Consider the following 171,859-nt stretch of genomic DNA (forward strand, 5'->3'; position numbering starts at 1 on the left):
TCCTGACGGCGTCGCTGGCGGCTTATTATGTCGACTTCAAGAACCGCCTGCTCGGCTTCGCCAATGGCGCGGGCATCGTCGGCAATCCGGCGATCCTGCGCAATGTCGGCGGCGTGCGTTCGACCGGCATCGAGGCGACCGCGCAACTGCGGCTGCCCGCGGGCTTCGGCGCGTTCATGTCCTATGCCTACAATGTCTCGAAATATCGCAACAACATCTACAACGCCGATGGTTCGCTGTTCGGCGGCGTGGCGATCAAGGACAAGTCGGTGGTCGATGCGCCGCGCCACATCGCGGCGGGTGAGATCACCTATGACAGCAGCATGTTCTTCGGCCGGTTCGGCGCCAATTACATGAGCAAGCGCTTCTTCACCTACAGCAACGACCAGTCGGTCGCGGCACGAGTGATCTTCGACGCGACGCTCGGCGTGCGGTTCACCCTGCCGGGCGACCACAAGGTCGAGCTGCAGGTCAACGGCACCAACCTGTTCGACAAGAAATATATCGCGACGATCGGTTCGAACGGCTTCGGCAACAGCGGCGACAACCAGACACTGCTGATCGGCGCGCCGCAGCAGTTCTTCGTAACGTTGAAGACCGGGTTCTGAAGACATTTCCCTCTCCCATTGGGAGAGGGAGGGGCCCGCTCGGCGAAGCCGAGTGGGAGGGTGAGGGCAACATTGCGGGTTCGATCCCTGCCCTCACCCCGCGCTGCTGCGCAGCTTGCCCCTCTCCCAGCGGGAGAGGGGTAAAATCCCGGCCTACGCTCGCAGCACGCTCCGGCCCGCATAGACCGCGCTGTCGCCAAGTTCCTCGTCGATGCGGATCAGCTGGTTGTATTTGGCGAGCCGGTCCGAGCGGGCGAGGCTGCCGGTCTTGATCTGGCCGCAGTTGGTGGCAACCGCGAGGTCGGCGATGGTCGCGTCCTCGGTCTCACCCGAGCGGTGCGACATTACCGCAGTATAGCCGGCGCGATTGGCCATCGACACCGCCGCGAGCGTCTCGGTCAGCGTGCCGATCTGGTTGACCTTGACGAGCAGCGAGTTGGCGAGGCCGTCGGCGATGCCCTGCTTCAACCGCTTGGGGTTGGTGACGAACAGATCGTCGCCGACGAGCTGGACCTTGTCGCCGATCAGGTCGGTAAGCGCCTTCCAGCCGATGAAATCGTCCTCGGCCATGCCGTCCTCGATCGAGAAGATCGGGTAGCGGCGCGTGAGGTCGGCGAGATATTCGGCCATTTCGTGGCTGTCGAGGATCCGGCCCTCGCCCGAAATGTCATATTTGCCCTGCTTGAAGAACTCGGTCGCGGCGCAATCGAGCGCGAGCATCACATCGTCGCCCGGCTTGTAGCCCGCCGCCTCGATCGAGCTCATGATGAAATCGAGCGCGTCGCTGGTCGAGGCGAGATTGGGGGCGAAACCGCCCTCGTCGCCGACCGAGGTGGCGAGCCCCTTGTCGTGCAGGCCCTTTTTCAGCGTGTGGAAGATTTCCGACCCGCAGCGCAGCGCCTCGCCGATATTGGCGGCGCCGACCGGCACGATCATGAATTCCTGGAAGTCGATCGGGTTGTCGGCATGCTCGCCGCCGTTGATGATGTTCATCATCGGCACCGGCAGGACATGCGCCGAGACGCCGCCGACATAACGATAGAGCGGCAGGCCGCGCGCATCGGCGGCGGCCTTGGCGGTGGCGAGGCTGACGCCGAGCAGCGCATTGGCGCCGAGCCGACCCTTGTTCTCGGTGCCGTCGAGCGCGATCATCGCCTGGTCGATGTCGCTCTGGTCCTCGGCGTCCATCTCGCGGATCGCGTCGGCGATCTCGCCATTGACCGCCTTGACCGCCTGATCGACACCCTTGCCGCCCCAGCGACCCTTGTCGCCGTCGCGCTTCTCGACCGCTTCATGCGCGCCGGTCGAGGCACCCGAGGGGAGCGCGGCACGGCCGAAACTGCCATCCTCGAGCAGCACATCGACCTCGACGGTCGGATTGCCGCGGCTGTCGAGGATCTGGCGGGCATGGATGTCGATGATTGCGGTCACGGAACGATCCTTCTAACGATGCGGAGAACGATGTGGGCGGTATCGCGGCGAGCCTCTATCGGCTATCGTCGACGGCGGCAATTCGTCACGATCGTGGAACCGCCGGCGATGCTGACCGGTTGAACGGCCTGACCATTTCTATTGTGAAACGAGGACATCATGGCCGAAGACACTCCGAAGCCCGCCGCGCCGATCAAGAAGGCGCCGATCAAGGCCGCGCCCAAGGCAAAACCGGCAGCATCTACGCGCGCCGCCGCGCAGGCCGCCGCCGCCAAGCCGGCAACCGCGAAGCCGGCGACGAAGCCCAAGGCCTCCGCCAAGGACGCCTTTGCCGATGTCACCGGTGCCGCGACGCAGACGCTCAAGGAAGGCGCCGCCAAGATGACCAAGGAAGCGACCGGCAAGGCGCGCGCCTATGCCGAGGACGGCAAGGCGCGGGTCGGCGGCGTGCTCGACGAACTGTCGAAGATGATGGGCGACGCGGCCGGCACGGTCGATGAGAAGGTCGGCGCGCAATATGGCAATTATGCCCGCAGCGCGGCCGAGGCGGTGTCGGGCTTTTCGGAGTCGCTCAAGTCGAAGAATGTCGACGACATCGTCGCCGACGCGCGCGATTTCGTGAAGAAGAGCCCGGCGATCGCGATCGGCACGGCGGCGGCAATCGGCTTCGTGCTGGTGCGGCTGATCAAGTCGGGCCTCGACAGCGACGACCGCGCCTGATCGCCCGAAGCGGGGGCCGGCATGGACGCAGATGAGCCGATCGGGGCGCCGCATGACGAGCGGCGGCGCGACCCCAACAGCATCGGCTATTTGTTCTCGCGGTTGATCGACGACGCCGAACGCTTCGTGCGCGCGGAGATCAACCTCTACCGCGCCGAAGCCTTTGCCCGCATCAACGAGGCCAAGTTGGCGTTGCTGCTCGGCGTGACGGCGTTTCTGCTGGCGCAGGCGGCGCTGATCGCGCTGCTGGTCGGGTTGTTGTTGATCGCGCGGCGGCTGATGGGGCCGACCTTGGCGACTCTGACGGTGGTGGGCGGCGCGCTGATCGTCGCCGGGCTGATGGTCGCGGTGGCGGTCGCGAAGATCAAGCAGATCACCCGGATCAAGGACGGGCCGGCATGAACAAGCCCGACGCCAGCCTTGCCATCGCCGCACAGCGTTCGGCCCGCGCCCGGCAGCGCCTGGCCGGCACGCTGGTCGAGATCCAGGCACGGCTCAACCCCAAGGCGCTGGCGCGCGAGGCAGCGCAAGATCTACGCGAAGCAGGCGAGGAACTGGCGCGCGAGGGGCTCGAATCGATCAAGCGGCATCCGCTGCCCGTGGCCGGCGTGTTGGCCGCGATCGGCCTGTTCTTCGCGCGACGCCCGGTGCGTGCGCTGCTCGCCAAGCTGCCGGACGAAACGCCGGCCCGTGAAACTCCAGCGACACCCCCGCGTTTGCCCCCCAAGCCACGGACACGAGGAAAGTCACGATGAACGACATCAGCAACACCAAGTCTGCCGACAAGAACGTCGTGCGCGAGACGATGGAGACGACTTATCGCAGCGCGCGCGATGCGGCCGGTAAGGCGATCGAGACGACGCGCGACGCGACGCGCGATGCCGTCGCCCGCACCGCGAAGAGCGTCGAGGCCAATCCGCTGGCGATACTGGCCGGGGGGATCGCGGTCGGCATGCTGGCAGGCGCTTTCCTGCCGCACAGCGAGCAGGAGAAGAAACTGCTCGGCCCGGTCGGCAAACGCTTGACCGATACGGCGACGGGCGCGGCACTGGCCGCCAAGGAAGCCGGCAAGGCCGAGCTCGATGCGCTCGGCCTCAATCGCGAGGCGGCGCACGATCAGGTCGGCAAGATGATCGGCGGCGTGCTCAAGGCGCTGGCCAGCGCGGGCGCGGCGGCGGTGGACAGCAAGCCGAAGGCCTGACAGGAAGCGGGGGACGCGGGAAATTGCCGCCTCCCCTGCCCGCCCGCCTGGCCGGACGAGGGAAATCACGGCAACCCGCATTTCATATTTCGGAAGAATTTCCGCTACAGGTTCACGACGGGGAGGATGCTGGCTAAGGCAGCCTCGAATCCTTTCAGTGCGGAAACCACCATCATGAGCAAGCTCCATCTCGTCTTCGGCGGCAAGGTCACCGATCCGCAAACGCTCGACTTCAAGGAAGACACGATCGAGGTCGTGGGTATCTTCCCGACCTATGCGTTGGCCGAGAAAGCGTGGCGCGCCGCGGCGCAGCGCACGGTCGACGATGCCGAGATGAAGTTCGTCGTCGTGCACCTGCACCGGCTGCTCGAACCCGATATCGATCTCGCCAAGGGCTGAGGCGTCACGCCCCGCGATAATGCCATAGCAGGATCGGCTGGGCGAGCGCGAGGCCGGCAACGAAACCGGCGATCAACGCGCCGATCGTGACCGCCGCACCGACGGCGTGATCGGCAAGCCCGATCAGCAGCTGGATGCCGATCCACGCCGCCCCCAACCACAGGATCGCGACCAACCGCGCCGGAATCGGCCCCAGCGCGCGCGCACGACGACGGCCGAACAGCAGGGCATAGGCGCCGAGCATCGCCGAGACCGCGCCATTGGCGCCGATCAGCGGCCACGGGCTGGACGGATCCTGCAACCAATAGCCGGCGGCGGCGGCATAGGCACCGATCAGATAGAGCGCCGCCGTGCCGCGCCAGCCGAGCGTCCGCTCGAGTTCGTCGCCGCACACCACCAGGATCAACTGATTGAAGCCGAGATGCACGATACCGGCATGGACCAACGTCGCGCTGAGCGGCGTCAGCCACACCGGCAGCATGAGCGGCGCGCCGGGCGGGGTGGCGCCGTGCGCGCCAACCATCGCGGGGATGAACCCGCCCCCGATTACCGCCTCGCCGACGATCGCGAACAGCATCAGCAGCAGCGACACCGTGCAGGTGATCGCCACGATCGTCAGCATCGCGGGCGTGTCACGCCACTGCGCAGCGATCCGGTCGCGGATCACCGGCCAGCCATTCTGCCTGGCGATTAGATGAACTCGATCTTCGAGACCACGTAGAAGCGGTCGCCGGCCGGGACCGACACCTCGATCTCGTCATCGACCTTGCGGCTGATCAGCGCGCGGCCGAGCGGCGAATTGTATGAGATGCGACCGCCCTTAGCGTCGGCTTCGGTCTGGCCGACGATCTGGTAGCGGATCGGCTTGTCGTCCTCGTCGAGCAACGTGACGGTCGCGCCAAACACGATCTTGTCGCCCGACAATTCCTTCGGGTCGATGATCTGGGCGCGGCTGAGCTTGTCCTCGATGTCGGAGATCGATGCCTCGATCTGACCCTGGCGCTCTTTCGCGGCATGATATTCGGCGTTTTCCGAAAGGTCGCCATGGGCGCGCGCTTCCTCGATCGCGTCGACGATCAATGGCCGCTCCGCTTTCAGGCGACGCAGATCCGCCGTGAGCTTGTCGTGCCCCTCAGCCAGCATCGGCATCTTGTCGACCGTCGCCATCACTCTAGTCCCTCGTAAAATCTCCGTCCCCAAGCGAACCCGAAGATCCGCCCGCACCAGTTTCTCTTCTTTCGGGGATTAATTGTGCGAGTGCGAATGATAGGATTGCAACGGCCGAACTTCAAGGTCTCGCGTCGATAGCGCGATGATCGCCTGTGCCGCCTCGACACTGGCGGCGGCGGTGGTGAAGTAAGGGATCTTCTGCGACAGCGCCGAACCGCGGATCGGCTGCGAGTCCTTGAGGCTTTGCCAGCCTTCGGTGGTGTTGAAGATCATGTCGATCCCACCATCCTTGATGCGGTCGACGATATGCGGGCGGCCCTGCGCGACCTTGTTGACACGCTCGACCGGCACGCCCTGTGCGGTGAGATAATCGGCGGTGCCGGCAGTCGCGACGATGGTGAAGCCGTGTTCTGCGAGCGCGCGCACGCCGGGCAGGATGACGGGCTTGTCGCCATCCTTGACGCTGACGAACAGCGCGCCGCTTTTCGGCAGGATGGTCCCTGCCCCGATCTGCGCCTTGCCGAAGGCGATGGCGAAATCCTTATCGATCCCCATCACTTCACCCGTGCTCTTCATTTCTGGTGAGAGCACCGGATCGACCCCGGGGAAGCGGTTGAACGGGAAGACCGCTTCCTTGACCGCGAAATAATCGATCGCGCGGTCGATCTTCGGCAAGTCGGCGAGCTTCTCGCCGGCCATCACGCGCGCGGCGATCTTGGCGATCGGTGCGCCGATCGCCTTGGCGACGAACGGCACCGTGCGGCTGGCGCGCGGGTTGACCTCGATCAGATAGACGAGCTCGTCCTTGACCGCGAACTGGATGTTCATCAGCCCGTTGACCGACAGCGCACGCGCCAGCACGTCGGTCTGGCGCTCGATCTCGGCGATGATCGCGGGCGACAGGCTGTAGGGCGGGATCGAGCAGGCGCTGTCGCCGCTGTGCACGCCGGCTTCCTCGATATGCTGGAGCACGCCGGCGACGACGACATCGGTGCCGTCGCTGATCGCATCGACATCGACCTCGATCGCGTCGCGCAGATACTGATCGATCAGCACGGGCGAGTCGCCCGAGACCTGCACCGCGGTCTGGATGTAATTGTCGAGCTGGGCCGGCCCATCGACGATTTCCATCGCGCGGCCGCCGAGCACGTAGCTCGGCCGCATCAGCACGGGGTAACCGATGCGCTCGGCAACCGCGATCGCCTCGTCGCGGCTGCGCGCGATGCCGTTGGCGGGCTGGCGCAGGCCGAGCCGGGTGATCAGCGCAGCGAAGCGCTCACGGTCTTCGGCAAGGTCGATCGCGTCGGGCGAGGTGCCGAGGATCGGGATGCCGGCCTGTTCGAGCGCATGGGCGAGGTTGAGCGGGGTCTGGCCGCCGAACTGGACGATCACGCCGACCAGCGTGCCGTTCTGCTGCTCGACATGCAGGATTTCGAGCACGTCCTCGGCGGTGAGCGGCTCGAAATAGAGCCGGTCCGACGTGTCATAGTCGGTCGACACCGTCTCGGGGTTGCAGTTGACCATGATCGTCTCGAACCCGACATCGGCGAGCGCGAAACAGGCGTGGCAGCAGCAATAATCGAACTCGATGCCTTGGCCGATGCGGTTGGGGCCGCCGCCGAGGATGACGATCTTGCGCCGTTCGGTCGGCAGCGACTCGCATTCGGGCTCGCCGAAGCTCGGCGCCTCATAGGTCGAGTACATGTACGGCGTCTTGGCGTCGAACTCGGCCGCGCAGGTGTCGATGCGCTTGAACACCGGGCGCACGCCGAGCTTGTGCCGGTGTGCGCGGACTTCATCCTCGGTGACGCCGCCGGTCATCGCGACGACGACGTCGTGGATCAGCCCCGAGCCGCGCGCGATGCTCCGCGACATGCCCTGCCGCAAATTGGCCGATTTGAGCGCGAGATAGGCGAGGCGCTTGTCGCTGAAACCCATGCTCTTGAGGCGCCGCATTCCGGCGGCGTCCTGCGGCAGGCCGTTGGCGCACACTTCTTCCTCGGCGGCGATGATCTCGGCGATGCGTTCGAGGAACCACGGATCATATTTGGCGATGGCGTGGACTTCGGCGACGGTGAAGCCCTCGCGCAGCGCTTGCGCGGCGACGAGCAACCGGTCGGGCGTGGCAATGGCGAGCGCGGCCTCGATCTCGTCGCGCGGCGCGCCGACGAGGCGATCGACCATGTTGAAGCCCGAGAGACCCGTCTCCAGCCCGCGCAGCGCCTTTTGCAGCGACTCGTGGATGTTGCGGCCGATCGCCATGACCTCGCCGACCGACTTCATCGCGGTCGACAGCACGGCCTCGGCGCCCTTGAACTTCTCGAAGGCGAAGCGCGGGATCTTGGTGACGACGTAATCGATCGTCGGCTCGAACGCAGCCGGGGTGGCGCCGGTGATGTCGTTGATGATCTCGTCGAGCGTGTAGCCGACCGCGAGCTTGGCGGCGACCTTGGCGATCGGGAAGCCGGTCGCCTTCGACGCGAGCGCCGAGGAACGCGAGACGCGCGGGTTCATCTCGATCACGACGAGCCGGCCATCCTTCGGATTCACCGCGAACTGCACGTTAGAACCGCCTGTTTCGACGCCGATTTCCCGGAGTACCGCGATCGATGCGTTGCGCATGATCTGATATTCCTTGTCGGTCAGCGTCAGCGCCGGGGCGACGGTGATCGAGTCGCCGGTATGGACGCCCATCGGATCGATATTCTCGATCGAGCAGATGATGATGGCATTGTCCGCGCGGTCGCGGACCACCTCCATCTCATATTCCTTCCAGCCGAGCAGCGATTCCTCGATCAGCACTTCGGTGGTCGGCGAGGCGTCGAGACCCTTGCGGACGATCTCGATGAATTCCTCGCGATTATAGGCGATGCCGCCGCCGGTGCCGCCGAGCGTGAAGCTGGGGCGGATGATCGACGGCAGGCCGGTGCGCGCCAGCCCTTCCAGCGCCTCCTCGACCGTATGGGCGATTGCCGAGCGGGCGGATTCGAGCCCGATGCGCGTCATCGCGTCCTTGAACTTGAGCCGGTCCTCGGCCTTGTCGATCGCCTCGGCATCGGCGCCGATCATCTGCACGCCATATTTCGCCAGCGTGCCGTCGTTGAACAGCGCCAGCGCGGTGTTGAGCGCGGTCTGCCCGCCCATCGTCGGCAGCACCGCATCGGGGCGCTCCTTCTCGATGATCTTCGCCACAACCTCGGGCGTGATCGGCTCGATATAGGTCGCGTCGGCGAGGTCGGGATCGGTCATGATCGTCGCCGGGTTCGAATTGACCAGCACGATGCGATAGCCCTCTTCCTTGAGGGCCTTGATCGCCTGCGTGCCCGAATAATCGAACTCGCACGCCTGGCCGATGACGATCGGGCCGGCGCCGATGACGAGGATCGAGGTGATGTCGGTGCGTTTGGGCATGTTAGTTCTTCTTGGCCCCGAATAATTTGCTCAACATTGATTGAGGCTTGGGTTGTGACGGAAGTTGGGTGGCTGGCGCATCAGCCCTGACGATGAAGGTTTCCCAGCCGTCATACGTCACGCCGTGCCGGTCAGCCATGCCGACCAGGATAGGCGTCAATTCACGAAAGGTCGCGAGATCGACCGACGTTTCGCACGTTAGAACAACGCTTTCCGGATCTTCGAGCCAATGATCGGCTGAAAAACCCCAAGGCCCGAGGTCAGTGACCAACTCACCGAGCTGACTCGTTGCACCATAGAACCAGAAATCGGTTTTCCTCGACGCGTGGCCATCATCGCCATGCCGCTCGAGATTGGTAATCACGCTCATGTCGCTATTGAGTTGATGTTCGATTGCGGTCGGCGTGATCAAATCGATCAGCGCTGCTCGATCTGCCGAACTGGAAGCACTCAACGAATATCCCGGGATGGTGAACCTCCGCAGGATCGGCTCGAACGCAACCGGCGATGCGTGCGCAATGACGATGCGGCGCTCCGCCTCCCCGGTCACGCTCGCCGCGTGAAGAGCACCCGCACCGAGCACATCCAATTCCTGAGCCAACTCTTCCTCGAAAGGATACAGGCTATCGCTATGTTGCGGCATGCCAACATCGTTCACGAGCGCCGCATCTGCCTTGCAGTGAACGATGGTCACGAAATTTTCGCTAACCGCTCGATCGACCAAAGGGTTACCGATCCGCCTGAGAACGACCAAGGGGCAACCGCTTAAGCCCAGTCGTTCGAAAAGCATCCAACTGTCATTGTCGCCAGCGACCGAATGATCGGTGGCCGACGTCACCGCAACTGACCTACAAACTTCTCGAACAGATACAGGCTGTCCTGCGGTCCCGGGCTGGCCTCGGGGTGATATTGCACGCTGAACGCCGGGCGATCGGTCAGTTCGAGCCCGGCATTGCTGCCGTCGAACAGCGAGACATGCGTTTCGCGCGCCGTCGCCGGCAGGCTGTCGCGTTCGACCGCGAAGCCGTGGTTCATGCTGGTGATCTCGACCGCGCCGTCACTCAGCCGCTTGACCGGGTGGTTAGCGCCGCGATGGCCCTGGAACATCTTGGTCGTGGTCGCGCCGACCGCGAGGCCGAGCAGCTGGTGTCCAAGGCAGATGCCGAACAGCGGCTTGCCGGTGGCGAGGAGCTGCTGGATCACCGGCACGGCATATTCGCCGGTCGCGGCGGGGTCACCCGGGCCGTTGGACAGGAAGATGCCGTCGGGCTTGAGCGCCATGACCTGATCGAAGGTCGCGTTGGCCGGGACAACCGAGACCTTGGCGCCGGCGGCGACGAGGTTGCGGAAGATGTTGCGCTTGGAGCCATAGTCGATGGCGACGACGTGGGGCTTGTCGCTCCCCTCCCGCTGGCGGGAGGGGTTGGGGGAGGGCTGTGCCTCAGACGCGACGTGGGAAGATGGGGTAGCCCCTCCCCCGGCCCCTCCCGCAAGCGGGAGGGGGGAAGAAGAGTCGTCATACCCAAAGCCCAGCCGCCATACGCCGCCGGCCCAGCCATAATGCGTCTCGGTGGACACCTCGATCGCGAGGTCCATGCCTTCGAGGCCGGGCCAGGCGCGCGCCTTGGCGAGCAAAGCGGGGATGTCGAAATCGCCGCTCGCCGAATGCGCGATGACGCCGTTGGGGGCGCCGCCGGCGCGGATGCGGCGGGTCAGGGCGCGGGTGTCGATGCCGGCGAGGCCGATGCGCGTATGGCGCTTCATCCAGGCGTCGAGTCGCTCGGTCGAGCGGAAGCTCGACGGGTCGGTGACGTCCTCGCGCACGATCATGCCGAGCGCGTGCGGACTGTCGGCCTCGACATCGTCGGGGTTGGCGCCGACATTGCCGATATGCGGGAAGGTGAAGGTGATGATCTGACCGGCGAAGCTCGGATCGGTCATGATCTCCTGATAACCGGTCATCGCGGTGTGGAAGCACACCTCGCCGACTGCATGGCCTTCGGCGCCGAAGCCACGGCCCCACACCACCTCACCGCTGGCAAGGACGAGAACGCCGGTGGCTCCATTCGGATCGTAGCCTGACATGATCAGGCGGTCCGATCCGAACAACGGAAAATCTGCACGGGATAGGGCTTGGCGTCGGCCATTGCGGGCGGGCACTCCGTCGGTTGGTTTCACGATGTCGCTAAGGCGCCGTCGCTAGAGACGCGGGGTGATTGCGTCAATCTGTTAAAGCCCGGCCCGGCGGTCTAGGGTTACGGATAACCGCAAAGGACCGGGAATGATTCGCGACGATATCAAGAACGCGCTCGTCAGCGCCATGAAGGGCGGCGACAAGGCGACCACCGCCGCGCTGCGCCTCGTACAGAGCACGATCAAGAACCGCGACATCGAGGCGCGCACCGGGAGCAGCCCGGCCGATGACGATACGTTGGTCATCGAGGTGCTGCAGAAAATGATCAAGCAGCGCCGCGAATCGGTCGAGATGTTCGTGAAGGGCGGGCGCCAGGAACTGGCCGATACCGAACTGGGCGAGATCGCGGTGATCGAGCGCTTCCTGCCGACGCAGATGGGCGAGGACGAGACGAAGGCGGCGATCGAGGCGATCAAGGCCGAACTCGGCGCATCGGGCATGAAGGACATGGGCCGGGTGATGGCCGAACTGAAGGCGCGCCACGCGCAGACGCTCGACATGAGCAAGGCGAGCGGGCTGGTGAAGGCGGCGCTGGCGTAGGATGGGTGAGCGCCCACTTCTTCCTCCCCTCCCGCCTGCGGGAGGGGATCGAGGGGTGGGCGACCGGTTTCGGCTTGGCCGACCGACGGAAAGGGCGCGCGACCTACGCAACGAGCCGACCGAAGCTGAAGCGCGCCTCTGGCTCCAGTTGAAAGGGTCTCAGCTAGGCGGCCTCAAATTCTCACGGCAGATGCCGATTGCCGGATATTTCGGCGATTTTGTTTGTCGCTCGGTTCGGCTCGTCGTGGAGCTGGACGGCAGTCAGCATGCCGAAGCGGCTGAATATGATGCAGCGCGAACGAGCGCTATCGAGGCGGCGGGTTACCGCGTTCTGCGGTTCTGGAATAATGATCTGACGACGAATATGGCCGGGGTGTTGGAGACAATCTTGAACGCAGCGAGCGCGGCTGCCGGGTGCCCACCCCCCAGCCCCCTCCCGCAAGCGGGAGGGGGAGCGGAAGCGACGCCGACCGCACCACCGGAGGGGAGTTCATGACCCTCACCCCGCAATTTCTCGACGAGCTCCGCTCGCGCACCCTGCTGTCGACGCTGATCGGCCGCACCACCAAGCTGCAAAAGGCCGGGCGGGAGTGGCGCGCCTGTTGTCCTTTCCACAACGAGAAGAGCCCGAGCTTCTACGTCAACGACGACAAGGCCTTCTACCATTGCCTGGCCGGCGAAACGATGGTGATCACGCGCGAGGGCACGCGGCGGATCGACAGCCTCGAAGGCACACGCACGACGGTCCTGTCGCGCAACGGACAGTGGATCGACTCGTCCTTCCGCTGTTACGGCACGCAGCGGCTGTGGAAGATCGACCTGACGCGAAACGGGTTAAAGAAATCGATCTGGGCCACTGATGGCCATCGCTGGTTCGTCAACGGCCGCGCGTCCGAGGTGGTGACGGCGGACCTCAAGAAAAATCACGCTCTGGAAAGTGCCCTGCCGCCGCGCCGGCACGACTGGCAGCTCGACCCGGAAGGTGTGCGCCATGGCATCATCTTCGGCGACGGCACGATGTACCAGGGCGTCTATGGCACGATCAATCTACACGGCGACAAGGATGCACAGCTGGCACCCTGGTTTCCCGACCAACAGCATCATCGACACGAGCGCGCGCCGGGCAAACATTATCTCCGCATTTACGGCGGTCGCGCATTCGAGGCGATGAAGCAGCTTCCCGACATGTCGATGCCGGATTCTTATCTGTTGGGTTTCATCGCCGGATATCTCGCCGCCGACGGGCACGTCGCCAAGGACGGCACCGTGATGCTCAATTCCGCCGATCCGGCGGCGCTCGACGCGGTGCGTGATATCGCGTTGAGGGTAGGCATCGCGACCTATGGCCGGACCACCCTGATGCGAAAGGGATTCGGTGCGGCGCCATCCGCCCTGCACCGGATACATTTCGTCTCGTCCACGCTGGACCGGGCGCTGTTTTTGCTCGCCGAAGCACGATCGCGCTTTAGCGGACACAGCAAAGCATTCGATCGGCTGCGCTGGGTGGTTTCCTCGGTCGAACAATCCGACCACATCGAACCTGTCTTCTGCGCTGAGGTGCCGGGCGAACATGCCTTTGCCCTGGAAGACAATATCCTGACCGGCAACTGCTTCGGCTGCGGTGCGCATGGCGACGCGATCCGCTGGATGACCGAGCAGCGCGGGCTGCCGTTCATCGATGCGGTGAAGGAGCTGGTCCAGGCGGCGGGCATGGAGATGCCGGCGCTCGATGCGCGCGCCGCCGAGAAGGCCGAGCGCGCCAAGGGGCTGCACGAGGTGTGCGCCGATGCCGCGACATGGTTCACCGAGCAGCTCAACGGGATCGCCGGCGCCGAGGCGCGCGCGGTGCTGGAGAAGCGCGGGATCAGGGCGGAAACGGCAAAGGCCTTCTCGCTCGGCTTTGCGCCGGATTCGCGCGGCAAGCTCAGGACCGCGCTGAAGGAATATGGCGACGCGCTGCTGGTCGAATCCGGCATGCTGATCAAGGTCGACGACAAGGAGCCGTATGACCGCTTCCGCGGCCGGCTGATGATCCCGATCCGCGACCCGCGCGGGCGCGTGATTGCGTTCGGCGGCCGCGTGATCGGGGACGGCGAGCCGAAATATCTCAACTCACCCGAGACGCCATTGTTCGACAAGGGGCGCAATCTCTACAATCTCGATCGCGCCGCACCGGCGAGCCGCAAGTCGGGTCGCCTGCTCGTCGTCGAAGGCTATATGGACGTGATCGCGCTGGCCCAGGCCGGGTTCGGCGAGGCCGTCGCGCCGCTCGGCACGGCGCTGACCGAGGCGCAGCTCGAGCGGCTGTGGCGTCTGGTCGACGTGCCGATCCTGTGCTTCGACGGCGATAGCGCGGGGCAAAAAGCATCGATCCGCGCGGCCCAGCGCGCGATGCCGATGCTCGCGCCGGGGCGCAGCCTGTCGTTCGTGACGCTGCCGGCGGGGCAGGACCCAGACGACCTGGTGCGCGCCAAGGGGCCCGGCGCGTTCGAGGCATTGCTCAAGGAACCCGAGTCGCTGGTCGCGCGGTTATGGGCGCATGAGGTGGCCGCCGAGCCGCTCGACACGCCGGAACAGAAGGCCGGATTGAAGCAGCGACTCGGCGAGCTCGCCGCGTCGATCGCCGATGCCAATGTCCGCCAGGAATATCTCGCCGACTTCCGCCGTCGCTTCGACGACCTCTACGCCAAGAAGCGCACGCCCTATGTCGAGCGCAAGGCGCAACGTGCCACGCAGAAGAACGGCCGCTGGCCCCCCCCTGCCCCGATCGGCGGCAATCACCCGGCCGCGCAGGGCATCCGCGCCGGCGGAATCGACCGGGTGCTTGCCAAGGCAGTGCTGGCAGGGCTGATCAACCATCCGACCGAAATCGCGCGACACATGGACGTGCTCGACCGGTTGAAACAGGCCGATGGCGCGCTCGGTCAGCTGTTCAAGGCGGTGGTAGATTTTGCGATCGAAGAACAGGCGCTTGATAGCGCGCGCCTCGTTACCATATTGGCCTCATCCGGATTCGATGATGTGACGGGCGATTTACTCCGTGCGGATCGGGCCACATTCGCGCCGAAAGGTGCGGATGAAGCCCGGGCTCGCGCCGATCTTGACGAGGCGATCCATATTCTGGTGTCGCGTCCCGAGATCGACGCCGAGCTGGCGGAAGCGACGGCCGCACTGATGAGAAACTACACGGATGAAGCGTTCGAGCGGCAGGTGTCGCTCGTGAAAGACAAACAGGCGCTGGACGCGCGACTTGCAAATCTGGTTCAGTCGGATGAAGACGCGCGAGCATTAGGTACCGAGGGCAGTTGATGGCGAAGATGGACGGTGGCGGTGGCGAAGACGGGGTCGAAGTGACCGACGCGCCGCTGATCGATTTGAACGACGCGTCGATCCGCAAGGTGATCACGCGCGCCAAGAAGCGCGGCTACATCACCTACGATCAGCTCAACGAGGCCTTGCCGCAAGGCGAGATGTCGTCGGACCAGATCGAGGACATGAGCGCCGCGCTCAGCGAGATGGGCATCAACATCGTCGAGAATGACGAAGCCGGCGAGGATGGCGACGACGCCGAGGCGCAGGAGGACGATGTCGAGGCGGTCGATTCGGCCGAGGAGAACGCCCCCGCGCTCGAAACCAAGAAAAAGGAAATCATCGACCGCACCGATGATCCGGTGCGGATGTATCTGCGCGAGATGGGCGCGGTCGAGTTGCTAAGCCGCGAGGGCGAAATCGCCATTGCGAAGCGCATCGAGGCCGGGCGCGACACGATGATTCTCGGCCTGTGCGAGAGCCCCATCACCTTCAACGCGATCATCGACTGGTCGACCGCGCTCAACGAGGGCACGATGCAGTTGCGCGAGATCCTCGATCTCGATGCGATGCTGTCGAAGGATCCGGCGCCGGAAAGCCTCACCGAAGATGGTGAGGAAGGCGATGGCGAGATCAGCGAGAAGAATGCCGGCCCGTCCTTCAAGGAAGAGGAAGAGCCCGAAGAGGTCGCCGCGGTCGACGAGGACGAAGAGTCGATGACCGAGCGGCGCACGCCGCGCCCGTCGGACGACGAGGAAGAGGACAATACCCTCAGCCTCGCGCAGATGGAGGAGCAGCTCAAGCCGCTCGCGCTCGAGCGCTTTGCCAACATCACCTCGATCTACAAGAAATTCTCCAAGATGCAGGCCAGCCGCCTGGATCAGATGGGCGCTGGCGGCGAGCTGACGGCGGCGGACGAGCGCAAATATCAGAAGCTGCGCGAAGAGCTGACGGCCGAGGTCGAGAGCGTCCAGTTCCACAACGCCAAGATCGAATATCTCGTCGACCAGCTCTATGCCTTCAACCGGCGCCTGACGGCGCTGGGCGGGCAGATGTTGCGCCTCGCCGAGCGCCACAAGGTGCCGCGCAAGGATTTCCTCGATCGCTATATCGGGCATGAGCTCGACGAGAACTGGCTGCCGACGGTTGGCAGCCTCGACAAGAAATGGACCGCCTTCGTCACCAACGAGGCCGACGCGGTCGACCGGGTGCGTGTCGAGATCGCCGAGATCAGCCAGGCGACCGGTATGTCGCTCGGCGAATTCCGCCGCATCGTCAACATGGTACAAAAGGGCGAGCGCGAGGCACGGATCGCCAAGAAGGAGATGGTCGAGGCCAATCTCCGACTCGTGATCTCGATCGCCAAGAAATATACCAATCGCGGGCTGCAGTTCCTGGATCTCATCCAGGAGGGCAATATCGGCCTGATGAAGGCGGTCGATAAGTTCGAATATCGCCGCGGCTACAAATTCTCGACCTATGCGACGTGGTGGATCCGCCAGGCGATCACGCGTTCGATCGCCGACCAGGCGCGCACCATCCGTATTCCGGTGCATATGATCGAGACGATCAACAAGCTGGTGCGGACCAGCCGCCAGTTCCTCCACGAGCAGGGCCGCGAGCCGACGCCCGAGGAAATGGCCGAGCGGCTGAGCATGCCGCTCGAAAAGGTCCGCAAGGTGATGAAGATCGCCAAGGAGCCGATCTCCCTAGAAACGCCGATCGGCGACGAGGAGGATTCGCATCTCGGCGATTTCATCGAGGACAAGAATGCGGTGATCCCGGTCGATGCGGCGATCCAGGCCAATCTGAAGGAAACGGTCACCCGCGTCCTCGCCTCGCTGACGCCGCGCGAGGAGCGTGTGCTGCGCATGCGCTTCGGCATCGGCATGAACACCGACCACACGCTCGAGGAAGTCGGCCAGCAGTTCAGCGTGACGCGCGAGCGCATCCGTCAGATCGAGGCCAAGGCGCTGAGGAAGCTCAAGCATCCGAGCCGCAGCCGCAAGATGCGGTCGTTCCTCGACCAGTAAGCTGACCAACGATTACCGAAAAGGGCCGCGACGGGACACCGCCGCGGCCCTTTTTTCATGCGCTCAATGGTCGCTGCTATAGACCGCGACGCTCGGCGCGACGGCGTCGAGCCGCACCCACAAGGCGATCGCCAGCGCGAAGAGGACAAGCACGCCCGCCGTCACCAGCGCGGTGCGGCGCGAGACCGCCGGGATCAACGGCGCGGCCAGCACGGCGCCAATCGCCAACGGCACCGCCGCGACCATCGGCATGTTAGGCCCGACCGCCTCGATCAGTTGGAAACCGAGCGCGAGCATGTAACCGATAGCGAGCATCGCGGCGATCACACTCGCCACCGTTCCGGCGCGACTGCCCGCGAAGCGCCCGATCGCCACCGCGCCGCCCCCCAGCAACAGCGGCACGACGATCGGAAAGGCCGCGGTTGGCGCCGTCGCCTGCGCGAACAGCCCGAGTAGCAGCAACGGCGCCGCCATTCCGCTCGTCTGCCCGGCATTACCGGGCCGGACGGCGGCGATCAGGCCCCATATCGCGGCAGCGCCCGCAAGGCAGAGCAACAGCGCCTGAACTTCGAGCCGGGGGATTGCGGCAAGGCGGTCATAGTAATTGACCTTGCCGTCGGCGCCCGAAACGAGGTTGCCGACGTAGAGCAGCACTCCTGCCCCTACGAGCAGAGCCAGCGTCATGCCCGAGCCGCGCGCCATGTCGCCGAGCCGCGCGCGACCGAACGCCGCCACGCCGTAACCGAGCGCGCCAATGGCGAGCAGCACCCAGCCGACCCACACCGCATAGCTGATCAGCATCAGGCCGAACGCGTCGAAAAAGACGCGATCGGGCGCCTTGCCGGGGAGCGTCGGCGCGGCGAGCAACGCGCGGGTGAGATCGAGCACCTGCCGCCCCATATCCTGCAACGCCCCCTGATCGAGCGCGTCAGGCGTCGCGAGCGGCGAATGGTACAGCGCGGGTCGGCCGATAAAGGCGAAGTTGAAGCCTGGGTAACCGAGCTTCTTGGCGACTGTGTAGTCGGTCGAATTGGGCAGTTTCTTGTAGATGAAGACGCTGAGCGATGTGGTCACCGGGCGATGCACCGCCTGTGCGAACAACCGCATCATCGCGCCATTGTCGCTGCCTGTTTCGAACATCGAGGCACGGCCGCCGCCGCCGCGCGTCTCCATATTGACGATCACGCCAACATGAGCGCGACGTGGATCATTGGCGAAGAAGGCCCTGGCGCCTTGGAGGCCGAGTTCCTCGCCATCGCTGAACAGCACGATCAGGTCGCGACGCCGTGGACCGGCCGCCTTGATCAGCCGGATCGTTTCGAGTGCCGCCGCGACACCGGCGCCATCGTCCGCCGCGCCAGGCGAACCCCAGACGCTGTCATGATGCGCCATCAGCAGGACGGCAGGCAGCGTGCGATCCTGCCCGGGAAGGACAGCAACGACATTGACCAGTGGCGGCGGCGGCGCGGGATGGCCACGCCAGGCCGCGAGGCGCTGCGCGGCCGCCGTGCTCATGGTACCGGTCGGCATGGACACTTCCAGCCCCATCGCTTGCAAACGCGCACCGAGATAAGCGCGAACCGCGGCGTCTTCCGCGCTTCCCGTGGGATGCGGCGCCCGGGCGATCACCGCTATGTCTGCCATCGCACGCGTGGCCGAAAATTGCGGTGCGGACGCAGCCAATGTTGGCGGCGTGGGCGGAGTCGTCGCCATGATCGCAAGGACAATCGCTCCGACCGTCGCCGCCAGAATTGCCCACCATTTCGTCATCATGCCCCACTCCCCTGTGGGCCGATGCTATGGGATGCCGGGACAACCGACAAGCGCCGCGCGTATCTCCCGCGCGACCAAAAACCCCGGCGAAAGGGGCCAGCCGTTCGCCGGGGTTCCGATGGGACACCGCACCGATGGAAGGCGACGGGTGCAGCACCGTGATAGCAGCACCGTTGTTAGGATTATGCCAATGATGGCGCCAAAGTGGCAGTAATCGCGCCATTACCTGCCGCGGACCGAAAAGCATTGAGACAGACTTAACCGCGGCTAAACCACGTCTTTACGTGGTTCGGTATATCACTTGCGGCGAAACCGGCGTGCGCGCGCAATCATTGTCGCGCTCGCTCGGAATGACGCGGGGTTTCATGGCTTTCGAATCGACTCAGCTACGCGGGATCGGCACAGGATGGGACGTCATCGCCGCCCTCGCCGCGTCCGATGGCAGTGCGCGCCATCCCCACCTGCTGCGGCTGTCGCTCGCGGGTGCCGCGCAGCGCGATCTGGCCGATGCGGTTCATGCAATCTGCTCGGTACACGGCCGCACCACCGATCTGTTCGATGAAGCGTCACGCCACCGCGGCGGCGCGCCCGACGCGGGCCGCGTAGCGCCGGCCTGGGTCGAGGTCGCGACCGAAGGCTTTGCCGCCGAGCGCGCCTTTCTCGCCACACTGACGGCGGCAGCGGGGCCGTTGCCCTCGACGCCAGGGCAGGCCGAGACCGACGCCGCGCTGGTGGCGCAGCGTCATGCCTTCGACATGCTCGCCCGATCCGGCCGCGCCGGGTGCGCGACCGGCGCGGCGATCGCGCTTGTGATCGACTGGTATGCGTTTCGCGACACCATGGATGTGGCAGCGGCGCGCTTCGGCGTTACCCCGCCCAAAATGGCTTTGCCCGACGCGATCGAGATCGCGACGATCGTCGCGACCTTGTCCGATTCCGCGGTGCTGCAACGCGCCATGGCGTTCGGTGCGCAGCAGGTCTTCGCGCAGCACCGCGGCCTGTGGGACCTGCTTGAAGCCCGTGCCAGCGCCCGCGACCGGCACTAACCCCATCAGGGGCGCTTGCGCAGCGCGATACATTCCCTCTATCCCGTACCCGATTTTCAAATGAAACGGGATTGAGCCGCATGAAGCGCTTCGAGGGCACGCAAAGCTATGTCGCGACCGACGACCTGAAGGTCGCGGTCAACGCCGCCGTCACGCTGCGCCGCCCGTTGCTGGTCAAGGGTGAGCCCGGCACGGGCAAGACCGTGCTCGCCTATGAAATCGCCAAGGCGGTCAATGCGCCGCTGATCGAGTGGAACATCAAGTCAACCACCAAGGCACAGCAGGGGCTGTACGAATATGACGCGGTGGCGCGGCTGCGCGACGGCCAGCTTGGCGACGAGCGCGTCCACGACATCGGCAACTATATCCGCCGCGGCAAGCTGTGGGAGGCGTTCACCGCCCCCGAGGTGCCCGTGTTGCTGATCGACGAGATCGACAAGGCCGATATCGAGTTCCCCAACGATCTGCTCCAAGAACTCGATCGCATGGAATTCCATGTCTACGAGACCAAGGAGATGGTGCGCGCGGCCGAACGGCCGATCGTCGTGATCACCTCGAACAACGAGAAGGAACTGCCCGACGCGTTCCTGCGCCGCTGCTTCTTCCACTATATCAAATTCCCCGATCGCGAGACGATGCAGGCGATCATCGACGTGCACTTTCCCGGCATCCAGAAGATCCTCGTCAACAAGGCGATGGATATCTTCTACGACGTGCGCGAGGTCCCGGGGCTGAAGAAGAAGCCGAGCACCAGCGAACTGCTCGACTGGCTCAAGCTGCTGCTTCACGAGGACATGCCGCTCGACGTGCTGCAGAATCGCGACCCGACCAAGGCCATCCCGCCGCTGCACGGCGCACTGCTCAAGAACGAGCAGGACGTGATGCTGTTCGAGCGGCTCGCCTTCATGGCCAAGCGCCAGAGCAACCAGCGGCCCTAGGCTTTCCCATCCGCCATTGCTGTTCTAACCTCCCGAAGAAGGGGAGCGGATAGTGACGGACGATGGCGGCGCGGTTTCACGACGTACGGTGATCGGCGGATCGATCGGGCTGGCGGCCACATTGGCGTCGACGGCGGCGCCGGTCGAGGCCGCGCAACCCAGCCCAAAGCGACGCAAGGTGCTGCCCAAGGGCTTTCTCTGGGGCACGGCAACCGCGGCGCACCAGATCGAGGGCAACAACAGCAACGCCGATTTCTGGCTCGCCGAAAACGTCAAGCCGACGCTGTTTTCCGAACCCTCGCTCGACGCATGCGACAGCTATCATCGCTATGAGGAAGACATCGCGCTGGCCGCGAAGCTTGGCTTCAATGCGCATCGCTTCGGCATCGAATGGGCGCGGATCGAACCCGAGCCGGGCAAGTTCAGCATGGCCGAGCTCGACCATTATCTGCGCGTGCTCGAAGCATGCCACGCGCATGGCCTCGCCCCGATCGTCACCTATAGCCACTGGACCGTGCCGCGCTGGTTCGCGGCGCGCGGCGGCTTCGAGCAGGCCGACAGCCCCGAGCTGTTCGCGCGCTTCGCCGAAAAGGCGACCGCGCGGCTCGGGCCATTGATCAGTGCGGCCTCTACCTTCAACGAAGCAAATATCGCGCGCATCGTGCGCGCGCGGCCAGACGCGAAAGCGTTCGAGCCGGCCGTCCGCGCGATGCTCGCCGCATGCGCCAAAGCCTCAGGGTCGGATCGCTTCGCCTCAGTGCTGTTCGCCGATATCGAGAAGAGCGAAGCGAACATGGTCGCAGCCCATGAGCGCGCCTTTGCCGCGATGAAGGCCGGGCCGGGCGATTTCCCGGTCGGCGTGACGATCAGCATGCAGGCGATCGAAAGCGTCGGCGAAGGCGCGGCCGACAAGGCCGAGGAGGTCGCGGCGCAACTTTACGGCCCATGGATCGAGCAGGCGGCAAAGAGCGATTTCGTCGGCGTGCAGACCTATACGCGCCACCGCGTCGGCGCCAACGGCACCCTGCCCCCACCGTCGGGCGCCGAACTGACGGCGGCCGGCTACGAATATTATCCCGAAGCGCTGGCGCACACGATCCGATACGCCGCCGCCAAGACCGGTAAGCCGATCTATGTCACCGAGAATGGCATCGCGACCAATGACGACACGCGACGTATCGCCTATATCGACGGCGCGCTGGCCGGCGTGCGCGCGTGCCTCGACGAGGGCATCGACGTGCGCGGTTATATCCACTGGTCGCTGCTCGACAATTTCGAATGGGTGTTCGGCTACACCCAGAAATTCGGTCTCGTCGCGGTCGATCGCACGACCTTCAAGCGCACGCCCAAACCGAGCGCGGTGCATCTGGGACGGCGGGCGCGCGCCAACCTCGTATAGCGGCTGCTCAGCGCGACTTAATCGACGCGGTAGGCGATTTCGAGATCGCCCCAGCGGCGGCCACGGATGACCATCGGGACATAGACGTTGCGCACGACATTATAGCCGCCATCCTCGCGCTCGCGGCGGAACACGGCGATGTGAAAGGGCTTGGTGCTGGCCTTGGCGATCGCGTCGGTCGCGTCGGAGAAAATGCGACGATTGCGGCAATAGGCCGCGTCGTGAACCGGATCGCCGGTCGGCACGCGGCTATATTGGGTGGTGTGCGTCGGCAGATAACCGTTGATGTCGGTCGCCGCGGTCGACACGATCCCCGGCATCGACGCGATGATCTGGTCGAGCAGGGTGCGCCACGCGCCATCGGCAAAGCCATTGAGTGCGGTATCGAAGCGCGGCGGATTCGAGCGCGGAATCGGCCGGTAGTGGGTGTCGAACAGCGCGGACTCGCTGAGCTTTCCGCTGGCCAGGGCGCCCTCGGTCAGCGCGACGACCTTGTCGCGCCAGCCGATCGCGGCATCGACAAAGGCGCGATCGGCGGTCTCCAGCCCCGATCGCACCAGCGTATCGAGGACGCCATGCGCCTGCGCTTCGAGTGACACCATGCGGTCATGCGCATCGCCGAGCCGCGCGCTATTGGCGCCCGCCGCGGTGGAGAAGCCATCGAGTTCGTCGCCCAGCCGGCACACGCCGTCATGGATCAGACTGGTCGAGCGTGCGATGTCGTCGGTCTGGCGGTCGACATCCTGCACCAGCCGCGTGACCTCGGCAAAAGTATCGGTCGCGACGGCAAAGCCGCGCTCGGCATCGCGGCTGCGCTCGACGCCGATGCCGACTTCCTCGGCAAAGGCCTCGGCCTCGTTCGACAGTTGCGACATGGTGACGCTGATCTCGTCGGTCGCCGCCTGGGTATCGCGCGACAATTTCTTGATCTCGTCGGCGACCACCGCGAACGAACGCCCCGCGTCGCCGGCGCGCTGCGCCTCGATTGCGGCATTGAGCGCCAGCATCTTGGTGGTGCGGGCGATGTCGTCGATCGTCTGGGTAGTGCGCCGCACTTGCGTCATTGCGGCGGCGAAGCTGGTGATCTTGTCGCCGAGCCGCGCGACGAGCGCAGTCAGTTCAACGAATTCGCCGATCGACACCGCGATCGTCGTGCCGCTGGCGTCGAGCCGGCGACGGGCATTTTCGGACAGCGCGCGCGCTTCGGCGGTGGCGTTGGCGACCTGACGCTGATCGGCTTCGAGCGCGGCAAGCACGCCGCGCAGATCTTCGAGCACGGCGGTCTGGCCGGCAATGCTGTCGGCCACCTCGCGGATCTGCCCGGCCGCATCGGTGCAGCCGATGGCAAGTTCGCCCGACTGCCGCGCCGCGGCGTCGATATGCTGTACGTCAACGGCAGGCACGGGACCCATTTTCATATCGCCTGCGTTACAGCAGCTTGGTTTCCAACGAATTAACCGTGGCGCGCAACCGGCTGGTCACGCCGTGCCCGCTAGGCGATCGATATGCTCGCAAGCTCGTCACTGCTACGGATATGCCTCGTTGCGGCCGCGCTGTCGGCCGTTCCGGCGCAGGGTGCCTCGCTGCTCGACTATGTCGGCGAATGCGTGCCCTTTGCGCGCGCGGCCTCGGGCATCCAGATCTATGGCGATGCCTGGACGTGGTGGGATCAGGCCGAGGGCCGCTATCGTCGCGGTTATCAACCCAGGGTCGGCGCGGTGATCGTGTTCGCGCGCAGCGCGCGCCTGCCGCTCGGGCATGTCGCGGTGATCAGCCGCGTGGTCACGTCACGCGTGGTGATGGTCACGCACGCCAACTGGTCGCGCATCGCCGGCGCGCGCGGGCATGCCGAGCAGGATGTGACGTTGACCGACGTCTCGGCCAATGGCGACTGGAGCGACGTGCGGGTATGGTATCGCGGCGTCGACGGCCTCGGTTCGACCGCCTACCCGGTCTATGGCTTCATCTACGGCACACCGGTGGGGCGGACGCAGGCCCGTGCGAAAACCGCGCCCGAGCTGACCGGGCGCGATCCGGATTATGTCGGCGCGCTGATCGACGCCTATGTCCGCTGACGCGGCGTCGATACGCCGCGCCGCTATTCGTGAATGCGCCAGCTCGCTTCGGTGCAGACGTTGAAACCACGCCGGATGGTCGAGGTATCGTCCGAGAACACCGCCTTGAGATCGAAATTGCAATAGCACGAGCCGTCGTCGAAATTGACCGTGACGGTGTTTCCCGGGCTGAGCACCTTGCGCCCGAGCACGTCCTCCTGCCACGAATCGGCGCCGACGTTCGAGCCGTAAATCTCGCGCATCGAGAAGCTCGTATCGTTGATAATCTTGATCCTGCGGTTCTTGCCGTCCTTGCACTGCGCTTCCGCCGAACTGGCGAGGAACAGAGCGGCGAAAGCGACTGCGCCTGCGCCAATGAGCTTCAACTTCATCACAACCCCCGTCGTCGTTCATGATCGGGCACCGGCCCGGGCGATAAAATGCGCGCGAGCGACATGGGATGATTGGACAAAAGAATACAAAATCTGCGGGAGGGAACGCAGCGGGCGGATGGATCAAAGGTGCCGTGAAACGCTATCGATCCCTTGCGAGCACGCTGATGCTGAGGCACATCACAGATCGTCGCCATTCCGCGAGGGCAAACCGTTGACGCGTTATCTGCTTCTCCTCGCGATGTTGATCGCCAGCCCCGCCGCGGCACAGTCGGTGTCAGGAATCTGGAAAGAAGCGGGCGACCGGATCGACGCAGCGGCAGCGGGCATTTCCTTCCCGCGCGAGATCGCCGGCTTGCATTTGACCAAGACCAGCGAATTCACCCACCAAGGCGAAGGGCTCGACAGCGCCGCAGAATATCAGAGCGCAGACAAAGCGCTATGGGCGACGATCTACGTCTACCTCCCGGCATATGGCGACCCCGCGCTGGCGGAATATCGCACCGACAAGACCATCCACCAGGTCTACGGCGCCAAGGTAACCCGCGTTGCGGAGGGGTTGGCTCCGCTGGGGGGACGCAGCAATGCCGCGATCAGGACGATCTATGTCGGCGGCGAGCTCAAGAATTCCGGGGTGCTGGCAAGTGGCGCCGCCTTTGCGAAGGTTGGACGCTGGATCGTGAAGCTTCGTGTGTCGGGGCCACTCGCGCGGCGCGGTGACGTAGAGGCATCGCTGGACGCGTTTCTCGCCGCCGCGCGCCTGCAGGAAAAGACGATGAGCGCCACGGTTGCCCCGGCGCAGATTGCGGCGCCCTGCCCACCGGCTCCCTCAGGGACGGCGGCACTGTTCAAGAATGGCAAGGCGGTCGCCAGCGCGCTGGGCGAGGCCATGGTCGCGGCCAGCGACAATCTCGGCGTCGACCCGAAATCCAAAATCGCACCGCCCTTTCCTGCCAACGGACTTACGCCGATGTGTTTGCGCGGCGAAATCACCATCGGCGACCAGAAATTGGAGGTGTTGCAACCGGCCGGCGAGCCGCAGCCCCACATCATCCTCGTGCCGCTCGACGACGAAGGCGGCGTGATTACCGTCCGCAAGGACCTAATCACCAAAGCCTATACGATCGGAAAGGCCGAGATTGCTCGTTTCACGGTCTATGGCCAGATCGACCGCCTGCCCGATAATGCCGAATTGACCCGCGTACTGGGTGGGGCTCTGCCCGGACTTTTCACGGTGCGCGCCGCTCTGGCCTTGAAACAGAATGGTGACAGCAACGTCGAGATTTCCTCGGATTTGATGAAGAAGTGATCGCACCATGTTCCTGAACTTCCTCGACGAACTGCGCGCGGCGGGCATTCCGGCAAGCCTCAAGGAGCATCTCATCCTGCTCGAGGCGCTCGACCGCGAGGTGATCGAGCGGACGCCGGAGGATTTCTATTACCTCGCCCGCGCGACCTATGTGAAGGACGAGGGTCTCCTCGATCGCTTCGACCAGGTGTTCGCCAAGGTCTTCAAGGGAATCGCCACCACCTATGGCACGCAGCAGACCCAGATTCCGGCGGAGTGGCTGCGCGCGGTGGCGGAGAAGTTCCTGACCCCCGAGGAGATGGAGGCGATCAAGGCGCTCGGCTCGTGGGACGAGATCATGGAGACGCTCAAGAAGCGGCTCGACGAACAGGAAGGTCGCCACCAGGGCGGCAACAAGTGGATCGGGACCGGCGGCACCTCGCCCTATGGCAATTCGGGTTACAACCCCGAGGGCGTGCGGATCGGTGGCGAGAGCAAGCACAAGCGCGCGCTCAAGGTGTGGGACCAGCGCGAGTTCCGCAATCTCGACAACACCAAGGAACTGGGCACCCGCAACATCAAGATCGCGCTGCGCCGGCTCCGCCGCTTCGCGCGCGAGGGCGCGGCGGACGAACTCGATATCGACGCGACGATCGACGGCACCGCGCGGCAGGGCTGGCTCGACGTGGTGATGCGGCCCGAGCGCCACAATGCCGTGAAGCTGCTGCTGTTCCTCGATGTCGGCGGCTCGATGGATCCGTTCGTCAAGCTGTGTGAGGAGCTGTTCTCGGCGGCGACCACCGAGTTCAAGAATCTCGAATTCTTCTACTTCCACAATTGCCCGTACGAAGGGGTGTGGAAGGACAATCGCCGCCGCTTCGCCGAGCGCACGCCGCTATGGGACGTACTGCACAAGTTCGGCCATGACTATAAGCTGGTGTTCGTCGGCGACGCGTCGATGAGCCCGTACGAGATCACCCATCCGGGCGGCTCGGTCGAGCATTTCAACGAGGAATCTGGCGCGGTGTGGCTGCACCGCATGACCACGACATATCCAGCCGCGGTGTGGCTCAACCCGGTGCCCGAGCAGCAATGGGGCTATTCGCAGTCGGTGAAGATCATCCGCGAGTTGATGAACGACCGGATGTACCCGCTGTCGCTGAGCGGCCTCGACGATGCGATGCGCGAGCTGACGCGCAAGCGGTGATACGCCCCCACTGGCCCTTGCCGGATCAAATTCCGAGACTTTCGACCTCAATCTGAACCGACGTCGCACCGCAATTTTCCCAATCGCCGGATGCCGCCAGCCGATCCGGATCCGCACGATAGGACGCGAGTGAGATCGCATCCGGAAAATGGAGCAGGTGGGTCTCGGAGGAACGATCTGCTGCGCGAACGCGCCATTCGATCCGTGCGCCATGCCTGGCGAGCAACGGTAGTACCTTCGCTTCATAGGAATCGAAAAGCGCGCGATCGGCGTTGGCCAGATCGAACGTCGCCAGGATGAGCATATCGGTAGAGCCGCCTACACCATGGTCAATAGAGCAGGTGCGCGCGACGAGCATCGTCCCAGGCGAGTTCGTCAGGTTGCGTCAGCGCGTCGAGATCGGCCGGCGCCGCTTCGCCATCATCGACCCATTCGCGCAGTCCCGGCCCGGCATTGATCACGTCGATGGCGAGCTTGTCGAAGACATATTCATACGGGAAGTCGCGCCACAAATTATAATCGGGATAGAGCGCGCGGATCGCCTTGAAGCCGAGTGCCTGGAGCCGCCATGGGCGGAAGGCGGCGTGATCGTAGGACGGACCCTCGGCATGAATGAACACGCCGTTGCACAGCGTCTTCGCATGCTTGTGGAAGGTCGGTTCGAACCAGATGTCGCGCAAGGTGCAACCGGTGAGCCAGTCAGGCGCGATGCGGCGCATTTCCGCAATCACTGCGCGCGCGTCGATATCGGGCGCGCCGAACAGCTCGAGCGGACGGGTGGTGCCGCGACCTTCGGACAGGTTGGTGCCTTCGAGCATCACCGTGCCGGCATAGGCGCGTGCCATGTTGACGTTGGCGGCGTTGGGGCTCGGGTTGACCCACACGCGCTCGGGCGGCCAGCCATGGCCGGGCCCGACCTCGGGCGCCCAGCCCTCCATTGCAATGACACGATAATCGACGTCGAGCTTGAAGTGATCGATAAACCAGTGGCCAAGCTCGCCGAGCGTCAGCCCATGGCGCATCGGCATCGGGCCAGCACCGACAAAGCTTTCCCAGCCGGGCAACAGGGTCAGCCCCTCGATCGGGCGGCCGGCGGGATTGGGGCGATCGAGCACCCACACCGCCTTGCCATGCGCGGCGGCCGCTTCGAGTACGTAGAGCAGTGTCGTCACGAAGGTGTAGATGCGGCAGCCGACGTCCTGCAGGTCGATCAGGATGGTGTCGAAGGTGCCCATCGACTGGCCGGTCGGGCGGCGCACCTCGCCGTACAGGCTGAACACGGGGATGCCATAGGTCTGGTCGGTGAAGTCGGGCGACTCCATCATATTGTCCTGCAGGTCGCCGCGCAGCCCGTGCTGCGGCCCGAACGCGGCGGTGACGTTGATGCCGTTGCACGCCATCAACGCATCGATCGAATGTGTCAGATTGGCGGTGACCGAGGCGGGGTGCGCGAGCAGCGCGACGCGCTTGCCGATGAGCGGGACGCGCAGCGCGGGGTCGGCGAGCAGGCGATCGATACCGAATTTCATGCCCGCTCAGGTGCCGCGAGCCGCGCGGTAAAGCAATCCGCGTTGTGGAAATCGGGTTTGCCGGGAGGATGGGCGAGCGCCCAGTAGGATTTGGTGCCGTCCGTCGCTTCGATCACCACCGACAGACCAACCCGCCACTCGCGTGGTGCAGCGAGATCGGGAAGAATGAAATACATCGCGGCACTTCCGACACCGTGCAACCAGTGACCGAATTTCTCTACCTTCTCAATGTTGCGCATCCCGGTGCGGTAACCATCGAAGCGGTAGGCTGCCCATTTCATCGACGTCGCGAAGTTCAACTCACAATAGCCCGGTTCATCAACGAACCCCACGAACGCCTCAAAGCAGCTATGCTGCCACAAACCGTCGGTGCGATCGGCAGGCCCGTCGAATGAGGGCCACACCACCCCGCCCAGATCACCTTCGACAAAAAAGCGGAGCATCAACGCACCTCCGGGGCGCCGGCCAACATCGGTCCCGATCGCTGTCACCGCGACGCTCGGAAAGTCGGGGTGTGGGACCAGCATCAGCATCGCGCACCGCCATCCTTCCCCGGCGAAGGCCGGGGCCCTGTTGGGTTGTCGCTCATGGATTAGCGATCCGCTCGCACAAATCTTCCCATTCCGGGTTCAGCCCTCAATCTCGCGAATCTTCCACGCACGTTTCCAATCCTCCATCTGGAATTCGCGCCGGTGCCAAGGCGATATCGTCCAAGACTTCGCACGCGGTCCGGTGCGGCCTCATAGTCACGCGCAATGCAATGATCAGCAAGGGCGTTCGTCGTACACCTTGATGGAAACGGCTCGCACGCTCCGATTATCGTAGTCTGGCATAAGGCGATCTCATCATGATCGGGTTCTCGCACGACGCTGATACAGCGCTATCGCGCTAATGCCCGTGCGGCCTGATTCAACCGCAGTGTCGGCACTGTTATCCAATCATGCCGTCAATGCGCTCTTACCGACGCGGCGGGGCTCATTCTCATGGTCGATGTTGGATGTTAGATCGGCTGTTCCGAGCGCTGTTCCCGGCTGCTCGTGGCGCTGTTATTTCCGCTGTTATGCGGCTGTTCCACCGCTGTTCCTGAATGGCGATTATTACGTACCAATCTATTGATTATATGCTCAAATTACGTTGATTGAGCAAGGAACAGCGCCTGAAAAAATTATTCTTCTGAACAGCGCTGATAAGTTGGACGATGCGCACGTCCAATACCGGTACATGACAGACCCGTTTCCTGTCGAACCGGATAGAGCCTGTACCGGCGGCTGGCGATGAGGAAGACAGCGGCGCAATCATCCCGACATGGCGTTGCCGGGGAGGGTCAAAGGAGATGGGATATACCTCACTGGAAAAACCCGCGCACATGGCCTATGTGCCCCGCCTCCCATGGCTACTGTCCTCCCCTCCCCGCCGCGCGTCGGCATGGTTTCGCTCGGCTGTCCCAAGAATCTGGTCGACAGCGAGCGCATCCTGACCAAGCTGCGCGCCGACGGCTATCAGATGTCGCCCGACTATGCCGGCGCCGATGTCGTGCTGGTCAACACCTGCGGCTTTCTCGATTCCGCCAAGGAAGAGAGCCTCGAAGCGATCGGCGAGGCGATCGCCGAAAATGGCCGCGTCATCGTCACGGGCTGCATGGGGAAGGAAGCCGAGGCGATCCGCGCGCGCTTCCCGCAGGTGCTCGCGGTGACCGGCGCGCATCAATATGAGGAAGTAGTCGGCGCGGTACACGAAGCGGCGCCGATGCCGCCCTCGGCCTTTCTCAACCTGGTGCCCGATGCCGGGCTCAAGCTGACGCCGCGCCACTACAGCTATTTGAAGATCTCCGAGGGCTGCAATCATCGCTGCGCCTTCTGCATCATTCCATCGCTGCGCGGCGATCTGGTCAGCCGCCGCCCCGATGCGATCCTGCGCGAGGCCGAAAAACTGGTCGCGGCCGGGACCAAGGAATTGCTGGTGATCAGCCAGGATACCTCGGCCTACGGTGTCGATATCCGCCACCAGCCGCGCCCGTGGCATGGCGGCGAGGTGCGCGCACACATGACCGACCTGTCGCGCGAGCTCGGCAAGATCGCGCCCTGGGTGCGGCTGCACTATGTCTACCCCTATCCGCATGTCGACCATGTCATCCCGCTGATGGCCGAGGGGCTGATCCTCCCCTATCTCGACATTCCGTTCCAGCATGCCGCGCCCAATGTGCTGCGCGCGATGAAGCGCCCGGCGAACGAGGCCAAGGTGCTCGAACGCATCCGCAAATGGCGCGAGATCGCCCCCGACATCACGATCCGCTCGACCTTCGTGGTCGGCTTTCCCGGCGAGACCGAGGCCGACTTCCAGTATCTGCTCGACTGGCTCGACGAGGCGCAGCTCGACCGCGTCGGCGCGTTCCGTTTCGAGCCTGTCGAAGGCGCCGCCGCCAATGCGCTCCCCGACCATGTGCCCGAAGCGCTCAAGGAAGAGCGTTACGCACGCATCATGGAGAAGACTGCGGCTATTTCCGCCGCCAAGCTCCAGGCCAAGATCGGCCGGACGCTCGACGTGATCATTGACGTGGTCGACGAACAGGGCGCGACCGGCCGCTCGCAGGCCGATGCGCCGGAGATCGACGGCGAAGTGCACCTGCGCGATGCCGGGCATCTCGCGGTCGGCGACATCGTCGCGGTCGAGATCGAGGATGCTGACGAGCACGACCTGTTCGGGGTACCCGTCACAGCCTGAGCCATTGCGCGGCGCTCCGACGGCCTTAAATGGTTAACGATGCGCTGGCGTAACGGATTCGCGATCGGGCTGCTGGCGTCTTTCGCGACGCCGGCGTCGGCGCAAACCTATGTCTCGCGCGACATCGCACCCGTAGTCGCGTCGATCGACCCGCTGACCGTTACCGACGAGGATTTCGCACGCAACCGCGATCCCGAGGCCTGGGAGGGACTGTCGGTCAGCCGGATCAGTTTTCGCGAGGGGCCGGTGACGTGGCGCTTGTGGCGTATCGCCAATCTGCGCCACCGCGACGGGCCGCTCTGGGTCTTGCCGCACGATAACGAGAATGCGACCTTCGCCGCCGCGCTGATCGCGCTGCGCTCATGGGGCGGCGTCGTCATCGCGGTCGACAGCGACCCGGTCGCGGACAGCTATGCCGCGCGCTTCAACGCCGGCGGGGGCGCGGCGCCGGTCGACCCCAACCGCAATTTCTACGACGCCTTGCCGCTCTATGCCGGCACGATCCTCGCCGACCTCGGCATGCCGCCGCGGCTGATCGTCGCCTTGCACACCAACGAGCCGGGCTTCGACGCGACGCTCTCCTCCTGCCCGCGCCCGCCTTATGGCGGCAGCGGCACCATCTCGATCAAATTGTGCACCGCGCGCTTCCATCCGAGCGCGTCGATCGGCCGCGCCTGGCCCTTCGACGATGACGACACGCTCGCGCTGACGCCCTATCCGGTCGATGGCGATCCGCGCGGCGCCTTCTGCGCGCGGCGGCTCGGTGCGGCGGACTTCAACATCGTGTTCGAACGCGTGACGATCAGCGACGGGTCGCTGTCCAACTATGCCTCGCTGCACGGCCTGCGCTACGTCAATCTCGAGACCGCCGAGACCGGATCGACACCCGCCGGCCTCGCCGGCGCGCGCAACCGGCTGGTGGCCATGATCGACCGGATGATGACGCTATGCGGCGACGGCCCGACCTTGGCACTGAGCCCGCCTGCGGCGCATCTCGCGACGGCTGCGAGACATTAGCCCGGGCTGCGCGGCGCTCGCTCGCTGCGATAATAGCAGAAGGTCAGCCATAGCGAGAACGCGCCGAGCAAATGCCACGCCGCGTGACCCTGTAACAGGCTGCGCGGCGCACACACCACGCCCTGCTGGTCGAGGATCCAGATCGCGAAGGCGACCGCTGTGGCGAGAATCCCGCCGAGATAGAGCGAGAGCCGCGCGCCCGGCCGCAGCGGTCGCGCGAAGACCAGTTCGACCAGGATGGCGAGGTTGAGCAGCACCGCGAACAGCCAGCGCCGCACCTCGGGCACGACGATCAGCCCGACCGTGAGACACGCGCACAACGCGACATAGAGCAGAATCGCGCGACCATCCGGGATGCGCCGCCACCGCGTCAGCGCCCCCACCAGCAGGAACGAACCCACCAGATACATGCCGAGCACATCGAGAAACTGGCCCCACAGCGTCAGCGTGGCATGCATCAGCACCGAGCCGAGCCCGACGATGATCGCGGTAATTCCGAGCGTACGCGCGGCGAGCGGCGGCATCGCCGATCCGTCGTCACGCTCACCGGCGATCAGGATCATCAGGAAACCGATCAGGACATAACCATAGGACGACCAGCTGTCGGCGGGCTGCACGATCAGCGCGCCGCTCCGCGGCAGCTCGCAGAAGCAGTGCGTCGCGGTACAGGTCGCCGGCGCAAAGGCCGCCCAGTTCGGGCCAAGCCATGTGAGCAGCGCAAGCACCGCCAGCGCGGAGAGCGCGGTCAGCAGGAGCGCGACCGCCATCGTGCGCCTCGTGATTGCCTGGCTCATGTCGCCCTCCCCCCGTCGCACACAACCTAGCACGGCGAACACGAAAGGCTATCGCCGCAGGCTCTGGCGCAAGGCGCGCCATTCTGTAAGGTTCGCGACCTCGTCCGTCGCGTACCGAGGATTTCCATGCGTCCGTTCCGCTCTCTCGTCATTGCCGCAACCCTGCTGTTCGCCGGGCCCGCCCTCGCGCAGGATCTGACTACCGCCGAGCAGGCGCAGGTCGACAAGATCGTCACGGCGCAACTGGCCGCCACCGGCACGCCTTCGGCCTCGATCGCCGTCGTGCGCGGCGGGCGGATCGTGCTCGCCAAAGCTTATGGCAAGGCGTCCGAGACGATGCCGGTCGCGCCCGCCACGGCGCCGTACCAGATCGCCTCGATCTCCAAGCAGTTCGCCGGCGCCGCCGTGCTGCTGCTCGCCCGTGAAGGGAAGCTGAGCCTCGACGACGTGGTGGCGAAATATATCCCCGGCATCACCCAGGGCGACCACATCACGATCCGCCAGTTGCTCAGTCACACCTCGGGGCTGCAGGATTACTGGCCGCAGGATTACAGCTTCAAGGCGATGGCGACCCCGGTCACGCCGCAGGGCATTCTCGATCGCTGGGCCAGGAAGCCGCTCGACTTCGCACCGGGTACGCAATGGCAATATTCCAACACGGGTTACGTCGTCGCCGGGCTGATCGTCGAAAAGGTCGCCGGTCAGCCGCTGCTCGCCTTCCTCCAGCACCGGATCTTCGAGCCGCTCGGCATCACCGCCTATGATCAGGATCTCGCGATCGGCCCCAATTTCCCGCAAGGCTATGGCCGCCACGCGTTCGGGCCGCTGCGTCCCGAGCCACCTGCCGCGCAGGGCTGGCTGTTCGCGGCCGGCGAATTGTCGATGAGCGCTGCCGACCTCGCCAAATGGGACATTGCACGGATCGACCGCACGATCCTCACCTCGGAAGACTGGAAGACCCAGGAAACGCCGATCCGGCTGAGCGACGGCAGCAATTCGCGCTACGGCTTGGGCGTGTTCGTCGGTGCGCAGGACGGGCGGCGGATGATCGAGCACAGCGGCGAGGCGGTCGGGTTCATCTCCGACAATCTCGTCTTCCCCGACGACAAGGCGGCATTCGTCGTGCTGACCAACACCTGGTCGAGCGGCGCGGCGTCGAGCATCGCCGAAGCGCTGTCCAAGGCGCTGCTCCCGCCGGCCCCGGCAAGCGCGGCCGATCTTGCGGCCGGGATCCGCGCTCGCGCCCTGTTCGACCAGCTGCGCGCCGGCCAGCTCGACCGCGCACAACTGACCGACAATGCCAATTTCTACTTCACGCCGACCGCGATCGCGGATTACCACACCAGCCTGGCGCCGCTCGGCACGCCGACGAGCTTCACCCAGGCCGGGCCGATGCGGCTGCGCGGCGGCTTCGTGCTGCGCAGCTATCGCCTCGCTTACAAGGGCAAGACATTGATCCTCAGCACCTTCCTCGAACCCGGCGGCAATGGCCGGTTCGAACAATTCCTCATTTCGCCGGCCGACTGATGACAGACCGTTTCGCAGGATTGCTGCAAGCCGATCGCGGGCAGCCCGCTCGCCTGATTCATGTCGTCCATCCCGATGCGTGGGAGAAATGGCTCGCCGCGCAACCGCCGCGCGTCCGCACCGCCGTCGCCGCGCATCGGCTGACCGGCAAGGCCGGCAACCGCGCCGTGCTGCCCGGCGACAAGGCCGATGACTGGTCGATGCTGCTGGTGTGCAACGAGGCGGAAAGCTCGCCCTGGCGCATCGCCTCGCTCGGCGATCAGCTGCCCGAGGGAACCTATCGTCTCGCCGAGGGGGAACCGGGCGCGGCGATGCTCGGCTGGTTGCTTGCCCAATATCGCTTCGAGCGCTACCGCAAGGACGACAAGCCCACCGGCCCACGCGTGCTGCTGACCGGCGAGCCGGCGCGGATCGACGAGATCACGCGCATCGCGGCGGCCACCGCCAAGGTCCGCGACCTCGTCAACACCGCCGCAGCCGATTTCGGCCCGGCCGACCTCGAACATGAGGCGGCGGCACTGGCCAAGGCGCATGGCGCGCTGTTCCACGTCACCAAGGGCGATGCGCTCGCCAAGGGCTATCCGATGATTCTCGCCGTCGGCCAGGCGGCGGCCAAGGGGCGCGAACCGCGGCTGATCGAGCTCGAATGGGGAAATCCGGCGCATCCGCGCGTCGCCATCATCGGCAAGGGCGTGTGCTTCGATTCGGGCGGGCTCGACATCAAGCCCTCATCGGGCATGCGGCTGATGAAGAAGGACATGGGCGGCGCGGCGCACGCGCTGGCGCTGGCCGGGCTGGTGATGGCCGAGCGTTTGAAGGTGCGGCTGCATTTGCTGATCCCGGCGGTCGAGAACAGCATCGCCGGCAATGCCTTCCGCCCCGGCGACGTGCTGGCAACGCGCAAGGGCCTGACGGTCGAGACCACCAATACCGATGCCGAGGGGCGGCTGGTGCTCGGCGACGCGATCACCAAAGCGGGCGAGGACAATCCGGCACTGATCATCGACTTCGCCACGCTGACCGGCGCGGCGCGCGTCGCGCTCGGGCCCGATCTACCGGCGACCTTCGCCAATGACGATGGCCTGGCCGAGGAACTGCTGGCGGCCGGCACTGCCGTCGGTGACCCCTTGTGGCGGCTGCCGCTATGGGACGGCTATGACGAGATGTTCGCCTCCGATGTCGCCGATCTCGTCAACGCGCCCGATGGCGGTTTTGCCGGTGCGGTAACGGCGGCGTTGTTCCTGCGGCGCTTCGTCCCCGAAGGCACCCCCTGGGTCCATTTCGACACCTTCGCCTGGCGCCCCACCGCCAAGCCGGGCCGCCCCAAGGGCGGCGAGGCGCTCGGCCTGCGCGCCAGCTGGGCGGTGCTCAAGGCGCGGTACGGGGGCTGATCTGGAGATGATGCGATGCCGGTTCTAGCGTTATTGTTGTCCGCCCAGCTTGCGTCCGCGCCACTGGCACCGCCTGAGACAATCTATCCCGACATCACCGTCATCGATGTATCTGCCCGTCCGCCCGATTCGGGAGTCTTGCATACATTCGTTGGGATCCTGGGCAGGACCAGCGCCGGCGATATCGTGTCGTTCAAGCTGACCTATTTCGGCGCCGGTCAGCCGATCCCGTCCGTAGCGTCATTGTGCACGTTCACAGGTGGCATGAGCCCCGACGCCGCCGGAAAGACGATCGTCGACATCTCGCGCTTCAAGTGCACGCTCAGCTCGGAGAGCGCGTTCATCGCCCCACCGGTGATGAGAGCACAGCCTTTCTATCATTAGGGGCGCGTCGCGCCCGCCGCGATGATCGGCACGAACTTCGCCGCCGTCAGGCTCGCGCCGCCGACCAGCGCGCCATCGACATCGCCCGCGCCCAGCAATTCGGCGGCGTTTTCGGCGGTGACCGAGCCACCATAGAGCAACCGCATCGCCGCCACGTCATCGCCGATCAGCGCGCGCAGCTTGGCGCGAATCGCCCCGTGCATCGCCGCCACATCGTCGACCGTCGGGGTGCGCCCGGTGCCGATCGCCCAGACCGGTTCATAGGCGATCGACAGCCACGACGCGGCCGCGCCCTCGGGTAGCGAACTCGCCAGCTGCATCGTCACCACCTCGACCGCGCGCCCGGCATCGCGCTCGGCCAGCGTCTCGCCGACGCACAGGATCGCGGTCAGGCCGTGCCGGCGCAGTGCCTCCGCCTTGGCCTTCACATCGGCATCGGTCTCGCCGCAATCGGCGCGGCGCTCGCTATGGCCGACGATCGAGAAGCTGGCGCCAGCCTCCCTGATCATGCTCGCCGAGATGCATCCGGTATGCGCGCCCTTGTCAGCCGGATGGACATCCTCGGCGCCGATCGCGAGGCCCGGCGCGCGCGCCGCCGCCGGGGCGATCAGCGTCGCCGGCACAGCCATCGCCACGTCGATATCCGGATGCGCCGCCGCCGCGACGGCGATACCGTCGAGTTCGGCAAGCGCGGCAAGATCGCCGTTCATCTTCCAATTGCCCGCCACCAGCTTGCGTCGCATGCGTCCCCCTGTCTGCTTTACGCCCGCTTAGCGCGGCACGTCGTGCGCACAAGCTTGAAGCGGCCGGCACCTGTCCGTAAAGCGACCGCTTCGTCTTTCGTTTTCTGCATAGATCGGCCCTGTTCCACCATGATCAGCCTTTTCCGCCGCATGATCAATTCCCGGGTCGGTCTGACCCTCAGCTTCCTGGCGCTGTTCGGCTTCGCGCTGCTCGGCCTTGGCGGCAGCGGGATCTTCACCGGAGGCGGTTTCGGTGGCACGACGGCGAGCGGGGACGATGTCGCCAAGGTCGGCAAGGTCGCGATCTCGGGCTCGGAACTGCGCGCGCGGGTCGAATCCGAATATCAGAATTATTTCCAGGAGGCACAGCAGGCGCGACAGCAGCCGCTGCCGCTGGCGCAGTTTATCACCCAAGGCGGCATGGATGGGACCTATGAGCGCCTGATCAATTCCCAGGCGATCGAGCAGTTCGCGACACGCCAACGCATGTCGGTGGACGACAAATATGCCCTGGCGCAGATTACCCCGCAGTTTCTGAATGCCGCGACCGGCAAGTTCGATCAGCGCAAGTTCGAACAGGTTCTCCAGGCACAGCATCTGACGGTGCCGCAGGTGACGCGCGACGTGCGCCAGGGCCTGCTCCAGCGCCAGCTGGTCGACCCGATCATGCGCGCATCGCAGGTGCCGACCAGGCTGGCCTTTCCCTATGCGTCGATGCTGCTGGAGCGCCGCGACGGCCAGGTCGGGCTGATCCCGGCAAGCGCGATCCGCGGCGGCGCGGCACCGACCGACACCGAACTGGCGGATTTCTACAAGCGCAACACCGCGCGCTACATGGTCCCGGAGCGGCGCGTCGTGCGCTACGCGATCATCTCGCCCGACCAGGTCAAGGCGCAGTCCACGCCGACCGACAAGGAAGTCGCCGACACCTATCAGAATCAGCGCGCCCGCTACCTGCCGAGCGAAAAGCGCACGATCGTCCAGGTGCTCGTCGCCGACCAGGTGGCTGCCGGCGCACTCGCCGCCAAGGTCAAGGGCGGCACGTCGCTCGAAGCCGCCGCGCAGGCGATCGGCCTGTCGGCCGCGACGATCAAGGACACCGAAAAGGCGGCCTATGCCGCGCAAGGGTCCGAAGCGCTGGCAACTGCGGCGTTCGGCGCAACCAGGGGCGCCATGGTCGGCCCGATCTCGACGCCGCTCGGCTATGCCGTCGCGCGGATCGAGGCGATCACCGCCGTGCCCGGCAAGTCGCTTGCTCAGGCGCACGACGAGATCGTCAAGGCGCTGACCGCCGTCAAGACGCAGACCGAGCTGGGCAAGCTCCACGACGCGATCGACGACGCGATCAGCAACAAGACGAGCTTCGGCGATGTCGTCAACACCAACAAGCTGACCGCGGTCACCTCCGCACCGCTGACCGCGAACGGCGCCAACCCGGACGATCCCAAGGCGCAGCCTGACCCGAACATGGTCGCGATCGCGCAGGCGGCGTTCGCCATCGACCCCGCCCAGGGGCCGCAAATGGCGCCGATCGGTGCCGATGGCAGCTTCGCCCTCGTCGCGATCGATCATATCGTCGCCGCCGCACCGCGCCCGCTGGCGCAGATGCGCGACACCGTGGCGCGCGATTTCGTGGCGGAGCGCAACCTCAAGGAGGCGCGAAAGATCGCGTATGCGATGACCGCGCAGCTCGCCAAGGGCGTTCCGATCGCCAAGGCGCTGGCCGGCACCGGGCTGGCACTCAAGCCGGCGCAAACGGTCTCGGCGGCGCGGGTGCAGGTGCTCAACCGGCCCAATAATGCCCCGGCCCCGCAGTGGCTCGCCCTGATGTTCAACATGGGCGCGCGCACGGCAAAAGTGCTGGAGACGCCCGATCACGCTGCCTACCTGGTGATCTGGCTCGACAAGGTCACGCCCGGCGACGCCACGACCCAGCCGCGCGCGGTGAGCGGCATCAGCGCCGATCTCAGCCGCTCGATCGGGCGCGAATATGCCGAGCAGTTCGTCAAGGCGATGCGCTCGACGGTCGGCGTGAGCAAGAATGACGCCGCCATGGCCCGGTTGCGCGCGTCGCTGTCGGGCCAGGCCAGCCCCGATCAACCCTGACATGGATGACGGACGGGCAAAGGCCGTCGCCGCGCTGACCGGCGGCCGGCCGGCCCTGGTGTGGCGCCGCCAGATTGCCGACACCGAGACGCCGGTCGCCGCCGCGCTCAAGCTGATCGAGCCGGGGCGCGGCGACTTTCTGCTCGAATCGGTCGAAGGCGGCGAGACGCGCGGACGCCACAGCCTGATCGGCCTTGCCCCGGATCTCGTCTTCCGCGCCGAGGGCAACAGCGCGTCGATCAATCCGCGCTGGCTGACCGATCGCGCCGCCTTCGCGCCGTGCGCACAGCCCACGCTCGCCGCGCTGCGCGAGCTCGTTGCGTCGTGCCGCATGGACGTGCCCGCCGAATTGCCGCGCGCGCTCGCCTGTCTGGTCGGCTATTTCGGTTATGAGACGATCGGCCTGGTCGAGCGGCTGCCGCGCCCGACGCGTGACGCGCTGGGCCTGCCCGACATGATGTTCGTGCGCCCGACCGTCATCCTGATCTTCGACCGGCTGGCCGATGCGTTGTTTCTCGTCGCGCCGACCTGGCCCGATGCGTCACGCACGCCGGAGGCGATCGTCGCCGAGGCGGCGGAACGGATCGACGCGGTCGCGGCACGGCTGGCGAGCGCCGGGTTGCCGCCCCCGGTCCGCGCCGATGCGGTGGCCGAGGTCGCGCTTGCTGCGACGCTGCCCGAAGGGCGTTACGCGGCGATGGTTGCCAGGGCGAAGGAATATATCGTCGCCGGCGACATCTTCCAGGTCGTGCTCGCGCAGCGCTTCACCGCCCCCTTCACACTCCCGCCCTTCGAACTCTACCGCGCGCTGCGGCGCATCAATCCGTCGCCCTTTCTCTATCATCTCGACCTGCCTGGCTTCGCGCTGATCGGTTCGAGTCCCGAAATCCTGGTGCGCGTGCGCGACGGTGAGGTCACGATTCGCCCGATCGCCGGCACCCGGCCGCGTGGCCGCACGGCGGCGGAGGACGAGGCGAATCGCGTCAGCCTGTTGGCCGATCCCAAGGAACGCGCCGAGCATCTCATGCTGCTCGATCTCGGCCGCAACGATGTCGGGCGCGTCGCCGCGGCCGGCAGCGTCCAGGTCACGGCGAGCTACACGACCGAATTCTACAGCCATGTCATGCACATCGTGTCGAACGTCATCGGCCGGCTCGACGCGAAACATGATGCGCTCGATGCGCTGTTCGCGGGCTTCCCGGCGGGAACTGTGTCGGGCGCGCCCAAGGTGCGTGCGTGCGAGGTCATCGCCGAACTGGAGGGCGAGGTACGCGGCCCCTATGCCGGCGGCGTCGGCTATTTCTCGCCCGACGGTTCGATGGATTCATGCATCGTGCTGCGAACCGCAGTGGTGAAGGACGGCGTGATGCACGTCCAGGCCGGCGCCGGCATCGTCGCCGACAGCGACCCCGCCTATGAGCAGCGCGAATGCGAGGCGAAGGCGGGCGCACTCCTCGCCGCCGCACGCGAAGCGATCACGCGGGCGGGCGAGCCGGGCTTCGGTCAGTAGGTGACGCTTGATTAAACCTGGCTGGTGGGCAACGTCAGGTTAAAGGTCGCGCCGCGCCCTTTGACCGGACGGTTCGGCCACAGTCGACCGCCATGCGCCTCGACGATGGTCCGACAGATCGACAGACCGAGACCCATACCTTGCCGCTTGGTCGTAAAGAAGGGTTCAAACAGGCGCCCAAGAGCATCGTCCACCAATCCGGGGCCGCTGTCTTCCACGACGATCTGTGTTTCGCGCGCGGTCCCGCGGGTCGAGATGGTGAGCCGGCGCAGCGCGCTTCCTTCCATCGCCTGGACCGCGTTGACGAACAAATTGGTGAGCACTTGCTCGACCTGAAGGCGGTCGACGACCACATGGGTGCTCGCCGAACTATATGCGTGCACCACGTTGACGGTGGAAATTTCGGGGACCGCAGCCAACGCGCTGTCGATGATACCGCGCAGTTCTTCGGGTCGCCCGGCGATCTCCCCGCTGATCGCGAAATTGCGCATCCCCGTGACAATCGCAATCGCCTTGGCGGTCTGCTCCTGCGCCCGTTCGATCATTGTCAGAACCTCGTCCGTCGCGGTGGAGCGTCTGCGCAGCTGCTCCGCGCACGCTTCGAGATAGTAGGATGCCGCAGTGAGCGGTTGCGAAACCTCATGAATCAGGGTCGGCGCCAGCGCCTCAAGCGCGCGCAGCCGGCTGCGACCCTCACCATGGATTTCGCGCGACAATGCCTTGTCGAGAGTTGGTGGGACCTCGTGTGGACATGGCGGCGACAAAGCGGGTGTTGAAGAATATACTTCTGCCAGACCTACCAACGTCGCCACCCCCGATAACACGGCATTTGCATCGTCCGGAGATCCGGAGAATGTCTGCCATGAACGTGGATGACGATTGGGAGGCCGACCGACAATCAGATTTGCGGAAGGCGGTCTGGTCCTTTGGCGTAACCCTGCTGATACTTTCGTATAGATCGGGTCGATACATCGGACGGCGCCTTGCGTTGCGCCTAGTGGATTGATTTTGACATTCGCGCCCCTCTAACCGGATAGCGCGTGAGCGAATGTCAAAATCTCAAAAATCCACTAGAATCATAATGTTGCTAGTGGTCCGGAAGATTCTGACATTTGCTCGCGACCTGGCCGAGAGCGGTAGCAAATGTCAGAATCGGACCACTAGAGCATCCTGCAGAAAATCTGACCTATATCGTCGCATCTCTCCCCACTTCCCCGGCGAAGGCCGGGGCCCAGTCGGGATAGCGGCTATGATCAGCGGCAACGCCCGCCGCAGCGTCCCCCAACTGGATCCCGGCCTTCGCCGGGGAAGCCAGAAAGATAGCGCTGCTACGCGTTTCGCGGTTCAGATCACGCATCCCGCTCTAACTGCGATCTGCTTGGATCGGGCCGACCGCGCTCTGGAGCAGCGCTTGCAGATCCGCCTCCTTCGCCGGCTTCGCCAGAAGGCCCAGTGCGCCGGCGGCCAGCGCCTGTGTCCGTATGCGCGGATCCGTGCACGCTGTCAGAAAGATGATCGGGACCAGGAACCCACCAGCGAGTAACCTGGACTGAACTTCCAATCCGTTAAGGCCGGGCATTTGATAGTCGAGAACAAGACACGAAATCGGACCAAGCAAGAGCGCCTCGAACAGGGCTCCGGCAGAGGCAAACCCCTGCGCATCATAACCCAAGGCCTGTATGTGGCCCAAAATCGCGTCGCGAGATGAGAGATCGTCATCGAGGATCGCGATTGGGGCGAGTGTGTTCGGCACGGTCCGCAAAGCTGCTCCATTTTTTGGGCCAAGGGCTCCGGCCGCAACGACAATCGTCAGCGTAAGCCCATGATGTTGCATTGTGCCTCCGCGATCCGCTTCAACCAATTATACGTTGGTATCGATCGTCAGGATTGCTGCTTCGCAAGGCCCAACAGGTCCGCCATGCGAACGATTTCGGCCACCGAACGTGCGCCCATTTTGCGCATGGCCTGTCCACGATGCACCTTCACGGTGACTTCGCTGAGGTTCAATTTCCCGGCGATCTGCTTGTTGAGCAAGCCGCTTGCGACCATCCCCATCACTTCGCGGGCGCGCGGCGTAAGTGCTTCATACCGCGCGCGTAATTCGGACTCGGCCATCTGGTTCGCGCGTTGCTCACGATCCCGATCAATCGCAATCTGGATCGCATCAAGCAGATCCTGATCCCGAAACGGCTTTACCAGAAACTCCACCGCCCCAGCCTTGATCGCGCGTACCGACATCGGAATATCGCCGTGCCCGGTCAGGAAGATGATCGGTGGTGGAACGTCCCGTCCAGCCAGTTCGGCTTGCAGATCGAGACCGCTGCGCCCCGGCAATCGTACGTCCAGGACGAGGCAGCGAGGTCCCTCGGGAAGCGGCGCGGCCAGGAACTCCTGAACAGATCCGAACAACACTGACTGCAATCCGACCGAGTCAAATAACCCTTGAAGCGCCTCGCGTACCGAGATGTCGTCATCGACAACGATGACTGCGGGATTGCCCGAAGGATATGTCACTGCCGCGTCTCGATTTTGGCGGGTAGGTTGCATCGAAAGATCACGCCGTGGGGCGAGACCGCCTCGGCCCAAAGCATGCCATCATGGGCTTCAATGATTGAACGCGAAATCGAAAGCCCCAACCCCATGCCGCCGACCTTGGTCGTGAAAAAATGATCGAACAAGTGGGTTTCTGCTCCCGAGAGCAGGCCTTCGCCATTGTCCTCGACCGAAATATTAATACACTCATTGTCCGCGACGGCCGATCGCAAGTGAACAACTCTGGGTCGCTGCTCCACGTTCTGGAGCGCGTCCATTGCATTGGCAATGAGATTGATCACTACCTGTTGTATTTGGACGCGATCGCCAAACATCCGAGGCTGCTCGGGCGAAAGGTTCATCGTTGCCGTTACACTTGCCTTGCGCAATCCGTCCGACAGGAAATCAAGCGATTCGGCAATCATCTCGTTCACGTCGAAAATGCCATGGTCCGGCGCTTGTTTGGTCAGGAACGACCGGGTTCGTTTGACGATTTCGTCCGCGCGTCCGGCGTCTCGGGTGATCCGATCAAGCGCAGCCCGCGCCTCATCGAGTTTGGGCTCGTCCTTCGCCAACCAGCGCCGTGCTGTTTCGCAGTTGGTCATGATTCCCGCCAGTGGCTGCATTATCTCATGCGAAAGCGATGACGCGAATTCACCGACTGCCAGGGCCCGCGCCACGCGCGCAAGCTCGGCTTGCTTCTCGCGGATGACCGCTTCGGCCTCGCGCTGCGCAGCTTCGGCCACCTTCAGCCGCGCACGATTCTTCAACACGGACATCGCAAATGCCAGTTCGGCGCCAAGTTCAGAAAAGACCCGTACCGCACTGTCCGTGAACGCTGCCGGTTGAGCGCCATATACCAGCACCGCACCGACCACTCCTTCGTTCGACCTGAACGGAACCGTTACGCTGGACCTTATGCCGTGACGCAGCGCACGATCACGCCAGTGAGCAAAAATCGGATCATGTAGCACATCATACATCACCACCGCTTCGCCGCTGCGGATAGCGCGACCAGTAGGGCCTCTGCCCTCGGGGACATCCTCTGACCAGCTGAGCGTCAGGCCATCCAGATAGGCAAGAGCCAGGCCGGCGCTCGCAATTTGTCGCACTTCCTTGGTAGGCTCGTCGTCCGCCAAGATGATGGTTGCCAAGGCATAGGCGTCATCCTGAATGATCGCGCGGCAGACGCATTCGGCCATCTGCTCGACCGACTCCGCATGGATCAACGCGGACGCCGATCGGGTATAAGCCTCCAAGGCCCAGTTCAATCGATGAAGTTCGTGATCGGCGTCCGATCGGCTTGCCGCTTCCAGGCTGCACAGGCAAATTTGCGGGTCCGCCGTCTTGTTGACGGTGAGCACGAAAGTCGCGGCGTCTGCCGCGTCACCATCCGGATAACGCAGCGTCGCAGATCGGTGAACGAGCGCGCCAACCCGGTCATCCGCAGCCCACTTCCTGAACGCATTGCCGGATACCGCGTCCAGCAAATCGGGCAGCGCTTTGTCGCAAAGGCGCGCTCTGGGAATTTGCCAAAGTGACGTTGCAGCGGGATTCGCGTCCACCACGCTGCCTCCGCTTGCGAGATCCACCGCCAGCTGCGCACTTTGATGGTCTTCCCACAGTGCGGCATACCAGTTTACCGCGCCACCTTGAATCTCTGTATCCTCCCGGCCCAGATCGTTTGCTGCAACAGGGAACGCGGTACGATCGGGCGCCTCTTCGGCGCCATCATCCCCTCACTTTACAATTAAGACCAGATGCCAACTTGGCACAAGATAGTACGCCGCCGCACCGACCGTTTCAGCTGGATCGGTCTCGCCCAGGTGCAGCGCCACCGATCCCGATTTCAGGCTCGCTGCGCCCGCCGCTCAACCCAACGCTCAGGGCGTGGTCGAATCATCCGGTGCGCGGCCGGCGCGCTTGGCCTTTTCCTCCGCGGTCCACTGACGCAGCATCTGCGCCGTGCACCCCGTCGCGCCGCCCGAGCCGACCGGCGAGCAGGTGTCGGGCAAACCACCGGCCTTGCGACCGACCTCGTCCATCGTCGCGGCGCGGTTTACCCAACTTTGATTCTGTGGCGGGATCGGGCCGGAATCGCGCAGCGGCTTGGGAATGCGGTACGGATCCTCGAGCGTGCGGCATACCACCACCTCGTCACCCTCGGCCTTCGGGCAGGGCTGACCCGCCGTCAGCGTGATATCGCGAATCCGCTTGGGCGGCTGGCCAGACTCGGCCTGCGTCGAGGGCGATTGGGCGGCCGCAGCCGACGGTGCGGGCGCGGTCTGCGCCATGGCGCCGGCCGGAAGCCCGAGCAACGCGAGGGCGACGATGATACGGGACATTCGCTGAACTCCTTGTCGATACAACGTCCGTCCGGCCGCCTTGCTCCATCCTGAACAAAGTCCGTCGTCGGGGGCCATAAGTATTATCCGCGAGGTGGCGATGCGCGGGCCGATTGTCGAGTCCCCACAAAAGCGTTAGCGGCGCAGCCTATGATCCTCGTAATCGACAATTATGACAGCTTCACCTGGAACCTGGTCCATTATCTGATGGAGCTGGGCGCCGAGGTCAAAGTGGTGCGCAACGACGAGATCAGCGCCGCCGACGCGCTCGCCAGCAACGCGCACGCCTTCCTCATCTCGCCCGGCCCTTGCACACCCAACGAGGCGGGCATCAGCCTTGACCTCGTCGCGGCCTGCGCCGAGGCGGGCAAGCCCTTGCTCGGCGTATGCCTCGGCCATCAGTCGATCGGGCAGCATTTCGGCGGCCATGTCGTGCGGGGCGGGCTGATGCACGGCAAGACCTCGCCGATCAGCCATGACGGCAGCGGCGTGTTCGCCGACCTGCCATCGCCCTTTACGGCGACGCGCTATCACTCGTTGATCGTCGATGACATCCCGTCCGAGCTGATCGTCAACGCCACCGCTGACGACGGCTCGGTGATGGGTTTCCGCCATATGTCGTTGCCGATCCACGGCGTGCAGTTCCACCCGGAGAGCATAGCCACAGAGCATGGCCACCAGTTGCTCGGCAATTTCCTGAAGACGGCCGGCCTGCCGGTTCGGTCGCTGGCGTGACGAGCCTTGCGCGCCTGCCGGACCCGTCGCGCGTCTTGTCGCGCGACGAGGCCGCGCAGGCATTCGCCGACATTCTCGACGCAAGAACCTCCGAAGACGCCGTCGCCGAGTTCCTGATCGGCCTGTCGGATCGCGGCGAGACCGCGGTCGAGATCGCCGAGGCGGCGCGCGCGCTGCGCGCACGGCTGATCCCGATCGACGCGCCGACCGGCGCGATCGACGTCTGCGGCACCGGCGGCGACGGCCACCACACGCTCAACGTGTCGACCGCAGTGTCGATCATCGTCGCGGCGTGCGGCGTGCCGGTCGCCAAGAACGGCAATCGCGCCGCTTCCTCCAAGGCCGGCGCGGCCGATACGCTCGAGGCGCTCGGCCTCGACATGGAGCGCGCCGGCGCCAGGGCCGAGGCCAGCCTCGCGGATATCGGCATCTGTTTTCTGTTCGCCGCCAACCACCACCCGGCAATGAAACGCATCACGCCGATCCGCCGCCGGATCGGCAAGCGGACGATCTTCAACCTGATGGGTCCGCTGGCCAATCCCGCCCACGTAACGCGCCAGCTGATCGGCATCGCCCGGCCCGATTACGCGACGGTCTATGCCGATGCGCTCGGCCAGCTCGGCACCGAGGCGAGCCTGATCGTGTCGGGCGAGGAAGGACTCGACGAACTGTCGGGCGCCGGCCCGAGCATCGCGGTGAGCCTCGGGGCGCTATCCCTGCCCGAGCATATCGTGCCCGAGGATGCCGGCCTGCCGCGCCATCCGCTCGCCGCGCTGCATGGGGGCGACCCTTATTACAATGCGGCGGCGCTGCGCCGCCTGCTGCTCGGTGAGCGCGGCGCCTATCGCGACGCCGTGCTGCTCAACGCCGCCGCCGCCTTGATCGTCGCCGGCAACGCCGATAGCCTCATCGACGGTGCCGCACGCGCCGCCGAAGCGCTCGACAGCGGCGCGGCAAGCGCGTTGCTCGATCGCTGGATCGCCTATTAGGGCCCGATGCCATGACCAATATTCTCGACCGTATCCTCGAAACCAAGCGCGCCGATGTCGCGGCGCGCAAGGCGTCGATCCCGCTCGCCGAGATCGACGCACGGATCGCCGCGCAGACCCCGCCGCGCGGCTTCCGCGCCGCGCTCGATGCGCGCGCCGCGACCGGCCACGCCTTGGTCGCGGAGATCAAGAAGGCCAGCCCGTCCAAGGGGCTGATCCGCGCCGATTTCGATCCCCCCGCGCATGCCCGAGCCTATCAGGCCGGCGGCGCCGCCTGCCTGTCGGTACTGACCGACGAGCGCTGGTTTCAGGGCGCCGATGCCTTTCTCTCCGCCGCGCGCGAGGCTTGCACCCTGCCCGTGCTGCGCAAGGATTTCATGGTCGACCCGTGGCAGGTCCCCGAATCGCGCGCGCTGGGTGCCGACGCAATCCTGTTGATCATGGCGGCGCTCGACGACGGCCTGCTCGGCGAGATCGAGGCCAGCGCGCTCGATTGCGGCATGGACGTGCTGGTCGAGGTCCATGACGAGCGCGAGATGGAGCGCGCGATGAAGCTCAAATCGCGACTGATCGGCGTCAACAATCGCGACCTGCGCGATTTCACGGTCAATTTTGCGCGCACCTATGAGCTGATCGGCAAGGCCCCGGCGGGCTGCACCTTCATCGCCGAAAGCGGGCTGATGACGCACGCCGACCTCGATGAGATGGCGACGCACGGTGTCCACTGTTTCCTGATCGGCGAGGCGTTGATGCGTCAGGACGATGTCGAGGCGGCGACGCGGGCGATGATCGGGTGAGCGGGCTCACCCATCTCGACGCGGCCGGCGCGGCGCATATGGTCGACGTGTCGGGCAAGGCGACGACCGTGCGCGTGGCGGTCGCGACGGGCCACATCGCCATGTCCGCCCCCGCACTGACCGCGATCCGCGACGGTGCCGCCGCCAAGGGCGACGTGCTCGCCGTGGCGCGCGTCGCCGGGATTATGGCGGCGAAGAAGACCGCCGAGCTCATCCCGCTCTGCCATCCGCTGCCGCTGAACCAGGTCGCGATCGACTTCGCCTTCGACGACACCGGCATCATCGCCACCGCCACCGCCAGCACCGAGGGCAAGACCGGGGTCGAGATGGAAGCGATGACCGCGGTGTCGGTCGCGCTGTTGACGATCTACGACATGGCCAAGGCGGTCGATAAGGGCATGATCATCGCCGGCGTGCGGCTGGTCAGCAAGACCGGCGGCAAATCGGGCGACTGGCACGCCTGATGTCGCGTTGCCCGAACCGTGCGACGCCGATTCAATCGTGAAAGATATGTGCCATGGTTCGGCGGCAGATCGTGCACGCTGCCGATCTGTCCCGGCTCTTTGACATGGTCGTCCCCCGACGTCGACACGTCGCGCGACACCGCATCCCCCTTGCTCGAACGAGCGCCTTCCCCTGCTCTTCGTGATTTTCTACCCTGCTTTTTCGAAGCAGGGGAGATGGTCAGGATATCATTGATTACAAATGATTATTTCTACGCAAAATGCGCTGAAACCGGCATATTTTTGCGCTATTCGCGCACGGCGCGAAAACGGATCGTACGGCCGTAGCGATCGAGCAGCAGATCGCCGCCTTCCTGCCGCAACACGGTCCCGCGAAAATCGACCTTGCCGAGATCATTTGGCTCGAAACGAAACGCCAGCTGCGTCCCCTTGGCCGGATCGATCGTCACGCGGTCGCCGGCGAGTTCGAACATCGGCAGGGCAAGCCTGATCGCGACCGGCGGGACAGCGGGCGGAAAGGCGATGACCGTCTCGCCCTCGGCGAGTTGCCGCCGCGCCGTGTGACCGTCGGCGAAGGTGATCTCCGCCTCGAACAATTGCCGCGTCATCCCGGCGCCGGGCATGTCGAGCGTTAGGCGCAGTTCGCCCGCCGGTCCCGCCCGCTGCCCCGTCATGACGATCCGCGGCGCCGTGACCGGATCGCTGGTCAGGACGACGGTGCCATGATCTGCCACCCAGCTTCCCGTCGCCGCTTCGTCGAGCGCGCCATAGGACAGCGCATAGCGGAAGCGCCCGTCGGCCGTGAGTTCCAGCCCCGCTGCCAGCTCCATCTGATGCCCGTCATAGCTGCCGACCAGCCCAGCGGGGTGCGCTCGATCCTCCGGTGATATCGCAGGCGACAGCAGCAGCAATCCGAAGAGCAACGCTTTGAGCATGATCGGCCTCCGTGCGCAGAATAGGTCGCAATGTGTCGAACGCCTAGCGGTGCGGCGCGACGCGGGATAGGAACGCGCCGTGAGCAATCCCCTACCCCTCCTTCCCGTCGCCGAGGCCCAGGCCCGCTTGTTCGCGCTCGGTGCACCCGTCGCGGTCGAAACCGTGCCGCTGGCGCAAGCGGTCGGTCGCTGGGCGGCGCAGGACGTCGTCGCGCTGCGCACCCAGCCGGCGGCCGATCTATCCGCCATGGACGGTTATGCGATCCGCTACGCCGATCTGCCCGGCCCTTGGCGGCTGGTCGGCGAGAGTGCCGCCGGCCGCGCCTTTGCCGGCACGCTCGGCATCGGCGAAACCGTCCGGATTTTCACCGGCGCACCGCTCCCGACCGGCGCCGACAGCGTGCTGGTGCAGGAAGAGGCTGATGCCGACCATGGCGCGATACGCCTGACCGGCGAAGGACCGAAGCGCCAGGGCGGCAATGTCCGCAGGCGCGGGCTCGATTTTCACGCCGGCGACGTGCTCCTTGCAGCCGGCGAACGCATCACGCCGGCGCGACTGGCGGTCGCGGCGATCGGCGGCCATGCCACGCTGCCGGTACGCCGCCGCGTCGTCGTGGCAATCGCGGGCACCGGCGACGAGCTGGTCCGCCCCGGCGCAGCCCTGCGCGACGATCAGCTCCCCGAATCGAACGGCGCGATGCTCGCCGCAATGCTGGCCGACCTACCCGTCGAGGTGATCGATTTCGGCACCCTGCCCGACCGGCTCGACACGCTGCGCGACGCCTTCGCCGGCGTCCAGGCCGATATCCTGGTGACCACCGGTGGTGCCTCGGTCGGCGACCATGACCTCGTCCGCCCTGCGTTGCTCGCCGTCGGCGGCAGTCTCGATTTCTGGCGCATCGCGCTGCGCCCGGGCAAGCCGATGATGGCCGGGCAACTCAACGGCGCGGTCGTGCTCGGCCTGCCCGGAAACCCGGTATCGGCCTTCGTCACCGCGACCTTGTTCCTCAAGCCGCTGACTGCCGCCTTGTCGGGCGCCGCCGATCCCCTCCCGGCCATGCGCACCGCGATCCTCGGTGAACCGCTCGGTGCCAATGATCACCGCACCGATTATCTGCGCGCGGCAACGCGCGACGGCCGAGTGTTCGCGGCCGCGATCCAGGACAGTTCGATGCTGCGCACCCTCGCCCGGGCCGACTGTCTGATCGTCCGCCAGCCGCATGCGCCACCCGCGGAACCGGGCGATTTGATCGAGATCATGGCGATCGCTTGACAAGCCCTCGGAACGTTGCGTAAACGTTCCTCGTCTGTTCCGACGGAGGATTGCCGGATGTTAACCCGCAAGCAGCATGAACTGATCTGCTTCATTCATGACCGTCTGGAGGAGAGCGGCGTCTCGCCCTCGTTCGAGGAAATGAAGGAGGCGCTCGACCTCAAGTCGAAATCCGGTGTCCACCGTCTGATCTCTGCGCTGGAAGAACGCAAGTTCCTGCGTCGCCTGCCCAACCGCGCGCGCGCGCTCGAGGTGCTGCGTATGCCGGAGCGCGCCGAAGCGCCGCGCAAGGCCGCGGTCGCGGCGACGGCACCGTCCAATGTGCGCACCCTGCCCCAGCCTGCCAATGACGTGATCGAAATCCCCTTGCACGGCCGCATCGCGGCGGGCGTGCCGATCGAGGCGTTCGAAGGCAGCTCGATGCTCGCGGTGCCCGCCGCGCTGCTTGGCGGCGGCGAACATTACGCGCTCGAGGTGGCCGGCGATTCGATGGTCGAGGCGGGCATTCTCGACGGCGACTATGCGCTGATCCGCCGCGCCGACACCGCGCGCGATGGCGACATCGTCGTCGCGCTGATCGAGGACAGCGAGGCGACGCTCAAATATTTCCGCAAGGAAGGCGCGATGATCCGGCTCGATCCGGCCAACCGCGCCTATGACCCGCAACGCTATCGCCCCGAACAGGTCCGCGTACAGGGCAAGCTCGCCGGACTGCTGCGCCGCTACTGATCGGTTTCGGGCAGCGCGCGGTGAAACCAGCAATTCACCGAGAAGCGCGAGGCGGCAAAACCGCCTGACGGGCAGCTTACCGGCATCACCTCGTGCGGCGCCCAGGACGGAAAAGCGACGAGGCGGTTTTGCGCAGGCGCCAGATCGGTGAACGCGCCCGTCTCGGCGCGAGGCAAAAAGGGATGCAGGCGCAGCTCGCCGCCGGAAAAGCCCTTCGGCTCGGGATGGAAATAATACACCGCGCTGATCATGCGCGTCGCGATCGGCCCCGTCGTGGTGACGGCAGTGTCGATGTGGCGCCGGTAATAGTCGCCATCATTGTGGCAGACGAGTCCGAGCTGGACCCTGCCGACCGTAAAGGGCTGCAGGCCGAGCGCGGTGCAGAGATCCGGCACCAGCGGCAGCAGATGGTCGAGGAAGAAGGCGCGCTGCGGCGCGAATGACTTTGGCGGCAAACTGCGCGACGCCCGGATCGCGGTGTCGACCCGGCCGTGCGGCCCGCCGACCAACGTGCTCGCGAAATCCGCCTCGCGTGCGAGCGTCCAGGCGATCAACATCCGAAGGTCTTCGGCCGGCAGGAAATCGTCGCGCACCACATAAGGGGCGATGCGGTCGAGCGGCGACGCGGCGGGGGTCATTGCTGCTCCTTGCGGGGGCCGGGTCGATGTGGCGCCATCGCGACGCGCCAGGGATGTTCGTCGATGCCGCTGCGTACTGTGCGCACCGATACGCTGCTCAGCGCAATCGCAACGCCGCCCGTCTGAGCCAGCGTCGCGCGATCGAGCCGTAACCAGCGTGGGCGACAGCGTGCCGGCAAGCGTCGCTCGCTGATCACGATGTCCGCCGTGGCACAGGCCGCGACCAGTTGCTCCACGGGTACGAGATAGGTGCTGCGCGTGGCGAGAATGCGCCAGTGCCGCCCGCCAGCCACCCGCTCGGCGAGGCACAGATCGCGACTGCACCGCGCGTCTGGCTGGTCGGCCAGCAGCATCGGTTCGCCATCCGCACCGCTATTCTCGGTCATCATATCGGCAACATAGTCGCCGGTACGATCGCGCAGCAATGCCAGACCGCCATCGGAGGTACGCAACGCGACGTGACGGCCGTCCCCGGTCACCAGCAGGTCGGGCGCCGGGGTGAGCAGTGCCCAGGTCGCGCCGGCGATCAGCGGGAGCAGGCCAAGCCGTCGCCACCGTGTCCGCCACAAGGCGATCCACAAGCCGCCGGCCACCATCAGCGCATAAGCGCCACCGGGCATCGAGGGGAGCGCGGCGACCGAACCCGGTATGCTGGCGGTGCTGTGGGCGATCCACAGCAGCAGATCGAGCGACCGCGCGGTCAACCACCAGAAGGGCGCGCCCGCGCCGACCAGATCGAACAGCAACGCGAGCGCTTCGAGCGGCATGGTGACGAAGGTGGTCAGCGGAATCGCGACGATATTGGCGACCGCGCCGTACACGCCGGCCTTGTGGAAATGGAACAGCGAGATCGGCAGCAGCGCCACTTCGACGACGAAGCCGGTGAGCAGCAACGATGCTATCTCACGTCCCGCTCTGCGGAGCCACGGCTCGTCGCGCTTCATGAACCAGCCATGGACCCGCGGATGCTCGTGCAGCGCGACGATCGTCGCGACGGCGGCGAAGGAGAGCTGGAAGCTCGGCCCGGCCAGCGCGTCGGGGAACAGCAGCAGCACGACGAACGCGCCCGCCGCGACCAGCCGTAGCGTGATCGCCTCGCGGCCGAGCATCAGCGCGACGATCACCAGCACCGCCGCCACGCACGAGCGTACCGTCGGCACCTCCCACCCGGTCAGCGCGGTATAGCCGATCGCCGCCAGCGCCCCTGCCGCGGCGGCGAACAACCGCAGCTGGAAACGCAGCGCCAGCCATGGCCAGAGCGCCAGCAGCCGCAGCACGACGAACATCGTCGCCGCGACCACCGCGCTGATATGCAGCCCGCTGACCGACAGCAGATGCGCGAGCCCCGAGCGCCGCATCGCATCGGCATCGCCTTCCGGGATCGCGCCCTGGTCGCCCGTCGCCAGCGCAGCGGCGATCGCACCGGCACCGCCGGGGGCGCTGGCCTGGATATGCCGGGACAGGCGCTCGCGCAGCCCGTTGCTCGCCACCGCCCCCGGCGTCACGATCTCCACTGGCGCAAAGCCGCGCCCCGTGCCGCCGATATGATCGAACCACGCGACGCGGGCATAGTCATAGGCGCCCGGCACCGCCGGCTCGGCCGGTGGCATCAGCCGCGCACCCAGCCGGATCGTCGCGCCGGGCACCAGCCCCGCCGGCACATCGGCATCGGCAATGTTGACGCGTAAATGGGTAGGCAGCACCGGCAGTGCTTCGGGCCTTCGCCGACCATAGCCGCGCTTCTCCCGCCTTTCCGGTACGGCGACGACGCGCAGCGGCGTCAGTCGCAACCGCACAAGCTGGCGCGGCGGCAATGGCTGGACGCGCTCCACCTTCGCTTCGAAGGTCGCAATCGTGGCGCCCTTCAGTGGGTTCCCCGGATTCCCGGCAGCGCGCCACCAGATCAGTGCCAGCCCGATCGCCATCGTCGTCGCGCCGATCGCCACCACCCTGCCCGCCCGTCCGCCGCGACCGATTGCCAACGCGACGAGCGACATAGCGGCCAAGGCGAGAATCAGCGTGCGCCACTGATACGTCAGCGGAAGGACGAACCACGCCGTGATGCCCGCGCCAAGCGCAACCGGCAGCCACAAGACCAGTTGGTCGCGTTCAGCTTCGAGCCATGATTCCAGCCCGTCGCGCAAACGATGGGCAAAGCCGGTGATCCGCGCGATTTGAAGCCGCGAAGGTGCTGTGCTAGCGGCATCGGCGGCTGAGTTGGCCATCGAATTTCATTTCTGGGAGCAAGCGCGTTTGGGCGCAAGGTCTGACACTGCGGCCGCCGGTTCCGGCGCGCCCGACACACCGGCAGTGGTGACGCGATTCGCGCCATCGCCGACCGGCTATCTGCACATCGGCGGTGCGCGCACTGCCTTGTTCAACTGGCTGTTCGCGCGGCATCATGGCGGCAAGTTCCTGCTGCGGATCGAGGATACCGATCGGGTCCGCTCGACCCAGCCGGCGATCGACGCGATCATCGACGGGATGCGCTGGCTCGATCTCGACTGGGACGGCGACACCGTGTTCCAGTTCGAGCGCGCCGCGCGCCACGCCGAGGTCGCGCATGCGATGGTCGAAGCGGGTGCGGCCTATCGCTGCTACCTGACCCAGGACGAGCTGGCGGCGATGCGCGCCGAGGCCGAGGCGGCGAAGAAGCCGCTACGCATCCGCTCGCCGTGGCGCGACCGCGCACCGAACGATGACGGCAAGCCCTTCGTCGTCCGGCTGAAGGCGCCGACCGAAGGCGCGACGACGATTGTCGACCGCGTCCAGGGCGAAGTGACCGTGCAGAATGCCGAGATCGACGATCTCGTGCTGCTGCGTTCCGACGGCAACCCGACCTATATGCTGGCCGTGGTGGTCGACGATCACGACATGGGCGTGACCCAAGTCATTCGCGGCGACGACCATCTCAACAACGCCTTCCGCCAGTTGCCGATCTATCGCGCCCTAAAGGAAATAGAGGGGGGCTGGGACGAGCCGATCTATGCGCACATCCCGTTGATCTTCAATCCCGACGGCAGCAAGATGTCGAAGCGCAAGAACGCGGTCGCCGTCGATGTCTATCGCGACGAATTCGGCATCCTGCCCGAGGCGCTCGACAATTACCTGCTCCGACTCGGCTGGGGTCATGGCGACGACGAAATCATCAGCCGCGCGCAGGCGACCGAATGGTTCGATCTCGCCGGGGTTGGCCGCTCGCCATCGCGCTTCGACCTCAAGAAGCTCGAAAACCTCAACGGCCATTACATCCGCGAGGCCGACGACGCGCGGCTCGCCGATCTGGTGACCGCGCGGCTCGATTTCGTACCCACGCCGGCGCAGCAAGATCTGCTGCGGCGCAGCATGACATCGCTCAAGCCCCGCGCCGCCAATATCGTCGAGCTGGCCAGGGGGACCGATTTCCTGTTCGTCACCCGTCCCTTGCCAATCGACGAAGACGCCGCCCCACTTCTGGCCGGCAATGCGCCCGCGTTACTCGCCTGTGTTCACACCGCGCTTGACGCGGTCGAAAGCTGGGATACGGGGGTTTTGGAAGATGCGGTTCGCCGCGTTGCGGAAGAAGCGGGGGTCAAACTTGGCCAGGTCGCGCAACCGCTGCGCGCCGCGCTGACCGGTCGCCGGACGTCCCCCGGCATCTTCGACGTGCTCGATCTGCTCGGGCGCGACGAGAGCCTGGGACGGATCGCCGACCGGATGGCGTCTTGAAGCAATCGAAGGAAGGGCACGCGCGATGACCGATCAAGCCACGATCAGCCTGGGCAACCATGACTATAAGGTTCTGTCGGGTAGTGTCGGTCCCGATGTGATCGATATCCGCCGGCTCTACGCCGACAGCGGCATGTTCACCTATGATCCCGGCTTCACCTCGACCGCGAGCTGCGAGTCGGCGTTGACCTATATCGACGGCGACAAGGGTGTCCTGCTCCATCGCGGCTATCCGATCGGTCAACTGGCCGAGCAGTCGAGCTTCATGGAAGTGTCGTACCTGCTGCTCAATGGCGAGCTGCCGAGCGCGGCCGAGCTCGACACCTTCACCTACACCATCACCCGCCACACCATGCTGCACGAGCAGCTGGCGACCTTCTATCGCGGTTTCCGGCGCGATGCGCACCCGATGGCGGTGATGTGCGGCGTGGTCGGCGCGCTGTCCGCCTTCTACCATGATTCGGCCGACATCACCGATCCGCACCAGCGCATGATCGCCAGCCACCGGCTGATCGCCAAGATGCCGACGATCGCCGCCATGGCGTATAAATATTCGGTCGGGCAGCCCTTCCTATATCCCGACAATTCGCTGAGCTACACCGGCAATTTCCTGCGCATGACCTTCGGCGTGCCGGCCGAGAAATATGAGGTCAATCCGGTGGTCGAGAAGGCGCTCGATCGCATCTTCATCCTCCATGCCGATCACGAGCAGAACGCCTCGACCTCGACCGTGCGGCTCGCCGGGTCGTCGGGCGCCAACCCGTTCGCCTGCATCGCGGCCGGCATCGCCTGCCTGTGGGGCCCGGCGCATGGCGGCGCCAACGAGGCAGCGCTCAACATGCTGCGCGAAATCGGCACGCCCGATCGCATCCCGCACTACATCGCCCGCGCCAAGGACAAGAACGACCCGTTCCGCCTGATGGGCTTCGGCCACCGCGTCTACAAGAATTACGATCCGCGCGCGACGGTCATGCAGAAGACCGTGCGCGAGGTGTTCGCCGCGCTCAAGGTCAGCGATCCGGTGTTCGACGTCGCGCTGCAGCTCGAGGAAATGGCGCTCAGCGACCCTTATTTCATCGAGAAGAAGCTGTTCCCCAACGTCGACTTCTACTCCGGCGTGATCCTCTCGGCGATCGGCTTCCCGACGACGATGTTCACCGCTTTGTTCGCACTCGCCCGCACCGTCGGCTGGGTCGCACAGTGGAACGAGATGATCGCCGATCCCGACCAGAAGATCGGCCGTCCGCGCCAGCTCTACACCGGCCCGACGGCGCGCGATTACCAGCCGATCGACAAACGCTGATGCGTGCGCTCCGCCCGGTAATGCTCGCGCTCGGCGTGCTCGCCGTGCTGATGGGGCTGCTGTGGGTCGGCCAGGGGCTCGGCTACATCCATTGGCCGGCATCGAGCTTCATGCTCGATCAGCGCGAATGGGCGGTGAAAGGGGCACTGGTCGCAGTCGTCGGCGTGGTGCTGATCGTACTCAACCGGCCCAAGCGAGTCGGCTGAAGCCGGTCGCGATCGCGGAAACTGATCGCGGCGCAACGACTCTAGCAATCGCCCGCACAGGGCAAGGTAAACACGAAGCGCGCGCCCTGCCCGGGCGCGCTGTCGACCGTCACGTCGCCGCCCATCGCGCGGGCGAGCCGGCGGGCGATGTATAGCCCCAGCCCGCTGCCGCCCGGCTCGCGCGGATCGACCCGCTCGAATTTCTCGAAGATGCGCTGCTGGTCGGCGAGCGCGATACCCTTGCCCTGGTCGGCGACGATCACCGCGCAGATATCGCCCTCGCGCTCGATGCGGATCCACACCATGCCCTCGGGCGGCGAGTAGCGCACCGCATTGCCGATCAGATTGACCAGCACCTGCAGGGCACGGCGAAACTCGCCGGTCGCGGCGAGCGTCTCTTCGGCCGAGGGCTTGTCGATCCGCACCCGTGCCTCACCCGCGCGCAGCGCCAGCAGCCCGGCGGCGCGGCGCGCAACGTCGGCTAAGTCGATCGCTTCGGCCGCGACCGCGAAATCGGGGCGTTCGATGAATTGCAGGTCGACCAGATCATCGACCAGCCCGGCGAGATGCCGCCCCGCCGTCGCGATGTCGGCGGCGTAATCCGCATAATCCTGGCGCAGCGGCCCTTCCGACTTGGCGCTGATGCTGTCGGCATTGGCGATGATCCGGTCGAGCGGCCCGCGCAGCGCCTGGTCGAGCCGCGCGGCGAAGGCGGTCGTCGCAGCGTCTGCCTGCGGCATGTGTGGTGCGACCCGGGTCTCGTCGGGAACCGGTTCGGCCGATCCGACAAAGCCGGCAAAGGCACCGCTCTCATCGGTACGCGGCGTCGCCGACAATGTGACGCGCCGCCCGGTCGCACGGATCGTCGCGAGCTGCCCGTCGAAACGCTGATGCAGCGCAAGACCGCCGAGAATCGGAAAGCTGCCCTCGCCATCCTCGCCGAGCACGAACAATTTGGTCAGCGGCTGACCGAGCAAGCCGGCCGCATCGAAGCCATAGCGCGCGCCGGCCGAAATCGACACGAAGCTCAGCCGCAGCGCCGCATCGGCCTCCCACAGCCACTCGGCACCGCTGCGCAGAAAGTCACCCTCGCGCTGCTGCGCCACGGCGGCGGGCTGCCACGGCGTCCGCATGCGCCAGCCCGTGATCGCCAGCCGCACGCCGCTGCCATCGGGCTCGGCACGCACCCAGAGCTCGACGTCATCATCGCCTTCGGCCGCCACCACGGCACGCGATACGAGGATACCGAGGCGCTGCGCGAGGCGCGCAATGGTGGCGATTTGTGGCACGGCGAGCGGCGCATCGAGCGATCCGCCGGCGCGCGCGTTGAGATCGTGCAGTCGTTGTTCCGCCTCGACCAGCCGCCCGCTCGCATCGACCCGACCCCGTACCGGCGGCATCATCGGCTCGACCATGTTCATGCCGCGCCGCCACGCGCCAGCGAGCGCATCGCCGCACGATAATCCGGGTGGAGCAGCAACGGTGCGAGCGCAATGCGCGCGCTGGCGGCGGGGAGTTCGGCGATCGCATCGAGCCGGTCGGCAAAGGCTTCCACGTCGCGGCGCGGGTCGGCCTCGGTCAGCGCCAGCCCGATCCGCGCGATCGAACTGCGGTCGAGCTCGAGCGCGCGCAGCACCGGCCAAAGCTGGTCGCCGGCCGGATCGAGCGCAATGTCGCGCGTCTCGCCATAATCGAGCCCGAGTGCATGCGCGATGAAGGCGATGAACAGCGGCAGCCGCCGGTCGGCGAGCGCCTCGACCAGCAACGTCGCCAGTTCGTCGGCATGCGCATCGACCGCTGCGGCGAGGCGCATCGCCGTCGCCTCGACGCGGTCGCCCTCGTCATGCGCGCCGACCTGGCGCAGCGCTGCCTCGGCCAGCGCGCGATCGAGCAACACGACATTGTCGCCGGCATCCTCGCTGTTGCGCTCGCGCAGTGCGGCCGCGACCCACCAGACCAGCCGGTGATGCAGCTCGGCGGGCAGATCGCTCCACCCCTGCGCCTCGCCCGGCGGGGCGGCGCGACGCCGGCTTTCCGCGGCAAGCAGTGCCATCGCGCTGCTCGCCACCACGCTGTCGGGGCTTTGCGCGAGCCGCGCAAGCAAGCTCGGCCAATCGGGTTCGTCGGGCGCCTGCACCGGCAGCGCCTCGCCCAGAACATCCGCCCTTACCCGGCCGACCAGTTCGCGCATGAGCTCGGTATCGCGCATCAGCCCGGCCGATACCAGCCGGTCGAGCACCGGCCGGTGATCCGACACCAGCGCCTGCGCGAGTTCGGGTTCGCTGCGTCCGGCCAGCAGGCGTGCGGCATGCTGGCGCAGCGCCGCTTCGACCGCGCCGGTCATCCCGGTGATCGCTGTCGCCAGCGCAGCGCGCGTGCGGTCGTCGAGTCGCGCTTCTTCGGGCAGAAAGAAATCGTCGATCGCTACCGCCAGCCGCTGGTCGGCACGCGGGATCGCGGCTGCCGCGCGTGCGAGCAACCCCATGGCGCTCTTGCGAACGCCGTCATCAATGTCGCCAACGTCGATCGACATGCCCTCCGCTCTAGGCAAGTGTCGTTAAAACCGCCCTAAGGCTTTTCGCGCAACGCCTCAACGGCGGCGGCCAGCGTCAGCGCGGCATAACCGGCCGCCACCGCCAGCGCCGCGATCGGCTGCCCACCGATCGCCAGCGGCAGCATCACCAGCAGATAGGCCAGCGAGCTGGCCCACCAGCGCCGCCGCACCGCCGCACCGCCGGCGCGCTCGACCAGCCCCGCTGCGACGATCCCGGCCAGCGCGACGACGAGCCCGGTCGTCGTGCCGCTTGCCAGCCGCGCGCTGTCGCCGAGCAGCAGCGCCGCCAATGCCGCCGTCAACAGCGCGCCACCGCGACCGAAGCGCATCAGCGCATCCTCGTCGCGCAGCCAGGCGAGCACCGCGCCGATCGAGAAGCACATCACCGCGACGGTCATCGCGCCGAGACCGCCGCCAACCCAGCCGAGATGCATCGCGCCGCCGCCCAGCGCCGCGAGCACGAGCCCTGCCCCGCCCAGCGCCGTGGTCGGCACCGCACGCGCCACCAGCCGCGGCAAAGCGAGCCGGATCAGCGGCGCGAGAATATAGCGGTCGGCCCAGCGGATCGGCGGCGCGACGAGCGCGGCGAGAATCGCCTTGCCGCGATCGGCAAGGTCGCGCGAGTCGCGGAAAATGCCGTGCGTCGGGTCTTTCGCCGGCAGCCGCAGATGCGTCACGCCGTCCTGCGCCGCGACGCGCAACAGCGTCGACTGGAAATCATAGTCGCGCGGCAAGGCGGCGACCTCGGCGACGTGGCGCGGATCGAGCCGGGCGAGACCGGCCCAGGCGGTCAGCGCGCCGACGCGCTCGAAGCCCGGCGGCGCGTCGCGATCGTCGATCACCAGCAGCGCATCCTCACCTTCCGCCGCCATCTGCGCGACGATGTCGCCGGTCGTGACCAGTCCGTCGGCGACCACCAGCAGGCGCGCGAGCGGGTGAAGCTTTTCGGCCACTTCCGTCGCGGTGCGCACCGCATCGACCGCCGCGCCGCGCCGCCCGATGCGATTGATCGCGCCGAGCAGCTCGGGCGTCATCCGCGCGACGACGAGGATGATCTGCGACGCGCCTGCGCCGATCAGCAGGCGCGCCTGGAACTCGACCAGCGTCAGCCCGCCGAACGGCAGCGTCGCCGCTAGTACCCCGGGACGGTCATCGGCATCCTCGGTCGCAAAAATCAGGCCGGCCAGCATCGCGAGGCTGTTAGGCCGTCATGTCCGCGATGGCAAAGGGTTAGACTTCCGCCGTGAAGGGCGAAAAATCCGTCCCCTCGTCATAGACGTCGACGCCCTCATGCTTCTTGAGCCAGCCGACCACGGCATAGGTGACCGGCGTCAGGATCACTTCCCAGCTCACCTTGAGCACGAACTGGGTGAACATCACCGTCAGCATCGCCTGCACCGGCCAGTCGGCCAGGCCGTAAAAGGCCAGCGGATAAAAGACGAGGCTGTCGGCGCCCTCGCCGACGATCGTGCTGCCGATCGTCCGCGTCCACAGCATCCGCCCGCTGGTCCAGATCTTCATCTTGGCGAGCACGAAGGAATTGAGCAGGTCGCCGACCCAGAAGGCGCACAGCGAGGCAAAGGCGATCCGCCCGCCAATGCCGACGCTGACATAGGGGAAGGTGTCGATCAGGTGCGGCGGCAGGCCGAAGACATATTCATACTGCGCCTGGCCATGCCAGTCCGCCGCCGGGCGCAACGCGACCACGGTCCATTCCATCACTACCAGGAAACACAGCGCGGCAAAGCCAACCCAGACCACGCGCCGCGCCCGGGCATAGCCATAGACCTCGGTCAGCACGTCATCGAGGACATAGGAAATCGGGAAGAACAGGATGCCCGCACCGAACGGCCACAGCCCGAAATACGGGAGGTCGATCACCGCGCGCTTCCCCGCGCCGACGACGTTCGACAGCACGAGGATCACGACGAACGCCGCCATGACGATATCGAAATAGCGGAAATGCGCGCCCTTCACCTCGCGCGCCGTCACCCGCTGCAATGTCATCGCCCACCCCTTACGTCTTCGTAAGGCACCGTTATGATCAGCGTTTCCCCGCCGTGCAATCCACGCTAAAGGGCACGCCGGGCGCCCGTAGCTCAGCTGGATAGAGCACATGCCTTCTAAGCCTGTGGTCGCTGGTTCGAATCCAGCCGGGCGCGCCAAATACCCCCGTCTGCCGCTACATCGAAGCGGCCGCCATCTGCACGTCCAGTTGCCGCGCATAGCTTTCGAAATTCGGCACAAGATCAGCGATCGTGAATTGATCGAGATGTCGCGCGAAAGCTTCCAGTGCACCAGCCAAGGCATGGCGCAATCCGCATGCCGGCGTCACGACGCAACTGTTAGTCGTCGCGTCGAAGCATTCAACGAAGGCCCCGGTGTCTTCCATCATGCGCATGATCGAGCCGACGTTCAGGTCACTGGCTGGCCGCGCCAGCTTGAGACCGCCGCTCCGACCGCGGACGCCCTCGACGAGTCCTTCCGCGGTCAATCGCTGCGCGACCTTCATCAGGTGGTTCTTCGAGATGCCATAAGCGCGAGCGATTTGCGCGATCGAATGGTGGCCGTCTTTCACCGCCAGGAACATCAATGTGCGGAGAGCATAGTCGGTCTGGACGGATAATCTCATAAAAAGATGCATATCATATATTTGATTTTGCCGCCAAGGCGGGTAAAGCATGTATATAAGATACATCTTAATCGAGTCGAGGCAGGTATGACATCGAACCACGCCGAACAGGCACGGTCGCGCAAGATGGCGGATGCGCTGGCATGCGGCATCGATGACGCCTTCATTTCGCGGCTCGTGGAGAGTTTTTACGATACCGTCCGCCAGGATAGCATGCTCGGTCCGATCTTTGCGGAACGGATCGAAGACTGGCCGCACCATCTGACGCGCATGAAGGATTTCTGGGCCTCGATCATGCTCGAATCCGGTCGTTTCAGCGGCAACCCGATGCGCAAACATATCGCCATCGGCGGGCTCGATGAGGCACATTTCACTCGCTGGCGGTCGCTCTGGGACCGGACGCTTGCCGGGATTGCGCCCAACGCGGCGGTCGCGGACCGGTTTCGCGAGGCGGCGCAGCGGATTGGCGAGAGCCTGCTGACCGGGATCCGGATTGACCGGGGCGGTCTCGCCGCCATCTCCGCGGGAGTAGCCTCGTGACATCGACCCCCTATAGCGCTTCGCCGATCTTCGACGAGCAAAGCTTGCCCGACGCGCTGCGCAACGATCATCGCACCAAGGCGGGCACCTGGGGGCTCCTGCGGGTGCTGGACGGCGAAGTGCGGCTGATCTTTGTCGATCCGCCAAGCGAGCATCTGGTGACGCCCGACAATCCGGCGCTCATTGCGCCGCAGGCAACCCATCATGTCGTGCCGCTTGGCCCCATGACGATGCAGGTCGAGTTCTACCGGGAACGCCCGGATGTCAGCGACGGGGCGCACCGTGGATGACCTCGCGCTTGTCCGCGCGGTGCATGTCATCGCGGTTCTGTTCTGGATCGGTGGTGTCGGCTTCGTCACCTGGGTTTTGATGCCGACGCTAAAGGCAACGGAATTGCCGCAGGATCGGCTGCGCCGCTTTCAACAGATGGAAGCGCGCTTTGCCTGGCAGGCACGCCTGTGGGTCCTGCTTGCCGGCGCAAGCGGTCTGTGGCTGGTCGCGCGCGCGGACCTATGGAGCCGGTTCCTTGACGACCGGTTCTGGTGGATGCACTTAATGGTGGCGCTCTGGACAGTGTTTACACTGATATTGTTCGTAATCGAGCCGCTGCATCTGCATCGCCGTCTTGCCGCTTCAAAATCTCCCGAAGCAGATTTCGTTAGAATGATACGACTGCATCAATTATTACTTGCTGTCAGTGTCATAACAATTTTTGGCGCTGTAGGCGGTAGCCACGGCCTGTTCTGAGCGGAAAGGGTTTGGGGCATGAAGAGCTATCATACGACATTCAGCATCAAAAGGCTGTGGATCATCCTGTCGGTCGGCATGGTGGTCATGTTCGGTATCCTGCTGCTGCTCGGCCAGCAAATCTACCAGCAGGCGCCGCCCATTCCCGAAGCAGTGAAATCCCAAAGCGGTGAGACTTTGTTCACCCGCGCCGACATCGAGACCGGGCAGAATGTCTGGCAGTCGATCGGCGGGATGGAGCAAGGCTCGATCTGGGGCCATGGCAGCTATCTGGCGCCCGACTGGAGTGCCGATTGGCTGCACCGGGAGGCGGAGGCATTGCTTGCCCTGTCGACTTCGCCGCTGCCCGCGGGCGTGTCTGCCACTCAGGCCGATGCCATGCGCAAGGCCGCGCTGCAGGAGGAAATGCGCAGGAACACCTACGATCCGGCGTCCGGCGTCATAATGGTCAGCGACTCCCGCGCCCAAGCGATCCGGCAGGTGCAGCAGCATTTCGTCAGCCTATACGATGGCGGCGACCCCGCCTCGCTCAAGCTTCGCCGCGACTATGCCTTTCCGGTCTACGGTGAGTTGTCGACGGCGGAAGCCCGGCAGCTTGCCGCCTTTTATTTCTGGACGGCGTGGGGGGCGACCACGGACCGTCCGGGCCAGACTATCACCTATACGAGCAATTGGCCGCATGAACCCCTGGTGGGCAACAGCCCGACGACCGGCACATTATTGTGGAGCCTTGCTTCGGTCATTCTGCTGCTTGCCGCGGCCGGCGCGCTCATTGCCTATTACGCCAAGCAGTTCGACGTCTGGCGCACCGACATATTGCCCGAAGACGGCATGGCGACGTCCGACATTCTGGGGCAGTCCGTCATCACGCCGTCGATGCGGGCCACGGCGAAATATTTCTGGGTCGTCTGCGCGCTGTTTGTGGGGCAGGTGCTGCTCGGCATCGTGACCGCCCATTATGCGGTCGAAGGCCAGGGGCTCTATGGCTTGCCCTTCGCGGAATATCTTCCCTACACGATCACCCGCACCTGGCACACGCAGCTCGCGGTGCTGTGGATCGCCACGGCGTGGCTGGCGACGGGTCTCTATGTCGCGCCGATGCTGGGCGGACGCGACCCCAGGTTCCAGCGGCTCGGCGTCAATTTCCTGTTCGTCAGCCTGCTCATCATCGTCATCGGCTCCTTCGCGGGCCAGTGGGCGGCCGTTCACCGCTTCTTCAGCAGCCTGACGGCGAATTTCTGGTTCGGACATCAGGGCTATGAATATGTCGATCTCGGCCGGTTCTGGCAGATTTACCTTCTCATCGGCCTGTTCCTGTGGGTGGCGCTGGTGGTGCGCGCGCTCTGGCCCGTCCTGCGACGGGAAGGCAGCAAGTCTCTTATCTATCTGGTGCTGGTGTCGGCGCTCGCCATCGCGCTCTTGTATGGCGCGGGACTTATGTGGGGCCAGCACACGAACATCGCCGTGATGGAATATTGGCGCTGGTGGGTGGTGCATCTGTGGGTGGAGGGCATTTTCGAGGTTTTCGCCACGGCCATCATCTCGTTGCTGTTCGTTCAGATGGGTATCCTGCGAACCTCCACCGCCACGGTGATGGTGTTGTTTGCGACGATCATCTTCCTGTTCGGCGGGGTGCTCGGGACCTTCCATCACCTGTATTTCAGCGGGACGCCGACGTCGGTGATCGCGGTCGGTGCGATGATCTCGGCCCTGGAAGTGGTCCCGCTGCTCGTGGTCGGCTTCGAGGCCTATACGCGCCACAAGGTCGAGCATGAGGCCGAGTGGGAACGGATATATCACTGGCCGTTCATGTTCTTCGCCGCCGTCCTCTTCTGGAATTTGCTTGGCGCCGGACTGTTCGGTTTCCTCATCAACCCGCCGATCGCACTCTATTACATGCAGGGGCTGAACACGACCGCTAACCATGGCCATGCCGCCTTGTTCGGTGTCTATGGCATGCTTGGGCTTGGGCTGACGCTCTATTGCATGCGCGGGCTGACCGACGTTACGCGGTGGAACCAGAAGTGGATCAGGAGCTCCTTCTGGTCGCTCAACATCGGCCTTGCGATGATGACCTTCCTCTCGTTGCTCCCGCAGGGCATCCTGCAAACCTATGCCAGCGTCGAGCATGGCTATGCCTATGCCCGTTCAGCGGAGTTTATCCATAGCCCCATCATGCAAGCGCTGGTGTGGGCAAGGGTGCCCGGTGACGTTGTCTTCGGCTTCGGCGTCTTCGCCTTTGCATGGTTTATGTTCCGTGCATTCATACCCGCCAAGGAACGAGCTTCGAGGCGCTGAGGGGCAGTCAATCGAGGAAATTCGACCGAGCAGACGCGAGCTTCCTCACTTCGCAATTCGCGGGAACGGTGGTTGTTTCCCATCCGATGGTCCCGCAGCGGGCACGAACCGGACGAACCAGCCTGACCGCTGCGGCGCTAGATTTTCGGCGAACAACAGCGTCGCGGTGGCAAGCCGAGCCGGCCGATCAAACCCGCGTGCCCACCGCCACGATCATCCCGTCGGCCAGCCACTGACCGAGCCAGGCGCCGGCTTGCGCGATCCCGTCACGTTCGCCGCGCTCGGCGACGATGGTGGCGCACAGCCCGCCGAACGTCGCGCCACCGCGCGCCAGCAGGACCGCTCGGTGTTCGCCCGCATCGATCGCGCGAAAACGCGACGCCATGCTCTGCCGCCAGACAATCAACGCGCCCGGCGCCTGATGAAATTCCACCGGCGGCGGCGCCACCTCGCGCGAAAGTGCCGACCAGATGTCCGCCGCGTTGGTCCGCGCCTCAGCGATGTCGAGCGTCGGCGTGAAGCGCATGACGGCATTGTCCCAGTCGACTTCCGCGACTTCCGCGACATCCGCCACCATCAACGCCACGGCATCACACGCCACGAAGACCTCGCCCAGCGCCAGTTCGAGCCACGCCAGTTCGGCGACCTCGGGATCGCCGGGATAGAGCAGCCGCAACGTTGCCGGGAAATCGCGCGGATAGGCGTCGAGCGTCCAGCTGCTCGGCGGCACGCGTTCGATATGACGTACCACCGCCGCATGAAACGCCGCGCCGCCGATCCATGCCAGCGTCCGCGCAAAGCTCTCCTCGAGACAGGCGATGAGCTGCGCGCGGTAATTGTTCTGATAGACGCGCAGGCCCGGCGCCGCGCCCGCGCCGAGCCGCCCGGCGGCATCGTCGCAGCCGCCGTCCAGCCACCGGCGCATGTCGCGCTGCAACTCGAGCAGGGTCATGCCGCCGCCCGGTCCTGCACACCACCGATCGCGCGTGCGACATCGAGCTCGGAGAGCAATTCCGCCAGCGGCGGGATCGCATCGTCGCGCTCGATCATCGTCGCGACCGGGCCGAGCCGCGGCACGATATGCGCGTAGAGATCCCATACCGAGGTGCACACCGGCGCGTCATGCGTGTCGATCAGCAGTTCGGTGCCCTGGCTGTGCCCGGCGAGATGGATCTGGCGGACATGGCGTGCGGGCAATCCGTCGAGATAGGCGATCGGATCGAAGCCGTGATTGGTCGCGCTGACGAAGACATTGTTGACGTCGAGCAGCAGCCGGCAGCCCGTGCGGCGACACAGCGCGTCGAGAAAGTCCCATTCGGTCATCTCGCCGGCAAAGGCGACATAGCTGGACGGATTTTCGATCAGCATCGCGCGGCCCAGCGCGTCCTGCGCGCAGTCGATATTGGCGCACACCAGGTCGAGCGCCTCCTCCGTATAGGGCAGCGGCAACAGATCGTGGGCATTGAACCCCTCGATCTGCGTCCAGCACAGATGGTCGGACACGAACAGCGGCGCGATCTCGTCGACCAGCGCGCGCAGCCGCGCGAGATAGGCGCGGTTCAACCCGTCAGCCGAGCCGATCGACATCGACACGCCGTGCAGCGCGACGGGATAACGCTCCCGCACCTCGCGCAGGATCTGTCGCGGGCGCCCGCCATCGACCATGAAATTCTCGGAGATCACCTCGACGAAATCGACCGCGACGCGGCCATCGAGGAAATCGCCATAATGCGGCTTGCGCAGGCCGAGGCCAAAGCCGGCAAAGCGAGGAAGCGTCATCGCATGGTCATCCCGTAGGCGGGCCGGCGACGCGTGCGCCACCGGCCCGAACCCTTCAATTCGGCGCGGTCAGGCTGCCGCCGGCGGCGGTGCACTTCTTGGCCGACATCGCCTTGAAACCCTGGCCCTTGCAGCTGTTCTGGCCCTTGCAGTCATTGTGCGCGGTCTTGCAGTCAGACGTGCCCTTGCACGTGTTGACGCCGTAGCAATGCACCACGGCGCCCTTGGCCGAGGCCTGCGCGGTCGGCACGGCGGCAGCGAAAGCGACGAGCGCGGCGGAGGTGGCGATGCTGACGCCGGTCTTCATGGTGATCATCGAAAGGGGTCTCCCCGAAAGGTTGTTGCCGGATTGGCTACCCCTGTTCGCGTCGCCCGCCCGATCGGTTACAGGCGGATCGCGCCACCGCACCGGTCATCGAGAAAGCGCGGCTCATCGGCCGACGCGCGCCTGCGCGATTGGCAGCCAGATCGCCGACACCGTCCCCGCCCCCGGCACACTGTCGCACCGGAACGCGCCGTTGAGCGCCTCGGCGCGCGCCGCCATGTTGGCGAGACCCTTGCCGCGCGACACGCCGGCCGGGTCGAAGCCCTTGCCGCGATCGACGATCTCGATGCACACCCCCGCCGCACCTTCATGGTCGCGCGCGGCGCAGCGCACCTCGATCTGCGCCGCGTCAGAATGATTCAGCGCGTTGCCGATCGCTTCCTGGAGAATGCGCAGGATGTGCAGCGCGCCGATCGGGTCGAGCCAGGGCAGGACCGGCGCGGCTTCGACCTTCCACACGAACGTCATGCCGGCGCCCTTCAGCTCGCGCTCCATCCGGTGGCGCAGATTGGCCAGCAGCGCGACCACGTCGCCTCCGGTCGGTTCGAGCGAATCGACGCCGATCCGCAGGTCGGCGAGCGAGCGACTGAGCGTGGCGATGGTCTCGGGCGATTCGTCGCGATGACGCGCATTGACCAGCGCGGTGAGCAGGCTCGACCCGATCCCGTCATGGATGTCGCGCATGATGCGCTCACGCTCGAGGTCCACGGCATGGGCGATCCGGAGTTCGGCGCGCGCCGCCTCGCTGTCGACCAGGCTGGCGCGCGCCTCGGCGACACGCGCCTCGAGCGTCAAATTGACGTCCTCGACGTCGATCAGCGCATTTTGCAGGCGATGGGTCAGCGTCGCGTCGAACGCGGCGAAGATCAGCAGCCCGCCATAGGGTAGCAGGTAGAAGCTGGCGCCGCCGGTAAGGTTGAAGGTGAAGACCATGTCGTGAAAGGCGAACGCTATCGCCAGCGTGATCGCGGCGAACATCGTCCATTTCGCGGCACTGGGATCACGGCGGCAGGCGCGCAGCATGAGCAGGATCATCGCCGCCGAGACCGGAAAGGCCAGCGCGAAACTGGGCAGCTCGCTCGCATGCAACGCGACGAGAACATGGCGGAACGCAATCGCAACCAGCGCGAAACCACCCAGCTGGAGCTGGATCCGCCGCGCCTGGGGCAGCTCGAACACACAGGCGGCAAAGCCAAACGCCACCGCCAGCAGCACGAACAGCGAGTCGGTGGTCATGATCCAGAAGGCGGCAGGTTCGAACGGCGGGTCCTGGACGAAATAATGCAGGTTGCGGAACAGCCAGACCAGGCCGAGCGCGAACAGCCAGCCATAGCTGCGATCGGCCGGGCGCCGCACCCAGAAGGTCATCGCCCCGATCGTCACGATCAGCAGATAACCGCTGACGATCTGCGGGGCGATCGTGCTGAGAAAGGTCTCATTGTTGTACATGCTGCGGATCGGCCGATCGGCCCCGACACGCACATTGCCGATGCCGAGCAGCTGCGGCGTGGTGGTCTCGATCCGGAAGGCGAGCTCGTTGGCGCCGGGGCGCAGCATCGCCTCGGGCAGCGGCACGAACAGCGGATGGTTCCATGCCAGCGTCGGGTCATCCTTCTCGGCACGCGTGCGATAGAGTTCGACGCCGTTCACCAGGACGGTGAGGTTGTCGCGGATCATCTCGACATACAGCGCGATCGGCAGCGGCCCCGCCGCGCGGCGGTCGAAGCGGAAGCGCACCCATGCGACAGGTTCGGCCGCCCCCGGCGCGGCGCGGCGCAACAAGGTGAAGTCGGGCACCGGGCCGCGCTGCCAGCCGTCCGCCGGAATGGTTCGGGAGCCCGAGAAGCTGTAATCGGCATGGGAGAAGCCAACCACAGGACCTTCACCAGCCCCGCTGGCCGCCCCGCGCACGACGAAGATCGCCAACCCGACAAGGATCAGCAGGAAAATGGCCCAGCGGCGCGACCACTCAGCGCGCATCCATGATCCCGCGGCTCGATGCCTCGAACACTGCTTCCGATCGCGAATTGACCTCGAGCTTGCGGTAGAGATTCTTGACATGGGTGCCGACGGTCAGCCGCGAAATCGCCAGCAACTCGCCGATCTCGGCATTGCTGAAACCGCGCGCCAGCAGGTTGAGCACCTCGCGCTCGCGCGGCGACAGTCCCTGCTCCAGCGGAAGGTCCGGCACCTGCGGCGTCTGGAACTGGTTGAGCAATGCGCGCGCGATGATCGGGCTGATCGGCGAGCCGCCGCGTCTGATCTCGTGAATGTCGTCGACGCAGCCGGCAAATTGCTCGTCCTTGAGCAGATAGCCTCGCGCGCCGGCCTTGATGCTTTCGAGCACCTTCGCCTGGTCGGCGAAGATGGTGATGACAATGATGTCGGCATCGGGGTGGCGCGCCGCCGAGGCGCGGATCAGCGCGATGCCGTTGCCATCAGGTAGCCCGAGATCGCACAGCAGCACGTCGTAACCGCCCGTCTCCACCAGCCGCATGCCCGCCGCCAGGTTGCGCGCGACCGCGACGACTTCGATGTCGGCGGCCGGATCGATCGCCGAACGCAGCAGGTCGATAATCGACGGGTCGTCCTCGACGATGGCGGTGCGGATCATCGCGTCTCTCCCCCCAGCGCGGCGGGCGATCCGCGGCCGGTCGCCCTCATCGCACAGCCGGGGCACGAAAGCTTGCGCAATGGCGCTACTGTTTCGCGACCACGGTGCCGCTGAAGACACCGTCGATCGTGTTCATCATCAAAGAATTGTCACCATGACTGAGCAACTGGCCGCCCTGTAGCGTGTTGAGCGCGGTGCCGTTCTCGGTGATCAACGAATTCCCGATGTTGACCGTCGCGCCGAGTCCGTTGGTGATGATACCAAAGCTGTTTCCCGAAATCGTGGCGTTGCGCACCGCCACCCCAGCGGACGAGGCGCCGCTCTGAATTTTCACGAGGATCCCGGCGGTATTGCCGGTGAACTGGCTGCTGTCGACGGTCACGTGAACTGTGCTTCCCGGCACCCCAATGGTATCGACACGCAGCCCGGCGCCGATATTGTTGATCACCCGGACGTGATCCATGATCAGGCTTGGCGCGCCGAAAGCGTAGGGCGGATGGACCACGATTCCGCCACCGCTGTTGTCGCCGGGCGTGCCGTTGTTCGTGATCAGCGCGTTTTCAAGCGTCAGCCGGACAAAGCCTCCGGTCTCGAAACGAATGCCCTTGTTCTGCATGTTGTGGATCGAAATGTTGCGCAGATGGATGCTACCCTGGCCGTTGATCAGAATGCCATTGAAGCCGTTGGCAGTGCCGCTGATGTCCAGGCCCGAAATTAGCACCGAATCGCCATTTTGCGTGGAGATAACGATCGCGTTGGTCGAGTTCGACACCACGCCGCTCTCCATCCCGTCGCAGACGATCGAGATCGAATGCGTGATCGTGATCACGCCATAGCCTGCCGCGTCGAGGCAATTGATTTCACCGGCGATGGCGGTCTTGGCAAAGGCCCCGGCAAAGGTCTGGCATGGCGCCGCGCGTGAGCAGTCGGCGGCGTCGTTGCCCGTGCCCGAGACCCAGCTGCGCTGGGACTGGGCGACGGCGGGCACGGCGACGAGAATCGCCGGGAATGCCAGCGCGAGCAGGAGCGCGATGCGGGTCGAATGGGCCACGGGGGTTCCTTTGCGCGAGCGCGACAGAAATCGCGCGCATTTGCCGACGGAAGCGATCCGACATGTCGGGATCGCCTTGCTGGGCCGCGCTATAGGAAGGCCGCGCCTGTCGTAACATCCTGCGATCGCGGTATGGTAGCGCGAGAAATGTGCCCGGTCGGATCCGAAGAAACACCCGGGACCCGCTAACGGCCTCGCCCTACCAGCGCAGCACTTTCGGCCCGATCAGCGCGCCGACCGACGCGGCGAGCAGGATGCCGAGCGAATACCAGGTCAGCACGAAGATCGCCGAGACCTCGCCGCAATGCAGGCAATAGACCGTCGCGGCAAAGGCACCCGCCGCCAGCCCGGCCGCGGCACCGGCGGCACGCAATCGCGTCGGGGCCAGCCGGCGGAACGACCAGAGCAGCCCGATGAAGATCGGCGCCGACAGGATCAGCACCAGCCACGGGCAGCGCTTCCAGCTGTGCCCGAGCCACATCGCCAGCCATTCGCCCGGCGGGGTGCGCACCAGCTCGTCGATCCCGACCAGCAGCAGCAGACCGATCGGCAATGCCAGCAGCCACAGCCGGCGCAGATTGCCGGGGTCGGGCCGCGCCAGCCGCGCGGTCGCGTAGATCGCCGCGACCGAGATCGAGGCGGTGTAACCCCATTTCATCCAGAAGGAGAACTGGAACACCGCCGTGCCGAGGTCGGGCCGGACCCCGATCACGAACGCGGTGACCAGCAGCGAGATCATCGCCCCACTGGTCACGCCGAGCGCCAATCGGTGGCCCACGCTGTGCCGCGAGACCGGTGCGACGTCGCCCGCCAGCGAGTCGATCAGCTGATCGGTGTTCATCGTTCGCTGCCCCGGATGCGTGCCGCCAATGCCTTGAGCCCGCGATGCACCGACACCTTGACGTCGGATTCGCCGATCCCGCCGGCGACTGCGGTCTCGGCGACGCTCAGGCCATCCAGCCGCGTCGCGCGGATCACGCGCGCCTGCTTTGCCGGCAGCTCGTCGAGCAGGATGTCGACGTCGATCCGCGCATTGCTGCTGTCCTCGAAGCCCTCGGTCGCGAGGATGTCGGCGAGATCGTCGATCGGCACATGTTGCCGGTTGCGGCGAAAATGGTCGATCATCTTGTAGCGCGCGATCGCGAACAGCCATGCCGTAAAGGCACGGTCGCGGTCATAGGTCGCGCGGCGGGTGTGAACGGCGATCAGCGTTTCCTGCACCATGTCCTCGATATCGTCGGAACCGCCGGGCACCCGCCGACGATAGAAAGCACGCAACAGCGGGACAAGGGCGCGCAACAGGGCAGCATGATCCGCGGCGCGGCCGTCGAGCCCACCGATCATCCATGCCTGCAACTGGCGTTCGTCCGCTCGCATGCGCGCTCCCTCGACCGACATTCGGGTCGGGACCGGCAATGGTTACACCGCATTCGGCGAGGCGACGAAAAAAGATTGTGCCCTGGCGTCCGTAACCAAGGCGCTCGTGCCGACGAAACCCCTTTCGCGACCGGGCCCTTCCAGGCCTCCTTCCCGGTCGGCGCCGGCCGGGTGCTCCCTCCGTTCCCGGTCGGCGTGAGGTCTGGATCAGGAAATCCCATCATGCGAACCACCACTGCCGCCCTAGCCGCGACGATCGCCCTGGGCATCGCCGCAAGCGCATCGATCGCCTCGGCCAAGACCGCCCCGGCGATGGAGAAATGCTACGGCGTCTCGCTCGCCGGCAAGAACGACTGCAAGGCCGGCGCCGGCACCAGCTGCGCCGGCACCGCGCATGCCAATTACCAGGGCAATGCCTGGAAGCTGGTCAAGGCCGGCACCTGCACCAGCATCAAGACCCCCAAGGGCAACGGCTCGCTGACGCCGAAGGCCTGACCCTGACGGCCGGGCGCGATCTCCCGCGCGCCCGGCCGACCCTCTTCGCATCACCGGAAAGAACGCGCTCATGTTCGCTACCTACGACCGCGCGATTACGCGGCTGACCACACTCATGCCCGATGCGCTGCTGCTGCTCGTCGCCCGGCTCGGCATTGCCGCGGTGTTCTTCCTGTCGGGCCGGACCAAGGTCGAGGGGCTGCTGACGATCACCGACGGCACTTACGAACTGTTCCGCACCGACTATGCCCTGCCGTTCGTCCCGCCGGAGATCGCTGCGCACGCCGCGACCTACTCCGAGCACCTGTTCCCGATTCTGCTCGTGCTCGGCCTGTTCACGCGTCCCGCCGCGCTCGCGCTACTCGGCATGACGACGGTGATCGAGCTCTTCGTCTATCCCGACGCATGGCCGACGCACCTCAGCTGGGCGGGCCTGCTGCTGCCGCTGATCTTCCGCGGCGGCGGCGCCTGGTCGCTCGATCACCTGCTCGGTCGCGGCAGACGCGACCGCTGACGCCGCTTGCATTTGCAACGATAGCGCAACAGTCTCCGTCGCCATGGCCGACGAGACCGACGCAACCCGCCCCTTCGGATTCTGGACCGCAACCGCGCTCGTCGTCGGGGGGATGATCGGCGCGGGCATCTTCGCCCTGCCCAACCAGCTCGCGCCGTTCGGCTGGACCGGCGTGGCGGCGTGGTTCTGCGTGATCACCGGCGCCGTGCTCATCGCGCTCGTGCTGTCGAAGCTTGCCGTCGCCATGCCCGAGGCGACCGGCGCGGTGGCGATGTGCGCGGCAGCGCTCGGGCCGCTGCCCGGCGTGCTGATCGGCTGGAGCTATTGGGTCGCGGTGTGGTCGGCCAATGCCATCATCGCCGTCACCGCGATCAACTATCTCGCGATCTTCGTGCCCGCGCTCAATGCGACGCCGATGAGCGGCGCCGTCTCCGCGGTCGTCCTGATCTGGTCGATCACGCTGCTCAACCTCGGCGGCGCGCGCGCCTCGGGCCGCTTCCAGGTCGTAACGACGATCCTCAAGATCCTGCCGCTGCTCGCCGTCGCCGCGATCCTCGCCGGCCTGGTCTTCGCCGGCGGCGGCGCCTTCCGCGCGCACCCGCATGCGGCGTTCGCCGGTGGTTCGCTGACCGCCGCAGCCAACCTCGCCTTCTTCGCGCTGGTCGGCTTCGAAGGCGCCAGCCTCGTCGCCGAGCGCGTCCGCGATCCTGCGCGCAACGTGGTGCGCGCGACGCTCGGCGGGCTGATCGCGACCGGGCTGCTGTTCGTCGTCATCTGCTCGGGCATCGTCTTCGCGCTGCCGCAGGACGCCACCGCCCATGCCAGCGCGCCGATCGCGCTGTTCGTCGAGACCTATTGGGGCCACGGCGCCAGCCTGCTCGTCGCCGGCTTCGCCGCGATCGCCGCGATCGGTTGCCTCAACGGCTGGGTGCTGGTGCAGGGCGAATTGCCGCTCGGCATGGCGCGCGCCGGCGTGCTGCCGCACTGGCTCGACCGCACCAACGCCCGCGACGTGCCGGTCGGCATCCTCGTGGCGTCGAGCGCGCTCGCGAGCGCCCTGGTGCTGAGCAACGCCTCGGGCTCGACGGCGGGACTGCTCACCTTCATGCTCAACCTCACCACGGCGGCGACGATCCCGCTCTATATCGGGATCTGCGCCTCGGCGCTGGTGCTCGGCATCGCCCGGCCGGTCGCGGCGGTGGGTCTGGTCTTCTCCTGCTGGGTGCTGTGGGGCGCCGGATTCGACGCGCTCAAATGGAGCCTCGTGTTGATGCTGTGCGCGCTGCCGCTCTACTGGCTGCGCGGCTCAGCCCCACTTGAACAGCCGGCCTAACAGCGAGCGATCGCGGATGATCTCGTGCGCGGCATTGTGGCCCGGCGCACCGGTCACACCGCCGCCAGGATGCGTGCCCGACCCGCACATGTAGAGCCCCGCGATCGGGCCGCGATAGTCGCCATGCCCGAGCAAGGGCCGCGCCGCCCAGAGCTGGTCGAGCGACATGCGGCCGTGGAAGATGTCGCCGCCGATCAGCCCGAATTTGCGTTCGAGGTCGAGCGGCGAATGGATCTGCCGCGCGATCACCGCACCCTTGAAGTTGGGGGCATGCTGCGTGACGGTATCGATGATGTGGTCGGCGACCTGTTCGCGGACATCGTCCCATGACCGGGAAGTCCCGTCCGCATTGGCGGGCAGCTCCGGCGCGAATTGCTGGCAGAACAGGCTGGCGACGTGCGCGCCCGGCGGGGCGAGGCTGTCGTCGACGGTCGAGGGCAGCTTCATCTCGATGATCGGCGCGTCCGACCAGCCCTTCACCCGGGCATCGTCATAGGCCTTGTCCATGTAATCCATGCCGGGCGCGATGATGATGCCGGCGGTGTGGTGCTCGGCCTTCTCCTTGCCGGGGAAGACCGTGAAGTCGGGCAGTTCCGACAGCGCGACATTCATGCGGAAGGTGCCAGAGCCAGTCTTGAACCCTTCGATGCGGCGGTTGAAGGCCGGCGTCATGTCGCTCTTGTCGATCAACTGGCGATAGAGCAGCGCTGGCCCGACATTGGCCGCGACAGTCGCGGCGGCTATCTCCTCGCCGCTCTCCAGCCGAACGCCTGCGACCTTGCCGCCTTCGACCAGCAGCTTGGCGACGGGTGCTTCGAGGCTGATCTCGACGCCCAGATCGGTGCACGCCGCGGCCATCGCCTGGGTGATCGCGCCCATGCCGCCGACCGCATGCCCCCACGCGCCCTTCTTGCCGTTGACCTCGCCAAAGACGTGGTGGAGCAGGACATAGGCCGAGCCGGGCGAACTGACCCCGGCGAAGTTGCCGACCACCGCGTCGAAGCCGAACGCGGTTTTGACGTGATCGTCCTCGTACCAGTGATCGAGGAACTCACGCGCGCTCTTGACGAACATGTCGAGCGTGTCGCGCTGCGCCTCGATATCCATGCCGGCAAGCTGCCGCCCCTGCGACGCCGCGGCGAGCAGCGCACGCACACCGCCGCCGGCGTTGGGCGGGGTCTTCAACGCCATGCCGCGCAGCACCTCGGCGACGCGTTCGAGCGCCTCCTCATAGGCCGGGAAGGTGTCGGCATCCTTCTGCGAGAAGCGCGCGAACTCGGCCTGGGTGCGCGCGGTGCCACCGCCAAGCTTGAGATAGGTGTCGCGGAAGGGGAAGAAATTGGAGATCGTCCGCTCGATGATGCGGAAACCGCGATCGTGCAGCCGCATGTCGGCGATCACCTTCGGCCGCAACAGGCTGACGGTGTAGCTCGCGGTCGAATTGCGGAAACCGGGATGGAACTCCTCGGTGACGCACGCCCCGCCGATGATGTCGCGCCGTTCGAGCACGCGCACCTTGAGCCCGGCGCGCGCCAGGTAGAAGGCGCAGACCAGCCCGTTATGGCCACCGCCGATGATCAGCGCGTCGTATCTTTTGGTCACTTCTGCTCCCCTCCCGTTTGCGGGAGGGGTCGGGGGTGGGCGCCCGCTCTCCACGATTGTTCCGTTTGTTGTGAGCGGGTGCCCTCCCCTAGCCCCTCCCGCAAGCGGGAGGGGGACGATGTTGCGCTCCACCCGGGCGCCGGCGCCCGGTGCAACCTTGCCTCCGGTATCCGCTCGCGAATCTTCCGCGCGAAGCTGCGCAGGCACACCTCGCTCGCGCCGATCGGGCCGAGCGTATAGCTGTGCGAGGCCATGCCCTGCTGCACGCGCTCGATCAGCCAGGTGTCCTCGGCATTGACGGTGCGGTTGATGCGCCAGTTGGCGTAACGCACCAGCTTCATCTCACGGCGGTCATCGGGCAGCGCAAAGGCCATTTCGCGCAGAAGGGAGACCGTCGGCGAGAGCGGAAGCCACTGCATGAAGTCAACCTGGTCGGGGTAGATGTCGAACGCCATGTTGGGCCACAGCTTGTAATAGAGCCACAGCCGCTGATGGCTGTCGGGCAGATGCGGCGCGGGCGGCAGATGCCGCTGGTAAAAATTTTCCCACGAGCTTGCCGAGTGCCGCTCGACCAGCCGGCCCGACATCTTGTCGACCCACGGCTCGGCCTCGATCGCATAGCTTGCGCCGAATAACCGGGTCAGCCCGTCATGCGCGACCGGGATGTGCAGGTTGTCGGAATAATTGTCGCCGACATTCTTCCAGTTTACCGCGCGGCGTCGCTCGCGTGCCGGGCTGATCGTCCGCAGATCCTCGAAACGATAGGGTGCGACCTCATCGGCATAGGGGGCCATCATCGTCGCGATCGAGGGGCCGCCATCATCCTCCAGCCGGACGAACACGAAGCCCTGCCAGATATCGACATCGACCCGGGCAAGGCTGTTCTTCGCCATGTCGAGCGCGGGGTAGTCGCCGCGCATCGGTACGCCGGTGAGCCGTCCGTCGAGTCCGTAGGTCCAGGCATGATAGGGGCAGACGAGCTTCTTCGCGCAGCCACTGGCGCCCTCGACCAGGCGCATCGCGCGGTGGCGGCAGACATTGGCGAAGGCGCGGACCACACCGTCATCGCCGCGCACGACGATGATGCTCTCGCCGAGATAGTCGATGCTGTGCCAGTCGCCCGGCTTGGCGATGTCCGAGACGTGGCAAACGATCTGCCATGACGGGCGAATGACCCGCGCCATCTCGACGTCGAAAAATTCGGGATCGGTATAGAGCCAGCCGGGCAGGCTCCAGTCGGCGTCGGGATCGATAGTGTCGCCAATGTCCGCGACGCGGTGTGCCATGCCTGCCTCCCGAAGCTTGTTGGACGATCGTATAACAACTGGCGGGCGAGCGCAATCCGCGATATCATGAGCGCGATGAACCTGCCCGCCTTCACCCGCGCCGAACCCGATGCGCGCCGGCTGAGCCTGATCGAGGCGACCGCGCGCGTGCTGGCGCGCGACGGCGCGGGCAACGCCTCGGTCCGCGTCATCGCACGCGAGGCCGGCGTATCGCCGGGGCTGCCGGGGCATTATTTCGACGGCATCGACGGGCTGATCGCCGCGACCTACGAGCATGTTGCCGAGCGTGTGAACGCCGCGTTGGGCAGCGCGATCGCCGCCGCCGGTAGCGACCCGCGCGCACGGCTGAGCGCCTATGTCACGGCAAGCTTCGACCCGCCGATCGCCGACCCGGCGCTGCTCGCGACGTGGCTGGCCTTCTGGAGCCTGGTCAAGGCGCGCCCCGCCATCGGGGCGCTGCACGACGACATCTATGCCAGCTATCGCCGCGAGCTCGAAAGCCTGCTCGGCGCGTGCGGCGTCGCGGCCGGCGACCTGCGCCTCGCCGCGATCGCGATAACTGCGCTGGTCGACGGGCTGTGGCTTGAACTGTGCCTGTCGCCGCAAAGCTTCACGCCCGGCGAGGCGCGCGCCATCGCCGAGCGGCAGATCGCGACCTTGCTCGCGCAACGCTGAGGCGTTGGCGCGAGCGGGACCTGACAAGCCAAATGGTGCGACCGCATCACCCTTGTTCCGGCGACCGGCACCGTCATAAGTAGCGGATACGTTGCGACAAGCGACGGCGGGCTGGGCGAAGGGATCGAGGGTATCGTGACAGGCACTGATACCCTCCACCGCAAGCGCATCTGCATGCTCGGCGCCACCGGCACCATCGGACGCGCAACCGTCGCCGCGCTCGTCCGGGACGGACATGATGTGGTCTGTTTCGTTCGCGCAAGTGCCGGCAGGCAAGGGACTCCGGCGGACGCGGCCGGGCTGTTCGACGGCGCCACGATCCGGATGGTCGATGTCACCGACCCCGCGTCGCTGGCCCGTGACGGTTTTGCCGGCGAGCGCTTCGACGCCGTGGTGTCGTGCATGGCCTCGCGTACCGGTGCGCCGAAAGATGCCTGGGCGATCGACCACCGCGCGCATCTCGACGTGCTGGAAGCGGCGCAACGGGCCGGCGTCGGCCATTTCGTGCTGTTGTCCGCCATCTGCGTGCAGAAGCCACTGCTCGCCTTTCAGCGCGCCAAGCTCGCGTTCGAGGCGGCACTGATCGATTCGGGCATGCGCTATTCGATCGTGCGGCCGACCGCTTTCTTCAAATCGCTGTCGGGCCAGATCGAGCGCGTCCGCGCCGGCAAGCCCTTCCTGATCTTCGGCGACGGCACCCTGACCGCCTGCAAGCCGATCAGCGATGACGACCTGGCGCGCTACATCGCCGACTGCCTGTCCGACGAGCAACGCTGGAACCGCATCCTGCCGATCGGCGGACCGGGCGACGCGATCACGCCGCGCGCGCAGGGCGAGGCGCTGTTCGCGCTGCTGGGCGTGGCGCCGCGCTTTCGATCGGTGCCGGTGGCGCTGCTCGATGGCATCATCGCCGGCCTCGGCACGCTCGGGCGTATCGTACCCGCACTCGCCGCCAAGGCCGAGCTTGCCCGGATCGGTCGCTATTATGCCACCGAATCCATGCTGGTTTTCGACCCGCAAACGGGCCGATACGATGCTGCCGCCACTCCTTCGACCGGCAGCGAAACCCTGTTCGATTTCTACCGCGCCGTGCTGGCCGGCGGCGAGGCGCCCGATCGCGGCGACCATGCCGTCTTCTAGCGCCGCTTTGCCCGACGCGCCGAAACGGAAAACATCACGATGACGCCCTGACGACGAGGATCGGAACCAGATTTGGCCGGAGCGAAGAAAAGAGCCAGGGTGATTGCGGCGTGGGTGGCGAGCGCCCTTGCGGTCGCGATCGTCGCGCTGGCGCTGTGGCTCTACGCGCCGGACAAGCCCCGCGCCATGCTCGATGCGGCCTATCCCGGAGACTATCGCACCGTCGACGGGGCGCGCCTGCGCCTGCGCGATAGTGGGCCGCGTGACGCGCCGGCGGTGATCCTGCTGCACGGCTTCGGTGCGAGCCTCGACACATGGGAACCCTGGGCTGAGGCTCTGTCGACACATTTCCGGGTCATCCGCTTCGACTTGCCCGGCTTTGGTCTGACCGGCCCCGATCCGACCGGCGACTATAGCGACGCGCGCGGCATGAAGATCCTGCGCGACCTGATGGACCGGCTGGGCATCGACCGCGCCAGCTTGATCGGCAACTCGCTCGGCGGGCGCCTTGCCTGGAACTTCGCGGCGCTGCATCCCGAGCGGGTCGCGCGGCTGGTGCTCGTGTCGCCGGACGGCTTCGCCAGCCCCGGATTTGCCTATGACCACGCACCCGAAATCGCGCTGATGATGCGGGCGCTGCCCTATGTCGCCCCGCGCGGCATGCTGAAAGACAGTCTCGCTGCCGCTTATGCCAACCCCGAGCGGCTGAGCGAAGCGACGCTGACCCGCTATCGCGACATGTTGCTCGCACCGGGCGTGCGGCGTGCGATGCTCGCACGCATGGGCCAGACGATCCTGCACGACCCTGCCCCGACGCTCGCGCGCATCACCGCGCCGACGCTGCTGCTGTGGGGCGAAAAGGACGCGATGATCCCGATCGCCAATGCGGCCGACTATCTGCGCTATCTGCCGCATGCCGCGCTGGTGCGGCTGCCGCAGCTGGGCCATTTGCCGTTCGAGGAGAATCCCTCTAGGTCGCTGCCAGCCGTCGCGCGGTTCCTCGCCGACCAGACGCCGACGAACGATCGCCCAGCGCCAGCACGGTAATCCTACGTCCGGCGGGCCAATATTCCAGCCCGAGTCAACCTGCCCATAAGGGCATAATGATTGCGCGCCCCAATCTGTATGGTCTCGCATGATCGAACGGGGCCGCACGGCCACCCGACGACGAAGGCACCGTGCACCCGAGGGGAGCGAGCAGCGATGGGCCAGGCACAGAGAATGCAGCCGATCGATCGATCGTTGCTGCGCCGGCTCGAAACGCATTTCATCGCCCCTGAAATCTATCAGCGTCGCGACGTTGCTGTGCGGCAGGCTAATCTCGCGCGGATCGTCTCGGCCGAGATCGTCCCGCGCCTGCTTGCGCTGCACAGCGACGCGTTGCCGCACGCACCGCCGCCGGAACAGATCGTCGCCGCGCTCGCCCCGGGGACCGCCGACGTCACCGGCCTCGCGGACATCGTGCTGGGCAACGACCTGGAGGCGGCGGCGGCCTATGTCATGGTGCTGCGCGATCGCGGCCTGTCGCCGGAAACACTGTTCATCGAGTTGCTCGAGCCGACCGCGCGCCATCTCGGCGCGATGTGGGACCGCGACGAGTGCGACTTCATCGACGTGACCCTGGGCGTGGCGCGGCTGCAGAAACTGCTGTCGATCTTCAACGCCACCCACGAACTGCCGGCGCTCGACGAGCGGCGCTGCGTGCTGATGGCGATGACGCCGGGCGACCAGCATTTTTTCGGCGTGACGATGGTCGAGAAATTCCTCCGCGCCGGTGGCTGGCGCGTCGAGGCCGAGCATGAAGCGAGCGCCGCGCTGCTCGCCGATGCGACCGCCGACCAGTGGTTCGCGGTCGCCGGGCTGACTCTGGGGTCGGAGCGGCACCTCGATGCGTTGCGGGCGACGATCGCCGAAGTGCGCGCCCGCTCGCTGAACCCGGCGATCGGTGTGATGGTCGGCGGGCCGCTGTTCACCGCCAATCCGGCGCTGGCCGGCGAGGTCGGCGCCGACGCCACCGCGCCCAACGCGCCGACCGCGGTGCTCGTCGCACAGAAGCTGTTCGACGAGGGCGCGCTCACCGGCTGGGCGGCCCGCGCCGGACGCTGAGGCTTGTGGCATATCGACGGAAAGCGCTAAGCGCCGGTCATGGCGAAAACGCATCCGTTCCACTCGATCCACAGCCATGGGCTGGTCCGCGTCGGGACCTGCACGCCGCGCGCGACGGTCGGCGACCCCGCCGCCAATGCCGCCGCGACGATCGAGCTGGCAAAGGACGGTCATAAGCGCCACGCCGACCTGCTGGTCTTCCCCGAACTCAACCTGACATCCTATGCGATCGACGACCTGCATCTGCAGGACGCGCTGCAGGCGGCGACCGCCGCCGCGCTCGACCAAGTCGTCGCGGCGAGCGCGAAGCTGCGGCCGGTGCTGATCGTCGGGGCGGCGCTGCCGCGTAATGGCCGGCTGTACAATTGCGCGGTGGTGATCGCGCGCGGCCGCGTGCTCGGCGTGGTGCCCAAAATCTACCTGCCCAACTACCGCGAATATTATGAGAAGCGCTGGTTCGCGATCGGCGCCGGGCTGACCGGGCTCGACATCGCGGTCGCGGGGCAGACGGTGCCGTTCGGCGTCGATCTGGTCTTCGCGGCAAGCGACCTGGCTGACTTCACCTTCCATGCCGAGATTTGCGAGGATTTCTGGGGCCCGACCCCGCCCTCGACGATGGGGGCTCTCGCTGGCGCGCTGATCTGCTGCAACCTGTCGGCCTCGAACATCGTCATCGGCAAGGCGCGCGAGCGGGCGATGCTGTGCGCGTCGCAAAGCGCGCGCGCGCTGTGCGCCTATGTCTTCTCGGCCGCCGGGCCGGGCGAGAGCAGCACCGACCTGGCCTGGGACGGCCAGGGCACGATCCACGAACTGGGCGAACTGCTCGCCGAATCGACGCGCTTCGGGCGCGAGCCGGAAGTGCTGCTCGCCGATGTCGATGCCGGACGGTTGCGGCAGGAGCGGATGCGCAATGGCAGCTTCAACGATGCCGCGGTCCATGCCGGCCATCCCGAGACGCGCTTTCGCCGCATCACCTTCGACCACAAGCCCGACTTCAGCGATATCGGCCTGTTGCGCGACATCCGCCGCTTTCCGTTCGTGCCCAACACGCCCGAGAAGCTCGACGCCGATTGCTATGAGGCGTTCAACATCCAGGTCGAAGCGCTGATCCAGCGCTTCGTCGCCGCCAAGGCCGAGCGGCTGGTGATCGGCGTATCGGGCGGGCTCGATTCGACGCATGCGCTGATCGTCGCGGCCAAGGCGATGGATCGGCTCGCGCTGCCGCGCACCCGCATCCTCGCCTTCACCATGCCGGGCTTCGCCACCGGCGATTCGACCAAGGCCAATGCCTGGAAGTTGATGCGCGCGCTCGGCGTCGATGGCGACGAGATCGACATCCGCCCGGCGGCCAAGCAGATGCTCGCCGATATCGACCACCCCTTCCACCGCGGCGAGCCGGTCTATGACGTGACCTTCGAGAATGTGCAGGCGGGGCTGCGCACCGATTACCTGTTCCGCCTCGCCAACCAGCGCGGCGGGCTGGTGGTCGGCACCGGCGACCTGTCCGAACTGGCGCTGGGCTGGTGCACCTATGGCGTCGGCGACCAGATGAGCCATTATGCCGTCAATGCCGGCGTGCCCAAGACGCTGATCCAGTTCCTGATCCGCTGGTGCATCCGCACCGACCAGTATGACGGCGAGACCGACGCGGTGCTCGAGGCGATCCTCGCGACCGAGATCTCGCCCGAGCTGGTGCCGGCCGGCGCCGACGGCGCGCTGCAGAGCACCGAGGCGCGGATCGGGCCCTATGCGCTCAACGACTTCTTCCTGCATTATGTCGTGCGCCACGGCATGGCGCCGTCGAAGATCGCCTTTCTCGCGCTGCATGCGTGGCGCGACGCGACGGCCGGCCGCTGGCCGCGCGACTTCCCGCCGGCCGCGCGCGCCGCCTATGACCTGACGACGATCCGCGGTTGGCTGGAGAAGTTCCTGTTCCGCTTCTTCGTGACAAGCCAGTTCAAGCGCTCGGCGATTCCCAACGGCCCGAAGGTTTCGTCGGGCGGCGCGCTGTCGCCGCGCGGCGACTGGCGCGCGCCCTCCGACGGCACCGCCGCGCCGTGGCTGGCCGAGCTCGCCCGCAACCTCCCCTGACCCAAAGCGGGTAGCAGTTTCGCTGCGTTGCAACAAAATCTCCGCCGCTATGCGAATATTTCGCTTGCGTGACGGACGCATTGCAGTTTCAATCAGCAACGAAGGCGATCGCGATCGTTTTCGTACCCGCCAAGGCACCGCGCCGGGAGTCGCGTGCCGATGCTTCAGACGTGAGGATTTCGCAACGCAACAAGGACGCCCGGGCAACATGGGCGACATGTGACAGGGGATAGCTGAACTGGCGTCGTTCATTCGGGGGAATGCATCGGTGACCGTTTTCGACGCAGTATCTTCAAGCCAGCCGGCGGGCATGATCGCCGGGCCGGGGATGCCGGCCAATACCCTACTCCCGACCATCGGCACCGCCCGTTCGTGCCCGCGGGGTGACGCATGATCCTCGCCTCGCAGACCTGGCTCGTCCCGCTCTTCGCCATGCTCGCCGCCGGATTGCTCGCCGGCTTTGCCGCGGGGATTTTCGGGATCGGCGGCGGCTTCGTCGTGGTGCCCGCGCTGATCATCGTGCTGCCGCTGCTCGGCGGCGACCATAGCCAATATGCCCATGTCGCGATCGGCACCTCGGCCGCGACGATCATCGTCACCTCGATCCGTTCGCTGCGCTCGCACGCGAAACGCGGCGCGGTCGAGTTCGAGGTGCTCAAGACCTGGGCGCCGGGGCTGACGATCGGCGCGGCGCTCGGCGTGATGCTGGCCGACCGGATCGACGGCCATGTCCTGACGATGATCTTCGCCACCGGCGTGCTGCTGATGTCGATCAACTTCCTCGTGCCCCGGCTCGGCAGCAAGGTGATCAGCGACCAGATGCCGATCGGCATGACGCGGATCAGCCTGGCCGGCGGGCTCGGCACCTTCTCCTCGCTGCTCGGCATCGGCGGCGGCACCATCGCGATCATGGTGATGACGCTGTGCGGCCGCTCGATCCACCGCGCGATCGCCACCGCCTCGGGCGTCGGCACACTGATCGCGGTACCCAGCGCGATCGGCTTCGCGATCATCGGACTGAAGGAACAGGGCCTCCCCTGGGGATCGCTCGGTTACATCAACCTGCCGGCGGCATTCGCCATCGCCTCGATGTCGATCCTCACCGCGCCCTATGGTGTCGCGGTCGCGCACCGCATGGACCCCGCACTGCTCAAGCGCGTGTTCGGCGTCTACCTCGTCTTCATCGCCATCGTCATGTTCAGCAAGGCCATCAAGCACTGACCAACAGCCAGACCAACCAGGGGAAAGAAAATGGACCAGACCAAAATCGTGACCGAGGAAGTCCGCGACGACGTGTTGAGCCGGGGTTATTCGCGCCGGCAACTGGCGCAGATCGCCACCATTTTCGGGGTCGGTGCCGCCGCAGCGACGCTGGGCAAGCCGGCCTGGGCCTCGGGCGGCGTGCCCGACCCCGCCCCCACCGCCAAGACCCGCATCGGTGCCAACGAATGCTGGACCGGGCCGCTGCTGCCCGGCCAGATTGCCGCGCGCAAGATGGTCGAAAACGGCAACCGCTATTCGCCGCATGACGAACGCAGCGACTTCATCAAGGCGGTGATGAGCGTCGAGGGCGTGCCCTTCGACCATGTCGCGCCCTGGCCCGGATCGAGCGACCCGCTGTCGCGCTCGGTCGTGACTTTCTGCTCGCCGGCGCGCGGGCTGGTCACCGCCGACCCAACCTTCGAGCTGGCCGGCCGCACCGCCGCCTGGCTCAAGGTGTCGGTCAAGGCGGTGCCGCTGACCCCCGACTATCGCCATGACGTCAAGGCGATGCTCGCGGCCGACCCCAATGCCGGGCTCTATTACATCTGCACGCCCAACAACCCGACCGGCACGATCACGCCGCTCGCCGACATCGAGTGGCTGCTGGCCAACAAGCCGGCGGACGCGATGGTGCTGATCGACGAGGCCTATACCCATTTCGCCGGGGTGCCGACGGCATCCTACCTCGCCGCCAAGCGCAACGACGTGATCGTCATGCGCACCTTCTCGAAGATCTTCGGCATGGCGGGGATGCGGATGGGCTATGTCATGACCAAGCCCGACAACATTGCGAAGATGATGCGCTATGACGGCGGAATGCAATCGGGCGCACTGCCCCTGCCCTCTTTGGTCTGCGCCACGGCGAGCCTGACCGCCGGCCCGCTGATCGCGGCGCGCCGCGCCGAAATGCAGGCCGCGCGCGGCATGACGCTCGACCATCTCAAGAAGCGCGGGCTGACGGTGGTGCCGACCGAGGCCAACATGTTCATGATCGACTGGAAGACGAAGCAGGCCAAGGACATGCAGGCGGCGTTCCGCACGCAGAGCGTCGAGATCGGCCGCTCCTGGCCGATCTGGCCGACGGTCTCGCGCGTCACTGTCGGATCGATGACCGAGATGAAGGACTTCTGCATCGCGCTCGACAAGGTCTGGGCCTGAGGCGGACGCGCGCGATCCCCGGGGATCGCGCGCGCCGTCTGCGGCGACGGCGAGGCCGTGCTGTAGGAAATCGACGGGATCGGCGAATTCCCTGCCGCGGAGCTCCCGGCAGGGAATTTTGTTATTTTTGATGACCGCCGGCAGGGAATTTTCGCGCCGCGATGTTGGAGCGTGCATGGTCGTCGATCGGCGGAACCAGCGTTCGGATGCGAGGCGATGCATGTGCGCGCGTCTGGGGCGGAATCGCCAACGGTTGAATCGGGATCAGGCTGTTTCGCGGCGCGCTGCGGGCTGCATCATCCGATCGCGTCAATACCGCGTGGCGGCGCGGTGTCGTGCATTTCGTTCGCTCACCGGGAGCCACGGCTTTTCACCCCGCGCCAGCCTTCCGGATTGGCTTTGCGGGCAAAAGTGGCTGGCTACCGCTCGACGTACCGCAAGGACCGGCCAGTCGAGGCAAAGAACGTCCGGACGGGACGACACACGACTCGCCGACGGCGGGATCTTCAGCGAAGTGAAGACCGGAGCAAGTCCGGCATGCCGAAAATGGGGTTAGCTTATTTGCGCATCTTGCGCGCGGCGTAGCGCGCGTCGCGGGCGGCCTTGGCTTCCATCAGCGACATCTTGGTGCGCTCGACGGCGGCATTCTTCTCGGCCGCGGCGGCTTCGGCGGCGGCGATTTCGGCCTGGCGCGCGGCCTCGATGGCGTCGAGCTTTTCCTGCTTGGCCTGCTCGATCGCAAGCCGCTTGGCCTCGCGCTTGGCGGCCTCGGCCGCCTCCTTGGCTTCGCGCGCGGCGGTACGCGCGGCGACGATCGCGGGATCGACCGCCGGCTTGGTCTTCAGCTTCTCCAGCGCCTTTTGCTTGGCCTGCGCGGAGAGCGCGGCGCGGTCGCTGAAGCTCGGTTCCTTATAAGCCATCGGTTCTTCTCGAGGCCGCACGCGCGGCGGTGAATATGGCGGAGAGGGTGGGATTCGAACCCACGGTACCCGCAAGGGCACAACGGTTTTCGAGACCGTCCCAATCGACCACTCTGGCACCTCTCCGCGAGGGGGTCTTGCAGCGGCCCGCGCCGGAGAGGCGGGGTAGCGGATCGAATGAGCGCGGGCCTCTAACGCAAAGGTAGGGGGCATACAAGCGCCGTGCGCGCAATCCGGATGGTGCAGCGCAAAAAGAGTTGCGCGATCGCTGCGACGCGCGACAATCCGCGCGCCCGCCGCAGCCATTGTCAGTGGCGGGCAGGCGCCCTAGATTATCGGCATGCTCCGAGACCATATTCCATCGATCCCGACCGACTCGACGGTGCCGATGCCGCCGGTGTCGCATGCCAGCTTTGCGATCGGCGATGTCGTGCGGCACCGCATGTTCGATTTTCGCGGCGTGATCTTCGACGTCGACCCGATCTTCGCCAACAGCGAGGAATGGTATGACGCGATCCCCGAAGGGATCCGCCCGGCCAAGGACCAGCCCTTCTATCATTTGCTCGCCGAAAATATGGAGTCGAGCTATGTCGCCTATGTCAGCCAGCAGAATCTGGTGCCCGACGACAGCGACGAGCCGATCGACCATCCGGCGATTTCCGGGCTGTTCGGCGACTTTGCCGACGGGCGCTACGAATTGAGGCGTGAACACCGGCACTGAGCACGGTCGGGCGCGGGTAAAAAAAAGGGGCCTTGCGGCCCCCTTTCCTTTCTGCAGCTCGTCGAGCGTGGTGTCGGCGATCAGAATTTGAAGCCGATACGCGCGTAATAATAGCCGCCATTGATACCATAGGGGCTGAAACCCAGCGGCGCGTCGATGACGTTGCCACCGCCGACCAGCGTGGTGTTGGTCGTGCCCGGCACCTGCGAGATGGTCGGCGCGCGCTTGTTGAACAGGTTGTTCGCGCCGAGCGACACCTGGACCGCGCCGAGATCATAGCCGACTTCGAGATCGGCGATGACGGTCGACGGCACCCGCTGGAGGTAGAAGGTGCCACCGTTCGGGCTGAGATATTCCGATGTCGTGCCGAAGAAGGTCGCGCGAGCCGTCGTGCTGAACTGGCCGAGCTTCCACAGCGCCGAACCGACGATCTTGACCTTGGGCGAAGCGGTTTCGAGGTAGCTGATCGCCCCCTGGTCGAACAGCGCGATCGGTGCCGTTGCGCCCGGCGCGGTCAGCGTCTTGGGCGCTAGCGCGATCCGCGTGGCCTTGGTCTCGTTGTAGTTGCCCGACAGCGTCCAGTTGACGGTACCGGCGCTGCCGAAGTCGCTGCTGTAGCTCAGCACCAGGTCGATACCGCGGGTGCGGGTATCCGCGCCGTTGGTGAAGATATTGATGCCGGTCTGGCTGACCGTCGGGTCAAGGACATTGCCGTTGGCGACGATCGCGGTGGTGACGATCGGGAAGTTGGTGGCACCGCCGCTGCCGAAGATCGACCCGGTACCGAGAATGCGGTCGCGGATGCTCACCTGGTAGAGATCGAGCGTCACGATCAGCTTCGGTGCCGGACGAATGACCGCGCCGAAACTGTAGTTGGTCGACTTTTCGGGCTGCAGGTTCTGGAAGCCGATCAGCTTGGCGGCCGCCGAATTGGCCGGTAGCTGAACGAAGGCCGAGGTCGGCGACACGTTGGTGGCGGAATAATAGGATTCGGCGAGCGTCGGCGCGCGGAAGCCGGTCGAGATGGTGCCGCGCAGCGCAAAGGCCGAAGAGAAGTCGTAGCGGCCATTGACCTTCCAGATCACCTTGTCGCCGAAATCGGAATAATGCTCGTAGCGGACCGCGGCATCGAGCTTGAGCGCCTCGACCGGCTTGGCATCGAGATCGAGATAGAGCGACGTGCCGGTGCGCTTATGCACGCCGGCGTCGGACGGGCGGAAGCCGGGATAGGACTGGCCACCCTCCTTGTAGATCGAGCCCGCATCGCCGGCGCCGATCTCGTAGCGGTTGCGGCGATATTCGGCGCCGAAGGCGACGTTGAGCGGGGCGGCCATGCCGGCTTCGATCTCACGCGTGAAATCGGCGTTGAGGGTCAGTTCGCTCGACTTGAACAGGCCGTCATAAAAGGTCGTCGGGGTGAAGTGCGTATCGATGAACAGCGAGCGGTTGGCCGAATCGAGCGTGTAAACCTCGTTCTTGTCCTGGCCGTAGGTCGAGCTGAGGTCGAAATGGAACCCTGCGACGTTGCCGCGCAGACCGCCAGTGATGCCGAAATCCTCCTCGCGAATCCCCTCGCGTGGGTTGAAGCCGTTGGAAGGATTGTCGCCGTTCGGATCGAACACGATCGCGCCCGGCGCACCGAGCGTGCCGCCGACGCCGAGCACCGCCGAGGCGATGATGCGATCCGGCACACGGAAATTCTCATAGGCGCTGGCAATGCGCTTGCTGAACGTGCCGAAGCTGTAGGCCTCGACGCCGCCGAAATCATAGCCGGCATTGAACGAGACGTTGGTGAGATAGGATTTGGCGTCGCCATTGATCTTGTTGACGTACGGAAAGCCCGGGATGTTGGCATAGAGCGCTTGCTGTGCCGCCGACAGCGCAGGGCTGGTCGCGGTAGTGAGCAGCTTACCGCTGGCATCGGTCACGCGGCGATCAAGACCGCCGACCTGGGTGAAATCGTGGAAGCGGTGGAACAGGGTGACGTTCAGGAAGCCGTCCTCGCCGACCCTGGTCGCGAGATGGAGCGTGCCGGCATAGGTCTCGCCGCCCGAACCATAGGTCTTGCCATAGGTGGCGTAACCGCTGCCGCCTTCCTTGTCGTCCTTGAGGATGATGTTGATCACGCCAGCGATCGCGTCCGAACCATATTGTGCCGCGGCACCGCTTTCGAGCACCTCAATGCGCTTGATCGACGATGGCGAGATGAGATCGAGATCGGCGGTCGCCGCCCCCTGATAAGGTCCGCCGAGAACCGCCAGGTTGGCGGTGCCGTGGCGACGCTTGCCGTTGACCAGCACGAGCGTGTGGTTGGGGCTGAGGCCGCGCAAGCGCGCCGACAATGTCAGGTTGGCAGTGTCGCCGCCAAATGCCTGGGCCGTGAAGGAGGGCACCAGCTGGGTCAGGACCTGGTTGAGGTTGGGTTGACCGACATGGCTCAGCGCATCGGCATCGAACAATTTGATCGGCGTGGCGCTCTCGACCGCCGTCACGCCGAGGGTGCGCGTTCCCGTGACGATCACGTCGTCCGGCGTGGCCGGGTCGGCGCTGACGGCAGGTGCCGGCTCGGCCGGCGGTGCGCTGGCGAAAGCAGGCGTCGCGGCAAGGCTCGCAACGGCCAGCGCGAGTACGGAGATTGTGTGTCGATGCATGCTGAGTCCCCCATCTTGAAAGGTGGCCCTCAGGATCCGCTCCCCGTTCAGTGATTTAAAATTGCAAGATCGTAATCAAATATTCCCCGAGTAAGATATATTTACGCCACTTTGCGCGCAGTTAAGCTATATCCAGCGACAACGTCGCTGGATGGCCTCAACACGTCTCTCCTATTGCGCGCCTTGATTTATCGCTGGCCGGCGCTTCCAGTATTTTACGTTACGCCATGCCCCGAAAGCATGGCGCGTCGGCACCTTTATCCTGACCTGTTGTGGCCAATCCGGTACGATTCGAATTGCGCCATATTCGTCGCGGCATTGCAACATAAACTTCACGGAAGCGCCACGTGGCCACTGATTGTTGCGGAAACGTCACGGTTCCGCGCATCGACAGGGCCAAGAAAAAGGGGGCGCGCGGCCCCCTTTTCCCATCACCTTGTCGCTTGTTATCAGAAGGACGCGGTGAAACGCCCATAGAGGAAGCGGCCATTGAAGCCGAACGGCGAGAAGCTGCTGTACGGCAGATAGTAGTTGGCGAGCGGATATTGCCCGCCGATCGCGGCGGGGCGATTGCCGGTCGGCAGACGAGTCGGATAGACGTCGAACAGGTTGTCGGCGCCGATCGCGAAGGTCGCGTGGCTCTTGAAGGTGTAGCGGATCTCGAAATCGCTGATCCATTTCGGCTGCAGGAACACATCGTCCGGCCCGTACAGCGTGAGGCTGGTCGGATCGGCGATCGGCACCGTCGCACCGGGCGAGATGACCTTGCCATAGCGCGTGGTCCGCGCGTTGATGCCGAACGGACCGAAGGTGCCGTCGGCGCTGAGCACGAGCTTGTCCTTGGGCTGGCCGTCGGTGAAGCGGATACCCTCGACGCGGCCGAACAGGACGAGCCCCGGGATCGCGGCAAGCGGCCCGAGCGCGTTGAGACGCTTATCGATCTTGTTGCGATTGACGTTGAGCGCCGCGGTCAGCGTCCATTTGCCGAGCCCGCCGGCGTTGAAGCGATAGCTGCCGACGACGTCGACGCCCTCGGTGGTGGTGTCGAGGCCGTTGATGAAGAAGCGTGCGGCGCCGACCGACTGGAAGCCGTTCGCATCGAGGATCGCCTTGACCGCGGCGTTGACCGCCGTCGTCCCACTGCCGGCCGCACCGAGATTCTCGCTGAGCACGACCCGGTCGCGAATCTTGATGTGATAATAGTCGGCAGTGAGGCTGAAGCCGCGGAACGGGTTGGCGGTCGCACCGGCCGAGATGTTGAGCGAACGCTCGGGTTTCAGCGGCTTGGAGCCAAGCGCCTGCGCAACCGCGCTCGACACCGGCAACGTCGAGATATCGACCGGCAAGCCGCCGATGAAGTTGGTCGAGGTGGTGGTGAAGAATTGCTGATGCAGCGACGGCGCGCGGAAGCCGTTGGAAATCGAGCCCCGGATCGCAAAGCCGGATACGATCTCGTAGCGCGCGGCGAACTTGCCGTTCCAGGTGCTGCCGAAATCGGAGAAATGCTCGTAGCGGCCAGCCGCCGTCACGGTGAAGCCGGCGAACAGATCGGTATCCAACTCGCCATAGGCAGCCCAGCTGTGGCGGCTGGCATCGGTCGCGGCCGAGGTCGGAAAACCGGGGAAGCCCTGCGCGCCGACCAGCGCGGCGCGACCCGGGAAGCTGCACACCCCGGTGCCGGCATTGTATACCCCGGCGAGCGTGGTGCAGTTGCCCGCGGTCGTCGTCTGCGACGGCACGAAATAGGGGCCCGCGGCGAAGGACTGGGTCTCGCCGGGGCGGATCTTGAAGTTCTCGTGGCGATATTCCGCGCCGAACGCGACCGTCAGCGGCTTGGCGAAGCCGACCTCGAACTCGTGCGAGACGTCGAGGTTGCCGGTCAACTGGCCGAAGGCGAGCCCGCCCGAATCGAACGAGTTCTTGCTGGTCGGCCCATAGGAGACGTTGAGGCTGTTTTCGGTGCGATAGTCGAACTGGTTGTGGCCATAGACCAGCGACAGATCTGTGTGCCACCCGCCGAGCAGGCCCTTGACCCCGACCGCGACCGAATAGTCGGTCAGCTTCGAACCGATGAAGGGGAGAAAGCCGTCGGCACGCAGCGGGACGAAATTGCCCGTATTCGGCGTGGTTCCGGGCGCAAGCACCGAAAAATCGCGGTTGTTGGCCGAAGACGACTGGCGGAAATTCGCCGCCGAAGAGCCATCGCGCCGCGAGTATGAGCCGAAGGCATACAGGTCGAAATCGCCGAGCGGCATGCCGGAATTGACGAAAACGTTCCAGTCCTCGGTGTGCGGATCGCCGAACTGGAAGTTCTGCCGGTTGAAGGTGATCTCGCGCGGGTCGAACGCCGCGGTCGGGCGATTATAGTTGGCGCGCGGATCGAAGCCCGCGCGGTTGGTGTTGTCGCGGTCGCGATATTCGCCGGTGATGTTGATGAAGCCCGGGCCGATCGGGATGCCGACATTCATGCCGAGCGTCCACAGATCGCCGTCATTGGCGTGTTTCTGCCCGTCGATGGTGGTGGCGAGGATGCGGCTGTCGGTCGGATCGAGCGTCGGCTGCCCGCCGGTCAGCGCCAGCCCGGTGACATTGGCGACGCCCTGCTCGGTGGTGATGTACTTGCCATAGCTGACCTGCGCCTTGCCGCCATGATTGGCCTTTTTAAGCTGGATGTTGATAACGCCGGCGATCGCGTCGGAGCCATATTGCGACGAGGCGCCGTCGCGCAGCACCTCGATCCGGTCGATCGCGAGTGCGGGGATGGTGTTGAGATCGACCGCCGCCGAGCCGCGTCCGACGGAGCCGTTGATGTTGATCAGCGCGCTGACATGGCGGCGCTTGCCATTGACCAGCACCAAAGTCTGATCGGGCGACAGGCCACGCAGCGAGGCGGGGCGAATCACGTCGGTACCATCGGTGATCGACGGCTGGGGAAAGTTGAACGACGGAACGAGCTGGTTGAGGATCTTGTTGGTTTCGCCCAGGCCCGAGGCCGACAATGCTTCCGAGGTGATCACGTCGATCGGCACCGGGCTGTCGGCAACGGTGCGGTTGACCGCGCGCGTGCCGGTGACGATCACCGTATTCGCCTCATCGTCGGCGGGCGCGGTCGCGGGCGCCGGCGCGGTCTGCGCCGCGGCGGGGAACGCCAGCGCGGTGGTCGACACGGTGGCGAAAAGTGCGATCAAACGGATGCGAGACATGGCAACCCCTCCTAGTTGGCGCGCTTTCCCGACGCGCCGTTGACTGGGAAAGTATGCCATCCCGGAGCTGTCACAATAGCGTCATGCCCGTTTCGGCCATATAAATGCCGGCTGTTGCCATGGAACCACAGCGAGCCCGTGCGCCTTTACGGTTGACAGAATCGGCGACCGCCCCTAGCGACGCTCCTTCTCCCGCCGGGCCTGCCCGGGCGGGCATATGCATTTTGAAAGTGATGAGGGCCATGTTCGCAATCGTGCGCACGGGCGGCAAGCAATATCGCGTCGCCGCCGGAGATAAGATCGTCATCGACAAGATCGAGGGCGAAGCCGGGGCGTCGATCACGCTCGGCGACGTGTTGCTGGCGGGCGAAGGCTCGGAGCTCAAGTCGGTCGAGGGTCTGACCGTCGCCGCCGAGATCATCGCGCAGGCGAAGGGCGACAAGATCATCGTCTTCAAGAAGCGCCGTCGTCACAACTACCGTCGTCGCAACGGCCATCGCCAGCTGCACACGATCCTGCGGATCACCGCAATCGGTGCGCAGGAGAAGAAGGCCAAGGCGAGCAAGCCCAAGGCCACCGAGGGCGACGCCCCCGCGGCCGCCGAAGCGTAAGTTCGAGGAAGAGTCGAAATGGCACATAAGAAAGCAGGCGGTTCGTCGCGTAACGGTCGTGATTCGGCCGGTCGTCGCCTCGGCGTGAAGAAGTTCGGCGGCGAGACCGTCGTTCCGGGCAACATTCTCGTGCGTCAGCGCGGGACGAAGTTCTATCCGGGCCGCAATGTCGGCATCGGCAAGGACCATACGCTGTTCGCGCTTACCGGCGGCCGCGTGGCGTTCCACGAGGGCAAGCTTGGGCGCAAATTCTGCTCGGTAGACATGCCGGCCCTCGCGGCCGAATAATCGGGCAACCGACCGGGTTGCCCAGCAGGGCGACCCGGGTTTCCACCAGGAAACCATCAAAAGGGAGCGGGTCGCACCGGCTCCCTTTTTTCATGCTCCCTCCCCGGCGATTGTCGCGACCACGTCATCTCGGCGTGCCAGCGGCATCGCGAAGCGACGAGGAGAGTATCTATGTTCGCGCGTACCGCAAGATTGACGCTCCGGCCCGCCTGGGCCGAGGATGCCCCGCAGCTCGCCGCCGCGATCGGCCATGAGAGCGTGGTCCGCAACCTGTCGAAAGTGCCCTGGCCCTATGGCGTGGCCGATGCCGAGGCGTTCCTGACGCGCCCGCGCGCGCCGCACGACATCTTCTGCCTGATCCTTACGCATGACGGCGATTACCCGCAGCTGATCGGCGGGATCGGCATGGCGAAAATCGAGGATGGTCACGAGTTCGGCTATTGGCTGACGCCGAGCGCCTGGGGGCGCGGCTATGCCACCGAGGCCGGCCGCGCGATGGTCTCGACCGCGCGGCACACGCTGGGCCTGCGCAGGCTGAAGGCCGGGCATTTCGTCGACAACCCTGCATCAGGCCGAGTGCTGACCAAGCTCGGCTTTCGCCCGACCGGGCGGATCGCGCCGCGCGAGGCGCTGGCACGCGGCGGCGAGACGCCGTGCGCCGATTTCGTCTTCGATCTCGACGATGGCGACTGCCGAATGGATCGCCTCGCCGCCTGATCGTGAAGCGATCCGGCCCCCTCCCCCACCGGTCACGCTCGTGACCGGTGGGGCGGCGCATCGCGCATGGTTGCTTTCGCGGACAAAACCGCCGAACAGGACCGCTTGTCATCCGTGTTGAAGAATTGCCGTTTCGTCCATGTTGTCCCCCCGCAAACGTCTATCTCCCGAAGAATCGCGCGACGCCGCGATCGAGGCGGCGCGCGCGCTGCTGCTCGAGGAGGGGCCGCAGGCGGTGACGCTGAAAGCGGTCGCCGCACGGATCGGCCGGACGCACGCCAATCTGCTGCATCATTTCGGCTCGGCCGCCGATTTGCAGCGCGCGCTGATCAAGCATCTCGCCGACAGCATCACCGCGCGGATCCTCGACGCGGCGAAGCGCGCCCGCGCCAATGACCAGGACCCGCGCGAGGTGGTCGACCTGACCTTCGACGCCTTCGCACGCGGTGCCGGTGCGATGGCGAGCTGGATGATCCTGTCGGGCAATCAGGATGCGCTCGACCCGATCCTCGATGCGATTCACGCGCTGGTCGACGAACTGGCGACCGATCAGGGTTATGACGGCGCCTCTGCGGTAACGCTGCGCGAGGAGACGCTGCAACTGGTGCTGATGGCGCTGGGCGATGCGCTGCTCGGCGGGCCGATGTCGAAAGCGCTGAACCTGCCGCGCGAGACGGCACGAACGCTGGCGACCAGTGCGCTGCTGGCGAACCATCACGCCGCGCCGGCGGGAGGCCGCTGACATGCATTTTCTCGACCAGGCCAAGATCTTCGTCCGCTCGGGTGCAGGCGGCCCCGGCGCGGTCAGCTTCCGGCGCGAAAAGTTCATCGAATATGGCGGCCCCAATGGCGGCAATGGCGGCAAGGGCGGCGACATCATCTTCGAGGCGGTGGCCGGCCTCAATACGCTGATCGACTTTCGCTACACGCAGCATTTCCGCGCGCCACGCGGGCATGGCGGTGCGGGCTCGAACATGACCGGTGCCGGCGGCGAGGACCTCGTCATCAAGGTGCCGGTCGGCACGCAGGTCCTGTCCGAGGACAAGGAGGAAGTGCTCGCCGACTTTACCGTCGTCGGCCAGCGTGAGGTTTTCCTGCGCGGCGGTGACGGCGGGCGCGGCAACGCCACCTACAAGACCTCGACCAACCGCACGCCGCGCCAGCATGGCACCGGCTGGCCCTATCAGGAAGCCTGGGTGTGGCTGCGGCTCAAGCTGCTCGCCGATGCTGGGCTGGTCGGCCTTCCCAATGCCGGCAAGTCGACCTTCATCAACGCGGTGACCAATGCGCAAGCCAAGGTCGGCGCCTATGCCTTCACCACCACCCGGCCGCAGCTTGGCGTGGTCAGCTACAAGAACCGCGAAATCGTCGTCGCCGACATTCCCGGGTTGATCGAGGGTGCGGCAGAGGGCGCCGGGATCGGCGACCGCTTTCTCGGGCATATCGAGCGCTGCCGCGTGCTGCTGCATCTCGTCGATGCCAATGACGCCGACGTGGCCGAGAGTTTCCGTATCGTGCGCACCGAGCTGGAAGCTTATGGCGCCGGGCTGATCGACAAGAAGTTCGTCGTCGGCCTCAACAAGATCGACATGCTCGACGACGAGTTGATCGAAGCGCTGTCGGCCGAACTTGCCGAGGCGAGCGGTGCCGAGGTCATCCCGCTCTCGGCCGCCGCCGGGACGGGGGTCGACTGGGTGCTCGACAAGCTGATCGAGGCGATCGGCCCGGCCAGCGGCGCGCCGGTGGACGACAGTGGCGCCGAGGATGCGATCGAGTGGTCGCCGCTCTGACATCGCCGTTCGACACCGCCGGCTGCGCGCGCCTGATCGTCAAGGTCGGTTCGTCGCTGCTGGTCGGCGCCGACGGCACGGTGCGCCGCGCGTGGCTTGCAAGCCTCGCCGCCGATATCGCCGCGCGGCACCGCGACGGACAGGAGATCGCGATCGTCTCGTCGGGCGCGATCGCGCTCGGCGCGCGGCGGCTCAACCTGCCCAAGGGCGGGCGCGCGAGCCTTGAGGATGCGCAGGCCGCCGCCGCGACGGGGCAGATCGCGCTCAGCCAGGTATGGGCCGAATTGCTCGCGGGCGAAGGGCTGACGGCGGCGCAGATTCTGGTCACGCTCGACGATCTCGAGGATCGGCGGCGTTATCTCAATGCCTCGGCAACGCTGGCACGCCTGCTCGCGCTGCGCGTCGTGCCCGTGATCAACGAGAATGACAGCGTCGCAACCGAGGAAATCCGCTTCGGCGACAATGACCGGCTCGCCGCGCGCGTTGCGCAGGCGGCGGGGGCGCAGGGCGTCATCCTGCTGTCGGACGTCGACGGCCTTTATAACGCCAACCCCAACAGCAACCCCGACGCCAGGCTGATCGAGCGCGTCGGACGGATCGACGCCGCGATAGAGGCGATGGCGGATGGCGGCTCCGCATCGGGCATGGGCTCGGGCGGGATGATCTCGAAGATCGCCGCGGCGAAAATCGCCACGGCGGCGGGCGTTCAACTGGCAATCGTGTCGGGCAAGCACCAGCACCCGCTGGCGCGTTTCGCCGCGACCGGGCGCGGCACGGTGTTCGCGGCGACGGGCGCGGCGCGGGCGCGCAAGGCGTGGCTTGCCGGGCGACTGACGGCGCGCGGCGCAATCGGCGTCGATGCCGGGGCGGTGACGGCGCTCACCGCCGGCAAAAGCCTGCTCGCCGCGGGTGCGACGCACGTCGAGGGCGATTTCCGGCGCGGCGACCTGATCGCGATCCACGCTCCCGACGGCCGACCGATCGCGCGCGGGCTGGCCGAATATGACGCCGCCGACGCGGCACGCATCGCGGGCCGGCGCAGCGAGGAACATGCCGCGATCCTGGGCTATGCGCCGCGCGCGACCCTGGTCCACCGCAGCCATATGGCGATGCTGTGAGCGTGATCGCGATGACCGGCGGCACCGGCTTTGTCGGGGCACGACTGATCGAGCAGGCGTTGGACGCAGGGCACGAGCTGCGCGCGCTGACACGACGGCCGCAAGCGGCACGGCCGGGTCTGCACTGGATTGAGGGTGCGCTCGACGATAGCGCATCGCTGGCCAGGCTGGTCGAAGGCGCCGACGCCGTCATTCATGTCGCCGGGGTCGTCAACGCGCCCGATCGTGCGGGCTTTGCCGCCGGCAACATCGCCGGGACCGAAGCGATGCTCGCCGCGACAGAGGCTGCCGGCATACGGCGCTTCGTCCACGTCTCCTCGCTGGCCGCACGCGAACCCGATCTGTCGACCTATGGCTGGTCCAAGGCCGAGGCAGAAGCGCGCGTCGTCGCTTCGACGCTCGACTGGACGGTGGTGCGGCCGCCAGCGGTCTATGGCCCGAGCGACATGGAGATGCGCGAGATGTTCCGCATCGCCCAATGGGGCCTGGCACTGTTGCCGAGCGCCGGGCGGCTGTCGGTGATCCATGTCGACGATCTCGCCGCGCTGTTGCTGGTCCTGACCGAAAGCGAGCCGGGACGGCTCGTGCTCGAGGCCGATGACGGCGTCGCCGGCGGATGGACGCACCGCGCCTTCGGGACGGCGCTGGGCACGGCGGTCGGCAAGCGCGTGTTGCCGATCCCCCTGCCCCGCGCGCTGCTGACGCTGATCGCGCATGGCGACCGGCTGGTGCGCGGCACGAAGGCCAAGCTGACTCCCGACCGGGTCGATTATTTCTGCCATCCAGACTGGACCGTCGACCCCACGAAGCGCCCGCCGACGCAATTGTGGCAGCCGAAGATCGCCACGCCCGACGGGCTCGCCGCGACCGCAAAATGGTATCGCGAAAACGGCCTGCTCTAAGCTGGACAGTCTAGCTTTTTGTCATAAATCAGTTTCTTGGCGAAGAAACTTCACCATATCTCTCAATGATGCGGCCAACCGGTCGCCGCTTGCACCAGAAACGCTACCAACGTGAGGATAATGCCAGCGAGAAATGCCTGATACGCTCTTGTAAGATAATAATATTTCTTCTTCTGAAGGACCATGCCATTCTGGTAGAGGTCGCGCAGCATGATGCGATAGGTGGTTTCCTCGTCGCGCATCACGTCGATCATGCGATCGACGAACTCGGCTTCGGAAACGGTGCTGAACACGCCGAAGAACAGGAAGTTGGGGTTGCGGCCCTTGGGCGTCTTGATCTTGGGCATCACCGCCATGACCGACAGCACGGTGGCGATGAACGAAAATACGCCGAGCAGGATCAACGAGGGCGAGGCAAGCAGCGTCGCCGACCCCATCTGGCCGATCGTCAACGTAAAAACGACGAAGGTCGCGCCCATCAGGATGCTGGCCTTGGTATCCGCCATTGCCGACAGCTGGACATGCGCGGCCAGTGCCGAGACCAGCATGTTGTGGACTTCCTTGGGAAATTCATAGTCCGGATGATCGTGCGGCAGCGTCTTCGACATAGATCCCCCCGAATTGCCTTGATGGGATGTTGCGCCTTGCGTTCGCGCTTGCCAAGCCGGTGCCGCCTTCCCGCCGCATTCGATTGGCATCGCCGCCGCGACCGAATAAGGATCGAGCATGACCGACCGTGACCAGACCTTCGCAACGATCGCCGCACAGATCGAACCCTTCAACAAGAAGGGCGTGGCGCTGAGCGATGCTACCACCTTCCAGGGCGATCTCGAATGGGACAGTCTGACGGTGATGGATTTCGTCGCCGCGATCGAGGACGAGTTCGAGATCATCATCACGATGAACATGCAGGCCGAGATCGAGAATGTCGGCCAGCTGGTCGATGCGGTGCAGAAGCTGAAGGGCTGACGCAATGAGCGATGCTGGACTGGTGGCCGAGGCGCTGCCCGAAAACCCCGCGACGATCGCGCCCGAGCGCGACCTGATGTCCAAATTCGACGGCCTGATTGCCGAGCGCCAGGCGCTGCTCGATTCGGGCGTCACCGATCCGTTCGCGATCGTCATGGACAAGGTCAAATCGCCGACCGAGGCGGTGATCAAGGGCAAGGACACGATCCTGCTCGGCACCTATAATTATATGGGCATGACGTTCGACCCCGACGTCATCCAGGCCGGCAAGGACGCGCTCGACCAGTTCGGCTCGGGCACCAATGGCAGCCGCATGCTCAACGGCACGTTCCGCGACCATATGGAGGTCGAACAGGCGCTGCGCGACTTCTACGGTGTGACCGGCGCGATCGTCTTTTCGACCGGCTATATGGCCAATCTCGGCATGATCTCGACGCTCGCCGGGAAGGGCGAATATGTCATCCTCGACGCCGACAGCCACGCTTCGATCTATGACGGCTGCGCGCAGGGCAATGCCGAGATCGTGCGCTTCCGCCACAACAGTGTCGAGGATCTCGACAAAAGGCTCGGCCGTCTGCCGAAGGAAGCCGGCAAGCTGGTCGTGCTGGAGGGCGTCTATTCGATGCTCGGCGACATCGCGCCGCTCAAGGAGATGGTCGCGGTCGCCAAGAAGCATGGCGCGATGGTGCTGAGCGACGAGGCGCATTCGATGGGCTTTTTCGGCCCGCATGGCCGCGGCGTGTATGAGGACCAGGGTTGCGAAGCCGATGTCGACTTCATCATCGGCACCTTCTCCAAATCGGTCGGCACGGTCGGGGGTTTCTGCGTGTCGAACCATCCCAAATTCGAGGCGATCCGCCTTGCCTGCCGCCCCTATATCTTCACCGCATCCCTGCCGCCGTCCGTCGTGGCGACGGCCGCAATGTCGATCCGCAAGCTGATGCACGCCCATAACAAGCGCGCGCACCTGTGGGAAAATGCCCGCACGCTGCATGGTGGCTTGAAGGCGATGGGCTTCAAGCTCGGCACCGACACGCCGCAATCGGCGATCATCGCGATCATCCTCGACGACCAGACCCAGGCAGTGGCGATGTGGCAGGCGCTGCTCGAGGGCGGGCTGTACGTCAACATGGCGCGCCCCCCGGCGACCCCGGCCGGCACCTATCTGCTGCGCTGCTCGCTCTGCGCCGAGCACAGTGCGGAGCAGATCCAGACCGTCCTCGGCATGTTCCGCGCGGCGGGCCAGGCACTGGGCGTGATCGCCTGATCGGCAGGACGCGACTTCCCACGAGTCGCGCTTGGGGGTAGAGACCGTCGCCATGAGCGCAACCGATGCCGACATGGCGTCCATGGGCGAGCCGCGACGCGCCTGGCGTACGATCATGCTGATCGTCACGGCGGCGATGGGCGCGTTCGTGCTGATCGCGCTGGTGGTCACCGTCGGCAACGCCAACCATGAGCGCGACCACGCCTTGCAGTTGCAACGCCACAGCTATGACGTGATGATCCTCGCGCGGACCTTGTCGGGCACGATCGCCCAGTCCGAGGCATCGCTCGGGCGCTATGTGATCAGCGGCGATGAAGCATTGGGCTCGGTCTATTTCGACCAGTGGAAGCTCGCCGGCGACCAGATCAACCGGCTCGATCAGATTACCGACGACAACCCGTCGCTCCAGCGCCCGATCGATGCGCTCCGCATCGCCTATCGCACCCGCGGCGACGAGCTCGTCGATGTCGCGCTCAGCACGCGCTACAAGAAGAACGATCAGGCGCTGGCGCGCTATTATGCGGCACGCCAGGCGCCATCGCTGGCGCGGATCAACGACCTGCTCGAACTGATCATCGGGCGCGAGCGCGCACTGCTCGAACGCCGCACCGGCGATGCGATGGCCTCGGTCACCTGGTCGAGCAATGCCGCGAAGGTGCTGATGGTGTTCGGCGGGCTGATCGTGCTCGGCGCGATCGTGCTTGGCTGGCTGACCGTCCAGGCGCTCGCCGAGCGCGCCAGCGCGCGCGCAGAGGCCGAGGTGGAGCGCGAGCGTTCGGCTGACCTCGAGGAAGCCGTGGCGCGCGCTACCGCCGAACTCCGCGCGCAGGAAGGCCGGCTGCGACAGATCCAGAAGATGGAAGCGGTCGGCCAGTTGACCGGCGGTATCGCGCATGATTTCAACAATATGCTCGCGGTCGTCATCGGCGGGCTGGAGCTTGCCGCGCGGCAGCTAAAGGCCGGGGGCCCCGACACCGCGCGACATATCGACAGCGCGATGGAAGGTGCCAACCGGGCGGCCGCGCTGACGCGTCGCCTGCTCGCCTTTTCGCGCGAGGAAGCGCTGCGCGCCGAACCGATCGAGGCCGGCGCACTCGTCGCCGGCATGTCCGACCTGCTCGATCGCACGATCGGCGGCGCCATCACGGTCACTGTCAGCGACGATGGTTGCGGCTGGGCGACGCGCGCCGACAAGCTGCAACTCGAAAATGTCCTGCTCAACCTCGCGGTCAATGCGCGCGACGCGATGAACGGACGCGGGACGCTGGCGATCGCCACCGCAGGGCGCAGCCTCGCGGCAGGCGCGATCGGCAGCTGCGCGGCCGGCGACTATGTCACCATCGCCGTCACCGATTCGGGCTGCGGCATGACGCCGGATACGATCGAGCGCGTCTTCGAGCCCTTCTTCACCACCAAACCGACCGGCCAGGGCACCGGGCTGGGGCTGAGCCAAGCCTTCGCCTTCGTCCGCCAGGCCGAGGGTGAGATCGTGATTGACTCAACCCTTGGCAGCGGAACGACCGTGACCTTGTTCCTGCCGCGCCACCAGAATGCCGCCAGCGGCGTCACCGACGCGCCCGTTGCGGCGGAGACGCAAGCGACCCCCGTCGCGCTGCGCGTACTGGTGGTAGAGGACGATCCGCGCGTGCTGGGCGCGACGATGGGCGCTCTGCGCGAACTCGGCCACGAGGCAATCGCGTGCGACGATCCGCTCGCCGCGCCGGGGCTGCTCGAACAGCATGGCGCGATCGACGTGATCGTCTCCGACGTGCTGATGCCGGGGCAGACCGGGCCGGAAATGATCGCCGCGCTGACCCCGCGCTGGCCGCACATCGCCGTGCTGTTCGTGACCGGCTTTGCCGGCGATGCCGGAGAGGCGGCATTTGGCGGGCATGCCGTGCTGCGCAAGCCATTCACCATCGCGGCACTCGACCGTGCGCTGGGCGAAGCCGTAGCGGCATCACGCGCGGCGCCCGATCGCGTGGCGGCAGCGTGATTTGTAGCTGACGGCGCGCTCTCGCGCCGATATAGCCACTCGACTTGGCATTCGCCCCGACCCGCCCAGCCCATAAAGGCCGTTTCAAGCGATCATGAAATCCATCGACCGCTATATGGCCCGGCTGATTGCACTGCCGATGCTTGCCTGTCTCGCGATTACGGCCATGCTGCTGATTCTCGACCGGATTCGCATCCTGCTCGAATTCGTTGCCAATGAAGGCGGACCGGTCAGCGTGGTGTGGCGCATGCTCGCCAATCTGCTGCCGGAATATCTCGGCCTGGGCATCCCGATCGGGCTCCTGCTCGGCATTCTGCTGGCGTTTCGTCGCCTCGCGACGAGCTCGGAACTCGACGTGCTGCGCGCGGTCGGGTTGAGCTATCACCGGTTGTTGCGCGTGCCCTACATGTTCGCGATCGGGCTGGCGCTGATCAACCTGGCGATCGTCGGCTTCATTCAGCCCGACGCGCGCTATACCTATGAGAAACTGCGCTTCGAACTGCGCACCGGTGCGCTCGGCGCCTCGATCAAGGTCGGCGAGTTCACGCATTTTCCCAATGGCGCGACGGTGCGGATCGAGGACAGCCGCGACGAGGGTCGCAAACTCTCGGGCATCTTCGTGCAATATGCCGGCAAGAGGGGCGACTGGTACGCCGTCACCGCCGAACGCGGCCAGTTCCTCGCCACCGACAATCCCGACGAGATCATCTTCCGGCTGACCAACGGCACGCTGATCAACAACGCGCCGGACTTCGTCACGCCGCGCGTGCTCACCTTCACCTCGCACGACCTGCCGATCCCCTTGCCCAAGATCGAGACCTTCCGCACGCGGGGTGGCATCAATGTCGAACGGACGCTCCCCGAACTGGTGCGCATCGGGCACGACAGCCATGCCACCGAGGAGGAGCGCGACACCAGTCGCGCGGCATTCCACTTCCGGCTCGCCGAGGTGCTGTCGATGTTTTTCCTGCCCTTGCTGGCGCTGGCGCTGGGCATTCCGCCGAAACGCTCGACCTCGGCGCTCGGCGTGGTGCTGTCGATCGTGATGGTGGTCGCCTATCACAAGGTCAACGAATATGGGCAGGCGCTTGGCGGCCTCGGCAAGATCGATCCCTTCTTTGCCCTGTGGGTGCCGTTCACCGTGTTCGCGGCGATCTGCTGCTGGATGTATTATGTCATCGCCTTCGTGCCTGGCGGCCAGCCGATCGGCGCGCTCGAGCGCAGCTTCTCCAAGGTGACCAAGCTGCTCGGCCGACTATTGCCGAAGCGGCGTGAGGCGAAAACGGCATGATCGCGCTGAATCCCTTCCCGTCGCGCACCGTGACGATCTACATGGCGAAGGCATTTGTGGTGCGCACGCTGGCGATCCTCGCCACGCTCGTGCTGATCCTGCAGATGATGGATCTGCTCAGCGAGACCGGGCACATCCTCGCCTATCATGGCAATGGCCAGGCCGAAGAGCTGCGCTATGTCAGCCTGCGCGCGCCGCAGATCATCGCCACCTTCACGCCGTTCGCGGTGTTGCTCGGCACGATCCTGACCTTGAGCACAATGAACCAGAACAGCGAGATCGTCGCGCTCAAGGCCTCGGGTCTTTCGGCGCATCAATTGCTCGCGCCGCTGATCGTGGCGAGCCTCGGCATCGCGATATTGTCGTTCGCGTTCAACGACCGCATCGTCAGCCGGGCGACCGCAACGCTCTCGGTATGGAAGGCAGGCGGCTATGCACCGCTACCGGTCGATCGCGGCGACCGCTCCAATGTCTGGGTACGCGATGGCGACGACCTGATCCAGGTCGCGCAGGTGCGCGGGCACGGCAATACCGCACAACTCAGCGACGTCACGCTGTACGACCGTCAGGACGGGCGCATGGCGAGCATCATCCGCGCGTCGCATGGCGTGCGCGCCGGCGATGGCTGGCGGATCGGCCCGGCGACGCGGTTCGATGTCGCGAGCGGTCGCCTGACAAAACTCGGCGCGGTGGTGATCGGCCATGGCGTGCGTCCGGACCAGCTTACCCTGGCGAGCGTCGATGCCGATGCCATGTCGTTCGGCGAGCTTTACCGGGCGATCGGCGACCTGTCCGATGCGGGCCGGCCGACCAAGGCGCTGTCGGGGGCGATGTGGCACAAATTGTCGAGCCCGCTGTCGGCGGTGCTGATGCCGTTGCTCGGCGCGATCTCCGCCTTCGGGCTGGCGCGCTCGGGCAAATTGTTCCTCCGCGCGGTGCTCGGCATGGCGCTCGGCTTCACCTATTTCCTTGGCGACAATTTCGCGCTGGCGATGGGCAATCTCGGCGCCTACCCGCCCTTCCTCGCCGCCTGGGCGCCGTTCCTGCTGTTCCTGCTGATCGGCGAGGCGGTGCTGATCAGGACCGAGGAGTGATCGACCGGCAGATCATCAGGGCTCTGGTCGACCTCACGATCTTCCTCGAATTTTCCGACGACGAAGTGATCGATCCGGACGCCGCGGTCGCAGCGACCGAGCAGTTAGCCGGCGCAATGCAAATGGCTGGTATCGAGGCTCGGGTCGCTTTTGTTGCCGGTGTCAGGGAGATTGCCCACGAATATGGGGCGCAACGGCGTTTCGTCGAGGCACTTCCGGAGTTTTTGGGTATCGAGACGAACGACGACAAGTCCTGACGCGATCGAAACGGAAGCAAGCAATCGTGCGGTCGGTTCGGAAGGCGAAACGATGGGCGAATCCGGCGCCGCATCGTACAACGACGTTACGCCCTAACGGGTCACCATCGTGCTGCGCGCGATCTTGCCGACCAGCGGTAACAGGCCGCGATGGTTGCCCTTGTGATAAGGCGAGTCGGCAGCGAGCACGACGATGAGGCGACGGTGCGCCTCGCCCAGCGCATGGTAGGGCACGCTGGGCAGCAGGTGATGCAGCGCATGGTAACGCAGGCCCACGGGCGCCCATAGCGCCGGTAGCAACCCTGGCGGCGGCACGTTGACGCTGTCGAGATATTGCGCGGTCACCGTCATCGGCTCGCCCTCATTCTCCCACAGATGCGCGACGAGCGTGCGCAACTGGTTGAGCACGGTGACGCCCGACAGGATGGCTAGGAAGATCAGGAAGCCTTTGAGCGGGATGACCCCCGTCGCGACGAGCGTCAGCAGCCCGATCGCCCACAGGCTGGTCGCGGTTTCAAGCGCGATCCACATCGTGCGGAACGCACCTTCGGGCGGTCGGCGCGCGAAAGTCGGGTTGATCTGCAATCCCGAGGCACGTGCCACCAGCCAGCGGCGCAGCGGCGGGATCACCAGCGAAAGCGGCGCCAGCAGCGCGAAGCGCACGAACAACGCGATCGGCGCCAGCGCGGCGACGACCACGAACAGCGGCAGCGTCCATGGCTTCATCAACGCGAGCGGGAGATATTCGGGATCCTCGCTCGTGCCATAGCGCGTGCGGGCGTGGTGCAGGCTGTGCACGCCCTCATAAAGGAAGGAGGGCACCATCAGTGGAATACCGACGAGAAGGTTCCAGACGAGCCGGAAGCCGGGCACTGCCGTCGCCTTGAGATGGGTCAGTTCGTGGATGAAGCTGCCGGCGCGGTAGAGCGCCAGGATGGCGACCACGCCCGCCAGCACCGCCCAGACCGTCGGCACGGCCGACACCGCGATGGCGAGCGCGCCATAGCCGATCACCATCGAGGCAAGGCTGTCGGCCCAATAGATCGCCGGCTTGGGCGTGGCGAGCTCGCGCGCCAGATCGGCCGCGGCGCGCAGCAGCGCACGGTCGTCGGCAATCGGCGCGCGCGGCACAGGGCCCGTGCCGGCATGCGCGGGCTGGTGTGGATCGAGGGCAAGCGAACTGTTCATGGGAAAGGCCATTGCCTTTAGATAGTGGCTATATGTTGGCGTTTACAGGCCTGACCAAGGCCGAATCGCGCCGCACGGCTTGACAGCGCGCGGCGCGCGCGGGACTGCACGCGCTCCTCAGCAAGGCGCCTTTATCTTGGCCAACACCGCTCCGCTCTCCATCCGCCCGATCGACAGCAAGGCCGATCGCAAGAAGTTCATCGCGCTGCCTTTCCGGCTCTACAAGGACGATCCCAACTGGGTGCCGCCGCTCAAGGGCGAGGCGTTGGGCCTGATCACACCCGAGAAGAATGGCTGGTTCAGCCACGCCAAGGCGCAGCTGTTCCTCGCCGAACGCGGCGGGCAGGTGGTCGGGCGCATCTCCGCGCATATCGACACGCTGGCGCTGACCATGCCGCCGGCGCAGGGCTTCGGGCCGGGCTGCGGCCAGTTCGGCCTGTTCGATGCCGAGGACGAGAATGCCGCGCGCGCGCTGATCAACACCGCCGAGGACTGGCTGCGCGGCCAGGGCATGAACCGTGTGCTCGGGCCGATCAGCATGTCGATCTGGGAAGAGCCCGGCTTGCTGATCGAGGGTTATGATCACCCGCCAACGATCATGATGGGGCATGCCAAGCCGATCTACCGGGAATGGATCGAAAGCGCCGGCTATCTGCCGGTCAAGCAACTGAAGACCTATCGGCTCGACATCACCACGCCCTTTCCGCCGATCGTCCAGCGCATCATCCAGTCGGGCGAGCGCAATCCGCGGATCAGGATCCGCATGGTCGACAAGACGAAGTTCGAGGAGGAAGCCGCGATCATCCTGGCGATCCTCAACGATGCCTGGTCGGACAATTGGGGCTTCGTCCCGCTGACCCCGCCCGAGATCGCCGATGTCGGCGTCAAGTTGAAGCCGATCGTGTTCAACGAGCTGATCCGCATCGCCGAACTCGACGGTCAGCCGGTCGCCTTCATGATCACCCTGCCGGACCTCAACGAAACGCTGAAGCCGCTGGGCGGCAACCTCTTCCCGTTCGGCTGGGCCAAGCTGCTGTTGTGGCTGCGCCGCCCCAAGGCGCGGACGATGCGCGTGCCGCTGATGGGCGTGGTCAAGGAATTGCAGGCATCGCGCATGGCGAGCCAGCTCGCCTTCATGATGATCGAATATATCCGTCGCGATGCCGTCGCCCATTATGGCAGCACCGAGGGCGAGATCGGCTGGGTGCTCGACGACAATCAGGGGATGAACGCCATCGCCGATGCGATCAACAGCCACGTCAACAAGGTCTATCAGGTCTACGAAAAGCACCTGTAGGCGAGATCGCCGAGCATCAGCATCGCCGTGACCAGCGCGCCGCCGCTGGCGATCAATACCGCGCCCGCTGCGGCATCCTTGGCGGCAGCGATACCGGGCGCGATGTCGGGGTGGACCTGATCGGCGAGATATTCGAGCGCGGCATTGGCCATTTCCAGCGCCATGACCAGCACCGCCGACGACAACAGCAGCGCAGCCCACAGCCAGCCGGGTCGCAACGCCAACAATAAGGCGACGGTCAGGGCCGCTGCGCGGACGTGCGTGCGGAAACTCTGCTCACGCTGCCACACCGTGACGATACCGGTGAGAGCGAAGCCGAACCGGGCTCGGAAGGGACTGTTCTTCATCCCGTCCTTGTGGCGATGCCCTGTGCAGCCGCCATGTGGCCGCCGTCCTGCTATCGTGCACGGCATGTGCCCGCGCCGCCCTCCACGGCACCGCGGGCACCCCGCCAGGTCATGGATTCAACGGATCGAACCCGCGCGCCTGCCACTGCTTGCGCGTCAGACATGTCTTGCGCGGAATGTGCGAGCCGGTTTGATCGTCGACCACGCAGTAGCGCTGTTCCGACGGCGCGGTCGCGGTCGGAGCCGGACTCGGATTCACCGCGCCCTTGGCGCCGACAGCGTTGGTTTCCGCGAGGACCGGGCTGGCGAACGCCACGGTTGCGAGCGACAGCAACAGGAATTTCGACATCATATCCTCCACAAATGCCAGTCGGACCGTCCGGTGGCATCTGTGTTAGTGCATTAAGTGTGCCATACACTCAAAGTGTTATTTATCAATGAGATAGCGAGAAAAATGAACGCGGAGTGAATAGCAATTCACGCCGTCTCTCGGTATTCGTCGCCAGTTTTTGGGAAGGTGACGCCGACGGGAGAGTCCGGTAGCCGCTCAGAAGCGGCGTGAAATACCGACATAGACTTCGGCATCCGGCGCGTCGCGGTTGAGCCCGGCGACGGCACCGATATCGAATTGCAGATTGTCCTTCGCCATCCACGCAAGCGACAGCGAGGCGAGCCCCTGTGTCGTCGCGCCAGACGGATCCTGGTCGCGCAGCACCTGCCCCTCGATCGTCGCGGTCAGTGATTTGCTCAGCTTGAAGCCGAGACCCAGCGTCTCGCTCGCCGCGAAATGCCGTCCATGACCGTCCTGATCGACCGCCGCATCGGCTTCGGTCGTGGTGGCGAAATTGACCGTGTCGCTGAGATCGAAGGTCACGGGGACGACCACGCCCGCGCCCCAGTCACCCGCACCGACCGGCGCGCGCCCGACGGGCAACGTGACGAAAGGTTGGACCGCGATCGACACACCACTGCCGTCCGGATGGAGCAGATTGGCCTTGAGGCCGAGCGTCACGTCGCCGACGCGACCCGTGCTGTCGACCGTGCCGGCAAGCTTGTCGCGCGTGCGGACATGGCCGAACGGCGTCCAGCCGAATTGCGCTTCGATCGAGTCGCTAAGGCCGAGCCGCGCGAAGGTGTCGCCGATCAGCACGGTGTCGCTGCGCTGGGTGGAATCCTGTTCGAGCGTCCAGTCGGTCAGGGCGGTTTCGACCGACACGCGACCCGGCGCGATCGTACACGGCGTCGTGCCAAGCCCCGGCCGGGTCGGACAATAATCGCGATCCTTGGCGAGGGCAGCTGTCGGCACGAGCAGCAGCGTCAGCACGGCACAGGCGATTTTCTTCATCATGCCCCCTTGGCCCGGATCAGCTGAGCCGCACCCAGGTCGGCGCATGGTCGCTGGCCTTTTCACGGGCGCGATATTCCTTGTCGACGCCGGCATCGACCAACCGGTCGGCAGCCTGCGGGCTGAGCAGCAGGTGATCGATGCGGAACCCCGCGTCGCGTTGCCATGCGCCTGCCTGATAGTCCCAGAAGGTCCACACGCGGCCCTCGGGGTGGCGCGTGCGCAGCGCATCGGTCCAGCCCTGCGCGACCAGCGCGCGATAGGCGGCGCGGCTCTGCGGCTGCATCAGCGCATCGTCCTGCATCGCACGCACCGAGAAAGTGTCGTCGTCATTGGGGATGACATTGTAATCGCCCGCCAGGACCACCGGCACCTCTTCGGCGAGCAGCGCGCGCGCGCGCTCGGCGAGGCGCGCCATCCAGCCGAGCTTGTAATCGAATTTCGGGCCGGGTTGTGGATTGCCGTTCGGCAGATAGAGTGAGGCGATCACGATGCCGTTCACCTCGGCTTCGAGATAGCGGCTATGGGCATCCTCGGGATCGCCGGCGAGCCCGCGCTGGCGCTCGACCGGGTCGATGCCCTTTGCCAGCACGGCGACGCCGTTCCAGCTCTTCTGGCCGTGCCACACCGCGCCATAACCGGCGGCACGAATGTCAGCCTCGGGGAAGGTCTCGTCGCTCGACTTGAGCTCTTGCAGGCACACCATATCGGGCTGCTGCTCGGCAAGATATTCCAGCAGGCGCGGCAGGCGCGCCTTGATGCCGTTGACGTTGTAGGTGACGATCTTCAACGCGCGCGATCAGACCGAGAAGCTGGTGCCGCAGCCGCAGCCCGACGCCGCATTGGGATTGGTCACGCGAAACGCCGCGCCGCCAAGCTCTTCGACATAGTCGACCGCCGCGCCGCGCACGAGATCGAGGCTGATCGAATCGACGACCAACCGAACGCCATCGGTTTCGGCAACTGCGTCGTCGCTCTCGGCGGTGTCGGCGAAACCGAATTTGTACTGGAAGCCCGAACAGCCGCCACCCTCGACCGAGAGTCGCAAGATCGCGGCCTTGCCCTGCTTGGCGGCGATTGCCGCAACCCGTGCCGCCGCAGCGGGCGTCAGTGCGATTTCAGGAGCCAGCGTCGCCATGTCAGCGAGATAGGCGGTCACGGCGCCGACGGCAACCGCATCAACCCGGAAATCGCGTCCGAAGGATCAGTCGGCTGCACCGCCGACCACGACGGGGATGGTCCTGACCGAACGATCCTGCGCGGCAAGCAGGTAATCGGCATTTTGCAGGAACGGTGCGGGATTGACCGCCGCGCCATCGATGCGGACCTCATAATGGAGGTGCGGGCCGGTCGAACGACCGGTCGAACCCATCAACGCGATCAACTGGCCGCGGTGCACGCGGGTAAAGGGCGCGACGAGGATCTTCGACAGATGGCCGTAGCGCGTCTGGATGCCCTTGCCATGATTGATCTCGACCATGTTGCCATAGCCGCCCGCGCGCTCGGCGCGATCGACGATGCCATCGGCGGTGGCATAGACCGGCGTGCCGAGCGGGCCGGGAATGTCGACCCCGGCATGGAAAGCGGCGGTGCCGCGGAACGGATCGGAGCGGATGCCGAAATTGCTGGTGAAGGCGAGACGTTCGACCGGCTGGACCGACGGGATGGCGATCGTGCCCTGTTCGAGATTGTCGAGCTTCTTCCAGGTCATGAACAGCGAACGGAACTGCATGTCGGCGCGGATGTCGGCGGCGGCCTCGGCACCGTTCGCGGCCTCATAAGGTCCGCCCATCGCCGGGACGGCAGCGTCGAAACGCTCGGGCGCAAGACCAAGGCTACGCACCTTGGCCGCGGCCTTGGCATAGCGCAGCTCGGCGACCTTGCGCACCTTGGCGACGGTGGCGACCTGATGCTGTTCGACCTGCTTGAGCGGCGCGACGACATCGGCGGCGAGCGCGTCGGCCTTGGGGTCGATCGGCTGCGGCACGATCGCCAGCGCGCGCTGGTCGGCCTTGCCGGAAACCACAGCGGTGATGATTGCCTGACGCTGCTCGACGCGCGCGGCGTGGGCGGCGGCAACGGCGCGAATCTTTTCGACATCGGCCTGCATCGCGGCGACGCGCAGCTGCATCTGGGCGACCTTGGCTTCGGGCGACAACGGCGTTCCGACGACACCGCTCAACGCGACCGCACCGACCGCCGCCTGGGCAACACCATAAGCCGAGAAACACAGGGTAACGGCGGCAATGCCGGCCATCATGGCCTGGGCGCGCCCGCCAACGCTGAAGCGGCGCAAATCACGCCCGTCGTGGAAAATAAAATCGCGTGTGGTGAAATAACTGCTGAACCGCGCAAAAGCCTGCGCGCCCGACGCGAATGAAATCTTTGCCATGCGTTCCCGTCGACCCTAGCGATAACCGGAAACGACCGGCCCCGCCCCCTTGACATCCCGGTAGCGGCCCCTCCGCGCCCCGGACTTCGGTATGTTGTGTGGCCTGCCTTGTCAGACCGAGGCAAGGCTCGCGTAGTAATTCAGCGTCAGACCGGCAGACTCACGCGCCGAGTCGTTGAACGGCGGCTTAATCATACCGCGAAAGTAACGCGCAACGAGCGCGCGCCAGTGCGACTCAGGGGCGAGTCCGGCCCGACGACAGGCGAATTCGAACCAGATAGTGCCGGCCCTGACATGGCGAATCTCATCGCTGAGAATGCGCTGCAGGATCCGTGTGCTCGCCTGATCACCGGCAGCCGCGAACCGCTCGATCATCGTCGGTGTGACGTCCAGACCGCGCGCTTCGAGCACCATCGGCACCACCGCAAGCCGCGCCAGCGGCTCGTGCGCGGTCGCGGTCGCGGCGTCCCACAGCCCGTCATGCGCCGGCATCGCGCCATAATGGCTGCCAAGGGATCGCAGGCGACGATCGAGCAGGGCGAAGTGCATTGCCTCGTCGGCGCCGACCCCGATCCACACATCGACGAATTCGCGCGGAAAACCGTCGCCGAAGCGGCCGACCAGATCGAAGGCGAGGTCGATCGCGACGAACTCGATATGCGCCAGCGCGTGGAGCAGGGCGATACGGCCGCGCTCCGATCCGCCCTTGCCGCGCCGCGGCATGTGCGAGGGTGGGCGCAGTTCAGGCGCCGCCGGCCGCGCCGGACGCTCGGGCATCGCGACGTCGAAGTCATGCGCCAGCGCGCCGGCACGCCACGCGCGCGCCGCCGCGCGTGCCGCGCGCACCTTGGCCGCCGGATCGGCCGTATCGAGCACGACGCGGGCGGCGCCGGCAATCGTGCGCTCGCGGATCAGCTCAGTTCCTTGACCGCTTCGAGCACCTCGACGGCATGGCCCGGCACGCGCACCTTGCGCCACGCCCGCGCCAGCACGCCGGCCTTGTCGAACAGGAAGGTCGAGCGGTCGATGCCCATATATTTCTTGCCGTAAAGCGTCTTTTCGACCCACACGCCGAACGCCTCGATCGCGGCATTGCTGTCGTCGGAGGCGAGCGGCACGGTCAGGTCATATTTCTCGATGAACTTGCGGTGCTTGACGGGAGTATCGCGCGAGACCCCGAGCACCTCGGCGTCGAGCGCCTGGAATTCCGGATAGAGCCGACTGAAATCCTGCGCTTCGCGCGTGCAGCCCGAGGTATCGTCCTTGGGATAGAAATACAGCACCAGCGGCTTGCCGACATAGTCGCGCAGATTGACCTGTCCGCCGGCCGGCGTCGCCAGATCGATCCCCGGGATTTTCGCGCCTTCATCCAATGCCATTGCCGTCTCCCTCATGCGCCCCGCCATCGGCCGCGACCGAGGCGAGATAGTCCGTCACCTCCTGCCGGGTCGCGTCGAGCGACGCAATCACCCCAGCCCAATCGGGCAGGCCAAGCGCACGCGCGATCAGCGCACAGGTCGCCGGCGCGGGCGGCTGCGCGTCGGGCGCGACGAGCCGCAGCGTGACGAGCAATCGCGTCAGCGTGTCGTGTGCGGTGCGCAACGCTGGCGGCGCCAGGTCCTGCGCGACGAGCAGGTCGATCGCGCTGCCGAGATGCGGATCGAAGCCGGTCAGCCGGGTGAGCTGGACCATGTGGACGGCGAATTCGAGATCGACCAGCCCGCCCGGCAGGAGCTTGGCATCGAGCGGCCCGGCGGGCGGCTTGTGTGCCGCCATCTCGGCGCGCATCGCCACCGCGTCGGCGATGATCGCGCGGGTCGGCCGCGCACCGTGAAGCACAGCATCGATCACCGCTTGCGTTGCCGAGCGCGCCGCCGGCGCGCCGAACACCGGCCGCGCGCGGGTCAGCGCCATATGCTCCCATGTCCAGGCGCTTTCGCGTTGATAGCGCTCGAAGCCGTCGAGCGACACGCTGAGCGGCCCCTGCGTGCCCGAGGGCCGCAGCCGCGTGTCGATCTCGTAGAGCGGCCCAGACGCCGTCTGCGCCGAAAGCGCGCTGGTAATGCGCTGTGCCAGACGGTTGTAATAGAGCACCGCGCCGAGCGGCTTGGCGCCGTCCGACTCCGCCATATAGTCGCCGGTGAACAGATAGATCAGGTCGAGATCGGAGGCGTGGGTCAGCGCGCCGCCGCCCATCCGACCCAGCGCAAGGATGACGAGCTCGCTGTCGGGCACCGTGCCGTGCACCGCGACGAAGGCCGCCGTCGCGGCAGTGGCGAGCACGCCGATCGCCGCCTCGGCGATGCGCGCATAGCCGGCCGAAACGTCGAGCGGATCGCTGACGCCGGCGACGATCTGCGTGCCGAGTGCGAACCGCTTCTCGCCGACGATGCGGCGGACATGGTCGAGCTGTTGCTGATAGTCGCCGTCGCCCGCGCCAAGCTGCATTTCCGCGATCAGCGCTTCGACCGACCCCACGGGATCGAGCGCGCTGGCATCGATCAGGCCATCGAACAATTCGGGCCGTCGGCCGAGCGCATCGGCCAGCGTGGGCGTATGACTGAGGATTGCGCCGAGCAGTCGCGCGAGCGCGGGCCGCGCCTCGATCAGCCGGAAGAAATTGACCGCGCTGCTCAGCCGGCCGAGCATGACGTCGAGCCGGACGATCGCAGCATGCGGGTCGGGCGCAGCACCGAGCGCCTCGACCAGCGACGGCAATACCGCCTCCAGCGCGGCACGCGCCGCCGGGCTGCGCAACGCCGGATAGGTACCGCCGCGCCAGCGGTCGATCAGCTCGGCAACGCCATCGTCATGCGCGAACCCGGCGGCATCGAGCTGGCCGATCAACAGGTCGCGATCGGCCGACAGGTTGCTCCCCTCCCCCGCATCGAGCGAGTCATAGGTTGCGGCCACCGTCGCCACGGACGGTCGCAGCAGGTCGAGCAAGGCCGCGCCATCGGCGACGCCGTGCAGCCGCGCGACGCCGTCGAGCGCCGTGCCGGTCGGCAGATGATGCGTCTGGCGATCTTCCACCATCTGCACGCGATGCTCGATCGTCCGCAGCATCGTATAAGCGCGGCTGAGCGCAGCGCTTTCATCGGCACCGATCCAGCCGGCTTCGGCGAGCCGCGCCAGGGCATCGCGGGTTGCCGGGGCGCGTAGCGCGGGATCGCGGCCGCCATGGATCAGCTGGTGGATCTGCGCGAAGAACTCGATCTCGCGGATGCCGCCCCGGCCGCGCTTGAGATCGAAGCCCGGGCCGAACGCCTGCCCTTGGGCGTGGTGGTCGCGGATGCGCCGCGAAATGTCCCTGATCTCGCCGATCGCGCCGAAATCGAGCGCGCGGCGCCAGATGAACGGCCGGATCGTCTCGAGGAAGCGATTGCCGAGCGCCTTGTCACCGGCCGCGGCGCGCGCCCGGATGAACGCGGCGCGCTCCCATGGCAGTGCCAGCGATTCATAATAGGAAATGGCGGCATCGACCGGCAACGCGATCGGCGTTGCTTCGGGCGACGGTCGCAGCCGCAGATCGACGCGCAGGACATAGCCGTCGCCATCACGCGTCTGCAGCAACTCGACGACGCGCCGCGCGATGCGCACCGCGGCATCCGCCGGGTCCTCGCGCGGGCGGCATGGCAGCGTCGCCGGATCGAACAGCAGGATCGGGTCAATATCTGACGAATAGTTGAGCTCATGGCTGCCTTGCTTGCCCAGCGCGATCGCGGTGAAGCCACGGCACGGCGCATCCGGCGTACGCTCGCCGATCGCAGCGGCAATGGCCGCGTCGAGCGCGTAGTCGGCGAAATCGCTCAGCGCGCCCGTCACCGCGGTCAGATCGAACAGCCCGGCGAGATCGCCCAGCGCGACTATCAGCGCCAGCCGCCGTCGCTCCAGACGCAATCGCTGCCCGACGGGCATGGCGGGATCGTCGATCCGGGCATCTTCCACCGCCGGAAGGCGGCCCTCGGCCGCCGCCGAGGCGATATCGGGTTCGCGGTCGAGCAACAGGCGCAGGAAAGGCGCTTCGGCGCGTGCGCGTCGACAGGCATCGAAAAGCGCGGGTGCGAGGGCGCTGTATTCCATCTTCGCCGCTTTCCGCCCTCACGGCAGCACTTTGCAAGAAACAAAATGGCCAAGTCGGCCGTTTGGACTTAATGCCCCAAGAAGAATTCCCGGCCGCGCTACGCTCGGCACCCGATTTGCGGACGATCGCCGCCCCTCATGCGAGCGACCCGTTCAGCCGCGTCTTTCGGACGGCGTTCGCGGCATCGGACGATTTGCCCGACGATTTCACGGTCATGCTCGCCCAGCTTGACCGGGCGACGTCCGTCACGCGCTGATTCAGCCTTCCCCGCCGCCGTGATTGCGGCTCAGATCATCGACCTCGCCCATGATCGTATCGAGTGCCGTCATGCCGGGTTCGTTGCTGTGCGTCCGTCGTGACGGCAGCGAATTATCGTTCATGATCGTCTCGAGCGCGACACGACCGCGCGCCACCCGGCTCTTGATCGTGCCGACCGCGACGCCGCAGATCTCCGCCGCCTCCTCATAGGCGAAACCGCCGGCGCCAACCAGAATGAGCGCCTCGCGCTGCGGCTGCGGGAGGTGCAGCAGCGCACGCTGCATGTCGCCAAGCTCGACATGGCGATCTTGGCTGGCCGGCGCGGCAAGGATGCGGTCGGCGACGAGATCGTCCCACTCGCCCTTGAAGCGCGCGCGGCGCATCTGCGAGAGATAGAGATTGCGCAGGATGATGAAGGTCCAGGCGCGCATGTTGGTGCCGGCCTGGAAGCGCTGGCGCGCCGCCCATGCCTTCATCAGCGTTTCCTGGACGAGATCGTCGGCAAGGTCGCGGCTGCCCGAGAGCGACCGGCCAAAGGCGCGCAAATGCGGAATGACCTGCGCGAGCTGCTGCTTGAACTCGGGGTCAGACAGCGCGACGTGCTCGACCGGCGCCGCTTCCTCGTCGTGATCGATGATATCGGTCATGCGGCTCCGTTTGCTGGCCGCATGGCGCGGCCGGTCGTCTCTATCATCAGCTCAACCCCCACACCGCGTCACCGCAGGAAAAGAATGGCAAACACGATAATAACCAGCACCATCGAGGCGCCGAGAATATAGCGGGTCATGTGCGGCGTGGCGCCCGAACGGGCGTCCTCGCCGCTGATGTGAACGGGTTCATCTTGATCTGGCATGAACCCTAAACCCATGAATAACGTTTTGGGTCCGTATCGTTCATGCGAAAATCGTCAGGCCGCCTCAGGCGACCGGTGCGGTCGCCTGATCGAAGAACAACGCCTGGCTGATAGCGGCCTTCACCGTCGAGCGCTGGAACGGCTTGGTGATCAGGAAGGTCGGCTCGGGCCGCTCCCCCGTCAGCAGGCGCTCGGGGAAGGCGGTAATAAAGATTACCGGCACCTCGAACTCGGCAAGGATGTCCTTCACCGCGTCGATGCCCGAACTGTCGTCGGCCAACTGAATGTCGGCGAGCACCAGGCCCGGACGATCTTCCATTGCCAGCGCGACCGCCTCGTCGCGCGTGACCGCAACGCCCGTCACTTCATGGCCGAGATCGCGCACGATGGTTTCGATATCCATCGCGATGATCGGCTCGTCCTCGATGATCAGCACTCGCGCACGCGTCTGCTTGTCGATTTCGGCAAGCGCCTCGGACACGAGGCCATCGACTTCACGCGGCTCGACTTCGATCAGATAGGCGGTGTCTTCGCTGGTAAAGCCTTCCATCGCGGTCAGCAGCAGCGCCTGACGCGACAAGGGCGTGATCCGCGACAGCCGCGCGCGCGCGATCGCCTCGGCGCCGTCGGTCGCATCGGCGCTCGCATTTTCGGGCGTCTCGTCGAAATTGGTCGAGGCCCAGATCGCCTGGAACATACGATAAAGGCCCAGCCGCGGATCGACCTCACGCGGGAATTCGGTCGGCGCGGCGACGATCGCCTCGAGCGTCGCACGGACATATTTGTCACCGTGCGACTGGCTGCCGGTCAGCGCGCGACCGTAGCGGCGCAGGAAGGGAAGGTGTGGGGCAAGCTGTTGTCCAAGCGACATGGCTGTCGGGATCTCCATCAAAAATATGCCCGGTCCTTGTGGAAGGGAGCCGGCACCAATGCAACGCGATTCACCGACCGGCACGGGTCCCCCGATATTTCGCGCTGGGCATGGAACAAACGAAGCGGATTTTAGTTTCATCAGCTCGTGGCGGAATGTAGGCGCGTCATTGCAGTGCCGGTAGTTACCGGTTTTTTCATCATGCCCGGCTTGACCGGATGCACAAGGGGGACGGATTTGCGTTCGGCCGACGTAACTTCGAAAAAGCCGCCAGCCGGGCGCGCTGCCAAAGTCCACAACAAGGACCGCGACATGGGCGCGGCCCTGCGCGGGGTTTATCAAAAGACCGTCGAGGAGGCGATCCCGTCCGAGATGCTGGATCTGCTGGGCAAGCTAGACTGACGGCTGTGACCATTTTTCACCGTGACTGAACCCGCGTCGCCGGTAGCGCGCCTGAACGGCGAAATGTCATTGTTCGCCCGCATGCCGACCGGCGCGAAGATCTTCCTGATCCTCAGTGCCGCATTGTTGCCGCTGGCGATCATCGCTTTCCTCGCTTCCCTGCGCACGACCGAGACCGCCGACGACATCGCTGCGGCGCAGTTGCGCGTCGCGCTCAACGAAAGCGCGCGCAAGCTGTCGAACGAGCTGATCGGCGACATGACCGCGCTGCGCGCCGCGCTGTCGGCACTGAGCGCCGATCCGGGCGACGCGCCGAGTTGCGCCCGCGCGCAGGGCGTGTTCGCGCAACAGGCGGCCAGCGGTACGCGCTTCGTCATTCTGGATCGCCACGCGCATCCCTTGTGCGGCGGGGCGCTGCCACGGTCGATCGCGCCATTGCCGCCCCGCGCCAACAGCCCGATCACGGCGCGCATCATCCCCGGCAGCGGACTGACGCTGTCGGTCGCGGGCAGTAGCCCGGGGACCTATGCGGCGGCCTTTTTCCCGGTCAAGTTCCTCACCGAGACCGCGCAACCGAGCGGTTTTGCCTTGCCGCATGGCGCCCGGCTGACGGGCGGGGACATGAGGTTGACGCTGGTCGAGGATCCGGCGTCGGGTCCCCTCGTTCGCAACGCCGCGCAACGCGCCGCGCTGGGCATCGACGACCTGCGGCTGGAAATGAGCGTGCCGCGCGCGCCGATCACCTCGCCGGTGCTGCTCGCCATGCTGTTGCCGATCCTGATGTGGCTCGCTGCGGCGTGCATCGGCTGGCTGGTCGTCGATGCGCTGCTGTTGCGTCCCTTGCAGCGCCTGCGACGCAACGTCGCGGCATTCATGCCGGGCGAGGAGATCGATCCCGGCGACATGCGCGCGGTGCCGTCGCACGAGATCCGCGACCTCGGCGATACTTTCCGCGCGCTGAGCCGCACCGTTGCCGCGCACGAAGCGGGCCTCGCCGAGGGGCTGGTCCGTCAGACGCGGCTGACGCGCGAGGTCCATCACCGCGTGAAGAACAACCTCCAGGTCATTTCCAGCCTGATCAACTTCCATGCGCGCGGCGCGCGGAGCCAGGAAGCGTCCGACGCCTATTCCTCGATCCAGCGGCGCGTCGATGCGCTGGCGGTGGTCCATCGCCACCATTTCGCCGAGCTCGAGGAAAACCGCGGGCTGAGCCTGCGCTCGGTCATCGGCGAACTGAGCTCGAATCTGCGCGCCACCGCGCCGGACGCCGCCAAGCATTTCGGCATCGTGATCGACGTCGATCCCTATCTCGTCACGCAGGACACCGCGATCGCCATCACCTTCCTGCTCACCGAGCTGATCGAGATGGCGATGACGCTCAATCCCGCGACGCAGGTGCGCGTGTCGGTCAAGCCGGGCGAGAGCGACGAGCGCGCGGTCCTGCGCGTCAATGCGCCGGCGCTGGTCGATGGCGACGCGCTGCGCAAGATCCTGACGGAACGCTACGGCCGGGTGATCGAGGGCCTGTCGCGCCAGCTGCGCGCCAAGCTGCATCACGACCCGCTGGTCGGCGCCTATGAGATCACGATCGCCGTTTCCGGCCGCGACTGACCCCTGCGAAAATCTTTCGAAAAAATTTGCAGCCCCGGGAACCAAGCTTCGCGATCGTCGTTTTAATTACCGGATAGCGAATTTATGCCCCCCCGCTCTCGCTATCCAAAATATGGGTCCGGACGCGCTTACCCCCTCCCCCCCCGGTGGCGCCTCCGGACCCAAAACTTTCCCCCACCACGATAATCCGTTGAACACCGGCCATCCTTCGCGACGGAACGATGTCGAGCGCCAGGCATTGAACGCCTGCGGACACCGCGTCCCACACCATCGCCCCCTTCATCGCAATATCAGGAGAATGTCATGCGCACGTTCATAGGCATTGCAGCCATCGTCGGCGCCCTGCTGGTCAGCGCCTGCAACACCGTCGAGGGCGTGGGCCGCGATGTCGAATCCGCCGGGCGCACCGTCGCCAACACGGCTGACGACGCCAAATAATCGGCTTTACGCCTTAAACGAGCAACAGGCCCTCTCCCGACATGTCGGGCGGAGGGCCTGTTGCTATGCTTCAGCCGTTTCGGTCGTCTTGGCGCGCTTGCGCTCGGTGAACCAGATCGCAATCAGCGACAGTTCGTAAAGGCCGACCAGCGGCACCGCGAGCATGAACATCGATCCGGCATCGGGCGGCGCCAGAACCAGCGCGATCGCGAAACAACCGATGATCGCATAACGCCGCGCGCCGACCAGTTGCTTGCGCGTGACGATCCCGGCGCGCTCGAGCAGCATCAGCAACACCGGCAGCAGGAAGGCGATGCCGAAGCCGAACAGGAATTGCATCGTGAAGGACAGGTAATTGTCGACCGAGGGCAGCGCCTCGCGCTCCACGCCCCCGACATTGCCCTGATAGCCGAGCAGGAAGTGCAGCGCTGCCGGAATGGCCATGAAATAGGCCAGCGACGCCCCCAGCGCGAACAGCACCGGCGTCGCCAGCAGGAAGGGCAGCAGCGCCTTCTTTTCCTTGCGGTAGAGGCCGGGCGCGACGAACTGCCACAGCTGATTGGCGATCACCGGGAAGGCGATCATCATGCCGGCGAAGAACGCTACCTTGAGCTGGACGAAGAACGCCTCGAACAGCTGGGTGTAGATCAGCTTGCTCTGCCCCGCCTTGACCAGCGGATGGACCAGCACGCCGAAGATCGGCTCGGCGAAATAGAGGCAGATGCAAAAGGCGATAACCATCGCCGCGAGGCTCCACAGCAACCGGCGGCGCAGCTCGATCAGATGGTCCATCAACGGGGCGCGGCTGTCTTCCAACTCGTCGACCGGCGCGTTCACGACGATGCCTCGGGCTTGGGTGCCGGCGGTTTGCGCGTCCGCGGCTTCTTCACCACGGCTTCCGGCGCGGGGATCGCGGGCGCAGCCTGGATCACGCCATTGTCGTCCACCACCGGTGCGACGACCGGCGGTTCGACCGTCACCACCGGGGCTTCGCCTCCCTCGGCCGTCCAGTCATGCTCGCCCGGCGAATCGAGCGCCAGCATCGCCGGGGTCGGCGGATGCTCGCGCATGATGCGCTCATTCTCCTCCGCCCAGCGCTTTTCCATCTCGTTCAGCTCGGATTCGCGGATGATGTTATCGAAACCGGCGCGAAACTGCCGCGCCGCACCGCGCGCGCGCCCCACCCAATAGCCCGCGACGCGCATTGCCTTGGGCAGATCCTTGGGCGGAATCACGATGATGGCGACCGCGCCAAGCAGCAACAGTTCGGTAGGAGCTATGTCGAACATTCGGAATCGAAACCCAGTGCCGGAGGCAGAAGTCGTGCGTCAGATCTCGCTGTCGCGCACGCGATTGCCGTCGCGATCGATCACCGGATCGGATGGCTTCACCTCGATGCGGCTCGGCTTCACCGGCGTCTCGTCTTCCTCCGCCATGCCCTTCTTGAACTGCTTGATGCCCTTGGCGACATCACCCATCATGTTCGAGAAGCGACCGCCTCCCAGCACGAGGATCGCGATACCACCGAACACCAGCCAGTGGACGAGGCTGAAACTACCCATCACTCAATCTCCTAGAAGGCCCCATATCTAGGCCTCTTCGTCGCCGTTTTCCACCTCGACGTCGTCATCGTCCAACATTCCGGCATGTTCCATCGCCAGATCGATCGGATCGAGCAGCCCGGCGGCGCGCAGATCGTCGATGCCGGGCAGGTCGCGGCGGCTCGCCAGCCCGAAATGAAGCAGGAATTCCGGCGTCGTGGCATAGAGCAAAGGCCGCCCCGGCACCTCGCGGCGCCCGGCCGGACGGATCCACCCCGCCTCCATCAACACGTCGAGCGTCCCCTTGGAAATCTGCACGCCGCGGATCGCCTCGATCTCGGCGCGCGTCGCCGGCTCGTGATAGGCGATGATCGCCAGCGTCTCGATTCCCGCGCGGCTCAGCTTGCGCGCCTCGTCGCGGTCGCGACGCAGCAGATGCGCCATGTCGGCGGCGGTCTGGAACTGCCAGCGCTCGCCCCGCCGCACCAGCTCGATGCCGCGCCCGGCATAGTCTGCGGCGAGCTCTTCGAGCACAGCGCGCACCCCGGTCGCGCCGTTGAGATGCGTGGCGATGGCATCGACGGTCAGCGGCTCGGTCGCGGCGAACAGCACCGCCTCGACCGCGCGGGTCAGTTCATCGGCGCGCTTCATGCCGCCGCCCCCGCATCGGGCGCCTTGAGATAGAGCGGCGCGAAAGGCGATTTCTGGCGCAACTCGACCCTGCCCTGCCGCGCCAGTTCGAGCGCGGCGACGAAGCTCGACGCCAGCGCCGATTTGCGGAAGATGCCGACCGCGCCCTCGGGCAGGAAACTCTCGATCGTGCTCCACGCGATGTTCACGCCGACCAGCCGCGAGACGCGATTGAGCGCCTCCTCCAGCGTCATCACCGGACGGTTGGCGACGATGTGCATCACCGGCCGGCTGCGCGCGCTGATCCGACCATAGGCGGCGATCAGATCGTAGATCTCGGCCTGCCACACCGCCTTGCGCACCACGCGCAACCCCTCGGGCGCGCCGCGCAGGAACACGTCGCGGCCGAGCCGGTCGCGCGCAATCAGCCGCGCGCCCGCCTCGCGCATCGCATTGAGCCGCTCGAGCCGCAGCTGCAGCCGCAGCGCCAGTTCCTCGGGGCTCGGCTCGATCTCGGGGTCGCGCGGCAGCAACAGCCCCGATTTGAGATAGGCGAGCCACGCCGCCATCACGAGATAATCCGCCGCCAGCTCGAGTTGCAGCGTCTTGGCCTCCTCGACGAAGGTCAGATATTGGTCGACCAGCGCGAGGATCGAGATTTGCTTGAGATCGACCTTCTGGTTGCGCGCGAGCGCCAGCAACAGGTCGAGCGGACCTTCCCAGCCATCGAGGTCGAGCGTCAGCGTTACGGGTTCGGCGTCCATGAGTGCGACGCTACACGATCCGTTCGGCAGCGCGAAACATCACGCGAGTGCCAGCAACGCGTCGCGTTTGGCGATCAATGCGGCCATGTCGCCCTCGGGCGCCCTGCCCGCGACCGACGCCATCGCGCGATCGAGCCGGGCGCGCGACAGCGCCGAAATGTCGTCAAGCCGCGCGGCGATTTCGCGCATCTCGTCCATCCGGCCCCAGCAATCGAGCACGACGTCGCAACCCGCGGCGATCGCCCCGGCTGCCTTGTCGCCGGCGGTGCCGCTCAGCGCCTTCATGTCGATATCGTCGGTCATCAACAGGCCGTCGAAGCCGATCGCGCCGCGTATCACCCGGTCGATCACGATCGACGACAATGTTGCGGGGCTTGCCGGATCCCAGGCGTCGAACACGATGTGCGAGGTCATCCCCATCGGCGCGTCCTTCAGCGCGCGGAACGGATGGAGGTCGATCTCCAGTTCCTCGACCGTCGCCGTCACGGTCGGCAGGTGGTGATGCGTATCGACCTGCGCGCGGCCATGGCCGGGCATATGCTTGACCACGCCGACCACCCCGGCACGCGCCAGACCGTCGACGATCGCGCGGCCCATCGCCGCGACGCGCAGCGGCTCGCGACCCAGCGCACGGATCGAGATCGCCTCGGTGGTGTCGGGCTGGACGACGTCGAGCAGCGGCATGCAGTCGACATTGATGCCGACTTCGGCGAGCATCAGGCCGATCGCCTGCGCATTGGCCCGCGCCGCTTCGATCGCCGAGATCGGCGCGATGTCGTACAGTGCGTCGAACGCAGGACCGGCGGGGAATTCGGGCCATTCGGGTGCCTTCATTCGCGCGACGCGGCCGCCCTCCTGGTCGATCAGGATCGGCACGTCATCGCGGCCCGATAGCGCCCGCAACTCGTCGGTCAGCGCGCGCATTTGTGCTCGGTCGGCGACGTTGCGGCCGAACAGGATAAAGCCGAGCGGATCGGCATCGGTGAAAAAGGCGCGCTCGTCGGCGGTCAGTGCCAGACCGCTCAGGCCGAAGATGACGGGTTTCATGGGGTCGGGTTAATCGATCGCTGCGCGTTAGGACAGAGCGGCGCCGGCAAAAAAAGCCCGCGCCGCCATGACGTCAGTCATCCGTTCAGTCGCGCGCGACGAAGCAATCCTCGCCGGCAACCTTGAGCTTGCCGCAAAGTTCGCCCGCCTGCCCGGCGCTGCCCGCGTTGACGCGCAGGCGATAGACGGTGCGGCCATTGACCTCGGCCTTCTGCACCGACTTGCCGAGCGCGCCGATATAGCTGAAGCGCTTGGCCTTCTTGGCCCAGGCCGTATTGGCCTCGGCCTCGCTCGGGAAGGAGCCGAGCTGGATCAGCCCGCTCGCGGCACCCGCATCGGCAGCGGGCGCGACTTTGGCCGGCGCGGGCGCGCCGAGCTTGCCGCCCGACGCGGGAACCGGCGCGACGGTCTTGGCAGCGCCACTCGCCGCCGGATTGGCGGGCGTCACCTTGGTGCCCGTAACGGGCGCCTCGGGCATCGCGGCAAGATTGATCGATGCATTGCCCGTCCCCGAGCCGTCGCTGGTCGCGATCGCGGTATCGCCCTCGCCGGTGACGTTCATCCCGCCGGGCTCGTCGGGCTTGACCTTGTAGTCGCCCTCCTGCGCCGCGATCAGCGCGCCATTGCCGTCGGTCACGCGGTGGCTCTTGAACCAGTAGAAGCCGAAGATTGCCGCGGCGATTACCGCCAGCCCGATCACGACGAGCAGGATCACCCGGCCGATCGACGGGCCGTCGCTATAATCCTCATCGACGGTTTCGAGCCACGGTAGCCGATCCTCGTCGCGCACTTCATAGTCGCCGCCTGACGTGGCCATCAATTCATCTCCTCGACCGCCTGTACCCCCATGATGGACAGGCCGTTGCGCACGATCTGCCCTATAGCATCGGCAAGGAAAAGGCGTGCACAAGTGATCGTGGCATCACCCTCGATCACGAAACGACGCTCCGGCTGGTCGTTGCCGAGATTATACAAGGCGTGAAATTCAGCCGCGAGATCGTTGAGATAAAAGGCGATACGGTGCGGTTCACGCGCCGTCGCAGAAGTCTCGACGATGCGCGGGAACTGCGCCGCGAGTTTGACCAGCTCGAGCTCGCGGGTATCAAGTTGGGACAGGTCGACCGACGAGCAGTGTATTCCCGCATCCTGCGCCTTGCGGTTCAGGCGCTTGATCCGGGCATGTGCGTACTGGACGTAGAAAACCGGGTTGTCGCGCGAGAATTCCACCACCTTGGCGAAGTCGAAGTCCATCTGTGCGTCGGACTTGCGCGTCAGCATGGTGAAGCGCACGACATCCTTGCCGACTTCGCGCACAACATCAGCAAGCGTGACGAAGTTGCCGGCCCGCTTGGACATCTTGATCGGCTCGCCCGCCCGCAACAGCCGCACCATCTGCACCAGCTTGACGTCGAAGCGCGTCTTGCCGCCGGTCAGCGCCTGCACCGCCGCGACGATACGCTTGACCGTGCCGGCATGGTCGGCGCCCCAGATGTCGATCAGCGCGTCGGCGGTCTGCGCCTTCTGCCAGTGATAAGCGAGATCGGCACCGAAATAGGTCCACTGCCCGTTCGACTTCCTGATCGGCCGGTCCTGGTCGTCGCCGAACTGCGAAGAGCGGAACAGCGGCAGCATCACCGGCTCCCAGTCTTCGGGGGTCTCGCCCTTGGGGGCTTCGAGCATCCCGTCATAGATCAGCCCGCGCGCGCGCAGCTCCTTCTCGGCCGCCTCGGGCTTGCCCGCCGCCTGCAGTTCGGCCTCGGACGAGAAAAGATCGTGATGGATACCGAGCAACGCAAGATCGGCCTTGATCAGCACCAGCATCGCCGCGACCGCCGCCTTGCGGAACAGCACGAGCCATTCGCTCTCCGGCGCGCCGACATATGTGTCGCCGAATTCTTGCGCCAGCGCCTGGCCCAGCGGCACCAGATAATCGCCCGGATACAGCCCCTCGGGGATTTCGCCGATATCCTCGCCGAGCGCCTCGCGGTAACGCAGATGCGCCGAACGGGCGAGCGTATCGACCTGCCCACCGGCATCGTTGACATAATATTCGCGGATCACCTTGTGCCCGGCGAATTCGAGCAGCGCCGCCAGCGCATCGCCGACCACCGCGCCGCGGCAATGCCCCATATGCATCGGCCCTGTCGGGTTGGCCGAGACATATTCGATATTGACCGTGACGCCCGCGCCGATCGTCGAGCGGCCATAATCGGCACCCTCGTCATGGATCGCCGACAGTTCGGCGCGCCATGTATCCTCGGTCAGCGTCATGTTGATGAAGCCCGGCCCGGCGATCGTCACCGCCGCGACCTCCTCAATCTCGCGCAACTGCGCGGCGATCTTCTCGGCCAGCGCGCGCGGGTTGGTCGCGGCCGGCTTGGCCAGCACCATCGCGGCGTTGGTCGCGAGGTCGCCATGGCTCCGGTCACGCGGCGGCTCGACCGTCACGGCAGTGCGATCGAGCCCGGCCGGCAGGTCGCCGGCGGCAACAAGGGCATCGAGCGCCGCATCGAGATGCGCGGCGAAGCGTGAATACAGCGTCATGAAAAATCCGGTCGTCAAGAGCGAGCGCGCGCCTTAGCGGATCGCCTTGCGCAACTCAAATGCGCCCCCGGGACCCGCCGCGATTTACCCCAGCCCGCGTCGCAGCACCCGCCCGAGCCGCGCCGAAAAGGCGCGCGGATCGACCGGCAATTCGCCATCGGCGATCCGCGCCTCGTCGAACAGCAGATGCGCCGCGTCCTCGCGAAGCTCGGTCTCGCCCTCGCCGACCGCGCTCAGTCCGGTGATCAGCGCATGGCGCGGGTTGATTTCGAGCACCGGCTTCGAGGCGATGTCGAGCCGCCCGGCACCCGCCAGCAGCTTTTCCATCTGACGATCCATGCCGTGCTCGGGCGCGACGAGGCAGGCGGCGCTTTCGGTCAGTCGGTCGGAAACGCGCACGTCGGACACCGCATCGCCGAGCGTCGTCTTGACGAAGGCGATGAAGCCATTGACCGCGTCGCTCGCCTCCGGCGTCGGCTGCTCGCCTTCTGGCAGTGGGATCAGCCGCAGGTCGGCGAGGCCCTGCGTCACCGATTTGAACGGCTTGCCGCCATGATCGATGCCGGCGCCAACCCAGAAGGCGTCGACCTGGTCGGCCAGCAGCAGCACCTCGATGCCGCGCGCGCGGAACCCCTCGAGCTGCGGCGACGAGGCCAGCCGGTCGAGATCGTCGCCGGTCGCATAATAGATCGCGGTCTGATTCTCCTTCAGATCCGCGACATAATCCTTGAGCGAACGCCACGCGCCGCCCGAGGTCGTGCTCTTGAAGCGGGCGAGGCCAAGCAGCGTCTCGCGCCGGCCATAATCCTCGTAAAGCCCTTCCTTGAGCACCGCGCCAAAATTGTCCCAGACTTTGAGATAACGTTCACTGTCGCTGGCCGACAGCTTGTCGAGTTCGCCCAGCACGCGGTTGGTTACGCCCTTCTGGATCGCGGCAAGCACTGGGCTGTCCTGGATCATCTCGCGCGAGACGTTGAGCGGCAAATCGTTCGAATCGACCAGCCCGCGCACGAAACGCAGATAGCGCGGCAGGATCTGCGCTTCGTCGGTGATGAACACGCGCCGCACATAAAGCTTCATCCGCCCCGCACGATCGGGATCGAACAGGTCGAACGGCCGGCTTTCGGGCACGAAGGCGAGCACGGCATAATCGTGCAGCCCCTCGGCGCGATAATGCAGCGTCAGCGCCGGCGCGTCGAACTGGCCGGCGACGGTGCGGTAGAAATCGGCATATTCCTCGCTGCTGATCTCCGCCTTGGGTCTCGTCCACAGCGCAGCACCGTCAGCAATCTGCTTCGGCTCGGCGTCGGCGCTATCCTTGAGGAAGATCGCCACCGGCACATGGCCGGATTGCGCCTTGATCGTCCGTTCGACCGTCGCGCTCTCGGTATAGGCGGTCGCATCTTCCTTGAGATGCAGCACGACGCGCGTGCCGCGCGCCGGCGCCTCGGCGACATCGGCCGCGCGGATCGTATAGGTGCCAAGACCGTCCGACGACCACAGGGCGGCGGCATCGCTGCCGGCACGGCGCGACGTCACCTCGACCTGGTCGGCAACCATGAACGCCGAATAGAATCCGACGCCGAACTGGCCGATCAGGAAACTCTCGCCGCCCTCCTTGGCACCGGCGATGCGGTCCATGAACGCCTTGGTGCCCGAGCGTGCGATCGTACCGAGCGCCTCGCCCAGTTCGGCCTCGCTCATGCCGATGCCATTGTCCTCGACCGTCAGCCGGCGCGCGTCGGCGTCGAGCGTCACGGTGATCCGCGCCGCGCCGTCGTCGCCGAGCAGCTCGGGCGCGCTGATCGCCTCGTAGCGCAGCTTCTCGCACGCATCGGCCGCGTTGGAGATCAATTCGCGCAGGAAGACGTCCTTGTCCGAATAGACCGAGTGCACCATCAGGTGCAGCAGCTTGGCAACGTCGGCTTCGAAGGAACGGGTCTCGGGAATGGCGTCGGACATCGTCGTCATGGCGGTATCGGGCTCTCCAAAGATGATCGGCCGGTCAGATGGCCGCCCGATCGCATCGATTCAAGGTCCCGCTATGGATTGCGCAAGAGAGGCCGACAAGCGACGATGTAACGGCCCGCGCGGCCCGGATACGTAGCTTCACCAATCCCGCCGCGCGGTTGCGCGCCGCTAGACAGCGAGCCGCGAAATAGCCAGTCAGTGCTGGAAAAGGAAACCACCAACGTCTGTTCTGCACCAAGGTCTGAACGCTTCACCTACCCGGAGAATGACAATGGCTACTCCTGCTCCCCGCCGCGTCGCCCTGGTAACCGGCGGCACGACCGGCATCGGTGCCGCGATCTGCCGCGCCTTCGATCGGGCCGGCTATGCCGTCGCCGCCACCTACACCCATGACAGCGCGCGCGCCGCCGCCTTCACCGCGGAGACCGGCATCCCGACCTTCCAATGGTCGGTCGCCGACGAAGCGGCGTGCATCGAGGGCACGGCGCAGGTCGTCGCTGCGCTCGGCCCGATCGACATTCTCGTCAACAATGCCGGCATCACGCGCGATGCGGGCTTCGCCAAGATGCAATCCGAACAATGGCGCGAGGTGATCGACGTCAACCTCACCAGCTGCTTCAACATGACGCATGCCGTGTTCGCCGGCATGCGCACGCGCAAATGGGGCCGGATCGTCAACATCAGCTCGATCAACGGCCAGGCGGGCCAGTTCGGCCAGGCCAATTATTCGGCCGCCAAGGCCGGCATGCTGGGCTTCACCAAGGCGCTCGCGCTCGAGGGCGCACGCGACGGAGTGACGGTCAACGCCGTCGCGCCCGGCTATACCGAGACCGACATGGTCCGCGCGGTGCCCGCCGATGTCCTCGCCAAGATCGTGGCGCGCATTCCCGTCGGGCGGCTCGCCCAGCCGGAAGAGATCGCGCGCTGCGTCGCCTTTCTCTGCGCGGAAGAGTCGGGATATATCACCGGCGCGACGCTGACGGTGAATGGCGGGCAATATATGGCCTGACGCCGCGCCTGCGGACCTTCAGGCTGCGTGGACGTAGCTGCCCGGCGCCGGCAGCAGCGGCGGAAAGCCCTTGTCGGGCGCCCCCATCGGCGGCGGCGCGACCAAGGCACCCGAATGGGCGGCAAGCCATGCCGCCCATTCGGGCCACCACGAGCCGTCATGCGACACGGCTTCCCGCTCCCAACCGGCCGGGTCGAGATAGGCGCCACGTTCCGGGCGCGTCAGCACGCGGTAATGGCGGTGCGGATGCCCCGGTGGCGAGACGATCCCGGCATTGTGGCCACCCGAGGTCAGCACGAAGGTCACCTCGCTTTCGGTCAGCATGTGCAGCTTGTGCACCGAGTGCCACGGCGCGACATGATCGGTCTCGGTACCGAGTGCGAAGATCGGCAGGTGCAGGTCCGACAGGCTGACGGGTCGTCCGTCGACGGGAAAGCGCCCCTCGGCCAGATCGTCATTGAGGAACAGCCGGCGCAGATACTCGCTGTGCATCGCATAGGGCATGCGCGTGCCATCGGCGTTCCAGGCCATCAGGTCGTTCATCGCCGGCCGCTCGCCCATCAGATATTCGCCGATCAATCGCGACCAGATCAGGTCATTCGAGCGCAGCAGTTCGAACGTACCCGCCATCTGCCGGCTGTCGAGATAGCCTTGCGTCCACATCATCTCGTCGAGAAATTCGAGCTGCGACGGGTCGATGAACAGCCCCAGTTCGCCGGGCTCGCTGAACTCCGTCTGCGCGGCGAACAGGCTCAGACTGGCCAGCCGGTCATCGCCATCGCGCGCCATCGCCGCCGCCGCGATCGCCAGCAACGTGCCGCCGAGACAATAGCCGACGCCATGCACTTTGGCCGCGCCGGTGATCGCCCGCACCGCGTCGAGCGCCGCCATCGGACCGAGGCGGCGATACGCATCCATGTCCCTGTCGCGCAGCGATCCGTCGGGGTTGCGCCACGAGATCATGAAGACCGTATGCCCCTGTTCGACCAGCCATTTGACCAGCGAATTGGCAGGCGACAGGTCGAGGATGTAATATTTCATGATCCAGGCGGGCACGATCAGCACGGGGTCCGCGCGCACGGTGTCGGTCGTCGGCGCATATTGGATCAGCTCGATCAATTCGTTGGGGAACACCACCTGCCCCGGGGTCACCGCCACCTGCTCGCCGGGCACGAACGCCTCGGTTCCGACCGGCGGGCTATGCCGCAGCGCCCGCTCCAGATCTTCGCGCAGCAGCCGCGCGCCCTCGACGAGGCAGGCGCCGCCAGTCTCCATGATGCGCCGTTGCAGCACCGGGTTGGTCAGCGGCGAATTCGACGGCGCGACCATGTCGAGCAGCTGGCGCCCGACGAAATTGACCACCCGCTCGTGATGCGGCGCCATGCCCGGCACGTCGCGGGTCGCGGCATCCCACCATTGCTGGGCAAGCAGAAAAGTCTGTTGCCAGTAGGCGTAGGGCAGGTCGCGCCAGGCGGGATCGTCCCAGCGATGGTCCTGCGGCAGCGGCGCGATGACCGGCGCGACCGGTGCGCCGGGCGGGTTGCCGGCGGCGGAATGCGCCAGCCGCATTTCCTTGCGCCCCGCCTTGAGCGCGAGATGCGCGAGCTTGCCCGGCGCGAGCGCGAGATGGCTCATCCAGTCGAAATAGGCCGAGGCCAGCGCCGCCGGCGATATCCCGCGCGTCCATTGCGCCACCATCGACACGGTCAGGCGATTGGCCAGCGAGGCGACCTCTTCAAAGGGATCGGGGGCGTCGGGGGCCGGCAGTGGGGGTGCGATCGTCGAGGGATTGACAGCCAAGGCGCGCGCTTGGTTCCGCCGTGATATGTGCTTGCCCGGCATGTGCTTCGGCGCCTTCGATTGTTTCCGCTCGCGCGGCCTAACCGAGCGGCCAACGCCTCGGAATACGTGTTGCCCCGAAGGTGCGCGCCCGGCCCTGCCTCGCCTGCGTCTCAGGAACGGCGCCGCGCGGTTGAAGCCAGGTCAAAGTTCATATATCACGAGGTACTACCTCTTGATACCGGATCACGACGATGGCGACCTCAATCAAGATCGACGACGAATTGAAGAGCCGGATCAAACACCTCGCGACCGCGCGTGATCGAACGGCGCATTGGATCATGCGTGAGGCGATCAAGCAATATGTCGACCGAGAGGAAAGCAAGGAGAGCTTCCGCGATGAAGCGCTGCTTGCCTGGCGGGAATATTCGGACGCCGGACAGCATGTGACCGGCGAGGAAGTGATCGCTTGGTTGGAGCGCGCCGGGACGGCCGAAGAAACGGCATTTCCTGAATGCCACGACTGATCGTTACACGTCGCGCTGCGTTGGGAATTAAGCGCTGCCACGAATTCCTGCATGACCGCAATCCCGACGCGGCAATGCGATCGAATCAGGTCATCGCCGCGCAGTTGCGGCTGCTGACCACCAACCCTGCAATCGGCCGTCCCTCTTCGCTCGACACGGATTGGCGCGAGCTCGTCATCCGCTTCGGTGACAGCGGCTATGTCGCGCTCTACCGGCACGTGCCGGGCGACGATGCCATCTACCTTCTTGCGTTCCGCCACCAGCGCGAGGCGGGCTATTGATCGCCGCCTAGACGAGGCCACCCACCGCCGGCGTGCCCTTGCTGTCAGGGAACAGCTTCGCCATCGCCCGCGCCGGATCGAGACCGAAATGCGCCGCCGTCGCGCCGCCAATGAAAGCGTCGAGCTGCGTCGTCGGCTTGAGATCGCGGCCCTCGAACAGTGCTGCCTGGCCGAGGCCGGGCCAGTCGGACAGCACGCGCCCGCCGCGCACCCCGCCGCCGAGCAGCATCGTCGCGCTGCCCGTGCCGTGGTCGGTGCCGCCGGTACCGTTGACCGCGACGGTGCGGCCGAACTCGGTCGCGACCAGCACCATCGTGTCGCTCCACAGCGGACCGAGCCCGGTCTTGAGCGCGCCGACCAGCGTGTCGAGATTGCGCAGTTGCGCGGCGAGCCGGCCGCGCTGGCCGGCATGGGTGTCCCAGCCGCCGGTCTCGATCATTGCGATGCGCGCACCGTCCGCCGGCACGAGCAGCTTCGCCGCGAGCGCGCCGGTCGCCGCCGCATTTTGCTGGTTGCCTGCCGCCATGTCGCTTGCCAACGCCTTGGTACCGAGCGCCTCGCTCCACAGCGCATGCAACTGGCTGTCGCCCTGATAGAGCATGGTGACGCGCTGGAGCAGGTCGTCGGTGGCCTGCGGCAGCGACGACGGTGCATAGGACGAAACCTCGGCCGGCCCGCGCAGCGCCATCGGCACGGTGGCCGATACCGCGATCGCCTTCGCCTTGCTCGGCGGCAACAGGCTGAGCATCCGGTTCAGCCAGCCATCCTTGACCTGATAGGCGCCGAGCCCGCCGGTCTCGAGCACATTCTGCCCGTCGAAATGCGAGCGATCGCGATAGGGCGAGGCGACGGCATGCGCGAACAATGCCTGGCGGTCGCGATACAGCCCGCCGATCGTGGCCAGCGACGGGTGGATCGCGAACATCGAGTCCAGCTTGGTCGCGCTCGCGAAATCGGCGGCCAGGTCACCGCGCTGCCCGACAAACGCCGGATCGCCGACCGGGGCGATCGTACCGAGACCATCGGCAGCACCGCGCTGGATAATGAACACGAAGCGTTTGTCGGTCTCGGCCTTGGCGAAGGCGATACCGGGGGCGAGCAGAGCGGCAAGACCGCCGATGCTGGCGGCGCCGACGAAGTGGCGACGATCGAGAACCATGGTCTATCTCCGCATGAATTCGGGGGCGACGAGCAGCAGCGCCAACCCCTGGCCGGGGCTTTCGGCATTGGCCAGCGCCTGGCTGGTGGCGGACGACAGCGCCGCCGGGAATAGCTTGGGCGCCAGCACACGCGCGTCGATCGTACCATTGGCGCGGCTCGCGAAACGTTCCGATGCCTCGACCCGGCGCATGATCGCGTCGGGCCCGGCCCAACTGGCAGCGATGTCATCATAGCCGGCGGGAGAACCGGGCTTCCAGGTCGGTTGGCCGAGCTGGTTGAGGAGCCCGGTGACGACCAGCGGCTGGAGCGTCTTCGCCCCCAACGCGCGCATCGACGAGACCGTCCATTCCCATGGCGTCTTGAACTTGACGGGCTGCGGCGCCCACGCCTCGGGCGCTTCGACCAGTACGCGGTAAAGGCTGGGCAGGTCGCCGCCGGTCATGAGGAAGCTCGCCTGCAGCCGCGCGACCAAAGCGGGCGGCGGCGTGTCGCCGGCGAAATGGCGGGCAAGCTTGGTCGCGATATGCGTCGCGGTGGCGGGGTGACGCGCGAGATCGTCGAGCACCGCCTGCGCCTGCCGCACGCCCGGTTGGTCATAGCGCTTGCCCATGATCGAGCGCGCGCCGGGCTCGTGCAGCGGCTCGGCAAAGACGAAGGCGCCGGCCGGCTCCTCGGTACCGGTGAAGCGCGCGCCGGGCGCTCGGCCGAGCCCCGACACCGTCCAGCCGGTCATCGCGCGGGCGAATTCGGTGACGTCGGCCTGGCTGTAGCCGGTGCGTACGCCGAGCGTGTGCAATTCCATGATCTCGCGGGCCAAATTCTCGTTGAGCCCGACCTTGCGGTTGCCGCGCGCCGCGACGCGCGTGCCGATCATGCTGTTCGGCCCGACCGACTGCGCCTGGTCGAGATAGAGCAGCATCGCCGGGTGACGCTCGACCGCGCCCAGCATGTCGCCGAAGGTGCCCAGCACATGCGGCCGGATCGCCTCGAATTCCAGCGTGCCTGACAGGCCGACGACGGTCAGCTTGTCGGCCGACACCGCGAAGTGATTGGCCCAGAAATGCACCAGTCGCTCGACGAACGGTGCCGGCGTGACGAGCGCGGTGGTCATCCGCGCGCCAACCGCGGCGGCATAATCGTCTCGCCCCTGGCGACGAGCGAATTGCCGCGCCTGCGCCACGGGATCGTCCTTGCGCGCCAGCATCTCGGGTGCCGGGGTTGCCGTCATGCCTTGCGCCATCTGCTGTGCCGCCGGCGACTCCGTCATTGGCGGTGTCGCCATCGCCGGCGCCGCCGTCGGCTTGCGTGCCGGGCCAAATTGCTGGCGCAGCTGGCGTTGTTCCTCGAGATATTGTGCCAGTTCCTGCGACACCGCGCGGCTGTCGGGTGCCGCGGCGATCGCCGCCGGTCGCGGGTCGAATCGCGCGAACTGGTCGAGCAGCCACGCCGAAGGGTTGTCGGGCGCTGGCTCGTCGGGCCGGGCACCGAGCCCGAAGCGGTTCATCGCGATGCTGGTCTGGGCCATCATGCTCTCCGGATAAATCTCATGGCGGCCACTCTCCACCCCAAGTGTCGCTAGATTATGCCGGTCCAACGCTTGGGCGTTCGTTTCGTGCAACTGGTCGCGCAATCTTTGCGCTTGGGACTTTGCTGCACTGCAATATGTTCGGCGGCGGCGAGGATGCTGATCTGGCTTTCGACACACGAAAGGAAAGATCATGACCAAGACACTCTTCGCGACCGCTGCGCTGCTCCTCGTCACCGCCGCGCCCGCTTTCGCCGACGAAAAGCCCGTTGAAATGAGCTTCCAGCGCGATGGCGACATCTATGTCTACACCAAAGCGGAACTGCCCGACCGCGTCGTGCTCGCCGGCCGCCGCCTGCCGGCGGGCGACAGCTTCGAACTGACGGTGCGTGGCGCCCAGGTGACCGGCACCGTCGGCGACCGGTCGGTCTCGTTCAAGATGCCACGCGCACGGACCAGGGCCGGCTCGACCGCGGTCGTCGCCGCGCGCTGATTCTGCCGCGGAACATCGCCCGCGCCCTCGGTCGGGCGGTGTTCCGGCAACCACGTACCCCTGACAAAAGTCTGCCCGTTCAGAACCCCTCGGGCAGATCGATCGGGCCGACGGTTTCGCGGTAACGCGCGATCGCATAGCGATCAGTCATCCCGGCGATGAAGTCGGCGATGTGGCGGCTGCGTGCCGGCTCGTCCGTCGGCAGGCGTTCTGACCAGGTGCCGGGCATGACCGCGGGGTCGGCGCGATAGGCCGCGAAAAGGCCGGACACCACGGTCGACGCCGAATCCGCCGCCGCGAGCTGGCACGGATGGTGGTAGAGATTGGCGTACATGAAGCGCTTCAGCGCACGCTCGGCGTCGCGCATCGCGGGCGAGAAGCCGACGAGGCAGCACCCGGCGGCGCGCACATCATCGGCCGTCTCGACGCCGGACGCGGCAATGCGCGCCCGCGTCTCGGCGATCAGATCATTGACCATCGCGCCGATCTGGCCACGGATCAGTTCGCCGATCAGCCGGTCCGGCGCGACATCGGGAAGACGGCGGTGCGCCGTCGCCCAGCCCTCAGCGACGACCGGCACCTCCAGGATCTGGTCGAGCGTCAGCAGACCGGCGCGGAGCCCGTCATCGATATCGTGATTGTCATAGGCGATGTCGTCGGCGATGGCCGCGACCTGCGCCTCGAGGCTCGGCCAGTGGCCGAGTTCGAGCGGGAAGGCCGCATCGGCCTCAGCCAGTGCCCAGGCCGGATCGTGGATCGGCCCATTATGCTTGGCCAGCCCTTCGAGCGTCTCCCAGCTCAGGTTGAGCCCCGACCAGCGCGGATAGGGACTGTCGATCACCATCAGCGCGCGCAGCGTATTACCATTGTGGTCGAACCCGCCCTGCCCGCTCAGCGCCGCCTGCAGCGCGTCCTCGCCGGCATGGCCGAAGGGCGGGTGGCCGATATCGTGCGCCAGCGCGAGCGCCTCGGTGAGGTCTTCGTTGAGGCCGAGCGCGCGGGCGATCGTCCGGGCGATCTGCGCGACTTCAAGGCTGTGCGTCAGCCGGACGCGAAAATGGTCGCCGTCTGGCGCGACGAAGACCTGTGTCTTGTGGCGCAGCCGACGAAAGCTGATCGAATGGATGATGCGGTCGCGATCGCGCTGGAACGCGTCGCGCGGGCCGCGCGCGGCGCCCCCCTCCTCCTCATGAAGCCGCCCGCGACTGGCGTCGGGATGCGCGGCCCAGGGGGCGAGCGCGGTCATTTGGTCGGCAGCTTGGTGATCTTCTGCCCCGCCTCGCTGGTAAAGGCGAACGCCTGCACCCCGGACCTGGCGAGCAGATTGACGAAGGCGCGTGCCTCCTCGTCGGTCTTGAACGGCCCGGCGAGCACGCGGTGCGTCGCGCGGAGCGGCGTCGTCCAGCCCTGCTTGCCCTTGAACGCTGCGGGCGCCCGCCCCTTCATCGTGTTCCATGCGAGCACCAACGCCGCATCGTTCGCGCCGCCCGCGACCTGCACCCAGATCCGTGCCGGCTCCAGCAATTTGGGGTCGTTGCGCTTCTTCTCGTCGGCGGCCTTCTTTGCCGCGGCAGCCGCCTTCTTGGCTGCCTCCGCCGCCTTCGTGCCCGGCTTGACGGCCGGGGCGGCGACGGCGCCCGGCTTTTCCGGTGGCGTCGCAACCGCGCGCGGAGGCTTCGCCGCAGGCACCGGCACCGGCACCGGCGTGCGCTCGCTGTCCGGGACCTTGATGCCCGAGATGATCGCGGCAAGGATCGAATCCTCGCTGCGCACCGGCGCCGGTCTCGGCGCGGGTCGTGCAACGACGGGCTCCGGCGTCGTCGGCACCGCCTGCACCGTCGCGACCGGGGCGGGCGCCGGCGATGGCCGTTCGGGCGGCCCAACCGGCGTCGATGGCGCCACCGGCTGCATCGTCGGCGGCGGTGGCGTAGGGGCAGTCGTTGCGCTCGCCACCGGAGTCCGGGCGGGCACCACCGGGACTTCGTCGTCGCCCGACGAATCCTGCGCCACCACGACCGGCGACGAGGGTGGCACCTTCGTTGTGGGAACGCGCGTATCGTTTTCGGCAAGGGCCGTCGCCGGCGGACCGGCGACCGATGGCTGAACCGGGGTGGACGGCGACGGCGTGGTCGCCTTCGCAGGCGTCGGGGCGGCCGCCGGCGGGCGGGCGACGCTGGCGGCACTGAACGACACCGGCGGTCGCGGCGGTGGGTTGGACGCGACCGATGTCGTCGGGAGTGGCTGGACGATCGCGCGACCAAAGCCCGGCTGCGGCGGCAGGGTCGATGCCGCTGGTGCAAGCGGCTCATCGTCGACGGCGCTGGACGCGATATAGGCCGGTGGCGGCGGCAGCGGCGGCGGCGCCGATGCCGCGGCGACCTGGACTGGCGCGTCCTTGCGCTTGCGCGACTTGCGGCGTTCGTCGCGGTTGTTGACGGGCGCTGCAGGCGGGAGCACCGCCGCGACGACAGGGCGCGGCGCATAGGGATCGGGGCCGAGCGCGGCGAGCGGCGGGATCAGGCGCACGTCCGCCAGGCGCTCGCGCGTCGGGCGGATCTCGCCGAAATGCACCGCAAAGGCGCGATCGGCGGCTGGCAATGACGGCAGGCGATCGAAGAAGGGCTGCAGGCCCTGCGCCATGCCGGGCGGCAACATGCTGGTCGCGATCTGGGTCGCCCCGGTCTGGTCGCCGCTCATTGCGAGGATGAACGCACGCGAACGCCACGCGCCGCGGTCGCTGCGGCGAAGCAGCGGTTCGAGCACCGCAAACGCCTCGTCGCGCTTTCCGGAAATGCCGAGCGACAGCGCGTAGCGACGGACGGTCTCGTCGGACGATGCCGCGCGCAACGCGGCGCGATATTCGCGCTGTGCACGGTCCTGCTCACCGATCAGGTCATAGGCGAGACCACGATCGGCAGCGAAGGCACGTCCATCGGCGCCGAGCGCCTCGGCTTCCGCAAAGCGACGCAGCGCCTCGCCCGGCCGCTCCTCGCCGACCAGGAGGCTGCCCAGCCCCGCCTTGATCCGCGCGTTACGCGGGTCGATCCGTTCGGCGCGCGCGAAGAAACCGGCTGCGGCGCTATTGTCTTCGAGGCGCAGCGCAAGCTCACCGGCGCGGATCAGCGCAGCGAGGTTCTGCGGATCGGCGGCAAGCTGACGCATCTGGGCGGCCAGCTCGTCGGCGTCGCCCGGCGGGGCCGGCACCATCATCGTCTGCGCGGAAACGGGCAATGGCGCGTAAAACAGCGCGGTGCCGGCCAGCAGCAGGGCCGAAAGGCGAAGACCACGCATCATTTCGCCCCTAGACCCCAGCCACGCCCGACGGGCAATGGCCGCCGTGCCGCAAGCGCGATGGAACGACGTCGCCCGGCGACGAAACGGCGCACCACGTCGCGATGATATCCCGGCCGGCGCCGGTCAGCATCGCCGTCGATTACTGGTTATTCTGCCGATGAAGGAAACGCGGAATATCGAGCGGGTCCTTGTCGCTCGGCTCCTCTTCCTTGGCCGCGCCGCGCGTTACGCTCGACATGCGCTCGAACAGCGTGCCGCCCAGCTTGACGCGTGGGGCAGGTTCCGCGGCCGGTTCGGCGGCGGCGGGCACGGCCGGGGCAACCGGCGCGGCGGCTTCCGCCGGCGTTCCGGGGCTCAGCCAGCGACGCCGCTGGGGCACTTCGGGGACATGCTCGTCGGCCATTTCGGTCTCGTCGCCGAACACGCGCGGCGCCACCGGCGCCTCTGCATCCGGGGTAGGATCGCTGACTTCGGCACTGGTGTCGAGCACCAGCTCGTCATCGGCAGCATGCGACGGATCGGCATCGACCGGCGGGGACGCTTCGGCAACCGGCTCCGGCGCTGCCTCCGGCTCAGGCGCAACAAAAGTCGCGACCGGTGCCGGTTCCTCGGTCTTGCGCGGCGCGGAGAAGCTGAAGGCGCGGGTCGCGGCCGGTGCCGGTGCCGACACGCCGCGCGCATCAGCCTCGATCCCGGTGGCGACGACCGAAACGCGGATCTTGCCCTCGAGCTCGGGATTGAATGCCGATCCCCAGATGATGTTGGCGTCTTCGTCGACCAGCTCGCGGATGTGATTGGCGGCCTCGTCGACCTCGAGCAGGCGCATGTCGTCGCCGCCAGTGATCGACACGATGACGCCCTTGGCACCCTTCATGCTGACGCCGTCGAGCAGCGGATTGGCGATCGCCTTCGACGCCGCCTCGATCGCGCGATTGTCACCCGACGCTTCGCCGGTGCCCATCATCGCCTTGCCCATTTCCTGCATCACCGAACGGACGTCGGCGAAATCGAGGTTGATCAGGCCCGGCATGACCATCAGGTCGGTGATGCCGCGCACGCCCTGCTGCAGCACCTCGTCCGCCATCAGGAACGCTTCCTTGAAGGTGGTGTTGGCATTGGCGACGAGGAACAGATTCTGGTTCGGAATGACGATCAGCGTGTCGACATATTTTTGCAGTTCCTCGATGCCCGCGTCGGCAGCTTTCGCGCGACGATTGCCCTCGAAGGCGAACGGCTTGGTCACGACGCCGACAGTCAGGATACCCATGTCACGCGCCGCCTTGGCGATGACCGGTGCCGCGCCCGTACCCGTGCCGCCACCCATGCCGGCGGCGATGAAGCACATATGCGCGCCTTCGAGCATCTTGGTGACCGACTCGATGGTCTCTTCGGCCGCCGCGCGTCCGATCTCTGGTCGCGATCCCGCGCCGAGCCCCTGCGTGATCTTCACGCCGAGCTGGATGCGGTGTTGCGCGGTCGACTGCTTGAGCGCCTGAGAGTCCGTATTGGCGACGAGAAAATCGACGCCCGCCACTTCGGCGCGCATCATGTTCGCGATCGCGTTGCCGCCTGCACCGCCGACGCCGATCACCGCGATACGCGGGGTCAACTCGTCAACTTCGGGAGCAAGAAATTCTACCATCGCCCAGTCTCCGTCGCGTCCCGAACCGCAGGACGCTTAATGATGTGTTGCCGTTCTGCACTATCGCCAGCAGCGACTCCAGCGCGAACCGCCAAATCTTGTCTCATTTCTTCAATAATTCGCCCGCGCCGCCGCCAGCAGGCGCCGGAAAATCGCAAAACCGCGCGGCCGATGGACGACTTGACCCGCCGATGGCAGCGCGCGGAGGTCGATCGGGTCCGCGGCCGCGTAGAATGCGAGCCCCGCCAGGGTCGCAAAACCGGGGCCGGAATGCGCTTCTGGCAACCCGGTCAGCCCGCGCGGGCGGCCGATCCGCACCGAGCGGCCGAGCGCCTGCTGCATATAGTCCGCGATCCCCTTCAGCTCGGCGCCGCCCCCGGTCAGCACCACCTGGCGCCCGACCGGCCCTTCGAACTTGAGTTCGACCAGCGCCTTCTGCACTTCGCCCATGAGATGCTCGAGCCGCTGGCGGATCACCGCGATCAGCTGCGCCTTGGTGATGCGGGTTCCCTCGCTGGTATCGTCCTCGGCCGAGATCGGCGCGACGTCGATCATCTCGTGATTGTCGCGCGGTGACGCATTGGCGGAGCCATGGAAGCATTTCATGCGCTCGGCCTGCGCGCGGCGCGTACCAAAGGCCGAGGCGATGTCGTCGGTGATGTCGGCCGAGCCGAACGGGATCGAGGTCAGGCCGACGAGCATGCCGCCGGCGAACAGCGAGACATTGGTGATCCCCGCGCCGAGCTCGACCAGCGCGACGCCGAGTTCGCGCTCCTCCTCCGACAGGCAGGCCATGCCGGTCGCAACCGGCGAGGCGATGATCGCCTTCACTTCGAGATGGGCGTTGGCGACGCACAGACCGAGATTGCGCACCGGCGAGCCGTCGGCGGCGACGACATGGATGTGCACCCCGAGCCGGTCGGCATGCAGCCCGAGCGGCTTCTTGACCCCGGTCAGGCCGTCGAGCGTGTAGAGCGCGGGCTGGGCATGCAGCACCATGCGCCCGGCGGGATCGATCGACTCGCGACCGGCCTGGAGCAGCGCATCGATATCGCCCTGTTCGACGCGGTGGCCGCCGAGTTCGAACTCTACCTCGGCAACGTCGGAGACGAGGCCGCCGGCCGAAAAGCTGACCCAGACATTCTCGATATTGGTGCCCGCGATACGCTCGGCCTGCTCGACCGCTTCGCGCACCGCCGCCTCGGTGGCGTCGGCGTCGGCGATATAGCCGCGCTTGACGCCACGACTCTCGCGCTGGCCGGTGCCGAGCACGATCAGTTCCCCGCCATCACCCTTTTGCGCGATCATCGCCGAGACCTTCGACGACCCGATATCGAGTGCCGTGATCAGACCTTCCGGTGCCTGTTTCGCCATACGCTTTACCCTTGCCCTGTCGTGCCGCTTGGTTTCGTCTGATTGTCCGATGCCGGCGCATGGCCGGTATCGGGGATGCTGATGTTGCGATCGGCGATCTCGCCGGGTTTGCGCGCGACGAACTTGTCCGGGTCGCGCATGTCGAAACGAACGAAACCCTTGCCGAGCAGCGGATGCGTGCCGTCGGCCTGGGCGAACTTGACCAAAGCAGCGGCGGCATCCTGCGCGCCCTCGGGCAGCAGCAAGGTTTCACCGCTGTCGAAGGTTAGGTTCCAGCGGCGATTGCCGACCCAGGTCGCCGCCTTGATTTGCGGTTTCAAGGCCGGCGCGACGTCGAGCAGCCGCAGATAGGCGGCCTCCTGCATGTTGGCGCCCGGGCCGATCAACAACGGCAGATCGGGCATCGCGTCGGCCGAAATCGGCTCGAGCGTCACGCCATTGTCGGCGATCAGCGCGAGCTTGTTGTTCATCTGCCAGATCGCGCTCGGCTTGCGCTCGACGATGTGGATCAGCAGCGTGTCGGGCAGCCGCCGCGAGACGTGCGCGTCCTGGATCCAGCCCTGCCGCGCGAGCAGTTTCTCGCGCACCTTTTCGAGATCGATCAGCGGCATCGCGCGCGAGCGCTGATCGAGCGCATCGGCATAGACCATCATCGCATCGGTGCGACTGACGCCGGTGATCTGGATCTGCTCGACGCGAAAACCCGCCCGGCCGATGCCCTCGGCGATCGCGGTACCGACCGCACCGGGGATACCAACCAGGCTCGCGCCGACGATGGCGGCGACCAGGATCACGGCGAAGATCGACCAGGTGACGATGCGATGCAGCGCATGCTCGCTGATCGGCAGCACGGCGACCAGCCGGTCGGCGAGCGAAATCGTCGGTGGCTTGCGCCGCGGTGGCACCGGGCGGCGTGCCGGCGCGCGCTTGATCGTACGGCTCATCGCCCCTCCCCTTCGGCCATCGCGGCATCGACGATCGCCTGCACCAGCGCGGGATAGCTCATCCCGAGATGCCGCGCCTGTTCGGGCACCAGGCTGAGCGGGGTCATGCCCGGCTGCGTGTTGACCTCGAGCAGGAACAGGCCATCGACGCCGCGCTCGTCATCCCAGCGGAAGTCGGCGCGCGACGCGCCCCTGCAACCGAGCAGCCGGTGCGCCTCCAGCGCGATCGCGGTGCACGCGGCGGCGATCTCGTCGGGGACCTGCGCCGGGAAGACATGCTCGGTCAGACCGTCGGTATATTTGGCGTCGTAATCGTAAAAGCCGCTCTTCGGCTTCAGCTCGGTCACGCCGAGCGCGCGGTCGCCGAGCACCGCGGTGGTCAGTTCGCGCCCGCGGATGAACGGCTCGGCGAGCAGCTCGTCGAATTCCTGCCATGGGCCCGCCACGTCGCGCCCGATCGGGTTGCCGTAATTGCCGTCGGCGGTGACGATCGCCACGCCGACCGACGAGCCTTCGTTGACCGGCTTGAGGACATAGGGCCGCTGGAGCGGATCGGCCTCGAATATATCGGCGGTTTTGACGATACGGCCGCCGGGCATCGGGATGCCGTGCGGCACCAGCGCCTGCTTGGTCAGCACCTTGTCGATCGCGATGACCGAGGTGACCATGCCGCTATGCGTGTAGCGCAGACCCATCAGGTCGAGCATGCCCTGCACCGAACCGTCTTCGCCGGGCGTGCCGTGCAGCGCGTTGAACACCAGATCGGGCTTCACCGCAGCGAGCCGCACGGCGACGCCGCGATCCATGTCGAGACGCGTGACGCGATGCCCGAGCGATTCCAGCGCCTCGGCGATGCCGGCACCCGACATCAGCGAAACCTCGCGCTCGGCCGACCAGCCGCCCATCAGCACTGCGATGTGGAGCGGGCGAATAGCCCTCTCCCCTTCAGGGGAGAGGGTTGGGAGAGGGGGAGTCGGAAGTGCCGCGTTCATGACTGCCCCTCTCCCCGGCCCTCTCCCCTGAAGGGGAGAGGGAGTTTTGTACCTACCCGCTGGATTTCCCATTCCAGCGCCACGCCCGAATGGGCCAGGACCTTCGACCGTAACTCTTCGCCCAGCGCCTCGATCTCCGCGCTCGTCGCGCTGCCGAGGTTGAGCAGGAAATTGCAATGCTTCTCGCTGACCTGCGCGTCGCCGTTGCGCAGGCCCCGGCACCCGGCAGCGTCGATCAGCGCCCAGGCTTTGTGGCCCGGCGGGTTCTTGAAGGTCGATCCGCCGGTGCGCGAGCGCAATGGCTGCGAAGCCTCGCGCTCAGCGGCGATGCGATCCATCTCGGCGCCGATCACCTGCGGGTCACCGGGCACGCCCTGGAACAATGCTTCGACCACCACCGCGCCGGCTGGCAGGTCGGAATGGCGATAGGTGTAGCCAAGCCGCGCTGCCGGCCAAGTCTCGATATCCCCGCCGCGCGTCACGACGGTCAACTCGACCAGGATATCGGAGGTGTCGCGGCCATAGGCACCGGCATTCATCCGCACCGCGCCGCCGACCGTGCCGGGGATGCCGCGCAAAAATTCCAGTCCGGCGATCCCGGCATCGCGCGCGGCGCTTGCCACGGTGATGCCCATCGCCGCGCCGCCGGCGCGCACGCGGTTGCCGGGTTCGATCGTCACTTTCGCCATCGCCTTGGGCAGCCGCACCACCACGCCGGGTACACCGCCATCGCGCACGATGAGATTCGAGCCGACCCCGACCGGCAGCACCGGCGTGTCGGGATCGAGGCCCGCCATGAAACTCGCCAGATCCCTGACATCCTCGGGACGCGCCAGCCATTCCGCCGGGCCGCCGGTGCGGAACCAGATGAAGTCGGCCAGCGAGCCTTGATGCGCGACCGAGCCGCGGAGCGGCGGAAGGGCGTAGCACACCGTCATGCCCGCACTCGCCCTACGCCGTAAGTGTCGCGCGCTGTCGACAGGGCGATGGCGGCGATGGGCTTGCCGATGGCGCTCGAGGCGCAGGAAAGATGGTTAATGGTCACAGCTGGATCGCCTCGATCGCATCCGCGAGGCCGGCTGCCCATTTGGTAATGTCCCCCGCGCCGAGGCAGACGACCATGTCGCCGGGCTGGACCGTTGCGGCGAGCCCGGTGGCAAGCGCCGCCGCATCGGCGACGGTCGCGGCGGAACGATGGCCGCGCCGCTTGAGCCCCTCGACCAGCGCGGCTGCATCGACGCCTTCGACCGGCGCCTCGCCAGCGGCATAGACCGGCGTGACGAACACCATGTCTGCGTCGTTGAACGCGGCCTGGAAATCTTCCATCAGATTGCCGAGCCGCGAATAGCGATGCGGTTGCACCACCGCGATGACGCGGTGCTCGACGCCCTCGCGCGCCGCCGCCAGCACGGCGCGGATCTCGACCGGATGATGGCCGTAATCGTCGATGATGGTCACGCCGCGCGTCTCGCCGACCTTGGTGAAGCGGCGCTTGACCCCGCCGAACTTGGCGAAGCCCTGCTGGATCGTCGCGTCGTCGATGCCGAGTTCGAGCGCCACGCCAATCGCGGCAAGCGCGTTCTGGACATTGTGCCGGCCCGGCATCGGCATTTCGATGCCCTCGATCGAGCGCGTAGAGCCGTCGCGGCTGCGCACGATCGTCTCGAAGCGATTGCCGCCGGGAAAGGACGTGACGTTGACGCCGCGCACATCGGCCTGTGCCGAGAAGCCATAGGTCACGACGCGGCGATCACGGACGCGCGGGATGATGCCCTGCACCTCGGGATGATCGAGGCACAGCAGCGCCGCGCCGTAGAAGGGCACGTTCTCGACGAACTCGACGAACGCATCCTTGACCGCGTCGAACGAGCCATAATGATCGAGATGCTCGGGATCGATGTTGGTGACGACCGCGATCGTGCCGTCGAGCCGCAGGAAGCTGCCGTCGCTCTCATCGGCCTCGACCACCATCCAATCGCTCGCGCCGAGCCGGGCGTTGGAGCCATAGCTGTTGATGATGCCGCCATTGATGACCGTCGGGTCGACCCCGCCAGCATCGAGCAACGCCGCGATCATCGAGGTGGTGGTGGTCTTGCCGTGCGTGCCGGCGACCGCGACGGTCGATTTCAGCCGCATCAGCTCGGCGAGCATCTCGGCGCGGCGCACCACCGGGATACGGCGTTCGAGCGCGGCATCGACCTCGGGGTTGCTGCGTTTGATCGCGGTCGAGGTGACGACCACCGCCGCATCGCCGAGATTGGCGGCGTCATGGCCGATATGCACGGCGATGCCCTTGGCGCGCAGCCCCTGGATGACATAGCCCTCGGCGACGTCGGAGCCCTGCACCTTGTAGCCGAGATTGTGCATCACCTCGGCAATGCCCGACATGCCGATCCCGCCGATGCCGACGAAATGGATCGTGCCGATATCGGTTGCGACGCCCCTCATGCGAAAGCCAGTCCATCCTTGGGGTTTGTGGGTTGGGCGAGCCCGATCGGCATATCGCCGCCGGTCTCGGCCAGGCTCTCGACCAGATCGGCAAGGTCGCGTGCCGCATCGGGCCGGCCGCAGCTGCGCGCGCGGGCGGCGGCATTCTGCAGCGCCGACGGATCGAGGCCGAGGCGCTGCATCTGCTTGGCCAGTTCGACCGGGGTGAAATTGGGCTGGTCGATCGTCCGTGCGCCGCCCGCCGCGGTCATCTCGCGGGCGTTGACGGTCTGATGGTCGTCGGTCGCGCTGGGGAGCGGCACGAGGATGGCGGGGCGGCCGGCGCAGGTCAGTTCGGCCAGCGTCGAGGCGCCGGCACGAGCGATGACGAGATGCGCCCAGCCGAGATGCTCGGGCAGGTCGGGCAGATAGGTGGCGAGATCGGCGGCGATCGACAGCTCGGCATATTTGGCGCGGGCGGCGTCGATATCCTCGATCCGCGCCTGGTGCGTCACCTGCAACCGACGACGGAAATTGACCGGCAACAGCGACAGGCCGTCGGGCACGACCTGGCTCAGCACGCTCGCGCCCTGGCTGCCGCCGGTGACGAGCACGCGGAAAATGCCGTCTTCCTCGAGCAGCGGATAGGGCTTGTCGCGCAGCGCGATGATCGAATCGCGCACCGGATTGCCGACCAGATGGGTCTTGCCGCGATAACCGTCCTTGAGGCGCTCGACCTCGGCATAGGAGGTGGCGATCGCGCTGACGCGCCCGGCGACCAGCCGGTTGACGCGGCCGAGCACCGCGTTCTGCTCATGGATCGCGGTGGGGATCTTGTGGTGAAAGGCGGCAAGCAAGGTCGGCAGCGCGGGATAGCCGCCAAAGCCGATCACCGCGGCGGGGCGGAAATGCTGCAACAGCTCGATCGCCATGGCGCGGCCACGCAGCATCGCCCGCGCCGCCCTGACCCAGCCGACCGGACCGCCGGCGAGGCGGCCGGCGGGGAGGATGTGCGTCTGCACGCCGTCGAACAGGCCGGGGAAGCGCACGCCGCGTTCGTCGCTGACCAGCGCGACGCGGTGGCCGCGGCGTGAAAGTTCGGCGGCCAGCGCGGCGGCCGGGACCATATGGCCGCCGGTACCGCCGGCGGCGAGTACGAAATGGTGAATCTTGCTCATTCGCCGCTCCAACGCGCAATATAAGGGCTGCGCGTAACGAACGGATTGCGCCGCGTGAAGGCCAGCAGCAACCCCATCCCGATCGACAGCGCGATCATCGACGACCCGCCATAGCTGATGAACGGCAAGGTCATGCCCTTGGATGGCGCGAGGCCGGTATTGACCGACATGCTGATCAACGACTGCACGCCGAACTGCGTGGCGAGCCCGGCGGCGGCGAACAGGCGAAACTCGTCGCGCTCGTCGAGCAGCTTGACGAACACGCGCACCACGATGGCGAGAAACAGCATCGCAATGATCATGCAGGCAACGAGGCCGAACTCCTCGCCGATGACCGAGAAGATATAGTCGGTATGGCCTTCCGGCAGACGAAACTTCATCGTTCCGCCGCCCGGCCCGGTGCCGCGCCACCCGCCGGCGGTGATGGTATCGTGCGCGGCGTTGGTCTGGAAATGGTCCGAGCCGCCCTCGCCTTCCGCCGAAGGAAACAGAAAGGCGTCGATCCGCGCGCGCGCGGTGCCGTAGAAGAAATAGGCCGCTAAGATGCCCGCCGGGGCCAGCGCGATCAGCCCGGCCATCACCTTGGGTGGCGTGCCGGCGATCATCAGCAGCGCGAACCACACGGCGACGAACACGATCGTCTGGCCGAAATCGGGCTGCATCATCAGCAGCAGCCCGACAAATGCGGTCATCGCGCCGGTGATCACGGTGACCGGCAAAGCCTCGTCGCGCACCTTCATCGACAGCAGCCATGCGCAGGTGACGATGAAGCAGGGTTTGAGGAATTCGGACGGCTGAACCAGCGAGACGCCGAAATTGAGCCAGCGCGTCGCGCCGTTCTTCTCGACCCCGAGGAACGGCACCGCGATCAGCATCGCGAGACAGAGGACGGTGCCGATCAGCGCCATGCGGCGTGCGGCGACGACCGACAGCATCGAGACGACCAGCATCACCGGCAACGACACGCAGACCCACAGGATCTGCCACTGCAGATAGAAGAGCGGCGGGATGTGATGATGCTCGTCGGAATAGCGCGCCGCCGCCGAGGGCGAGGCCGAGCCGACCGCAACCAGCCCGACCGCCATCAGCAGCAGCGTCAGCAACAGCACGACACGGTCGATATCCCAGAACCACATGCCGAGCGGCGAGCGATCGGTCCGACCGCCCTGGCGCATGCGTTTCCACAGCGTCAGTTCGGAGCCGGCGTCGCTCATGTCAGCGCCTCGGCCAGCGCGCGAAACTGGTTGCCGCGATCCTCATAATCGCGGAACTGGTCGAACGAGGCGCAGGCCGGCGACAGCAGAACGGTATCGCCCACCACTGCACGGCCGGCGGCACTGCTGACCGCGTGCGCCAGATCGCCGCTCTGCTCGACCGGCATGTGCGGGGCGAGTAAGGCCGCGAAACGCGCGCCGGCCTCGCCGATCGTATAGGCGCGCGCGACGCGGCCGAAATGCGGTGCGCAGGCGTCGAGATCGTCGGTCTTGGCCTGGCCGCCGAGAATCCAGTGGATGCGCGCAAAGGCGGCGAGCGCCGGCGCGGTCGATTCGGGATTGGTCGCCTTTGAATCGTCGACATAAGCGACGCCGCGCAGCTCGCGGACCTGCTCCATGCGGTGCGGCAGGCCGCGAAAGCTTGCCAGCCCGCGATCGATCTCCGCCTCGGACACGCCGAGCGCCTGGCATGCGGCAATCGCCGCCAGCGCGTTCTGGGCGTTGTGCGGGCCCTGCAGCGACGGCCAGCGCGACTGGTCCATGCACACGCCCGGCGCGATCTTGGTCAGGTGCTCGCCGCGCGACGACAGGCCGCGCGCGATCGTCGCCGAGGCCGCGTCGCCGATGCCGATGATCGCTTCATGCCGGGCCGATTGCATCGCGAACAGCCGTGCCTTGGACGCGGCGTAACCGGCGAAACCATCATAGCGATCGAGATGGTCGGGGGTGATGTTGAGCAGCACCGCGACATCGCAGTCGAGGCTGAAGGTCAGGTCGATCTGGTAGCTCGACAGCTCGAGCACATAGACGCCGCCAGCCGGCAGCGGATCCTGACCGAGGATCGGCAGGCCGATATTGCCGCCCATCCGCGCCGGCACGCCGGCGCTTTCCAGGATGTGGTGGATCAGCGCGGTGGTGGTCGACTTGCCGTTGGTACCGGTGATGCCGACGACCTTGTGCGCCGGCAACGCGGCCCGCGCCTGGGCGAACAGTTCGATGTCGCCGATGATCGGGACGTTGGCGGCACGCGCCCGCGCCGCCACGGGATGACGGTTGAGCGGCACGCCGGGCGACACGACGAGGCCGTCGAAGCCGGCGAGATCGATCGTTTCGGGATCGGCGAGAACGAGTTCCTCCCCGGAACGGGGAGGGGGACCGCCGGCGAAGCCGGTGGTGCAGGGGCTTGGAGCGAGATGCCCGCGCCCCGCGCTCCAAGCCCCTCCACCGCCTTCGGCGGTCCCCCTCCCCGTTCCGGGGAGGAACTGGGCGCGCTTCGCCTCGTCGCTGTCCCACGCGACAACTTCCGCCCCACCCGCCAGCAGCGCACGCACGGAGGCGGCACCGGAACGTGCCAGCCCCAACACCGCGTAGCGTTTGCCGCGCCAGAGGGGCGAGACGATCACCGCAGCTTCAGCGTCGACAGGCCAGCCAGCGCGAGCACCAGGGCGATGATCCAGAAACGGATCACGACGGTCGGTTCGCTCCAGCCGATCTGCTCGAAATGATGGTGGATCGGCGCCATGCGGAACACGCGCTTGCCGGTGCGCTTGTAGAAGAACACCTGGATGATGACCGACAGCGCCTCGATCACGAACAGCCCGCCGATGATACCGAGCACGATCTCGTGATGCGCGGTCACGGCGATCGCGCCGAGTGCGCCGCCCAGCGCGAGGCTACCGGTGTCGCCCATGAACACCGCGGCCGGGGGCGCGTTGAACCACAGAAAGGCAAGCCCTGCCCCGATCATCGCGCCGCAGAAGATCGCCAGCTCGCCCGCACCGGGCACGTGGGGAATGCCGAGATAGGACGCGAACTTGGCGTTGCCGACGAGATAGACGATGATCATGAACGCCACCGAGGCGATGATCACCGGCATCGTCGCGAGACCGTCGAGGCCGTCGGTCAGGTTCACCGCATTGCCGAAGGCGACGATCGTGAACGCCGCAAAGACGATGTAGAAATAGCCGATGTCGAAATAATAGCCGCTGACGAACGGCAGATAGAGATGCGTGCCGTTCTCGCTGCTGATGATCCACGCCGCGATGCCGGCGATGAGGAATTCGCCGATCAGCCGCAGACGACCCGACACGCCCTTGGTGCTGGCCTTCTTCACCTTGTCATAGTCGTCGAGAAAACCGATCGCGCCGAAGCCGAAGGTCACGAACATGCACGCCCAGACATAGGGATTGTCGAGGTTCATCCACAGCAGCACCGCCAGCGCCAGGCTGGTGAGGATCATCAGCCCGCCCATCGTCGGCGTACCGCGCTTGGCGAGGTGCGATTGCGGGCCGTCGGCACGGATCGGCTGCCCCTTGCCCTGGCGGACGCGCAACCAGCCGATGAAGCGTGGGCCGATGATCAGGCCGATGAACAGCGCTGTGGCGATCGCGCCGCCGATGCGAAACGACTGGTAGCGAAACAGGTTGAGCAGGCCGTGAAAGCCGAGCAGCTGAGCGATGAAATACAGCATTAAGCTTTCCCGCCTTGCAGGCCCGCGACCACCGCCGCGAGCCCGACTCCGTTTGAACCCTTGATGAGGACCGCGTCCCCCGGCGCGAGCGTCGCGCGCAGCGACGCGAGCGCACTCGCGGCATCGGGCACATGGACGAATTCGAGGGCGCCCTCAAGCGCGCTGGCGAGCGGCGCCATCGCTTCACCGACGAGAATGACCCGTTCGACGCCCGCCGCCAGGATCGGTTCGGCCAGCGCCGCATGATAGGCTGGCCCGGCCGCGCCGAGCTCGCGCATTTCGCCGAGCACGGCGAGCTTGCGCGAGGCCTTTTCGGCGGCGAGCACGGCGAGCGTCGCGCGCATCGACGACGGGTTGGCGTTATAGCTCTCGTCTATCACCAGCGCCTCGCCGTCGCCGAGCGGCACTGCGAAGCGTGCGCCGCGCCCGGCCAGCCCGCCCAGCTCGGCCAGCGCGAGGCCGGCCAGCGCGAGATCGCCGCCGACGGCATCGACCGCCGCCAGCACCGCGAGCGCGTTGGACACCCAGTGCGCGCCGGCCTGGCTGATCGTGAAGCTAAGTTCCTTCGCGCCGATCCGCGCGGTGACGAAGGTCCCGCCGCTCGGCTGGCGCATCGTCTCGATCGCGCGGACATCGGCGCCGTCGCCCGAGCCGAAGGTGACGATGCGCGCGGCATAAGGCGTGGCGGCGGCGATCAGCCGGTCGCGGTGCGGGCTGTCGAACGGCACGATCGCGACGCCGCCCGGCTGGAGCCCGGCGAAGATCTCGCCCTTGGCGTCGGCAATGGCGCTCTCGTCGCGGAAAAAGGCGGTGTGCGCGGGGGCGATGGCGGTGACGATCGCGACGTGCGGACGGACCAGAGCAGTGAGCTGGGAAAGCTCGCCGGCATGGTTCATGCCCATTTCGAGCACGGCGAAGCGACTGTCGGGCGGCATCCGCGCGAGGCTGAGCGGAACACCGGTGTGATTGTTGTAGCTCTTGACCGAGCGATGCGTGGCGCCCGGCGCGCTACGATCGAGCGCGGCAAACAGCGCCTCCTTGGTCCCGGTCTTGCCGACCGATCCGGTGACGCCGACAATCCGTGCTGCGGTGCGCGCGCGGGCGGCGCGCGCCAGATCTTCCAGCGCGACCATCGTGTCGGAAACGAGGACATGCGGATGCGGCGTCGCGCTGCTGACGATCGCACCGGCCGCGCCGCGATCGAACGCGCCGTCGAGGAAGCGGTGACCGTCGGTCGCCTCGCCCTTGAGCGCGACGAACAGATCGCCGGGACCGACCTCACGCGAGTCGAAGGTGACGCCCTCGACCCTGAAGTAGGCGGACGCACTGCCACCGGTGGCGGCGGCGATGTCGGCGGCAGTCCAGAGGCTCACTTCTCCCCTCCCGACTGCGGGAGGGGTTGGGGGCGGGCGTGACCGTAACGCAGGCCGAGCCTGGGGCGACGCCCCTCCCCTGGCATCTCCCGCAAGCGGGAGGGGGACTCGCTCATCGCCTCGTTCACGCCGCCATCTCGCGCGCGACGCTAACGTCGTCGAACGGCAGGACGAGATCGCCGACGATCTGCCCCTGCTCATGCCCCTTGCCGGCGATCAGCACGATATCGTCGGCGCCCGCCGCAGCGATCGCATGGCCGATCGCCGTACGTCGATCGCCGATCTCGGTGGCGCCGGGGGCGCCTTCGAGGATCATGGCGCGGATCGTGGCGGGATTTTCGCTACGCGGATTGTCGTCGGTAACGAGCGCGACATCGGCGCGCGCGGCGGCGATCTTGCCCATTTCGGCGCGCTTGCCCTGGTCGCGGTCGCCGCCCGCGCCAAACACGACGATCAGTCGCCCGCCGGCATGCGGCTTGAGCGCGGCGATCGCCGCCTCGAGCGCATCGGGCGTGTGGGCGTAGTCGACATAGACCGGCGCGCCGCTGCGCGCGATCACCGCGCGCTCGAGCCGGCCGCGTACCGGCTGCAGGCGCGCGAGCGCGGCGAGCGTTGCGGCGACGTCGCCGCCGGTCGCAATCACCAGCCCGGCAGCAGTCAGTGCATTGGCGACCTGATAGGCGCCGATCAACGGCAGGTTGACCTTGTGCGTCGCGCCGCCGGCTTCGATCACCAGCCCCTGTCCGAGCAGCGTCGGGTCGCGCGACACCAATCGCAGCGTGTCGCCATGCTCGCCGACGGTGATCAGCCGGTTGCCGCGCTCGCGCGCGAGATCGACGACGCGCGCCGACGCCTCGTCATCGGCCCACACCACCGCCGTGCCGTCGGGCGCCAGCACCTCGGAGAACAGCCGCAGCTTGGCGGTGAAATAGGCCGCCATGTCGCCGTGATAATCGAGATGGTCGCGACTGAGATTGGTGAAGGCGGCGGCGGCAACGCGCAGCCCCTCGGTGCGATATTGCGACAGGCCATGGCTCGATGCCTCGAACGCGACATGCGTCACACCCTCGCGCGCCAGCCCCGCGACGTTGGACAGGAAGGTCACGACATCGGGCGTGGTCAGCCCGGTGGTGACGCGGTCGTCGCCGGTGGTCACGCCAAGCGTGCCGATCGATGCGGCGTGGAAGCCGGCCATCCGCCACAATTGCCGCGTCATCTCGACGGTCGAGGTCTTGCCGTTGGTCCCGGTCACCGCGACCGCGACCGCCGGGAAGGGCGCGAAGAACGACGCCGCGAGCCGCGCGAAACGCTCGCGCGGGTGAGCGTCGGCGATATGCACCGCGCCGACCACCTGTGCCTGCGGCCGCGCGACGACGGCGATCGCGCCGGCCGCGATCGCCGCGGGGATGAAGTCCTCGCCATTGACACGCGTGCCCTCGAAGGCGCCGAAAACCGTGCCCGGCGCCACCTTGCGGTGATCGATCGCGAAGCCGGTGATGGTCGCGTGCTCGGACCCGCCGGTCAACGCGGAGAGCTTCATTCCTTGCTCGCCATTTTCTTGTCCTTCGCGTCGCCCGGCGCCTGCCACAGCATCGGCAGCAGCTCGGACACATCCACGTCGCGCTTGTCGTCGGGCAACACCCCGAGCATCGCGCCGGTCCGCGCGATGACGCGGTTGACGACCGGCGCGGCAGTCCATGCCGCGGTCGTCAGGCCAAAGGATTCGGCATTGCCGATCGGCGAATCGAGCATCGCGACGACAACGTAGCGCGGATGATCCATCGGGAAAGCCCCGGCAAAGGTCGAGACATTGGCTTTCTTCGAATAGCCGCCAACCCCGGCAACCTCTGCTGTCCCGGTCTTGCCGCCGACACGGTAGCCCGGCACGTCGGCCTTGCGACCGGTACCCTTGAGCACGACGAGCCGCAGCAGCTGGCGCATCCGCGCGCTGGTCGCCTCGGTCAGCACGCGCCGCCCGGCCGGCGCCGCGCCCGGCGCGACCTTGAGCAGGGTCGTCGGCCGCCAGACGCCGCCATTGACCAGCGTCGCATAGGCATTGGCGAGCTGCAGCGGCGTCACGGCGATGCCGTGCCCATAGGCGGTCGTCATCACCGTGGTGCGTGCCCAGAAGCTCGGCCATAGCGGCCGCGCCTTTTCCTTGAGCTCGATCTCCGGTTTGGTATCGAAGCCGAGCGCCCGGAACATGCCGGACAGCCGCGCCTGACCGAGTTCGTCGGCGATCCGCGCGGTCGCGATGTTGGACGAATAGACCAAGGTTTCGGGGATGTTGAGCCAGCGGCGCTGCTCGTCGCCGCGATCGTCATGGATCGTGAAGCGACCGATCTGCAACGGCACCGTCGCGTCGAAGCGGCGTGCCATCGAGGTGACGACGCCGTCGTTGATCGCCGCCGCCATGGTGATCGGCTTGAAGGTCGAACCCAGCTCATAGACCGATTGCGTGACGTTGTTACGCAGCGCCTCGGAACTGGTGCCCTTCAGCTTGTTGGGATTGTAGACCGGCAGCGAGACCATCGCGATGACCTCGCCGGTATCCACATCCAGCACCACACCGGTCGCTGCCTTGGCCTTGAAGTCGACCATCGCGCGGCCGAGTTCGCTTTCGACCGCCGCCTGCACGCGGCTGTCGACCGACAGCGCCAGCGCAGTGCCGCGCACGGGATGGCTCAACTCCTTTTCGAACGCACGTTCCATGCCGGCGCGTCCGATGATGTTCGGGTCGCTGTCGGTCGGTGCGACATAACCCAGTACGTGCGCCGCCAGCGTCGACTGGGGATAGAGCCGTTCCGCCTCCTGCGCGAAGACGATCGCCGGCTCGCCGATGACATGGACGCGGTTGACCGTCGCCGGCGAGGCATGGCGATCGAGATAGGTGAACGGCACGTCGCGCGTCAGCTGGGCGTAATAATAGTCCTCGCTCTGCCCCGGCATCGCTTCGGCGAGCTGGCGCGCGATCTCGTGACGGTCGCCGATCACCTCGTGCGGATGGATGCCGATCGTCCAGGCCGCGATCGTGCGCGCGAGCGGCGAGCCGTTGCGATCGACGATGTCGCCGCGCTGCATCAAGCCGCCGGAGAAGGTCGCGGCGTTGGCCGGCGTGCCGAGCAGACCGAGCATCGCGATCCGCGCCGTCACCAGCAGGAAGCCGGCCCCGATGAGCAGCATCAGCATCATCAGCCGCACATGCGCGACGGCGACCAGCGCCTGGCGCTGGCCGCCCATGCGGCGTTGCGGTTGAGGAAGCGCGACCATCGCGGTCACCGGGCGGCGCCTCCGGTCTCGGCGCGGGCGCTGCTCATCAGGTCGCCGATGGTCGAATCGCTGAGCAACTTGCGATCGAGCAGCGCCACCGCCTGCGCCTTGCCGTGCTGAACTGCGGCGGTGCGCACCTCGCCGACCGCCGCGCCGAGACTCGGTTCGGGCGTGGCGGCGCGCGGCAGGATCCGCACCGTCGGCGTCACCGCCTGGACAGTCGCGAGCCCGGTCGGCCGCGACGGCACGACCAGCGACGCCATCTGCGCCGTCGGCTGGCCGGCGCCGGCCGGCAGCGGCTGCTGCTGGCGTAGGTCGAGGCTGGCAAGCGCCGCCTCGTCGCTGACATACTGGCCCGACACCGGCGCGGTGAGGCGCAGCGTGTCGCCGTTCCACTGCTCGAGCTGGGCGAGGTTGGCGCGGGTATCGAACTCGGTTTCCAGCGCGCGGATGTCGCGGTGCGCGGCGGCGATCAGCGCCGTGGTCTTGTCGAGCTTCTTGCGCTCGGCCGCGACCTGCAACGGCACGAGCAGGAAACCGAGCGCGACCGCGACACTCGCGGCGAACCAGCCAAGACTCTTCCACGCATAAGCAAGCATCACATCGCTCCCTCAAAAACCCATGCCGGCGCCGCGGTGCGCCGCGCCGTCCGCAACGTCGCCGACCGCGCCCGCGGGTTGCGCGCGACCTCGGCGTCGCCGGCGCGCACCGCCTTGCCCACCTGTTCGAAACTCGGCGCGGCAAGCGCCACGACATCGGGCAGATGCCGCGAGCCCGCCGGCGTCCCGCCGCTGCGCTCGCGCAGGAAGCGCTTGACCATCCGGTCTTCCAATGAATGGAAGGTCACAATCGCAAGGCGACCACCCGGCGCGAGCACGCGCTCGGCGGCGGCAAGACCGTCGGCCAGTTCGCCGAGCTCGCGGTTCACATGAATGCGGATTGCCTGGAACGCGCGCGTCGCCGGATCCTTCTTGTCGTGCGGCTTGTGGCCCAGCGCCTTGCGAATGACACGCGCCAGCTCGCCGGTCCGCGTGATCGGACGCGCCGCGACGATCGCGCGCGCGACGCGGCGCGACCGATGCTCCTCGCCATATTCGTACAGCACGTCGGCGATCACGCTTTCATCGGCGTGATTGACGAAGTCCGCGGCGCTCTCGCCTTCCTGGCTCATGCGCATGTCGAGCGGACCGTCCGCCTGGAACGAAAAGCCGCGCTCGGCCTGGTCGAGCTGCATCGACGACACGCCGATATCCATCGTCACGCCGTCGACCGGCAGCGCATCGCGCGCGGCCAGTTCGCTCTCCATCGCCGAAAAGGGCGCCGGCACGAGCGTCAGCGCGCCGCCGCTCGCGTCGGCCAGCGCCTGGCCGGCGGCGATCGCATCGGGATCGCGATCGAATGCGAATACGCGGGCGCCAAGGGAGAGCAGCGCCCGCGTATAGCCCCCGGCACCGAAGGTCGCATCGACATGGCGCTCGCCGGGGCAGATGGCGAGCGCATCGACGACTTCATCGAGCAACACGGGGATATGCGGTTGGGTGACGGGATCGTTCACAGCACGATCCCCTTTTCTTCGAGCAGATATTCGAGATTGTCGCGCATCGTGCCCGACGACTGGGCGGCGAGCAGCGTCGCGGGGTCCCAGATCTCGAAATGGTCCCACTGGCCGTAGAAATAGGCGTATTTGCCGATCCCGGCCTTCTTCTTGTGGAAGCCGTGCATGATGAACCGGCCGCTGGGGTCGAACGGCAGGTCTTCACCATTGGCGACGCGGCGCTTGTAGCCATAATCGATCTCGCCGTTCGTGTCGGCGTGCGCGGCGTCCCGGGCATTGGCCCGCGCATTGAGTTCGATTCCCCAGGGGAGGTCGTAACCGACCAGGCAGTCGCCCTGCGGGTGCACCGCGATGGTGACCCGCATGTCGCCCTCGGGCGAATTGGCGATGATGGTGTTGCGCAGCGAAGCAGGGATGGCAACGCGGAGCTTGTCATCGACAAGCTGCAACGCCGCTCCCTTGTAAATGCCCCTTGTCACTGCGCCGATCCCAATGGTCGCGGACACAACGAACCTGCCCCGAAAAGCGACCATCGCCGCCTTCGAGCGCTGCTTTCACGCAGGCACGTTGAGTCTGCCCCTCAATATTGATGGGCGTAGCGCGGGAGGGTCAGGGACACAAGGGGATTAGCGGGGATTTTAGGGGTTAGTTTACTATAATCCTCTATTTCGGGCGGTTTTTGGGATCCGTATTTTTACCTGTTCCCAGTCTGTTCGGCTTGTTGAAGGGCGAATCCCGCGCAAACCCGGGCGAATCCACGATCGTCCCGTGATTTCCCCAAAAATCCCCATGCTCGATTCTCTTGCGCGCGCGCGGGTCAGCGCGGCGGGTGCGGTGGCCGTCCGGCGCTGCCATTGTCGGTTGGCGCGCTCGGCGCGACGCCCATATCGGCCAGCGGCTCGCTCGTCGCGGCGGCACCCGGCGCCGCCTGATTGCCCGCGACGAGATTGGCGACGACATCGGGGCGCACTCCGCCGGTGACCGCAACCAGCCGATCGCGGTTCGCCGTGCTATACACCGCGGCCGCGAATAAAATGAGCAGCAACACCGCAGCGAGGCCGATCATACCGACCTTGACGCGTTGCGACGTCTGGCCCTGGTCCTGTTCGATTATCATCGTCACTGTGGCAGAAATGTAACGCATACCGATCGTCTTGTCGATGGCACGTCTCGGCGCGTGCTAATCACGCATGAGCCACGGTGGGACGGTAAGGCTTTTTTGCTCGAGCCATGCCCGATTGTACAGCGTCGACAGGTAGCGAAAGCCGGTATCGCACAGGATCGTCGCGACGCGCGCACCGGGGCCGATCTCCCGCGCGAGGCGCACCGCGCCAGCGACGTTGATGCCCGACGAGAGCCCGAGGCATAGCCCCTCTTCGGCCAGCAGCCGGCGGACCCATTCGAGCCCCTCCTCGTCGGAGATGCGGAATTGCGTGTCGATCGGCGCGCCCTCAAGATTGGCGGTGATGCGCCCCTGTCCGATCCCTTCCGCAACAGAACTGCCCTCCGCCTTGAGCTCGCCAAAGGCATAATAGGCAAAAAGCGCAGCGCCGTGTGGATCGCTGAGTGCAATCGTAACCTTTTCGTCCTTGGCCTTGAGCCCGAGACCGACGCCCGCCAGCGTCCCGCCCGTGCCGACCGCGCAGGTGAAGCCGTCGATCCGGCCATCGAGCTGCGTCCAGATTTCCTCCGCCGTGCCGACGATATGGGCGCGGCGATTGGCGATATTGTCGAACTGGTTGGCCCAGATCGCGCCCGGCGTCTCCTCGGCGATGCGGCGCGAGGTGTGGACGAAATGCGCCGGGTTGGAATAGGGCGCCGCCGGCACCAGCACGAGCTCGGCACCGAGCGCGCGCAGCGTATCCATTTTCTCGCGGCTTTGAGTCTCGGGCATGACGATGATCGTCTTGTAGCCCTTGGCATTGCCGACCAGCGCGAGGCCGATGCCGGTATTGCCGGCCGTCCCCTCGACGATCGTGCCGCCCGGCGCGAGCTGGCCGCGCGCCTCGGCATCCTCGACGATGAACAGTGCGGCGCGGTCCTTGACCGAGGCGCCGGGGTTGGCGAACTCGCACTTGCCGTAGATCTCGGCGCCGGCCGCCTCGCTTGGCCCCTTGAGCAGCACCAGCGGCGTGTTACCGATCAATCCGAGACTGTTGTGTATCGACGTCATCGCGGTGCCATGGCCCGCGACACCCGCCGGAGCAAGCAACGGCTGCTGCACGTCGCCCAAGCAGGCATTGCCACGCGATCAGTCCTGCGAAGTGATATTGGACACCATATTGGAAAGGTCGCTGGGCGCGGCGCCGTTTTCCGGCCCCGTGGCGGCCGTTTCGTTGGCGACAGGCGTCGGTGTCTGATTCGGCATCGCCGCGACGATATTGGCGATCGCGGTGGTACGAATCGTTTCCTCGCTGTTGGCGCTCGCCGTCTGCTGGCTCGAACAGCCAGTTGCCGCGACCACGATTCCCAGACCAACAACCAAGCGCTTCATTCTCATTCTCCCCACCATCCCGCTCGTGCGGGTCGCGCGCCGCCGTCGCGCGAGGCGACAGATAAACCACGGACAAAAGATGCGATAGCCGCAAAGCCGCGCGGCACGTCGATCGGCCCGGCGTCGCGGCATGTCGACAATAACGCAGCAGGCGCCAGCCGGGCCGCCGCGATGTTCATCGCCACACCGGATTCTCGACCCATGCCGGCGAATACATATTGGCATATTGCGCCATGCGCGGACGGTCGGCGCGGTTGACGCTGGCACCGTGCGGCAGATCGTAGCGCCAGATGACAAGGTCGCCCGCCCCCGCCGGCACCGTGATCGCCTCGGCGCTCAGATCGACCGTCCGGGGATCGGCATCGCCGAGCGCGTCGAGCCATGCCGCGATCCGGCGATGAAATCCCGGCACGAGTTGCAGCGCGCCCTGGTCGGCCGCCGTGTCGGTCATGTAAAGAATGCCCTGCGTGCCGAACGGGATCGGCTGCACGACGCTGACATCCCAGTGCAGATGCGGCCCCGGGAACCGCTTGCCCGGAATCTCGGGCGGGTTGAAGCTCAGCCGGTCGGTGCTCGACCACAGGTCGCTGCTGCCCCATAATTGCGCGAACGCCTTGTGCACCCGCGCCGAGCGCCGCACCACCTCCTGCGCGGGGTGCTGGAAATGCTGGATCATGATGCCGTTGGTGCGCGGCCCATACCACGTCGCGGGATCGTCGGGCCGCGCATCGATCGTCCGCCACAGCAATGCCTCGAGATCGGCCGCCTGATCGCGGGTCAGCGCGCTGCGCAGCACGACATATCCATGCTCGTCCCAATGCGCGAGATCGCGCGCATCGAGCACCGGCGCCATCGCATCGATCGCGGCAAGCCGGCGGCGCGTCGCCTCGGGGACCGGCGCGCCGTCGCACCAGGCATTGTAGCGATCGATCAGATCGCCATCGGGTTCGCCGACCGTTTCGAAAACCCACGCCTCGAACGCCGGATAGTCCGGCCGCGCCGCCATCAGATAGGTGCAGGTCTGTTCGATCCCGAGACCCAGCGCATCGAGCAGCATCCGGTCGGCCATCGCGCTTGGCGGCTTGTGCTGCGCCCGCCCGGTCCGCCGCGCCCAATAATCCTCGATACCGCGAACATGCGCGAGCGACGAACGTGACAGATGCGGAGCAAGGCTGGCCATGCGCCCTTGTCGAACGGAAGGCGGCCGCTCGTCAACTGTGTAGACCATCGCCATGTTCGTGTTATGTTCCGTACCATGCGCGACTCGCCGCCCCTGCCGCCACGACCGCTGCGCTGGCTGTTCCTCGATCTCAACAGCTATTTCGCCAGCGTCGAGCAGCAGCTCGACCCGGCGCTGCGCGGCAGGCCGGTGCTCGTTGCGCCGGTCGACAGCGACACGACCGTCGCGATCGCCGCCTCGGTCGAGGCGAAGCGTTACGGCATCGGCACCGGCACGCCCATATGGGTGGCGCGACGCCGGTGCCGCGACCTGATCGTCACCCCGGCACGGCATGAGCGTTATGTCGAATTCCACGATGCGATCGTCGCCGAGATCTGGAGGCACATTCCGGTGACGCGGGTCTGCTCGATCGACGAGGTGGCGTGCCGGCTGCTCGACAACGAAAATGGTCGCGATGCGGCAATCGCGCTCGCGCGCCGCATCAAGGCCGGGATTCGCGCCCATGTCGGCGACTGCCTCACCTCATCGGTCGGCATCGCGCCGAACCGGCTGCTCGCCAAGCTCGCCTCCGACATGCAGAAACCGGACGGGCTGGTGGTGCTCGATGCCGAACAGTTGCCGCAGCGGCTCTATGACCTCAACCTGCGCGACATTGCCGGGATCGGCGCGAAGATGGAGCGGCGGCTGGCGCGCGACGGGGTCAACGATATCCGCCAGCTGTGCGAACGCCGACCGCGCGACGCCGGCACCGCCTGGGGCGGCACCGATGGCGACCGGCTTTGGTATCTGCTGCACGGCGTCGACCTGCCCGAAAAGGCCACGCAGAGCCGCACCATCGGCCACAGCCATGTTCTGTCGCCGGGCAAGCGCGGCGTCGAGGCGGTGCGGCTGACCGCACGGCGCCTCGCCTTCAAGGCGGCGAGCCGGCTGCGGCGCAAGGCCTATCGCTGCCGCCTGTTGATCCTCCACGCCCGCTTCGAGGACGATAAATCGAGCTGGCGCGCCGCGCAGCGACTGCCCGTCACGCAGGACAGCTTCGCCATCCTCGCCGCGTTCGATCGGCTGTTCCCGCGCCTCGTCGCGGCGGGTCGCGCGCGGCCCGGCGATTTCCAGATTCGCATGATCGGGGTGACGCTGGCCGAGATCGAGCCCGTCGCCGCGGAACAGCAATCACTGTTCGCGCTGCTCGATCCCGACGACCCGCTGGCCCGCGAAACGCGCACGCTGGCGCTCAGCCGCACGATGGATCGCATCAACCGGCGCTTCGGCCGCCACGCCGTCAGCCTCGGCCCGCTGCACGGCGGACGGATCGATCGCGTCGGTACGAAGATTGCGTTCGGACGCATCCCCGAGCTCGATGAATTTCACGAATGACGGCTGGAGAAGGCTGTTTCTGCTGCATTGCAGCGCTATCCGATGGTATGTGGAGAGTACGGTCTTGACGGACGATGCTGCGTGCGCGAAGCGAAAACCACTATGATAAACCGCCTCCTCCCCGCCGCCGCCGTCGCGCTGCTCGCGCTTTCGGCCTGTAAGCAAAAAACCGAAGTCGTCTCTGCGACCGCACCGGACCCGCAGGCCGAAGCGCTGGCCAATCGCCCCGCGGTCGAGCTGCCGCCGGCGATCACCGCGACGCGCACCTTCCGCTGCAAGGACCAGAGCCTCGCCACGGTCGATTTCTACGCCGGCAACAAGCAGGTCACGATCAAGGTCGGCGATGCCACCATCCCGGTCAAGCTGACCGCCGAGAGCGACGGCGCGCCCTTCAAGGCCGATGGCTTCGTGCTCACCGGCACCCCGACGGCGATCACGTTGACCTCGCCGGGCAAGCCCGAGCAAGCCTGCAAGGCCTGATTGCTCTCCCGCGTCGTTGCCCAGGCGACGGCGGATATCCCACCCCATGGGCCGGCGGCGCAATCCGCCGGCCCTTTTCGCGTCTGCGCGCTTGCCTCGCCCGCGCCGCTTGGGCACGATGCGCCGACCTGCTAGCGGAGCCGCGTCCTTGTCGACCATCGCGATCTACAGCCTCAAGGGCGGCGTCGGCAAAACCACGCTGACCGTCAATCTCGCCTGGGCCTCGGCGACGCTGTCGGCGCGCCGTACATTGCTGTGGGATCTCGACCCGCAGGCCGCGAGCACCTTCATGCTGTCCGATGGCCGCGCGCGCGAGCCGGCGCAGGCGATCTTCTCCAAGGATGTCGAGCCGACCAAGCTGATCCGCCCGACCGGGATCGACCGGCTCGACCTGATCGGCGCCGACATGTCGTTGCGCGGGCTCGACCTGCTGTTTCACGAGCTCGACAAGAAGAAGCGGCTGCAGAAACTGATCGAGACGATCCACAAGGGCTATGACCGCGTCCTGCTCGATTGCCCGCCCGGGCTGACCGAGACCAGCGACCAGGTGATGCGCGCCGCCGATCTCGTCGTCGTGCCGGTCATCCCCTCCCCGCTCAGCGAACGCGCCTTTGCCGAAGTCGCCAAACATCTCGGCAAAAAGCAGTTGCTGCCGGTCCATTCGATGGTCGATCGTCGCCGCAAGCTCCACGCCGAGGCTTTGGCGCGTCATCCCGACTGGCCGGTCATCCCGATGGCGAGCGTGGTCGAGACGATGGCGGCGCGGCGCGCACCGGTCGGCGCCTTCGCCGCAAAATCGGTCGGCGCGAGGGCCTTTGCCGATTTGTGGCAAGTGATCGAGAAGCGCCTGGCGCAATGACCTACGCTACGGGTTGCCGTCGTCTCGTGGACCGCTGAAATCCGGTGGCCAGAGTTCGGCACGACATTCTCGATCCGCAACTCCTGCTCGGCGCCTATGCCGTCGGGGTGTTCCCGATGGCCGATGGGCGCGACGCCGACAGCGTCTATTGGGTCGAACCCAAGACGCGCGCGATCCTGCCGCTCGACGGCTTCCATCTGTCGCACTCGCTGCGCAAGACGATTGCCGCCGACCGCTTCCGCGTGACCGCCGACACCGCGTTCGAGCGCATCATCGCGCTGTGCGCCGAGGCGGTCGAGGGCCGCCCCGACACCTGGATCAATCCGCAGATCGAACAGGCCTTTGTTACCCTGCACCGCCGCGGCTTCGCGCATTCGGTCGAGATATGGGACGGCGACCGGCTCGCCGGCGGACTATACGGTCTCGCGCTGGGCCGGGCGTTCTTCGGCGAGAGCATGGTCAGCCGCGCGCGCGACGCCTCGAAGGTCGCCATCGCCTGGCTCGTCGCGCGACTACGCGTCGGCGGATTCACCCTGCTCGACTGCCAGTTCATGACCGAACATCTCGCCTCGCTCGGCGCGGTCGAAATTCCGCGTGCGGCCTATCTCGGGCTGCTCGGCGGCGCGCTCGATGGCGTCGTCGGCACCGCGTCGGGCGTCACGTCGGGCGGCGCCAGTGCCGGCGATTTCGCCGCGCTCGACCGACTCGGCGTCGCGGCGCCCGATCCGGAAAGACCATTGGCGCTGACCGAGCCCGGCCCACCTTCGGGGAAGGTCATCGCGCAGCTCTTGATCCACACATCATAGATCGGGTGCTGGACGACGTTGAGCGTCGGCCGCTCCTTGTAGAGCCAGCCCGAGAAGAAGCGGCGCCAGCTCTTGTCGAACTGCTGGACGTCGACCTGGACGAAGGCGCCGGTATAATGCTCCTGCTCCCACGGCGCGGTCTGTTCGCACGCCGCAAGCCGGACGATCACGTCGCCGACCCGCGCGGCGTTTCCGGGTTTCAGCGCGATCTCGCGCGCCACCCCGTTGCGCTTGTTGAGCAGGCCCAGCACCGCGACGCGCTGCGCCATCGGCGTCGCGCCATAAGAGGGATCGGCGCCGCTGGGCAGATCGACCGTCGTCACGTCCGACGGCGCGCTGTCCTCGTCGAGCGCGGTGTGCTGCGTCGGCTTGGCATTGGGGTCGGTCGCCGGCTTCTTCTCGCCGCAGCCCGCCGTGGCGAGCAGCGCGAGCGCCGTCACCGCCAGCGTCCAGCGGCGCGAATCACTCACGCGTCGGGCGTCCACGCTTCGTAATCGCCCGTCGCGGCGGCGCGGTGGCCGCCCTTTTCCAGCGCGCCGGGCGGGCGATAGGCGAGCGCCGTGCCGGTCAGATTGGGGATGGCCGGCTTCTGCCAGGCGCGCGGCGCGGGCAAGGCGCGGTCGGGCAGGTCATCAACCTGATGGTGCAGCCAGCTGAACCATTCCGGCGCGACGCGGCTCGCATCGTTGGCACCGTTATAGATCACCCAGCGGCGCGGGTTGCCATTGGTATCGCGACCGCCCTGATAATAGACATTGCCGAGCGAATCCTCGCCGACCCGGCGCTTGCCGCGCAGCCCGACCATGGTTCCCCAGCTGGCGCCGTTCCACCAGGTGAACGGATTGAGATTGATACCCATGCCGCGCGCTTAAGACCTGTCCGAACGAACCGCAATGGCCGTCGCAATCGTGAAGCCGGCCGGCCCCTCGACCGGGAGCCCGCGCAACGACGCGATCATTGCGCCACGGTCCCGCCGGCACAGGCCGTAAGCGCCGCCGCCTCGGCCGATGCCACCCGCGTCGTCCCGGCCGCGATCTGGTATAATTGCGGCCAGCGTTTGCCCGTCACGAACAGCCGGTGCTGCCCCGCATCCCAGGCGATGCCGTTCGCCACGTCGTCGTTGCCGCGCTCCTTCGGCCCGAGACTGCTCAGGTCGAGAAAACTCAGCACCGCCCCGCTCTTGGGGTCGATCCGGGCAATGAGGTTGGTCTGCCAGATATTGGCGTAGATCTGCCCATCGACCCATTCGAGTTCGTTGAGTTTGGCCACGGGGCAGCCATGCGCGGTCACCTTCAAGGTCGACACCGTCGCCAGCGAATCGGGATCGAGGAACCGCAACACCGCGCTGCCGTCGCTCATGATGATGAAGCGATCATTGTGCGTCGCGCCCCAGCCCTCACCGGTGTAGCTGAAATCGCCGATCGGCGAGAAATCGCCGCGCCCGTAGATGAACCCCTTCTGGTCCTTCCACGTCAGTTCGTAGATCTTGTCCTTCCACGGCACGATGCCCTCGCCGAAATAGGGGGCGGGCAAATCCATGCTCCTGGTCACGCGACCGGTCTTGAGCTCGACCTGCCGCAGGCCGGACTGGCCGACCTCCCCGGTGCTCTCGTAAAGCGCGCCGTCCTGGAAGAACAAACCCTCGGTGAAGGCCGTCTGGTCGTGCGGATAGGTCGCTGCGATCGCCACGCCATAGACCGGCAGCTTCCCGTCGTCAGACGGCTTCCACAACATCCATCCGGCCACGGCGAGCAGGGCCAGCAGCGCGACCGCAGCAATCACCTTCTTCATGCGAGTCAGTTCCTCAGCCGTGCGCCGGACCGATCCCGACGTCGCCCGCGCACCCATGCAATGCGCCGCGCGTCACCGCAATCGTCGTCAGTCGTCAGTCGCCACTCGTCAGTCGTCCGCCTCGACCGCCACGGCGAGCGGGCCCTTGCGACCCTCGACGATCCGCGCCTGCAGCGGCTGGTCGGGTTCGACCTCGCCAAGGCCGGCGCGGCGCAGCGTTTCCATATGGACAAAGACGTCCGCCGAGTCGGCATCGCGCACCAGAAAGCCATAACCCTTGAGACGGTTGAACCACTTCACCGTCACCGGTTCGAACGGCCCGGCCGAATCGACCAGCGCGGCGGGGTCGACCCGGTCGCCGGCGCGCGCGCGCACCGGCTGCTCGACGACATTGCCAAGATCGATCGACAGGATCTCGCTCGCCTGCAGGCCGCGATCGCGCCGTACCGCACGACATTCGATGCGCGCGCCCTCGGGCAGGCTGCGCCGGCCATGTGCCTGAAGCACCGAGAAATGAACGAGCACGTCACCCAGGCCGGGCTGATCGGCGACGAGGAAACCGAAGCCGCGCGTCACGTCGAACCATTTGAGCGAACCCGACAGCAACAGGCCGGCCTCATCGACCGGCGCATCGCGCTCGTCCTCACTCCACTGCGGCCCTGCCCGTGGCGCGGCCTGCGGTTCGTTACGCATATGACATGCCCCCGGGCGGGCGTGTAACACGGATCGCGACGCGCGCAAAAGCCACTCGCGTCACGTCTCGAGCAAAGATTCCACCGCGTCGCCCGGGGCCATCGCAACGATCTTGCGCGCCAGCGCGAAATCATGCCCCGCGCGCACCATCGCGCCGAGCTGCTTCTCGCGCAGCGGGCGATCGGCCGGGGACGTGGCGAACGGGCCGATGCGCTTGCGCCGCGCGAAGGTCAGCGCAGCATCGCTGGCCTGCTCGGCAATGGCGGGCGCAAGCGCCTCGGCATCGGCGTCATCGAGTCCCGCCTGGCGCAACGCGCCGTCGACGCGCCGCCGCCCGAGTCCGCGCCGCGCCATCGCCCGCGCGCGCGCCTCGCCAAAGGCACGGTCGTCGATATAGCCGAGCGCGGCCAATCGCGTCGCGATCGCTGCCGGGTCGGCGGTAGGCCCGTCCCAGCCGCGCTCGCGGATCTTGCGGCGCAAATAGTCGCCGAGCCGCACCCGCGTGGTCGAAAATCGCTCGACATAATGCAGCGCCAATCGCTCGAGCGCGGCCTGATCCAGCGGCACGATTGGCCGCTTGGCGCGTTCGGCGCGGCGAGAAGGCACTTCATCCTGCGACATTGCGCCATCATTGTGCCACAGTCGGAACGGATTTTGAACGCTTGGCGGCTTCAGGGGTGCACGCTTCACAAAAAGCGGCCCCCGCGGGGAGCCGCGGGCAAGGGCGCTAATATATTATGGCAATCGACGTTGCGCATTCCGGAGAAATACTGGCCGAGCGGCCCGTTCTTCTCCCGACGCCGACCGAAGATGCGTTGCCGCGCCGTCTGTCGGACTTCGCGACGCTCGGCGAGGCACTCGATTATGCGGCGCAGGGCGAGCGCGGGCTGAATTTCCACGATCCGCGCGGCGCGCTGGCGCGCCCCTATCCCTATCGCGAGCTGCGCGACGACGCGCTGGCGATGGCGCGGCGACTGATCGCGGCCGGGGTCAAGCCCGAGGATCGCATCGCGCTGATCGCGGAGACCGGCCCTGACTTCGCGGCGCTGTTCTTCGGCGTCATCTATGCCGGGGGCTGGCCGGTGCCGCTGCCGCTTCCGACCTCGTTCGGCGGCCGCGATTCCTATATCGAGCAATTGCGCGTCCAGCTCGCCAGCTGCGACCCGACGATGCTGATCTACCCGCCCGAGCTGGCGCAGATGGCCGGCGATGCCGCGCATCTCGTCGGTGTCGAAGGCATCGATTGGTCGGAATTCGCGGAACGTGCTGCGCCCGAGGCCAGTTTGCCGACGGCCGATGGTTCGGCGATCGCCTATCTGCAATATTCGAGCGGCTCGACACGCTTCCCGCACGGTGTCGCGATCACCCACCATGCGCTGCTCAACAATCTCGCCGCGCACAGCCACAATATGGAAGTGTGCGGCACTGATCGCTGCGTCTCGTGGCTCCCCTGGTATCACGACATGGGTCTGGTCGGCTGCTTCCTGTCGCCGGTCGCCAACCAGGTCTCGGCCGATTACCTCAAGACCGAGGATTTCGCACGGCGCCCGCTCGCCTGGCTCGATCTGATCAGCCGCAACAAGGGCACGACGCTCTCTTACTCGCCGACCTTCGGCTACGACATCTGCTCGCGGCGGATCGGCACGCTGAGCCATGTTGCCGATCGCTTCGACCTGTCGCGCTGGCGCGTGGCCGGCAATGGCGCCGACATGATCCGCCCCGACGTGATGCAGCATTTCGTCGATGCCTTTGCCGATGCAGGGTTCAAGGCCTCGGCGTTCCTGCCCAGCTACGGCCTGGCCGAGGCCACGCTGGCGGTGTCGATCATGCCGCCGGGCGAGGGCATCCGCGTCGAACTGGTCGAGGAAACCCAGCTGTCGGGTGTGGCACACGGTCAGGACCGGCCGCAGCGCTACCGCGCGATCGTCAATTGCGGCAAGCCGGCGCGCGACATGCGCGTCGAAATCCGCGAGGAAGACGGCACGCCGCTGCCCGAGCGCGCGATCGGCAAGGTGTGGTGCACCGGCCCGTCGCTGATGGTCGGCTATTTCCGCGACCCCGAAGCGACCGCGGCGTGCATGAAGGACGGCTGGCTCGACACCGGCGACATGGGTTATCTCAGCGATGGCTATGTCTATATCGTCGGCCGCGCCAAGGACATGATCATCATCAACGGCCGCAATCACTGGCCGCAGGACATCGAATGGGCGGTCGAGCAGCTGCCCGGCTTCAAGGCGGGCGACATCGCCGCCTTCGCCATCACCACCCCCGGCGGCGAGGAAACCCCTGCGGTGCTGGTGCAATGCCGCAGCTCCGACGAGGCCGAGCGCGTCCGCCTGCGCGACGAGATCCGCGAGCGCGTGCGCTCGGTGACGGGCATGAACTGCGTCGTCGAACTGATCCCGCCACGCACGCTACCGCGCACCAGCTCGGGCAAACTGAGCCGCGCCAAGGCCCGCAACCTCTATCTCAGCGGCGACATCAAGCCCTACGATCTGGCGGCCTGAACGGCTTTCGCTTCCCGTCGCAGCCCCTTTGCCTTCCCCGGCGAAGGCCGGGGCCCAGTTGGGGGACGACTATTGCGAGGCCCACCTATCGTCACGACAGCCTTGCCAACCGGACACCGGCCCCCAACACACTCCTTTGCCGGGTATTACGGGGGTATTTCGGGGACGTGGCGTAATTGAGGTAGCCATTCTCCTGCATGATACGGAGTCGCCTGGCAGGTGCTCCAAGGCAGGAGGATGACCGATGTCGATTTATGCTGGATTGGATGTGAGTGACAAGACGACGCATATCTGCGTGGTCGATGGGGACGGGACGGTCAGGTGGCGTGGGGTATGCGCGACCGATCCCGCCGAGCTGGCAAAGACGCTTGGTCGACATGCGCGCGGGGTTGCGCGGGTGGTGCTGGAGACGGGGCCGTTGTCGGCATTTCTCTACCACGGCCTGATAGAGCGCGATTTTCCCGTAACATGCATCTGCGCGCGGCATGCCAAGGGCGTGTTGTCGACCCGGGTCAACAAGAGCGACCCGCACGATGCCGAGGGGCTGGCGCAATTGGCGCGTACGGGCTGGTACAAGGCGGTGCGGATCAAGCAGGAGGCGACGCATATCGACCGCGCGCGCCTGAAGATCCACGAGCATCTGATCCAGGCGCGACAGGCGATGGCGAACCAGTTGCGCGGCCTGCTCAAGCTGTTCGGGCTGCGCATGGGCACCGTCAC

The 171,859-nt window shown here is 66.3% G+C and carries 167 protein-coding genes, 2 tRNA genes and 1 pseudogene (1 of these 170 only partly in view); 76 read left to right on the forward strand and 94 right to left on the reverse strand.

Annotation, left to right across the window (positions count from 1 at the left end; translation table 11 throughout):
• Positions 1-608, forward strand: partial view of a TonB-dependent receptor gene (locus tag U1839_RS08385; protein WP_332803211.1) — the end only. It extends 1,702 nt beyond the left edge of the window; only the last 608 of its 2,310 coding nucleotides appear in the window; its start codon lies off the left edge, out of view; it ends in the stop codon at positions 606-608.
• Positions 609-761: 153 nt separating this feature from the next.
• Here the strand turns inward: U1839_RS08385 and eno are convergent, their stop codons facing one another.
• Positions 762-2,039, reverse strand: a complete 1,278-nt coding sequence (gene eno / locus U1839_RS08390; protein WP_332803212.1) for a phosphopyruvate hydratase — start codon at positions 2,037-2,039, stop codon at positions 762-764.
• A gap of 159 nt (positions 2,040-2,198) precedes the next feature.
• Here eno and U1839_RS08395 point away from each other — a divergent pair, with 159 nt between their 5' ends.
• The 5 genes from U1839_RS08395 to U1839_RS08415 all read left to right on the forward strand — a co-directional run bounded on the left by U1839_RS08395 (position 2,199) and on the right by U1839_RS08415 (position 4,359).
• Complete coding sequence (locus U1839_RS08395; RefSeq protein WP_332803213.1) at positions 2,199-2,759, forward strand: hypothetical protein; 561 nt, start codon at positions 2,199-2,201, stop codon at positions 2,757-2,759.
• Positions 2,760-2,780: 21 nt separating this feature from the next.
• On the forward strand, positions 2,781-3,161 hold the full coding sequence (locus U1839_RS08400; protein WP_332803214.1) for a phage holin family protein: 381 nt from the start codon (positions 2,781-2,783) through the stop codon (positions 3,159-3,161).
• The gene (locus tag U1839_RS08405; protein ID WP_332803215.1) at positions 3,158-3,514 is read left to right on the forward strand and encodes a DUF3618 domain-containing protein; all 357 of its coding nucleotides are present in this window, start codon (positions 3,158-3,160) and stop codon (positions 3,512-3,514) included. The genes U1839_RS08400 and U1839_RS08405 overlap by 4 nt, the downstream gene beginning before the upstream one ends.
• A complete protein-coding gene (locus tag U1839_RS08410; protein ID WP_281127172.1) occupies positions 3,511-3,960 on the forward strand; it encodes a hypothetical protein in 450 nt (149 codons plus the stop codon). Before U1839_RS08405 ends, U1839_RS08410 begins: the two co-directional genes overlap by 4 nt.
• A gap of 174 nt (positions 3,961-4,134) precedes the next feature.
• Complete coding sequence (locus tag U1839_RS08415) at positions 4,135-4,359, forward strand: DUF4170 domain-containing protein (protein WP_281127173.1); 225 nt, start codon at positions 4,135-4,137, stop codon at positions 4,357-4,359.
• A gap of 4 nt (positions 4,360-4,363) precedes the next feature.
• Here U1839_RS08415 and U1839_RS08420 read toward each other — a convergent pair whose 3' ends face one another.
• The 5 genes from U1839_RS08420 to carA all read right to left on the reverse strand — a co-directional run bounded on the left by U1839_RS08420 (position 4,364) and on the right by carA (position 11,025).
• Positions 4,364-5,026, reverse strand: coding sequence for a rhomboid family intramembrane serine protease (locus tag U1839_RS08420; RefSeq protein ID WP_332803216.1), 663 nt, complete (start codon positions 5,024-5,026; stop codon positions 4,364-4,366).
• Between the two features lie 23 nt (positions 5,027-5,049).
• Positions 5,050-5,526, reverse strand: coding sequence for a transcription elongation factor GreA (greA, locus tag U1839_RS08425; protein ID WP_281127175.1), 477 nt, complete (start codon positions 5,524-5,526; stop codon positions 5,050-5,052).
• A gap of 78 nt (positions 5,527-5,604) precedes the next feature.
• Positions 5,605-8,940 carry a carbamoyl-phosphate synthase large subunit gene (carB, locus tag U1839_RS08430; RefSeq protein WP_332803217.1) on the reverse strand — a complete coding sequence of 1,112 codons (3,336 nt, stop codon included), beginning with the start codon at positions 8,938-8,940 and terminating at the stop codon, positions 5,605-5,607.
• Position 8,941: 1 nt separating this feature from the next.
• Positions 8,942-9,778 (reverse strand): ribonuclease E inhibitor RraB, encoded by an 837-nt coding sequence (locus tag U1839_RS08435; protein ID WP_332803218.1) that lies wholly within the window; start codon positions 9,776-9,778, stop codon positions 8,942-8,944.
• On the reverse strand, positions 9,775-11,025 hold the full coding sequence (gene carA / locus U1839_RS08440; protein WP_332803219.1) for a glutamine-hydrolyzing carbamoyl-phosphate synthase small subunit: 1,251 nt from the start codon (positions 11,023-11,025) through the stop codon (positions 9,775-9,777). The genes U1839_RS08435 and carA overlap by 4 nt, the downstream gene beginning before the upstream one ends.
• 196 nt (positions 11,026-11,221) lie before the next feature.
• Between carA and U1839_RS08445 the strand changes: the two genes are divergently transcribed.
• From U1839_RS08445 to rpoD, 4 genes are read left to right on the forward strand one after another with little or no spacing between them, the layout of a single operon-like run.
• Complete coding sequence (locus U1839_RS08445; protein ID WP_332803220.1) at positions 11,222-11,674, forward strand: GatB/YqeY domain-containing protein; 453 nt, start codon at positions 11,222-11,224, stop codon at positions 11,672-11,674.
• Between the two features lies 1 nt (position 11,675).
• Positions 11,676-12,170 carry an endonuclease domain-containing protein gene (locus tag U1839_RS08450; protein WP_332803221.1) on the forward strand — a complete coding sequence of 165 codons (495 nt, stop codon included), beginning with the start codon at positions 11,676-11,678 and terminating at the stop codon, positions 12,168-12,170.
• On the forward strand, positions 12,167-14,983 hold the full coding sequence (gene dnaG, locus U1839_RS08455) for a DNA primase (RefSeq protein WP_332803222.1): 2,817 nt from the start codon (positions 12,167-12,169) through the stop codon (positions 14,981-14,983). Before U1839_RS08450 ends, dnaG begins: the two co-directional genes overlap by 4 nt.
• Positions 14,983-17,016: an RNA polymerase sigma factor RpoD gene (gene rpoD / locus U1839_RS08460; RefSeq protein ID WP_332803223.1), complete on the forward strand. Its 2,034-nt coding sequence runs from the start codon at positions 14,983-14,985 to the stop codon at positions 17,014-17,016. The genes dnaG and rpoD overlap by 1 nt, the downstream gene beginning before the upstream one ends.
• Positions 17,017-17,079: 63 nt before the next feature.
• Here the strand turns inward: rpoD and U1839_RS08465 are convergent, their stop codons facing one another.
• Positions 17,080-18,546, reverse strand: a complete 1,467-nt coding sequence (locus tag U1839_RS08465) for a M20/M25/M40 family metallo-hydrolase (protein WP_332803224.1) — start codon at positions 18,544-18,546, stop codon at positions 17,080-17,082.
• A 608-nt stretch (positions 18,547-19,154) separates the two neighbouring features.
• On the opposite strand from U1839_RS08465, the gene U1839_RS08470 reads away from it, so the two are divergent.
• The 3 genes from U1839_RS08470 to U1839_RS08480 all read left to right on the forward strand — a co-directional run bounded on the left by U1839_RS08470 (position 19,155) and on the right by U1839_RS08480 (position 22,172).
• Positions 19,155-19,835, forward strand: coding sequence for a DUF6975 family protein (locus U1839_RS08470; protein WP_332803225.1), 681 nt, complete (start codon positions 19,155-19,157; stop codon positions 19,833-19,835).
• Positions 19,836-19,915: 80 nt separating this feature from the next.
• Positions 19,916-20,773: an AAA family ATPase gene (locus tag U1839_RS08475; RefSeq protein ID WP_332803226.1), complete on the forward strand. Its 858-nt coding sequence runs from the start codon at positions 19,916-19,918 to the stop codon at positions 20,771-20,773.
• 52 nt (positions 20,774-20,825) lie between these two features.
• Positions 20,826-22,172 (forward strand): glycoside hydrolase family 1 protein, encoded by a 1,347-nt coding sequence (locus U1839_RS08480; RefSeq protein ID WP_332803227.1) that lies wholly within the window; start codon positions 20,826-20,828, stop codon positions 22,170-22,172.
• 17 nt (positions 22,173-22,189) lie between these two features.
• On the opposite strand, the gene U1839_RS08485 is transcribed toward U1839_RS08480, so the two are convergent.
• On the reverse strand, positions 22,190-23,590 hold the full coding sequence (locus U1839_RS08485; protein WP_332803228.1) for a methyl-accepting chemotaxis protein: 1,401 nt from the start codon (positions 23,588-23,590) through the stop codon (positions 22,190-22,192).
• An 87-nt stretch (positions 23,591-23,677) separates the two neighbouring features.
• Between U1839_RS08485 and U1839_RS08490 the strand changes: the two genes are divergently transcribed.
• Positions 23,678-24,247 carry a CHAP domain-containing protein gene (locus U1839_RS08490; RefSeq protein WP_332803229.1) on the forward strand — a complete coding sequence of 190 codons (570 nt, stop codon included), beginning with the start codon at positions 23,678-23,680 and terminating at the stop codon, positions 24,245-24,247.
• 23 nt (positions 24,248-24,270) lie between these two features.
• Here U1839_RS08490 and U1839_RS08495 read toward each other — a convergent pair whose 3' ends face one another.
• A complete protein-coding gene (locus tag U1839_RS08495; protein WP_332803230.1) occupies positions 24,271-24,618 on the reverse strand; it encodes a hypothetical protein in 348 nt (115 codons plus the stop codon).
• Between U1839_RS08495 and U1839_RS08500 the strand changes: the two genes are divergently transcribed.
• Positions 24,602-25,927 carry a hypothetical protein gene (locus tag U1839_RS08500; protein ID WP_332803231.1) on the forward strand — a complete coding sequence of 442 codons (1,326 nt, stop codon included), beginning with the start codon at positions 24,602-24,604 and terminating at the stop codon, positions 25,925-25,927. The two genes, U1839_RS08495 and U1839_RS08500, sit on opposite strands and share 17 nt — an antisense overlap.
• 7 nt (positions 25,928-25,934) lie before the next feature.
• Complete coding sequence (locus tag U1839_RS08505) at positions 25,935-27,113, forward strand: vWA domain-containing protein (RefSeq protein WP_332803232.1); 1,179 nt, start codon at positions 25,935-25,937, stop codon at positions 27,111-27,113.
• Positions 27,114-27,138: 25 nt separating this feature from the next.
• Here U1839_RS08505 and U1839_RS08510 read toward each other — a convergent pair whose 3' ends face one another.
• From U1839_RS08510 to U1839_RS08520, 3 genes are read right to left on the reverse strand one after another with little or no spacing between them, the layout of a single operon-like run.
• Complete coding sequence (locus U1839_RS08510; RefSeq protein WP_332803233.1) at positions 27,139-27,417, reverse strand: hypothetical protein; 279 nt, start codon at positions 27,415-27,417, stop codon at positions 27,139-27,141.
• Between the two features lie 25 nt (positions 27,418-27,442).
• Entirely contained in the window at positions 27,443-28,642 is a 1,200-nt protein-coding gene (locus U1839_RS08515; RefSeq protein ID WP_332803234.1) for an exo-beta-N-acetylmuramidase NamZ family protein, read from the reverse strand.
• Positions 28,639-29,175, reverse strand: coding sequence for a DOMON-like domain-containing protein (locus U1839_RS08520; protein WP_332803235.1), 537 nt, complete (start codon positions 29,173-29,175; stop codon positions 28,639-28,641). Before U1839_RS08520 ends, U1839_RS08515 begins: the two co-directional genes overlap by 4 nt.
• An 856-nt stretch (positions 29,176-30,031) precedes the next feature.
• Here U1839_RS08520 and rimO point away from each other — a divergent pair.
• Positions 30,032-31,363, forward strand: a complete 1,332-nt coding sequence (rimO, locus tag U1839_RS08525; RefSeq protein WP_332803236.1) for a 30S ribosomal protein S12 methylthiotransferase RimO — start codon at positions 30,032-30,034, stop codon at positions 31,361-31,363.
• Positions 31,364-31,402: 39 nt separating this feature from the next.
• Positions 31,403-32,380 (forward strand): hypothetical protein, encoded by a 978-nt coding sequence (locus tag U1839_RS08530; RefSeq protein WP_332803237.1) that lies wholly within the window; start codon positions 31,403-31,405, stop codon positions 32,378-32,380.
• Here U1839_RS08530 and U1839_RS08535 read toward each other — a convergent pair.
• On the reverse strand, positions 32,377-33,174 hold the full coding sequence (locus U1839_RS08535; protein WP_332803238.1) for a ceramidase domain-containing protein: 798 nt from the start codon (positions 33,172-33,174) through the stop codon (positions 32,377-32,379). The genes U1839_RS08530 and U1839_RS08535 overlap by 4 nt on opposite strands.
• A 126-nt stretch (positions 33,175-33,300) precedes the next feature.
• Between U1839_RS08535 and U1839_RS08540 the strand changes: the two genes are divergently transcribed.
• Genes U1839_RS08540 through U1839_RS08550 form a run of 3 tightly spaced genes read left to right on the forward strand, consistent with a single transcriptional unit; the run spans position 33,301 to position 36,476 of the window.
• Entirely contained in the window at positions 33,301-34,701 is a 1,401-nt protein-coding gene (locus U1839_RS08540; protein ID WP_332803239.1) for a serine hydrolase domain-containing protein, read from the forward strand.
• Positions 34,701-36,092 carry a leucyl aminopeptidase family protein gene (locus tag U1839_RS08545; protein WP_332803240.1) on the forward strand — a complete coding sequence of 464 codons (1,392 nt, stop codon included), beginning with the start codon at positions 34,701-34,703 and terminating at the stop codon, positions 36,090-36,092. Before U1839_RS08540 ends, U1839_RS08545 begins: the two co-directional genes overlap by 1 nt.
• 15 nt (positions 36,093-36,107) lie before the next feature.
• Positions 36,108-36,476 (forward strand): hypothetical protein, encoded by a 369-nt coding sequence (locus U1839_RS08550; protein ID WP_332803241.1) that lies wholly within the window; start codon positions 36,108-36,110, stop codon positions 36,474-36,476.
• On the opposite strand, the gene tpiA is transcribed toward U1839_RS08550, so the two are convergent.
• Positions 36,473-37,219 carry a triose-phosphate isomerase gene (gene tpiA, locus U1839_RS08555; protein ID WP_332803242.1) on the reverse strand — a complete coding sequence of 249 codons (747 nt, stop codon included), beginning with the start codon at positions 37,217-37,219 and terminating at the stop codon, positions 36,473-36,475. The two genes, U1839_RS08550 and tpiA, sit on opposite strands and share 4 nt — an antisense overlap.
• A gap of 129 nt (positions 37,220-37,348) precedes the next feature.
• On the opposite strand from tpiA, the gene U1839_RS08560 reads away from it, so the two are divergent.
• Both U1839_RS08560 and trpE read left to right on the forward strand, forming a co-directional pair.
• A complete protein-coding gene (locus tag U1839_RS08560) occupies positions 37,349-39,325 on the forward strand; it encodes a peptidylprolyl isomerase (RefSeq protein WP_332803243.1) in 1,977 nt (658 codons plus the stop codon).
• A 1-nt stretch (position 39,326) separates the two neighbouring features.
• Entirely contained in the window at positions 39,327-40,835 is a 1,509-nt protein-coding gene (gene trpE / locus U1839_RS08565) for an anthranilate synthase component I (protein ID WP_332803244.1), read from the forward strand.
• Positions 40,836-40,846: 11 nt separating this feature from the next.
• On the opposite strand, the gene U1839_RS08570 is transcribed toward trpE, so the two are convergent.
• The 5 genes from U1839_RS08570 to U1839_RS08590 all read right to left on the reverse strand — a co-directional run bounded on the left by U1839_RS08570 (position 40,847) and on the right by U1839_RS08590 (position 45,712).
• Positions 40,847-41,551, reverse strand: coding sequence for a sensor histidine kinase (locus U1839_RS08570; protein ID WP_332803245.1), 705 nt, complete (start codon positions 41,549-41,551; stop codon positions 40,847-40,849).
• Between the two features lie 647 nt (positions 41,552-42,198).
• Positions 42,199-42,588, reverse strand: a complete 390-nt coding sequence (locus U1839_RS08575) for a response regulator (RefSeq protein WP_332803246.1) — start codon at positions 42,586-42,588, stop codon at positions 42,199-42,201.
• A 128-nt stretch (positions 42,589-42,716) separates the two neighbouring features.
• The gene (locus U1839_RS08580) at positions 42,717-43,349 is read right to left on the reverse strand and encodes a response regulator transcription factor (RefSeq protein ID WP_332803247.1); all 633 of its coding nucleotides are present in this window, start codon (positions 43,347-43,349) and stop codon (positions 42,717-42,719) included.
• Positions 43,346-44,932: a sensor histidine kinase gene (locus U1839_RS08585; protein ID WP_332803248.1), complete on the reverse strand. Its 1,587-nt coding sequence runs from the start codon at positions 44,930-44,932 to the stop codon at positions 43,346-43,348. The genes U1839_RS08580 and U1839_RS08585 overlap by 4 nt, the downstream gene beginning before the upstream one ends.
• Positions 44,933-45,250: 318 nt before the next feature.
• The gene (locus tag U1839_RS08590) at positions 45,251-45,712 is read right to left on the reverse strand and encodes a hypothetical protein (protein WP_281127206.1); all 462 of its coding nucleotides are present in this window, start codon (positions 45,710-45,712) and stop codon (positions 45,251-45,253) included.
• Between the two features lie 150 nt (positions 45,713-45,862).
• Here U1839_RS08590 and U1839_RS08595 point away from each other — a divergent pair, with 150 nt between their 5' ends.
• Genes U1839_RS08595 through moaC form a run of 4 tightly spaced genes read left to right on the forward strand, consistent with a single transcriptional unit; the run spans position 45,863 to position 48,697 of the window.
• The gene (locus U1839_RS08595; RefSeq protein WP_332803249.1) at positions 45,863-46,447 is read left to right on the forward strand and encodes an anthranilate synthase component II; all 585 of its coding nucleotides are present in this window, start codon (positions 45,863-45,865) and stop codon (positions 46,445-46,447) included.
• A complete protein-coding gene (gene trpD / locus U1839_RS08600; protein WP_332803250.1) occupies positions 46,444-47,436 on the forward strand; it encodes an anthranilate phosphoribosyltransferase in 993 nt (330 codons plus the stop codon). Before U1839_RS08595 ends, trpD begins: the two co-directional genes overlap by 4 nt.
• Before the next feature lie 11 nt (positions 47,437-47,447).
• Entirely contained in the window at positions 47,448-48,233 is a 786-nt protein-coding gene (gene trpC, locus U1839_RS08605) for an indole-3-glycerol phosphate synthase TrpC (protein WP_332803251.1), read from the forward strand.
• Positions 48,230-48,697: a cyclic pyranopterin monophosphate synthase MoaC gene (moaC, locus tag U1839_RS08610; RefSeq protein ID WP_332803252.1), complete on the forward strand. Its 468-nt coding sequence runs from the start codon at positions 48,230-48,232 to the stop codon at positions 48,695-48,697. Before trpC ends, moaC begins: the two co-directional genes overlap by 4 nt.
• A gap of 287 nt (positions 48,698-48,984) precedes the next feature.
• Here moaC and U1839_RS08615 read toward each other — a convergent pair whose 3' ends face one another.
• Entirely contained in the window at positions 48,985-49,632 is a 648-nt protein-coding gene (locus tag U1839_RS08615) for a hypothetical protein (RefSeq protein ID WP_332803253.1), read from the reverse strand.
• Positions 49,633-49,711: 79 nt separating this feature from the next.
• Here U1839_RS08615 and U1839_RS08620 point away from each other — a divergent pair, with 79 nt between their 5' ends.
• Together U1839_RS08620 and lexA are read left to right on the forward strand one after the other, a co-directional pair.
• Positions 49,712-50,905: a molybdopterin molybdotransferase MoeA gene (locus U1839_RS08620; protein WP_332803254.1), complete on the forward strand. Its 1,194-nt coding sequence runs from the start codon at positions 49,712-49,714 to the stop codon at positions 50,903-50,905.
• Positions 50,906-50,962: 57 nt separating this feature from the next.
• Positions 50,963-51,634: a transcriptional repressor LexA gene (gene lexA / locus U1839_RS08625; RefSeq protein WP_332803255.1), complete on the forward strand. Its 672-nt coding sequence runs from the start codon at positions 50,963-50,965 to the stop codon at positions 51,632-51,634.
• Here the strand turns inward: lexA and U1839_RS08630 are convergent.
• The gene (locus tag U1839_RS08630) at positions 51,628-52,272 is read right to left on the reverse strand and encodes a 2OG-Fe(II) oxygenase (protein ID WP_332803256.1); all 645 of its coding nucleotides are present in this window, start codon (positions 52,270-52,272) and stop codon (positions 51,628-51,630) included. The genes lexA and U1839_RS08630 overlap by 7 nt on opposite strands.
• A complete protein-coding gene (locus tag U1839_RS08635; protein WP_332803257.1) occupies positions 52,269-54,497 on the reverse strand; it encodes a ComEC/Rec2 family competence protein in 2,229 nt (742 codons plus the stop codon). The genes U1839_RS08630 and U1839_RS08635 overlap by 4 nt, the downstream gene beginning before the upstream one ends.
• A 28-nt stretch (positions 54,498-54,525) precedes the next feature.
• On the opposite strand from U1839_RS08635, the gene gltX reads away from it, so the two are divergent.
• From gltX to U1839_RS08650, 3 genes are read left to right on the forward strand one after another with little or no spacing between them, the layout of a single operon-like run.
• Positions 54,526-55,980, forward strand: a complete 1,455-nt coding sequence (gene gltX / locus U1839_RS08640; RefSeq protein ID WP_443030588.1) for a glutamate--tRNA ligase — start codon at positions 54,526-54,528, stop codon at positions 55,978-55,980.
• Positions 55,981-56,005: 25 nt separating this feature from the next.
• Entirely contained in the window at positions 56,006-57,283 is a 1,278-nt protein-coding gene (locus U1839_RS08645) for a citrate synthase (protein WP_332803259.1), read from the forward strand.
• Positions 57,283-57,489, forward strand: a complete 207-nt coding sequence (locus U1839_RS08650; protein ID WP_332803260.1) for a hypothetical protein — start codon at positions 57,283-57,285, stop codon at positions 57,487-57,489. Before U1839_RS08645 ends, U1839_RS08650 begins: the two co-directional genes overlap by 1 nt.
• A gap of 41 nt (positions 57,490-57,530) precedes the next feature.
• Here the strand turns inward: U1839_RS08650 and U1839_RS08655 are convergent, their stop codons facing one another.
• From U1839_RS08655 to U1839_RS08670, 4 genes are read right to left on the reverse strand one after another with little or no spacing between them, the layout of a single operon-like run.
• Entirely contained in the window at positions 57,531-58,910 is a 1,380-nt protein-coding gene (locus U1839_RS08655) for a sensor histidine kinase (protein ID WP_332803261.1), read from the reverse strand.
• The gene (locus tag U1839_RS08660) at positions 58,907-60,022 is read right to left on the reverse strand and encodes a DUF2336 domain-containing protein (RefSeq protein WP_332803262.1); all 1,116 of its coding nucleotides are present in this window, start codon (positions 60,020-60,022) and stop codon (positions 58,907-58,909) included. The genes U1839_RS08655 and U1839_RS08660 overlap by 4 nt, the downstream gene beginning before the upstream one ends.
• 35 nt (positions 60,023-60,057) lie before the next feature.
• Positions 60,058-61,233 (reverse strand): hypothetical protein, encoded by a 1,176-nt coding sequence (locus tag U1839_RS08665; RefSeq protein WP_332803263.1) that lies wholly within the window; start codon positions 61,231-61,233, stop codon positions 60,058-60,060.
• A 40-nt stretch (positions 61,234-61,273) separates the two neighbouring features.
• Positions 61,274-62,050: a queuosine precursor transporter gene (locus U1839_RS08670; RefSeq protein ID WP_332803264.1), complete on the reverse strand. Its 777-nt coding sequence runs from the start codon at positions 62,048-62,050 to the stop codon at positions 61,274-61,276.
• Between the two features lie 81 nt (positions 62,051-62,131).
• Between U1839_RS08670 and U1839_RS08675 the strand changes: the two genes are divergently transcribed.
• Positions 62,132-62,208 (forward strand) — tRNA-Arg (locus U1839_RS08675).
• A gap of 17 nt (positions 62,209-62,225) precedes the next feature.
• Here U1839_RS08675 and U1839_RS08680 read toward each other — a convergent pair.
• Complete coding sequence (locus U1839_RS08680) at positions 62,226-62,675, reverse strand: RrF2 family transcriptional regulator (RefSeq protein WP_332803358.1); 450 nt, start codon at positions 62,673-62,675, stop codon at positions 62,226-62,228.
• An 87-nt stretch (positions 62,676-62,762) separates the two neighbouring features.
• On the opposite strand from U1839_RS08680, the gene U1839_RS08685 reads away from it, so the two are divergent.
• Genes U1839_RS08685 through U1839_RS08700 form a run of 4 tightly spaced genes read left to right on the forward strand, consistent with a single transcriptional unit; the run spans position 62,763 to position 66,260 of the window.
• The gene (locus tag U1839_RS08685; protein ID WP_332803265.1) at positions 62,763-63,215 is read left to right on the forward strand and encodes a group III truncated hemoglobin; all 453 of its coding nucleotides are present in this window, start codon (positions 62,763-62,765) and stop codon (positions 63,213-63,215) included.
• Positions 63,212-63,505, forward strand: coding sequence for a TehB family protein (locus U1839_RS08690; protein WP_332803266.1), 294 nt, complete (start codon positions 63,212-63,214; stop codon positions 63,503-63,505). Before U1839_RS08685 ends, U1839_RS08690 begins: the two co-directional genes overlap by 4 nt.
• Complete coding sequence (locus U1839_RS08695; RefSeq protein ID WP_332803267.1) at positions 63,498-63,962, forward strand: hypothetical protein; 465 nt, start codon at positions 63,498-63,500, stop codon at positions 63,960-63,962. Before U1839_RS08690 ends, U1839_RS08695 begins: the two co-directional genes overlap by 8 nt.
• An 18-nt stretch (positions 63,963-63,980) precedes the next feature.
• Complete coding sequence (locus U1839_RS08700; protein WP_332803268.1) at positions 63,981-66,260, forward strand: nitric-oxide reductase large subunit; 2,280 nt, start codon at positions 63,981-63,983, stop codon at positions 66,258-66,260.
• Between the two features lie 187 nt (positions 66,261-66,447).
• Here U1839_RS08700 and U1839_RS08705 read toward each other — a convergent pair whose 3' ends face one another.
• The 8 genes from U1839_RS08705 to U1839_RS08740 all read right to left on the reverse strand — a co-directional run bounded on the left by U1839_RS08705 (position 66,448) and on the right by U1839_RS08740 (position 73,406).
• Positions 66,448-67,212 (reverse strand): HvfC/BufC N-terminal domain-containing protein, encoded by a 765-nt coding sequence (locus tag U1839_RS08705; RefSeq protein ID WP_332803269.1) that lies wholly within the window; start codon positions 67,210-67,212, stop codon positions 66,448-66,450.
• Complete coding sequence (gene bufB, locus U1839_RS08710) at positions 67,209-68,039, reverse strand: MNIO family bufferin maturase (protein ID WP_332803270.1); 831 nt, start codon at positions 68,037-68,039, stop codon at positions 67,209-67,211. Before bufB ends, U1839_RS08705 begins: the two co-directional genes overlap by 4 nt.
• Positions 68,040-68,094: 55 nt before the next feature.
• Complete coding sequence (gene bufA2, locus U1839_RS08715; protein ID WP_332803271.1) at positions 68,095-68,355, reverse strand: BufA2 family periplasmic bufferin-type metallophore; 261 nt, start codon at positions 68,353-68,355, stop codon at positions 68,095-68,097.
• Positions 68,356-68,469: 114 nt separating this feature from the next.
• Positions 68,470-70,344, reverse strand: coding sequence for a sensor histidine kinase (locus U1839_RS08720; protein ID WP_332803272.1), 1,875 nt, complete (start codon positions 70,342-70,344; stop codon positions 68,470-68,472).
• A complete protein-coding gene (locus U1839_RS08725; RefSeq protein ID WP_332803273.1) occupies positions 70,334-70,978 on the reverse strand; it encodes a response regulator in 645 nt (214 codons plus the stop codon). The genes U1839_RS08720 and U1839_RS08725 overlap by 11 nt, the downstream gene beginning before the upstream one ends.
• 85 nt (positions 70,979-71,063) lie before the next feature.
• Entirely contained in the window at positions 71,064-71,966 is a 903-nt protein-coding gene (locus tag U1839_RS08730) for a right-handed parallel beta-helix repeat-containing protein (protein ID WP_332803274.1), read from the reverse strand.
• 262 nt (positions 71,967-72,228) lie between these two features.
• Positions 72,229-72,870, reverse strand: a complete 642-nt coding sequence (locus U1839_RS08735) for a DUF1109 domain-containing protein (RefSeq protein WP_332803275.1) — start codon at positions 72,868-72,870, stop codon at positions 72,229-72,231.
• Entirely contained in the window at positions 72,867-73,406 is a 540-nt protein-coding gene (locus U1839_RS08740) for a sigma-70 family RNA polymerase sigma factor (RefSeq protein ID WP_332803276.1), read from the reverse strand. Before U1839_RS08740 ends, U1839_RS08735 begins: the two co-directional genes overlap by 4 nt.
• 222 nt (positions 73,407-73,628) lie before the next feature.
• Between U1839_RS08740 and U1839_RS08745 the strand changes: the two genes are divergently transcribed.
• The 3 genes from U1839_RS08745 to U1839_RS08755 all read left to right on the forward strand — a co-directional run bounded on the left by U1839_RS08745 (position 73,629) and on the right by U1839_RS08755 (position 75,748).
• The gene (locus tag U1839_RS08745; protein ID WP_281124985.1) at positions 73,629-73,901 is read left to right on the forward strand and encodes a BufA1 family periplasmic bufferin-type metallophore; all 273 of its coding nucleotides are present in this window, start codon (positions 73,629-73,631) and stop codon (positions 73,899-73,901) included.
• Between the two features lie 70 nt (positions 73,902-73,971).
• Positions 73,972-74,415, forward strand: a complete 444-nt coding sequence (locus tag U1839_RS08750) for a DoxX family protein (protein WP_332803277.1) — start codon at positions 73,972-73,974, stop codon at positions 74,413-74,415.
• Between the two features lie 43 nt (positions 74,416-74,458).
• Positions 74,459-75,748, forward strand: coding sequence for an APC family permease (locus tag U1839_RS08755; protein WP_332803278.1), 1,290 nt, complete (start codon positions 74,459-74,461; stop codon positions 75,746-75,748).
• Here the strand turns inward: U1839_RS08755 and U1839_RS08760 are convergent.
• Together U1839_RS08760 and U1839_RS08765 are read right to left on the reverse strand one after the other, a co-directional pair.
• Positions 75,722-77,350 carry a phytoene desaturase family protein gene (locus U1839_RS08760; protein ID WP_332803279.1) on the reverse strand — a complete coding sequence of 543 codons (1,629 nt, stop codon included), beginning with the start codon at positions 77,348-77,350 and terminating at the stop codon, positions 75,722-75,724. The genes U1839_RS08755 and U1839_RS08760 overlap by 27 nt on opposite strands.
• Entirely contained in the window at positions 77,347-78,636 is a 1,290-nt protein-coding gene (locus tag U1839_RS08765) for an aromatic ring-hydroxylating oxygenase subunit alpha (protein WP_332803280.1), read from the reverse strand. The genes U1839_RS08760 and U1839_RS08765 overlap by 4 nt, the downstream gene beginning before the upstream one ends.
• A gap of 75 nt (positions 78,637-78,711) precedes the next feature.
• On the opposite strand from U1839_RS08765, the gene U1839_RS08770 reads away from it, so the two are divergent.
• The 7 genes from U1839_RS08770 (at position 78,712) to U1839_RS08800 (ending at position 87,069) form a co-directional block, all read left to right on the forward strand.
• On the forward strand, positions 78,712-79,311 hold the full coding sequence (locus U1839_RS08770; protein ID WP_443030591.1) for a TetR family transcriptional regulator C-terminal domain-containing protein: 600 nt from the start codon (positions 78,712-78,714) through the stop codon (positions 79,309-79,311).
• 135 nt (positions 79,312-79,446) lie between these two features.
• The gene (locus U1839_RS08775) at positions 79,447-80,451 is read left to right on the forward strand and encodes an NAD(P)H-binding protein (protein ID WP_332803282.1); all 1,005 of its coding nucleotides are present in this window, start codon (positions 79,447-79,449) and stop codon (positions 80,449-80,451) included.
• A gap of 114 nt (positions 80,452-80,565) precedes the next feature.
• Positions 80,566-81,498 (forward strand): alpha/beta fold hydrolase, encoded by a 933-nt coding sequence (locus U1839_RS08780; protein WP_332803283.1) that lies wholly within the window; start codon positions 80,566-80,568, stop codon positions 81,496-81,498.
• Between the two features lie 174 nt (positions 81,499-81,672).
• Positions 81,673-82,557, forward strand: a complete 885-nt coding sequence (locus U1839_RS08785; RefSeq protein ID WP_332803284.1) for a cobalamin B12-binding domain-containing protein — start codon at positions 81,673-81,675, stop codon at positions 82,555-82,557.
• 39 nt (positions 82,558-82,596) lie between these two features.
• Complete coding sequence (locus U1839_RS08790; RefSeq protein WP_332803285.1) at positions 82,597-84,648, forward strand: NAD(+) synthase; 2,052 nt, start codon at positions 82,597-82,599, stop codon at positions 84,646-84,648.
• A 390-nt stretch (positions 84,649-85,038) separates the two neighbouring features.
• Positions 85,039-85,869, forward strand: coding sequence for a sulfite exporter TauE/SafE family protein (locus U1839_RS08795; RefSeq protein WP_332803286.1), 831 nt, complete (start codon positions 85,039-85,041; stop codon positions 85,867-85,869).
• A 30-nt stretch (positions 85,870-85,899) separates the two neighbouring features.
• Positions 85,900-87,069, forward strand: coding sequence for a pyridoxal phosphate-dependent aminotransferase (locus tag U1839_RS08800; protein WP_332803287.1), 1,170 nt, complete (start codon positions 85,900-85,902; stop codon positions 87,067-87,069).
• Between the two features lie 557 nt (positions 87,070-87,626).
• Here the strand turns inward: U1839_RS08800 and U1839_RS08805 are convergent.
• Positions 87,627-87,989, reverse strand: a complete 363-nt coding sequence (locus U1839_RS08805; protein ID WP_281124996.1) for a DUF6481 family protein — start codon at positions 87,987-87,989, stop codon at positions 87,627-87,629.
• 36 nt (positions 87,990-88,025) lie between these two features.
• Positions 88,026-88,115: transfer RNA gene (locus U1839_RS08810), tRNA-Ser, on the reverse strand.
• A gap of 214 nt (positions 88,116-88,329) precedes the next feature.
• Here U1839_RS08810 and hspQ point away from each other — a divergent pair.
• Positions 88,330-88,710, forward strand: a complete 381-nt coding sequence (gene hspQ, locus U1839_RS08815) for a heat shock protein HspQ (protein WP_332803288.1) — start codon at positions 88,330-88,332, stop codon at positions 88,708-88,710.
• Positions 88,711-88,790: 80 nt separating this feature from the next.
• Here hspQ and U1839_RS08820 read toward each other — a convergent pair whose 3' ends face one another.
• The gene (locus U1839_RS08820; RefSeq protein WP_332803289.1) at positions 88,791-91,361 is read right to left on the reverse strand and encodes a TonB-dependent receptor plug domain-containing protein; all 2,571 of its coding nucleotides are present in this window, start codon (positions 91,359-91,361) and stop codon (positions 88,791-88,793) included.
• Between the two features lie 449 nt (positions 91,362-91,810).
• Positions 91,811-94,564: a TonB-dependent receptor plug domain-containing protein gene (locus U1839_RS08825; RefSeq protein WP_332803290.1), complete on the reverse strand. Its 2,754-nt coding sequence runs from the start codon at positions 94,562-94,564 to the stop codon at positions 91,811-91,813.
• 242 nt (positions 94,565-94,806) lie between these two features.
• On the opposite strand from U1839_RS08825, the gene rplU reads away from it, so the two are divergent.
• The 7 genes from rplU to U1839_RS08860 all read left to right on the forward strand — a co-directional run bounded on the left by rplU (position 94,807) and on the right by U1839_RS08860 (position 99,990).
• A complete protein-coding gene (gene rplU / locus U1839_RS08830; protein ID WP_281125000.1) occupies positions 94,807-95,175 on the forward strand; it encodes a 50S ribosomal protein L21 in 369 nt (122 codons plus the stop codon).
• 18 nt (positions 95,176-95,193) lie between these two features.
• Positions 95,194-95,463, forward strand: a complete 270-nt coding sequence (rpmA, locus tag U1839_RS08835; RefSeq protein ID WP_281125001.1) for a 50S ribosomal protein L27 — start codon at positions 95,194-95,196, stop codon at positions 95,461-95,463.
• 171 nt (positions 95,464-95,634) lie between these two features.
• Positions 95,635-96,180, forward strand: coding sequence for a GNAT family N-acetyltransferase (locus U1839_RS08840; RefSeq protein WP_332803291.1), 546 nt, complete (start codon positions 95,635-95,637; stop codon positions 96,178-96,180).
• A 139-nt stretch (positions 96,181-96,319) separates the two neighbouring features.
• On the forward strand, positions 96,320-96,922 hold the full coding sequence (locus tag U1839_RS08845) for a TetR/AcrR family transcriptional regulator (RefSeq protein WP_281125003.1): 603 nt from the start codon (positions 96,320-96,322) through the stop codon (positions 96,920-96,922).
• 1 nt (position 96,923) lies between these two features.
• The gene (gene obgE / locus U1839_RS08850; protein ID WP_332803292.1) at positions 96,924-97,970 is read left to right on the forward strand and encodes a GTPase ObgE; all 1,047 of its coding nucleotides are present in this window, start codon (positions 96,924-96,926) and stop codon (positions 97,968-97,970) included.
• On the forward strand, positions 97,955-99,088 hold the full coding sequence (proB, locus tag U1839_RS08855; protein ID WP_332803293.1) for a glutamate 5-kinase: 1,134 nt from the start codon (positions 97,955-97,957) through the stop codon (positions 99,086-99,088). The genes obgE and proB overlap by 16 nt, the downstream gene beginning before the upstream one ends.
• Complete coding sequence (locus tag U1839_RS08860) at positions 99,085-99,990, forward strand: SDR family oxidoreductase (RefSeq protein ID WP_332803294.1); 906 nt, start codon at positions 99,085-99,087, stop codon at positions 99,988-99,990. The genes proB and U1839_RS08860 overlap by 4 nt, the downstream gene beginning before the upstream one ends.
• Before the next feature lie 62 nt (positions 99,991-100,052).
• Here the strand turns inward: U1839_RS08860 and U1839_RS08865 are convergent, their stop codons facing one another.
• Complete coding sequence (locus tag U1839_RS08865) at positions 100,053-100,598, reverse strand: Pycsar system effector family protein (protein ID WP_332803295.1); 546 nt, start codon at positions 100,596-100,598, stop codon at positions 100,053-100,055.
• Between the two features lie 118 nt (positions 100,599-100,716).
• On the opposite strand from U1839_RS08865, the gene U1839_RS08870 reads away from it, so the two are divergent.
• The 6 genes from U1839_RS08870 (at position 100,717) to U1839_RS08895 (ending at position 106,864) form a co-directional block, all read left to right on the forward strand.
• On the forward strand, positions 100,717-100,959 hold the full coding sequence (locus U1839_RS08870; RefSeq protein WP_281125008.1) for an acyl carrier protein: 243 nt from the start codon (positions 100,717-100,719) through the stop codon (positions 100,957-100,959).
• A 4-nt stretch (positions 100,960-100,963) separates the two neighbouring features.
• Complete coding sequence (spt, locus tag U1839_RS08875) at positions 100,964-102,226, forward strand: serine palmitoyltransferase (protein ID WP_332803296.1); 1,263 nt, start codon at positions 100,964-100,966, stop codon at positions 102,224-102,226.
• 52 nt (positions 102,227-102,278) lie between these two features.
• A complete protein-coding gene (locus tag U1839_RS08880; protein WP_332803297.1) occupies positions 102,279-104,222 on the forward strand; it encodes an ATP-binding protein in 1,944 nt (647 codons plus the stop codon).
• Between the two features lie 94 nt (positions 104,223-104,316).
• On the forward strand, positions 104,317-105,513 hold the full coding sequence (gene lptF, locus U1839_RS08885; RefSeq protein WP_332803298.1) for an LPS export ABC transporter permease LptF: 1,197 nt from the start codon (positions 104,317-104,319) through the stop codon (positions 105,511-105,513).
• On the forward strand, positions 105,510-106,607 hold the full coding sequence (gene lptG / locus U1839_RS08890) for an LPS export ABC transporter permease LptG (protein ID WP_332803299.1): 1,098 nt from the start codon (positions 105,510-105,512) through the stop codon (positions 106,605-106,607). Before lptF ends, lptG begins: the two co-directional genes overlap by 4 nt.
• Positions 106,604-106,864 carry a hypothetical protein gene (locus tag U1839_RS08895; protein WP_332803300.1) on the forward strand — a complete coding sequence of 87 codons (261 nt, stop codon included), beginning with the start codon at positions 106,604-106,606 and terminating at the stop codon, positions 106,862-106,864. The genes lptG and U1839_RS08895 overlap by 4 nt, the downstream gene beginning before the upstream one ends.
• A gap of 93 nt (positions 106,865-106,957) precedes the next feature.
• Here U1839_RS08895 and U1839_RS08900 read toward each other — a convergent pair whose 3' ends face one another.
• Positions 106,958-108,052: a fatty acid desaturase family protein gene (locus tag U1839_RS08900; RefSeq protein ID WP_332803301.1), complete on the reverse strand. Its 1,095-nt coding sequence runs from the start codon at positions 108,050-108,052 to the stop codon at positions 106,958-106,960.
• A 136-nt stretch (positions 108,053-108,188) separates the two neighbouring features.
• Here U1839_RS08900 and U1839_RS08905 point away from each other — a divergent pair, with 136 nt between their 5' ends.
• Positions 108,189-109,349: a GNAT family protein gene (locus U1839_RS08905; RefSeq protein WP_332803302.1), complete on the forward strand. Its 1,161-nt coding sequence runs from the start codon at positions 108,189-108,191 to the stop codon at positions 109,347-109,349.
• On the opposite strand, the gene U1839_RS08910 is transcribed toward U1839_RS08905, so the two are convergent.
• From U1839_RS08910 to U1839_RS08950, 9 genes are all read right to left on the reverse strand, one after another.
• The gene (locus U1839_RS08910; protein ID WP_332803303.1) at positions 109,331-109,696 is read right to left on the reverse strand and encodes a diacylglycerol kinase; all 366 of its coding nucleotides are present in this window, start codon (positions 109,694-109,696) and stop codon (positions 109,331-109,333) included. The two genes, U1839_RS08905 and U1839_RS08910, sit on opposite strands and share 19 nt — an antisense overlap.
• 109 nt (positions 109,697-109,805) lie before the next feature.
• Positions 109,806-110,045 (reverse strand): hypothetical protein, encoded by a 240-nt coding sequence (locus U1839_RS08915; RefSeq protein WP_332803304.1) that lies wholly within the window; start codon positions 110,043-110,045, stop codon positions 109,806-109,808.
• A gap of 198 nt (positions 110,046-110,243) precedes the next feature.
• On the reverse strand, positions 110,244-111,041 hold the full coding sequence (locus U1839_RS08920) for a transporter (RefSeq protein WP_332803305.1): 798 nt from the start codon (positions 111,039-111,041) through the stop codon (positions 110,244-110,246).
• Between the two features lie 19 nt (positions 111,042-111,060).
• Entirely contained in the window at positions 111,061-111,831 is a 771-nt protein-coding gene (gene xth / locus U1839_RS08925; protein ID WP_332803306.1) for an exodeoxyribonuclease III, read from the reverse strand.
• Between the two features lie 9 nt (positions 111,832-111,840).
• Entirely contained in the window at positions 111,841-112,179 is a 339-nt protein-coding gene (gene erpA / locus U1839_RS08930) for an iron-sulfur cluster insertion protein ErpA (protein WP_281125147.1), read from the reverse strand.
• 66 nt (positions 112,180-112,245) lie between these two features.
• Complete coding sequence (locus U1839_RS08935) at positions 112,246-113,433, reverse strand: M23 family metallopeptidase (protein ID WP_281125020.1); 1,188 nt, start codon at positions 113,431-113,433, stop codon at positions 112,246-112,248.
• A gap of 111 nt (positions 113,434-113,544) precedes the next feature.
• Positions 113,545-114,309, reverse strand: a complete 765-nt coding sequence (locus U1839_RS08940; protein WP_332803307.1) for a ferritin-like domain-containing protein — start codon at positions 114,307-114,309, stop codon at positions 113,545-113,547.
• A 35-nt stretch (positions 114,310-114,344) separates the two neighbouring features.
• Complete coding sequence (locus U1839_RS08945) at positions 114,345-114,812, reverse strand: peroxiredoxin (protein ID WP_332803308.1); 468 nt, start codon at positions 114,810-114,812, stop codon at positions 114,345-114,347.
• On the reverse strand, positions 114,799-117,516 hold the full coding sequence (locus U1839_RS08950) for a bifunctional [glutamine synthetase] adenylyltransferase/[glutamine synthetase]-adenylyl-L-tyrosine phosphorylase (protein WP_332803309.1): 2,718 nt from the start codon (positions 117,514-117,516) through the stop codon (positions 114,799-114,801). Before U1839_RS08950 ends, U1839_RS08945 begins: the two co-directional genes overlap by 14 nt.
• 71 nt (positions 117,517-117,587) lie before the next feature.
• On the opposite strand from U1839_RS08950, the gene U1839_RS08955 reads away from it, so the two are divergent.
• A complete protein-coding gene (locus U1839_RS08955; RefSeq protein WP_332803310.1) occupies positions 117,588-117,773 on the forward strand; it encodes a hypothetical protein in 186 nt (61 codons plus the stop codon).
• A 1-nt stretch (position 117,774) separates the two neighbouring features.
• On the opposite strand, the gene U1839_RS08960 is transcribed toward U1839_RS08955, so the two are convergent.
• The 3 genes from U1839_RS08960 to U1839_RS08970 form a co-directional block, all read right to left on the reverse strand.
• A complete protein-coding gene (locus U1839_RS08960; protein WP_332803311.1) occupies positions 117,775-118,422 on the reverse strand; it encodes a sigma-70 family RNA polymerase sigma factor in 648 nt (215 codons plus the stop codon).
• 68 nt (positions 118,423-118,490) lie between these two features.
• Complete coding sequence (locus U1839_RS08965; RefSeq protein ID WP_281125026.1) at positions 118,491-118,643, reverse strand: hypothetical protein; 153 nt, start codon at positions 118,641-118,643, stop codon at positions 118,491-118,493.
• Positions 118,644-118,692: 49 nt separating this feature from the next.
• Positions 118,693-119,499, reverse strand: coding sequence for a response regulator (locus tag U1839_RS08970; protein ID WP_332803312.1), 807 nt, complete (start codon positions 119,497-119,499; stop codon positions 118,693-118,695).
• A gap of 201 nt (positions 119,500-119,700) precedes the next feature.
• Between U1839_RS08970 and U1839_RS08975 the strand changes: the two genes are divergently transcribed.
• The 3 genes from U1839_RS08975 to U1839_RS08985 all read left to right on the forward strand — a co-directional run bounded on the left by U1839_RS08975 (position 119,701) and on the right by U1839_RS08985 (position 121,950).
• Positions 119,701-119,901, forward strand: a complete 201-nt coding sequence (locus U1839_RS08975) for a NepR family anti-sigma factor (protein WP_332803313.1) — start codon at positions 119,701-119,703, stop codon at positions 119,899-119,901.
• Between the two features lie 63 nt (positions 119,902-119,964).
• Positions 119,965-121,512, forward strand: a complete 1,548-nt coding sequence (locus U1839_RS08980; protein ID WP_332803314.1) for a sensor histidine kinase — start codon at positions 119,965-119,967, stop codon at positions 121,510-121,512.
• Between the two features lie 303 nt (positions 121,513-121,815).
• On the forward strand, positions 121,816-121,950 hold the full coding sequence (locus U1839_RS08985; protein ID WP_281125029.1) for an entericidin A/B family lipoprotein: 135 nt from the start codon (positions 121,816-121,818) through the stop codon (positions 121,948-121,950).
• Between the two features lie 63 nt (positions 121,951-122,013).
• On the opposite strand, the gene tatC is transcribed toward U1839_RS08985, so the two are convergent.
• From tatC to htpG, 9 genes are all read right to left on the reverse strand, one after another.
• A complete protein-coding gene (tatC, locus tag U1839_RS08990; RefSeq protein ID WP_443030592.1) occupies positions 122,014-122,742 on the reverse strand; it encodes a twin-arginine translocase subunit TatC in 729 nt (242 codons plus the stop codon).
• A 41-nt stretch (positions 122,743-122,783) separates the two neighbouring features.
• Positions 122,784-123,239 (reverse strand): twin-arginine translocase TatA/TatE family subunit, encoded by a 456-nt coding sequence (locus U1839_RS08995; protein ID WP_332803316.1) that lies wholly within the window; start codon positions 123,237-123,239, stop codon positions 122,784-122,786.
• Positions 123,240-123,278: 39 nt separating this feature from the next.
• Complete coding sequence (locus tag U1839_RS09000; protein WP_332803317.1) at positions 123,279-123,512, reverse strand: Sec-independent protein translocase subunit TatA; 234 nt, start codon at positions 123,510-123,512, stop codon at positions 123,279-123,281.
• Positions 123,513-123,539: 27 nt separating this feature from the next.
• A complete protein-coding gene (scpB, locus tag U1839_RS09005) occupies positions 123,540-124,142 on the reverse strand; it encodes an SMC-Scp complex subunit ScpB (RefSeq protein WP_281125033.1) in 603 nt (200 codons plus the stop codon).
• The gene (locus tag U1839_RS09010) at positions 124,139-124,885 is read right to left on the reverse strand and encodes a segregation and condensation protein A (protein WP_332803318.1); all 747 of its coding nucleotides are present in this window, start codon (positions 124,883-124,885) and stop codon (positions 124,139-124,141) included. Before U1839_RS09010 ends, scpB begins: the two co-directional genes overlap by 4 nt.
• A gap of 39 nt (positions 124,886-124,924) precedes the next feature.
• Positions 124,925-125,932, reverse strand: coding sequence for a glycoside hydrolase family 3 N-terminal domain-containing protein (locus U1839_RS09015; RefSeq protein ID WP_332803319.1), 1,008 nt, complete (start codon positions 125,930-125,932; stop codon positions 124,925-124,927).
• 85 nt (positions 125,933-126,017) lie between these two features.
• Positions 126,018-126,749, reverse strand: a complete 732-nt coding sequence (locus U1839_RS09020; RefSeq protein ID WP_332803320.1) for an SPOR domain-containing protein — start codon at positions 126,747-126,749, stop codon at positions 126,018-126,020.
• Positions 126,749-128,476, reverse strand: coding sequence for an arginine--tRNA ligase (argS, locus tag U1839_RS09025; protein ID WP_332803321.1), 1,728 nt, complete (start codon positions 128,474-128,476; stop codon positions 126,749-126,751). Before argS ends, U1839_RS09020 begins: the two co-directional genes overlap by 1 nt.
• A gap of 84 nt (positions 128,477-128,560) precedes the next feature.
• Positions 128,561-130,447, reverse strand: coding sequence for a molecular chaperone HtpG (gene htpG, locus U1839_RS09030; RefSeq protein ID WP_332803322.1), 1,887 nt, complete (start codon positions 130,445-130,447; stop codon positions 128,561-128,563).
• 271 nt (positions 130,448-130,718) lie between these two features.
• Here htpG and phbB point away from each other — a divergent pair, with 271 nt between their 5' ends.
• Positions 130,719-131,456: an acetoacetyl-CoA reductase gene (gene phbB / locus U1839_RS09035; protein WP_332803323.1), complete on the forward strand. Its 738-nt coding sequence runs from the start codon at positions 130,719-130,721 to the stop codon at positions 131,454-131,456.
• Positions 131,457-131,474: 18 nt separating this feature from the next.
• On the opposite strand, the gene U1839_RS09040 is transcribed toward phbB, so the two are convergent.
• A complete protein-coding gene (locus U1839_RS09040) occupies positions 131,475-133,256 on the reverse strand; it encodes a PHA/PHB synthase family protein (protein ID WP_503653283.1) in 1,782 nt (593 codons plus the stop codon).
• A gap of 233 nt (positions 133,257-133,489) precedes the next feature.
• Here U1839_RS09040 and U1839_RS09045 point away from each other — a divergent pair, with 233 nt between their 5' ends.
• Both U1839_RS09045 and U1839_RS09050 read left to right on the forward strand, forming a co-directional pair.
• Positions 133,490-133,762, forward strand: coding sequence for a CopG family ribbon-helix-helix protein (locus tag U1839_RS09045; protein WP_332803324.1), 273 nt, complete (start codon positions 133,490-133,492; stop codon positions 133,760-133,762).
• Positions 133,750-134,043 carry a type II toxin-antitoxin system RelE/ParE family toxin gene (locus U1839_RS09050; protein ID WP_332803325.1) on the forward strand — a complete coding sequence of 98 codons (294 nt, stop codon included), beginning with the start codon at positions 133,750-133,752 and terminating at the stop codon, positions 134,041-134,043. Before U1839_RS09045 ends, U1839_RS09050 begins: the two co-directional genes overlap by 13 nt.
• A 7-nt stretch (positions 134,044-134,050) precedes the next feature.
• Here U1839_RS09050 and U1839_RS09055 read toward each other — a convergent pair whose 3' ends face one another.
• Together U1839_RS09055 and U1839_RS09060 are read right to left on the reverse strand one after the other, a co-directional pair.
• Entirely contained in the window at positions 134,051-135,202 is a 1,152-nt protein-coding gene (locus tag U1839_RS09055) for a DUF1501 domain-containing protein (RefSeq protein ID WP_332803326.1), read from the reverse strand.
• A gap of 3 nt (positions 135,203-135,205) precedes the next feature.
• Positions 135,206-136,729: a DUF1800 domain-containing protein gene (locus tag U1839_RS09060; protein ID WP_332803327.1), complete on the reverse strand. Its 1,524-nt coding sequence runs from the start codon at positions 136,727-136,729 to the stop codon at positions 135,206-135,208.
• A gap of 193 nt (positions 136,730-136,922) precedes the next feature.
• Between U1839_RS09060 and U1839_RS09065 the strand changes: the two genes are divergently transcribed.
• Complete coding sequence (locus U1839_RS09065) at positions 136,923-137,222, forward strand: hypothetical protein (RefSeq protein ID WP_332803328.1); 300 nt, start codon at positions 136,923-136,925, stop codon at positions 137,220-137,222.
• Positions 137,223-137,301: 79 nt separating this feature from the next.
• Here the strand turns inward: U1839_RS09065 and U1839_RS09070 are convergent, their stop codons facing one another.
• From U1839_RS09070 to U1839_RS09175, 22 genes are all read right to left on the reverse strand, one after another.
• Positions 137,302-138,468, reverse strand: a complete 1,167-nt coding sequence (locus tag U1839_RS09070) for a deoxyguanosinetriphosphate triphosphohydrolase (RefSeq protein WP_332803329.1) — start codon at positions 138,466-138,468, stop codon at positions 137,302-137,304.
• Entirely contained in the window at positions 138,465-140,516 is a 2,052-nt protein-coding gene (locus U1839_RS09075; RefSeq protein WP_332803330.1) for an SPOR domain-containing protein, read from the reverse strand. The genes U1839_RS09070 and U1839_RS09075 overlap by 4 nt, the downstream gene beginning before the upstream one ends.
• A gap of 139 nt (positions 140,517-140,655) precedes the next feature.
• Positions 140,656-142,158 (reverse strand): cell division protein FtsZ, encoded by a 1,503-nt coding sequence (gene ftsZ / locus U1839_RS09080; RefSeq protein WP_332803331.1) that lies wholly within the window; start codon positions 142,156-142,158, stop codon positions 140,656-140,658.
• 111 nt (positions 142,159-142,269) lie between these two features.
• Positions 142,270-143,532, reverse strand: a complete 1,263-nt coding sequence (ftsA, locus tag U1839_RS09085; protein WP_332803332.1) for a cell division protein FtsA — start codon at positions 143,530-143,532, stop codon at positions 142,270-142,272.
• Positions 143,533-143,537: 5 nt separating this feature from the next.
• A complete protein-coding gene (locus U1839_RS09090; RefSeq protein ID WP_332803333.1) occupies positions 143,538-144,476 on the reverse strand; it encodes a cell division protein FtsQ/DivIB in 939 nt (312 codons plus the stop codon).
• Complete coding sequence (locus U1839_RS09095; protein WP_443030589.1) at positions 144,473-145,540, reverse strand: D-alanine--D-alanine ligase; 1,068 nt, start codon at positions 145,538-145,540, stop codon at positions 144,473-144,475. The genes U1839_RS09090 and U1839_RS09095 overlap by 4 nt, the downstream gene beginning before the upstream one ends.
• Positions 145,465-146,406: a UDP-N-acetylmuramate dehydrogenase gene (murB, locus tag U1839_RS09100; protein ID WP_332803334.1), complete on the reverse strand. Its 942-nt coding sequence runs from the start codon at positions 146,404-146,406 to the stop codon at positions 145,465-145,467. The genes U1839_RS09095 and murB overlap by 76 nt, the downstream gene beginning before the upstream one ends.
• Positions 146,407-146,509: 103 nt before the next feature.
• Positions 146,510-147,916: a UDP-N-acetylmuramate--L-alanine ligase gene (gene murC, locus U1839_RS09105; protein WP_332803335.1), complete on the reverse strand. Its 1,407-nt coding sequence runs from the start codon at positions 147,914-147,916 to the stop codon at positions 146,510-146,512.
• Positions 147,913-149,073, reverse strand: coding sequence for an undecaprenyldiphospho-muramoylpentapeptide beta-N-acetylglucosaminyltransferase (murG, locus tag U1839_RS09110; RefSeq protein ID WP_332803336.1), 1,161 nt, complete (start codon positions 149,071-149,073; stop codon positions 147,913-147,915). Before murG ends, murC begins: the two co-directional genes overlap by 4 nt.
• Positions 149,070-150,287 (reverse strand): FtsW/RodA/SpoVE family cell cycle protein, encoded by a 1,218-nt coding sequence (locus U1839_RS09115; RefSeq protein WP_332803337.1) that lies wholly within the window; start codon positions 150,285-150,287, stop codon positions 149,070-149,072. The genes murG and U1839_RS09115 overlap by 4 nt, the downstream gene beginning before the upstream one ends.
• A complete protein-coding gene (murD, locus tag U1839_RS09120) occupies positions 150,284-151,690 on the reverse strand; it encodes a UDP-N-acetylmuramoyl-L-alanine--D-glutamate ligase (RefSeq protein WP_332803338.1) in 1,407 nt (468 codons plus the stop codon). The genes U1839_RS09115 and murD overlap by 4 nt, the downstream gene beginning before the upstream one ends.
• On the reverse strand, positions 151,687-152,757 hold the full coding sequence (gene mraY, locus U1839_RS09125) for a phospho-N-acetylmuramoyl-pentapeptide-transferase (protein WP_281125055.1): 1,071 nt from the start codon (positions 152,755-152,757) through the stop codon (positions 151,687-151,689). Before mraY ends, murD begins: the two co-directional genes overlap by 4 nt.
• Complete coding sequence (locus U1839_RS09130) at positions 152,757-154,130, reverse strand: UDP-N-acetylmuramoyl-tripeptide--D-alanyl-D-alanine ligase (RefSeq protein ID WP_332803339.1); 1,374 nt, start codon at positions 154,128-154,130, stop codon at positions 152,757-152,759. Before U1839_RS09130 ends, mraY begins: the two co-directional genes overlap by 1 nt.
• Positions 154,131-154,254: 124 nt before the next feature.
• Positions 154,255-155,670, reverse strand: coding sequence for a UDP-N-acetylmuramoyl-L-alanyl-D-glutamate--2,6-diaminopimelate ligase (locus U1839_RS09135; RefSeq protein WP_332803340.1), 1,416 nt, complete (start codon positions 155,668-155,670; stop codon positions 154,255-154,257).
• A complete protein-coding gene (locus U1839_RS09140; protein ID WP_332803341.1) occupies positions 155,667-157,409 on the reverse strand; it encodes a peptidoglycan D,D-transpeptidase FtsI family protein in 1,743 nt (580 codons plus the stop codon). The genes U1839_RS09135 and U1839_RS09140 overlap by 4 nt, the downstream gene beginning before the upstream one ends.
• The gene (locus tag U1839_RS09145) at positions 157,406-157,999 is read right to left on the reverse strand and encodes a hypothetical protein (protein WP_332803342.1); all 594 of its coding nucleotides are present in this window, start codon (positions 157,997-157,999) and stop codon (positions 157,406-157,408) included. Before U1839_RS09145 ends, U1839_RS09140 begins: the two co-directional genes overlap by 4 nt.
• Complete coding sequence (gene rsmH / locus U1839_RS09150) at positions 157,999-158,955, reverse strand: 16S rRNA (cytosine(1402)-N(4))-methyltransferase RsmH (protein WP_332803343.1); 957 nt, start codon at positions 158,953-158,955, stop codon at positions 157,999-158,001. The genes U1839_RS09145 and rsmH overlap by 1 nt, the downstream gene beginning before the upstream one ends.
• Entirely contained in the window at positions 158,952-159,461 is a 510-nt protein-coding gene (locus U1839_RS09155; protein ID WP_332803344.1) for a division/cell wall cluster transcriptional repressor MraZ, read from the reverse strand. The genes rsmH and U1839_RS09155 overlap by 4 nt, the downstream gene beginning before the upstream one ends.
• Positions 159,462-159,772: 311 nt before the next feature.
• The gene (locus U1839_RS09160; protein WP_332803361.1) at positions 159,773-160,072 is read right to left on the reverse strand and encodes a hypothetical protein; all 300 of its coding nucleotides are present in this window, start codon (positions 160,070-160,072) and stop codon (positions 159,773-159,775) included.
• Between the two features lie 63 nt (positions 160,073-160,135).
• Positions 160,136-161,128, reverse strand: coding sequence for a cysteine synthase A (locus tag U1839_RS09165; RefSeq protein ID WP_332803345.1), 993 nt, complete (start codon positions 161,126-161,128; stop codon positions 160,136-160,138).
• A gap of 78 nt (positions 161,129-161,206) precedes the next feature.
• Positions 161,207-161,449: a cytochrome c family protein gene (locus U1839_RS09170; protein WP_332803346.1), complete on the reverse strand. Its 243-nt coding sequence runs from the start codon at positions 161,447-161,449 to the stop codon at positions 161,207-161,209.
• A gap of 175 nt (positions 161,450-161,624) precedes the next feature.
• A complete protein-coding gene (locus U1839_RS09175; RefSeq protein WP_332803347.1) occupies positions 161,625-162,629 on the reverse strand; it encodes a phytanoyl-CoA dioxygenase family protein in 1,005 nt (334 codons plus the stop codon).
• A 63-nt stretch (positions 162,630-162,692) separates the two neighbouring features.
• Between U1839_RS09175 and U1839_RS09180 the strand changes: the two genes are divergently transcribed.
• The 4 genes from U1839_RS09180 to aat all read left to right on the forward strand — a co-directional run bounded on the left by U1839_RS09180 (position 162,693) and on the right by aat (position 166,148).
• Entirely contained in the window at positions 162,693-164,003 is a 1,311-nt protein-coding gene (locus U1839_RS09180; protein WP_332803348.1) for a Y-family DNA polymerase, read from the forward strand.
• A gap of 102 nt (positions 164,004-164,105) precedes the next feature.
• Positions 164,106-164,483 (forward strand): hypothetical protein, encoded by a 378-nt coding sequence (locus tag U1839_RS09185; protein WP_332803349.1) that lies wholly within the window; start codon positions 164,106-164,108, stop codon positions 164,481-164,483.
• 148 nt (positions 164,484-164,631) lie between these two features.
• Positions 164,632-165,342 (forward strand): ParA family protein, encoded by a 711-nt coding sequence (locus U1839_RS09190; protein WP_332803350.1) that lies wholly within the window; start codon positions 164,632-164,634, stop codon positions 165,340-165,342.
• Between the two features lie 44 nt (positions 165,343-165,386).
• Entirely contained in the window at positions 165,387-166,148 is a 762-nt protein-coding gene (gene aat / locus U1839_RS09195) for a leucyl/phenylalanyl-tRNA--protein transferase (protein WP_332803351.1), read from the forward strand.
• 35 nt (positions 166,149-166,183) lie between these two features.
• Here aat and U1839_RS09200 read toward each other — a convergent pair.
• The 5 genes and pseudogenes from U1839_RS09200 to U1839_RS09220 all read right to left on the reverse strand — a co-directional run.
• Positions 166,184-166,417, reverse strand: a pseudogene (locus U1839_RS09200) (DUF2155 domain-containing protein); the annotation flags it as partial.
• Between the two features lie 197 nt (positions 166,418-166,614).
• Positions 166,615-167,007 (reverse strand): NADH:ubiquinone oxidoreductase subunit NDUFA12, encoded by a 393-nt coding sequence (locus U1839_RS09205; protein WP_332803352.1) that lies wholly within the window; start codon positions 167,005-167,007, stop codon positions 166,615-166,617.
• A 95-nt stretch (positions 167,008-167,102) separates the two neighbouring features.
• Complete coding sequence (locus U1839_RS09210; protein ID WP_332803353.1) at positions 167,103-167,939, reverse strand: glutaminyl-peptide cyclotransferase; 837 nt, start codon at positions 167,937-167,939, stop codon at positions 167,103-167,105.
• A 108-nt stretch (positions 167,940-168,047) separates the two neighbouring features.
• Positions 168,048-168,632: a cold-shock protein gene (locus U1839_RS09215; protein ID WP_332803354.1), complete on the reverse strand. Its 585-nt coding sequence runs from the start codon at positions 168,630-168,632 to the stop codon at positions 168,048-168,050.
• A 60-nt stretch (positions 168,633-168,692) separates the two neighbouring features.
• A complete protein-coding gene (locus U1839_RS09220) occupies positions 168,693-169,253 on the reverse strand; it encodes a regulatory protein RecX (protein WP_332803355.1) in 561 nt (186 codons plus the stop codon).
• Positions 169,254-169,369: 116 nt separating this feature from the next.
• On the opposite strand from U1839_RS09220, the gene U1839_RS09225 reads away from it, so the two are divergent.
• Positions 169,370-171,139, forward strand: coding sequence for a fatty acyl-AMP ligase (locus U1839_RS09225; RefSeq protein ID WP_332803356.1), 1,770 nt, complete (start codon positions 169,370-169,372; stop codon positions 171,137-171,139).
• A gap of 244 nt (positions 171,140-171,383) precedes the next feature.
• On the forward strand, positions 171,384-171,859 hold a 476-nt coding region (locus U1839_RS09230; protein ID WP_332803357.1), incomplete at its 3' end, for an IS110 family transposase.

Source organism: Parasphingomonas halimpatiens (genome assembly GCF_036663795.1).
Classification (GTDB): domain Bacteria; phylum Pseudomonadota; class Alphaproteobacteria; order Sphingomonadales; family Sphingomonadaceae; genus Sphingomonas.

Bases quoted from the DNA above. Each gene is read 5' to 3' on its own strand.
- U1839_RS08395 (WP_332803213.1), top strand. From the start codon at position 2,199: ATGGCCGAAGACACTCCGAAGCCCGCCGCGCCGATCAAGAAGGCGCCG.
- U1839_RS08400 (WP_332803214.1), top strand. From the start codon at position 2,781: ATGGACGCAGATGAGCCGATCGGGGCGCCGCATGACGAGCGGCGGCGC.
- U1839_RS08405 (WP_332803215.1), top strand. From the start codon at position 3,158: ATGAACAAGCCCGACGCCAGCCTTGCCATCGCCGCACAGCGTTCGGCC.
- U1839_RS08410 (WP_281127172.1), top strand. From the start codon at position 3,511: ATGAACGACATCAGCAACACCAAGTCTGCCGACAAGAACGTCGTGCGC.
- U1839_RS08415 (WP_281127173.1), top strand. From the start codon at position 4,135: ATGAGCAAGCTCCATCTCGTCTTCGGCGGCAAGGTCACCGATCCGCAA.
- greA (WP_281127175.1), bottom strand. From the start codon at position 5,526: ATGGCGACGGTCGACAAGATGCCGATGCTGGCTGAGGGGCACGACAAG.
- carB (WP_332803217.1), bottom strand. From the start codon at position 8,940: ATGCCCAAACGCACCGACATCACCTCGATCCTCGTCATCGGCGCCGGC.
- carA (WP_332803219.1), bottom strand. From the start codon at position 11,025: ATGTCAGGCTACGATCCGAATGGAGCCACCGGCGTTCTCGTCCTTGCC.
- U1839_RS08445 (WP_332803220.1), top strand. From the start codon at position 11,222: ATGATTCGCGACGATATCAAGAACGCGCTCGTCAGCGCCATGAAGGGC.
- U1839_RS08450 (WP_332803221.1), top strand. From the start codon at position 11,676: ATGGGTGAGCGCCCACTTCTTCCTCCCCTCCCGCCTGCGGGAGGGGAT.
- dnaG (WP_332803222.1), top strand. From the start codon at position 12,167: ATGACCCTCACCCCGCAATTTCTCGACGAGCTCCGCTCGCGCACCCTG.
- rpoD (WP_332803223.1), top strand. From the start codon at position 14,983: ATGGCGAAGATGGACGGTGGCGGTGGCGAAGACGGGGTCGAAGTGACC.
- U1839_RS08465 (WP_332803224.1), bottom strand. From the start codon at position 18,546: ATGCCGACCGGTACCATGAGCACGGCGGCCGCGCAGCGCCTCGCGGCC.
- U1839_RS08470 (WP_332803225.1), top strand. From the start codon at position 19,155: ATGGCTTTCGAATCGACTCAGCTACGCGGGATCGGCACAGGATGGGAC.
- U1839_RS08475 (WP_332803226.1), top strand. From the start codon at position 19,916: ATGAAGCGCTTCGAGGGCACGCAAAGCTATGTCGCGACCGACGACCTG.
- U1839_RS08485 (WP_332803228.1), bottom strand. From the start codon at position 23,590: ATGAAAATGGGTCCCGTGCCTGCCGTTGACGTACAGCATATCGACGCC.
- U1839_RS08490 (WP_332803229.1), top strand. From the start codon at position 23,678: ATGCTCGCAAGCTCGTCACTGCTACGGATATGCCTCGTTGCGGCCGCG.
- U1839_RS08500 (WP_332803231.1), top strand. From the start codon at position 24,602: ATGAGCTTCAACTTCATCACAACCCCCGTCGTCGTTCATGATCGGGCA.
- U1839_RS08495 (WP_332803230.1), bottom strand. From the start codon at position 24,618: ATGAAGTTGAAGCTCATTGGCGCAGGCGCAGTCGCTTTCGCCGCTCTG.
- U1839_RS08505 (WP_332803232.1), top strand. From the start codon at position 25,935: ATGTTCCTGAACTTCCTCGACGAACTGCGCGCGGCGGGCATTCCGGCA.
- U1839_RS08510 (WP_332803233.1), bottom strand. From the start codon at position 27,417: ATGCTCATCCTGGCGACGTTCGATCTGGCCAACGCCGATCGCGCGCTT.
- U1839_RS08515 (WP_332803234.1), bottom strand. From the start codon at position 28,642: ATGAAATTCGGTATCGATCGCCTGCTCGCCGACCCCGCGCTGCGCGTC.
- U1839_RS08520 (WP_332803235.1), bottom strand. From the start codon at position 29,175: ATGCTGATGCTGGTCCCACACCCCGACTTTCCGAGCGTCGCGGTGACA.
- rimO (WP_332803236.1), top strand. From the start codon at position 30,032: ATGGCTACTGTCCTCCCCTCCCCGCCGCGCGTCGGCATGGTTTCGCTC.
- U1839_RS08530 (WP_332803237.1), top strand. From the start codon at position 31,403: ATGCGCTGGCGTAACGGATTCGCGATCGGGCTGCTGGCGTCTTTCGCG.
- U1839_RS08535 (WP_332803238.1), bottom strand. From the start codon at position 33,174: ATGAGCCAGGCAATCACGAGGCGCACGATGGCGGTCGCGCTCCTGCTG.
- U1839_RS08540 (WP_332803239.1), top strand. From the start codon at position 33,301: ATGCGTCCGTTCCGCTCTCTCGTCATTGCCGCAACCCTGCTGTTCGCC.
- U1839_RS08545 (WP_332803240.1), top strand. From the start codon at position 34,701: ATGACAGACCGTTTCGCAGGATTGCTGCAAGCCGATCGCGGGCAGCCC.
- U1839_RS08550 (WP_332803241.1), top strand. From the start codon at position 36,108: ATGCCGGTTCTAGCGTTATTGTTGTCCGCCCAGCTTGCGTCCGCGCCA.
- tpiA (WP_332803242.1), bottom strand. From the start codon at position 37,219: ATGCGACGCAAGCTGGTGGCGGGCAATTGGAAGATGAACGGCGATCTT.
- U1839_RS08560 (WP_332803243.1), top strand. From the start codon at position 37,349: ATGATCAGCCTTTTCCGCCGCATGATCAATTCCCGGGTCGGTCTGACC.
- trpE (WP_332803244.1), top strand. From the start codon at position 39,327: ATGGATGACGGACGGGCAAAGGCCGTCGCCGCGCTGACCGGCGGCCGG.
- U1839_RS08590 (WP_281127206.1), bottom strand. From the start codon at position 45,712: ATGTCCCGTATCATCGTCGCCCTCGCGTTGCTCGGGCTTCCGGCCGGC.
- U1839_RS08595 (WP_332803249.1), top strand. From the start codon at position 45,863: ATGATCCTCGTAATCGACAATTATGACAGCTTCACCTGGAACCTGGTC.
- trpC (WP_332803251.1), top strand. From the start codon at position 47,448: ATGACCAATATTCTCGACCGTATCCTCGAAACCAAGCGCGCCGATGTC.
- U1839_RS08615 (WP_332803253.1), bottom strand. From the start codon at position 49,632: ATGCTCAAAGCGTTGCTCTTCGGATTGCTGCTGCTGTCGCCTGCGATA.
- lexA (WP_332803255.1), top strand. From the start codon at position 50,963: ATGTTAACCCGCAAGCAGCATGAACTGATCTGCTTCATTCATGACCGT.
- U1839_RS08630 (WP_332803256.1), bottom strand. From the start codon at position 52,272: ATGACCCCCGCCGCGTCGCCGCTCGACCGCATCGCCCCTTATGTGGTG.
- U1839_RS08635 (WP_332803257.1), bottom strand. From the start codon at position 54,497: ATGGCCAACTCAGCCGCCGATGCCGCTAGCACAGCACCTTCGCGGCTT.
- U1839_RS08645 (WP_332803259.1), top strand. From the start codon at position 56,006: ATGACCGATCAAGCCACGATCAGCCTGGGCAACCATGACTATAAGGTT.
- U1839_RS08650 (WP_332803260.1), top strand. From the start codon at position 57,283: ATGCGTGCGCTCCGCCCGGTAATGCTCGCGCTCGGCGTGCTCGCCGTG.
- U1839_RS08655 (WP_332803261.1), bottom strand. From the start codon at position 58,910: ATGAACATGGTCGAGCCGATGATGCCGCCGGTACGGGGTCGGGTCGAT.
- U1839_RS08660 (WP_332803262.1), bottom strand. From the start codon at position 60,022: ATGTCGATCGACGTTGGCGACATTGATGACGGCGTTCGCAAGAGCGCC.
- U1839_RS08665 (WP_332803263.1), bottom strand. From the start codon at position 61,233: ATGCTGGCCGGCCTGATTTTTGCGACCGAGGATGCCGATGACCGTCCC.
- U1839_RS08670 (WP_332803264.1), bottom strand. From the start codon at position 62,050: ATGACATTGCAGCGGGTGACGGCGCGCGAGGTGAAGGGCGCGCATTTC.
- U1839_RS08680 (WP_332803358.1), bottom strand. From the start codon at position 62,675: ATGAGATTATCCGTCCAGACCGACTATGCTCTCCGCACATTGATGTTC.
- U1839_RS08685 (WP_332803265.1), top strand. From the start codon at position 62,763: ATGACATCGAACCACGCCGAACAGGCACGGTCGCGCAAGATGGCGGAT.
- U1839_RS08700 (WP_332803268.1), top strand. From the start codon at position 63,981: ATGAAGAGCTATCATACGACATTCAGCATCAAAAGGCTGTGGATCATC.
- U1839_RS08705 (WP_332803269.1), bottom strand. From the start codon at position 67,212: ATGACCCTGCTCGAGTTGCAGCGCGACATGCGCCGGTGGCTGGACGGC.
- bufB (WP_332803270.1), bottom strand. From the start codon at position 68,039: ATGACGCTTCCTCGCTTTGCCGGCTTTGGCCTCGGCCTGCGCAAGCCG.
- bufA2 (WP_332803271.1), bottom strand. From the start codon at position 68,355: ATGATCACCATGAAGACCGGCGTCAGCATCGCCACCTCCGCCGCGCTC.
- U1839_RS08720 (WP_332803272.1), bottom strand. From the start codon at position 70,344: ATGCGCGCTGAGTGGTCGCGCCGCTGGGCCATTTTCCTGCTGATCCTT.
- U1839_RS08725 (WP_332803273.1), bottom strand. From the start codon at position 70,978: ATGATCCGCACCGCCATCGTCGAGGACGACCCGTCGATTATCGACCTG.
- U1839_RS08735 (WP_332803275.1), bottom strand. From the start codon at position 72,870: ATGAACACCGATCAGCTGATCGACTCGCTGGCGGGCGACGTCGCACCG.
- U1839_RS08740 (WP_332803276.1), bottom strand. From the start codon at position 73,406: ATGCGAGCGGACGAACGCCAGTTGCAGGCATGGATGATCGGTGGGCTC.
- U1839_RS08745 (WP_281124985.1), top strand. From the start codon at position 73,629: ATGCGAACCACCACTGCCGCCCTAGCCGCGACGATCGCCCTGGGCATC.
- U1839_RS08750 (WP_332803277.1), top strand. From the start codon at position 73,972: ATGTTCGCTACCTACGACCGCGCGATTACGCGGCTGACCACACTCATG.
- U1839_RS08755 (WP_332803278.1), top strand. From the start codon at position 74,459: ATGGCCGACGAGACCGACGCAACCCGCCCCTTCGGATTCTGGACCGCA.
- U1839_RS08765 (WP_332803280.1), bottom strand. From the start codon at position 78,636: ATGGCACACCGCGTCGCGGACATTGGCGACACTATCGATCCCGACGCC.
- U1839_RS08770 (WP_443030591.1), top strand. From the start codon at position 78,712: ATGAACCTGCCCGCCTTCACCCGCGCCGAACCCGATGCGCGCCGGCTG.
- U1839_RS08785 (WP_332803284.1), top strand. From the start codon at position 81,673: ATGCAGCCGATCGATCGATCGTTGCTGCGCCGGCTCGAAACGCATTTC.
- U1839_RS08790 (WP_332803285.1), top strand. From the start codon at position 82,597: ATGGCGAAAACGCATCCGTTCCACTCGATCCACAGCCATGGGCTGGTC.
- U1839_RS08795 (WP_332803286.1), top strand. From the start codon at position 85,039: ATGATCCTCGCCTCGCAGACCTGGCTCGTCCCGCTCTTCGCCATGCTC.
- U1839_RS08800 (WP_332803287.1), top strand. From the start codon at position 85,900: ATGGACCAGACCAAAATCGTGACCGAGGAAGTCCGCGACGACGTGTTG.
- U1839_RS08805 (WP_281124996.1), bottom strand. From the start codon at position 87,989: ATGGCTTATAAGGAACCGAGCTTCAGCGACCGCGCCGCGCTCTCCGCG.
- hspQ (WP_332803288.1), top strand. From the start codon at position 88,330: ATGCTCCGAGACCATATTCCATCGATCCCGACCGACTCGACGGTGCCG.
- U1839_RS08820 (WP_332803289.1), bottom strand. From the start codon at position 91,361: ATGCATCGACACACAATCTCCGTACTCGCGCTGGCCGTTGCGAGCCTT.
- U1839_RS08825 (WP_332803290.1), bottom strand. From the start codon at position 94,564: ATGTCTCGCATCCGTTTGATCGCACTTTTCGCCACCGTGTCGACCACC.
- rplU (WP_281125000.1), top strand. From the start codon at position 94,807: ATGTTCGCAATCGTGCGCACGGGCGGCAAGCAATATCGCGTCGCCGCC.
- rpmA (WP_281125001.1), top strand. From the start codon at position 95,194: ATGGCACATAAGAAAGCAGGCGGTTCGTCGCGTAACGGTCGTGATTCG.
- U1839_RS08840 (WP_332803291.1), top strand. From the start codon at position 95,635: ATGTTCGCGCGTACCGCAAGATTGACGCTCCGGCCCGCCTGGGCCGAG.
- U1839_RS08845 (WP_281125003.1), top strand. From the start codon at position 96,320: ATGTTGTCCCCCCGCAAACGTCTATCTCCCGAAGAATCGCGCGACGCC.
- obgE (WP_332803292.1), top strand. From the start codon at position 96,924: ATGCATTTTCTCGACCAGGCCAAGATCTTCGTCCGCTCGGGTGCAGGC.
- U1839_RS08865 (WP_332803295.1), bottom strand. From the start codon at position 100,598: ATGTCGAAGACGCTGCCGCACGATCATCCGGACTATGAATTTCCCAAG.
- U1839_RS08870 (WP_281125008.1), top strand. From the start codon at position 100,717: ATGACCGACCGTGACCAGACCTTCGCAACGATCGCCGCACAGATCGAA.
- spt (WP_332803296.1), top strand. From the start codon at position 100,964: ATGAGCGATGCTGGACTGGTGGCCGAGGCGCTGCCCGAAAACCCCGCG.
- U1839_RS08880 (WP_332803297.1), top strand. From the start codon at position 102,279: ATGAGCGCAACCGATGCCGACATGGCGTCCATGGGCGAGCCGCGACGC.
- lptF (WP_332803298.1), top strand. From the start codon at position 104,317: ATGAAATCCATCGACCGCTATATGGCCCGGCTGATTGCACTGCCGATG.
- lptG (WP_332803299.1), top strand. From the start codon at position 105,510: ATGATCGCGCTGAATCCCTTCCCGTCGCGCACCGTGACGATCTACATG.
- U1839_RS08900 (WP_332803301.1), bottom strand. From the start codon at position 108,052: ATGAACAGTTCGCTTGCCCTCGATCCACACCAGCCCGCGCATGCCGGC.
- U1839_RS08910 (WP_332803303.1), bottom strand. From the start codon at position 109,696: ATGAAGAACAGTCCCTTCCGAGCCCGGTTCGGCTTCGCTCTCACCGGT.
- U1839_RS08915 (WP_332803304.1), bottom strand. From the start codon at position 110,045: ATGTCGAAATTCCTGTTGCTGTCGCTCGCAACCGTGGCGTTCGCCAGC.
- U1839_RS08920 (WP_332803305.1), bottom strand. From the start codon at position 111,041: ATGAAGAAAATCGCCTGTGCCGTGCTGACGCTGCTGCTCGTGCCGACA.
- erpA (WP_281125147.1), bottom strand. From the start codon at position 112,179: ATGGCGACGCTGGCTCCTGAAATCGCACTGACGCCCGCTGCGGCGGCA.
- U1839_RS08935 (WP_281125020.1), bottom strand. From the start codon at position 113,433: ATGGCAAAGATTTCATTCGCGTCGGGCGCGCAGGCTTTTGCGCGGTTC.
- U1839_RS08945 (WP_332803308.1), bottom strand. From the start codon at position 114,812: ATGGCATTGGATGAAGGCGCGAAAATCCCGGGGATCGATCTGGCGACG.
- U1839_RS08950 (WP_332803309.1), bottom strand. From the start codon at position 117,516: ATGGAATACAGCGCCCTCGCACCCGCGCTTTTCGATGCCTGTCGACGC.
- U1839_RS08955 (WP_332803310.1), top strand. From the start codon at position 117,588: ATGCCCCAAGAAGAATTCCCGGCCGCGCTACGCTCGGCACCCGATTTG.
- U1839_RS08960 (WP_332803311.1), bottom strand. From the start codon at position 118,422: ATGACCGATATCATCGATCACGACGAGGAAGCGGCGCCGGTCGAGCAC.
- U1839_RS08965 (WP_281125026.1), bottom strand. From the start codon at position 118,643: ATGGGTTTAGGGTTCATGCCAGATCAAGATGAACCCGTTCACATCAGC.
- U1839_RS08970 (WP_332803312.1), bottom strand. From the start codon at position 119,499: ATGTCGCTTGGACAACAGCTTGCCCCACACCTTCCCTTCCTGCGCCGC.
- U1839_RS08975 (WP_332803313.1), top strand. From the start codon at position 119,701: ATGCCCGGCTTGACCGGATGCACAAGGGGGACGGATTTGCGTTCGGCC.
- U1839_RS08980 (WP_332803314.1), top strand. From the start codon at position 119,965: ATGTCATTGTTCGCCCGCATGCCGACCGGCGCGAAGATCTTCCTGATC.
- U1839_RS08985 (WP_281125029.1), top strand. From the start codon at position 121,816: ATGCGCACGTTCATAGGCATTGCAGCCATCGTCGGCGCCCTGCTGGTC.
- tatC (WP_443030592.1), bottom strand. From the start codon at position 122,742: ATGGACCATCTGATCGAGCTGCGCCGCCGGTTGCTGTGGAGCCTCGCG.
- U1839_RS08995 (WP_332803316.1), bottom strand. From the start codon at position 123,239: ATGTTCGACATAGCTCCTACCGAACTGTTGCTGCTTGGCGCGGTCGCC.
- U1839_RS09000 (WP_332803317.1), bottom strand. From the start codon at position 123,512: ATGGGTAGTTTCAGCCTCGTCCACTGGCTGGTGTTCGGTGGTATCGCG.
- scpB (WP_281125033.1), bottom strand. From the start codon at position 124,142: ATGAAGCGCGCCGATGAACTGACCCGCGCGGTCGAGGCGGTGCTGTTC.
- U1839_RS09010 (WP_332803318.1), bottom strand. From the start codon at position 124,885: ATGGACGCCGAACCCGTAACGCTGACGCTCGACCTCGATGGCTGGGAA.
- U1839_RS09015 (WP_332803319.1), bottom strand. From the start codon at position 125,932: ATGAAACCCGTCATCTTCGGCCTGAGCGGTCTGGCACTGACCGCCGAC.
- U1839_RS09020 (WP_332803320.1), bottom strand. From the start codon at position 126,749: ATGGCCACGTCAGGCGGCGACTATGAAGTGCGCGACGAGGATCGGCTA.
- argS (WP_332803321.1), bottom strand. From the start codon at position 128,476: ATGACGCTGTATTCACGCTTCGCCGCGCATCTCGATGCGGCGCTCGAT.
- htpG (WP_332803322.1), bottom strand. From the start codon at position 130,447: ATGACGACGATGTCCGACGCCATTCCCGAGACCCGTTCCTTCGAAGCC.
- phbB (WP_332803323.1), top strand. From the start codon at position 130,719: ATGGCTACTCCTGCTCCCCGCCGCGTCGCCCTGGTAACCGGCGGCACG.
- U1839_RS09045 (WP_332803324.1), top strand. From the start codon at position 133,490: ATGGCGACCTCAATCAAGATCGACGACGAATTGAAGAGCCGGATCAAA.
- U1839_RS09050 (WP_332803325.1), top strand. From the start codon at position 133,750: ATGCCACGACTGATCGTTACACGTCGCGCTGCGTTGGGAATTAAGCGC.
- U1839_RS09055 (WP_332803326.1), bottom strand. From the start codon at position 135,202: ATGGTTCTCGATCGTCGCCACTTCGTCGGCGCCGCCAGCATCGGCGGT.
- U1839_RS09060 (WP_332803327.1), bottom strand. From the start codon at position 136,729: ATGGCCCAGACCAGCATCGCGATGAACCGCTTCGGGCTCGGTGCCCGG.
- U1839_RS09065 (WP_332803328.1), top strand. From the start codon at position 136,923: ATGACCAAGACACTCTTCGCGACCGCTGCGCTGCTCCTCGTCACCGCC.
- U1839_RS09070 (WP_332803329.1), bottom strand. From the start codon at position 138,468: ATGACCGCGCTCGCCCCCTGGGCCGCGCATCCCGACGCCAGTCGCGGG.
- U1839_RS09075 (WP_332803330.1), bottom strand. From the start codon at position 140,516: ATGATGCGTGGTCTTCGCCTTTCGGCCCTGCTGCTGGCCGGCACCGCG.
- ftsZ (WP_332803331.1), bottom strand. From the start codon at position 142,158: ATGGTAGAATTTCTTGCTCCCGAAGTTGACGAGTTGACCCCGCGTATC.
- ftsA (WP_332803332.1), bottom strand. From the start codon at position 143,532: ATGGCGAAACAGGCACCGGAAGGTCTGATCACGGCACTCGATATCGGG.
- U1839_RS09090 (WP_332803333.1), bottom strand. From the start codon at position 144,476: ATGAGCCGTACGATCAAGCGCGCGCCGGCACGCCGCCCGGTGCCACCG.
- U1839_RS09095 (WP_443030589.1), bottom strand. From the start codon at position 145,540: ATGGGAAATCCAGCGGGTAGGTACAAAACTCCCTCTCCCCTTCAGGGG.
- murB (WP_332803334.1), bottom strand. From the start codon at position 146,406: ATGACGGTGTGCTACGCCCTTCCGCCGCTCCGCGGCTCGGTCGCGCAT.
- murC (WP_332803335.1), bottom strand. From the start codon at position 147,916: ATGAGGGGCGTCGCAACCGATATCGGCACGATCCATTTCGTCGGCATC.
- murG (WP_332803336.1), bottom strand. From the start codon at position 149,073: ATGAGCAAGATTCACCATTTCGTACTCGCCGCCGGCGGTACCGGCGGC.
- U1839_RS09115 (WP_332803337.1), bottom strand. From the start codon at position 150,287: ATGAGCGACGCCGGCTCCGAACTGACGCTGTGGAAACGCATGCGCCAG.
- mraY (WP_281125055.1), bottom strand. From the start codon at position 152,757: ATGCTGTATTTCATCGCTCAGCTGCTCGGCTTTCACGGCCTGCTCAAC.
- U1839_RS09135 (WP_332803340.1), bottom strand. From the start codon at position 155,670: ATGAAGCTCTCCGCGTTGACCGGCGGGTCCGAGCACGCGACCATCACC.
- U1839_RS09145 (WP_332803342.1), bottom strand. From the start codon at position 157,999: ATGCTTGCTTATGCGTGGAAGAGTCTTGGCTGGTTCGCCGCGAGTGTC.
- U1839_RS09160 (WP_332803361.1), bottom strand. From the start codon at position 160,072: ATGATAATCGAACAGGACCAGGGCCAGACGTCGCAACGCGTCAAGGTC.
- U1839_RS09165 (WP_332803345.1), bottom strand. From the start codon at position 161,128: ATGACGTCGATACACAACAGTCTCGGATTGATCGGTAACACGCCGCTG.
- U1839_RS09170 (WP_332803346.1), bottom strand. From the start codon at position 161,449: ATGAAGCGCTTGGTTGTTGGTCTGGGAATCGTGGTCGCGGCAACTGGC.
- U1839_RS09175 (WP_332803347.1), bottom strand. From the start codon at position 162,629: ATGGCCAGCCTTGCTCCGCATCTGTCACGTTCGTCGCTCGCGCATGTT.
- U1839_RS09180 (WP_332803348.1), top strand. From the start codon at position 162,693: ATGTTCCGTACCATGCGCGACTCGCCGCCCCTGCCGCCACGACCGCTG.
- U1839_RS09185 (WP_332803349.1), top strand. From the start codon at position 164,106: ATGATAAACCGCCTCCTCCCCGCCGCCGCCGTCGCGCTGCTCGCGCTT.
- U1839_RS09205 (WP_332803352.1), bottom strand. From the start codon at position 167,007: ATGGGTATCAATCTCAATCCGTTCACCTGGTGGAACGGCGCCAGCTGG.
- U1839_RS09210 (WP_332803353.1), bottom strand. From the start codon at position 167,939: ATGAAGAAGGTGATTGCTGCGGTCGCGCTGCTGGCCCTGCTCGCCGTG.
- U1839_RS09215 (WP_332803354.1), bottom strand. From the start codon at position 168,632: ATGCGTAACGAACCGCAGGCCGCGCCACGGGCAGGGCCGCAGTGGAGT.
- U1839_RS09220 (WP_332803355.1), bottom strand. From the start codon at position 169,253: ATGTCGCAGGATGAAGTGCCTTCTCGCCGCGCCGAACGCGCCAAGCGG.
- U1839_RS09225 (WP_332803356.1), top strand. From the start codon at position 169,370: ATGGCAATCGACGTTGCGCATTCCGGAGAAATACTGGCCGAGCGGCCC.